This is a genomic window from Methanosarcina subterranea (assembly GCF_055385895.1).
Map to the genome: position 1 here is coordinate 1,729,953 of NZ_AP042426.1, position 230,686 is coordinate 1,960,638.

The window sequence follows — 230,686 nt, forward strand, 5'->3', positions numbered from 1 at the left end:
AGCGAAACTCGGGAGGCGAAACTCGGGAAGTTAAGATTACGTGAAAAAATTTGGGTAACCTGAGAAAAGTAAAATTTAGAGAAAGAATTTTTCCTTTAAAAGGCTTAAAAAAAGAACAATAGAAAAAAAGATGCCTGTTTTTCAGGCATTATGTTCTGTTCTTTATTACTTCTTTTGCTGCATCCTTAAAAAGTATGCGAAGATCCCAGAGCAGCTTTTTATTGGCTTTGAAGAGAGCCTGTAGCAGATCCAGGAGGCTCATCCTTTCGAATTTTACGTCTTTTAATGAATGAGCAAGCGAGTCAAGGTCATCGTCGGAAAGGTTGATAAAGCAGTTCTTAACGATAAGGCTCATGTCAATGTCATGTCCTATTGTAGCTCTCCACCTTTTTTCATAGACCTCTTCAAGCTTTCCCAGTGAGACATCTCCTGCGGATATAGCTGTGTAAGCAGCTTCTCCAGCCATCTTACCTGCATCCATGGCGTTGAGAATCCCCCCACCTGTAATAGGGTCTGACTGACGTGCAGCGTCTCCTATAAGCATCAGCCCGTTAGCTGAAGTTTTCTCGATGCTACCTGACACCGGGACTCCACCGAAAACCATCTCAACTATCCGGGCATCCGGAAACCTTTTTTGCAGGAAATCGTTCAGATGATCGACCGGCCTCTGTTTGAATTTCCCCATCTTACTTCCCAGAATTCCGATTCCCACATTGGCTTTTCCTTCTCCTTTAGGAAATATCCAGACATACCCCCCGGGTGCGATCTCATTTCCTATGTAGAACTCACAGTGCTCCTGGTCTATATCCGTACCTGCGATAAGGTACTGGGCACAGGTCTCGATATCTACGGGTTTCAGGGCTGTGTCAATCCCTGCCCACCTGCCTACCTTTGATTCGACTCCATCAGCCCCTATTACTATTTTGGCACTCACATCGTACTCTTTCCCGAGATGCATGAGCTTGGCCCCTTTTACGAAATCGTCTTCAATGATAAGACCTGTAGCTCTTGTCTTTACCCTGACCTCAGCTCCGGCCTTCGCAGCCTGCTCCGCAAGGGCACGGTCAAAGACCTTTCTCTCGAGTACATAGCCGACCTCTCCTCCGGAGAGTTCCTCAGCCATCTCTATTTTTGTACCGTCCGGAGAGTAAATACAGGAACCTTTAAGATCAGCACAGATCCACCGTTTGTCGATCTCTAGATGTTTTTTAAGAAACTCTTTGTTTACGCCTTCGGCACAGCGTACAGGATCACCTATTTCCTGGCGTTTTTCAATTAGAAGTACATCAAGCCCTTTCTCAGCTGCTGTTTTGGCAGCAATGGAGCCTGCAGGGCCGGCTCCTATCACCAGAACATCATACATGTCCTTCATTTCATTACCTCGATTGCTCCTACAGGGCAGATGCGATCGCATATCCCGCACACGATACAGACATTTTCATCTACTTCAATCCAGGTTTCCACAAGTTCGAGTGCTCCTTTAGGGCAGACTCCCACACAGGCTCCACAATATCCACATTTATATCTGTTTATGTTGATGCTCACCAGCTCACCTGTAACTTTTAAAGGTAAATCATGATCTTTAACAGCAGTCACAATCTCTTGCAGATAATTTGGCGAGAATCGAAAGACTCACCAATATGATGCCGCATTATTTAAACTAATGACTTTTATATAATTCCTGAATATCTCTTTTTTGATTACAATGCTTTCGGAAATAACATTCTGTTAATAAATCTTTTCTGGCTCTTAAGATCTATTTACTATTACTTGAATTTCTTTTTGAGAAAGGTAATCTTCGAATTCAGACCTATCTGCTTAATATAATTTATTTTTCGAATCAGTTTCCACAATTATTGTATTTATGTACTTTAAAGTTATTGGCTACTGTGCCAATGCACTCATTATAGAATTCTCCTTCAGTTACCTTTATGATGCATTTCATCATTAACCCGCAGTATATTTTTTAGTATGTTAACTCTCTTCAGAAAGCAACATTTGATGCAATCGCTTTAGTATAAAATTATTTATGATATATCTTTACAAATTATATTTTTACCTTAGAAGAAAATTTTATTAATTTATACTAAGTAGGAGGCTTCTGTTCCTTCAAACTCATGCCCTGGATCTATATACCTTTTTTCGTAATATTATCTGCCAGCAGGTCAATAAAAGTGTCCATAACTTCAGGAAAATCGTCTTTCTCGATTTCGTTCCTGAAATGGAGAAGGGAAAGGACGGCCTGTGTGGTTGCGGCAAGGATCCTGGCAGGTTTATCAATAAGAAGCCCGGCGGCTGCCCACTCTTCAAAAAAAGGAAGAATTATTGACACATTGTTTCTACGAATACTTTTAATTTCTTCCTCAGAGGACCGGGAAATTATCAGCTCAAGATGTTCTTTCTCGATTAAAACTTTTCTCCAGATTGGGTGATTATCCACAACATGCAGAACATACCAGAGATAAGCCCTGATAGCTTTATCGGGTTCAGATCTATATTTCAGGAAGGAACTTTCGAGTATGCTGTCCTTTAAAACTTCCTGCTCCTCTTTAAAAATCTGGAGAAAGATATCCTCTTTGCTATTAAAAAAAGAATAGAAAGAACTCTTTGAGATTCCCAGACCTTCGGTAAGATCCTCAATGCCTGTTTTCTTAATACCGTATCTGGCGAAGCAGTCCTTTCCGCGATCCATAATTTTTCTTCTTATGACCTCTCTTTCTTCATCTGTAAAAGATCTCACAGGCTCACCTATCCTGGGAATATCCTTCCCGAATTTTGCTGATTCCATAAAATCGAGCTTATCCATTCAAGAATTAAAGACTATTAGTATCAATGAATCATTCGTTTTTTCGTTCATAGTTTAATAAAGATGATTTATTTAAAATTTTGGATAGAAAACCTGAAAAAAATGATTTTTCACGTCTATTTATTGTTTTTCACCACTTTTTCAAGCTTCTTTTTCGTTCTACTTCACTCTCTCCTCTACTTAGTTCTTTTTTTGAAGAGCCGCCAGACAGACTGGTTGAGAGCCTTACCATGTGAATTGAACACCGGTTTGCAGATTAAGGGCAGTATTTGTCCGGACTGAAAACCGGTTTGTAGATTAAGAATAATTTATTTGAGGCAGGTAGACTACAGCCACGTGAGCGCGGACAGAAAAAAATGGAAATTCGATTTTGTAAAAGGGGAGAAAAAAGAGCCATAAGATAAAAGAGAAAATGAAAGCAAACAGAAGAAAGAATTTATAATTTCAGACTTCCGTAGCTATGCAAATAAAGAAGAATAAATAATCAAAATGCTTTTTCTTAGTTTATTTTTCTTCTTTAGTTTTTATATTTCAAATCTTTTATCCAGTTCTTTGTTGGAAAGGGCCGCCAGACTAACTGATGGGAGCACTTCCCTATAAGGGTTCAAACTGGAACCAGGCCGACCCTTCCTCTGCTGACATCGAGTTTGAATTTTCGGTTAATATAGTCTTTTGCAGCCCCTTTTCCATGTATGAGAAGCTCTACTAGATCTTCAGGTTCATCTATATCCGTGCCGGCCAGGAAGGAGTCATAGATTTCGAAGTCTTGCCCGGAAGCTGTTGCAATAGAACAGTGAGTCAGAAAGCTTGAACCGTAATATTTTACTCTATAATTAGAGGGATTCTTTATAAACAGGGCATTCGTACCTCCGCCTTTCCCGGGAACGATACATATATCCTTTTTAGTTGAAGTTATCCCTTTTATATGGTCCGGAGAAAGAAGAGGCAGATCAGCCATAACAATAAAGACAGGCTCTCCGGCCTCTTTGAGGTACCTGTTAAGGGCTTCATTCAGGTCTTTTTCATCCAGCAAGACTCTTGCTTTCTTCATTCCTTCAAGTCCGTAGGCCGAAGGGCTGAGAATGTCAATTTTTTCGATTCCGGTTTCCTTGAGAGAATCAATTACCTGGTTCAGCATGAGTTCTACGAACTCTTCCCTTTCTTCCAGGCTAAGGACAGGCGACAGCCTTGATTTTGCGCTGGCTTTCTTATAGGGGATTACGGCTCTCATCTGGACTCCTGCACATTTTCGTTTTTCGTATTTTCCTCATTTTGTCTCAGGGGAACTCTTTCAGAGGAATTTTTTAGAGGAATTCCGTTTTCAGGTTTCTTATTCCTTGCTGCCTATTTCCGCTCTTTCATAACCAGGAAGCAGTCCTTCAGGTCCCGAAAACCGCGGATCGACCTTCCGGTAAAGGGTATCCCTCTGCATGGGAATCCTTCCTGCCCCTTTTATCATCCACTCAAATTCTGCCGGAGATACGTATTCCCCATGGCTGCCCCCGGATGCTGTAGAGATCTGGTCTTCGATGAGCGTACCTCCCAGGTCGTTTGCTCCACACTGGAGGGCTACCTGGGCGAGCTTTTTTCCCAATTTTACCCATGTGGCCTGGATGTTATTGATATGGGTATGCAGGATTACGCGGGAAATGGCTATGAGCTGCAGGTCTTCAAGCCCTGTGCTTGAGAACTTTCCGGATGACAGCATCTTCTCCCCTATCGGGTTATTGTAGGGCAAAAAGGACATAGGAATAAGTTCCGAAAACCCTCCTGTCTCTTTCTGGATCTCGCGGATGGTAAAAACGTGATCCAATCTCTCTTCCAGCGTTTCGACATGTCCGTACATAATAGTGGCATTGGTGGAAATCCCGGCTTTATGTGCTGCAGTTATGGTGTCGATCCACTGCAGCGTGTTGATTTTGCCAGGGCAGATAATTTTTCTTACCCTGTCGGAAAGAATCTCGGCTGAAGTCCCGGTGAGGGAGTCAAGCCCACTTTTTTTAAGCCTGCGCAGGGCTTCTTCAACGGACATGCCTGAGATTTCTGCTGCATAATTTACTTCCATGGGGGAAAGGCCATGAATACACATGTCAGGAAATTCGGCTTTTATTGATTCGATAATCTCAAGATAGAACTCCATGTCAGTTTCGGGGGTATACCCACCCTGGACGCAGACTTCCACAGCTCCGGCTTTTCTGGCTTCCTCCGTTTTTTTCAGGATCTCTTCGACGCTCAGTATATATCCTTTCTCTGTCCTGTACGCGCAGAATCCGCAGTTTCCGACGCATTTGTTTGTAATATAGATATTCCTGTTCACTACATAGCTGACAGTGTCGCCTACCGTACTGGCGCGCAGATCATTGGCGAGCTCAAATAGCTCAAACGGGTTTCCTTCAAGCAGGAGGAGGGCATCTTCTTTAGTACATTTTCCCTGATATGCCCTCTCAATCACGTCTTCTGGAGTTGTCGGTTTTTTCGTGTACATCGGATCATCCTTCTTAAAATTCCATAATTTCCCTGACTGTCACCTGGCTGTCCGGCTTATTCGAAAACTCTGCATCCGGCAACCCTTCCAGGGTTTCTGGAAGCCAGTTCATGCGCTCCCATGTACAGGGTTGTCCTTTCTTTAGGGACCCTGCCGGCTCCGTGGATCATCCATTCCAGTTCTTCAACAGAGATACTTTCTCCGTGAGAGGCTCCTGCCAATCTGGAGATGCTTTCTTCCATAAGCGTGCCTCCTAGGTCGTTTGCGCCGCAATGGAGAGCAAATTGGGCAAGCTTCTTTCCGAGTTTTACCCAGCTTGCCTGGATATTATCTACATGCCCGTGAAGAAGAATACGAGAAATAGCATAAATTTTCAGATCATCAAGGCCCGGAGTTGCGTACCTGCCTTCACGGATCATTTTTTCTCCGACAGGGTTGTTATAAGGCATAAAAGGTAGGGGCACAAATTCGGTAATTCCACCGGTCTCCTTCTGAATTTCCCTGATAGTTAGCATGTGCTCAATTCTTTCTTCCGGAGTTTCGACATGCCCGTACATCATGGTTGCAGTGGTAGGAATTCCTGCAGCATGTGCCTGCCTGACCACTTCAATCCATTCCAATGTACTGAGTTTTGCAGGGCAGATTATTTCCCTCACACGGTCAGAAAGAATCTCGGCAGCAGTTCCGGGCATCGTATCAAGCCCGCTTCGTTTCAGCCTTGCAAGGGATTCACTTACCTTCACGCCGCTGATACGGGAAGCATGGAAGACTTCCATTGGGGAGAAGGCATGGATATGCATTTCCGGGAACTCGGCCTTTATGGCTTCTACAATTCCAAGGTAGAAGTCCAGCCCAACATTCGGAAGCAGCCCTCCCTGAATACAGACTTCGGTTGCTTTTACCTGCTCAGCCTCCCTGACCTTTCCCATAATCTCTTCCAGGTTCAACAGGTACCCGTTGTTATCTCTAAATGCACAGAAACCGCACGTACCTACGCATCGGCTTGTGAAATTAATATTTCTGTTGACTACGTAGGTGACTGTGTCTCCTGCGGCAAGGTCTCGGAGTTCGTCCGCAAACCTGAAAAGTTCAAAAGGGGGTATCTCCAGGAGCAGGAGCGCATCTTCTTTTGTGCTCCTTCCCTGATGTGCGCGTTCTATGAGGTCATCGGGAATTTTGCTGTTCATTTTTCTAAATCCTCCGGTTTCTCTGTTTCGGGCTGCTTCCTGTAGCCGTGCCTATCTGAGAGCTGCTCGATGAGGCTGCCTATTCTTTCCGAATACCACCCTTTTTTTACGTACTGAGGGTAGATTGGCAGGCGTTCTTTGAGCGGGGTTTTCCCGAGCTTTTCCTGCAGAGCCTTTACATCCGGCCATTCGGCTTCGGGGTTGATCCAATCAATTGTAAGAGGGGATATACCTCCAAGGTCCGTTACTCCCTTTGCGATAAGGGCTTTTGGGTCAATGAGATTCGGGGCAACCTGTACTGCCACATCACGCGGCAGGATCCGGGCTGCAAGAGCTACCGCATCCATCATCTCTTCCACAGTCGGCTCAGGGAGGTTTTCCATGGGAGTCCCTGGTTTAGGGGCAAAATTCTGAATAATTACTTCCTGAATATGCCCATATTTCCCGTGAAGGCCTGCAATTGCTTCAAGAGACTCTATCCTATCATCCCTGCTTTCCCCTATCCCTATAAGGAGGCCTGTAGTATAAGGAATTTCCAGTTTTCCGGCATCCCGAATTGTCTCAAGCCTGCGTTCCGGAATTTTTCCGGGGCAGTCTTTATGGGCATCCAGAACTGCCGTGCTCTCAAGCATCAGCCCCATACTGGCATTCAGGGGCTTTAAAACTTTAAGTTCGGAATAGGTCATAATACCTGCATTCGTATGGGGAAGAATTCCTATATCGATTGCAGATTCACAGAGGAAAAGGAGATATTCAAGAGTAGAAGAATAGCCGAGACCTTCAAGTATTGCACTGTATCCGGGCACTTCCTCTGCATACTCCCCGAAAGTGAAGAGAGCTTCAGTGCACCCTGCCTTTACCCCGTTTTCAAGAACAGAAATAACCTCTGCTGGCTTCATAAGCCGGGCTCCGGGCTGTCCTGGCTTCCGCCGAAAGCCGCAGTAACCGCACTGGTTTCTACAGATATTGGTTACCGGGATGAAAACGTTTTTTGAGTAAGTTATGAAAGGAACTTTTTCCGGTGGAATGATAAAACACCTGCTGAATTCTGGTTTCTTGCTCTCTGACTTCAACCTAGGATTTTTCCCATAACCGATACCACGCCAAGAGCCACTCCTTCAACTTCTATGCCTCCCTTTCCTTTGGCCCCGTCTCCAACAACATAAAGGCCGGAAAAAGGAGTTTCATTTCCGGGATCAGTACCTGATGCTGCCCTGTTTACAGGCCATTCATCATGATATGATTGGATAAGGAGAACTTCGTATCTTTTACCCGGAAAAATCTCTTTAATATCCACAAGCCCCATCTCGATCTCGGATTCGAGATTCTTTACGTTCTCAGGGGCCACATATTGGTGGCACATGGTAAGGTGCTTTCCTGGAGGAGCCAGTTCAGGGTCAGCCTGAGTTACTTCATTGATACCGTTTATACGTCTCGTATAAGGAGTCAACAGGACTCCGGAATGTCCGACCAGAGGCTCATCTGCGGCAAGACAGATCTTTATACCTGCTGATGGCTGAAGAGTCTCAAGCATTTTCAGGTAACCTGCATCTGCTTTTCCGGAAAGAGCTTCACCACAGAGTAGAACGGTTGCAGCATGCCCCAGATTGCTGATAACAAGATCAGCTTCATGTTTATTACTTTCAGTAACCACCCCTGCGACTTTTCCATTTTCAACCAGGATTTTTGAGACTTCCTGCCCGGTATGGATTTTCCCTCCGTTTGCAAGAATAACGGCTTCAAGGGCATCAATAACCCCTTTACACCCCCCTTTCGGGACCCCTGTACCTCCAAACCGGTACATGTTTTCAATTATCTCAAAAACCTCTTCTACCGGGACTTCGTCGCTTTTCAGGCTGAGAGCCCAGCCGCAGAAAGAATCGGCAAATCTTATCAGCCACTCATCATTGACCTGGGACTTTATCCAGGCCTGAAGTGTGCTTCCTGCAGGGTGGTTCTTTCTTGTACTAACTATCAAAAGGGCTATTTTCATGCGGTCTTTATAGGAAAGAAGCGAAGGAAAATCATTAAAAGAAATATCTTTAAAGCCTTTCACATAATCGGAATTCCCTTTTTTGAGAGGCACACGTATTGTTGTCATTTCTGACCGCACTATATCAACATCGGCTCCGATTTCCCTGAGTAGCCGGGCAAGGGGGCCTCCCGTACCGTTAGGGAGCATATGGAAAGCTCCGCTCGAAAGCTGAAACCCTTTGTAACTGAGATTGGTAAACCTGCCTCCTGTAATAGGAAGCCTTTCAAAAACTTCAACTTCATGCCCTGCCTTTGAGAGCCTGCCAGCGCTTAGGAGCCCTCCGAGGCCTGCCCCAATGACAATCGTTTTCATGCCGTTACCTCAATGGCTTTTACAGGGCAGTAGGGAATACATAACCCGCATTCTACGCAGGCGTCGGTAGCCCGTGCTTTTCCCTTTACCTCTATGGCTCCTTTTTTACAGAAAGAAGCACACTGGCCGCACCCTACACAGTTATCGTTTATCTTCATGCGATCCACCAGCTTTTCTATCGTGAAAAGACTTATTATAATGTGTTGGTATAGTGTGTTGCTCACGTTGTTTTCTCAGGAAAAATGGAAAGCAGGGTTCCCTGAGAATTACGCGCCGGTTGTAATATCTAATCGGTAGTATACTATGAATTTATCCCTTTTCAGAATATAATATATTTTTAAAGACAACACTCAAAGGCTTTGAAAGCCCCTGGTTCCTCTAAATATTCTAATTGCCTGAGAAGGCATTTTCAGGCAGCTACCTGTACATAATAATACTTAAGGGCTCTCACTGAAGCGTCCAGGATACCATTATTAGTCATTTAATGATTATAGCCATTCAGCCGTTCAGTCACCAGAGATATAGTCACCATAACCACTCAACCATCGTAGCTTTTTATCCATTTATAGTCATTCAACTATCATAGATTTTCAGCCATTATAGTCACTTAGTCATCATAATTATGATCGTCATAGCTGTTCAGCCTGTAGCCGTTATCCGTATGATGTCCCTGGTATATTTGAAGAAGATGATGAAGGAAATTAGATATCGCTTTTCCTTCAATTACGGAGGAAATTTTCAGCACTTTCAGTTCCTTATTATTTTCATTTTAAAGGTTGCCTCAGGAGCGCTTTATCCCCATAATTTATCATTATTATTAGTGCCGCAATTACAGGGTATTTTATGGAGATAAAAATAATTAGCTGATATATATAATTCCTTACTATGAGAGGAGAAAAACTTGTGCTTATAGAGAAATAATTTTCAGGGTTTTTAGGCTGTGAAAAGATAAAAACATATTTATGGTGTATATATAATTTCGTGATCATGTCAGGGCTTTTCCTCTGATTCATTTCAACATGCCTATATTTTAAAAAGAGATTTTTAATTATTTAGACTTAATATTTATATAATATTAATTATCTAGCAAATAGCTATAAATAACCCCTGATTCATTTGCAGAACTAGCATAGCTACTTCGAATCTTAATTATTAATTATACTACTTTCACGGCAATTGAATCCATGTCACCGGAAGAAGGGTTCTCCCCTTACATTCGGTAATTTATTACATAACCCTGGGCAATGAAATGTAAATTTTTCAGAGCCTGGTGGTAAAATGCCCGTATTCAGAGAGCCCCATCTGTCGGAAGAGAGGGTCCCCGATGTGGGTACTCCTGCAGGACCTGTGTTCGGACCACAGTGGTTTTTCAAAATAACCGGAAGTCCGAATACGGTTTTTTTGTCCGTCCATATTTAAAAACCAAAAAATCAAGATCATGCGACGCTGCAGTTTCAGATTGCTGCACTTTGATAGGTGATACAATGTCTGGAATAATTGATAGCTATATACCGGTTGCAATATTTCTTGCCGTGGGACTGATTATGCCACCCATGACAATGTTCATGGTAAAGCAACTGAGTCCGAGGAGCAAGGCAGCCAGCAAATACACGACATATGAATCTGGTTCCGTCCCTACAGGAACTGCCAGGATCCAGTTCAATGTCGAGTATTATCTTTATGCAATTGCTTTTGTTCTCTTTGATATTGAGGTGCTTTTCCTTTACCCATGGGCTACCGTCTATAAGGGGCATGGGATTACCTCAATTGCAGTAGTTGAGATGTTTGTATTTATCTTCATACTGCTCTTCGGATACGTGTATCTCTGGAAGAAGGAGGCCCTTACATGGGTGAAGTGAAGGAGACAAAAACGAACAACAAAAAAGAAACTCCGGAAGAAGAAATTCCCGGCGTTCTCACAACAACCACCAGTGCAATCAGTGACTTCCTCAAGAAAACCAAGGCTCAGGATCTGATTAACTGGGGGCGGAAAAATTCGCTCTGGTTCATGACCCAGCCAATGGGCTGCTGTGGTGTGGAAATGATCGCGACGGGCTGTGCTCATTATGATACTGACCGCTTCGGGATCATTCCCAGGAACTCCCCAAGGCATGCGGATGTCATGATTATCAGCGGCTATGTGACAAAGAAATACCTGCCAGCTTTACAGAGGCTCTGGGACCAGATGCCTGCTCCTAAATGGGTAATCGCCATGGGAGACTGTTCTATCAGCGGCGGTCCCTTTTATGAGTCCTACAGCACGGTGCAGAACATCGATGAAATCTTCCCTATCGATGTATACATTCCCGGATGTCCGCCCAGACCCGAAGCTTTGATCCAGGGATTTGTGGAACTTCAGGAAAAAATAAAAGCTAAAAAAGATCGGGGCACGGAATACTGAGTAGATTTCAGGCTTATTTGAGGGAATACAATGGATGCCAGAACAATTATAGAATCATTAACCGGGGAATTTCCGGAGGCAATTTCCGAAGCAGGAATCGAATCTCCGATACGTATCCGGGCATATGTGGATAAGGAAAAAGTAAAAGAGGTCTGCCAGTACCTTAAGGACTCCCTTCAGTTCGACCACCTCTGTTCCGTGTGCGGAGTGGACTATCCTAAGAGGAACGAGCTGGAATCTGTGTATCATATAGCTTCGTATGACCATCCTGTAGTTCTTATGCTGAAAGCAAGGCTGCCCAGGGATTCTCCGGAAGTAGAGTCTGTTGTACCGGTATACTGGAATGCAAACTGGTATGAAAGGGAGACCTACGAACTCTATGGGATTGTGTTTAAAAACCACCCGAATCTGAAGCCTCTTGTGCTCCCAGAAGAGATGCTGGGTGAGTGGCCTCTCCGGAAAGACTACGAAGGTTTCCCGAACAAGACAGCAAGAAACCTGGTGTGAGGGATGAAAAATGGACGAAATTCTTGGATCAAGTGAAATTATCGGACCAAACGAAATGATTGTACACCTGGGCCCCCAGCATCCCATGCAACCCGGACCTTTCAGGTTAAACCTGAGGTTAAAAGGGGAAACCGTGATGGATGCTGAAGTGGAACTGGGTTATATTCACAAAGGCATTGAAAAAATCCTGGAGAACAAGACATACCTTCAGGGAATTACGATAGTTGACAGGATCTGTTACCTTGTAGCCCTGACAAATGAAGAATGCTTCGTGGGCTGCGCTGAAAAGCTGTTAGATATCGAACCTCCTGAGAGAGCTCAGTATATAAGAGTCATTTTAGAAGAGCTTTCCAGGCTCCAGAGCCACTTGCTTGGCCTGGGAGAATTCGGAGAGTTCATCGGCTTCGTCTCCATGTTCATGTACACAATCAAGGAAAGGGAAGATATCCTTACTCTGATTGACATGGTCACGGGGGCAAGGGTTACCCACAGTTACCTGAGGTTCGGAGGAGTACGCGACGACCTTCCGGCCGGGTTTAAGGAAAAGGCTATCCCTGTCCTGAATAACCTCAAGAAAGTCATTAGCGATTACGAGGAAATGTTCGATTCGGACAGAATTTACAGGGAACGGACTGCAGGAGTTGGCGTCCTTACTGCAGATGTTGCAAAAAGCCTTGGAGTTTCCGGACCTGCTCTGCGGGCAACTGGTGTTCCCTTCGATATCCGGAAGAACGAGCCCTACCTTGTGTATAAAGACCTGGACTTTAAGGTCTGCACTGAAACTGCAGGAGACTGTGCTGCAAGAGTGCAGGTCAGACTTAACGAGATGAGGGAAAGTATCTACATCCTTGAACAGTGCCTTGACAGGATCCCGAGCGGGCCTATCTTCCCGGAAGGAACCCCTTACAGCAAAAGGACTCCTGTAATGAGAGTTCCTGCAGGTGAGGTATTCCACAGGGTGGAAGACCCGAGAGGTGAGATGGGCATGTACATGATTTCCGACGGTACAGACAAGCCTTACAGGGTAAAAGTCAGAGGACCTTACTTCCCGACTCTTCAGGCTTTGCCTCCTCTTATCAAAGGTACAACAGTTGCGGACGTTGCAGCGATTTCAGGCAGCATGGACGGATGCACCAGTGAAGCGGACAGGTGATTATAGTGGCTATAGAAATCCCAGAATTTATAATTCCTTTTATCCCCTGGATCCGCGGGCTTGTGGGCCTCTCTCTCGTGGGAGCCATTTTCCTTGGAGCTATGGGTGCTGTCTGGATTGAGAGAAAACTCTCGGCCGATATTCAGTTAAGGCATGGACCTTCAAGGGTGGGCAAGTTCGGGCTTCTGCAGCTTGTAGCCGATGCCATAAAACTCTTCACAAAAGAAGATATGAGACCAAGTAATGCTGACCGTCTTCTCTTTGACAACGCTCCTATTTTTATGATGAGCTCGGTTTTCCTGATGCTCGTTGCAATCCCTGTGGGTGCAGTCTTCATTAACGGGGTCGAATATCCTCTGGCTGTAACCGAGATGGATGTCAGTATACTTTACATAGAAGCAATGTCCGCAATTACCATCTTCGGGATTTTCATGATTGCTTACGGTTCTAACAACAAGTATTCCCTTCTTGGTGCTTTCAGAAACTTTGCCCGCATGGTAGGGTATGAAGTACCTCTCGGGATCACTGTTGTCAGCGTTGCCGTAATGACAGGTTCCCTGAATATCGTGGAAATTGCCAGAGCCCAGGGACTTGTCTGGAATATTTTCCTGCAGCCGATCGGGTTTATAGTCTTCTTTATTGCTCTTATGGCGGATATGGGGAGGCTTCCTTTTGACCAGAATGAGTCTGAAGAAGAACTGATCGCAGGCTGGATTACCGAATATACCGGAATGCGTTTCGGGCTCGGGTTCTTTGCCGAATATATCCACATGATTCTTGGATCCTTCCTTGTAGCACTTCTTTTCCTTGGCGGCTGGAACGTTCCGGCATTTGTTGCAAACAATGCAATACTTGGCCTTATTGCCCCTACAGGATTCCTGCTTCTTAAAACAGTGCTTGTGCTGATGACTATTATAGGAATGAGGTGGGCTGTCCCGAGATTCAGGATTGACCAGGTAGTAGATATGAGCTGGAAAAAGCTCCTGCCCCTATCCCTCTTGAACCTTGTCTGGGCAGTAGGCCTTGGACTCTATCTGGGGGCTTAAGAGTATGGTTCTCAAAAATATTAGATACGCAATTAAAAACATCCCTAAAAAACGCGTAACCAGGATGTGCCCGGAAGTGGAAAGCCCGCTCTCCGACAGGTTCAGAGGCCTGCAGACCCTTGACAAGAGCAAATGCATAGGCTGTGGAATCTGTGCCAATACATGTCCTAACAGCGCGATAAAGATCGTAAAAGCCCCTATTTCCCCCGGCAGCGAGAAGCAGAGGTGGTTCCCTCAAATTGACATAGGTCACTGCCTCTTTTGTGGGCTCTGCATTGACCAGTGTCCTAAAGGTGCACTTTCCAGCGGGAGAGAATATTGTAAAGGCATGGTGAAATGGACTCATAAAGACCTGCTCATGACTCCGGAAAAACTCGCAAGGGAAGTAGATATCGAAGAAGGTGATGAGAGATGATCGGACTTGAAACTATCGGAGCAGCTCTGGAACTGGCTGTCTTCGGGCTCCTTGCGGTTGTCACAGTCTTCTTTGCAATCTTTGTGGTTATTGCAAAAGATGTTGTAAGAGCCGGGCTTTCCCTGATTATGTGCATGTTTGGCGTTGCAGCACTTTATATCCTCTTAAATGCCCAGTTCCTTGGGATAATCCAGGTGCTGGTCTATATAGGGGCAATCGGAGTATTGATCCTCTTTGCAGTTATGCTTACGAAGCGCGAACTGGGAGGTGGGTCCCGTGCACATTAACAGACTCACGGCTCTTCTCGTATCTCTGCTCTTTGTAGCAGTTATAGTAACAGGAGTTTTTGGGACTTCCTGGAATACGGTTTCGGAACTCCCTGAAAACCCGGCTGACCCGAGCAATATCGAGGGCATAGGCATGTTAATTTTCACCCAGTACGTGGTGCCTTTCGAGGTCCTGTCAATTGTCCTGCTCGCATCCCTTATCGGTGCAATCTATATGGCAAAAGGAGAGGGCAACAGATGACTGCTATTCCGTTAACATTTTATCTGGGTCTTGCAGCCCTGCTCTTTTCAATCGGGCTTTACGGCGTCATGACGCATAAAAGCGGGATCAGGATGATCATGTGTATAGAGCTCATGCTGAACTCCGCAAACCTGAACCTTGTGGCTTTTTCAAGCTATACGGACACCCTGAACGGGCAGGTCTTTGCCATCTTCTCGATTGCCCTTGCAGCTGCTGAAGCAGCAGTCGGGTTTGCAATCTTTATGGCAATCTATAGAATGCACGACAAAATTAACCTTGATGAGCTTAACATTCTGAGGTGGTAAAAACGGCTCTGGAAGAATTTGCATTTTTGATCCCCCTGCTTCCGGCACTGGCTTTTGCGATCACCTTCTTCTTTGGCAGGAAAATGCCATCAGGAGGGGCAATCGTCCCCATCCTTGCTATTGCCGCCTCTTTTGTAATCTCTTTCATGATTACCCTCGGGCTGCTGGCAAACCCCGAAGAAGTCGTAAACCAGTCCTATTCCTGGTTTGCAGTGCTTAACATAGGAATATTAATCGACCCCCTGGCTGCAGTCATGCTGTCAATGGTTTCCTTCGTGAGCCTGCTGATCCATATCTATGCAGTTAGCTATATGTCCCATGATCCCGGAAGGGCCAGGTATTTTGCAGAAACCGCACTTTTCACCGCGGCAATGCTTTCCCTGATCCTCTCGGACAACATCCTGCAGCTCTTTGTTTCCTGGGAACTTGTCGGGCTCTGTTCCTATCTCCTGATCGGGTTCTGGTTTGAAAAACCCTCAGCAGCAGCAGCTGCCAAGAAAGCTTTCCTGACAACCAGGATCGGAGACGTAATGTTCCTTACAGGAATAATCGTACTCACTTCCGATCTTCTTAAGGTCGCAGGCGGTTTCCAGGAAGGAGTGTACCTGCTGCGTTTTGACGAAATCTTCAGTTATATTCCCCAGATTTCGGCTCTGCAGTTAAATGTCTTCGGCTTTGAAATAAGCCACCTTACTATTATCACTCTGCTTTTCTTCGGAGGAGCTGTAGGAAAGTCCGGGCAGTTCCCGCTTCATGTGTGGCTGCCCGATGCAATGGAAGGTCCAACAACCGTTTCAGCTCTCATCCATGCAGCAACAATGGTTACTGCCGGTGTTTACCTGGTCGCAAGGACTTTCCCGATGTTTATTGCAGCCCCTGATTCCCTCATGGTAGTTGCTTACTTCGGAGGCTTCACGGCTCTCTTTGCAGGCACCATGGGCATTGTGATGAACGACCTCAAGCGTGTGCTTGCTTTCTCAACCATCAGCCAGCTCGGATACATGATGCTGGGCCTGGGCCTGGGTACTGCAATAGGGCTTGAAGCAGTCGGAATCTCACTTTTCCACCTGATTAATCACGCTTTCTTCAAAGCGCTTCTTTTCCTCTGTGCAGGCAGTGTAATCCATGCAGTCGGCACTCAGGATATGAGAGAGCTCGGAGGCGTAGGAAAGGTAATGCCCATTACCGCTGCTACAATGACAATTGCAGCGCTTGCCCTTGCAGGTTTTGGTATCCCCGGAACCTCAATAGGGACAAGCGGTTTCATGTCAAAGGACCCGATCATTGAAGCTGCATACCTATTCGGAGAACACAGCAGCAACTGGATCCCCTATATATTCTCAATCGCTGCAGCTCTTCTCACATCCATTTACATCTTCAGGCTGATCTTCATGACCTTTACAGGGAAGCCGAGAAGCAATTATCACGGGCACGAATCCCCTGCCATTATGACCATCCCCCTGTCCATTCTGGCCCTTTTTGCCCTTGTTTTCGGTGCATTCACAAGAACCGGCTTTATGAATTTCCTTGAAGAAACCTTTGCCAACAGCTTTGTGAACCTGGATATAGGAAATCTTGCAGGAATTGGCAGAAATGAGCTTGTAGAGGCAGGAGGACACGAACCTCTTATTGTTCTGTGGCTTCCGTTAATAGTGGCACTTGCAGGTCTTGCAATTGCTTTCGTGATCTACTATATGAGGGCAGTAAAACTCGGGGCCCTAGCTTCCATGAAGAACCCTGTTTACAGGCTGCTTTACAACCGTTACTACCAGCACCAGATCTACACCGAATTCTTCTCAATTGGTGTGGTCTACGGAGTTATTGCTTTCCTGACGCAGGTAGTTGATGTGATCGTTGATAGCATTGTGGAAGGAATCGGAATTATTACGGTTGGTGTAGGTGAAGAACTCCGGAAGATTCAGACCGGGGTTGTGCAGACCTATGCAACTGCAGTAATCGCGGGTGTAAGCCTGCTTATAATACTCGTTAAATTAATAATGGAGGTACTTTGATGCTGCCGGTCGCATCGTTGTTGATTCTGGTGCCGCTGATTTTCGCAGTCGTGACCTTTTTCACAAAAACAAAAGACCAGGCTGCAGGTCTGGGCTTTCTAGGGTCTCTTGCGACTCTGGGCCTTACCCTTTACGCCTATCTGAATTTTGACAGCAGCACTGCTGCAATGCAGTTCTATGAATCTGTGAAGTGGATTCCCTTTCTCGGGGTCAACTATTCGGTTGGAATTGACGGCATTTCCATGCCCCTTATCCTCCTGAATGCGATCGTTATCCCGTTCATGATCCTCTTTAGCTGGAAAGAAGACAGAGAAGCCCCTAACAGATTTTACGGGCTGATCCTTACCATGCAGGCCGCAGTCATAGGCGTCTTTGTAGCCCTTGACTTCGTTGTCTTCTATATATTCTGGGAGCTTACCCTGGTGCCTCTCTTCTTCATAGTAAATATATGGGGTGGAGAAAAGAGAGCTCATGCGTCCTACAAGTTCTTTATCTACACGCATGTTGCCTCTCTGGTAATGCTGCTCGGGATCTTCGGGCTCTTCTATGCCTCCCTGAATCAGACAGGCGTTGCTACGTTTGACATAAGAGAGCTGGTTACACAGTTCCAGTTTTTCGAATCCGGCCTGATGAAAGATGGAATATTCCTTGCAATCCTCTTCGGGTTCCTGGCAAAGCTGCCGACCTTTCCCTTCCATTCATGGCTTCCGGATGCATATTCAGAGGCTCCTACTGCAGGCAGTGTACTCTTTATCCTGCTCAAAATCGGAGGGTACGGGCTTTTCAGGATTTCACTCCCGATGCTCCCTAACACCGGCAATCCTGACCTGATGATCATGATGCTGGGCCTGCTCGGGTCTTTCAGTATAGTGTACGGAGCTCTTCTTGCCCTGCGGCAGAAAGACCTCAAGCGCATGATTGCTTACTCCAGCCTGAGCCACATGGGTTATGTGGTCCTGGGTTCAGCGGGCTTTGTTGCCCTCTCGGTTTCAGGAGCCATGTTCCAGCAGTTTTCCCACGGACTTATTATGAGCATCCTGTTCATGTCCGCGGGAGCAATCCAGACCAGCACTGGCACAAGGATCATTAACAATCTCGGTGGGCTTGCAAAGAAGATGCCGATGCTCACTGTGGTTATGATGGTAGGGTTTATGGCATCTCTTGGCCTTCCTGGACTGACAGGCTTTATTGCCGAGTTCCTGGTACTGACCTTCACTTTCACGAACCTGCCTGGTTTTGTCTTACTTGCCTTGCTGGCAATAGTGATTACCGCAGGTTACCACCTCTGGGCAATGCAGAGGGCAATGTTCGGAGTGTATAATGAGAAGCTCGGGGATGTCAAAGATATCAATTCCCTGCAGGTCTTTTCAATGGCAGTTATTGCCCTTCTTGTGCTCTATTTCGGCCTGAACCCGAGCCCGGTGCTTGATATGATGATTAAGAATTCGGAAGCAATAGTCAGCCTTGCGGCTGTCCTGGGGGTGTAAGAAATGGACGAGATAATGTATCTTGCACCTGAAATTGTATTAGTTGCAACCGGCCTGGTCGTACTTATGGCCGGAGTTTTTCTTTCCCCCCGGTCCAAGAATGTACTGGGTTACCTGGCAACTCTGGGAATCCTTGCAGCCCTTGCTCTGACGGTTAGAAGCTTCGGGCTGCTGACGATGGGAGAATTCAGCGTTGGGTATTCGATTTTCTCAGAAACTCTAAGTATCGATGCCCTCTCCCAGTTTTTCAAACTGGTCTTCCTGACAGTTGCCCTGATTGTTTCAATTGCTTCGATCAAGTATACTGAAAACAGTGATCACACAGAAGAATTCTACACCCTTGTCCTCTTTGCAACCTTCGGAATGATGATTGTATCATCTGCAAATGACCTGATAGTGCTCTTCTGTGCCTTTGAGCTTGCAAGTCTTGCAACCTATGCCCTTGCAGGCTATGAGAAGCAGAACGCAAGGTCTCTCGAAGGAGCCATGAAATACTTCGTGATCGGCTCGGTCTCTGGAGCGCTCATGCTCTTCGGGATTTCCTTTGTCTACGGGGCAACAGGCACTACCAGCATCCCCACGATTGCTGCAAACTCTGCCCTTCTGACACAAAACCCGATAGGGCTTGTCGCAGTCGTGCTGCTAATTGCAGGTTTTGGCTTCAAGATGGCTCTGGTGCCCTTCCATATGTGGGCTCCGGATACCTATCAGGGATCTCCTTCAGTTGTTTCCGCACTGCTTGCAGCCGGGTCCAAAAAGATGGGATTTGTGGCAGCCTTCAGGATTTTCATTGTGGCTCTTGCAGCCCTTCAGCCTGACTGGCAGTTTGCCTTTACAATTCTTGCAGTTGTGACAATGACCTTCGGAAACGTGGTCGCAGTTGCTCAGACCAGTGTAAAGCGCATGCTCGCCTACTCCTCCCTGGCACAGGCAGGATACATTGCAATGGCTTTTGCGGTGATGACCCCTGTAGCTCTTACAGGCGGCATTATGTACGCCCTTGCCCATGCCTTTATGAAAGCAGGAGCTTTTATTGCAGCTGCAGCCGTTGTTTGGATGGTAGCTTCGGAAAGGACAGGAAACCTCGATATCCCCGACCATCTTGACAGCTTCAAGGGCCTTGGGAAAAGAATGCCTCTGGCAGCCCTTTCCATGACGATTTTCGTCTTTGCCCTTGCAGGAATTCCACCGACTGCAGGCTTTATGGCCAAGTTCGTACTCTTCTCTTCAACCATTCAGGCAGGCATGACCTGGCTTGCAGTGATCGCCATCCTGAACAGTGCCCTTTCACTGTTCTACTACGCACGGCTTGTGAAATACATGTACTTCCTGCCCCCTGAGGGTAAAAAGGTCAGCATTCCTTTCCCATATGCAGCAGCCCTGCTGGTTGCAGTTGCCGGTGTGCTGGCAATGGGTCTCTGGCCCGAACCCTTCGTGGAGCTGGCTATGAAAGCAGCAATGGTACTGGTCTAAGGAGGTATGAGAAATGACAGATTGCGACCTATGTGGGCGCGGAATCCCGACCGTTATTCCGGTCCGGGCTATCCGCCCCCTCCTCAAATTCGCTTACCCCGAGGGGGTCTGGAAAGGGCTATGTGAACCCTGCCTGGATTCCGCCCAGAAAACGTACTTAACAGTAAACAAAAACCAGACCTCATGCAGAAAAGGCAAATGCGCTCTCTGTGGAGATAAAACCGGAGTTTTCCCTGTGGAACTGCAGATCCCGAACTTCTTAAAAGGGGTCATAAAAAAAGATGCAGATCTCTGCTACAGGTGCCTGAAATCAGTCGATGAGGCTTACATCAGGTACAAAAAAGAGCAGATTGAGCAGGACCACGAACAGGGTAGAATACACGGGCACGAACACGTACACCCGCACCATTAAGTAAAGCTGCTTTTTAAAGTGGCTTTATTTCTTTTCTTTCTATTTTTTGGCTTTTTTAATATCTTATTTTACTCTGCAAGTCTCACTGCATTTCTGCAGCGTAAAAGGCAAATACCTCAAAGTCTTTAAGGTTTTCAGTAAGCAGTTTTCTTATAGCCTTATAATAAGAGTGCTCCACTAGCCCGGACGTTGTTAAAATGGATTTTGAATTGAGAGAATGGGAAAAACCCGATACTGAAAACTTTTTCAAATATTCCAGCAATACTAAAATTGCAGAAAATATGAGGAGTTCTTTTCCCTCTACTTTAGAAGATTGCAGAAAAACCGTAGAAAGCTTTAGCTGTAATGATGAAACACAACAATATTGCCGAGCAATTGTTGTTAATGGAGAAGCTGTAGGTTGCATCGCCTTATTCATTAAAAACGATGTTTATTGTAAGAATGCAGAAATTGCCTACTGGCTTGGAGAACCTTTTTGGGGCAGGGGAATTATGAGCGAAGCAATAAAACAGCTTTGCCAAACAGCTTTTGAACAATACGAGATTGTACGGATATTTGCAGAGCCTTATGCACACAATACCGGCTCAAGAAAAGCTCTTGAAAAAGCAGGATTTGTTTTAGAGGGCATAATGAAGAAAAGCGTTTATAAAAATGGTAATTTCTTTGATTATTGTATGTATGCTCTTGTTAAATAACTTATTATCAGGAGCAAATCGGCGCTCTGCTTACTGCGGTTTATAATGTACTTTTAAAATTCCAGTAAGATTCCAGAGAGCTCATCTTTGAATCTTTTCTATATATTCAGCTACATAGGACGCAAAGGTATCGAAACCTTCAAGGTTTTCTACAAGATATTTTTCAATTATATCCAGGTCAACATTTTCATATATATGAACCAGAAAGTTCCTGAAACCTGCTGCAGCTGAGAATTTTTCTGCAAAATCTTTAGGGAGCACTCCATGCTTTCCAAGAATCAAGAAAACACTTCTGTAATCTTCAGGCCTTTCAAATCCCTCTTTTGAAATGATTATTTCCCCGATATCTATGGCGCATTCGATAGCAAGCTGAAAATTCCTCTCAATTGCGGAGCGCGCTTCATAATTTTCTTCAAGGTTGATGCTTTCGGGATCAATGGATTTCAGGTAGTTTACCGGCCGTTGCATGAAGTTTAACTTTCGGACAATTCTATCAATTGCGGACATTCAAAAACCTCCTTTCTCTTGAATCCTTTCTAAAAAAACCCTGTTCAGGAGGTTTTCGTGGTATTTTCTGTCCAGATAGCGGGACATTATCTTTTGCTCTGCATCAAGCTTGAAACCCTCGTCTCTAATAAATATCGGGATATTTGGTTTTATTATTTCAAAATTAATAATAGGGAATGTATCGTTCATGATGACAAGATCAATTCTATCTGTTTTAAGAAGAACTGCAAGCTCCGCTGTTAGTTCCAGGCGCTTATTTATCCTTTCCCTTTTTGTAAGCCTGCTTGAAAGGCAAACGCCAATGTCAATATCACTTAAAGGTCCTCTACGATCTTCGGCTGTTGAGCCAAAGAGGTAGGCAAGCTCCACGTATTCCTGGGATTTGAAATAATCTGCAAGTTTAGAGATTAGAGTTTCTTTTTTCAGCTTATGGATCTCAGGGATCATTTCATTGCTCTATGTCTTATTCTTTCAAATACGTTCTGTCGTTCTTTCAAACACTTTCTGTTATGCGTCTGTCATTCTTTGAAACATATTGCATCTTTTCTGAAACAGGCAATTTAAAAGATGAAACCCTGACTGTTATCGCGGTTAGTTTATGGGATGGAAGCTTTTGACGAACTGATATGATCAACTGATAGCTTCAATACCATTATGCCGGGATAAACAAATTTTTCAAGGGGATGAGCATTTCACAAAATATCTGGGCTTGAAGGAACCAGCTACTAAAATTTGTTGATGCTGGAAATTGTATTTAAGCCCGACCGGCTATATTAGAAATTCATTTTCTTCTCAGTCAATTGTTTTCACCTCTGTTAGAAAATCTCATGATCGGTAGCCGGTTTTTTCGTGTAAAAACAGAGAAACAGTTGATATATATAGTAATGAATTTGATAGTATAATATTAATAATAAAAGTAATTATGCACGGGAAGTGTCAATTCAAAATTTATTGTATTCTGAGCCGGCAGGGTAGTATAAAGTGTATGGGGGAGTTTGTTTCTGAAAATCACACTTATCGGAGATTGTCTCAACAAACTAATGAGTGCTGCACTGGTTATTGCTTTGCTTCTGGTTTCTGCAGGCATTGCTAGTGCAGGAGTCATTTATGTTGAGCCAGGAGCTTCAATTCAGGCTGCAGTAAACAACTCTACAACCGGGGATTTTGTCATTGTGAAAGCCGGGGACTACGAGGAAAATATCGTTGTCAATGTTTCAGGGATAACGATTACTTCGGAACCTGAGAGCCCTGACGGTGTACTTATCAGATCAAGGGATGAGAATTCCAGTGTGTTTCAGGTTAAAGCGGATAATGTAACTGTCAGTGGTTTTAATATAACCGGGTCAGGAGAGTTTTTCAGTACTTTCAAAGTTGCAGGCTTCACAAATTCTTTTAGCTCCGGAAACTCAGGAGAGCAGGGTGAGACTTATGAGCCGGAAGCACGACAGGCTTACGGGCTCGGGTCAGGGGAGATTTTTGTCTCGAGATCGAATGGATTTGGCTGTCCTCCGGCAGGGATCTGCCTTGATCAGGCCGAAAACTGTACAATTGAAAGAAACAATATTTTTGAAAACCAGTATGGAGTTTACCTGCAGGGCTCCATGAACAGTACAATCTCGGAGAATACTTTTTTCCGAAACGGCATCTGGATTGATGAAGGGTGCAGTAAGAATATGCTGGTCAACAATACAATTGATGAGGGAAACATCATTATTGGCGCGCACTGCTGGGATAATATAATGTTTCAGAACCGGCTTTCAAACGGTGGGGGAATAGGCATTGCCTGCTGCGGGGGAGGAAATCTCGTTTCAAAGAATGAGATTGTAAATTGCAGTAACGGAATTGATATATATGACACTCAGGCAAGGACTGTCCTTCGTGACAACCAGATTACGGACTGCAATTACGGGATTTACCTGATTTTTGTTTTTGATTCCAGGGTATATAATAATACTATCTCGAACAGCAGTAGAGGCATATTTTTAAGGGAAAACAGCCACGACAATGAACTGTTTAATAACACAATAACTTCCAGTAACGATTCAGGAATTTATTTGATGGATGGCAGTGCTGATAACCGCATCTATAACAATTACTTTAACAACACTGTAAATGTGAAGGCTGAAAACAGTGAAGGAAACAGTTGGAACACTACAAAAGCGTCCGGAACGAATATTATGGACGGCCCATACCTGGGCGGCAATTTCTGGGCTGACCCTAACGGAACCGGGTTTTCTCAGACCGCTGAAGATTCGGATTCGGATGGGATCTGCGACCTGCCTTATAACGTAAATGGAAGTGATTTTGACTATCTCCCGCTCACCAAATACCCTTCTTTACCCAGAGTGAACCTTAAAGATATAATTGAAGAATCTATTGAAGTTAGACTTAATGTTCCGGCAAACTATCCGGAAAATGATATGAAAAAAGGTCCTCTTGTTTTCTGGGTTGAGAAAGATTGAGAGATCTACTTTCGTTTTCTTCTTTTTTATTCTTTTAAATTTTTGTTATCTATCTTATATTGTAACAATTCAGGTGGCCTTTGAAAGGCTACAATTTTTCCTCTTTTCGAGGAAAAATTGCATATAAATTAAATCCTATTTTGTTTCGTTATTATGCTTACACGTGAAGAGATCCTCGTTATCTATGAAGCTGGTCCTGAAGCTGTAATTTCTGTAATCCAGAGACTTGAAACTATCATAGAAGAACAAGCTATTCGAATTGCTGAACTAGAAGAACGTGTAAGGATTTTAGAATCTCGCTTAAATCAAAATAGCAGAAACAGCAGTAAACCTCCTTCTACTGACTTTTTAGTCAAAGAAAAACCTAATCCCAAGAGTCTCCGGAAAAAGAGTGGGAAGAAACCTGGAGGTCAAGAAGGTCATCCAGGCACAACTCTTGATATGGTTAATGGTCCTGATTAGGTAATTGAACATTCTTTGACCTGCTGCAAAGAATGTGGACATACTCTTGAGGATGTTGAAGTTGAAGCTTATGAGAGAAGACAAATTTTTGATATTCCTCCTGTAAATCTAATTGTTACGGAACATCGAAGTCAGATTAAGACCTGTACTCACTGTGGAAAATCAAATAAAGCTTCTTTTCCAGAATCTGTGAAATATCCCGTCCAGTATGGTCCTAATATTTTAGCTTCAGCAATTTACTGTAAAAACTACCAGTTTATTCCCTATAAAAGGATTTTAGAGTTTTTTGATGACGTTATGGGGATAAAAATCTGTTCTGCTACGATAATCAGAGCAGAAAAAGAATGCTTCCGGAATTTAGAGGAGTTTGAAAATATGAGTAAGGAGAAGTTAATAACTTCTCCTGTTATCCATTGTGATGAAACTGGGATGAAAATTGAAGGAAAAAGGCATTGGCTTCATGTAGCTTCTAATGACAAATACACCTGTTATTTTGCTCACTCAAAAAGAGGATCAAAAGCAATTAATGCCATGGGAATTCTTCCAGAGTTTAAAGGAATAGCAGTTCATGACGGATGGAAACCCTATAACAGTTATGAATGTGATCATGCTCTTTGCAACGCTCATCTCCAGAGAGAACTTACTGGAATTGAGGAGAACTATAAACAGCAATGGGCTAAAGAGATGAATGAACTGTTAACAGAAATGAAAAAGTATACTGATGAATGCAAAGAGCAAGTCAAAGATCTGGATTTTGAACAAATTAAAGCGTTGGAAGAGAGGTTCAATGCTATCGTCATGAAAGGGATTGAAGAAAATCCACCTTCTCTAAACCCTGAAAAACATGGAAAACGTGGTAAAAATCCAAAAACAAAAGCAAGGAACCTACTTGACAGGTTTATAGAAAACAAAGAACAGATCCTGAGATTCCTCAATGATTTGAGAGTTCCATTTGAAAATAACCAGGCAGAAAGAGACATAAGGATGATGAAATTACAGCAGAAAATATCAGGAACTTTCAGAACTATACAAGGAGCGGAAGCTTTCTGCAGAATTAGAGCTTATATTTCGACCATTAAAAAGAACGATTTACCTGTTATAGAAGGTATTCTCGCGGCGCTCAGCGGAGCACCGCTAACTATACCCTGAGTAGTTACCTTATATTTTTTATTGTACATTCATTTTACTTTTTTATTAACCTAATTTATCTATTCATTTTATTTTTATATCCGTCCCATTTTTTATATGTTATTTTCTTTTTTCGGTCAATATTTAAAAAACGTACCCCTTCAACTCCCGATCTCTCTTATTTTTCCAGTTGTCATAAGATAATTATATCTGCCTGTATGCTTAGCCTCTTCTATAGAGTACTGTAAAGGGTACTGTAAAAACCCTCATGCCTGATTATAGTTAATAGCTACTATTGAAAAGTATAGACGCGCTTCTAGTTATTTTTGTTATGCTGTCTAAAAAGAAGATTAAAATGCACAGGTTCAGAAAAGGGTTTTTTACAGTTCTTATTTGTATTGGTTTACTGGACCTGTTTAAATCCCCATTTCCTTTTAGGTCAGTACCTTACTGGAAATAGATTATAGTACCGGAGATAAATTCTAGCAAGGTAGGCAAAATTCTAGCTACTCTCAAAACAGGGTTAAATGGAGTTTTGAGACAGGTTCAGCAGGGGTGGGATTAATGGGAGAAAGCAGAATAATTATTCTAGTAGCTATTGCGCTTATCGCAAGTGCAGTTTACATGCCTGCATCCGCAAAAGAAATCATTGCGGGTAATGGCTCTGAAGCGAATTTCAGCTCCGTCCAGGAGGCGATAAATAATTCGTCTCCAGGGGATGTAATTCTTGTTTTACCAGGAATCTATAACGAAAGTGTAGATGTGAAAGTAGAAAGCTTGAGTATTCTTTCTGGATCCGGAAATCCTGACGATACTGTTGTTACGGTTTTTATTGTAAATGCAAATAATGTCACTATTTCCGGATTTGGCATACAGAAGTATGTAATTACCAGTATAAATCAAGAAGTAAAGTACTGTGTTGTAAAGAATAATAGATTTTTAGGAGTGGGCGCAGATACGGGCCCGACTGGTATTGTTGGTCAATACTGCTTTAACTGCGTATTCTCTGACAATGTACTTTTTGATTCAGTTATTGGACTGCAGGCAGGGGGAGACAGAACCAATGTTACGATAGAAAATAACACCATACAGGGCGGTTATATCGGATTGGGGAGTTCCAGTGAAAACAGAATTATCAACAATATGATATCAAACAATATCTCAGATACTGATGATAGCTATGGAATTACTCTCTTTGAGGGACATTCTAACTATATAGCGAATAATCAGATTTCCGGCAGCAAATATGGTATTTTGATATCTCGACTTTCAGGAGCCAACGAGATAATCAATAATACTCTGACTTCCAATTATGTGGGACTCTCAGTAGCAGATGCTGCATCAGGCAACAATATCACCAGCAACATAATCACAAACAATAGTATAGGGATATGGGAAGAATATGCCTGGAATAATCTGGTGACTGACAACAACGTGTCATTGAACAAAGAATATGGAGTATACCTCAACCAGGTCAGTTATGAGGCTCCATACACTGGAACAACTCTATTCTACAACAATATATTCAACAATACAGTCAATCTCCTGAATGACACAATCAACTACTATACTGCAGATGCAGTAAATAACGGCGCAGGAATGACACCTGTTGCCTGGAATACTACAAAAAAGTCGGGAACCAGCATTTTAGGCGGATCTTATTTGGGAGGTAACTTCTGGGCAAAGCCCGATGGGACTGGCTTTTCGCAGGTCTGTATAGATTCGAACGGAGATGGAATTTGCGACCTGCCTCACAATGTCACTGAGAACGATTCTGATTATATCCCGCTTACTGCACCTCCCGCTCAGCGTGTAGATGGCCAACTCATCCTTACGGAAATTCGGCTCACAAAAAATGAGTCCGATCAGTATATCCCTGCTATCAATGGGAACAGGATAGTATGGACGGATACTCGCAATGACAATGAAGATGAAAATTATGATATCTATATATATGATCTATCCGCTCTCAGGGAAAAACAGATCACAATCAATGAATTATGGCAGAGTTCTCCATCGATATACGACAACAGGATAGTGTGGGTAGATAATCGCAGTGGAAACTGGGATATCTACATGTATGACCTTTCTACTTCCAGGGAAACTCAAATTACCACTAATAAATCAAATCAGTTCAATCCTGTAATTTACGGGGACAGGATAGTCTGGACTGATGAGCGTAATGGAGTGGGTAATACCGATATTTACATGTACGATCTTCTTACTTCCAGGGAAACTCAAATCACAACCAGTGTACTACGTGATCTAGGTATTGCTATTTATGAGGACAGGATACTATGGGCAGTTAGCCGCGAATACCAGGACGCCGGAAACACTGACATCTATGTGTACAATCTCTCCGAGTCCAGAGAAACCCAGATCGCTACCAACAAATCAGTGTACGGTCTCGCAATATATGGGGACAGGATAGTGTGGGCTGATGATCGCAACGGAAATGCCGATATATATATGTATGATCTCTCTACTTCGAAGGAGACTCAGATTACCACAAACGGATCAGAACAGATATATCCTGATATCTACGGGGACAGGATAGTGTGGGAGGATTGGCGTAATATGAACGATGGGGGCAGGCGTAATGTGAATAGTGATATTTACATGTATGATATCTCAACTTCCAGGGAAATTCAGATTACAACCAATGAATCGATCCAGCAAGCGCCTGCTATCTATGGTGACAGAATAATTTGGATGGATTGGCGCAATGGACATCATGACATTTATATGTGTATTATCTCGTCGAAAGAAGAATCAGAACTTAAATCACCTGTTGCAAACTTTTCTGCATTCCCGACCTCTGGAAACTCACCATTAAAGGTGCTATTCACCGACAACAGTACAGGTTCTCCTACCTCATGGCTCTGGGACTTCGGAGATGGCATTCATTCAAAACACTCTATAAATGCAACTCATACGTTTACCAGGCCAGGAAAATATAATATCAGCCTTACAGTTGCGAATGCAAATGGCAGCAACACAACCATAAAACCCGGTTTTATCAACGTAAAGAGTTCGGAAGCTCCTGTTGCAGACTTTTCTGCGAATGTGACATCAGGGAATGCACCTTTAAAGGTACTATTTACTGATACCAGTACTGTTGGAACCCCTACTTCCTGGTTATGGGATTTCGGTGATGGTATCAATTCAAAACATGCTATGAATGCAACCCATACATACACCGGGGCAGGAACATATAATGTTACATTAACCGTAAAAAACGATGCTGGTAGCAGCACCGAAAAAAAGACCGGGTATATTACAGCGAAAAGCATGTAACCTTGACTGAAAAACAATGAAAAAGGTCAGAGTGAAAAGTGGGGATGTATTGATCAAACCTGAAAAACGGAGGATCATTTATTACGTCTGATCTGAAAAAACAGACAAAATTATACGCCTGGTCAGATCTCAGAATTATATTTCTGTTTGCCGTTTTCATTAACTGACCCTCTACCTGAATTATTTTCATAAAGAAAAATGTTAGCTGGCCTTTTTTGACCAGATCATACAGCTAGCTAATGTCATTGCTTTGAAGTGTAATTATTTTGAAATTTAGTTACTCTGAAGTTTTTCAAATTCAAAGGGGGAGTAAGGAATGGGGGTAAATAGGGCAATCATCCTTTTAGCAGTTACTATCTTTCTCATGGAAAGCGCAGTCTACAACCCTGCATCCGCAAAGGAAATTACTGTAGGTGATGATTCTGGAGCAGATTTCAGATCAATTAAGGAAGCGGTAAATAGTTCTTCTCCGGGGGATACGGTCATCGTAAAATCTGGAACTTACAGAGAAAATATTATTGTTAATGTAACCAAGCTTACTATCAGGTCTGAGTCAGGAAAGCCTGATATGCTGGTGGAATCTCCAGATGAAAATGAAAGCGTTTTTCATATAACAGCTGACAATGTGACAATTAGCGGTTTTAACATAACAGGATCTGGAAAGCCTTTCAGCTATTCCAGGGGTATTACTATCAGGAGTTTTGCGGAAACTGCTAATTCACAGGGGGAATTTTCTGATGGGTACGCTCACACTTCTGTGGCAGAGGAGATTTTTAAGACTATGGAGTATGGAGGTTACCATCCCCTATGTGGAATTTACATTGAGAACGCTAACAACTGCGTTATTACTGGAAACAATATTTTTAACAATAACGAAGGAGTCTATCTTGATAATGCCAGTTATAATACGATCTCGGAAAATTTGCTTTTCAATAATGGGATTTCTCTGAGCGAAGGAAGCGTGACAAATAATCTGACAGGAAATATCATTGAAAAGGGTTACATTTTACTGGGACCATGGGCATCGAATAATTTAATAACAGAAAATAAAATTTTAAATGGTACAGGGATAAGCTTTGCCTGTTGCGGAGGAGGCGATATTGTATCCTATAACACGATTATTAATTGCTCCAGTGGAGTCGATGCATATGATCGGAGCATAGAAATTAGGAACAATACGATTACTGACTGCTTTCACGGGGTAGACCTTTCACTTTCAGGTGGGACTGGAATCTATAATAATAAGATCTCAAACTGCAGCATCGGGGTTAATTTAGGAGATGCCTGTCCTGGTATTCAAATATCAAATAACACAATAACCTCCAGTTCAGACTGCGGAATCTTTATTCCAGACCATGAAGGTGATGAGCAGGTCTATAATAATTATTTTAACAATACTATAAACATAAAGCTGGGAATCAGTGACGGAAATACCTGGAATAATTCTCTTACCTCTGGTACTAATATTGTCGGGGGCCCGTTTATAGGGGGAAATTTCTGGGCAAACCCGGATGGCAAGGGTTTCTCTCAGACCTCAGGGGACTTTGACCTTGACGGCATCTGTGATTCAGCTTATGAGATTGGCGGTCCTGAAAATATCGATTACCTTCCCCTCTCAAGACCCCCAGAATCTGTGCCCATAACCGTAGGAGATGACGAGCCAGATGCCGATTATGACTCAATCCAGAAGGCTGTTTCGGCTGCTCCTCCAAGTTCAACCATTCTTGTTTATCCGGGGACTTATGTAGAAAATGTGGCTGTAACTGTAGAAGGCCTGAAAATTTACTCAAGATCAATCGACCCTGAAGAGGTCACGGTTCAGGCTCTTAACCCTGAGGATAATATCTTCCATGTGAGTGCAAATAATGTCACAATCTGCGGACTTACAGTGAAAGGTACAGGTGGGGAATCAGGAGAAACAGCAGGAGTATATATCGATTCTGTTTACGGATGCAGAATATGCAATAACACTGTATTAAACAATAAGAACGGTATCCTTCTCTCTTCTTCAGATGGGAATATCCTCAGGAGCAACAATGTAACAGGAAATACCTTCGATATCTTTCTTCTCTCATCAAGCAATAATACCCTCATTAAAAATACTCTCATTAAAAATACCTCCATTAAAAACAGTACAGAGATCAACAGGAGTTCCGCAAAATACCTTAACTCTTCAGATAACAACCTCTTCATTAATAATACTGCATACAATGCTAATTCTTCTTCCGGAGCTGCTATTTATCTGTCCGATTCGGGTTCAAATATCCTTCAGGATAACGAGATAAGGGCAAATTTTTATGGGATCTTAATGGAGGATTCGGAAAATAACACAATCACCCGTAACAACCTCAGGGAAAGTACAGACTGTGGGGTTCTGCTGTCTGATTCTAATGGCAATCGGCTATATGACAATTATTTCAACAATATGATAGATGTGAAACTGGAAAGGAGTGGAAACAATACCTGGAACATAAGCAGAACCAGGGAAACGAATTTTATGGGTGGCCCCTATGTGGGCGGAAATTTCTGGGCAAAGCCAGATGGTAGCGGCTTTTCGGAAACTACTGGAGATTCCAATATTGATGGAATTAGCGATTCTGCTTACGATATTAAAAATACGGGAGCCATCGATGCTCTTCCTCTTGCAAGAGCTCCAGGCCCGGTGCTGCTTATGGAGAATGGATTTCCGGTTGCAGATTTCCTCTCGATTCAGGCTGCTGTGGATTCTGCAGTCCCGGGAAGTACTATCCTTGTTTATCCAGGCACTTACGAAGAAAATATCCTTCTGAACGTGGAAAACATAAGCCTTGTTTCGGAGGCTATGAATCCCTGGAGCACAATTATCAGGGCTTCCAATATGACTGAGCCCGTGATTAAAGTGACTTCAAAAGGAGTTGCAATTTCAGGATTTTACATATCCGGGCCCCATTCTATATGGAAAGAAGCAGCCGGGATACACCTGTACAATACTTCCGAAAACACTATTGATAGCAATATGGTCTCTGAATACCTTTATGGAGTGTATCTGGTTTCTTCCGACCGTAATAACATTATAAACAACACTATAGAAAACAACCAGAGGGGATTATACCTTGAAAATTCGGAAACTAATTTATTGATTAACAATAAAGTTTTAACCAATATTGAAGGTATTGTTTTGAATAGTTCAGGCAATAATTCTCTTAAAAATAATACCATTTATCTGAATGAATATCAGGGGATCTATATTTATTCCAGCGACAATAGCTCTGCAGATTCAAACTTAATCATGGATAATCTTATTTCCGAAAACAATTATGGAATTTACACATTTTCCTTTGAGAATAACACGGTAAGGAACAACACCATAAGCCTCAATGCAATGGGAATTCTACTCTCTTCTTATTCGAGTGATAATCTATTCAGGGATAATCTGATAGAATCAAGCAGGGATTTTGGGCTTTACATGTATTCAGGCAGTAACAATACTTTCTATAATAATCTCTTTAACAACACCTTGAATCTGGATCTCGCCTATGACAACAGGAATATCAACTGGAACACAACAAAAACTTCAGGAAAAAACATCATAGGTGGGCCCAGCATCGGGGGAAATTTCTGGGCAAAACCCGATGGTACGGGTTTCAGCCAGAACTGTACGGACTTGGATGAGAACGGGATCTGCGATTACTCATATGAGGTTAATGAGAGTGAGTTTGACTACCTGCCACTGTGCGCTGCCCCTCCTATGGGTATGGAAAATAGCTATAGCAGTTGAAATCTTTGCTTGCTCTATTCGCAGAAATTAGACCTCATTAACCTCTAATCTGGAGCTATAAATTAGCTCCTGATTTTGTTTTATTTTCCGTTTTCATTATTCTTTAGTTATGGTTGTCCATCGCTAACGGTTAGTTTTAGAGTAAAATGAAACCAATAACTTTGGTAGCTCTAAATTCCGAGTACCCGATTCAACCTGTGAAACCATTAGTTATAACAGGTCACTCCTGTCACTCCCGAATTGCGCCTCGGGAGCACGCGGTCCTTTTCACCCGAATTGCGCCTCGGGAGCACGCGTCTTTTTCGCTGCGCTCAAGAGGACTAGTTTGGCATGAAAGTGCTGTGATTTGACAGGTGTTTTCATTTCTTTGTGCCTGTTATTCGGAGAATTTCATGTGCGTTTATGGATTATAGCAGTGAGCTTTGCTCAAGAGGACTGAATTATTGATATTTCGAACCCATAAAACCTATTTGCCATATAGAGCCGTTCTTGTCACGCTCGATGAAGGAGAGAGGCCTTTCCCAAGAAGAAGAAAAAAAGAGGAAAAAATAGAAACTAAAAACAATGCCGCCTGTTAAGAGTGTTATTTTACTCAATTTCCTTTTCAATAAAAGACATAAAGAAAGACATAATAATTCCAAGGACAATAATTCCGGCTCCGACCATTATAGCTGCAGGGTCATAGCCTCCGTAAGGTGCAGCAAGGTTTGACCGGGTTTCTTTGTAGACAATATAAAGCAGGACAGCCGGAATTATCATTTTTATGCAAATATCCCACCAGATTCCGGCTCTGATATCAGAATAAGCGTTAGCCCATTCTCTTATTTTATCTGCACCATAGATCCAGCCGATTGCCACGGTTTCGAGGATGCCCACTATAATCAGCCCATAGGTATTGATAAAGTGGTCTATGATATCAAGCCAGTAAATTCCCGCTCTGGTTGCATAGATAAGGCTGAAGAGCAGCCCAAAACCGATGGTAAGATCAACTGCCTTGCTTCTTTTCATCTCAAACTTGTCCATTATTGCTGAGGCAAAAGCTTCCACAAGAGAGATGAGAGAAGAAAGTGCAGCAATGACTATGCACAGGAAAAAAGCAACTGCAGTAAGGGTTTTTAATCCAGGGAGCATATTAAGGGCTTCTGGCAGCACTACAAAGACAAGGCCTATGCTCTGTGCCACTACTTCTTCAATTCCAAGCCCTTTGGCATAAGCCATATATCCGAGAGTCCCGAAAACCGCAAAACCCATAATGAAACTGAAGGCTCCGTCTGCCAGGCTGATAATGAAGGCGTTGTTTACAATATCACTCTTTTTCGGAAGATAACTTGAATAAGTAATCATTATTGCCATGCCAAGGCCCAGGCTGTAAAAGGCCTGTCCGTAAGCTGCCTGCCAGACCTTTATGTCCGTAAGTTTGCTGAAGTCCGGCTTCAGGTACCATTCTATTCCGTTAATCGAGCCTTCGAGGGTTATTGCTCTTAGTACAAGCACAATTAGAAGAATCCAGAGAAGAGGCATGAAGATCCTGCTTGACTTCTCGATTCCTGCCTGCACACCTTTTTTTTCAATCACCCACACAATCAGCCATGTCATCAGCAGCCCTATGAGGACAGGGTAGGAGAAGCTTCCCAGATTCCAGGGAGAATCAGACACGTGTAATAATTCGTTATTGAAAAAAGATCCCGTATCCGAGCCCCACCCAAGGGTGAAAGCTTTTACCAGGTATACAAAACTCCAGCCTACTATGACAGAGTAATATGTCGTGATAATAAAGCTGGCAATTACACCCCACCAGCCCATCCATTCAAAACTTTTCTTTGCCCGCTTAAGTGCTATTGGAGCTGAACCCAGAAACTTGCTTCCAAGCCCGAACTCTAGGATCAGAAGAGGAATTCCTGCAGTCAAAAGAGCAATCAGATATGGGATCAGGAAGGCCCCTCCTCCATTTTCATACGCTATGTAGCTGAACCTCCAGATATTCCCAAGACCTACTGCAGACCCTATTGCTGCAAGAATAAATCCGGTTCTGGTGTTCCAAACTTCTCTTGTCACTAAAAATCACATCCCATAATCCGTTTTTGTTTCCTGCATCCGGAATAGTTCGGGTGAAAAACAGACTAAATCCGATAAAATAACTGCAAATTAGTTAGGAAGCCCTTATTTGTCCAGCAGATTTCCAGCTATCCAATAAATATAGGTTTAATTCCTTATTTAACCCCTAACTACTTTTTTAGATACAAATCAGGTAACTCCTTTTTTCAGAATTTCGCAATTTCTTCTGCCATACAAGGCAAATATCATATAGAGCAAATACTTACTTACATAACCAGGCCAATATATGTTCAGTATTAATTTGTCAGTATTAATTTGTCAGTATTAATTTTCCGTGCTAATTTTTCAGTGTTAGTTTGTCGGCGTTAATTTGTCAGTATTTTATTTCTAAACATTTCAATATTAACAATACTGATAATATGTTTAGAATTTAATTATTATTGTTCATTCTGGCTGCAATCTTGACTGAATAAATTCCCTGAACTTTCCCCGGCAGGCACACTGTAACAAAAAATTCATGTGCAATAAAGTACTTCATTATAAATTATATGAGGCATTCATTGGAAATAAGGTTATTTTTGTCACTTGGTCTGTTTTTCTGCTTTATTTCAGGAGCGGAAGCTGCAGGCCCTCTTGTTCAGGATAGTGGGAATGCGGACCTTTCGGAACTTAAGGCTTTTGACCTGTTATACAAATATGAGACCGGGTGTATAGTAAATACCGTATCAATGTCTTCAACGAGGAACTATATTGTAGCCGGGGGGTTTGATCACAAAATTTACTATTATAATTCCAAAGGGACACAACTTTGGAATTATACTACAGGAGATATTATATATACAGTATCGCTTTCTTCAGATGGGTCTCGAGTTGCGGCAGGAAGCAATGATAAAAAAGTGTATCTTTTTAACCGGGAAGGAGATCTGCTATGGAGCCGCAAAACAGGAGGCAATCTCAATAGCGTAGCGGTTTCTTCCGACGGTCGGTACATTGCGGCAGGCAGCGAAGACGGTAAGATTTACTTCTTAGACGGGGAAGGTAAACTTTTATGGAGTTTTGATTCAGGGAACGCCGTCCGAAGTGTTGCTATCTCCAGAGATGGGTCTTACGTGGTAATCGGAAGTGCTAATAATTACGTCTACCTCCTTGACAGGGAGGGAAAAACGCACTGGGGAAAAAAGACCGGAAGCCTGATCAATAGCGTAAGCATGACTCCGAATGCTTACTATGTGGCTGCCGGAGGATCCAATTACAATGTTTACCTTTTTGACCGTAAAGGGGAATTCTCGTGGATACACAACCCGGGTTACTGGGTCAGCAGCGTTTCTTTAACAAACAACGGCTCACATCTTGTGGCAGGAAGTTTTGACGACAAGGTTTACCTGTTCAATCGCACCGGAGAAAAACTATGGGATTACAAAGTAAAAGACGACGTCTATGCTGTAGAAATATCCACAGACTCCTCATTCATTGCAGCCGGAAGCTGGGACGATAACCTCTATGTCCTCAATATGGGCGGGGAAGAACTATGGAATTACAGCTGCGGAGGGAATATTAACAGCCTGGATGTTTCTCGCGACAGCTCAACCATTGCTGTTGGTAGTGATGCAGGAGCAGTATATATTTTTGAACGAAATTCCACAGCTTTTGCACTGCTTTTCGGAGACGAAAGCTTTTTGCCAAAAGAAAAGGTCAGGGAAACAGATGCTGCTCTTGCAGTAAAAGTTATTCTGCCTATAAAAGAAGATACTGCAATTACGGGGGGAATTGAAAATCAGGTCGAAAACGCTTCAGCTACCTCAAACAGCGCAGCTGAAAATACCAGAACTGAAGAAGACTCGGGTTTAGTTGAGTTACCTTCTGAAGAGAGTTCTTTAAAGGTTCTGGAAATATTTGATTCGATAAAGTTTCCTTTTGCTCTCCTGATCGGAGCTCTGGCAGGTACAGCCTTCTTCTTGAAAAGAAGAAGCCTCAAACAACAGGAAATGGATGATAACCTGGAAGATTTTGAAGACCTTGAAGAAAACAACTCATCCGAGAATAACTGAGAAAATCTGGGATGCGAGGATGCGAGGATGCGAGGATGCGAGGATGCCCGGATTTTCATCCGGGTTCATTTAACTTTTCCCCCGATTTCTTTACTTGCAGCCTCGGATAGTGTTCTTATATGGAACTCCGAACCGAGTTCTTCTGAAACCTTTCTGCATTTTTCCACATCAATCTCGGGGATCTTGACCACTGTAACTCTTATGGAAATCCCAGCTTTTTTTGCTCTCTTTACAAAATCAAGCACTACTTTGTAAGCATTTTTGTGGACAGGTCTGCAAAGTTTATTATATTTTTCTTCGGATTCTGCATTAAGGCTGACTGAAATCGAATCCATGCCTGCGTTTTTCAGTTCAGAAACTACATCCAGTCCAGGATTAATCAATGCAGCATGCCCGTTAGTGTCAAGCCTTACTCTCATACCCCGGTTTTTAAGCCAGCGGGTAACTGTCAGCACCACATCGAACCTGAGGGTAGGCTCTCCAAGACCTGTGAACACTATTTCCCTGTAGTTTGAAAGGTCCAGCCCTTCAAGGGCTTCGATTATCTCTTCTGTTGACGGTTCTTTTGAAAGCCTCAGGTCGTACCCATAAACACCGTCTGCAAAGTTGCGGATGCAGAAGACACAGTCTGCACTGCAGCGGTTTGTAAGGTTAAGGTAAAGATTATTATGGGCTTCATAGTAGATTGTGTTCATACGAATCAAAATTCTTACATTCCTTATAACCATGACGCATTTATCGTTTTTTACTCCAATTTTTACTCTGCCTTCTACTACTTTTTATTCTACTTTATGCTCTACCCTGTACTCTACTTTCTACTATACTTTCCACTCCACCTTTTACTCCTCTACTTTGCTCTCTTCTTTAGCTTAATATCCGGCTCAGACGCAGGGTTTCTCTTATATTTTCTTATTCTTCTGCTTTTTGTTGATTTATTTCGGTTTACAGGTTGTTGCCCTCCTTATCAAGCAGAAAGTTTATAGGTGATTATGTACTTGTAAGGTTCAATCTGCAGCATTTAGCTAGCAGTATCTATGTTTCAACTCATTTACTTTCCGCATTGAAGCATTTCAGGTTCTTTTTCTAGGAATTTGAATCTCCAATGTTGACAGATATGTGTTAAAAACCTATGATTGATGAAAAATTGCGATATCCGCAATTTCGAAGGAGAAACTTAAATGGCACAATTCGCTAAATTCGATGTTCCTGAAGAACTCATAAACAAAGCACTTGAAGCTCTGGAACTTGCCAGAGACACTGGAAAGATTAAAAAGGGCACAAATGAAGCTACCAAAGCAATCGAAAGAGGCAATGCAAAGCTTGTCCTGATTGCCGAAGATATCGAGCCTGCAGAGATTGTTGCTCATATCGGCCCTCTTTCCGAAGAGAAGAAAGCTCCTTACATCTTTATCAAGAACCAGAGAGATCTTGGTGCAGCCAGCGGACTTGGTGTCTCCTGTGCGACCGTGGCAATTGTAGATGCAGGAAAAGCAGCTGAAATGATCCAGGACATTTCTCAGAAACTTGAAGCTCTTAAATAATCCTGATAACATGGGGTGCTGATTATGGCTGAAGAAAGCACAACCGGCGGCTTCGCTGCCGAAGTCATTGACGTTATTGGGAACACAGGTATGCATGGTGAAGCCAGCCAGATCCAGTGTAGGGTTCTGGAAGGCAGAGACAAGGGTCGTGTAATCACAAGGAACTGTGTGGGCCCTGTCCGTATCGGTGACATTCTGATGCTTCTGGAAACGTCAAGAGAAGCAAAGAAACTGACTACCAGGTAAAAAGGTACGCGGTGAAAATAAATGGAACAGAGGAAATGCTATTTTTGCGGACAGATGCTGGAGCCTGGTACCGGTAAGCTCTACGTCAAAAAAGACGGCTCTACCTACTTCATGTGCTCCTCCAAGTGCATGAGCAACTTCGCCCTTGGCAGGCTTCCGCGCCGCACCGAGTGGACTGAGAAAGGCAAAATCCAGTTGAAAAAAGCATAATGCCGTATTAGTTCAACACAGAAGGTGTGCAATATGGAACAGACATACGTTATGGTGAAACCTGACGGAGTCCAGCGCGGTCTGGTCGGAGAGGTTATTTCCAGAATCGAAAAGAGAGGCTTAAAGATTGTCGCTCTCAGAATGAATGTTATTGCCGAAGCCACTGCAAAAGAACACTATGGTGAACATGCAGCACGGCCCTTTTTCCCTTCCCTTATCGAGTTCATCACTTCCGGCCCCTCAGTCTCAATGGTAGTTGCCGGAAAGGATGCAGTTAAGGTTATGAGAGCAGTAAACGGGGCTACAAACCCTGTGGATGCTGCTCCGGGAACTATCCGTGGGGACTTTGCTCTGGACGTAGGCAGGAACATTGTTCACGCATCCGATTCACCCGAAGCTGCAGCAAGGGAAATTGCAATTCACTTCAAGGACTCCGAAATCAGTAAGTATTCCAGAGTCGATGAGGTCTGTCTGTACGAGTAATGCAGGTGCTTCAAAGTCTTTTCGTGTACCTGATTTTTTCGGCACGATTCCAGGACTTTGTTTATCAGGCGCCTGCAAAATGGGTCCTTCCGGGGAAACCCGGGCCCTTCTGGACCTGCAGCAAATAAGACGCGGGAATGAGAGAGGTTTTGTATATGACCGACAAGAAAAATCTACGGACTCCTATAGTCTGCGTGATGGGGCACGTTGACCACGGGAAAACTACTCTGCTTGACAAGATCAGGGGTACTGCAATTGTTAGCGGAGAAGCCGGGGCTATCACTCAGCATATCGGAGCAACCGAAGTCCCTATAGACGTGATTGTCAATAAGCTCGGAGACCCAAGGCTCAGGGACCGCTTTATGGTGCCAGGGCTGCTTTTTATTGATACTCCGGGACACCATGCCTTTACAACCCTCAGGAGCAGAGGAGGCGCACTTGCCGACCTTGCAATTGTTGTTGTTGATATAAACGAAGGCTTTAAACCCCAGACCCACGAGAGTTTGCAGATATTAAAAAGGTTCAAGACTCCTTTTGTTGTCGTCGCCAATAAGATCGACAGGATAGGCGGCTGGGTTTCACAGAAAGATATGCCTTTTGCAGCTACCTTCAAAAAGCAGTCCGGTGATGTCCAGGCACGGGTTGAGACAAAGCTCTACGAGGTAATAGGTGAACTCTATAACCAGGGCTTTGCCGCAGAACGTTATGACCGGGTTACAAACTTCCAGAAAACTCTGGGCGTAGTCCCTGTAAGTGCTGTTACAGGAGAAGGTATCCCTGATGTCCTTATGGTGCTTTTAGGCCTTGCCCAGAAATTCCTTGAGGCAAATTTGCAGTACAATGCTAAAGGCCCGGGTGTAGGGACAGTCCTTGAAGTAAAGGAAGAAAAAGGCCTCGGAGCAACCCTTGATGTTATCCTCTATGACGGCACATTAAAGAAAGGAGATACGGTTGTTATCGGAAGCCTGGGCGAGCCTATCCAGACAAAGGTAAGGGCTCTTTTAAAGCCAAGGGAACTTTCTGAAATCCGTTATGAGAGCAAGTTCCAGCAGGTGAATAAAATCACTGCTGCGGCTGGTGTGAAGATCTCTGCTCCGGGTCTGGAAGGCGCACTTGCAGGCTCTCCCATAAGGGTTGCGACGGAAGAAACCCTTGAGGACATCGTAGCCCAGGTAAAGTCCGAGATCGATGAGGTCAGGATTGATACGGGTTCAGTCGGGATCATGATTAAAGCAGATACCCTCGGCTCCCTTGAAGCCCTTGTCCATGAATTCCAGAAAGATGAGGTCCCTATCAGGAAAGCTGAAGTCGGAGACATCTCCCACAGGGACGCGGTTGAGGCTTCAACTGTTGAAGACCCCCTTTACTCGGTGCTTATAGGTTTCAATGTTAAGATTCACCCTGATGCCAGAGATTTCCTGCAGGAAAGCAACGTAAAGGTACTCACAAGTGACGTGATCTACCGCCTGATTGAAGATTACCAGAAATATGTAAAGGAACAGCAGGAACTGGCTGAAAAGAAGATTTTCGAAACGATAATTCGTCCGGGAAAGTTTAAAATCCTTCCAGGATGCGTTTTCCGGCAGAGCAAACCTGCCGTCGTCGGGGTAAGGGTGCTTGGCGGAGTCGTGCGGACAAACGCAGATGTCATGCTTGAAAACGGAACCGTCGTGGGCAAAATAAAGGGACTGCAGTCCGAAGGGGAAAATATTCCTTCTGCAAAGGTGGGCAAAGAAGTTGCGATGGCAATTGACGGTGCAACCGTAGGCAGGCAGATCAAAGAAGGAGACGTGCTCTATATTAACGTGCCTGAAAGGCATGCTAAGGTTCTTGAGCACGAAATCTACGATTCCCTTTCAACCGATGAAAAGGAAACTTTTGATATTTTCCTCGGACTCAAAAGAAAAGATAATCCTTTCTGGGCAAAGTAAAGGCTGATATGCAGGGCAGCGGTATAATTCACAGCTAGAAGGGACTCAATTAAAGAGTCAGGTAAAAAGTCAGGTACAGATCAGGTAAAACCCGGATAAAAAAAGGCAAGGCAAAGATTATTACAGATAAATCTGATTGGAGGATTTCACATGGCAAATTTTAAAGTTGTAGTTTCTGACCCAAAAGAAGCGCGTGCTTACCAGATCGACATTAAGGATGCTGAAGCAAACGCATTAATTGGAAAATCAATCGGTGACGTTGTTGACGGTGCCATTTTCGGGCTCGCCGGCTACAAAGTCAAGATCACTGGCGGCTGCGACGGCAGCGGTTTTGTTATGAAACCGGACCTTCCAGGCCCCAGAAGACAGAGAATTCTGCTGGCAGTAGGTGTCGGCTATGTTCCCAAACTTCCGGGACAGCGCAGGAGAAAGATGATGCGCGGCAAGGAAATTGCTCACGACATCGTCCAGGTAAACGCCAAAGTCGTTGAATACGGAAGCAAGTCCATAAGAGCCCTTCTCGGCCTCGAAACCGCAGCCGCAGAAGAAGCTCCGGCAACAGAGTAATTTCAAGTTCCGCCTTCGGGCGGGATTTAATATACTCTTCGTTTTTCTTTTATTTGATTCTTTTTTGCAGATTTCTTTTTGCATCACATTCCATTTTACGGGTTTATTGATTTTCTTTCAGAGACGTTAGAGTTTTTACCTTGAGCATAGCAAAACTCTGGCTTCTCACTTTTAATCACCCTGAGTACATTTAAGCTTAGAAGAAAAGGACTTTCAGTCAAACTCCCGGTTTTTCCCAAAGAACACTTTATATAACAATTTACAAATCTCAGCTATTACAACAATAAGCGGCACTATTATAATGCAGGATCCTAATATCCTGATAACCGAAGCCACCAATCTACCGATATCTGTTTGCGGAACCACATCTCCATATCCCACAGTTAGAAGTGTTGTGATAGCCCGGTAGATACTCAGGAATATACTGGCAAAACCACCAGTTTCTCCTTCTATAAAGCACATAAGAATACCTAAGATTATTGTTAAGCTTAGGATAACAAACAGAAATAAAACCAATTTAAGGCAAATCTCATCTAAGGTTCTCGTAAAACGCCTGCTGAAAATTTTAATCACCAACAACCAGTAATACACTAAATATGATCGCAACGCATAGGATTTGCTTGGAATAAAGTTTATCGAGAGTGGTATTATCGATGGTTAGGAGATAAACTCTTATAAACAAAATAGAACTTCTTTCTATAAAGCTTCTATCAGTAGACTGCTTTAGAAGCAGGCGAGTAAAAGAGTCATGAAATAGACTATTTGAATCTAAAAAACTGCACTTCAAAGATCTCAGGTTAAAATATGTTACTCAAGAGGCAGGATCAGGCAAGCCCTGAATATTCTCAAGACTAACATTATCATGCCTCCGAGTATACATTGGGTTCAAATTTGCTCAGGAGGTATATTTGAACTCCATAGTTATTTCTAACATACTCAATATAAACTATAAGGTTTTTAGACACATCATCAAACAATCAGAATGAATACTTAAATTATGATTGCGTTTTTCAGCAATAATACTGAATATGACAAGTTGTTTGATACTTTGAGAAGATCATATATCCTGCTTTCGGCAGGTAAACCTATAAATTAATATCATTAATTTTATATCTCTTTCTTGGTTATCCCATGGCAGAGAAAAACAGTAGTAGAAGAGTTGAATCCTCCTTAAAACGTACACGGTTCTTAGGTCACCTAGGTCTTATGGCTGGAGTTTTCCGAGAACTTGAAGTTGACAAACTGATCGATGAGAAACTTCCCAAAGAACGGAATCATAATGTTCCTCACTCAGTCTGCATCCTTGCCATGGTACTCAATGGTCTAGGTTTCATAGGGCAACGTCTGTACCTGTTTCCTGATTTTTTCAAAAACATTTCTACTGAAAGGCTTTTTGGAGACGGTATAACAAAAGAAGACCTGAATCAATATGCTATCGGAGAGACTCTTGACAAAATCGTAAAATATGGCCCTACAAAACTGTTTACGGAAATTACCCTTCACATTATGGCTCGTCTACCTATTCCTGTTCACTGTTTACACTCTGACACTACAAGTGTCAGCGTTTATGGTGATTATGAAGACGAAGAAACTGAGTCTATTGATATTACTTTTGGAATTCCCAAAAACGGAAGATGGGACCTCAAACAATTTGTACTGAGCTTGATTGTTAATCAGCATGGAATACCTCTTTTCATGAACACACATTCAGGAAATGCTTCCGACAAAAACACAATTCTGGATGCAATAACGTCTCTCAAATCAGTTTTAAGACCTGAAAGCAAAGTGTACTATGTCGCTGATAGTTCCTTTTACACAGACAATAATATCCAGAATATCGGAAAATCATTCTGGATCAGTCGTGTTCCTGCAACAATTTCCGAGGCAAAGGAACTGCTAACTGCAAATCTGAACCTGAAAACGCTAAAAAGTGATGAGAGGTACTCTTTTTATCAAACCTTTGTGGAATATGGCGGAGTCAAACAAAAGTGGGTTTTGCTGCTTTCTCACAAGATGAAGGAGAAGAAAGAGAAAACTCTCAGGACGAAACTTGACAAAGAGGTTGAAAAAGCAGAGAAGGCTTTTAAAAAGCTGAAAGGAGAGGACTTCTTCTGCGAAGAGGATGCATCAAAAGCTGCAGAGAAATGGATTAAAGAATTCCCTTCTATTGTTTTTGAAAAAGTTGATTTGAAATCCATTAAAAAACGTGAATCAGGTAAAAGAGGCAGACCTTCTAAAGATGAGGAATTAAAGACTTATTTCAGGATTGATGGAAGCATAAAGGTTAATGATGCTTTTGTTTTGAATGAAATGGAGAAAATGGGACTTTTCATTCTTGCGAGTAATGATATCACTCTTTCTCCGGGAGAGATGCTGAAGTATTACAAAGGACAGGACAATGTAGAAAAAGGATTCCGATTCTTGAAAAGTGATACATTTAGCATATCGAAAGTCTACCTAAAGAATAAAAGCAGAATTGAAGCACTGGCTATGACAATGGTTCTCTGCTTAATGATTTATTCAATTGCAGAATGGAAATTAAGGACAAAATTAGAGGAAGAAAATGAAACGGTTCCAGATCAAAAAGGAAAGCCAACAAAAAGACCTACGATGAGATGGATATTTGTCAATTTCCAGGGAATTACAGAACTTATTTCTCAGAAAGAAGGTGAAGTAAATTCAGAAATACTGAATATGGAGGATCTTCACTGGAAGATATTGGGTCTCATGGGAGAGAAATATGAAAATATCTATCTCTAATTACGTTAACCTGCCGAATGTAGGATATATGGGTACGAAAAATAGTGCCATATGAAGGCATTTTGATTTTTAGGTCTGAGATCTGATTATTTAGAGGAAAAATAGGTGTTAAACTATATTAATGAAAATTATGAATGAAGATTGTATCCAATTTATGGGAGAGATCGGAATATGAGCCGAGGAGAATCTGGTGCTTAATTATCTGGTGATTAATTATCTGGTGATTAATAAAAAACATGGGATTTAAAATGCCTTTATTTGTTTGAGCCTGTCAAAGAATTTCATATACGTTTTTCGAGTGCATCCCGATAAACAGGATTTATGCTGTATATTGTACTCCTTCCCATTTTATTTTCTTCAATAAGATCTAAATCTTTTAATTGTTTCATATACCAGGTAACTGTACCTTTGGAAATTCCTGTTGTCCGGGCAAGATCCCTATTGGTGTTGCATTCTTCTTCTAATATCTTAGAAATTATCTTGCGGGTCATCTCATTTTGAAGGACTGAAATAACCAGTTTTTCTTTTTCACCGTATGTGGAATTGTTCTGGAAATATCGGACTTTTCCGCGATCACTGTGAGTTTCAACCATATTTTCTGTCTCAAGAATATTGAGATGATAGCGCAGAGTCCCACGATTCAGGTCCATGTAATTTGCAATCTCACTGATACAGGTCCCGGGACTGGCTTTGATAAAGGCATATATATTCTTTCTCTTCAGAACTCCAATAGCATTTGAATGGTCTGCTACTCGAAATCCGAGTATTGCGAAAAGAAACTTTGCAGGAAGGAACAGTATGTCTACTATCGACAGGATCTGCATGATAGCCAGCCAGAGCAGGAACTGCCAGTAGACTGTAAAGTCCCTGGCTACTGTTACTTTTTCTCCCGCCCTGGATACTCCAAATTCATCACCTGGTGCTGGGCTTACGATATATTCCGTAGCTCCGGCTGCCATTATTAAAAATAAAGAGAAAAAGCAAAGAAGATAGATTCTCCTGTAATTAATGCAGCTGAGCGCTAAACGTGTAATCTTCAGTTCCACAACGAGCTCCCCATAGATTTTTAACTTAAAGGTTTTCTTCGTTAAATATTTCAGGAGCTGTCCTTTGACGCATTTCCAAACTCCGACCAAGACTAATTAAAATAGTAAAAATCTCTCTTTAAGATTTTTATGCTCCTTCAATAATTTTAAGGAATAGTTTCTGCAGATTCATTTCTTCTTCCTCGAACATGGATATCGTGCCACCTGCTTTCTTGACAGCTTTTGCAATCTCTGTACGGAGCTTCGTTTTCGCATGCACATGCAGAGTTCCGTCCTGAATTTCAAGAGCGGTCACACCCTCTACATTTTTCACGGCTTCTGCAGCTTCAGAAGGGGGAATATCCTGAACTTCAAGCAAATAATGCACGCCCTCCTTTACCCTTACAATATCCCGCATATCCTCCACAGATCCGACTGCAAGCAGTTTTCCTCTTGCAATTATTGCTATGCGGTCGCAGATCTCCTCGACCTCTTCCATGGAATGTGAACTCAGAAAAACTGTAACTCCTTTGCTTCGGTTAAGGTCTTTTATAAGATCCCTCATCATCTGAGCTCCAAGGGGATCGATGCCGCTTGTCGGCTCATCAAGGAAAAGAACTGAAGGCTCATTGATCAGAGCCTGGGCAAGCCCGAAGCGCTTGCGCATGCCTGTGGAAAAACCGCCTGTTTTCTGGTCGATGGCACGGGTAAGGCCCACGGTTTCAAGTAAATTTACAATCCGTCTTTCCCTGACTTCGGGTTCGATATCATAAAGTTTTGCATAAAAGCGAAGGTTCTGCCTTGCAGTGAGGTTGTCATAAAAACCGGCAGGCTCGGGAAGAACGCCTGTTGTTTCCCTTATGTTTATTACCTCGCGGACAATATCAAAACCTGCAACTTTCCCGTTTCCTTCACTTGGTTCAAGCAAACCGATAAGCATTTTCATAGTTGTGGTCTTACCAGCCCCGTTCGGGCCCACAAAGCCGAATACCTCTCCTTTTCTTACCTGCAGGTTCAGGTTGTCTACTGCACGTATTTGATTCTCCTTCCCGAAAATTTTACTCAAATGAATGGTTTCTATTGCGAAGTTATCTGTTTTCTGTATAATCTCATTTTGTTCCAATTCTATGCCTATTGATTCCATACTCATTGATTCCATGTTTACCGCCTTCCGAATTTACGTACTACAAAAACAAGCACAAGGACTGCAAATCCAAGCATTGCTATGCCGAGAAGTCCGCTACTTGCTGATTTTTCCACATTCACCTTGATACTTTTCTCAGAGCTCACCAGGTCGTCACTCTTTGCCCGTATAAAAATTTCCTTAACACCGGAGCCGGCATTGGCATTTGCAGTTATCTCTACAGAGACGCTTCTGGACTCTCCTGCTTCCAGCTCATCTATCGTTCCGAAACCCTGAATCTGCGCACTGATCCCATTTGCCTCATTAATTTCAAGAGTAACATCTTCCAGATCTTCGTCTCCTCTGTTTTCAATATTAACCCGGACTTCAGAAGAGCCGCCCGGATTCAGTGTCAATTCGCTGGGATTTGAATTGACTTTGAGAAGTTCCTCATTTTCGATGTCGTTGTTAATGCCTACCTCAAGCTGCCGGGTAACTTTTTTATCCCCGCTCACCGCTGCTATTATTACCGGATAAAGTCCACTTGTAGCGTTTTGAGAAGGCTTGACCTTTACTGTAAATTCCTGTTCTTCTCCCGCAGGAAGCATCAGGGAAGCAAGCCTTCCTTCCTTGTCTTCCTCGGTAAGAAATTCGGCTTTCCATCCTTCAGGTAAGCTTAAGACTTCAAGTTTCAGCTTAAGCGGTTGATCATACCGGTTTTTCAAAGAAACCGCAAATTCCGCAGTTTTTTCAGGCCGAATATCAAATCCCATTATGTTGGAGTTCAGCTCTACGTACGCACTTAAATCTTCATCACGGGAAAGTTCAGGGTTTATGCTAACGCTGAGCGGCAAAAATACACTCTGATTTCCTTTTTCCGGGCATGCTGCTATCAAAATTTCATAATCTCCTTTTGTTGCGTTGAGTGGAGGATTTACGAGAATTTTAAACTCCTGACTTCCGTCTCCAGGAACTCCTAATCTCGTAATTCTGGCTCCGTCAGTGGAAAGCAGGTCAACTCCCCACTCCTCGGGTTTCGAAACCAGAAAAATCCGAAAGTTTGCTCTACTATCATATTTATTTTCTACAAAAGCCCCGAAACTGACAGGAATCCCGGGATGGGTCTTTTTTCCAGGGATATCAGAATAAATCTCTAGGTTAGGCATTGCAGCCCTGTCAACCGTTACTGCAAATTCCCGAAAGATTGTATCAGAATTTGAAATATATTCCCCGTAGGGCTTCAGACCTATTTTGATAGGATATTCCCCGTCCTTTGCATTTTCAGGAACTCTGATTTTAAGGATCAACTCCTTTTCACCAGCCTCTTTGGGCAGAGTTATGTGACTGACCTGGCTACCGTCGGCATAGATGCCTGCAGTCCAGTTTTCAGGCACTTTACTTATGAAAAGCATGACCGATGTGCTCTTTGAGGTATTATACCCTTTTTCCACGGCAAAGCTGAACTCTACAAGGTCCCCAGGTCTTGCAACCTTGCCACTGATGTCGTTCCCAACCGTGACCTGAGCGAAGTCAGCTCCGGCCGGAAGAGACATGAGAGAGAGTAGTGTGAGTATTATCAACACGATTGGGAGGAACTTCTCTCTTATATCAAGCACTTATATCCTCCCTCAAAAATTTCAGATATGCAGCTATCAGGAGGATTAGAGGAGCTGTGAACAGGACTGCAAGATTTGTCCAGAATTCTTTTAGCCACTGAGCTAGAGTAAAACGGATGTCCAGAATTCCATCTATATTTACTCCTCCATATCCTCCTCCTCCCGCTCCCCATCCAAGACCTGTCTTTCCAGTACTCAGTTCTGCATAATGGTGCATTGGGGACAAAGCCGAAAGACTGTCAGTTATGTCCAGGCCTCCAGCACTTACTGGCAATACAGGTTCAAGAGAATAACGTAAAAAGGTAAGTATCCAGGTAAACATAATGCTAAGAGTTAACCAGATAACAATATTATAGACAATTGAGTCCGTAGCTTCTCGAACAAAGGTAGAGCAAAAAAGTCCTATGCCAAAAAACACTAAGGTGTAAAGGAAAGTAAGAATAAACCAGAATGCAACTCTGCTTAATTCTATCGAACTTACTTTTGCTCCCAAAAGGAGAATAATCGTTCCTAAAGAAATTCCACTTGAGACCAGCATTACTACCAGAAGAAGAAGTACGGCTCCAAGCATTTTTCCAAGAATTATTGTGTCCCTAAATATGGGATGTGTTAACAAAACGTTCAAAGATGCCGACTTTCGTTCCTTTATCACGCTATCAAAGCTTAAGGCGATACCTACAAGTGGGCTGAACCAGGCCATTATCAACGAAGTACTGTAAAACCCCTCAAGAACTGCTGATGGAGGGATTTTTCCTATTTGACTAAATTGTTCTATCAAAAGAATTTCTCTATAGGTGACTGCGAACACTGCCAGTACGAAAGTTCCGAGTAAAGATAAAAAAATAGGGCTCCAAAGCTTGTCCGCAAATTCTTTTTTGGCAATTATCAGAGCTTTTTCGAAATCACAATTCATCTGTTGCCCACCTCATATATCTCTTCTGAGAAATGCTACATACGAAAGTATAAACATCAGTGCAGGTATGCCTGTCAGTACCATCAGATTTGTCCAGTAATCCGCAAACCATGTTCCAAGCCCGACTCTAGTATCAAAAATTCCTCTAGTTTCCTTACCAGAGGATATTCCAAAACTTCCATAACTTACACGGACTCCAGTTACAGCTTCAGCATAATAACTTGCAGGAGAAAGTTTTTGTAAGTCTTCACTCATGGTCATGGCCTCTTCATTATGCCCGAGGTTAACTATTGATTCTCCGGTTATGAGAGATGAGGAAACGGTAACTATGGCTCCGAAGATCAAAATCAGATTTATCCACACTACAAGCCCGGAGATAAAAGAGCCCTCCGAACTCTTTGAAATAATCGAAATTAACAGGCTGAAAGCAAAAAAACCTGAAAGGTATAAAAAAGTGAGAAAAGAAAAGATAAGGATTCGATTCAGTTCAGAAAGGCCAACATCTATCCCTGTTAATATCAGGAGAGTACCTATTGAAGCGACGACCGAAATAAAAACTACAAGAGTAAGAGTTCCAAGACCTCCTATGATTTTTCCACTTATAATATTATCTCGGAAAACGGGATGTGTCAGCAATGTATTCAATGATTTCGAATTTTTTTCCCTAACTACCGAATCAAAGCCAAGGGCAAGCCCTAGTATGGGGATAAATAGCGTTATTACCTGGGCAACATCAAGAAAGCCGAATTCAAAGATATTGTGCCCGTTTTTTCCCGATACAACACTCATTGAAACAATCATCAACGTGAAGATCCCAAGTAACATTCTGAAACCAGGGCTATACAGGTGGTCTGCGAATTCTTTCTGGGCGATAACTTCGATATTTCTCATGTCTGCCTTCATAGAGAATTCCCCCTGCGGATGAAAAAAAGAAGGAACAGGACGGCAGTAATTCCCCTGAACCCCGGAACCTGAAATTCGGGCCTTGAATCTTCCTCTTTTCCAGAATCAGGAGATGTTTCCGAAACTACGGATTTTTCCGGAGATGCAGAAGAGTTTTTTTCCACGATAAGGACTTTACTTGCGGGTCTGTATCCTGCTTTGCTGGCATTTATCACATATTTTCCTTCAGCAGGACAGCTGTAGTTCAGAAAGCCTGAGCTGTTGGTAAAACCAATTTCTTGTTCATCAAGGGTTAGCAAAGCATCTGCAACAGGTTCCGACATGCAGCGAACTCTTAGCTGGCAGTCTTCTTCTACAGGTGTCAGGAAATCAATTGAGAGAGGGTCTTTGTATCCTTCGAGTTTTATTATGAATAGCCCTGTGAACCCATATTGAGATACAAGCAGTCTGCTGCCGTCAGGACTCCAGCCTTCAAGAAACCTACCATCTTCAGCAAGCTTTATTTTTGTCGATCCATCCGGGCTTGCAACAAAAACAGAACCTGATGAAACAAAACTGATAAAGTCTCCTGAAGGGTGCCATTCATAATCCGTTATCGTAGACGCGATAAGACTTTTTTCGCTTCCATCGGGGTTTATTGTATAAAGGTCATCGTCCTGTGTAAAAGCTATTTTATCTCCTTTCGGGCTCCAGCTAGGTTTGAAGATAACATACCCTGGAAACTCTTGAAGCGCTTTTACATTTTTTCCTATCGAGTCTGCCAGAAATATAGTGACTCCGTTAGCGTTTACAGTACTAAAAATTAGACTTTTTCCATCTGGGCTAAAACTAAAACCATCTTCATTTCTGGAAAAATATTCTGTTGAAAGTTGAAATCTATCCGTCCCATCGACCTTAATTGAACAGAGACTGAAATTTTCATCAAAATAGAATACTCTGCTGTCATCAGGACTCCATGCAACCAATCCTCCGTAATTTGCAAGTCTTTTATTCTCAGTTCCATTTTCGTTTATTATCCAGAGACCAGTTTCTTCGTCCTTGTTCGGGCCAGTAACACTATATGCTATTTTTTTGCCATCATTGCTCCAGAGTGTGGTCCCTACACAATTAGATATATCTGTAAGCTGCTGGAGCACATAACCATCCGGATCAAGTAAATATAATTGATAATTTAGAGGATCGTGATCCATCAATATGAGGGCCTTTGTCCCTTCTGGATTCCACATGAAGTTTTCTTGCCATTCGAGATCCTGAATATTTTCTCTCATTTCATCAACTGTTGTATAATTACATTTGCCTGCTGTCTTGATTAGTGTTTTATCTGGGTCTGCAAGCACGTAAAAGTACCTTACATCGGAAATAAAAGCATAGATTCCAATTCGATTTCCATCTGGACTCCAGGATGTCATGCCCAGAGTCAGGGATTCTTCATTCGTATTGTTTGGAGTTGATGCGAGTTCTCGAATTCCGCTTCCATCTGCATTCAATATATATGTTGCATGAAGGGTGACTCCTCTCTGAGGGTTGATTGATTCTCCTACTTCTAGTCTACTGCCGTCAGGACTCCATGAACCTCCAATTACAGGTTGTTCTTTGAGATTGGTTCCCGAGGATATCATAAGTTTGTCAAAATAAGGTTTCACTATTTGTGATATGGACGTAATTTTTTCAACGCCCACACTAAGATTTTCAGATGAAGCTGCAAGACCTGTGGATATGCTTGAAATGAGCAGGATTAAGAGTAAGCTTACTTTCAGTATTTTTGGCATATAATCCCTTTAAATATAAAATTTATTATTGTTCAGCTGTTCTCATATCTTAAAAAATAAAAAAGGAAAAGTAAATTTTATATTCTGGGTCTGAATCATTGAAAACCGAAAGTGCTAGAATCATTCAATACTCTTAAATACGTATATGTACTCGCTTTTTCGGAAATGATCAATAACTCAGGGACCGACCAATTTTTAACTTGTTCTTCTAATTGCGAAAAATTGGTAATCATTGTGAGGCACCAAATTATGGTTTCCAAATTTAACATAAACTGGAGAGGCCGTCAAAGAACCTCTTGCAGAGAAGTACGCTTTTTTGCCATATTGCACTACTAGACTTCCATCTGGATTCTCTGCTCTATAATAAACATAAGCATTGTATGCATCAGCGTCCAACAAAATGTCTATATAATTCCCTGCATTGACATTAGCTTTGACCCAATCTATATCGCTTCCTGTATTGATGTTTGCATGGTAAATGTCAGATGCTCCATAGGGAAAATCTATGAAATTTTGAGCTGGAATTCCAGACTTCAAGTTGGGTAAATCGTTCGGTTCCAAATATATGTCATCTACTGCTGCAGCCAGGCCTGTGAAGGTTCCCAGTAGCAACAACACAACAATCGTTGATTTTATGCTTTTTGCTATCATTGATTTTACCTCTTTTATTTTTGTTTAAGAGGCAAGAAACAAACTTTAAAATAACTTTAAAGTCATCTACTTCTTGCCTTCGGGTACGCAGGATTCAGAATTGGTCTCAAACTTTGCTGAATCCTGCAGGACATTCCCACTTTCTAGAAAATCATAATCCTTTAAAAGTTTTATGTGTAAACTCTCAAACAATCAGGCATAAGAGAAGAATACAAATCTGAAATAAATTAACAGAAAAATAGTTTGAGAGCTTACACAGAAGCTATAAATAATGTTACTTACAGCCTGTCGATTTGTGTCTGCGTCTTCGATGCTTGGACATTCCTTTTAGGAAAAAATAGCAATATTTTTTAAGACATTACATTTCTCTATAGTGAGAATTAAGTAAGACTGAATTCTACAAGATTTTCTAGCCTTGCAATATTGCTACTAACTACTTTTTTAGTTATAAAATAGGAAAAATTAACTTCAAAGGTAAAGTCATAAAACACTGATCAGTTAAAGGGAATGTCATTCTATTACTGAAATCATAACAAGATTCAATTTCCTATTCCAAAAAGAAGGTAGTTTTGGGGTTTAAAAGATGATGAATTGAAAAACAAAAGTATTCTGACATAAAAAAGATGGCAGTAAATTGCGGTTAACTTTTCTAGATCCTTTTTGTATGTAACATATGCAGAGCAATTAAATATTTACTTGTATCTTTCTATCAGGTTTTTGTACGAAATGTTTATTTTATAGATTATACTTCTTCCTCTTTTTGTTTCCTTTATAAGGCCTATTTCCTTAAGGTTTTTCATATACCAGCTAATCGTACCCCTTGAGACTCCAATTTCACGCGCAAGCTCCACGTTTGTATTGCATTTACCATTTAATATTTCTGAGATTATCCTTTGATTCGTTATGCTTTGAGAAGCCACAAGAACTTTCTTTTCTCTTTCACCATACATGGAGTTATTCTGGAAATACCTTATTTTTCCACTGTCTTTATAAACATCAATTTTTTTTTGAGTTTCCAGAATTTGTATGTGATACTTAACCGTTCCCCTGTTCAAGCCCATACTTTTCGCAATATCACTAAAACAGACTCCAGGATTAGCTTTAATATAGGCATAAATGCTATCCCGGGCAGGATTGTCAAGTACGTTTACTCCATCTACAATTCGGAACCCGAGTATTGCGAAAATAAGCTTTGCAGGGTTCAGCAGTATATCTATTATCGATAATACGTGCATCAGGGCCAGCCACAGGAGGAACTGCCAGTAAACTGTAAAGTCCTTAAGTTCTATTACTTCTTCTCCATTAATTGAAGCTCCAGATTGATCGCTCGGAAAAGGACTTACAGTATATTCGGTAGCCTCGGCTGTTGTTGCTAGAATAAAAAATAGTAAACAGATGATAAGCTTTTTTTCAAGCTTAGTGCTGGTAAAGATTAAATGTGTAGTCCTCGGTTCCACTAACCGATTCCCCATAAACCTTGAACTCCCAGCTTCCCTATTCTACATACCCCTGGGAAGGGTCGATACTGAAATGTATCCTGCCATTTACGCTTCCATCAGAATTATCACGGTAGGGTCCCAAGTTACTTCCCGATGGGGTAGAGATGCTAAGGAATGATTGAAAAATAACTTCAAGTTTTAACTTCTGGAATAGCTGTATAATTCCATTTTCCCAAATAATCATCAAAGACAATTTTCATTTTTTCCTTAAAGTTTTCACTTACTTTTCTTCCCGTAGCATAAACTTTATTTTTGATGGTTGAAAACACATTCAATCCTGTGCATGTATACGTCCTATCAACAAGGCTTTTAACAACATCAATAGTGCTGAAAACAGTACCTTTGCAGGCACTTGTAACATGACAGAATAACCTGTGTTCTATTGGATTGTATTTCGAAGTATATGGTGGATAGTGAGCCATTCTGATTTCAATCCCAATTTCATTTACCAGCTTTTGCAGATCTTCCTTGAAAATATAATGCCTGCTTGAGTTGCTTCCACCACCATCTGCTAAGGTTAAAATGCTATTTGCCTTAGGATAGTTTTCCTTACCGTATTTTTCCCACCAGTATTTAATGCAGTCACAACAAAACTCACTTGTATCTTTACTGGTTCCTAAAGTGATGTATCCTTCGTTACGTTTCAGGTCATAAATACCATGTGGAATTACAAAACCATCTGAAAATGTATTGAAATCGTGGTCATATACCTTTACTGTCTGGGTACAGTAGATTTTACCGTCACGGTAGAAATTACCGATGACTTCTTTTTTTACGTCTATACTGATTATCGGATTCTCGCTTTTTACGTACTCTTCTTTGAGCTTGTTAATCTTCTCAAACTGCTCATTTCTGCCTTTACAGTCTTTCATAGTGACAGATTTTTGCATTTTTCTCTTTACAAAACCATGTTTCTTTAAGAGCTGCTTTACTACATGTGGACTTATGTTCATGCCTTTTGCTTCAAAAGCCTTTGAAATGCCCTTGAGACTCAGATTCGTCCATTTTATTTCTTTATCCGTAGGGCTTCCAGCCGTATGATGTTTTAGAATGTCAAAGAAAACTTCATCAATATTTTCAAATGTATCGATGATTTTCTTTTTTCCTCCGCCAGATTTTCGAATCCTGTTACCTGGTTTTTCTATACCATTAGTGATTTCATTAATTCCAGCCATAACAGTTTGAAAATGACAGCCTAGAACACTACTTATGTAGTTTTGTCCCCCATGTCCTAATTTCATTGCTTCTATGGCTGCATATCTTCTTCGATCTTTCTCATTTAAAGTGTTATAAAACGCTTTCATCTGTTTTTCAATTTTTTCAGAATATTTTGTGTGCAGCATTAAAGTAAATTCCTTGTCATTTCTAACAGATTTTAATCAATATTATATGACAATAAAAATACTTTAAATTATATATTTGTTATTCCTAAGCGTCAGAGAATCGCTCGTATCTCCCCAGTTCAAATCTACTTCAAGATAATTTATTCCTGAGCCTACACTCACATAGTGATTTATGGTCTGCCCCTGAGTTATGTACTGGGTTGATAGTATAGAAAAAGCAGAATCCTCCATATCAGAAGAATTTTCTACCAAGGGATTAACAATGTACTCTATTCCAGCAGAAGCCGGAGCATCTCCCATGTCAGAATTTTCCGCGTGTTCCTCGGCTGAAACCGCAGGCACAGCCATCAATCCTATTATTACACATAATACAAATATCATCCAGGATTTCAAATAATCATCCAAAAAAGAGCTTAGAAGTCCGGATATATATAACTTCTGTGTAAATTATCAAACAATCATCATATCTGCCTTTACAAAAGAATATTACTAAATTAAAAAAACATTCTAAAAAAAGACATCGTAAGATCTTTTATCTGGCATATTTCGTCAAAAAAAGAAATAGAACGAGGATGAAAAGCACCCTCTACATCAGAATTAAATCGTAAATTTTATAAACTATTCAGATAAATTTCATAAAAGCTGCTTCCCTGCCCCATCTCCGGACCTGCACTCATAAACCTCCGTGATCTTCATGACGGTAAGGGCTTTTGCAAGAAATCTCTCTACATACTTCTGATCACTTTTCATTTGTATTCGGTTAAGGATTTTGAGCTGCGGATCTCGATTTCGACGGAAAAACTCAAACCCAAATGTTTAGTGTTTAAATTGAAATCGATATCAGATTCCAGTTTTGCATTTGATGAATAATTTAACAAATTTTATGAAAATCAATGCAAGTGATAACGATTTTTCCTTAACCGATGACCAATGGATCACTTTTAGCTATTTTCAAAAACCTGGAACTAAAAATGAAATGTTGATTTTAACTGATTTAAGGCATACATCCTACCAGCATACATCCTATCAGATATGATAATATTCCTTTTATTTTTGATAGAGTTAAATACTCCCTGAAGTAAACAGGAATAAATATACCATGTAAATAACGTACAGCCCTATTGGAATGCCGACAGTAAGAGTGGCATTTTTAATTGACATATTTCGCGCATGCAGAAGTGCAAATACCCAGATGTATGCAGACAGCAAGAGACATAGAATTCCAATTATTTGCGAGGTGTAATACAGGGGATTATTTGAGAACATCTGTGTTACGCTTTCGGTTATGAGTTGCGGGTCCTGCGACGAAAAATCTGCAGATGCTGTTAGCTTGTACGTTATGACAACACCTATTAAACTGCTAAATATTTGTGGTACAAATCCGTAACCTATAAACTCTAACGTCCTCTTGAAAGAGCCTTTTGAATCAAACACATGAACCCACCAGCCCCAATCCAAATACCGTTGCACGTACCATACCACCACTTTTCGCGCTATTGCTTGTCCCTGCAGTAAAGCTTAAAAGAAATCCAAGTATGGCCATCAGGCAGGGTGAAAAACCTGCAAAAAGGCCAAGAGAATAAGCAAATGGTAAATTCAGGTTTGTGTTTATATACTCGATTTCCTGTTCTTTTCTCGTTGCCTCTTCTGTGGTATATTCAGTAATATTTTCCTCTTCCACAAGGTATTCATCAATTAGAGTTTTTAGGTTTTCTTCAGTAATTTCTTCTTTGGAATTTTTGTTTCATTGTTTATCACAATAGCCGGGACTTCAAGAAAACCATACTTGTTCCATTGATTAAAACCGTCAGCAGTACTGGTTTCAATTCGTGTTATAACAATACTATTATTATATTGAACTTCTATTCTGTCGATAACCGGATCGGTTATCTCACAATCATGGCAATCTTTTTGATGGAAATATTGGACTGAGATTGAATCTGCATAAGCTACCGGCATAAAAATAAGAAATAAATAAATAAATAAATAATTGTCAGGAGAGCTATTGTACGAGAAATTCTTTTCATGAGAATCCCTAAGGTATATTGTTTCTCTCACAAACTTGCATATGTCGATGATGCAAGAAAAAGGATACAGAGTCAATCATAATTTACAGAACTTTCGCTACGTTGCCTACAGAGCCTATTCTTTGATGACATAAGTAGCAAATATTGCAAATATTATCCCTAGAATAATCCCATTGGTAACTCCCCTCATTAAATTATGAGTCAAGTATCCTAATAATATGCTGATGATCAAAGGTACTAAAAAAAATAAAATTTGTTTTTTTATAAAAACTCCTCCATTATCAACAGTATCCAGCTTCACGGCATAAATCGAGTGCAGTGGGCCCACAACCAAACTCGCCTACAACAATACACACCACTGTTGCAATTGCAGCGCATGTTAGCCCACCAACGATAGCCGGTATTCCTAATAGTGCGCAGAAAATTGCCATTTCCAGTCCACATCCAATATTACATGCACCTTCAGCTAAAAGTTTGCATGCAGTACATGCGCCCATTGCTCGTGGAGTTATGGGAGCTAGGGTAGCCGAGGAAATCAAACTCGCTTTAGTTTTACCATTCAATATGTCGCTTACCTCACCACTCTCAGAAACTATAGTGTTTCCGTTCACGGTTAATATTTCAACGGATAAGGGATATCCAGTCTCGTCTCTTTCGACAATCTGTGTCCTAACTTTAATAATTTCATCATTTTCAAATACAGCAATAAGCGCACACGTAGAATTATGTTTACTGTCAAGTGTTAATCCTACTGCTTCATAATAGGTCTCATTATTTAGAGTTGCACCCATCCCAGCTATCTCTGTTTGATTTAATTTATATCCTTTTGAGTCCAATTTTTTTATTAATCTTTTTACATCGTCGGATTCTAAAGCAGTTTGTACACCTTCTTCAACTTTATTAGAATCCAATTTTGTAATGTTTGAAAGGTTTCCAAAATTGTCACAAGTTGTACAATCAGTGGATGTTTGCGAGCAGTCTGTTCCAGCCGGACACGCCAGAGCAGGCGTAACCAGCATCATACCTACAACGAGCATTATCATGAAAGCCCGCTGATCTTTCTAGCTTTACTATTTAATTTCACTCTGTTTCACCTCTTCACTTTTGTTTAAGAGGCAAGGAACAAACCTTAAAATAGCTTTAAAGTAATCTGTTTCTTGCCTTCGGGCACGCAGGATTCAGGATCGGTCTCAAACTTTGCTGAATCCTGCAGAACATTCCCACTTACTCGAAATCTATATTCCTTTAAAAGTTTTATGCGTAAATTCTCAAACAATCAGGCATAAGAGAAGAATACAAATCTGAAATAAGTTAAGAGAAAAATAGTTTGAGAACTTGCACAGAAGTTATAAATAATGTTACTTACAGCTATCGATTTGTGTCTGCATCTTCGATGTTTGGACATTCCTTTTAGGAAAAAATAGCAATATTTTTTAAGACACTATATTTCTATATGGTGAGAATTAAGTAAAACTAAAATCTACAAGGTTTTCTAGCTCTTAGTTCGCTACTAACTATTTTTTAGTTATAAAATGAGAAAAGCCGGCTCCAATAGGGAAAGTCGTAAAACAAGCAGTGTAATCAGTACAAGGGGAATCTCACTTTATTATTGAAGCTGCAATCAATATTTAATTCCTTATTTCCAAAAATAAGACAGATTTGGGGTTTAAGAAATGATGAATTGAAAAACAAAAGTATTTTGACACAAAAAGACATTGTAGCGAGATTACAGTTAACTTTTCTAGAGACTCTTTTGTATTCAAATACTGTGAAGTAACCAGTGTCGCGTCAAAAGTAAAATGTCGTATTAAATCGGTTACAACTATTCAGAATCGTCCAATCTTTGAGGATTGACGAGACACTAGACGTTTACTTATATTTTTCTATCAGGTTTTTGTACGAAATACTTATTTTATAGATTACACTTCTTCCTCTTTTTGTTTCCTTTATGAGGCCAATTTCCTTAAGGTTTTTCATATACCAGCTAACTGTACCCTTGGAAATTCCAATTTCACGCGCAAGAGATGCATTTGTATTACACTCACCATTTAATATTTCTGAGATTATCCTTTTATTCGTTATGTTTTGAGTGGTCACGAGAATTTTCTTTTCCTTTTCACTATATGTTGAGTTTTGGAAACATCTTATTTTCCCACCATCCTTGTAAACTTCAATTTTATATTGAGTTTCCAGAACTTGTATGTGATACTGGACTGTCCTCCTGCTCAAGCCGGTATTTTTTGCAATGTCACTAAAACAAACTCCAGGGTTGGTTTTAATATAAGTATAAACGCTATCTCGGCTAGAATTATCAAGTACATTTGCTTTCCCTACAATTTGGAACCCGAGTATTGCGAAAATAAGCTTTGCAGGGAGCAGATTATTCATTACCGACAAGATTTGCGTGATAGCTAGCCAAAGCAGGAGTAGCCAGTAGGCTGAAAAAACTTTAAGTTCTACTACTTCTCCTTTAATTAAAACTCCGGATCCATCGTCTGGAAAAGGACTGACAGTATATTCCGTAGCCTCGGTTGTCGTAATTAAAAATAAAGAGAAAAAGCAAAGAAGATAGATTCTCCTGTAATTAATGCAGCTGAGCGCTAAACGTGTAATCTTCAGTTCCACAACGAGCTCCCCATAGATTTTTAACTTAAAGGTTTTCTTCGTTAAATATTTCAGGAGCTGTCCTTTGACGCATTTCCAAACTCCGACCAAGACTAATTAAAATAGTAAAAATCTTAAAGAGAGATTTTTATGCTCCTTCAATAATTTTGAGGAACAATTTCTGCAGATTCATTTCTTCTTCTTCGAACATGGATACTGTTCCACCTGCTTTTTTGACAGCTTTTGCAATCTCTGTACGGAGCTTAGTCTTCGAATGCACGTGCAGAGTTTCGTCCTGAATTTCAAGAGCGGTCACACCCTCTACATTATTTATGGTTTCTGCAGCTTCAGAAAGGGGAATATCCTGAACCTCAAGCAAATAATGCACGCCCTCCTTTACCCTTACAATATCCCGCATATCCTCCACAGACCCGACTGCCAGCAATTTTCCTCTTGCGATTATTGCTATGCGGTCGCAGATCTCCTCGACCTCTTCCATGGAATGCGAACTCAGAAAAACGGTCACTCCTTTGCTTCGGTTCAGGTCTTTTATAAGATCCCGCATCATCTGAGCTCCAAGGGGATCGATGCCGCTTGTCGGCTCGTCAAGGAAAAGGACTGAAGGCTCATTGATCAGAGCCTGGGCAAGCCCGAAACGTTTGCGCATACCTGTGGAAAAACCGCCTGTTTTCTGATCGATAGCACGGGTAAGGCCCACGGTTTCAAGTAAATTTACAATCCGTTTTTCCCGGACATCGGATTCTATATTATAGAGTTTTGCATAAAAGCGCAGGTTCTGCCTTGCAGTGAGATTATCATAAAAACCGGCAGGTTCCGGAAGAACGCCTGTCGTTTCCCTTATGTTTATTACCTCGCGGACAATATCAAAGCCTGCAACTTTCCCGCTTCCTTTGCTTGGTTCGAGTAAACCGATAAGCATTTTCATAGTTGTGGTCTTACCAGCCCCGTTCGGGCCCACAAAGCCGAATACTTCTCCTTTTTTTACCTGCAGGTTCAGATTATCAACCGCATGTATTTGATTCTCCTTCCCGAAAATTTTACTCAAATTAACGGTTTCTATTGCGAAGTTATCTGTTTTCTGTATAATCTCATTTTGTTCCAATTCCATGCCTATTGATTCTATGCTTGCTGATTCCATACTCATTGATTCCATGTTTACCGCCTTCCGAATTTACGTACTACAAAAACAAGCACAAGGACTGCAAATCCAAGCATTGCTATGCCGAGAAGTCCGCTACTTGCTGATTTTTCCACGTTAACCTTGATACTTTTCTCAGAGCTCACCAGGTCGTCACTCTTTGCCCGTATGAAAATTTCCTTGACGCCAGAGCCGGCATTGGCATTTGCAGTTATCTCAACAGAGACGCTTCTGGACTCTCCTGCTTCCAGCTCATCTATCGTTCCGAAACCCTGAATCTGCGCACTGATCCCATTTGCCTCATTAATTTCAAGAGTAACATCTTCAAGGTCTTCATCTCCTCTGTTTTCAATATTAACCCGGACTTCAGAAGACCCACCCGGATTCAGTGTCAATTCGCTGGGGTTCGAATCGACTTTGAGCAGTTCCTCGTTTTCGATGTCGTTGTTAATGCCTACCTCAAGCTGCCGGGTAACTTTTTATCCCCGCTCACCGCTGCAATTATGACCGGATAAAGTCCACTTGTAGCGTTTTGAGAAGGCTTGACCTTTACTGTAAATTCCTGTTCTTCTCCCGCAGGAAGCATCAGGGAAGCAAGCCTTCCTTCCTTGTCTTCCTCGGTAAGAAATTCGGCTTTCCATCCTTCAGGTAAGCTTAAGACTTCAAGTTTCAGCTTAAGCGGTTGATCATACCGGTTTTTCAAAGAAACTGCAAATTCCGCAGTTTTTTCAGGCCGAATATCAAATCCCATTATGTTGGAGTTCAGCTCTACGTACGCACTTAAATCCTCATCCCGGGAAAGTTCGGGGTTTATGCTTACGCTGATCGGCAAAAATACACTCTGGTTTCCTTTTTCCGGGCATGCGGCTACCAAAATTTCATAATCTCCTTTTGTTGCGTTAAGTGGAGGATTTACAAGAATTTTAAACTCCTGGCTTCCATCTCCAGGAACTCCTAATCTCGTAATTCTGGCCCCGTCAGTGGAAAGCAGGTCAACTCCCCACTCCTCGGGTTTCGAAACCAGAAAAATCCGAAAGTTTGCTCTACTATCATATTTATTTTCTACAAAAGCCCCGAAACTGACAGGAATACCGGGATGGGTCTTTTTTCCAGGGATATCAGAATAAATCTCCAGGTTAGGCATTGCAGCCCTGTCAATTGTTACTGTAAATTCTCTATATATCTTATCATAATTTCTGATGTTTTCTCCATAAGGCTTCAGGCCTATTTTTACAGTATATCCTCCGTCTTTTGCATTTTCAGGAACTCTTACTTTAAAAGTCAGTTCTTTTTCATCGGCTTTCTCGGGTAGAGTGATCTGGCTTACCTGACTGCCATCGGCATAAACTCCTGCAGCCCAGTTTTCGGGTACTTTCTCTATATAAGATGTAACTGATGTACTTTCAGAAGTATTGTATCCTTTTTCTACAGTAAAGCTGAACTCCACAAGGTCTCCAGGCCTTGCAACCTTGCCACTGATCTCGTTCAGGACTGCAAGACTGGAGAAACTCGCTCCGGCCGGGAGGGGCATGAGAGGAAGCAACACGAATATTATCAACAGGAGTGGGAAGAGTTTCTCTCTTTTGTCAGGTACTTATATCCCTCCTTAAAAAAGTCAAAAATGAAAGAATAAAAAGCGGCAGAGGAGCTATAATCAAAAAGAGCAGATTCGGCCAGAACTCACCAAACCATTGAAAAAGAGTAAAGCGTGTATCAAAAATTCCCTTGATTACAGGTTCACTATTAACTCCTCCCCAGCTAAGATCAATATCTCCGACTGATACTTCGCTGTAGTGATGAAGCGGTGAAACAGTTACCATTTTGGATGCCAATTCGAAAGGTTCGGATTGCCCGGTAACAATTGATGCAATTGCAATAATGATCGAGCCAGAAACAATGCAGATTGAAAGCCATATTATAACATTGTACACCAATGAATCCTCAGCATCATTGGACACGATAGATAATAATATTGCAATTTCAGCGAAGATTAATACGTAAAAAAAATTGAAAATTATGGATACTATAATTCTTATGAATTCTGTTTCACTCATGGAAACGCCAGAGAGCATAAGAATGGTTCCGGCCGGAACTATCGTCGAAAAGATAATGACAGTCATAAGAACGCCCATTATCCCGACCATTTTACCAGCTATTATGTTATCTCTGAAAACTGGATGGGTCAAAAGTACGTTCAGGGACCCAGACTTTCTCTCTTTTATAATAGTGTCAAATCCCAGTGCAATTCCGATCAAAGGTGAGAACCATCCGATTTGCCAAGTAACACTTCTGAAGCCGGACATTAATGTAAACTCACCTCCAGACTGCTCCACCATATATTCTCCCAAATATACACTTCGATATGAAAAAGCAAAAATTATCAGGGTATAGGTAGCAATTAAAGCTAAAAATAGTGAGCTTGATGTGATATCTGCAAATTCTTTTTGTGCAATTTGGAATATATTTTTTACATTTGGGATCATATTTTTTATTTGTCGGCTCATCGTCTTTCCCTCAGTTACTTATATCCTGCCTCAAAAAAGCCATAAAAGATATGATAAGCATGATTAATGGTGCTGACAATAAAATTACTATATTTGTCCAGCATTCTCCCAGCCACTGGTTAAGCGTGTAACTTAGATCAAATATTCCTTTAACGGAGTCAGGACCTATTTCCGAAACTCCTCCCCAGGTCATCTCTGGAACTCCGATCACAAGCTCTGAATAATAATGAACTGGAGTTAGTTTTTGAAGTTGTGCGTTGAGAGCCAACATGTTTTCATTGTTGCTGTAGTCAAAAATAGATTGACCAGTAACTGTTGTCGCAATCACAACGATAAGACCGCCGTATACAACGCATAAGATCAGCCATGCACAGATTCCATAACCCAGAGAATTGACCGCATTTTTTGAAACGATTGAGGTGAATATCCCCAGTAACAAAAAAAATGATAAATAAAGGTAGGTCAATACCGTAAATATGAATACTCTGCTCAATTCAGAAAAAGTTACTTGAATACCGGAAACGAGCAGTATAGTCCCTACTGACACTATTACAGAAATAAAAACCACAAGCACAAGGGTTATCATTGCACCCAGGATCTTACCTGTGATGATGTTGTCCCTGTACAATGGATGGGTCAAGAGAACATTTAAAGAAGAAGATTTCTTTTCTTTGATTATGCTATCAAAACCGAGTGAAATTCCTAGCAAGGGCAGGAACACAGCAATAATCTGGGCTACATCAAGAAAGCCCATTTCAAATATACTGAGACCATTTATTGAAGCGCGATAGCTAAAAGAAAACAAAATTATTGCAAAAACTGAAACCAGGGAAACAAATCTCGGGCTCCATAAGTTATCTGCAAACTCTTTCTGTGCAACCACCAGGACATTTTTAATATTCACTTCCATTCATATCCCCTGATTAACCTTACTATTTTTTGTTTATTGTATGGAAATAAAATAGTACAGATATAAGCCCAAAACACGTTAAACATGCAGTAAATCCAGGCAGTTCTGCATCATTTGCATCTGGGGGAGTCACAATTTCCAGGGCAACTTTATCACTGATTTCCTGTTCACCTGTATAACCTTTAACTGTGACTATCCGACTTGTGGTAGAGTACCCTTCTTTAACAGCTCTAATCTGAAACTCACCTTCTTTGCTAAACCTGTATACCAGAGCTCCTTTTTCGTCTGTTGTTCCAACAGATTCATTCCCTGCAAAAATGGTTACACCACCAATTTTTCCGGAACTTGACCTGACTGAAATATTAATATCAGACTCGCTCACAGGACCTCTTTCAATTTCTATGAACATTGGCAAGTCATATTCAGGTAATTCCAGAAGATAATCCTGAGAAACATAATCCTTGTAGGAATTCTCCTCATCGGAAGAGGCTTCTGGAGAAAATGTCCTGGCAATGAGATAACGTCCAGCCGGACTCCAGCTTATCTCCTCAATATAAGAAACGGGAAGTTGAATTGTCTTTAATTCTTTTGTGGACGCGTTGATTAAGGCTAACGTATTACTCTGAGTTTCATTTGCAACTCCAAGAACCAGGTCCCCTTTGTTATTCCAGGCATATCCGTTTTGAAATATGTCCCAGTGTTTTTCTCCTGAGCCGTCGCTGGACATTAAAACATACTCAGTAATACCTCGATCAGATAATCTATTGTATTTACCGGAAGAGTGAGTTATTTCGATAAATTCTCCTGAAGGGCTTAAAGATACAACAAAATCACTGGAACTGCTGAACAACCGGGTTTTGCTGTCCCCATCAGCAGACATGGAATAGAGGGTATATATGCTTCCAGTCTCATTTTTCGAGAGTTCCTGAAATATAATATTATAACTGTCAGGCAACCATCCATAAACAATACCGTAATTAAGAGATACCGGCCGATTGGATTGTTTATTTTCTACATCAATAATGTGTATATCAGAAATTAGCTTGCCAGACTCTTCATTCCCTATAAATTCGTATGCAGCAAGTTTGCTGCTATCAGGACTCCACGCAGTCCTGTCAAAGCAAATATTATCTGCTGAAAAAACTGTATTTACCTCATTGCTTGCAGGATTCAGAATGAAAAGATCTCCCTCTTCTGCAAAAACGACCTTTTTTCCATCAGGAGACCAGATAAAATCATTATTACTAAATTTAGTTTTATAATTCTTTACCGGAGTCTCTTCTGAAACATTATCTACCAGATCCAGAATAAACACAGATGATTCCTTATTTTCGTTAAAACCAGCATACAGCAGCTTATCACCTTTCGGAGACCATTCGTAGACAGGTCCCTCCAGTGAAATCTGTTCCTTTGCGAGCAAATCCAGACTTTCCGAGTCAACTACATTAATGTAGTGGGTTCCGCCAATAAAATGAACATTACCACCCGAAGATTCCTGATACATGAATGAATCTCCCGCGCGGTTCCATACTGGTATAGCTATTCCGTTGTGTCCATTTCTCTGGCGAGTATAAGGTGTGTTTTCGGCCCAGGCTATTAGTTTTTCCCCGGACCCGTCCCCATTTGCAAGGTACAGAGCCTGCACCTGTGCCAGTGTTGTCTGGCTCTCCTGATTCTTCGTACAGACATCAATTAATACAAAAACAAGAACACGAGTTCCGGAAGGGTCCCAGTAAAAAAATAATATCGGACTTCCATCTACATCAAGGCGGCTTTTGTCCACGCGGCTTAAAGCATCTTTACCAATAGTCTGATTGAGATCAGATACTAATGAGGCATCCATTGGATCAGAGCTTATGTTATCTGCAGAGGCTAAATCCATTGCAGAAATCATCAACACAAATATTAACAACATATACAATAGATTACATTTCCTATACATTGTTCCACCATTTGCGAGTGAAAAAAATTAAAAGGAGAAAAGATCAATTTCCTTCTCTTTAATCAAGCTGCGGATTTCTTCCAGCGAGGAACTTGTATAGGCTATTTCCTCCATCGATTTTAATTCGAGGCAAGGGATCAGTATACACATCGCCCCAATGGTCACTATAGGAGGAACTGACGCGTGCTGTATAAGAACTCGATGTTTTGTACAGCCTCATATCCCCATTGTCACCATCAATAAATTGTTTCTCTAAATCTATGTACACATTCTCTCCAGTATATGCAGTAAACTTAAACCAGTCTGGCACACTCGAACTTTTTACATAACTTCCATAAATCCAGAGAGTTCCTTCTGGGACACTAATTGTAGTCGCCTCACCATAGGTATGTCCAACTGCCATGGCGGTTCCCATGTTCAGAACTAGAATCGCTGCAAATAACATACCGATTTCAAGTTTTCTCTTTATTGTCATATATTTTTACCTCGCGATTTTGCTCCCGAGGCAGGATTAGTAAGACTTAAATATTCTTAAGGTTAACATGACCATGCCTCCGGGCATATGGAGGTCAAGTGGATCCTTCAAAGAAAGTTTGACCTCCATAGAATTACTACTAACACACTCTATATAAACCACAAAGTTTTTCGTCAGATCATTAAACAATCAGGATAGATATTGAATTTATGATTTCGTTTTTCAATGATAATATTTAATAGCACAAATCATTTGATGCTCCAGATAAAGTTCATATATAAACACAAAGCTGTACAATAAAAAATATTTTGGTTTATTTATGTTGAGCTTTAATTACGAGCTTATCCTAAAACTCAGAATTTGCTTCTCAAATCTTATATTCCGAATAATCGACCAAGTTTCTAATCCTGAAAAATAATCCTAAAAATTGTTAATGAGTATAAGTTAAATGGCTTTTAAGATAAGCTCTATTAGAAAATGAGGCAAATGAGCACTGAATTATACGAATAAAAACTACGTCTTTTTTTTTGAGAAGGTTCATAATATAAATCTAGGAGAATGGAGGAGTCTAAGCGAAAAATGATAGAGTTTAAAGTACTTTCGTTTATTTGAGCCTACTATTCAAACAATTTCATATCCTTTTTGATTACATCCCGATAAACAGAATTTATACTGTATGTTGTCTTCCTTCCTATTTTATTTTCTTCAATAAGATCTAACTCCTTTAATTGTTTAATATACCAAGTAATTGCACCTTTGGAAATTCCTATTGTCCGGGCAAGATCTCCGTTAGTGTTACATTCTTCCTTTAATATCTTTGAAATTATCTTTAGAATCATTTCATTTTGAAGGGCTGAAATAACCAGCTTTTCTTTTTCACTGTATGTGGAATTATTCTGGAAATATCGGAATTTTCCTAGATCATTGTGAACTTCGATCATGTTTTCCATTTCTAGAATATTGAGATGATGGCATAGAGTCATCCGATTCAGACCCATATTATTTACAATCTCACTAACACAGACCCCAGGATTGGTTTTGATAAAGGAATATATATTCTTTCTCTTCAGAACTCCAACAGCATTTGAACGATCCGCCGCTCGAAACCCAAGTATTGCGAAAATAAGCTTTGTAGGATACAGTAGGGTATCTATTATCGATAAGATTTGCATAGTTGCCAGCCAAAGGAGGAACTGCCAGTAGGGTATTGGGATGACTTCAAGTTCTACTACCTCTTCTCCGTTAATTGAAGCTCCGGCTTGATTACTTGGAGCGGGGCTCACAATATACTCGGTAGCCTCAGCTGTTGATATTAAGAGAAAAAAAAGTGAGCAGATGATAAGCTTTTTTTCAAGCTTAGTGCTGGTAAACATTGAATGTGTAATCTTCAGTACCACTAACCGATTCCCCGTAGACTTTGAACTGCCAGATGCCCTGCTCCACATATCCCTGAGAGGGGTCTATATTGAGACGTATCCTGCCATTTATACTTCCGTCAAAGTTATCGCGGTAAGTTCCGATTTTGCTTCCTGATGGGGTATAAACGCTGAGAGTCAGGAAATCACTCGTATCTCCCCAGTTCAAATCCACTTCAAGATAGTTTATTCCGGAGCCTACATTTACATTGTGAGTTATGGTCTGCCCCTGAGTTATATACTGGGTCGACCGTAGAGAAGAAACAGAATTCTCTATATCAGGAGAATGTTCTATCCAGGGGATTAACAATGTACTCTATTCCAGCAGAAGCCGGAGCATCTCCCATGTCAGAATTTTCCGCGTGTTCCTCTTCGGCTGAAACCGTAGGCACAGCCATCAATCCTATTATTACACATAATACAAATATCATCCAGGATTTCAAATAATCATCCAAAAAAGAGCTTAGAAGTCCGGATATATATAACTTCTGTGTAAATTATCAAACAATCATCATATCTGCCTTTATGAAAGAATGTTACTAAATTAAAAAAATAGTCTAAAAAAAGACGTCATAAGACCTTTTATCCTGCTTTCGGCAGGTAAACCTATAAATTAATATCATTAATTTTATATCTCTTTCTTGGTTATCCCATGGCAGAGAAAAACAGTAGTAGAAGAGTTGAATCCTCCTTAAAACGTACACGGTTCTTAGGTCACCTAGGTCTTATGGCTGGAGTTTTCCGAGAACTTGAAGTTGACAAACTGATCGATGAGAAACTTCCCAAAGAACGGAATCATAATGTTCCTCACTCAGTCTGCATCCTTGCCATGGTACTCAATGGTCTAGGTTTCATAGGGCAACGTCTGTACCTGTTTCCTGATTTTTTCAAAAACATTTCTACTGAATGGCTTTTTGGAGACGGTATAACAAAAGAAGACCTGAATCAATATGCTATCGGAGAGACTCTTGACAAAATCGTAAAATATGGCCCTACAAAACTGTTTACGGAAATTACCCTTCACATTATGGCTCGTCTACCTATTCCTGTTCACTGTTTACACTCTGACACTACAAGTGTCAGCGTTTATGGTGATTATGAAGACGAAGAAACTGAGTCTATTGATATTACTTTTGGAATTCCCAAAAACGGAAGATGGGACCTCAAACAATTTGTACTGAGCTTGATTGTTAATCAGCATGGAATACCTCTTTTCATGAACACACATTCAGGAAATGCTTCCGACAAAAACACAATTCTGGATGCAATAACGTCTCTCAAATCAGTTTTAAGACCTGAAAGCAAAGTGTACTATGTCGCTGATAGTTCCTTTTACACAGACAATAATATCCAGAATATCGGAAAATCATTCTGGATCAGTCGTGTTCCTGCAACAATTTCCGAGGCAAAGGAACTGCTAACTGCAAATCTGAACCTGAAAACGCTAAAAAGTGATGAGAGGTACTCTTTTTATCAAACCTTTGTGGAATATGGCGGAGTCAAACAAAAGTGGGTTTTGCTGCTTTCTCACAAGATGAAGGAGAAGAAAGAGAAAACTCTCAGGACGAAACTTGACAAAGAGGTTGAAAAAGCAGAGAAGGCTTTTAAAAAGCTGAAAGGAGAGGACTTCTTCTGCGAAGAGGATGCATCAAAAGCTGCAGAGAAATGGATTAAAGAATTCCCTTCTATTGTTTTTGAAAAAGTTGATTTGAAATCCATTAAAAAACGTGAATCAGGTAAAAGAGGCAGACCTTCTAAAGATGAGGAATTAAAGACTTATTTCAGGATTGATGGAAGCATAAAGGTTAATGATGCTTTTGTTTTGAATGAAATGGAGAAAATGGGACTTTTCATTCTTGCGAGTAATGATATCACTCTTTCTCCGGGAGAGATGCTGAAGTATTACAAAGGACAGGACAATGTAGAAAAAGGATTCCGATTCTTGAAAAGTGATACATTTAGCATATCGAAAGTCTACCTAAAGAATAAAAGCAGAATTGAAGCACTGGCTATGACAATGGTTCTCTGCTTAATGATTTATTCAATTGCAGAATGGAAATTAAGGACAAAATTAGAGGAAGAAAATGAAACGGTTCCAGATCAAAAAGGAAAGCCAACAAAAAGACCTACGATGAGATGGATATTTGTCAATTTCCAGGGAATTACAGAACTTATTTCTCAGAAAGAAGGTGAAGTAAATTCAGAAATACTGAATATGGAGGATCTTCACTGGAAGATATTGGGTCTCATGGGAGAGAAATATGAAAATATCTATCTCTAATTACGTTAACCTGCCGAATGTAGGTTTTATCTGGCATATTTCGTCAAAAAAGAAATAGAACGAGGATGAAAAGCACCCTCTACATCAGAATTAAATCGTAAATTTTATAAACTATTCAGATAAATTTCATAAAAGCTGCTTCCCTGCCCCATCTCCGGACCTGCACTCATAAACCTCCGTGATCTTCATGACGGTAAGGGCTTTTGCAAGAAATATCTCTACATACTTCTGATCACTTTTAGCTATTTTTCAAAAACCTGGAACTAAAAATGAAATGTTGATTTTAACTGATTTAAGGCATACATCCTACCAGCATACATCCTATCAGATATGATAATATTCCTTTTATTTTTGATAGAGTTAAATACTCCCTGAAGTAAACAGGAATAAATATACCATGTAAATAACGTACAGCCCTATTGGAATGCCGACAGTAAGAGTGGCATTTTTAATTGACATATTTCGCGCATGCAGAAGTGCAAATACCCAGATGTATGCAGACAGCAAGAGACATAAAATTCCAATTATTTGCGAGGTATAATACAGGGGATTATTTGAGAACATTTGTGTTACGCTTTCGGTTATGAGTTGCGGGTCCTGTGACGAAAAATCTGCAGATGCTGTTAGCTTGTACGTTATGACAACACCTATTAAACTGCTAAATATTTGTGGTACAAATCCGTAACCTATAAACTCTAACGTCCTCTTGAAAGAGCCTTTTGAATCAAACACATAAGATATTGAATATAAAATTCCGGTCAGAAGGAACCAATATAAAAATGTCCCAATTAAACCTCCAGCAATACCGAATACAATTGCTATAGTGGATATGGATGAACTCATGTCAGAAGATAACAATCCACTAAATTGATTCATAACCAGAAAACTTGAGACCATTGCAATTATAGCAGTTACAAATATTATCAATACAGGAAACTTAAAATCAACATTGTTTCTTGACTTTTCCCTGAAAAACGAATTAGGATCAAATAACAGATTATTTAAGTTTAGATTACCCATATTTTTCACATCATTGTAAGTCTTATGTAATAAATTCCATACAATTTACGCAAGCTCCATATGTTAATCAATTATTTAGATTTAACTTCTTATTTTGGTTTATATCTTAAAGCTTAAATCATAATCCATAATCCAAAAAATATAAGCGCAAGTCCACTGAGTTTTTTCAGATACATTTTATATGAACGAATCTGTTTAGACAGAGTATAGCCCCCTATCATACCAACTCCAATGAAAGGTGTCAATACCCCTCCGCTGAAAGCAAGCAATAGAGCCAGATCATTAAGTGTCCCGTTTGTAATAGTCTTGTTGAGCAACACAAGGAGCATTGGAGCAGTGCAGGGAACCTTTACAAAAGAAAACAATATCCCAAGACAGAAAACTCCACCCAGAGTACCCGCATATTTCCTGGCAGAGTTCTGAAAATAGTTATCCAGCGCAACAGGAGATTTTAAGATCTCCAGCAGATTTAACCCGATGAGAATCACAATGATGCCTGTAACAAAAGAAAAGTTTTCCAAATCGGGAATTGATTTTCGGAATGAGAGCAAACACAGGCCCAATATTAGGTAAGAACCCACTAGCCCCAATCCAAATACCGTTGCACGTACCATACCGCTTTTCGCGCTATTGCTCGTCCCTGCAGTAAAGCTTAAAAGAAATCCAAGTATGGCCATCAGGCAGGGTGAAAAACCTGCAAAAAAACCCAGTGAATAGGCAAATGGTAGATTCAGGTTTGTGTTTATATACTCATTGTCCTGTTCTTTTTTCGTTGCCTCTTCTGTGGTATATTCAGTATTATTTTCCTCTTCTACAAGATATTTATCAATTAAAGTTTTTAGCTTTTCTTCAGTAATTTCTTCTTTAGGAATTTTTGTTTCATTGTTTATCACAATAGCCGGGACTTCAAGAAAACCATATTTACTCCATTGATTAAAACCATCAGCAGTGCTGGTTTCAATTTTTGATATAACAATACTATTATTATATTGAGTTTCTATTCGATTGACAATAGGATCGGTTATTTCGCAGTCATGACAACCTTTTTGATGAAAATACTGGATTGTGACCGGATCTGCATGAGCTACCGGAATAAATATAAGAGATAAATAAATAATAACTAATAAGGCTGTTATACGAGAGACTCTTTTCATGAAAATCCCTAAAGCGTATCTTTTCGTTTTAGAAGGATGCAGACGTTTATTTTAGATCACTATCGTGTTAATTATTCAATGCAAATTGTTATTCAGTAGATATTTAAATGATAACGAAAACAGTGAAAAATAAAATTTGTGTATTTATTTCTTAAGTCACCATAACATCTTGCTTTCAGCAAGTCGACATTTAATTTTTGATTAATTTCAATGGTGCCGATTTTGAAATAATGCTTTCAAATTGTGTGCAGTTTCTAGGTATACACATGATCGATTATTAATCTCTCATACAAACTTTAATGAATAATTCAGTACTTATATGTGTAGTGGGAGTTGAGCCGCATGTTAACCAATTTTAAACCGAATATAGAGTTAGCGAATGTTCCAAAACGGTACCTTGAAAAATATTTTTTATCTCTAATGTCACTGCCAAAAGTAAGATGAAATGGGTAAAATTACAAATAATTGTATGAACCTTAATGTTATTCTATCATTCTTTCCTGATGTTTTCGAGTTCACTACTTATATGCGATTTCATTGGAGTTTCTAGATAGTAGTTTTCAATTCCGATACCCTTATAAACTTCGGAGAGATCTGTTATCAAAATTTTATCCACATTATATTCGGATTTAACTAAGAATCCGTCTTCTAGATCTACCCAGTCCTCTCCAGAGATTTTGCCTATTGTTGTTAAATTAATGGTTGAGTTCTCATATTCTTTCTTTGTGTTTGCAGTGAAATTTACCTCTGATCTTATACCAACACATTTAAATTTTCCAGCTTTTGTCGAGACTGTTTTTATACCTATAGAAGTATATTTTTTTGTGCCTTCTAATTCGTCTGTTAATGATGAATTGTAATTTATAGTCTTATTGAATATAACTGTCCAGGACTGACCTTCTTGCATTCCTTTTTCTGGATATTTTAATAGATTTGGCAACTCTGGTTGTATTTCTGGTATGATTCTGTTTTCGGGATCTGATCTTATTAGGTTTCCATAAACATCCATAACTGTGGTATATGAAGATTCTGTATTGTTCCCATCTATTATCTTTGTAGATGTTACATTTGAAGTGATATTGTTTCCATCAAAGTCTGAAATTAACATTTCAATGCGAATTGGCACTGTATCTTTTGTTTTTTCTGTAAGATATGTACAGTTATAAACAAATATATCACCCGTATCAAAATTATATTTTAGATTGTAATTAGTTAGAGCTTCTCCAATACAACCAAGTCCAAATACAGAAATTATGAACAGTATGAGTAGTACTTCAAATCTCTTTTTTGGATTTTTATTCATGCTGCTTTCCCCTCCTTAAGGTCGAAATGATCGAATATAATGTCAACAAAATAACAAATGTCCCACATAAAGCAACTATCTTTGCAGTTATGATATGACCAGATCTGAATGAAATCAAACTCCCACAAAGAAGTGCAATACCATAAAAAATACCACTAGATATGGCCCAAGTTCTAACTGATTTTTGGTCTTTTGTAGAAATAGAAAGTACAAGAAAAAAAAGTCCAATTCCAGCCAATATTAAGTATAATCCGCTTACAGATAAATTCATTGGAGTTTTTATGGTTGTTATAATACCTCCTATAATGGCAAAAATGGAAGAAAAAAACAAAAGAAGGAATATTTTAGAATTCCTTTTTAAAACTATTCTCATTTAATCTATCTCCTCATAACCGTGATGCTTATAGTCCGCTACGTCACTCATCTCCAAAGTAGTAATCGTAACATGCATTATAGGCAAGTCCGCAGGATCCAAAAGCAATTGGTATGCATGACAAACAAAGTTCTGCCTCAATTGGCTCAGCTGGATCTGGTACCAAAAGTGGGCCACAAACTATTGCACAACCAGAAAAACTCCCTAAACAAATTGCTAAGTTATATATACAATCGCTAAGCCCCCCTTCTACTGATACAACTGCGCTTTCTTCGGTCTGGGGATTGTAAGTGTATATTATATTTTTGAGTTCTTGAGATTCTTTATGTTGGAAGGGTATTGCAACAAATGATATTTCCTTTGTTGAACCATCTTTTTCATTTTTCACTGGCATAATTAATGCTTCAGAGTCCTTTTGTATGAATCCTTCTTTTGTCAATTGCTCTTGAAATTCTTTGATTTTAGTATCTTTTAAAGCCATATTCATTGGTCATCGGTTAAGGAAAAATCGTTATCACTTGCATTGATTTTCATAAAATTTATTAAATTATTCATCAAATGCAAAACTGGAATCTGATATCGATTTCAATTTAAACACTAAACATTTGGGTTTGAGTTTTTCCGTCGAAATCGAGATCCGCAGCTCAAAATCCTTAACCGAATACAAATGAAGCCATATTAACTAGTTTCTCTTTGTCTTCTCCTTTTAACTGTATTGAATCTCCAGAGATTGAATTATTTTCACAATTTGTTCCAGCCGGACACGCCATCGCAGGCGTAACCAGTATCATACCTACAACGAGCATTATCATGAAAAGCCCGCTGATTTTTCTAACTTTACTATTTAATTTCACTCTGTTTCACCTCTTCACTTTTGTTTAAGAGGCAAGAAACAAACTTTAAAATAGTTATAAAGTAAAATATTTCTTGCCTTCGGGTATGCAGGATTCAGGGGAGGGCTCAAACTTTACTGAATCCTGCAGAACATTCCCACATTTGAAAAACCCATAGTCCTTTAAAAGTTTTATGTGTAAACTCTCAAACAATCAGGCATAAGAGAAGAATACAAATCTGAAATAAATTAACAGAAAAATAGTTTGAGAGCTTACACAGAAGCTATAAATAATGTTACTTACAGCCTGTCGATTTGTGTCTGCGTCTTCGATGTTTGGACATTCCTTTTAGGAAAAAATAGCAATATTTTTTAAGACATTACATTTCTCTATAGTGAGAATTAAGTAAGACTGAATTCTACAAGATTTTCTAGCCTTGCAATATTGCTACTAACTACTTTTTAGTTATAAAGTAAGAAAAACCGGCTCCAATAGAGAAAGTCGTAAAACAAAAGTGTGATCGGTACAAAGGGAATCTCACTTTATTATTGAAGCTGCAATCAATATTTAATTCCTTATTCCAAAATAAGGCAGGTTAGAAGTTCAAGAAATTAGGAATTGAAAAAACAAAAGTATTCTGATACAAAAAGAAATTCTAGTAAACTTTTCTAAAAGCTTTTTAGTACACAATACCGTGAAGTGGATCAGATGCTTACTTGTATCTTTCTATCAAGTGTTTGTACGAAATGTTTATTTTATAGATTATACTTTTTCCTCTTTTTGTTTCCTTTATAAAACCAATTTCCTTAAGATTTTTCATATACCAGCTAACTGTGCCCTTGGAAATTCCAATCTCACGCGCAAGAGCTACGTTTGTATTACACTTACCATTTAATATTTCTGAAATTATCCTTTTATTCGTTATGTTTTGAGAGGTAACAAGAATTTTCTTTTCCTTTTCACTATATGTTGAGTTTTGGAAACACCTTATTCTTCCGCCCTCCTTGTAAACTTCAATTTTATATTGAGTTTCCAGAACTTGTATGTGATACTGGACTGTCCTCCTGTTCAAGCCAGTATTTTTTGCAATGTCACTAAAACAAACTCCAGGGTTGGCTTCAATATAGGTATAAACGCTATCTCGGTTAGGATTATTAAGTACATTTGTTTTCCCTACAATTGTTGTTAAAAGGAAAAATAGCAAACAGACGATAAGCTTCTTTTGAAGCTTAATGCTGGTAAAGACTAAATGTCTAGTTTTCGGTTTCACTGACCGATTCTCCTCAAACCTTTTTCTATCCAGGGACTGACATGTATTCTTTTTCGGCAGAAACAGGAGAATCTTCCTTATCAGAGCTTTCCAAGTATTCACCTCGGTTGAAACTTCAGGAATGTCTATCAGTCCTATGAATATGAATAATACAAACATCTTCCGGGTTTTTGTTATGTTAGTCAGTAATTTAAAAAGTCAAAGAATATAAGCTTTCCGACCAGAACCCCTAACAATCAGTACCTTCTATCTTAATCTGTATTATTGATTTTTATGAGAGTTATTCATTGGTCATCGGTTAAGGAATTTTCTTGCCCGAAAGCTATCGATTTTGCACCAGAAGCCTGCCTTAAGTTTTGGCCTATTTACATGAAATCGATACCTTTCCCAGCCTATAATAGGATTAAAGATTTGACAACTGTTATGAAAGTGGAGGCAATTTATCATGATTCTTCACTTAACCGAAGACGCATGAATAGATTATATATAAATTACACAAGTTTCATATGTTAATCAATTATTTAGATTTAACTTCGATGTTTTGTCTTCATTAGTTAATTCAGGCCATAATCCATAAACCCAGTAAAATAAGTGCAAATCCGCTAATTTTTTTCAGGTACACTTTATATGAACGTATCTGTTTAGACAGAGTATAGCCCCCTATCAAACCAACTCCAATAAAAGGAGTTAATACTCCGCCACTGAAAGCAAACAATAGAGCCAGATCATTAACAGTCCCGTTTGTAATAGTCTTGTTGAGAAGTACAAGGAGCATCGGAGCAGTGCAGGGAACTTTTACAAAAGAAAACAATATCCCAAGAAAGAAAACTCCACCCAGAGTGCCTGCATATTTCTTGGCAGAACTCTGAAAATAATTATCCAGAACTACAGGAGATTTCAAGAACCCCAGAAGGTTTAACCCAATGAGAATTACAACGATGCCTGTAACAAAAGAAAAGCTTTCCAAATCTGGAATTGACTTTCGGAATGAGAGCAAACACAGGCCCAATATTAAGTAAGAACCTACCAGCCCTAATCCAAATACCGTTGCACGTACCATACCGCTTTTTGCGCTATTGCTGGTTCCCGCGGTAAAGCTTAAAAGAAATCCAAGTATGGCCATCAGGCAGGGTGAAAAACCCGCAAAAAGTCCGAGAGAATAGGCAAATGGCAAATTCAGGTTTGTGTTTATATACTCGTTGTCCGGTTCTTTTTTCGTTGCTTCTTCTGTGGTATATTCAGCAATATTTTCCTCTTCAACAAGATATTCATCAATTAAAGTTTTTAGCTTTTCTTCAGTAATTTCTTCTTTGGGAATCTTTGTTTCATTGTTTATCACAATAGCCGGGACTTCAAGAAAACCATATTTATTCCATTGATTAAAACCATCAGCAGTACTGGTTTCAATTTTTGATATAACAATAGTATTATTATATTGAGCTTCTATTCGATCGACAATTGGATCGGTTATTTTGCAGTCATAGCAGCCTTTTTGATGAAAATACTGAATTGTGATCTGATCTGCGCAGGCTACCGGAATAAAAATAAGAGATAAACAAATAATAACCAGTACAGTTATTGCATGAGAACTGCTTTTCATAGAAATCCCTAACAAGTAAATTGAACTTAAATTCAGTTTATGAACTCATCCCAAAAGCAGATTTCTTTTTAAAAAATAAAGGTTTTAGAACTATTTTTCATGATGAGAAACTCAATTGATCATTCAAAATTCGAAATTTTGAGGACCAATTTTGAGTTTTGTGAGGAGCTCTGTTCCAAACTCTGATTATTAAGACATTGATTCACCTTACTGGAAATTAGTCAGTTCACTTACTGTATACGAATTTAGTGGAGTTTCTCGATAAAATTTCTCGAATCCAATTTCCTTATACGTGTCAGAATAATCGGTCTTTATAATTTTGTTTGCGTTGTGTTCCGACTTGACTAAAAACCCGCCTTTTGAATCCACCCAATCCTCACCAGATGTGTTTCCAGTTGTGATTGTATAAATAGTTTTGTTATAGCTCGTTGTTGTCATATTTAATGTGAAATTCATGTCACTTCTGATACCTACGCAATTAAAGTTCCCTGCGTCGACAGAAATTGTTTTTAGACCTATGCATTTATATTCAGTCATAGAAACCAAATCATATTCAATAACTCCTTCCGTGGAGGTAACATTACCAACTTTATCAAAAGTTGTTCTCCAAACATCATCTTTTTTTATTTCTGTTGCAGGATATTTTAGCGTGTTTGGTAACTCTGGTTGTATTTCCGGTATCGTCAAGTTTTTGGAGTTTAATTCTATAAGATTTCCATGAGCTGTCATATTCATATTATAACAATCTTCAGTCTTATTCTCATTTGTCGTAGTAATCGATGTTACTTGCATAGCGATATGGTTTTTCCCAACATCTGAAACTAGCATTTCAATATTTTCAGAAACTGTTTTTTTTGGCTTTTCGATTGAATGCACACTGCTATAATCGAGTTTATCACTCTTATCGAAATTATACGTTAAATTGTAACTGATCTGTGAATTATTTTGGGTGTTAACCGTGCAAGCAATTCCCACTAATGATAACATAATTAGTATTGAAAGTATACAGATTTTTAAATTCATATAAATCAAACCTGATTTTTCATATATTTCGAATGTTTAATGTAATCTATTGCAAAAATTATAAGGATTATAAGTCCAAGTACCGCAAAATACTGGTTTTGTGTAAGAATTGCCTGCGAAACAAGTGCTAGAACAATACACAAACCAGCCGCAAATTGCAGTATAGGTAGATCTTTTTTTGCACGCATTTTAATAGATGAAAACAATGCTGCAAAGCTCAGCAGTATAATAGTTATAGAGTAATTGTCAGGGTTTACAAAAAAATCTACTACGCCAAACAACATTATAAAAAAAGAAATGACGAGGAGAATATTACCCCATCTCTTCGTATTAATCTTTATTCTTCGCATCTTAATCATCTTTGTGTTTTGAGTATACTCTAATTATGAACAACCTAAGTAATTAGCCCACCAACAGCCATCACTATCTCCCGCTGCACAGCCACATTTAAAGCAGGGACACGCAGCCAAGGTTTGTGTAGCTCCTAAACAGCCAATACAAAGAGTTCCCAAAGTAAGTGCCCCAGCTGGACTTACACAAACTGTGGTACAACCAATGCCACCAGCTACTAGTACCGCAAGACATTCTGCACACGCCCAATATCCTCTCGCTACAACTGTCTCACCTGTCTGCTTATTGCAGGCAAAACTAATTCCTTTAGTATCTTGATCATCTGATTCAAATTGGAATGTGACAATCTGAACATCGATCACAGACTTGTCTTCTAATGTTACTGGTATGGTATATGTTTTAACGTCTTTTTGTTCAAATCCTTCATTTTCTAAATCTTTCTGGTATTTTATAACTTCATCATTTTCCAGAGCCATGTTGAGAAGTTTATCCTTTTCCTCACCTGTTAGTTCTATAGGTTCCCCAACATTCCCAGCACTTGGATTATTTCCGCAATCTGTCCCAGCCGGACATGCCATCGCAGGCGTAACCAGTATCATACCTACAACGAGCATTATCATGAAAAGCCCGCTGATTTTTCTAACTTTACTATTTAATTTCACTCTGTTTCACCTCTTCACTTTTGTTTAAGAGGCAAGAAACAAACTTTAAAATAGTTATAAATTAAAATATTTCTTGCCTTCGGGTATGCAGGATTCAGGGGAGGGCTCAAACTCTACTGAATCCTGCAGAACATTCCCACATTCAAAAAACTCATAATCCTTTAAAAGTTTTATGTGTAAACTCTCAAACAATCAGGCATAAGAGAAGAATACAAATCTGAAATAAATTAACAGAAAAATAGTTTGAGAGCTTACACAGAAGCTATAAATAATGTTACTTACAGCCTGTCGATTTGTGTCTGCGTCTTCGATGCTTGGACATTCCTTTTAGGAAAAAATAGCAATATTTTTTAAGACATTACATTTCTCTATAGTGAGAATTAAGTAAGACTGAATTCTACAAGATTTTCTAGCCTTGCAATATTGCTACTAACTACTTTTTTAGTTATAAAATAGGAAAAATTAACTTCAAAGGTAAAGTCATAAAACACTGATCAGTTAAAGGGAATTTCATTCTATTACTGAAATCATAACAAGATTCAATTTCCTATTCCAAAAAGAAGGTAGTTTTGGGGTTTAAAAGATGATGAATTGAAAAACAAAAGTATTCTGACATAAAAAAAAGATGGCAGTAAATTGCGGTTAACTTTTCTAGATCCTTTTTGTATGTAACATATGCAGAACAGTTAAATATTTACTTGTATCTTTCTATCAGGTTTTTGTACGAAATGTTTATTTTATAGATTATACTTCTTCCTCTTTTTGTTTCCTTTATAAGGCCTATTTCCTTAAGGTTTTTCATATACCAGCTAATCGTACCCCTTGAGACTCCAATTTCACGCGCAAGCTCCACGTTTGTATTGCATTTACCATTTAATATTTCTGAGATTATCTTCTGGTTCGTTACGTTTTGAGAAATCACAAAGATTTTCTTTTCTCTTTCACCATAAATGGAGTTATTCTGGAAATACCATGTTTTTCCACTATTCTTATAAATATCAATTTTATTTTGAGTTTCCAGAATTTGTATGTGATACTTAACCGTTCCCCTGTTTAAGCCAGTATTTTTCGCAATATCGCTAAAACACACTCCAGGATTAGCTTTAATATAGGCATAAATGCTATCCCGAGCAGGATTGTCAAGTACGTTTACTCTATCTACAATTCGGAACCCGAGTATTGCAAAAATAAGCTTTGCAGGATTCAGCAGTATATCTATTATCGATAAGACGTGCATCAGGGCCAGCCACAGGAGGAACTGCCAGTAAACTGTAAAGTCCTTAAGTTCTATTACTTCTTCTCCATTAATTGAAGCTCCAGATTGATCGCTCGGAAAAGGACTTACAGTATATTCGGTAGCCTCGGCTGTTGTTGCTAGAATAAAAAATAGTAAACAGATGATAAGCTTTTTTTCAAGCTTAGTGCTGGTAAAGATTAAATGTGTAGTCCTCGGTTCCACTAACCGATTCCCCATAAACCTTGAACTCCCAGCTTCCCTGTTCTACATACCCCTGGGAAGGGTCGATACTGAAATGTATCCTGCCATTTACGCTTCCATCAGAATTATCACGGTAGGGTCCCAAGTTACTTCCCGATGGGGTAGAGATCCTAAGCGTAAGAGAATCACTCGTATCTCCCCAGTTCAAGTCCACTTCAAGATAATTTATTCCTGAACCTACACTTACATAGTGAGTTTTAGTCTGTCCTTGAGTTATGTACTGGGTTGACAGCACAGAGAAAATGGGGTTTTCTGCATCAGATGAATTTTCTACCCAAGGGCTAATAATATAATCTTTTCCGGCAGAAGTAAAAGTATCTTCTGTGTCAGAATTTACCGTGTATTCCTCTTTGGCTGAAACCGCAGGAACAAAAATCAGTCCCATAATAATACATATTATTAATATTTTCCATCTTTTCATATTACTACCCAAAAAAGGTTAAAAGCCCGACTATATATAACTACTGTGCAAATTCTCAAACAATCAGCATTCCTGTTATTATTAAATATTGTTACGAAATTAGAACAATTGACTGAAAAAAAGTCGCCGGATAACTCTTATCCAGCATATTTTATGAAAAAAGAGATGCTGTGAGGATGTATTTTCGTCCTCAACGTCAGAATAAAATCGTAACTTTTATAAGCTATTCAGATAAGCATTCAGAGAAGCTGTTTTCCGGCTCCCTCACCGGATCTGCACTCATAAACTTCTGTAATTTTCATAACGGCAAGGGCTTTTGCAGGGAACCTGTCCCCCATGCTTTTCACAGCCTTATACATTTTTTCGTAGTCTTCCCCATCGGTCTTGATTTCAAAATCTCCTTTTATCTGGTAGCAGCCTTTGATCTCGGGACCCCAGACATAAATTGCTCCCCTCGGGTTTTCTTCAAGGTTGTGGCGAGTCTTATGGAAGAAATTATCCGCAATCCAGATTGTCTCTCGATCTTCCTGAAGCTTACAGAAGCCAATTGGTATGACATTCGGATCTCCATTCTTGGAGGCAGTTGCAAAGGGAAAAATCTTCATTTTTGCGAAATCTTCTACCATTTCGTTGCTCAATTTGACCATTTACTTCACTCCTTCATTAGATCTGTTTTATTAGAATAAATCCTCATACGTAACCTATCTAATATTAGTAAGTTAGAAAGCTGAGGATATTTTAGATTATAAACAACTAAAGAGCGACAAATATATAAAAATTGGTTATTGGGAGATTGGAGCAAAGAAGAACTCTATTTTAAAATTAGTAAAAATTAAAGCCAATTGAAGCACCTGTAAGCAAAAATCCATCTTAAAAGGTCTAAAGTCACTGAACTTACTGCCTCTCAGCTAGCTTCTTTAAATTTATGCTCGCACAAGCATTTAATTTTAAGAAATATCAGTGATTTCAGACCTTTTATAATGGTAGTACTAGCTTCTGTGGGTTTACTGTACTGGTCTGTTACGATTTTGGGTGTGTTTGTGGTAGAGTTAAGTGGTCTTACTTCCTAACTCGAACTATAATGTACAATCGTTATATATTAAATTATTTACATAAAATTTTCAATTAAATTGAATGTTATATTTTAGTAAAAAGTTTCAAGGTGAAGAAAAAAATGAACCAGCTAAAATAATACAAAAAACGCACATGAAATTTTCCAAATAGCAGGCACAAAAAATGAAAGTACTTGAAGGCACTTTCATGCCAAAGAAGATATTCATTGTCTATAATTTAGCACCATGTTTAACCGAGGCTTCAGTCATACCTTATTCCTCCTGTCCTCAGTCTGTATCTTCCAGTTTTTCCTCAATGTAAAATACATTTACTCCTTTTAAAAGATACCCTGTGATTAGATTATGAGGAAGATAGTTACTAATTAATAATTATCAATAGCTTTTTATACATTTACCCCTATGATAATGCCCGACAGGTCGATTGTTCCATTTCAGACACAGAAAAATTCCCTCCTTAATTAACTTGTTGTCACAAAAACCCCTACTAAAACTCCCATTTATCGACCTGTCATTTCCTCCGTTTTTAGGTAAGAAATGGATTTTAGATGTCGGTTTAACGTATTTTTTTGAGAGATACTTACTTATTAACATTTCAAGAATGGTATCCAACAAATTTACTCCATTTCATAATATATGCAACACTTGAATTAATATTACTTTCAATAGCTAGTATTGTAATTGTATTCCTTAATATAGTTTCAATCCAAGTAGTTAAAAAGTGGAGAAAATTCGTAGAAAAAGTAAAGGGATTCATAAACATAAAGAAACAGACGAATGAAAAAATTAGGGTCAGTTATTGAAAAAACCCATGACCCTGACCCCTGTAACTCTCAGCAGTTAAGTATCTTATCCAGAAAATACTGGTGAATGCGCAAATCTTCAGTTAGTTCCGGATGAAAAGCAAGAGCCAGCACATTCCCCTGCTCTGCAGCAATAATCATACCTTCAAGCTCTGAAAGCACCTTCACACCCGGCCCACAGCTCACAATTCCCGGAGCCCGGATAAATATGCCTGTAAACGGAGAATCAAGGATAGACACTTCAAGTTCCGCCTCAAAAGAATCCCTCTGTCTCCCAAAGGCGTTTCTGTTGACCCTGGTGTCCATGATTCCGAGCAGTTCCTGCCCTGTTTTTTCTACCTGCTGGTCTCCTTCCTTTGCAAGCACGATCAGCCCTGCACAGGTCCCTAAGATAGGAACTCCTCTTGCAGCCGCCTCCTTAATCTCCTCTGCAATCCCCTCACGGGCGAGTAGCCTGCAAAGCGTTGTACTTTCCCCGCCAGGAATCACAATCCCGCTGCACTTCGGGACAATTCCTTTATGCTTTATCTCAACTACCTCTGCATCTACCCCTCTCTCTGCAAGGGCTTTCCTTAAAGCATCAACATGCTCAGAAACCGCTCCCTGAATAGCGATTACACCTATTTTCATTAAAAACACCATTTTCCAGAAATTAATCATTCATTTGTTGAATCAAAAAATGTAAAAATTAAATTGATTCTACTCTTACAAACCTATAAGAATAAATCTGTTTTTAAAAAATTGAATTTTAGCTTCTTTAAAGAAGCTCATTGCTATAACCCTTAAATTAGTCCTCTTGAGCGAAGCGAAAAGGATTGCGGGCTGTTGCACTTGCAGTGCAACTCCCAGGAAATTTCTGATTTCCTGTGATCCCGAATCGCAATTCGGGTGACGCAACTCGGATTACTTAGTGGATTTTACCATCCGCGTTCCTGCAGGGCTTCCTCGATGGGGATCATGTCTGCACAGATACCTTTCATACCTGCACCCACGCCTTTTGAGATCTCGGCAAGCTTTGCAGGGTTATCATAATTGTTTACGGCTTCAACGATTGCTTTTGCCATCTTCTCAGGGTTTTCAGCTTTGAAAATGCCTGAACCCACAAAGACCCCATCTGCTCCAAGGCGCATCATAAGAGCCGCATCGGCAGGGGTTGCAACTCCGCCGGCTGCAAAGTTTACCACGGGCAGGCGCTGCATTTTAGAGGTTTCAACTACAAGTTCGATCGGGGCTTCGATATCCCTTGCAACCATTATAAGTTCTTCTTTGGTCTTGCCGGCAAGAGCACGAATTTCTCCCTGGATCTGCTTCATATGCTTTACTGCCTGGCTAACGTCGCCTGTTCCGGCTTCTCCTTTAGTCCGGATCATGGCTGCACCTTCATTGATCCTGCGGAGAGCTTCTCCGAGGTTTCTGGCTCCACAGACAAAAGGCACTGTAAACTGGGTCTTGTCTATGTGATAGAAAGGATCTGCAGGAGTAAGGACTTCGGATTCGTCAACCATGTCAACGCCAAGCGCCTCTAGGATTTCGGCTTCGACAAAGTGTCCGATCCTTGCTTTTGCCATAACAGGAATGGTGACCGTATCAATGATCTGCTGGACAATTTCAGGGTCTGCCATCCGGGCAACTCCACCCTCTTTTCTAATATCTGCAGGGACAGCCTGAAGGGCCATAACAGCAACTGCTCCGGCTTCTTCTGCGATCCTGGCCTGTTCTGGAGTTGTAACGTCCATGATCACACCCCCTTTCTGCATCCGTGCAAAGCCCCTCTTGATAAGTTCGGTCCCATGTCTCAATTTTTCAAAGTCCATGAATGTCATCCTCTTTGTTTTGATCAAATCTGTAGTATATTGCCGTGGGAAATCTTTTCCACAGGTGAAACGGCCATAAGGTCCTTTCCACCAGTTACAACCAACAGGTTGCGATTTTCAGTTTGCTGTTTCTCCAGTGAATTGTGAATACGCTCAATAGTTAAAAGCATTATTTAAGCTATTCCTTAATTATAGAGCACAGATTAAATTAACTTAAAATGATTTAAAATTTGTTATCTTTTATACTGAGCATCAACATTGGTATTAACTGTCCTGTTTATCTGGCCTTTTTAACATCAGCTGTACTTTGAAGCCTTAAGTAGCCAATTTACAGTATTTTCTTAAAATATATTTATAAATAAATTTCCCAGTTTGATCTGGCTATCTCGAAATCATATGATTTAATCTTCCTAAGTGATTATATAATTTAGTTCAATATATTACATGTATTATTATATAATACAGCACATAATTCTTGAGATAAAGTACAGGAAATGAGATTAAATCCGAATCTTCAACGCTCAGTTCTCCAATATAAAGTTTTTGTAAATTACCCGAGAGACAGGATGCAAAGATCTCTTTTAGAAGGTGTATGCTTCTCTCAATAACTCCTTTTCCTCAGATAAGTATACAAAAAGCTGTATGAAAAAAATAATTATAAGGCATGCAGAACCATTCAATATAGAGCATTTTTTCCGGGATGGTTCTGGATTTCAGAGATTTACTGTTTATTTACTTCGGGGGAGTCAGAAGATGGGGATTAGACGTATGAAGGTATTATTGATATGTGCTTTTTTGTTTACTGTACTTACCGCGTTGCCAACACATGCACAGATGGAACAGGGCGGGTCAGGTGCGGGGATAGGTTCTGGAATGATGCAGGGTTACGGTTTTGCGCAATATGACAGCAGATTTAATGGTTTTGGTTCGATGTCCTTTAAAGAAGTATCAGATAATTTCGGAGTCCCGGTTGAGGATGCCCTCTCTGACCTCGAACTTCCGGAAGATATGAACACGCAGCTCACAGTTCTGGAGATTGAAGAGCTGTATGGTGTCTCAGGACAGGAACTTGCCAGTTACATGGCAATGAACATGCAGAAGGGGAATATGTCCCTGAATTCGAGGGAAAAACTCTTGATGCGTCAGCAGGCCATTCAGGTAATGCGAGCCGGTAGAGGCAGGGGAATGTTTTTCATGCGGCAGGGGAGCTTTGCCTGCGGAAACTTTACTACCTTCAACTTCAACGAAAGCGGGAAAATAGAAAATTTCGCTGTAGGAGGAAACCTTCTCTTTGACTCTGTTGAGGTTTCGGATTTTGAGTACCTTGACGAACAGATTACGGAAACAACAGTGTTTTACCAGGATATTGACAGCCAGATCCTTATTCAGGATTCCCCGATGGGAATTCTCCAGGTCAGGGCTTTTGCAAATAAAACCGTCACTTTTAACCTAGCAGATGGGGTAAAAGCAAGCCTGGAAAAGGATATTTCCAGTGAGCTTGAGAGTCTAGCTCCCATAAAAGTTATCGCAAACAATTTTGAGGGATATCTGGTGTTTTTCAGGAATCCCTGTGCCGAGAACCCCGACGGATCTATCAACGGGACTGATGCAGAGGTTAAGGGTGACGAGATCACAGTCAATCTTATAGAAGATAGTGTGGTAATGTTCAGGGCAAGTCCCATGCAGCCTTCATTGATGCAAACCGGATACAGATACAGTCATGATTATGCTTACATGAATCAGGTGCTTAACAGGGAAATAGCAACCGGAAATTTCGGAGCTGAGATAGCTTTCTGTGCAGGTTCGGACCAGGTTTCCGTTACAAATTATGCTCCTGTTAACCTGAAGGTAAGGGACAGGGACCGAGACCGTATTGTGCTCTGTGTTGAATCAGAGATTCCGGATGGAAGAGTCATTAACATAAATGTGGATAACGAAACCATCAATCTCACCAATCCCGAACTCCTGAGGATCAGATATGACGGTTCAATAATTGAAGAAGCTGACAATATTGATGAACTCTTTGAAAGCGGAAACAAATCGCTTTGCTACAGGCTGGAGGAAGACGGGACAGTTTCACTCGCGGTGTATATCCCACAGTTCTCGGGACATGAAATCGTAATAGACCTTGTATCCGAAGGAGAGAAGAGTGCAGCAGATGTATTCGAAACTGATGAACCGGCTCTGGATAAAAATGAATTAGATGGAGCCGATGAAGAAATAAACGAAAATGAAGAAAGAGTTTTAGAAACTGGAGAGCCTAAAACTAAGAACGAAGAAAGTGATACAGAATCGTCTCCAGCTTTTGAATTATGGTTTGCAATCACGGGCATGGCAGTAGCGTATGGGCTGAAGCATAGGGAATAAAACTCAGAACCATATTGCCTTGTTAAATGGTAGAAATCTTCAAAAAATTGAAGATTTTACCCAATTTATCCAGGATTCTTGTTTATTTCGCGTATTCTTTTACCCCATCTCTTCCGTACAGGTTAAGTTTCATACAGATACTTACAGAAATCCATATAGTAAATGCAGGAATGAAGCTCTTTAAGAACTCTATAAATGTAACTCCAAGGTAACTGGCAGTGTTGGTTGTGTCAAATCCTGTATCAAGAACCAGGGCAGATACCCCAAACAACATGAGAGCAATAAATACCCTGGTAGCTCGCTGCCACGTATCTCCGGTATCTTCCGGAAGCCCTTTATGCATTATGAGAAGATATGCTGCGTTCGTGCCAAGGAAATATCCTGCTACTTCGCCACTTATAAGGTACAGGGCTGTAAGAAGGAAAGGGATCAGGAACATGATTGAGTAAAAAAATAGATTCTTCTGCCTGAAAACAGGTTCAAAATTCTCTTTTTTGAAAAAATCATCTTTTAACGGGCTTTTAAGGAAGCGCGTAAAAATAATAAGAATAATTAAACCCAGGGCAGCTCCTCCCAGCACGTCTCCCAAAAAATGCCTCCCCAGGTATATCCTTGAAAAAGCTATGAGCAAAACTACTGCAGGAGCCAGCCTGCTGATCGTTCTGCTGTTGAAGATGCTGGAGGTCCCTCCCCAGAGCGCAGTGGTAAGTGCAACATGCCCTGAAGGGAGCCCGAAGGGAGAATCGGGAAATACATTTTGAAGGCGGAAAGCGTCAAGGATCTCCCTGTCAGGAGGTTTGAAAAAGCCTGCTTCCCCATTTCCATTAAAAGGAGTGGTGTTTTTTATTCCATCTTCCAGGTTAATTACCCTGCGATCTACAAAATCCGGCCTTGGGAAGGCAATCATTACCTTAAAAACTTCGGTAATCAGGGCAGTCCAGAGCAACAGCTGGAAAAGAAGAAAACCTTTCTTAAAATCAATCCCGAAAGCAGTGATAATTATTATGCCGGCAAAAAAGGCGGGAGACCCCATTGAGGTTATCAAAACCATGAGGAAAGTAAACCATTCGGTTCCAAGGGACTGTAGGTAAAGTATAGGTTCGGTCTGGAACAAAGGACATAACTCCTGATAAATACGCGTAATATGAATTGTAGAAGCTTACAGCACCCGGAAACTGCCCACGTACTCAGAAAAAAAATCTTCACTGTACTCAAAAGCTCCTCGACCGTAAAAGCCTCTGTTGATTTTATATTGAATTATTTAAATGTTGCTTTCTAAATAGATGGAAACCGGAAGCTCAAACTTAAAGCTACAGACTGAAAACTTTCCTTCAGAGTATCTTTCTTCACATTCCCTGCAGATTATCCGAAAGCGCCTGCCTGACTGTTCATGCAGTACGTTTCCATCACATGAACAGCTGCTCTGTTTTGTCAGATTCTTAAAACTTGAAAAGCTATTTATTATTGTGACAGCAAATTATCGGTTGCTTTAATTTCGTCATCTCTGAATCTAATAGAAATCCTCTCCGATAATAGAAATTTCCTTCCTGAAGCGATCCACTTACGAAAAATGAGGCTAATTATTTTATGTTGAACCAGATAGATGACACCCGCAAGAAACGAGCAGTTATCATTTTCCTTGCCACCATTCTTTTCATCTCCATGAAAGGGTTTCTGTCTCCTGTAGTAGGTGTTGGCTTTGTTCTCCAGAAAGAAGTTATTGGGGTCAGTGGGGATCAAAAGGTTGTAATATTCCAGAGTGATATCGAAGGGATCCTGGCTGAAAACGATTCTCTCAGGCTACTCCTTCCTGAAGATTCCGAAAATCTCCAGATCAGTGAGATAACTGAAACCGAGCTTAAAAAAACGTACCCTGAGATTGAGTACATCGTTCACATGAGGCTATGTACTGAAGATTCGGTTCGAGAGTACAAAGTGAACAGAGAGGATTTCAATATCCTTAATATAGGCACTGTTGCCAGATTCGAAGTTTATCGCTCTGAAAGGACAGTAATCAGAAGAATTATTGAAGTTTAATTTGTTCAAATGGCAGAAATGGAGAAACAGGATTTCAGAGCTTCCTTTATTTGTTTTTTTCCTTTTTCAGGCAGTCCATCTTTTTATTAACTGGCGCTTTTTGGGGACTCTGGTCCAAAATCTAGTGATTTTTGCGTTTTTTTATTGAAAATACTGAGTTTGAAGGAAGAGTTCGTTTCTCAATCAAAATAGATATTCGGTATCTAAAGACTTCAATCAAGAGAATGTATTCAAAGTAATATAGTCAATATATAAAATCTAGTGGTTTTCAATTTTACGTTCATCACTAGATTTTGGTACTGAGTCCTTTTTGGGGTCAAAAAGAAATAATTGCTGGCTTGCCCGAATTGCGTCTCGCCCGAATTGCGCCTCGGGAGTACGCGGTCCTTTTCGCTGCGCTTTGCTCCGCTCAAGAGGACTAATTTATGGTTTATAGCATTGAACTTCATTCAAGAGGATTAAATATGATATTCTGATCAGTATAACCATATTCACCATACCAGACACAGAAAATAAAGCGGGGAAAACGCGCAGCTGTACAAAAAAAACAGAACCAAATGCTGTCCGGTCAGTTCTTTTTCGTTTTCTTGTATCCTTTTGACTGGTGGGGCCGACAGGCTGGCGAAGGCACTTTATAATTTTAGATTAAAAGCAGTCCCTGAAGTCAGGAAAAATGCTTTTAAGGAAAAGTGGGCATTTCTTAGCATCAAGCTTCTCTTTAATTGTGAATTCATCCCAAACCTAATTTTATTCTTAAATCAGTAACGCTTTAGAGAACTATTTATTATGATAAGAAATTCGATTGATAACTAAGAATATGGATTAAGAGAAGCAATATTGATTTCGAGATGGTTGGCTGCAACCTATCCGACAAAAAAGGAAGAGTCAAAAGATGAGTTTCCTGTTATTCTGAATGAACTCAATCAATGGATAAGGGCTACAGGCTTTCGGTTAAAAGTTTTCGGTTAAAAGTTTTCGGTTAAAAATTTTCAAATTTACCTTTTTTGAGGGAATTTACTCTTCCAAGTTTTATACTCTTTGATATATAATTGGTACATACTTCATTGGTCATCGGTTAAGGAAAAATCGTTATCACTTGCATTGATTTTCATAAAATTTGTTAAATTATTCATCAAATGCAAAACTGGAATCTGATATCGATTTCAATTTAAACACTAAACATTTGGGTTTGAGTTTTTCCGTCGAAATCGAGATCCGCAGCTCAAAATCCTTAACCGAATACAAATGGTACATACTTATATTATGATTAATAAATTGCATGTAATTATAGTACGAACGGGGAATGTAATGTTCTGGAATTTATGATAATCATGAGAGCATGACATTCTCCGGTTGTAAGGTTAATATGAGGGGGTTACATGAATCGAACTAAACTACTAATAGTGTTTTTGTTTCTTGCAAGTTTTCTTGGAGCTACAGGCTGTGTGGAGTCTTCGGACTCAGATGAAGTGCCAGAAGAACCCATTGATCCGGAACCAATCCCGGATGGGCCGGAGGCTGATGGAGGTGACGGAATTGAAATTGGGGGCAATGCTCTTGCTTCCGAGTCCAGGACTGTGAACTCTGAGACTGCAGAGGATCCAGGTCAGATTCGGACTCTCACAGTTAACATCACAAGCGAAGAGCAGGACTATCCGGCATATACTGCTGCTCCGGCTGCAGAGGGGAATTATTCGGCTGTGGTGCTGCTTCATTCCTTTAACGGCCTTGAGCCAGGCTACCGTGATATGGTGGACAGGATGGCAGGTGACGGATTTGTCGTGGTTGCTCCTCAGTGGCAGACCTATTCCCGCTCACCTCCTGATTCAGAGGTAGAAGCCCTTGTCAGAAACAGCGTAACTTACCTGGAAAACAGGGATGATGTTGATCCGGAAAAACTGGGGCTTACCGGTTTTTGTGCAGGCGGCAGGTATACTATGCTCTTCCTGCCCCAGATTGAGGAGTTCGAATCTGGGGTTGCCTGGTATGGTTTTCCTTACTCAGGCGGGACTGATACCCAGCCGGACGAGCCGGCAAATCTGATAGACCAGATGGAAGACCCGATTCTTGTCATCCACGGCACACGGGATGAGCCGAGCAGTATCTCAGATATCTACAAATACGCAGGCGAACTGGATGCAGTTGACAAATATTTTGAACTGAAAGTTTACCAGGGGGAACCTCACGGCTTCATGATCGAAGAAGGAGAGCTTTCTGAAAGCTTCGTTGCACAGGACGCATATGAGGAGATGGTGGATTTCTTTGACAGGACGCTGAATTACAGGACACTGGATAATTCATCTGAGTGACCTGAGAGACATTATTTACCCCATCAATTCATTTTATTTTTATAAAATAATAATTCATTCTATTTCTATCAAAATAGAGATTTATATTTTGCCTATCTCCAGGATTTCTCTTTTAATATGCTATTTTTATTTTTTCATTATTACCGGAAGTAAAAATAACTTTGTAACTCCCGAATACGATTTTTCAAAAAAGGAATATAGCTTTAATATAGCTTTAATATAGATTTAATTATTATAATTAATCAAAAATGCTTTTGCCAGGAATAAAGACTCATGGTAAACACACTTTCTCACCTGGGAATAGGTTTTCTCATTGCCCTGGCTTTAGGCCTGAAAGGAAGGAAAGTAAATATTGTGGCTTTTCTTTCCATACTTCCTGATCTGGACTTTATTCCATACTCGGTGTTTATATCTGTTAGCAGCAGCCTGACTCATGAGACCAGAATCCAGCTTTTCTATCTGTTCGGGCACAGGGAGTTTATGCATTCAATCCTGTTCATTTTTCTGGTTATGCTTTTAATCTGGTTAAAAAGCAAAGACTGGATTCTTACTTTTGGAGGGTTTCAGGCCATTTTATCCCATGTTTACCTGGATTATATTACAACCTGGAAAATGCGACCTTTCTATCCGTTCAGTACAGATGCATCCATAATGGGAGCAGCTTATTTCTATGATCCCCTGCTAAATTTGCTTCCACTTCTGCCCCTCTCCATTATAATTTTGAGAGGTTTGAAGAAAAGGGGAATAATAAATGGTAAATTCAATAACTTTTGCAGTTTTGTGAAAAGGAGTGATGATAAACTCTACGCTTCTCTTATCCTTGTGCTCCTTGTCTGGATTATTTTTATGCCGGTTTCAAAAGCCCTTTTGATCAACCATATATCAGGGGTAGAAGAAGCTCAGATAAGTTACCAGAATACTTATCCCGAATCAATGAGCAGGTTCCTGACTGCATACTCGCTTAACTCCACCCATTATAAAGTCCTGAAAGTCAGCTACCTTTCAGGAACCGAAAGGAGTGGGTACGTTGAAAAAATTTCAGTAAATGGAGACATCCCTGATGCTCCTGCCTATATTGAAAGAGCTGAGAAGCTCTATAGTGCTGGCGTTCCGCAGGAAATCGATTATCCGGTTTATGTGGTTTCTGAAGACAATGATTCTGTAATAGTGACCCTGACTGATGCAAGAAACCCATATGCTGAAAACTGGGCTTATTTTAAATCAGTTTACAACTTTATTTTTGATAAGGATAGTGGAGAGTATCATGTTTATGCAAGTGTCCAGGGAGGGAGAGAAGAGAAGCTTGGTGAAAACTGGTTTGGGTGATTCTTTTTCAGAGGATTTTTTCAGAAAATTTTTTCAGAGAATTTTTTCAGGTGATCTATTTGGGTGACTCCTTAATCCTGAGGAAGAGCCGTATAAACAGGTTATAAGTCTTAATAAGTTCTGAGTCTGTTTTGTCTTTTTCTCTGATATATAGGGTAATTATCCATTTGTTTATATAATAGAAAATAGATATAAGGGCAAAGTTATCATAGCATTAAAACTTCCTTATCCGGATCCATTCCCAAATTGTGGTTTTCTTACACCTCATTCAGCAAAAACACATCTCAATAACATCTGTTAATGCACACCTTAATAACATACTATTAATGCCACAGAACTTAAATTCATGGTAGATTTATGGTAAATACACTTTCCCATATTGGAATTGGTCTGCTTCTTGCCCATGTCCTGGGTCTTAAAGGAAGGAAGAGGCTTGGTCTGGTTCTCCTTTCTGTAATTCCTGACCTTGACTACCTCGGCTATTCGCTATTTACGCTCATCAGCGGCGGAGTAAGCCACGAGGCTCGAACCCAGCTTTTCTTTTTGCTGGGCCACAGGGAGTTTACACATTCGGTTTTTTTCGCTTTTATGGTCGCATTGCTCATCTGGCTTAAAACCAAAGACAGGGCTTTCACATTCGGAGGGTTTCTGGCTGTTTTCCTGCACATCTTCCTGGACTACACTACAAGTGCGAAAATGCGGCCCTTCTATCCGTTCAGCACAAACGAGTCTGCCCTCAGGGCTATATATCCTTTCGACCCGGTGCTAAATGTCCTTCCTCTGCTGCCTCTCTTCATCGTGGCTGCTGAGTATATGAAAAACAGAGGACAGTGGAATACTAAAAACAAGGGTAGCTGGAACACTAAAATCAAGAGCAGCTGGAACGTTAAGAACAAGGATAACTGGAATATTAAAAGCAAAAACAAATGGAATCTAGAATTCAAAGACAGATGGAGCATTAGAAGCAGAGATATATTGAATAGAAAATTAAGCGGACTAAACGGGTTCCATAGTTTCGTAAACAGGAACGAAGGCAAATTCTATGCCTCCTTTATTATAGTTCTCCTTATCTGGACCACAATGTTCCCTGTTGCAAAAGTCTTCCTGGTAGACCGCATCTCCAGAGCAGAAGGGACCGAGATAAGTTACAACGACACCTACCCTATATCCATCGGCAAATTCCTTGCAACATATTCCTTCAGCGATTCCCAGTATAAACTCCTCGAAGTCAGCTACTGGTCAGGAGTTGAGAAAAGCTTTTATGTCGAAAAGGTAACCGTAGCCGGGGATGTCCCGGAAGCCTCTACTTATGCCGAAAAAGCCGGGAAACTCTACAGTAACTCGGTGCCTCAAGCGATCGATTACCCTGTTTATTCGATTTCTGAAAAGGATGGGTATGTAACCGTAATTTTGAGCGATGCCAGAAATCCATATGTTAAAAACTGGCCTTATTTCGATACGGTTTACAGGTTCGTATTTGACAGGGAGAGCGGAGAATATGAGGTATATGAGAGCCACTACGGTAGAGCAGAAAAGAAGCTCGATAAGAACTATTTTGAGTGATTCGAGGAGCAGGTAGGTATTATTAAAATAAAAGGAACTTTATTGAAATAAAATTGTCCTTTAAAACAGATTTTTTGCCTTTAATAAGATGGAAGTTTAATCCAATTAAACAAAAACTATTCAAAAAAAACGCAAATGAAATTCTTCGAATAACAGGCACAAAAAGATGAAAGTACTTTTCAAGCTGCGGTACTTTCATGCCAAATAATCTATCCCCGATTACTTTTTATTAAAATAAAAAAAATGTAATAGGAATAAAAAACAGAATCGGAATAATAATTATATTTAAAAATAGCTTTCCGATTATTTCTGAGTCTTCTTGAAGTACTTGTCGATTTCTTCCCAGTTGATTATGTTCCAGAATGCGTCTATGAATTTAGCCTTTTCATTTTTGTAATCGATATAGTAAGCATGTTCCCACATGTCCAGAACCATCAGAATCGGATAATCCGGAATCAGGTTTACATTATGCTTTTCTATCTGCATGAGCCCAAGCCTCTTGGTGTCAGCGCAGTAAGTTAATGCCACCCAACCGGAACCTTCTACACTTGATGCAGTCTGCGTAAATTCCTTTTTAAACCTTTCAAAATTTCCGAAATCTTCTTTGATCACATCAGCTAATTCGCCGACAGGCTCTTTGCTGGCATTGCTCTCAGGAGTCATCTCCCACCAGAAATAATCATGAAGGACGTGCCCACCAATATTGAAGGTCAGAGCTTTTGCAGTTGCCTTATAATCAAAATCCGTACCTTCTTTCCTGGCTTTATCCATCATTTCCAGAAGCGAGTTCGCATTACTCACATAAGCCTGATGGTGCTTATCATGGTGTGTGCGCAGCTGTTCTTCGGAAATATAAGGTGCAAGGTCTGCGTATCCATATTTCAATGGTGGTAATTTGTACAATTCTTTAGCCATATTATCCTACCCTCTTGTAATCAATTGGTTTCACAAAATTCATTATGGAACGTGGGCCTGTACTTTCCAGTTCAAGAAAGTTATTTCCAGCTTAAGAAATTCCATTTACAAATCCTGCTAACCAATTTTCCCCTTAACTGCATTAACAGAAATCTATTTTTGAAATAAATCTGTCTCAAAATACTCTGCTGTTTTATTTCTTCAAATACATATTAAACCGCCATATGGCAATTTTAAATGCAGAATATAGTTATACATCACATCTATTTAAAGGTAAAAGATGCAAACTATAAGATATTTTTAGGGAAATTTATCCAGGCTATTCACCAGAACGTTCATGTTTTATCAAAAGTAAATAAAAGCTAATTCGGGAATAAAACAAATGGTAAACACGCTCTCCCACCTTGGAATCGGCCTTCTAATCGCTCTCGCCCTCGGCTTCAAAGGAAAGAAGCGAGGCAGCCTTGCATTTATGTCAATTCTCCCTGACCTGGATTTCATCCCATACATCCTCTTTGCCCTCGCCAGTGACAGCGTAAGCCATGAGACCAGAAACCAGCTCTTTTACCTCCTGGGCCACAGGGAGTTCATGCATTCCATCCTTTTCATTCTGCTTGTCACGCTTTTCATCTGGATTAGAACAAAAGACCGCATGTTCACAGCCGCCGGGTTTGCAGCCATTTTTTCCCACAGCTACCTTGATTACGCCACCAGCTGGAAAATGCGCCCCTTCTACCCGTTCAGCACCGAGACGTCCATCATGGGAGCCGTCTACTTCTTCGACCCCCTCGCAAACCTCCTCCCCCTGCTGCCTCTCTTCATCGTACTTGTAGGATATGCGAAAAGCCGGGGAAAATGGAACGGAAAATTCAATAACTTCTGTACTTTTGTCACCAATAACCGGCGCAACCTCTATAGGACCCTTGCAGTTGTGCTCGTGGTCTGGCTCACAATACTGCCGGTAGCAAAATTCTTCCTGGTCAACAATATTTCCGAAACCGAAGGGGCTCAAATCAGCTACCAGGGCACCTATCCCTCCTCCTTCGGAAAGTTCCTGGCCGCGTATCCATATAACGATACGCATTACAAACTTATGGAAGTGAGCTACTGGTCAGGGACCGAAAGAAGCGATTATATCGAAAAAATTAACGCAACCGATGGCGTTCCCGATGCATCTGCCTACGCCGAAAGAGCCGGGGAACTCTACAGCACAGCCGTTCCTCAGGAAATCGATTATCCTGTTTATTCGGTTTCAGAAGATAACGGTTCGGTAACTGTCTTGCTGAGCGATGCCAGGAATTCTTATGTTGAAAGGTGGGCGTATTTCAGGACGGTTTACAGGTTTGTTTTTGATAAGGAGAGCGGGGAATACAAGGCTTATGCGAGTGAACAGGAGGGAAGGGAGAGGAAATTGGAGGAGAATTATTTTGGGTGAAATTTATTTTCAAAGTCACTTAATTCATAATTCCAGAACCAGGGGAGATCATTTAATGAAAAACCAATAAAATCTTCGTCACGAGAAATGACTCCTAAGTCTTTTGCTTCTTCCCAATATTGTTCAACTGCTTCAAAGAATTCCTGAAATATTTCAGGGTAATATTTCAAAATTCCAATTAGCATATAATTAAAATTAGCACTTTCCTCTAATCCGTGATTTCGTTTAAAAAAAGATGAGCGCGCTTTATCATATAAATGCCACAAACAATTTTCAATGTTGGAGGCCAATATATCCATTGCTTTTGAAGCAGTTTCATCTTTTAGCTCTTTGCCTTTCAGAAGTCTTGCAAACAATGGATGATGAGCATTATAGACGACCTTTTCAGGCTCCATAATAAATAAATCAGGTGGATGAACAAATAGTGGTGTTTTTTCTATCGTTGAATCACTATGCATTTGGCATGTGAACTTACGATAAGAAATAGAAAAAGTACCTTCACTTATTTTGTTGTTATTGAAAGTTTTGATTACTACACCTGGTATGGAAGTGAGATATATATCAGATAAATTTCCCAAAGTATGCTCAAAAAAAATATTTCGTCGCCCTTTACCTTCTTCTTCATGCATCAAAAGAATTGCCTCTGTACCAACAAGACGCTTGGTCTCTTTTAATATAACTGTATCAGGTATTTTCTCTGGCCAGTCATTGATATCAGTAATTGCTAAGCTTGTTGCATTCAGGTTTTTCATCGTTTTGTATACTCTTTGTCCATTATCTGAAATCGTTAATAAAGGAGCATAATTCATAAAAAGATTTTTAATGTTGTCTTCAAACTCTTCTTCTCGATAAGTAAATCCTTGAGAATGTCCTCTATGCAAACTCAAGATTTTATTTTCCAATAATTCATTGACACATTTAATATATTCTTCAGATGGACTTGAATCTCTAAGTATTTTCAGGTATGTCTCAAATCCGTCCAAAAATTTAGATTGAATTCTATCAATTAATTTTCTATATTTTTCATCCTCTATTATATTTGACCGATTTGGAGACAATGATACTTTATAATGACCTGAAAGATTTATTGACGCTTGAATATCATAAAATAAATTACTAGGTAAGAGTTTATCGTAAGGAATTGAAAATCCTCTTTGGGCAAAAACGCTATAATTTGAGAGAGAAAATCTAGATTTACAAACTAGCAATTTTCCTTCAATGCCTTCTTTTTCGCCATCGAACGTAACTTCAAAGTATTCATTTATATTATTTGCATCATGTATTTTCTCACCTGGCAAATAAGGCTCATACGTCTCGATTTTCTCACTTGTCTCAATGACTATTGGGTACTCTATAAAAGGAGCAATTTCAGAGATTTTTTTAGTTAATGATGAAGGAGAAAAAGGATGATTAGGTTTCAAAGACAGAGTAATTTTAGTTCCAATTTGTGAACTAGTGGTCGGCCTTCGAATAAAGTAATCATAAGCAGTTGGAATTTCGACGTTTATAGGGTCAGGTGGATGTAATGGGTCAAGTGGTTTTCTCCTGCTTTCCACTCTAAAGTTGGAAGCTACCATAAAAATAGAGAGGATACCTATTCCGAACTCACTTACTGGATCAATTTCTACTCCTCTTGACCGGCATTCTGAACTGTTGTAATAACTTTTTCCAATTTGCAAAAAGTAATTCTCGAAAATATACTCATCCATTCCAATTCCATTGTCTTCAATAATAAGTTCCCCGTTTTTCAAAGTAACTTTTATAAACGGAACGAAAGAATTTCCTTCATTCTTTTCCATTGCTTCCCGATAACGAACAGCGTCTACAGAATTCTGTAAAAGTTCGCGGAGTGTTAAAGAAGGATCTCCATATAATCTCTCCCCCATCAAAAGATCAATAACTCGATGAAAATCAAGTTTAAAATGGAAATCAGAATAGATATATTCATCATTAGATCTAATGTTCTCTTTTGTAACTGGTTTTAATAGATCTAGTCTATATTTTTCTGCTAATTTATCTTTATATCGTGAAGTTAAGAGGACACTTTCTTTACGTTCGGTTTCTATCGTGTCAATAAATTCTCGGAGTGCACGTTCGTAAATTGGATGTTCACATTCTGCTTCTACACTAATTTCTTCTGGAGAGATTTTGCAGCCAAGAATCGAAAGATGTTTTTTCCACTCCTTTATGCTTGTTTCATCCTTTGGATTAATAAAATCAAGTAAACATCTGGGAGTACGTTCTGGATCAAGATCCAAAATGTCAGCTAAACGAAGTATGACAGATAAATACTGCGCATTAACATTCTGATCTCTAACCAGAGCATCACGACGCCAGCGTTTTGTATCGTAAAGATCTCTTACAGGCAAACCGTGACTATCACATACTGCTTGCACTAATTTATAATATGGAACTCCTTTACATGATATGGGTGTTTGTTCCAACCCATATTTTTCTTTGATTAATTCGCGCGAACGTTCTACCCTACATTCGGCAGGTTAACGTAATTAGAGATAGATATTTTCATATTTCTCTCCCATGAGACCCAATATCTTCCAGTGAAGATCCTCCATATTCAGTATTTCTGAATTTACTTCACCTTCTTTCTGAGAAATAAGTTCTGTAATTCCCTGGAAATTGACAAATATCCATCTCATCGTAGGTCTTTTTGTTGGCTTTCCTTTTTGATCTGGAACCGTTTCATTTTCTTCCTCTAATTTTGTCCTTAATTTCCATTCTGCAATTGAATAAATCATTAAGCAGAGAACCATTGTCATAGCCAGTGCTTCAATTCTGCTTTTATTCTTTAGGTAGACTTTCGATATGCTAAATGTATCACTTTTCAAGAATCGGAATCCTTTTTCTACATTGTCCTGTCCTTTGTAATACTTCAGCATCTCTCCCGGAGAAAGAGTGATATCATTACTCGCAAGAATGAAAAGTCCCATTTTCTCCATTTCATTCAAAACAAAAGCATCATTAACCTTTATGCTTCCATCAATCCTGAAATAAGTCTTTAATTCCTCATCTTTAGAAGGTCTGCCTCTTTTACCTGATTCACGTTTTTTAATGGATTTCAAATCAACTTTTTCAAAAACAATAGAAGGGAATTCTTTAATCCATTTCTCTGCAGCTTTTGATGCATCCTCTTCGCAGAAGAAGTCCTCTCCTTTCAGCTTTTTAAAAGCCTTCTCTGCTTTTTCAACCTCTTTGTCAAGTTTCGTCCTGAGAGTTTTCTCTTTCTTCTCCTTCATCTTGTGAGAAAGCAGCAAAACCCACTTTTGTTTGACTCCGCCATATTCCACAAAGGTTTGATAAAAAGAGTACCTCTCATCACTTTTTAGCGTTTTCAGGTTCAGATTTGCAGTTAGCAGTTCCTTTGCCTCGGAAATTGTTGCAGGAACACGACTGATCCAGAATGATTTTCCGATATTCTGGATATTATTGTCTGTGTAAAAGGAACTATCAGCGACATAGTACACTTTGCTTTCAGGTCTTAAAACTGATTTGAGAGACGTTATTGCATCCAGAATTGTGTTTTTGTCGGAAGCATTTCCTGAATGTGTGTTCATGAAAAGAGGTATTCCATGCTGATTAACAATCAAGCTCAGTACAAATTGTTTGAGGTCCCATCTTCCGTTTTTGGGAATTCCAAAAGTAATATCAATAGACTCAGTTTCTTCGTCTTCATAATCACCATAAACGCTGACACTTGTAGTGTCAGAGTGTAAACAGTGAACAGGAATAGGTAGACGAGCCATAATGTGAAGGGTAATTTCCGTAAACAGTTTTGTAGGGCCATATTTTACGATTTTGTCAAGAGTCTCTCCGATAGCATATTGATTCAGGTCTTCTTTTGTTATACCGTCTCCAAAAAGCCTTTCAGTAGAAATGTTTTTGAAAAAATCAGGAAACAGGTACAGACGTTGCCCTATGAAACCTAGACCATTGAGTACCATGGCAAGGATGCAGACTGAGTGAGGAACATTATGATTCCGTTCTTTGGGAAGTTTCTCATCGATCAGTTTGTCAACTTCAAGTTCTCGGAAAACTCCAGCCATAAGACCTAGGTGACCTAAGAACCGTGTACGTTTTAAGGAGGATTCAACTCTTCTACTACTGTTTTTCTCTGCCATGGGATAACCAAGAAAGAGATATAAAATTAATGATATTAATTTATAGGTTTACCTGCCGAAAGCAGGTTCTACGTGTTTTTTACGGAGAAATTCAGTAAAAAGTTTATCTTCAATAAATGTCGCTGAACGATGATCTTCATTCTTTTTGGCTTCATCAAGTTTAAGGCTTAATTCCTCATTAGAAACAAGAAGCTTAGAAAATTCGGGATCGTTTTTAATGATTTCTTCTCTTTCGTCCCGTGAAGCTGTCATCCCTGCATCATGAAGGTATGCAGCGTAAATGAGTATAGACAACTCTATAATGTTTAAATTCTCAAGAGTATCTGAGGGTATTATATTTCCCATCAGTTCTACTACTTTTGCGCTATGATTGGCATTATGCAGAGTGAATTCAGGCATGTTTTCAGGAATTCTTTCTAGTAAAGGAGTAATTTCACGAATGACTGAGATTATATTTTCTGAAACTTCATGTTCCCCCGATGATTTTTCTTTTTCAAGAAGTTTCTTAAACAGTACTGTTTGTTGTAATCTCAGAATCGCATCTTCGGACATTTATTTTCTCCTTTACTGTTTGCGATTCCTTTTGACGTATGACCTGATTAATTTTTTGTTTTTAATTTTGCATGTTAGCTAAATACTTACACTTTTTTTCGCGCTTCTCCGCCTGCTTCGCAGTCGTATGGTGCCCTGTTTTTAAGAGGCATCGAAACTCAAACCAGCCTTCAATTATGAAAATCCTGCAAAAATTAACGGGCGATCAAGAATCATATTTCATTTTTAAACCTTACATTGCAATTTACCATTCATTTATAAACACCTGTAAAATGCCAACGAAAGCTATATAAACAAATTTTCAAGTCAGTAGCATAAGGCGAAGGAAAAAAATCTCTAGTGCTTCGATTCCAAAGTGAATTCCTTATTTAATGAGAAAATCCATGATCATTGAACAGATCTAAACCTCAAGTTTTAAGAACCTACTTCGGAATCACAGTACTAGTAACAGTTTCAGCCTGAACCCGTCTTTAAATTAAAAAATACTGTAAAAACCGGTACTCGACCTGTTCAAAAATCGATTCAAAAAAAGTGACACTGCAAAAATAAGTCCCCCGCCCGGTTCCCCTCCGGACTGAAACCCCGCCGTCGGAAATTTTCATATAATTTTTCACTCCGACGGAAGCTGGCTGACTTTTATCAGAAATAAATCTTGATATCTCGAAAGGGAGAGGCTATCTAAGTTTGCTTGTCAAACCGGCCTTAATTATGAAAATCCTGCAAAAAATTATGTATAGGTATACGAAAAAGCCTGATTATGCAGGGTTATTCATTACTATATCCCAGTTTTGCATTACTCTCCTTGGCTTTTGCAAGGTATTGAGCAGCTTCTTCAGTTTTGCCCATTTTTTCAAGTACACTAGAATATTTTTCCAGGATCATGGAGGAACGGGCAAGGTAATTAAAGTCCTCGGGATCGGTTTCAAGCTGTTTTGCATTTAAACTCATTGCTTCTTCGAGGGCTTCCTTTGCTTTTTCCAGATCGTTTTGGGCTAAGAATGTGATTCCCATCTGGTGGAATGTGCCTTCAAGAACAGTTAAATAATTCAGATTTTCGGGGGTTTTTTCGTGTAATTTTTTGCGGAATGCAAGGGAACGTTCGAATTCTTCAATCGCCTCCTCATACATTTCGTTCTCTCTTAAGGTGATGCCCATCTTTTCAGCGAGTTCGGCAATCAATTCCTGATCTCCTATTGTTTCCGGTTTGACTGCCTGAAGTTTTTTCTCTGCTTTTTGAGCAAGCTCAAGGTACTCTTTGACAATACTGCTTTCTTTTCCTCGGGCTTCTTCCCCGAGTTTGAGAGTTGATCCCAGAAGATAAAGACCAATTATATGCCTGCTAAGATCTTCCAGATCTTCAGAAGATTTTTCCAGTAGTTTTTCATGAATATCAAGAGCCAGCCTGTGATAATGGGCTTCCTGCTCAATATCCCCTCTTTCAGAGTAAAGAAGTGCAAGGCTGGTGTAAGTTGTCGCAAGGTCTTTCCCATGTTCCCATTCTTCGGGGTCAAGGTCAAGCATACGCTGCTGGACTGCAAACAGTTTGCGGAACATCTCAACGGCCTTTTCATACTCCTCCAGGTTTTTGAACAATTTAATTAAGTTGTTGAGGACTGTCTTGAGCCCTGAATAATGTATCTCTATTTCCGGTTCCAGCTCGAAATTGTTTTCAAGCACGGGCAGAGCATCCTCAAAGTATTTCTGTGCTTTTTTGGGGTCTTCATCAAGATAGAGCTTTCCGATAGCAGCCTGTATCTCAGACTTATATGTCTTAAAGTCCAGATCATCGGGCTCTTTTTCCAGAAGGCTTTCGTAGATTTCGATTTCTTTTTCGTAGTAGCTCCTTGCTTTTTCGGTATCCCCCTGTTCTGCAAAGAGTTCTCCGAGGTCATCATATGTATCGGAGATATAAATTATGGGATTCAGGTCTTCAGGGTCTTCATCATGCAGGTTCTGGAAAATATCCAGTTTGTCTTTATAGCAGAGCCCCGCAGCCTCTAATTCCCCTATTTCTGAAAAACGACCCCCCAGGTCATCCAGGTACATTGCAATTTTTTTGTTGCGTGCAAATTCTGAAGGGTGGTTTATTATCAGGCCCCGGTAAATTTCCCTGGCTTTTGTGTAATTCTCTATTGACTTTTCGACGTCTTCGCTTTCGGAAAACGCAGTGCCGAAGTCTTCATAAATGTTGGCAAGGGAGATGGCATATGCATTATCCTCAGGAAACTCTTTACATAGATTTTCCATCAGTTCCACAGCTTCTTCGAAATAATTCTCTGCTGTTTCCAAATTATCCATGCCTGAATACAGGCTCCCAAGGTAGCTGCAGGTATAACTCAGGTAATATTCGGCCAGGCTATTTTCAGAGTCTTTCTCAATCATTTTTCTGTAAATGCCCTCTGCTCTGAGGTAATTGCCTTCGGCTTCCTCCAGGTATCCGGAATTCCGGAATAAATACCCATAAAGCTCGACGTCCCCATCAAAGTCGCCGAGAAGGTCCGTCTCTTCAGACTCAAGCTCGAAGAGTTTTTCGTAAATATCTATTTTTTTATCGAAGAGCTTCACCGTCTCATCCATTAAGTGCCCTGCATGATAACATAACCCTATAAGGCCGATAATCTCCAGAAACCTGGAAAGCTGTTCCTTATTTTCAGGGTCTGATTTCACCAGTTTCTCAAATGTCCGGACAACTCTTTCGAGCTGTATTTTCATCGGTTCCAGCAACTCTTTAGCTCTTTCCTTATCATTGAGCTTGCCAAATGAACTCCCGATTTCCTCAATCGTATTGCTTATGAATTTTTGATAGTTCTCTTTCCCCGGCTCTCCTGAAAACAGAGGTCCGATAACTTTGAGGGCCTCCTCATAAAATTCCAGAGCTCCTTCAGGATCTCTAGCTTCACTTATTGCATACCCCTTCAAAAATAAGGTGTGGAAAGAAATTTCAGGGTCTTTTTCTTTTTTCATGAGTTTATCAACATCTTTCAGGCTCTCAAGAGCCCTGTCATACTCTCCGTTTTCAATGAAAGTGGTTGCTTTGCTGAATAAACGATTCGCAGAATCCTGAAGCCGTCTTGATACCATAATTGCAGTTATTGTCCTGATACATAATTAATACCAACGAACCTCATTACTAATGAAACGGCCTGGCCGAGGTAGCAGAGTTGAGCCAGCAGAGTTGCGGCTCTGTAATGCGCTGCCGTGTCCCTCACTTCGTTCGCTCAAGCGGACTAAATAACCTCATTTTTATTTTCTCCCGGGCGGTTCTCCCCCGATCAGCTCTCTCGAACCGTTCGAAAACTCGATGGTCCACAGAGCCCCGGCAAAAGCTCTCGCAATCATTTTCTTAGAAAAATGGAAAGGTGGAGGCCGGGATTTCTAGAAAGGAAAGGCAGCAAAAAATCCAGGCATTGTAATTATTCAATTCCAAGAACCATCTTCCATAGAGAAACGTACCTGATCCCTTCTTCTTCTTTTTCCAGGTTTTTTGTGAGCAGTATAAGTTCAGAAACTTTCTCTCCGAATTGCTCTTTGAATTCCAGCAAAGCACTGGTTTCTCCGGCCCTTACGCGGTCTGTGTAGGTGCAATTTATTCCGTTGAGGGTTCCATCCCTGTTTTTGACTACGAAATCCACTTCTCTTTTTCCTTTCCAGTAAAAGAACTCTACTTTTCTCCGTTTCAATTCCAGAAAGACAAGGTTCTCTGCCAGTCTCCCTTCATCTGCAGAAAACGTGAAAGCTGCCACGTTCCGAAGCCCGTTGTCTATGCAGTAGAGTTTTTTAGGCATTTGGGATGAGATAGAATCCTTTACCGAATACGAAAAGAAGTGCAGCTGGTATATCAGGTAGGCCTGTTCCAGATAGAGCAGGTACTCTTTCAGGCTGTTGATAGAAAGTCCTGCAACCTTTGAGATTTTAGAATAACTCATCAGGGTCGAAACATTTGAAAGAGAATAGTTTGCAAGCTCGATCAGTTTTGCGCTTTCTCTGATCTTCTTCCCGGCTATAATATCCCGGAGGAGGATGCTGTTAAAATATTCAGTAAGCCGCATGTGGTTGATATCTTCATCTTCCTCCAGGACAACTTCGGGAAAACCCCCTTTGAAAATATAGTTGTTAAAGTGGTGAAGAATTTCGTTTCTTTGGGTGTCAGTGTCCTTAATTTCAAATCCTGCAAAATCGAGAAACTCCTTAAATGAAAGGGGAAAAACATGCTGGGTGATCATCCTCCCTGTAAGGAGGGTAGAAAGCCTGTCCGAAAGCATGGTGCTGTTCGAACCCGTGAGCACGAACTTGAGCTCTTCCCCGTAGAGGTCGTAAAATTTCTTTACCCATTGTTCCCAGTTTTCTATATTCTGGATTTCATCCAGGAAAAGGTACTTTCGCCCTTTCGGGGCGTGAAATTCGATATATTCGTCGAAGATTCGGTCGAGCAGCCCCACATTTTTGTCCTCGAAAGGCTCGTCGAGGTTGAAGTACAGGATATTTTCGGGTGCAACCCCTTTCCCTATCAGGTGGTCTATTGCCTGATACATAACTGTCGATTTCCCGCACCTCCTTACTCCGGTGATGCAGACTATCTCCCTGATGTCCAGAATCTTCAGGATTTTTTCAAGAGTATCCGGCCTGGAAATCCTTTTCCTGGAATCAGGAACTTCTCTCTCCGTCCACCAGGGATTCCACATCTTCATGAGCTGTTTCATGAAGAAATATTTGCTCTATGGTTATTTATACCTTTCATTATAATGAAAGGTTTCGATGTAAAAATAATCATTATAATGAAACCTATTAAAATGAATTCCATTAGCTCAAATGGACAAAAATAAAAATAGAAACTATCCTTAGAAGGTTTGATATATTTTTTTCAGCTACCCGACTTAAAAAATATTTATTATCGCTTATTAACCTCAGATAGTTCTCAAATAAATCGATTCAAAAAAAGCGACCCCGCAAAAATAAGTTTCCCACCCAGCTCCCCTCTGGACTGAAACCCCGCCGCCGAAACTTTTCATGCATATTTGCTACTCCGGAGAGAACTGGCTGATTTTCTAAGAGACAAAAGCCAGAAACAATCGGTCATAAGTTGTACTCTATTTTAAGCCTTACATTACAATTTCATATAATTATACAAAAACTTGTAAATTGCCAGAGCAAACTATATAGATTCAAAAAGTGGGTTATGGGGGTTAGTTACTGAAAAAGCATTAGCAGAAGTATTCAGTGTACTTAGTTAAAAAAGCATATCGAATGATTACTATTAAGAAATGTGTGTTCTAGATAGTATATATAAATCGAAGTGGTATACTATTTATATTCATTGAAGTTGAGATCTGGGTATTCCAATCTCAAAATGAAAATGAATATGCTCAAATAGAAAAATTGGGTGTAGGGTAGCTTGCGGAGAATCATAAACGATGACAGATGTATCGTTTTATAGGATTTCAGTAGTAACTCTCTCCGCTGTCGCAATAAGTAAAAAATAATCTACCTTCCGCCTTCCCTTCAAGACTGAGACGAGATGCCGGAAATCCCTCCCCAATAGGGTTATTCCGGCAGGAAATTCGAGTGAAGGAAAACTATCCTTCACTCATTTCTGTTATTCAGTACTCATCTTCTTCTTCGGCTTCTTCTTCGTTTTCTTCCTCAGCCTCTATCTCTTCTACTTCTTCTCCCTCGGATTCATCGATGTCTTCAAGTTCTTCGATCTCTTCGACTTCGTCCTCTTCGATCTCTATTTCAGATCCTGCTGCTTTTGCCTCTCTGGCTTTAAGGGCGGTCAGTTTCAGCTCCTCTTCGGCTTTTCCGTTTTTGATCCTTGCCATGCCAACGACTTTATCCCCGGCTTTCATGTTCATTATCCGTACTCCCTGTGTGTTTCTACCCTGAATGGAGATGTCTTTTGCAGGGATGCGGATGATGATGCCTTCGGAGCTGGTGATCATTAGCTCATCGTCTTCGGCTACGGATTTGACGTTCGAAACCGGGCCGTTCCTGATGTTGGTCACGATTGTAATCACGCCTTTTCCACCGCGGCGGTGCGCAGGATACTGGGAGTATTCCGTCCTTTTACCGAAGCCGTTTTCGGTTACTGTCAGGAGGGTTGTGGTTTCGTCGACCAGGTCCAGGCTGACTACTTCGTCGTCGGGGCCGTCAAGGGTCATGCCGCGGACGCCTCTTGCAGTCCTGCCCATGGGACGGACATCTTCTTCAGCAAAGCGGATGGCTTTGCCTTTCTTTGAGACTATAACAATTTCCTGTTTTCCGTCGGTAAGGAGAACTTTTACAAGCTCGTCACCTTCATCAAGGCTGACTGCAATAATGCCGGCTTTCCTCGGGTTCCTGAACTCAGAGAGCGGGGTCTTCTTGATCGTACCTGCCCTTGTAGTCATAAGGAGGTATTTGTCTTCGGCAAACTTTTCCACAGAAATCATAGCATTGACCATTTCGCCTTCCTGAAGCTCAAGAAGGTTTACTATGGCTTTGCCTCTCGACTGGCGGGAGCTTTCCGGAATTTCGTAGACTTTCTGCCAGTAGAGCCTGCCCTTGTTTGTGAAGAAGAGAATATAATTGTGGGTTGACGAAACGAAGAGATTTTCCACAAAGTCTTCTTCCTTCATTTCCATGCCGATAATCCCTCTGCCTCCGCGTCGCTGCATGGTATAGGTGTCAAGAGGAAGGCGCTTTATGTAGCCGCTGTTTGTAATTGTGACCACAACGTCTTCTTCCGGGATCAGGTCTTCATCAGTCACATCTCCTGTGTACTGTATGATCTTTGTCCTGCGGGCATCCCCATACTTTGCCCTGAGCTCAAGGAGTTCAGTCCTGATAATTTCGTACTTAAGCTCATCGCTTTCCAGGATCTTTCTGAGTCCTGCGATAAAGTTTACAAGGCTTTCGAGTTCCTCAAGGATTTTCTGTGTCTCAAGCCCTGTGAGGCGCTGCAGGCGCATATCCAGAATAGCTTTTGACTGAACTTCGTCAAGAGCGAAATTGTCCATCAGGCCCTGCTTCGCTTCATCGCCATTTGCAGAACCCTTGATAAGGGCAACCACTTCGTCTATGTTGTCAAGGGCAATTCTTAACCCTTCAAGGATATGGGCTCTTTCTTCGCTCTTTCTGAGGTCGTAAAGCGTCCGCTTCTGGATGATTTCCATCCTGTATTCCAGGTAGATTTCCAGAATTTGTTTCAGGTTCAGCTCTTTAGTCTTTCCGTCAACAAGGGCAAGGTTGATGACCCCGAAACTGGTCTCCATCTGAGTGTGCTTGTAGAGCTGGTTTAAGATAACATTGGCATTTATGCCTCTTGAAAGCTCGACTACAACCCTTATTCCGTCCCTGTCAGACTCGTCCCGGAGATCGGAAATTCCGACAATGACCTTATCCCTGACGAGCTGGGCAATGTTTTCAATCAGCCTTGCCTTATTCACCTGATAAGGGAGCTCAGTTACTATAATCTGCTGCCTATCTTTTTTAAGCTCCTGAATTTCGGCAACTGCCCTGATCTTTATAGGACCTCTTCCTGTTGTATATGCAGACCTTATGCCTGCTGTCCCGAGGATATGCGCACCTGTAGGAAAGTCCGGACCCTTTACTACGGTCATCAGCTCCGAAATCGGTGTTTCCGGGTTTTCGATAAGCATAAGGGTCCCATCAATAACTTCACGTATGTTATGGGGCGCCATATTCGTTGCCATTCCAACGGCAATTCCGGTTGACCCGTTGATAAGCAGGTTTGGAAGCTTTGCAGGTAGGACTTCCGGCTCTTCCATGGACCCATCATAGTTAGGCCTGAAAGGAACAGTCTCCTTCTCAATGTCAGCCAGCATCTCCTCTGCAATCCTGTCCATACGGACTTCGGTGTATCGCATAGCTGCAGCCGAGTCCCCATCAATGGACCCGAAGTTTCCCTGCCCATCAATTAAAGGATAACGAAGTGAGAAAGTCTGGACCATACGCACAATACTGTCATAAACTGCAGAATCTCCATGCGGGTGGTATTTACCAAGCACATCTCCCACAACGCGGGCTGACTTCTTATAGGGCTTTTCATGCGTAATCCCTGCCTCTTTCATGGAAAAAAGAATCCTGCGATGGACAGGCTTTAAGCCGTCGCGGGCATCGGGAAGAGCCCTTCCGACGATTACACTCATTGCATAGTTAATGTATGAGCGTTTCATCTCGTCGTCGATAAGGATGGAGGTGACTCCTGTCCTTTCGGGTTCTTCATCCAGTTCTCCGGGTTCTTCATCCGACTCTTCGGGGGCGGTATCAGTTCCGGTTTCCTGCTCTTCGAACCCGGGCTCTTCATCCGGTTCTCCGGGGATTCTGTCAGTTCCGATTTCCTGCTCCTCGGATCCGGGTTCTTCATCCGGTTCTCCGGATGTAAGGCTGGATGTTTCTTCTATTTCTGTGTCTTTATCCGGTCCTTCCGGAACAAGGGTTGCCTGGTAAGATTTTTTCATTTCTGCTTCTGATTTGTTTTCGTCTTCACGTTCTGCCATTTTTCGCCACCTCAAATATCAAGGTCCACAACTTCTTTTGCATGTGTTTCAATGAAGTTCCTGCGCGGCTCAACCTCGTCTCCCATAAGGATACGGAAGATCTCGTCAGAGCGGATTGCATCTTCCAGAGTGACCTGCAAAAGAGTCCGGCTCTCAGGGTTCATAGTGGTTTCCCAGAGCTGTTCAGGGTTCATTTCTCCAAGACCTTTGTAACGCTGGATGGCGAGTCCTTTCTCTCCGATTTCCTTTTTCTTTTCGTCCAGCTCTTTGTCCGAATACACGTAGTAATCCGCCTTTCCTTTCTTTACACGGTAAAGAGGCGGCTGGGCGATGTACACATACCCGGCATCGATAAGAGGCCGCATATAGCGGAATAACAGCGTAAGGAGAAGGGTTCTGATATGCGCTCCGTCTACATCGGCATCAGTCATGATAATGACCTTGTGGTAGCGTGCGTTTTCCAGGGAAAAGTCCTCGCTGACTCCTGTCCCGATGGCTGTAACCAGGGAAACAACCTCGTTGTTTTTCAGAATTTTTGCAAGCCTGGATTTTTCTACGTTCAGGATTTTACCCCTGAGAGGTAGAATTGCCTGGAAACCCCTGTCTCTGCCCTGTTTTGCCGAGCCGCCTGCAGAGTCTCCTTCAACAATATAGATCTCACAGGCTGCAGGATTCTTCTCAGAGCAGTCCGCAAGTTTTCCTGGGAGAGTGCTGACCTCGAGTGCATTCTTTCTCCGCGTAAGTTCCCTTGCCTTCTTTGCAGCTTCTCTGGCTCTCTGGGCAAGAAGGGCTTTTTCGAGGATAATGTTTGCAACCTTCGGGTTTTCCTCAAAGTATTCCGCAAGCCCGTCTGTTACGAGGGAATCGACTATCCCTTTGACATCGCTGTTTCCAAGCCTTGTCTTGGTCTGCCCCTCAAACTGGGGTTCCATAAGCTTGACACTGATTATTGCAGTAAGCCCTTCCCTTACATCGTCTCCGGTCAGCTTTTCTTCTTCTTTGGAGAGTTTATTGGCTTTTATATAATCGTTTGCCACCCTTGTCAGGGCAGTCTTGAAACCGATGATATGGGTTCCGCCCTCGTGAGTATTGATATTATTCGCAAAAGAGTATACGTTTTCACTATAGCTATTCGTATATTGCATTGCGATTTCTACAACCATATCATCTCTTTGCCGCTCGAAATAGATTGGCTTTTCATGGAGAGACTGCTTTTTCTTGTTCAGGTACTCCACGAATTCCACGATTCCTCCGTCGTAGGAGAAGGTTTCTGCCTGTCCTTCCGGGCTTCTTAAGTCCTTCAGGCTGATTGTGAGGCCCCGGTTCAGAAAAGCTAGCTCTCTTAGCCTGTTTGAGAGAATATCGTACTGGAAATCTGTAGTCTCAAAGATTTTTGTATCGGGTTTGAAAGTGGTCTTTGTGCCTCTAAGATCTGAAGCTCCAATTTCCTGGACGTCAGTCTCAGGCTTCCCACGGATATAGCGCTGGAAATACTTCTTTCCGTCCCTGCTAACTTCTACTTCCAGCAGTTCCGAAAGGGCATTTACAACAGAAACCCCTACTCCATGCAGTCCCCCGGAAACTTTGTAGGTATTCTTATCAAACTTTCCTCCGGCATGCAGGACAGTCATAACGACTTCCAGGGCCGATTTCTTGTGAAATGGATGGGGATCGACAGGAATACCTCTCCCATTGTCCAGGACTGTCACGCTTCCATCGGGATTGATCGTGACATCGACCCTGGTACAGAAGCCTGCAAGGGCTTCGTCAATACTATTGTCTACAACCTCATAGACTAGGTGGTGGAGCCCGCGGCCATCCGTGCTCCCTATGTACATGCTTGGGCGTTTTCGGACAGCTTCCAGGCCTTCGAGTACCTGGATGCGCGAAGCGTCATAAACCTGTTTATCACTCATCTTAGTTTATTCTCCATAAAAATCTGGTAAAATTATTTAGTTGAAATCTCGTGACATGTTACACATTTTTAAAAATTCGCAGGAAAACTTTGTTCAAAATAGAACCTTAAAAGTCGTGCCAATTCTCTAAGCCTTAGCTTTTTATTATGCTATTTTTATATTTAATTTTTATGTTTCCATCACGAAACAAATTCAATATGCGCTCATACATTTTAAGCCTTTAGATCAGCCGCATATTTAGCCTGATTTTTCGGTCATAATTATCTCTGAAGAGGCAATTTTTAGCATAATTTTACGTCCAGATATGCCCTTTTCAGGCTAATTTTTTAATATGTCTTTAGTTGAAATAAATATTTGCTGTTCCGCAGGAGAAAATTAGCTTTTCTCAGAGTAGTCAGGGCATAACTTGCGGCATTTCAGAAGTATCGATAAGTGCTTTTGGAACAGAATCCCGGTTCTTTTTTCCAGAACATTTCAGGCATATAATCGGATTACTATAATGGCAAAAGATCACGGTACTGCAAAAGCATCATTATATGGCAAGACTATCCATTTAAATTTATACATTGGTTAGCACATTATGCAAACAATGTGCTATTACGCAAGCAGTGAATTTTCCATCAACAAGCGATTGATACTTTGAGACTCGATATTACCGGCTACTCTTCAATTATATTTTAACTCTTCAAAACCTGTAGATTCCAGCCGGCGCAAAAAGCTGGACAAAACAAACTGAAAGAACTCATTGAGGTATCCAGCTAATAACATTAACTGATTAACTTCGGACAGCCATGATCACCTATCTCTTTTCGAACAGCCGGCCTGCTGTATTTCTGCCGGCTTGTTGTTCAGGCTTCCGTTTCTACTCCTGCCAGCAGTCTTTTCAGACAGCAGTCTTTCCGGTCATCCACAGTCTCAGGGATGACCCTGTCTTCTGTTATTCAGTCTCCGGTGTTATTCGATTCCCTGTACTGCTGTGTCCGCTCGATTTATCTTACACCATTCCCAGTTCTTTCAGCCGATTTGGAAGATATACCTCGGTTACGAAATCCAGACCTTTTCCTGCAAAAGCCTGCTGTTCAGCTTTCTTGCCTATATCGAGCTGGAGCTGGATCTGCTCTTTCCAGTAATCGGATTCAAATCGAGGGTCGGAAAGTTCACTCCTCAATGCACTTACATCCTGCTCGGTGAGTTTGTCGGTTGAAAGTTCGTACTCCACAATATCAGAGGGCTGGAGACCCAGGAATTTGGCTGCCGGTGTTGCCATGAATTCCGAAAGATGAGCACTTTTTATGGCTCCGTAGGCAACAGATGCATAGATCCTGTAAGACCAGGGGTCGCCATCAGTAAAAACAGCTACAGGGATTCCCAGTTCCTCGTTCATGCGCTTGATCATCCTGCGGGTTGACCTCGCAGGCTGCCCCTTCAGGTGGACAAGAATTGCATTATAAGCTTCATCAAACCCGTTTTCCATTAACCGTGCATACATACCACCGGTCTCTATAGCTATAATCATGCTTGCATCGTGGTTCTTAAACTCAATATTTTCCACATTGAAAGGAATCTGATATCCACCTTCTCCTACATCCTTCTGGCAGTGGATATTCCGCTCCCCACGCTTTGTCTGTTCCGAGATCTCAATAGGCCCGAACATCGTAGCTCCGTCTTCTTCAGGACGCATGTGGAAATACTCCCTCTGGAGGCTGGTCAGTAATTCCAGGTCTTCGATGAGGCGGTCGCTTTCAGCCTGTTCCTTGAACTTGGCAGCGTCCCAGCCCTCAGATATGTAGTAAAGTTCTCGAAGTGTTGAACCGCGGTTCTGGGCAAGGTGTTCGTTTATGAGGAAATCTGTCGCATAAGTAGTTTTCAGGAGCTGGAAGGCGCCTTTTACGGTTTTTGCACTTCTTTCGCTCTCCCTGTCCCCGTAGACCCAGACATCGCTTTCGTCAGAATATTCTATGTTTGCCTTGGTCCGGCTCGGAAGGCTGACGCTAGGGATAACCTCATCTTCAAACTGGTTGTAGATCTTCTCTGCAAGCTCAAGCAGCCTTTCCTTTGCCAGGGCATCTCCCTGTCTTGTTTTGCTATTTGTTAACCTTGCCATTCAAACACCCTTAAAGGCTTTTGCCCCGGTTACCAGTTCTTCTTCAAGCCCTTCTACAATCAGCTGGGGAAGTTTTCTGAGCTCTTCTTCGGTTGCAGATTCTATCCTGTAGCTGAGTACTTTTGAGGATCCTGCAGCTGCCGAAATCTCCCAGATGTAATCGTAATCATTGCCCATGGTCACAACCTTTGGCTCAGGTTTTACCCCGTTGATTTTGCAGGGAAGCATTTCATGTACCCTGAAACAATAAGCTGAGGTCCCGAAATTCTTGACCTTTATAGCTACATCTGCAGTCCCGTCTCCGTTGCTTTTAACTTTCCTGTGCACAAGCAGGTTTCCCATGATTTTTGCAACAACAGGATTTATGTCAGGGACGTCCTTTTCCAGGATATTTGCAACCTTTACTGCCATTTTAGGAAGCACCTTTGTAATTATAATCTCTTTTTCCCTTCGTTTCTTGAGGTTGCTCTGCTTGCTCAGATAATGCTTGAGTTTTCTTGCAACTTCTTTTATTGCGAGGTCCACTTCTTCTTTAATCACAGGGATATCTGCAATTGCATCCTTTGATTCGGAGGTAAAGGGCACGTTAATAGAAGCGACATGGATCAGGAGGAGAACAGGACCTACAGGAATCCCTCCCCCTGGCTGGTTTAAGCCATACTGCTTCCACTTGATGTCTTCTACGGCGTGCGTGGTTACACAGCCCCCTTGTTGGTAAAGCAGCGGCACTCGGTTTGCAAACCTCATGATACTGATTTTATCTTCTTTAGAGAGATTTCCCCCATATGCAAGCCCGACTTCAACCACAAAGGGATTTCCTGAGTATACAGCTGGTTTTCGCGTGCTTGTGGCAATAAAGTCTACGTTTGTTTCTTTTTCAAGCCCCCGGTAGATCAGCTCTTCTCCTATCGGGGAAAGACAGTCTGTAGGAGGGGCCATGATCTTTACTTTTTCAAAAGCCTCAATCAGCTTTCTTGCTTCATGGCGGCCAAGTGCCTGGGGATCGATTTCGGGGTCAAGCCCTGCAGCCTTGCAGATTTCCTCGGCAGTGAGCAGCCCGATCTTACAAAAAGAGTAACGGAGAAATGGGGCAAGCTTCTGGCGCTCCGTGTAGTGGAGCATTTTCATAAGGGTTCCGAGTTCGATCCCTTCGGGATGAGGCAGGATTTCCTCTGCAGGATCGGGCATTTTATCCGTAGCCCTTTCAAATACTTCCTCGTTGCCGTCAGGGTCGATAAGAGTTATCCTGGCGTGGGGGTTTACAATTGCAGTGGCTTTAAGGTATTCGTAAATGGACTGCCTTCTCCCTTTTACGTAGGCAGCTTTCATCTCCAGTTCGACCTGGGTGCCATGTGGGCGGAACCAGTCCCTGACCTCATCTATCAGGATGTCAGGCTCATTGGTACTTGTATTGATCATGAGCTCGTAATAGTGGGCAGGAGTCGTTGAGCTGGTTTTGGAGAGAATTTTAGTGTGCCTGCCTGCAGTCATCTGAGCATAGAGAACAGCTGCTGAAATTCCTATTCCCTGCTGCCCCCGGCTTTGCTTGAGGGCATGGAATCTTGAACCGTAGAGCAGCTTTGCAAATACTTTGGGGATCTGCTCTCTTACAATTCCCGGACCATTGTCTTCAATAATAACGGTTACATAGTCCTGTCCTGTCCTCTCGACCTGAACAAGGATATCCGGCAGAATTCCGGCTTCCTCACAGGCATCAAGAGAATTGTCAACCGCTTCTTTTACGGTTGTTATAAGGCTTCGAGGCGCGGAGTCAAAGCCCAGGATCTGCCTGTTCTTTTCAAAAAATTCTGCTACACTTATCGATTTTTGTTTTTTGGCGAGTTCTTCTGCAATGGGGGCTTCCATGGACTTTTACCTCAGGGCTGAAAACTTGATCTGATGCTTAAAGTGAATTTTATTTTTAAAATAAATCTGTATTTAAAACAAATACAGTGCTAAAAGGATACTACATTATTTTCTACTTTGATCTTATTTTTTACTTATATCCTCAGAAAGGCTTTACAATAATTTTCAAAGTAGAATTTTAGGTCTAAATTCAAAGTAGAATTTGCTGTCTGAAGCAGGATTTCTTTCATAATAAAAGTACAGGGTAATAAATATTAGCGCCTGCTAAAAAAGATAGCGATTCTTCCGGTTCTCTTATGCCGGAGTCTGGTGCTTTCAGGCACCGGGTCGCTCAGAGTTCCGCACCGACAATTGTCTGGGTTGCGGTTACATTCTCGCTTTCCCTTATCCTGTCTACCACGGCATTGAGGATGCTCAGGTCTTTGACGTCTATGATTACGACAAAATCGTACTCCCCGAAAACATGGTAGACGTCTTTGATTCCCTCTACATTCTTTAATTCCCTGTATGCTGCTTTTTCATATCCGGGCAGCACGTTTATCATTGTAACTCCTATAACCAAAGTGTAAAACCCACCTTTTATAGTTTTTATTACAATTATTACAATTAAATGTTTTGGCATCAAGGTTTAGATGCGGTCAAAGAGATACCACATTTGATATTCTTTTGATTATATTTTAATCATCGCAAACAACTCTGTTGCAACTTCAATTATTAGTATGGACAATACACCTCATTTTGTGGTTGCTGCTGCGTAGCATCTGTAATTCCGGTCTGTATCTCCACCTGATCAGCATAGCCCATATTCGCATGGACATGTACCGGTCGCCAACCACACACACGCACGTACACGATTTCGCGCATATTTGTGGTGTAAACAGTCTCAACTATCAACCCATCCTTGCAAAAAGTGACCTCACCGGAGCTACGCGGTACGCGAGCATCTACCTGTTTTCGAATTCTGTAGGCATTGCCGGGTTTAGATCCTATATATATTCTCGCCATAATGAGCTGGTTATCCTGAGCTATAGAAATATCCTCCCATATTTGACATCTTCCGCCACATCATATGGAATGTTGCATTCCAAATCTCATCGAAGTCTGCAATAAACTGTGGATCAAATGAGTCCATCAACTTAACGCCGCTCAGGATTTCCCATTTATTATCGTCCTAACCAACTACGTTTTCGTAGAACTCTTCTGCTGTGATTACAGGTATGGGAGGACTTGACTGCTTGCTTGCAGGCTTGTGAGATGCTTGAATCTCCTTAATAAATTTCGCTCTGTTGGGCTCATCAGAAACAAGGAACTCGTCTCCCATCTTCCGTCCTTCGGTTTCCACAATCGATTTTGGGGTGATAAGCCAATAGCTTCCGTTATTAGAGTTTTGCTGGAGTCTTGTCATATTTTGGCGGGGATCATTTCATATATAAATAGTTAATTGATGAGTTAACCGGTAATAGCAATAACCATTTAAAGATGCTCTTATATGTATTATATAGCTTGCATATATTAATAAAGAAAAAGATGATTGCCTACGATGTTTTTATAGTTTTTTATTTTTCATAGCCGCATAATACTAAATTTTTTAGTAGGTATTATAGTCAATAACTATAGTTAATAATAAAAAAATTTTGACTTGATATCTCTTATAATTTTTCTGCAGTTTCAATAAGAATAAGGATATTTTCACCGGATTCATAGTTTTTACTATATAACCTAATACTGACTCCAGTATATTTATTTGGAATCTCAATCTTAACCGTATTTGTAATTTGTTTATCCATAGTGACTTTAAACATATACTCTCCTTTTGCTTGCGGAAGCCATAAACTTAAGGGGCGATCTTCTAAAAAATCAGATCCAGGTTCCAGATTATACGTCTTGTTTATTATTGATTCATTGTCTGAATTAAATACTTCAACTGTTACTTCGTGACTTTTGATATCATCATTAAATATTTGAAAAATAGGTGTTGGAGATCCCATAAAAATAAATGGAAGAGATATATACAGAAATGATACAATTACGATGAGAGATCCTATTATCAAAAACTTATTTCCAACTTTGCTAGACAATCATGTCACCTTTATATTTGTAGATTTATTAATTAAGTGCATAGGTAATTTCAAAAAAATAAAGTTTGTAACTATTCAGCCCGGATTAAACGACATCAATAGCCATTGTTCTTAAAATTCAATAGGCAAATTTCGTGAAATTTTAAGTTCAAACCACGCAAACATTAAATATCCATATATAAGGATTTCAAAACTCTCTTTTTCAAACCAAGACTAATTTGACCTTTCTCTTCAGAGGTAAAGGTTGGTGTTTCTGAAACCTGTGGAGCAAATTCCATAAGTAAAGCGTTAGGATTAATTATGGTTACTTATCTGTAATATTGTCTGTAATAAAAACAATAGGCAATTAATCAAAAAGCCACCGTTTTAACGGGTAGCATTTCATATTATATCTCGTACGTTCATTCTCCTGTAACAAGCTGACCATTTACTGTTGTCCATCCATTCTGAGAACCGGACAGCATAGTTTCCATGGTTTCCCAATAGCTGTTATACTGCCATCCTCCGATCCACCATTCATTACGTCCGTTCAGGTAGATGGAAATGCTGACGTTTACATCCGAGGAGGTCTCATAATAGGCATAGATTCGGCTTTCATAATCAAGTTGCTCAGACGTCCGTGAGTATGTTCCGCTGGCGTTGACATTATGCGTGAGATTGTATTTGGGCATAAGAACCATTTCATTGCCAAGCGGGTTCATTGTATCTATTGTCTGGTTAGAGAATACCATAGTACTAAGATCTATACTTCTTGCCTTCTCATTTTTCATAGAAAGCATAAGTCCATGTTCCGTATCCACCAAAGCGTATTCCCATGAAGGATCTTTGTTATTGAAGTTCTGCTCTACGATATCCATACCCACAGACGATGTGTTGTTTATCACCGGAAGTGGAAGATAAAGAGTTACGTTGCTTAGGGTCGAGTCTGCAGTTAATATTACATCGTAATCATAACTACTCATGAAACTACTATCATACATCTGCTGCTTCTGGTTTTGCCACCATATAGACAACAACCCGGCAGAGATGATTAATATTACAAACCCGATTCCTATTTTGTAACGAGTCCTCATGTTCCGTCACCTGATATACTCTTGAGGAAAAATTAAATATGACTGCTTTATTAGTTCATCATGAATCTTTAAGTTATGAAGGTTAAAAATGGGATACAGGAAAATTATTTTTGGTTAATTCTTATTTTGCAGTATTAATCTCAACAATAGTGGAAACTGTCGATATATCGTACTGAGTGACAAATTAATGTATATCGAATTTTTAGAACTAATTAATTTTTTGCATACGTTAGAATTTCTTATCTTTACAATTAGTTTCTTATTGATTACCATAACTAAATGCATACGATAAGACCTAATCTGTTTTGAAAATACCTAGCATTTCAATTCGAAATCAGGAATATCAGCTAAAGTCCTCCCAAATATTTACTACAAGTGTAGCCTAATCAATAGAAAAAAGAGGTGTCGAGAACACCTCTTTAAAATCTAAATCCTATTTAAGATTACCTTAACCTCACATTATGTAGTCATACAAGCCATGAGCATACTTAGCACTCTCTTGGACACAGATGCTAGTATAGTAAATCAACGTTGGGTCTGATCGCCAGTTTGAGTTGGTCCTTATCTTATTATCAATATAGTCGTAATACTGGGCACTATTATCAGCATTATCTTCAACTGCCTGTTCTGGATCAGTTACAGTAATACTCTGAGAATTTCCACTGACATGTCGACGATAATTTTCCCCTGTAGTCCAATTACCAGATACATAACTCTCATAGGAAGTATGAACAACAGCACTGAACAGAGTATTGCTAAACGATCCAGATAATCTATAGCTCCTTTACTATGAAACGGACAACCAACATCCACCAAATAATGACTTGCGAATCCAAAATTCTGATGCGCTGCTATTTGGTCCCCATTATTTCTCGCAGAGATCGCTATGTCCGAAAACTCATCACATCTACCTGGTGCGCCTCCGATACCCCAAAAAGCATCCTCATAATGGTTATAGTACCTATAAATATAAGGATCAAAGGTACTATTGTCCGGGTCGTCAGCTGCATTTTTAGCATAATTTCTATAAGCAGACCCATCACATGCATAGTAGGCAAAATCTTGATGAGGAGTGCCTCCCAACTTAATTTCGATTTCGCTAGGATTAATACTAGCAATAAGACGTTTATCTGTAATCTTAGCCACATCACACAACACAAGATTATCAGCAGCCACAAACTTTTCCGGATACCTATCCCAGATATCCTGTAGATCAGCTTTTAACTTTTCTTTATCCTTCTTCTCAAGATCAGATTCGTCAATCGCAGTCAGACAAGCAACCTGACTCTCGTTATCAATCGCGGCAAAGGCAATCGAGCTATAAGGAGATGCCTTAACGACATCCGGTAAAGAAGTCTGTAGCTCCAAATAATTCGCAACTTTTTTCATTCCTTCTTCACCCAGCTCAGCTTCCAAAGCCTCAATTTTTAACTGAGCAGCATCTTTAGTTAGGTCTGTTTGCTGTTCTTCAGTGGAAGCCACTGCTGTATCAACGCTATGCCAACCAGCATTGTCAAAAGAATTATCCCTATTGTTATTTTGTTTTTAACCATATTTTTTCTCCTGTTTAGCACCCAGGAGACAGATTCAGGCAAGCTTAAATACACGCACAGCTAACATAATCACTGCCTCTTAGGGCGCGTATATGGAGTTCGGGGTGACCTTGGAAAGTACATTTGAACTCCATAAATTCCTCTTACCTAACTCCTTATAAGTTTTCTGTCCATTCCATCAAACAATTTCTTTTTCACACTTGTTATGAATCTAAAATTACTTCTTAATATTTGATTGTTTGATGGTGTGGAGAGAGACTATATATATGAGCATATCGGCCTAACTCATATTCGAAGGTTTATATAATAGCTCAAGTGTAACAACAAGAAGAAATCTATGTCGATTCTTATGTTTGATATTATTAAGTTTAGACCTGATTACTGTAAAAACACTTAATAAAGCACAATTAACGCTCAACAAAGCATTATTGAATGAAGAACTCAAAAAACCATTAAGAGAGAAATATTCTGCTCTTTTTGAAGAGCTTAGTCAAGATAAACCTTGATTATCCATGTAAGAAAACCTTCATACTAACAAAGAAATGTATACAGACTTCCTCTTTACAACCCATTATTTTAATAATATCAGGGTATAATAACAAGCGCATGCCCTCCGAGTCGCACAGGGACGAGGATATCTTCGAATCCCAGTTTAGAGATAAGTATCTCAGCGAGTACGCGAGTATCTCTTCAATAGTACGTGAGGCGCTACCCATTGAACTTTTGGCGACCGTAGGAGGAGTCATTGCCGGGATCATTCTTTCAGGAATCAGGCAGACTAAGCTTTCAAATAAACCGAAGTCTCGAAGTTTGGAATAGAGTTATTTTTGCTTGATTCGTTTTCATCTGAGCTACTACCATAGCCAGATTCAGAATTATTTTTTGAATTATTGAGTTTGACTGCATTTTTCTTAGAGGTCAAATTCTGCAAGTAAAATATTAGGATTAATTAGGAACAGGTAATGAATCAGGAAGCTGCCCGTTAAAAGCAGGCAACATTTCATACTAATAGTACGTCCCTTCTCCTGTAAAAAGCTGACCATTTACTGTTGTCCATCCATCCTGAGATCCGGACAGCATAATTTCCATGGTTTCCCAATAGCTGTTATACAGCCATCCCCAGATCCACCATCCATTACTTCCATTCAGGTAGATGGAAATGCTGACGTTTGCATCCGAGGAGGTGTCATAGCAGGCATACATCTTGCTTTCATAATCAAACTGCTCAGACGCCTGTGTATAAGGTCTTCTGGAGTTGACATTATGCGTGAGATTGTATTTGGGCATAAGAACCATTTCATTGCCCAGCGGGTTCATTGTATCTATAGTCTGGTTAGTGAATACCAATGTACTAAAATCTGCACTTGGACTAAGAATCTTCTTTGAATCTCTACTTTGGGTAACGTATTTTGGCGCTATTTTCTCATTTTTCATAGAAAGCATTAATCCGTGCTCCGTATTAACCAGGGCATATTTCCATGAATGATCATAGTTATTGAAGTGATGCTCTACAATATCTGTGCCTACGGATGATGTGTTGTTTATCACCGGGATTGGAAGGTAAAGAGTAACATTGCTCAGGGTCGAGTCTGTAGTTAACCTGACATCGTAACCATAACTACTCATGTGATTCCTATCATACATCCTCTGCTTCTGGTCTTGCCACCAGATAGACAGCAACACGGCAGAAATGATTATCAATAATACAATTATTTTGTAACGAGTCCTCATATTTCATCACCTAATCCACTCCTGGTAAGGATCTAAATTAAACATAAATTTGACAACTTACTGAACCATAGTAATAACTTGTTTTTTGTTCATATTTGGAAATGGTACTGTTCTACCACTTGCTTTTGGGTCACTGCATCAGTACTGAGTAGCCGCAGCAAAATAGATTATACAGACATTTTATAGAGTGTTTTACATTTTCATAGTCAGACTCATATATTTTATTCAAATAATATTACATCGTTGTAGAATCTGTTCTGTGACGGGTACTTAGTTTTATTCGTATTTTCTTTGGCGACTGCTTCATTAACAGCTCCCTTATTAGCTATAACTTCTCTTATAAATTTTAATAGTTTATCCCTTTTCTACCAATCCTTCACATTCTCGCTTATTTTATCTTAATACTTGTTCATGTATCAACAAAGCTTCAGGTTCGGTTTCAGTCGCAGATTCTTTTTATGATGAAATGACTAACAAAATCAACTTGACTAATAAATATGCTTAGATCACAACTTTTGATATGAACAATATTTACTTTATTTGTGACAATTGCAATTAAATTAAAGAATTTACCATTATCAATTGTCGATTTTTGAATTTAGCACAGATAGGGGAAAATAGTAGTAAAGAAAAAGATGCCTTCAAAGGCATCTTCTTAAGTATAAACTCATTTCAGATTATGTCATAATATAATCATACAATCCATGGTTATACTTTGCAGTTTTTTGGACACATAGGAGAGTATAGTACTGTACGAAATAATATGAACCAAATGTATTGGGATAATTATTAACCTTATCCCAAATATAGTCGTAGTACTGAGCACTATAATCAGCATTGTCTTTGACTGCCTGTTCTGGATCGGTTACAGTAATTCGTTGAGTGTTGTTAACGACATAGCTACGGAAATTAACCCCTGAATTCCAATTATTAGAGATATATTGCTCATACAAATCATGGTTATTACTAGTGAACAGATTCGCAACGAAATTCCCTACCTGGTCAACTGCTCCAGCTGAATGGAATAGATTGCCAGCATCCGACAAATAGTGACTGGAAATTCCAAAGTCGTGATGTGCGTCCGCCATACGTCCATTAGCAACCCAGATTTGCGCACCACCTGCATAAGCATCACAACACCCTGGTGCGCCTCCTACATGCCAATCAGCATCCCAGTAATGATTATAGTACCGATATCCCGGAAGCTCAAAGCCAGAAGCGTCCGGGTCGTCAGCTGCATCTCGAGCATAACTAAGATAAGCAGATCCATCACAAGCAGATCCGGCAAAATCTTTATGACTATTGCTATACCATTTTACGCCAATATCCTCACCTTTATATTTCTTTAAACCCTCTTTCTCGATCATTGGACCCAACTCACTCATGAAAGCATAGTCATCCTCCGTGATATTATCCGGATACCTATCCCATACGTCTTGCAGTCCAGCTTTATACCTCTCTTTTTCCTTTTCAGAAACATCGAAGTTATCAATATATTCCATTTTAATGGCTTGACTTTCGGGATTTGTAGCAGCAAAAGCAAGTCCTCTATATGGCATCCGTTTAACTACATCCGGCAAAGAAGCTTGTAGTTCCAAGTAATCTGCAACTTCCTTCATTCCTTCTTCACCCAGCTCAGCTTCCAAAGCCTCAATTTTTAACTGAGCAGCATCTTTAGTTAGGTCTGTTTGCTGTTCTTCAGTGGAAGCCACTGCTGTATCAACGCCATACCAACCAGCATTGTCAAAAGAATTATCCCTATTGTTATTTTGTTTTTAACCATATTTTTTCTCCTGTTTAGCACCCAGGAGACAGATTCAGGCAAGCTTAAATACACGCACAGCTAACATAATCACTGCCTCTTAGGACGCGTTTATGGAGTTCGGGGTGACCTTGGAAAGCACATTTGAACTCCATAAATTCCTCTTACCTAACTCCTTATAAGTTTTCTGTCCATTCCATCAAACAATTTCTTTTTTGCACTTGTTATGAATCTAAAATTAATTCGTGTTATTTGATTGTTTGATGGTATGGAGAGAGACTATATATGACATATTGACCCAACTCATATTCGAAGGTTTATATAATAGCTCAAGTGTAACAACAAGAAAAAAATCTAAGTCAATTCTTATGTTAGACATTATTAGTTTAGGTCTGATTATTCAAAAACCACTTAACAAAGCACAATTAACGCTTAACAAAGCACTGTTGAATGAAGAAATCAAAAAGCCATTGAGAGAGAAGTATCCTGCCTTTTTGAAGAACCTAAAAATGAGTTTTTCGTCTTTTCAGATGAAACATGACAAGATCCATTCAAAATTCAATATGCTCTCAAATAACAAAGAAATTTTTTACAGACTCACTTTTCAAGAGCTACCTATTGTTTTAATATTATCAGGGTATATACAAGCGCATGCCCTCTGAGTCGCACAGGGACGAGGATATTTTCGAATCCCAATTTATAGACAAGTACCTCAGCGAATATGCGAGTATTTCGTCAATTGTACGTGAGGCGCTGCCTTTTGAACTTCTTGCGACTGTAGGAGGAGTAATTGCCGGGATCATTCTTTCCGGGATGACCAGCGAACTTGAGATGATTCCCGGGTTAATTGTTATTTATCCTGGCGTTCTCGGGCTGCGCGGGAACATTTCCTCAACCCTCGGCTCCAGGCTCGGCAGTGCAATTCATATGGGGCTGATCACTGACATCGACAGGAATAATCCTGAACTGACAAATAATATTGCAGGCTCCCTTCTCCTCGGTTTTATTATGGCGATCCTGCTCGGGTTTTTAGGGCATTTTGTCACCCTTGCCCTGGGATTTGAGAGTGCAGGAGCTTTTAAGCTTATCCTTATCTGTGCGATTTCTGCTCTTACATCCGGGGTAATCCTCTCTTTTGTTGCTGTCCTTCTTGCCATAGGCATGTTCAGGTTCGGCTTTGATCCCGATAATGTTGTCACGCCTTCAATTGCAACTATAGGGGATATCGTTTCCATGTTTATGCTTTTCCTCTCGGCAAAACTGGTGGTGATGCTTTGAGAAAAGCCAGGGGGCAGACCAGTTATTACACTGTAAGGGGCATTGTCAAGCGCGGGATTCCAGTGCTTTCGATCACCTGTGTGATGGGGATCCTGGTAGGGCAGATCCTTAACACAAGAGAAAACAGCCTCCTTTCCATGCCTGCAATCCTGATCCTTATCCCTTCTCTGATCAAGATCGGGGGGGATACCGGCAGTATGCTGGGTGCCCGGCTCTCATCGGCTTTCCATATGGGGCTTGGAGACCGTATTTACAGAAACCCTGTGGTACACAACAGCGTTATTGCAGCCTCAATTGTGGGCTTTGTCTCTTCAATTTCTGTCAGTGTGCTGGTTTACCTCGCAAGCAAATTTATGGGTTTCGGCATGCCTTTCATTACCCTGCTGGAAATCAGCCTCATTGCGGTTGTAATAGAACTTTCTGTGGTATACTCTGCAACAGTTGGCATTGCCTTTGCTTCCCACCGCTTCGGGATGGATCCGGATGATACTGTTATCCCCTTAATAGCAAGTCTTGGTGACCTTGTAGGAGTAATGGGAATCCTCATAGCCCTGCATTTGCTGAATATTTTATAAACTGGATGTGACTTAATATTATCACTTTTATCCGAGACATTTCTATTTAAGTTATAGAAAGTTCAATTTAGGAATAATTCAAAAATTAATAATTACTATGAGGTATATACCTCATACACACCAACAATAAGGTAGAGTTGATATAGAGACCATGTTCCCCAAAGAATTCAGATACAGTCCAAGGAATCTTATAGACCTTTTGACTGAGATGAAGGATACTTCCGAACTCATGGTAGACCTGGCATATTCTGCAATGGTCTATGATGATGAGGACATCGCAGAAGAGGTGCTTAACCTTGAAGATAAGATGGATACCCTCGACTATCATATGAAGATGGCTGCAATGTTAAGCACACGCCGGGTTGATGAGGCTGAAGAACTCCTGGGAGTCCTTAAGGTCGCTGCATCCTCGGAGAATATAGCAAATGCTGCAGGCGATATTGCCAAAATCGTCCTTATGAATATGGGAATTCCGATGGAATTGAAGATAGCCCTGAGAGAAGCGGAAGAAACTATTGTCAGGGCAACCGTTGCTTCAGAATCCGTAATGGCCGGGCGCATTCTTGGAGACCTCGAGCTGGATATAGAGACCGGGATGTGGGTAATTGCAATCCGCAGAAATGAGGACTGGATTTACGACCCTGATAAAGAAACCCGAATCCGCCAGGGAGATGTGTTAATTGCCAGAGGGCATGACGAAGGGGTCCCTATATTCTTTCAAATGGCGACAACAAGAAAATTTATTCCGAGGGAAATCGAGCACGATAAAGTCTTGAAGGACCTCGAACATGCCGTGGACATAATCGTGGACATGAAAAACATGTCTGAACTCTCGGTAGGACTTGCGTACTCTGCTATCCTTTTTGATAACGAAGATATCGCATACGAGGTCAGTGCCCTTGAGTCCGAAATGGATTCCATGAAATACGAGCTTCAGCACTGGGTGCTTGAAACTGCAAAACACGTTGAAGACGTAAACCTGCTCAGGGGGATCCTGCACCTTGCCAGCGCCTCGGAAGCAATTTCGGATGCTGCCTATGGGATTGCAGATACTGTCCTCAGAGATATTGAGCTCCACCCGATCATTACTCTTGCAGTCCGGAACTCAGAAGAGGTGATCACACGGCTCCAGGTCGAAAAATGCTCTCCGATAGTTGGCAAGACTTTCTCGGAACTGAGACTCGAAACCGAAACCGGACTGCATGTGATGGCAATCAAAAGGGCTGAACGCTGGGTCTATGCTCCCAAAGGCAATACTACTGTCCAGGCAGGAGATATGCTTATTGCCCGTGGTTCCAGGATTGGAGAAGGGGCGCTCATAGAGATGTGCGAGTGCAAGTTACGCCAGTAATATCACCCGAGTTTCGCTTCGGGAGCACGAGGTCCTTTTCGCTACGCTTTGCTTCGCTCAAGAGGACTAATTTATAAAATCACAGATTTTCCCTTCCAAATTGCGCTTTGGGATCACAGGAAATCGAAGATTTTCTGGGAGTTGCACTGTAAGTGCAACAGTACGAGGTCCTTTTCGGCAGAGTTGCGGCTCTGCAGTGCGCTTTCCGTTTCACTCGCTTCACTCGCTCAAGCAGAATAATTGATGGGTTTAAGCAATGAGCTGCGCTCAAGAGGACTAAGTTGCAAACTTCTCTTACCGGTATAGCAGTAGTTTGCTATACCGGATCGTTCCTATCACGCTCGACGCAGAAGAGCGGTTTTTCCCGTGAAAAAAGAGAGAAAAGAAGCAAGTAAAAGCTTAAAATAGTTTAAATTTGCCAAAAGGAGTAGAATTAAATTTTATCTAAAAAATATTCGCTCTCGACTTTCTTTTTATTCTTTCTTTTTATTCTTTCTTTTTATTCTTTCTTTTTCCTCTTTTTCAGCACTCGTTTTTGTTCTTATTTGTTTTATTTTATTATTCAGGTCACCAGATGAGCTAGCGGGCGCGTTTATAACCTGTGAATTAAAAACCGGTTTTCAGGGTCCACCAAAAAGAATTTCCTCAGCCCATTCAGGGTATTTTCCTTGATATCAGTTTCTCTCAATAGCAACGCCATCTAACGGGTCAGTTTTGCATCTGACTGGAAGGAAGGTTACAGAATTATATGGTGCTTTTATACATCGGGTTACAATTACTCTATGGGAGTTTGATATGGTAATTGTTGGACTTTCGAGAAATAAGGACACCCTGGAATCCGTAAGAACAGCGGTGGAGCTTGCAGGTGGGCTTGGGATAACGGAGGGAGCAACTGTATTGATCCGTCCGAACGCAAATACTGCAGACCCTGCTCCGGGTTCGACAAATCCCGAGGTGTTGAGGGGCGCTATCAGGGAAGTAAAAAGATACAGCCCCGGAAAAATAATTGTGGCTGAAAAGTCGATGACGACCCTGAACACGGAGAAGGTGCTCAAAAGGTTGGGGCTCTGGCAGGTTGCGGAAATTGAGGGAGTTGATGAGATCCTGACGTTTGACCATATGAAACGGGAACATATGGAACCCAAGAAGGCTTATTCCTGGCCGCTTGGATTTGATGTGCCTGAGTTTCTGGCGGCTATAGACTATACAATTGCTCTTCCGGTAATCAAGACCCACTGGACTGCAACGTTTACTATGGGCCTTAAGTCCCAGATCAGCATAACCGCAGACAGGGACAGGAGACAGCTTCCTCACGGGCAGGGGATGGATGTACTCTTCGGAAATATGATTGCCGAATCTAACCTTGTTTATAAGCCTGATTTCTATATCTCGGATGCTACAAAATGTTTTGTGACCGAAGGCCCGAACATAGGGACTCTGCGAGAACCCGGGATTGTAATGGCGAGCAGGGATGTGATTGCAAACGACATTGCAGGACTTGCCCTTCTGAAAACCCTGGGCACGGTCCCGAAGATCCAGATGAACTCGGTCTGGGCTCAGCCCCAGATCAAAAGGGCTGTGGAATTGGGATTGGGGGTGCAGAGTAAAGAAGAAATTACAGTAAAGGGTTCAGGAGTCGAGGAGATAAATGAGATTATTGCCAGGCTTGCCTGACCTGCCCTTACATGAAGCAATCTGATAATAGTATCTTGAAGGTCTAGAAAGAAAATTTAAAGAATTTCAGAACTCCCGAAATTGCCATAGTTCCCGAGGTAGTCAGAGCTGGCAGGGGTGAAGGCCTGAGTGATTTAACAGGATGAAATCTTCTGCATCTGCAATACCCTTCGGCTTCGGATTTTTCAATGGCACGCAAATATGCTGATATATCACCATAATTTATTTATTTTCGACGATCCCATACATAATAGGGGTATTTTCTATGAAATGTGAAATATGTGGAACAGAGAGCGATGCAAGATACTGCAACGATTGTGGCAGAGTGATGAACGACGTTATAAGACGAGTAGGCGAAGCTCGCTGGGCAGCAATTGATGACTGCTCGTTTATTTATCCGCTTGTACGGCGCGTGGGGAAGGGAGAGGCAACAGTTAACGATATAATTCAGGCTCTTGAAGTTGAAGACTAATCTGTACTGCCTATAGGACTTCAAACTTATCAGAAGATGGCTTTAAAGGTTGTCTGACCTGAAAATTGTTCCTGAACTGAAGATAGTTCCCGAGCTGAAGATAGTTCCTGAGATGCAGTTTATTTTAACCTGATTTTCAGGTTACCGGAGGTACTGATAACGGTGATATGGTCCGGAAATTTAGGGAGACGGGTTTAAGCTGTATGGGAAGTAAAGTTAATAGAATTCAATTAAGTTAGAATTCAATTAAGTAAGCCAGGTCCTTTTTCAGGGCCCAGGCTCTAAAGTCAGGTTTCAGGGCCCTAAGGTCAGGTTTCAGATTAGTTTAGACTACGGTCTTTCAGTTCAAATTCTAAAGTCGGGCTCCGAGGTAAAATCCTTAAGGTTATATCTCTTCAGCCTTAATATTATAGTGTCAGGCAATTTTCTCTGATCACAGAGACGGTGCTGTACATGAACAGAAAAGCCGGAACAGTTGTTTCAGCGTTCCTGTTTGCAGAAGTGCTCATAATTTCAGGATGTATTAAAAATGAACAAGTTGAAGCACCTGCAGATGAAGAATCTTCCAATGCCGGCAAAGGGGATGAGGATATGGACATCCAGACTATAAAGGTTTTTAGCAGCGCGTTTGAATCGAACAGTACTATTCCCAGGAAATATACATGTAATGGGGAAAATATAAATCCTCCACTGGAATTCGCAAATATTCCGGAGGAAACTGAAAGTATGGTACTGATCATGGACGATCCTGATTCTCCCATGAATCCGTTTACACACTGGATCGTCTGGAATATCGAGCCGGTGGCAAAAATTGAGGAGGATAGTATCCCGGGGATTGAGGGAATGAATAACTTCAGGAAAATCGGCTACGGTGGGCCATGCCCTTCTTCAGGCACGCACAGATATTTCTTTAGGGTTTATGCGCTGGACAGGCAGCTTGAGCTCAAAGCAGGAGCAGGAAGAAAAGAGCTTGAAAGCGAAATGATAGGGCACATCATTGCCGAAGGGGAATTGATGGGGAAATACGGTAAAACCTGATCATGGGAAGCAGTCTAAAAAATGATTGAAAAAAGGTCTTATCCTGATAAGATAAGTCTTATCCTAATAAGATATACTTTATTATGCGGTATGGTTTTGATCATAAACAAACCCTGATATAAAGTAGGCCCTGATAAACCTGATTTGCGTGAAGATTAAGGGGGGAAGATAGTGGAAGGAAATAAAAAGGCTGAACAGAGTAACCCAACGTCTGAAGAAAGTACGGAAATATTTGAAAACCCCGGAGAAGGCCTGGAAAAGGCAACCTTTGCTGCAGGCTGTTTCTGGGGAATTGAAGAGGCTTTTCGGCAGGTTAAAGGTGTGGCTGCAACTGCGGTTGGATACAGCGGAGGGAATTTTAAAAAGCCTTCTTACGAGCAGGTCTGCACCCTTAACACCGGGCATGCAGAAGCTGTAAGGGTTATTTTCGATCCCGAAGTTGTTTCGTATAAGACCCTGCTGGATGTTTTCTGGAAAGTACACGACCCGACCACAAAAGATAGGCAGGGACCTGATGTCGGAAACCAGTACCGTTCCGTAATATTTTACCACAGCGAAGAGCAAAAGGCTGCTGCTCTCACCTCAAAGGAAGAACTCGAGAAGTCAGGATCTTTCAAAAACCCTATAGTAACCGAGATAGTGCCGGTTTCTGATTTCTATATGGCAGAAGATTACCACCAGCAGTACTTTGAAAAAAAAGGATTTTTACAGAATGTACTCAGGAGCTTTAAAAAATAAATGCTGGAGACAGGTTATAGGGACAAAAAAATAGGGAAAAAGGCCTGAGCCTGTATGATAAAGTCATGCACAGACTGTAAAGTAATAAACAGATTGTGTACAGTTGCGCACAGAACAGCATCAGACGTGCCTTAAACAATCAGACAATAAGGGCAGTAAGCCGGATAGTGCTGGATAATCACTATACAGAGTCACGACATAAGCCGGAACTACAGGCTGATACAGTACAGACCATATAAAAAGATTAATTTAGAAGGATTCGCAAAGTAGTTCCGGATGGAAAATGCAGTCTCCATAAGGAAGCTGTCAAAAGTTTTCGGGAAAACTCCTGTCCTGAAAGCCCTTGACCTTGACCTCAAAAAAGGCGAATTTGCGGTTATTTTTGGCCCTAACGGGGCTGGAAAAACCACTCTTTTGAAGTTGATCTCAACCCTGATCGAGCCTACCGGAGGCTCTGTTATCGTGTCCGGGTTTAACACAACCGAAGAGCCGGAAAAAGCCCGTAGAGAAATAGGGATGCTTTCGCACGATTCCTACCTCTATGGAGACCTTACAGCAAAGGAAAACCTGCGTTTTTTCGGGCAGATGTACGGAATCAAAGATAAAGAACTCGGAGAGAGAATTTCACATTTCCTGGAAGATGTAGGGCTTGTAACAAAAGCAGACGAAAGAGTCAGCACTTTTTCAAGAGGAATGAAACAGCGTCTTTCCATTGCAAGAGCTCTGCTTCACAGGCCTTCCATTCTCCTTCTGGACGAACCCTATACAGGTCTTGATCCAGGAGCCTCACTGGTTTTCGAAAATATTCTGAAGAGCCCTGAATTTCAGGAGAGCACAAAATTAATGGTTTCCCATGATCTTGAGAGGGGGTTTGCCCTCTGCAACAGAGTCCTTATCCTGAATAAAGGAAGGTTTGTATACGATGGATTTAAGGAAAATTTATCAGGGTTTGAGGGCTTCAAGGAAGAATGCGGCCCCATGATGGTGTAAAGCCCGAAAGTTAAGAACGAAAGTAAAAATAAAAAATAAATTTAAAAATGCGGATATTTAACGAATGCAAAGATTTAACAAATGAAAGTTTAAAAAATTCAATGTTAAAAAATTCAATGTTAAAAAATTCAATGTTAAAAAATTCAATGTTAAAAAATTCAATGTTAAAAAATTCAATGTTAAAAAATTCAATGTTAAAAAATGAAAAACATTAAAAATGGAATATTAAAAAAAGAAATATTAAAGAATAGATCTTGAATTCAATATAAGATGACGGATAAAATGAAAACAGGAGCTTAAAAATGATCCGGAGCTATTATATTGCTGCAAAAGACCTTAAAGCCGAGTTCCGGACAAAACAGATGCTCAACTCAATGTTTATTTTCTCGCTTCTCGCACTTGTGGTCTTCAGCGTTTCATTCGGAGATTTTCTCGGGGACGCTGAGAAGGTTGAAAAACTTGCTCCCGGAGTTCTCTGGATTGCTTTCACTTTTGCCGGGATGCTCGGGCTTTCCAGGACTTTTGTCATGGAAACTGAGAACGGATGCCTTGAAGCACTTATGCTCTGTCCTGTGGACAGGGGTGCTATTTATACAGGGAAAATTCTCTCCAATCTTGCAATTGTATTTCTTATGGAAGCTGTAACCCTGCCTTTCTTTATCATACTTTTCAATTACAACCTGGATATCCGAACCTTACTCCTGCTCCTGCTAATCCTTTTACTCGGGACTTTCGGGTTTATTGCTGTCGGAACCCTGCTCTCTGCCCTTACCCTCGGCACCCGTACCAGAGAGCTCCTCCTGCCAGTCCTTCTCCTGCCTGTTCTCCTGCCTGTCCTGATTCCTTCAGTGGAGGCAACTGCCGGAGTTCTTGCCGGAAACAATATAGTAGATTTGTTTCCTGAAATCAGGCTGCTTGCAGTTTATGATCTTGTGTTTTTTGTGATCTCGCACCTGGTCTTTGAATACGTAGTCTCAGACTGAGGTTTTTCTTGAAGGAAAAAAGAAGAAAAAGGAAAGAATGAGAAAAGTAAAGAGAAGAATGAGAAAAGAAAAGAGAAGAAAGAGAAAAATAGTAAAGCAGAAGATCCTTCAAGAAAGCGATCAAAATCGAATCAATAATAAATAAAGTGAACCGATACATTCACACGCCTGTACGCGGCTGCTTCACCATACACCTGCTGCTTCATATTGTGCGTTGTTAACTATACATCCAGTCTCTTTACCCAATATTTTCATCCGATTTCTTTATCGAGTCTCTTAATAGGTCAGCTTTGATGGCTGATCAGCCCTGGTGGGCTAAAGTTGACAGAATTTATAGTTCACTATATTACACATGAATAATAATTATTCACAAATAAGTTAGTAACCTTCAGTATCATTATCGGAGTCGTGTTAATCTTAACCTATTAAAACACGTGAAAGAAATGACCTCAAGTTCCAGAAAAATCGGAGTGATGGCAGCTGCAACTGCCGGCGTAATGCTTCTTGCAACATATATGCTTTTCTTCTACCTGCCTCCAATCAGGGATGAATCAGGGGAGGTCCTGAGCGGAAGCTTCAAAATCTTTTTCTTCCACATGCCAATAGCAATTATTTCTTACCTGGCTTTTGGAATCTTATTTGTTGCAAGTATCCTCTACCTCAGGGAGAAATCCCTTAAATGGGATATCTATGCCCGCTCGGCAGCCGAGGTAGGGACCCTTTTTGCGTTCCTTGTGCTGGTAACAGGTTCGATCTGGGCAAAAGATACCTGGGGCTGGTACTGGATCTGGGACATCAGGCTGACCACTTCCCTGATCCTTTTCCTTGTTTACCTCGCGTATGCAATGCTCAGAAAATCCCTCGACGAATCTGAAAAAAGAGCCAGGCTCTCGGCAGTCTTCGGAATCCTGGGCTTCATGTCCGTACCCCTGAGTTTCTTTTCAATCCGGCTCTGGCGATCGGCTCACCCCCTTATGTTCGGAGGAAACACCGGTGGAAGCGGGGGAGGGCTTGAAGGGACAGCGCTTCAACTGACTCTCATTGTCAATTTCATAGCTTATTTCCTGCTTTTCTTTACCCTATTTTCTGTGAAAGTACAGAATGAGCGGATGAAAGAGGAACTTGATGCACGCAGATACGCTGAATTTGAATCCTAACCCATTTCGGTTATTTTTCTTTTTTCTTTTTTCAAACCGTGTTACATAATTTTAATACTATGGTACTAGATATAGATAGTAACTTCTTAATTTTATAGGGATGGTTATGCGTTTTAAAGTTCTAGCTGCTATAGGGTTAATTTTGTTGGGGCTTGTGGTTTATTCTGCTTATTCTGAACCCACCGACGAGAGAGCACATGATGACGGAGATGTAATTCAAAAAACAGAAGTTAACAATGAAACCAGTGAAAATAGCATATTTGAAGAAATAAAAGTTGACAACAATCTTATTGAGGCTCCCGAATCATGCGAACAATTTGAAACCATAACAGTAAATCCTGTGAGGTTCAGGGAACTAGCCTCAAACGGAACTGTAAACCTGAGCCTCATGGGAGAAGATTATGAACTTAAACTCCAGGAAAGAGAGACTCGAAAGCCAAATGTGACTTCTTATTCAGGATACATTGTCAGAAAGCCGCAAAGCAGCGCTTTCTTTACAGTAAAAAATGATTCAATCGAGGGTTGTATTAATGTGGATTTTTACACACTATCATATGTGATCGCTTCCACTGAGGAAAAACGCGATGGAAAAATTGTCCATCTTCTGTGGAAATACTATAACGAAGGAGTGGAAGAAGAACTTAAGGAACATTATTCGTTAGATCCATTGGGATTTACCCTGACAAATAATGATAAAGAGATCCATGAGGTTTACATTGAGCTCTTTGATTTTTATAATCAATCTATATTCAAACGAACGTATACGGTGAACCCTGGAGATAAGATTTTCTCGCCAAAGATAAACGTTGAACCTGGAATATACAGATATGATATTTTTCAGGATAACGAATTTATTTGTGAAGAAACAGTAAGAGCGGATTATGCCGCTGGACTTGGTTCCTCTGAAAAACTGCACATTAATCTAATAGACCATCCGGAATATCCGATGGAAATAGGAATTGAGGTTGCATGATTTAATTTCCCTTTCCCTTTCCTTCCTTTTTCTATGACAGCTAAGAGGAACTTTACGCCTGAAATTAAGTTCTTTTTTCCGGAATCCGAGATAATTATTTACCTTTCCCTCCCCTATTTTTTCCCATGATTTTTGACCCTATCACAGTCTGCAACCTGAACCTTCAGAACCGTTTTGTAAGGTCTGCAACGCATGAATTCATGGCTGAAGAAGACGGGACGCCCACTTCCAGACTCGGAGACCTCTATGAAGAACTTGCAAAAAATGAAGTCGGCTTAATAATAACTGGCTATTCTTATGTCCTTCCCGGCGGGTAGAGCGATGCTTCCCAGCAGGGAATTTATGATGACCGGTTTATTGAGCCATACATGAAGATTACTGATAGAGTGCACAGGTACAGAAGCAGGATAGTGCTTCAGATAGTACATGGAGGCAGGCAGGCAGATGTTTCTGAAGAATACCCTGTCCCCATGGCTCCTTCGGCAGTCAAAAACGGGCATTCGGCAACTGTCCCCAGGGAAATGACCGAAGGAGAAATCCTGAAAGTGATTGAGGCATTCACACAGGCGGCTGTCCGGGCAAAAAAGGCAGGCTTTGATGGGGTTCAACTTCACTGCGCCCATGGTTTTCTCTTAAGCAATTTTATCTCTCCTTACACGAACAGGCGGACTGACAGATGGGGAGGTTCCGTGGAAAACAGGGCAAGGATAGTCACGGAAATGGTCAGGCGCATAAAAGAGGAGACCGGGGGCGATTTTCCTATCCTTGTCAAAATGAATGCAACGGACGGCTTCCAGCCTGGCACTGTGAAGGCAGAGCTCGGGCTTAATATCTCCCAGGCTGTGGAAACCGCAAAACTTCTGGAAAAGGCGGGTGTATGTGCAGTCGAGGTCAGCGGAGGGATAAGCGAAGCAGGCGGAGCGACTATAAAGACCGCAATCAATTCTCCTGCTAAAGAGGGTTATTTTAAGGACTACTCTAAAATGATAAAAAGTGCAGTGAATATTCCTGTAATCCTTGTAGGGGGTATCAGGTCTCTTTCGGTTATGGAAGACCTGCTTGAAAACGGGTTCGCAGACCTTATATCTATGAGCAGGACATTAATTAGCGAACCTGACCTTGTTTTAAAGCTTAAGTCCGGAGAGGCTAAAAAGGCACGGTGCGTATCCTGCAACCTCTGTTTTGACCCCACAGGATTAAGATGCAATTTCGAGTTTGATCGATCTTAAAAAGACTACAGGTTTTTCCATTTTACATATTTTTTTCCTTTTTCTGGCTTTATTTTTCTGATTTTTCTTTTTCTAGTTTTTCTTCCTATAGTTTATCGGTTATTCATCTTTATATGGTTTATATTTTCGAGTCAAAAGAAAGTGATGTTTGACTCTAAACCCTGAGCTCTTACCCTTAAAACATAATTACGGGATCAAAAAAGCATTTTTTTGTCCCGTGTTGAGTATTTCTCCACAGTATTGGACTTCCTTAATAGCAACAGCTGTTTGCTTGTTGCTATTATCCGACTGGCAGGCCGGCTGCAAGCCTGTGCGGCTCAGAAGAGAAAACTGGAAGATTCTATAGATGAACGTCCTGGAATAGACCAAAAGGGTGATTGCAAGCCACTAATTTTTTCTAATAATTCATTCTTTCTTCGAACTGATTTTTAGTTTTTGTTTACAATTGTTTTCTAATTATCATTTAGAAAAGCAGGTCTGAACGTATATTTTTTATAATAGATCGGTACAAAAGAGATAAGCTTTACAGGCTGTTTACAGGGACTCAGGTTTACATTTTTCTACCGGGTCGCTACCTAAAAATGTGTGTGAGGAAAGAGAATAATGTCAGAAGAGAACCGTGTCGGAAGTAAAATACGCCAGCTTAGAGAAGCCCAGGATATGACTGTTGAAGAACTGGCTGAAGCCAGTCAGAGCAATGTGGAGTTAATCCAGCAGCTAGAAAACGGAGCCCTCGTTCCGTCCTTGACCCCTCTTTTAAAGATTGCCCGGGCTTTAGGCGTCCGTCTTGGTACTTTTCTGGACGACGTCCCCCAGAGCGGGCCTGTAGTCGTAAGGGCAGGACTATCCGAAAACGTGGTCCGTTTTTCTGGAAAGACCGAGAAGCCAAAGAAAAGTGCTCTTGAGTTTTACTCCCTTGCCTCGGACAAATCAGACCGCCATATGGAGCCTTTTATCATTGATATCCACCCTTCCCCTGAAGAAAGCCACAAACTCTCTTCTCACGAAGGGGAAGAATTCATTTATGTCCTTTCTGGAGAAATTGAAATTTTCTATGGCAAGGACGTTCATAGGCTAAGTGTCGGAGACAGCATCTATTATGATTCCATCGTCCCGCATGATGTCCATGCAGCAGGGAAAGAGGATGCACGAATAATGGCTGTAGTCTATGCTCCTCTCTGAAAGCCTCAGCTAGGTGGGTAAGAGAGTAAAAACGTTACTTAAAAAAGAGAAATTTAGATTAAAATTGGATAATTGAGTACAGATACTAAGAGTTAGGGAATCCAAAATGTTCAGTATAAATGTTAGTCCGCGCTTTGGAGATATTGATGGGCTCGGGCATATAAACAACACAGTCCTTCCGGTCTGGTTCGAAACGGGAAGAAACTCCATTTTCAGGCTTTTCTCGCCGGACCTTGACCTTAGCCCTGAAGTATGGCACCTGATCCTTGTCAGAACTGAATTTGATTTTCTGAGGCAGATGTATTTCAGGTCCGACGTAGAGATCAGGACCTTCATTACAAGGATCGGGAACAGCTCCTTTACTGTCGGGCACGAGGCATGGCAGGAAGGAGAACTTAAGGTAAGGGGTCAGGCAGTACTGGTTTATTATGACTTCAAACTCCAGAAAGCACTCCTCCTTCCGGATTCAATCCGCGAGATTTTAAAAAGGCATATTTTCCCTTCAATGGATGCCTCCTCAGCAGATGCGGAAACAGATACGGATTCTCCCTGCTCTATTTAAACATACTTCAGAAACGCCTTTAACTGGCCGGAATATAAAAACCCCATTCATAAGCCAGAAGTTTCTGAAAGTAGTAGTCCAGAAGAAGAGGCTGAAACCATGCATCTTATAGAAGATTCTCTTGGAGAATACTTTGAAAAACAGGTAGCTATAGACCCTGATCATGAGTTTATGGTTTATCCGGACCGTAACCTGCGCTTTACTTATGGCCAATTCAACGAAAGGGTAAATAACCTTGCAAAAGGGCTGCTTGCGATAGGGATAAAAAAGGGAGACCATGTAGGAATCTGGGCAAAGAATGTCCCCGACTGGCTTACCTTCATGTTTGCCACCTCAAAGATCGGAGCAGTTCTGGTTACTGTAAATACTGCTTACAGGAGCCATGAAGTTGAGTACGTACTTAAACAGTCAGATATGAAGGCACTTGCTCTTATCGATAGTTTCAGGGAAGTTGATTATCTTGAAATTATCAATGAGCTGGTCCCGGAGCTCAAAAGCTCGGAAAGAGGGCGCCTGAAGAGTAAAAATTTCCCATGCCTGAAGAACGTGATCTATGTCGGACAGGAAAAGCACAGGGGAATGTACAACACCAGTGAGCTGATGCTTCTTGGCAGTCATTATCCTGATGACGAGCTTAAAGAGATTCTGGCAAGTGTCAGCGGGGATGATGTGGTCAATATGCAGTACACCTCAGGAACTACCGGTTTTCCGAAAGGAGTTATGTTGACCAGCAAAAATATCCTGAACAACGGGCTCTCCATTGGCGACCGCCAGAAGTTTACACACAAAGACCGGCTCTGCCTGCCTGTGCCTCTTTTCCACTGCTTTGGGATCGTGCTCGGGGTTATGGCTGTCCTGACCCACAGGGCAACGCTTGTCATGCTTGAAGTTTTCGATCCCCTGCTTGTGCTTGCTGCAGTCCAGAAAGAGAAGTGTACCGCACTGTACGGCGTGCCTACAATGTTCATTGCCGAGTACACCCATCCCATGTTTGATATGTTCGACCTCTCTACCCTGAGAACCGGGATCATGGCTGGTTCTACTTGCCCTGTGGAAGCCATGAAAAAGGTCGTAAAAGATATGAACTGCTATCAGATCACGAGTGTCTACGGGCTTACTGAAGCTTCTCCGGGAATGACACAGACAACTGTCGATGATCCGGTAGAACTCAGGGTCGAGACTGTAGGCAAGTGCTTCCCGGGCGTTGAAGTCAGAGTGGTTGACCCATCTACCAATGAGCCAGTGCCCCCTAACACAGTAGGAGAGCTCTGTTGCCGTGGATATAATATTATGAAGGGCTACTACAATATGCCGGAAGAAACGAAAAAAGTGATTGACGAAGGGGGCTGGCTGCACAGCGGAGATCTCGGGACCTGTGACGAAAAAGGCTACTACAGGATTACCGGTCGCATAAAGGATATGATTATTCGGGGAGGGGAAAATATCTACCCCCGGGAAATTGAGGAGTTCCTGCACGCCATGCCCGGAGTCAGAGATGCCCAGGTCGTTGGCATACCTGATAAGAAATACGGGGAAATCGTAGGAGCCTTTGTCATCCTTGAAAAAGGTGCGGACCTTACGGAAGCTGATATCAGAGACTACGCTGTAAGCAAGATTGCACGTTATAAGGTTCCGAAGCATGTCTTCATAGTAAATGAGTATCCTTTGACCGCAAGCGGCAAGATCCAGAAGTACAAGCTCAGAGAACTGGCTGTAGAACTCTTAAAAAATAGGGAGGCAAACGACAACTAATTCAGTACTAATTCAGTACTAATTCAGTACTAATTCAGTACTAATTCAGTACTATCGACCTTCGGGTCGGTTTCCTTTTTATATTTAATTTTATTTTTTATTATTCTTTTACCGGAACGTCTCTTTCACTGAACTTACTGAAACCTTACTTTTCCTATAATTTCATAATCTCCAAAACTCCTTTGGTTCCCGGAAATTACTTCTCAAGCCGCTCACTGCTCAAGTCACACCGCTAAAGCCATTCGCTGAACTTTGAATTCCAAGAGAAAGCAAAAGAATTCCAATCAGGTACCATGAGTACTAAATTCAATTTGGAAATTTAGCTTAGCCTATATTTTGCTTTGCTTGAAGTTTTCAATTGGGCTAAAAAATTAGAAACCATCTATAATTTAGGGGTTAACTGGATTTTTCAATGCGTTATAAAATAATGCACCAATCAAATGTTAATAAGCAGACAAAATTAATTAATCATTGAATATTTAACGGAATTTATTATATATAGAATTTCAGCATTAGAAGAATTGTAATTGTAAGAGAAGCATATCAGGCATGTTTGTACATAGAATATTGGGGAGTATTCATCAATAGGGGTTTCATCAGATTGAGAGCTCAGGGGATTACGGGCTCTCAGTCATTCACCGCAACAGCAGCAAATCTTTATTGCCTTCTCTTACAATTGTGTAAAGAATATGTGGGAGTATTCTTTAACGGGGGTTTCATCAGATTGAGAGCTCAGGGGATTTTCGGGCTCTCAATCAATCACTAACAGTTCATTTCAATTAACTTTTTTAAGCGATAATAATTCGTATAGCTCGATATATGGAGAAAATTCACTATTGATAGAGTCTTCCAATTATAGAATATCCCCAAAACGCAATATGACACTCAATAAATCTTTTAAGTAATTATCTTACTATTCTATTGTATATAAGTTCTTTGATACCTGATCAAAATATAAATTATTCATTCTATAATCACGATCTAAATTTCTCATGTTTGGATTTTTTGATTACTTGTATAGCAGAGTCAGCAATTCGAAATTGACTTGAACTCCTTTATAAGGGATCTTATAGCCTCAATAATAAACCAGGGAAATAATTCTGTTTTCGGGAAACTGCTGAAGATAGGGTAATAAACATGATATACAGCATAAGCCCGGTTCCTGGATAAGCTCGGTCCACTGGATAAGCCTGATTCTCTGGACTATTGTTAATCAATGAGATCGGAGAAAAGTCCAGCAGTCACGAATTCTGCAGGTGCAGATAGGCAGGTGCAGATAGGCAGGTGCAGATAGGCAGGTGCAGATAGATATCAGACGACACTCCTGAAAACCCCCTCATTTGTACGGAACACTGTGGAACATTCCCAAGTCTGCCATTTCATCCTAGCCTTTACTTTGGCATGAAAGTACATGAGGATATCTTCCTCACGTACTCTCTCTGTCTTCTTTTCCCATAATTGCGAATATTCCACTAATTATTTTGATCCGTTCATCAGCCGAAAATATTTCAGTTTCAACAATCTTTCTCTTTTGAACTTCTCCCTTTTCATACCCTGTCTCATCTTCATACATCTCATCACTTGTGATAAGATGCCATATTATCGTTGCAATTTTCCTTGCCAGGGCAATAATCGCCTTTGCATATCCAATTGACTTCTTTTTTCTGTTAAAAAACTCTTTTAACCTGCTATTCTTCTTTCTTGCTGCTGCTTGAGCAATCTGTGTCAGAATCCACCTTGCTACTTTTGATCCTCTCTTTGTGATTCTTCCATTATGGTATTTATCTGCAGATTGATACACATTCGGAACTATCCCAAGCCATGAAGCAAGTTTATCCCCTGAAGAAAAGTCTTTGAAGTTTCCTATCTCAGCAATTAAAGTTGCCGCACTCAGTTCTCCAATCCCAGGAACTGACATTAAAATTTCCATTTCATGTTTATGATTTCTATAAGCGTAATTGAAAATTTCTCTTTCCAGAATTTCGATTTCTTCATCCAGATGTTTTATAATGTTCAGGCACATCTGAAGCCTTATTGCAGCACTCTGAGATATTTCTCTGTTCAGAATCTCTCTTATCTGACCAGCTTTCTTCCGAACATTTGGAGAAAGTGATTCTATAATCTGATCAATATTTTTTCCTGAAGAAATTCCTGATAGAATTGCTCTTCCATTTTTTCCGAAAATGTCTGTTAGCACATCACCTAGATGTAACATTTCAGAAGAAAGAATAGCATGAGCTTCATTTTTTATATCTGTCCTTTTTCTTACAAGAGTTAACCTGAGCCTGACATACGACCTGAATTCCCTGTGCTTTTTAGGAAAAACTCTTGACGGTTGAATCATTTTATTCAATGCAAGTTGTGCAATGACTTCCGAATCTATCTTATCGGTCTTTTTATGTGTAAATGCTTTCATATCTCGCGCATTTCCAACTATAACCGGAGTTTATAAGATCTCATAAAAATCGTGGTACAGCTATGGATATTATGTAGGTCTAACAAGAAATTAATTAAGTTCCAAACTCGTTTCGTTCAATTTTGGCGTCACCACATATTGAACTAGCTCACCGATTGATACTTATATGATTTTCACCATATTATACTAAAGAAACCATAATAGGGCGTCTTGTTACAGAGATCCTGTGTTAGACCCCATATAGTGGGAAATTAACTATTTTTGTGCCACACCGATTTATTTAATTGGTTCTATATTTGTCGGTTTTATATTAAAATGCTTGGAATTGTTACCCAACATAATTAATTTTTTGTTAGACCCTAAGTAGATCATGTCGCTTGATGTGGCTTTATACTATAAAGTATAAACTCCGGTATAACAGGCAAATGATCTATCAATGACTCATAAATCGGAACCCAGAAGTCACTTGTTGATTCACAGGCAACAACATCACATTCTTCTGATGTCACCCAATTTTTAAGGTTTAAAATTCCATCATCATCTCTATCAAAACGTTGTAGCTGTTTTTCACCGGATCTGCTGAGAATAGTAGCAATGACAAAATGTTTGTGAATGTCTAAACCACAAGCTTTGTTTATTTCTCCTTCCAATTTACATTACTCCATCATTTCTAGGACAGTGGAATTGCCTCAAAGGCAATTTGGCATCCGTGATCAAAGTCACATCTGGGCCTTCGATGGCAATTCGCTGATTAGTTTTTTGACGGTTTCGCACAACCAAAGAAAAGACAACCTTACTGTCCTAAGGTAATGATGGAGTTAATAAACAAAAAAGGTAGGTATAAAGGACTTTCATCTTTTTGGGCATGTTATTCGAAGAATATCATGTGCGTTTTTTAAGAAAAGATTGCGTTCCCACCTAGATCTTGGAAGTTCCGAATACTTATAAGAGATGCTTTTGTTTTGGGAAGAGGTTTGAGGTACTTGACTCATAGGCTGTGAGTTTTTGTATTATCTCTTTACTTGTGGGGTAGTTTTTCGGAGTGGATGTTGAAGTAGGTCTTTTGGAATAGGTGTTTGCTAGTTGGTGTTGTAGTGAGAACGCAAATTATACTATGCACTTACTGTATATAATATTTTCAACAACTAATATTGTTCTATCTTTATATCGGTTAGTGCATTCATATAACATTTCATTACTGGTATAACGCCTTACTTTATATATGTCATATGCAGTTTCTCCTCCCGTCTGAAGCGTCATTAGAATTATATTTATTTGGATTTTTAAAAAACAATATATAGTACTTGACCCAATTCTTCTTTAAGATTTGATGTCAAACGATTTTTTTAATTTTGATGTCGTTCCAAAAGCTGAGGAGGAAGAGGTATAAAAAAACTTAATTTAACTTTGGTGCTGATTATTGGGATATTGATCACAGCTAACTCTGCTCATGCCATACCACATGGGACTATAATAAAGGAAGGTGCACTGCTATATCCAGCAGGTCCCTATTTCATAGAGGATCCTCTTCTATTAAGTTCTGAAAATTACGGAGATAATAATACGTCGCAAATATCAAACGAATCTTTTGAAATAACCTCTCCTGAAAAGGAACGCCTGTTTTCCTATAACAATAGTTACAACGTTACTTCAGGGAATCTGAGTACTGGAGATCTCTGGATCTGCCCATTAAATCTTTTTTCTATCTATTATGGCCGTAATACGGAAATGCTACATCCGGATTTTTCTCTTCTTTGCTTCTCTACTTCTTCTTTCAGCCTGATGGCTTTATCCACTCCACTCAATGCTACTTCTCGCTAGCCGTCATAATTTCTGTCTATAAAATTGTGTAAATTCAAATTACACCAAAATACTCAAATGAAGAAAAAGAAGCTTGAAAAAGCAGAAAAAACGATAAAAATAGGCATAGAAAAGGGTATTTTTCAGGTAGAATCCAATTCTATTTTGTTTATACTCTGTCAGTTTTTCTAACGTCTCTAATTTTTATCCGTTTTCTATCGTTCTTATTTCTGGGAACTCTTTTCTCTTCTTCTCTCTTACTTCTTTTTTGGAAAGACTATCTACTTTGTCGAGAGTGACAAAAACGGCATAGAATGGATAATAATGTTCCACGGGTCAGAGATATTGTAGTTTAGTCCTCCGGAGTGAATTCCACTACTAATATCCATAAATTAGTCCTCTTGAGCGAAGCGAAAAGGACGCGTACTCCCGAGGCGCAATTCGGGCGAGACAAATTGAGGCAGCGATTTCGAGCCACTATCCATGAAAAAATCTTACAGATCGGTTTTGTTTTTAAAAGAGGTTGCGTTCCCATCAAAGCATCTGGAAGTTCCTAACTGTAATAAGAGATTTTTGTTTGGGAAGAGGTTTGAGATATTTGTGGGTTGAGAGGTTTATTTCATCTCTTTACTGTGGAGTAGGTTTTGGAGTAGGTGTTTGTTTGCTAGTGGAGTGTTCAGAGATGAGAACGCAAATTATACTATGCAGTTATCATATATAATATTTTTAACACCTAATGTTAGTTTATTATGATATTCTTTATCTTATCCTTGTAATTTTAGTTTATTAGTTTAATATTATATCATTAAACTAATGCAATTGCATATATCTCAGAATCTATCTAAATACATGAGGTCTCTAGCTACGGGTTACCCTTATTTTTGAGTTTACCGTATTCTATGGACGGGGTATAGATTTGCTGGTGTATAGATTTATCATACTTACATAAATTTTTGTACTTTATGACTTTGCAGATCCCTTACGTTGCAGGTCCCCATTTCACAGTTTCCTTCTTCGCAGTTTCCTCACTTCGCAGACTTCAGACTATACAGGCTGCTGGATTTTTAGATCGATTTATTCCGGATACATCTTCATTTAATACGTGTGTTATACGTGTGGTGGAGAGTATATAGCAGGTATATCAGGAAAGCAAAGACAAGGAAGTATTTCGTATAGAAGACTTTTGTCATGATTTTTTTCTTTGTGCTGGTCGAGGCGTCATCTATTATCCTTGAGTAGATATCTCCTTTAGTGTAGATTTTCCCGCCGTTTTCAAGTATTGCTGTCCTGAAAAGAGGATTCTCACCAATGTAAGTATATTCGTCCGGGCGGTTTACGGCAGCAGGTCTCCAGGACAAATTCTTGACTCCGGAAGTTTCAGGTATTAACTCCTCGGTCAGGTTTGCTTCAAGAGGGGTTTCGGAGATCTTGTGGAGTCCGAAGGCATTGGCTGTAACATATGATTCGTACATGTTGTTTCCGATGGATGTGATTTCCATTGGTTTTTTGTCAAAATAGAGCTCAGGTGCGCCTTCTTTTCCGGTTGTTATCAGTATTCTGCCCGGCTGGTTCATTTTTAGGTCAGGTATCTTTAGCTGGATACTTTCGGACATTTCAGTATCTGCAACTGCCCAGTTCAGAGTTCTTGTAATTATCAGGCTGTCGTTTCCAGAGTACAGGGGAGCTGCCCAGGGGATCCCGTTACCATTCCCATTGTCGGTCGTAACTGCAACAACCCTGCCTAACCCCAACCTCCAGACCGTGATTACCGGTTTGCCCAGCCTTGTTATAACAAGACGATTTGCTTCGGGTTTCGGGGTAACCTCATTATACCCCAGGATATTGTGGTTTATGTCGGAAATGTTACGGGTAATGAAATGCTTCGGGTCGTAAACTACAATTGATCCGCTAGAATATTCGTCTTCCCTGTCTACAGATTCCTCAGGGTCTTCGGAGAAGCTTAATTTTATTCTCTCTCCAGGCTCTATTCTATTGTAGTTTTCGGATAGGCCTATTTTGTTCATGAAGAGCTCGGCATAGTACTGCCCTTTAGGAGTGACTTGGCGGGTGGTCTTCGGAGCATGTATGTGAACAAAATGGATACCAATGCCACTGTTTTCGTGAAGGTTTTCTGCACACTGGACTGCCCGCTCGAACCTTAGATCCCCTTCAGCTATGTTACCTATTCCACCATCAGACACAATTATTATTTCAGCTTCTGCACTGTTATTCTGCTCTTTAAGCAGTGTTCGTGAAGTCATGAGTCCCCTTTCAAGAGATGTGGAATCCCCTGTAGGCGATATTTTACGGATTTCGGCATCAAGCCAGAGTCTGTTTGACTCTTTTGACATATCCACAAACCCGTTTGTGATATCCTGCCCCTTACTTCCGAAGGTGATCACATCTACTCTTGCATCTTTGAGGAGATCACTTTCAAGAAGGACAATGGCGTTTGACAGAATATCGTCAAGAACTCTCCCTCCCTCGCCATTGCTCTGCAAGGTACTGGGTGAAACATCAAGCATCAGGACAATGTTTCTACCCCCTCTCCAGTTCGAGGGCTTTGAGGTAACAGGAAGGAGTTCCTCAAACTTTGTATCCTGGTAAGTGTTTTCGGCAGGGCAATCAAAAGAAGAGCCACCTCCAATCACTACCATGCCACCTCCGTTAATAATATAATTTTTGAGGGCTCTGGCTTCCATATCCGAGATTGTTGATGCCGCCTGATTGTCAATTATTACGGCATCTGTATTGTTAAGAGAACTGAATGATCCGGCTACTCTTACATCATAGATTTCTTTCATGGTATTTGCAAGAGGAGAGTCAGGCTCATTTGTAACGAGCAGGACTTTTGGCTTGGGAGTTACGTATACACTTTTCATGTACTGGTTATTGTTCTCAAAATAATCTAGGTTTTTAACACTAATGCCTGCCGGATGCAGGGTTGCCTTTACGGTGTGAGGTCCCAGAGTCTCAAACGTGTGGTTGAAATCTATACTTTCTATTCTCCCGGTCTGGGTAATTTCCCTCTCAATTACCTTCTTGTGGTCGATTGTAATCCTTACCTGGTAGCTCATTTTTTTTTCAGTTGATTTCCGGATATTCACTCTAAAAAATGCCTCATTATCGACTATAGCCTCGTTTTCTCCTTCGAGCTCCACACTCAGGTCCTCTTTAATAGTTTCAGGAATAAGGGCTGCAACAGGAAAATTATTTTTATAGCAATAAGAGAGGGCTTCCTCGACTGGCGTCCCTGAATTGCTCTGCCCGTCCGATACTACAAGCACGTAGTTTTCAGGCGAAGCCTGCTGAATGATAGCATCCCCAAGGGAGGTATGTATCCCTGAAACCGTTGTAACTGTAACAGGGACTCTTGTATTGAGCTTCTCTGCGACCTCTTCGGAGACCCCTTTTTTCAGCAGTTCCATGCTCGCGCTTTCATCGGAGATTATGGTTATACTAGACTGGTTGGTTCCTGGAGAACTCATCTCTACAGAGTAGGGTGCAGCCAGAGCCAGAATAAGGAGAAAGACCACAAGGGCATGGAAGAACAGATGTCTTTTATCGATCTTCTTCCAGAGCCCGAGAAGCACAAGAAGTGCCAGAGGGACCAGTAACATCAGTTCGCTCATATGTAAAAAATTAAAGCCATAAGGCAAGTTAAAGGTCATATGATTCTCCTTCTTAACATAACTGCGTTTTCGACCAAGAGGAGTAGCAGTAAAGCGTAAATGAGGTACTTTCGGGTTTTGTCCGGTGACTTTGTACGGAGTTCGTGCTTCTGGATTTCTCCATTCTCACCTGCCAGGGTTAACCTTTTTTCCGTAAAAGTATTTGATTCACTTGAGTCATACAGATTGGCAGCAACAATCTTCTGGTCCAGGTTGTACAGTCCGCATTCATCATAATAGACAAACTCACTGTTGATGGTTTCTGTCGGAGTTTTCACTATAAGATTCTGGTCAAATGCCTGGTACCTTCCTGTGTTCACATTTGTCTCACTTATGTCCCCAACTCCCCACATGTACCTGAGAAGCTTTGACCAGAATACCGGATAAGTCGGGGTAGTGGCGAAATTGTTCCACGCGTCGGTTCCGGCAATATCACTGAACCCTACATAGATTACTGTCCCGTTGTTTATGTTCCGCATGCAGACTAAAGGCCCGGCTCCTCTGACCTCTACAAGGACTGAAGCATCTTCTTTTGGGACAGCGCCCAGAAATCTGCGCAGATAGACCTCGCTGAACGAAACATCTTCAAAGATATTTTTGCCGCTTCCTGCAGTCTCTATCGTGTAACTGCCTTTTTCTTCTACTGAAATTAGATCTACCGGAAGGATGGGATAGAGTCCTTGCATCTGTAAAGAATCATACAGGCGCTCATTTCCTATGACCAGCAGGTCTTTTCCATTTTTTGCGTAAGCTGCAATTTTCAGGGCATTGTGGGTCGAAAGAGGCTTATGTTTTGAATTTACGATTATGGTATCATATTCTGTAACCTCATCCGGAAGCTCCTTTCGTACATCAACATCAACATTAGGCAACAGGGATATTGCTGTTATCAGGGGAGACTTGCTGACAGCCTGATCGATATCCGTTAACACCAGGATTTTTTTGGGTTTGATCTCAGGGATCGAAACATAGGCAACATTATCGCAGGGTATTGCATCCTCATTCAGGATTTCTACGGTTGATATTCCCTGAGGGATGTTTGAAAACTTTATCTGCTGTGATCCGTACTCTGCAAGCTGTATATAGCTGCTCACCTTTGTGCCGGGTGAAGAGTCGGGGTTGCTCTCCAGCTGGACCTCAAGATCTGCGCTTCTGTCATTAAAGTTTCTAATAGTACATGTGTATTCATATGTCCCGTCATTGCTGTCTTTCAAATATCCGTCCACAATTGCATAATTGACAGTTTTATTGCCTACCTGCCTGAACTCAAGCTCCATGTCTTTGGTGTTTGCAATTCTGATGTATGTTTCAGGTGCCCTTCCTGCCCAGTTTTCGAAGTCCGATATGACCACAATTTTCCCGTTCTCATTCTCCTTTTCGTTTATGGCGGTCAAAATGGCTTTGGGCATATCTGAGGGAGTATTTCTCGCCTCAAGGTGATCAATTACCTCTTTCGCATCCTTTGCATCCAGTGATTTTGCAAGTACCACAGGAATGCTTTCTGCAGCAATAATGGTATTTTCCTGACCCAGACTGTCTATTGCTATTGACCTTGCTTCATCGGTACGGTCAGGTGCTGTCATGCTTGCAGACGAGTCCATTATGATTATTATCTTTTCAGCACCTGCTTTTACATCATCTATAAGGGGGCCTGCAATTGCTGTTGATATGATAATGAGAGCCAGCAGCTGTAAGTAGAATAGAGGGTCTGTTATTCTTTTATTGATAGTGCGCCGGGAATCAAGCACATTCTGGCTTATCCTTCTAACGAACATAAGGGAAGGCAGAATAATGTTTTTCGGGCGGGGTTTAAGCAGGTATATTATTATAAGGGGAATTATCCCTGCAAGTGCAGCCAGACCCTGGGAAAATTCAAAGTCCATAGGCAAGATCACCCTTCACCTATGATTCTAAGAACAGTATCAAATGGCTGGTTTTTTATGCTGACACGGAAATAAGGGATTTTAGAATCGTATGCAATTGTCTCCAGTTCAGCCGTATGCTTTGCATATTCTGCAGCATACTCTTTTTTAAAGTTAGGGCCCACTGTAAAACTGATTTCTTCATTTGTTTCGCTGTCAATGAATTTTACTGTTCCATCCACACTTTCAGGCAGGTTCATTTCGGTCTCATCATAAATGTGTACGAGAACAAGCTCGTGCCTGGACAACCTGTTAACGGCATTGCGGATCGAATCGATACTGTCCAGATAATCTGAAATTATAAGCACCATTGATTTCGATTTTATTCTCGGGTATATGGATTCGGCACAATCTGCAAGTTTTGTGTTTCCGCTGACCGAAATCCGGGTTAGGGAATCTATTGTCCGCAGGAAATCGTCCCTTCCTTTTTGGGTTTTTGTGTAATCCACATCATCTGCAAATGTTGCAATCGTATACACATCATTGTGTTTCATTACGATGTAAGAAACTCCTGCAGCTATTGTTGACGCATATTCGAACTTGTCTGGCGTACTGTCAGGAAAAAGCATGCTGCTGCTGGCGTCAAGAAGTATCACCATGTTAAGGTTTTTGTCTTCCTCGAACCTGCGTATGTAGAGTTTTTCCGTGCGAGCGTAAAGGTTCCAGTCGATTTTTTTAAATGAGTCGCCCTGATTGTATTTTCTGTGGTCTATAAGGTCAAGCCCTGCCCCTGTCCTGGTTGACTGGTGACTGCCGGTGTGAATCGCCGTAACTCTCCTGCTGAGCGGGAGTGCATACCTGTCTAGTTGAGTCAGGAATGACGTATCGATTGTGTGTTTTGCGCCAGCCATGTCTGATCGTTGCCTCCAGCCTTTTTCCCGCCGGCTGAATCAGATAATTGTCTTTCTGTCCTCCAGGATTTTTTGTATGATTTTATCGCTCGTAATGTTGTTTCTAGCAGCATCAAAAGATAGAATTATCCTGTGGCGAAGGACAGGAAGAGCCATGGAGTCAATGTCCTCTTTATCGACATATCCCCTACCGTCGAGGAATGCATTTGCTTTTGCACAGAGAATTATTGCAATTGAAGCGCGTGGCGATGCGCCCGCTTCTATCATCTCAGGCATGTTTCGTGTCTGATTTACGATATCAATTGCGTACTTTTTGAGTTTATTTGAGATCGGAATCCTGCGGGTTATCTGCTGCAGCTCGATAAAGGTCTGTTTGTCTATGCATTTTCGTACGGACGGTCTGAAGGCTTCTGCGTAACGATTTACAATCTCAAACTCTTCTTCGGGGTCAGGGTAATCCAGGCGAATTTTCAGTAAAAACCTGTCAAGCTGGGCTTCGGGCAGGGTATAGGTCCCTTCCATTTCGATAGGGTTCTGCGTTGCAAGGATAAAGAAAGGCCTGTCAAGCAAATATGTCGTACTTGCCACAGTGACCTGTTTTTCCTGCATTGCTTCGAGAAGGGCAGACTGGGTCTTAGGAGAAGCACGGTTAATTTCATCCGCAAGCACTATGTTTGCAAAAACGGGCCCCTGCTTGAATTTAAAGTGTTTTGAGCCCCTTTCGTCTTCTTCGATAATGTCGGTTCCTGTGATATCTGCAGGCATAAGGTCAGGCGTACATTGTATCCTGCTGAATCTCATACTCATAATCTGGGAAATAGTGGATATGGTCAGGGTTTTACCGAGTCCGGGATTGCTTTCAACCAGGACATGCCCTTCACACAGCATGGCTACGAGGATCTGCCGGATCATTTCTTTCTGGCCGACAATAGAATTGCCAATTTCTCTAAAAATAACTTCAAAAATTTTGGGGGCTTTTTCATAAGTGGGTTTTAAGTTAAGTTCTGAATCTTCAAGCTGGATTTCCTGTAATTCTCTCATATTGCAACTCCACTATTTTTTAAGTAAATGGTGCATTGACTGCAAATTCGGGCACTTATATTCCTTTGCGGACGTTTCACTTGGATGAAATCGTTTCAAAGTATTGTTTAATCAGAGGCTCGTACTCTTCCGGCAGGCTCTCAGAGTAAGTCTGGCTATACTTGAATTCTTCATTAAAGTTGCCTGAGTTTTCGTTGAATTTTTTTTCCGTATCCGCATCTATCTGGCTTGTGAACCCGAGCCCTAGGGTCGGGTTAATTTTCATTTCAACCTGATCTCCATTTTTTATAATGACAGCTTCTACCTTATACCTGGAATCCAGAGGAACTTCTTTATTTTCTTCATAAGCTGCTCTGGCATTCAGGTTTGGAACATTATCCCGGATATTATCGATTAGCTGGCTGGGAGATATGTCAAAGCTGAAACCCTCATATATGCAGAAAGTGACACCTCCTGAGACCAGCAGAAATATCAAAAATGACCTGAAAATCTGGTTTTTTGGGACTATTTTTCCTATTTTGATGCCTGTAAGCTGACTGTGCACATCTTCAAGCAGTTTCTTTGTAACTATGTTGATATTCTGCCTGTTATCGTATGCAGTACTCAGTCTTGTCCTGAGTTCCGGAAAGCTGGTTTCAAGGAGATTTATCAGGTTAAACTTACTTCCTCTGCTAGACAGCCTGCAAATTAGACTGACAAAAAAAGTTAACATAAGCGCCTCTGCAGCCATTAACCCGAGATTAAACCAGTAAGTATTAAGGTATATCTGGGATCTGAGCAGTTTATCCATGCCGGGAATATAGTAAGCAAGTTCATACAGGTTAAATAAAATCATTAATAAAAATAAAAAGGCAAATTTTCCGGCTGTTTGTAAGAATCCCAGGGTACGATAGGACCACATCAGGTATTTTTTATATTTATCCAGTAGAGGCACTACAAACATATAATCTCAGACCACAGTTGCAATTTTTATTAATTATATTGTGGATGTTACTTAAAAAACTTTTCTAATATTTTAATTTTCAATCCGACAAATATTTCAGTAATAAAGTGACCACTACCTGGCTAATACAATAACAAATAATCCAGTAATGTCCCCGCAAATCCCCTTTTAATCTCCTGCTATATCCTGTATAATCGAAAAACTATATAATTCTATAAGAAGCATATTTTTCATTCTGTCTTTTACATTACATATCTAAGAAATAATACCTGAACTCTGCACTGTAAAGTCTGAGATACTTTCCCTGATTCTGCAAACCATTCTTTAACTCTGGGAGCGCGAATTACATCGGGAAAATCACCTTCCTCGAAGAGTGTCAGCCAGGCAGGTGGGGCAGTTCGCGCTCAGATCTTACGCATTCCTCCGCCAGCCTGTCCGGAAGCCCGTCGAAAAAGTCCAGAAGAGAAGAAAGAAAAACGACCTGAATAGGTAAAGTACGATAAAGGCCGTTTTAATTATTTGATGCCGCTTTTATTCTAAAATTCCATCTTTTAATCTTATCACCCTGTCAGCATATGCAGCATGCCAATCTTCATGCGTGACCATTACGATTGTCTGCCCCATTTCTTTGTTGAACTTTTTAAAGAGGTCCAGGACTTCCTTTGAAGTTTGAGAATCCAGGTTGGCACATGGTTCGTCTGCGAAAAGGACTCTTGGATTATGGGCAAGAGCGCGAGCGATCGAAACTCTTTGCTGCTGGCCCCCGCTCATTTTGGAAGGAAGCTGGTGAAGACGGTCCCCTAGTCCAACTGCTGTAAGGATTTCGGCTGCTGCTGATTCGTACTCTTCTTTTGTCTTGCCCTGCATCATGAGGGAGATATAGACATTTTCGGAGGCGTCCAGTTCCGGAAGGAGGGCATAATCCTGAAAAACATACCCCAGGTTATGAAGGCGGAATTTGCCTTTCTCTCTGTCAGGCATGCGAGAAGTGTCTGTTTCATCTATAATGACTCTTCCGGAATTTGGGGTATCGAGAAGTCCCAGCTGGTTTAAGAGAGTGGTTTTTCCGGAGCCGCTTGGACCCATGATCGCAACAAACTCCCCGCGCCGGATTTTCACATTTACACCTCTAAGAGCTCTAACCTGCACTTCCCCCATTTTAAAGGTGCGGACTATGTCTATTCCTTCTATAATTATATCGCTGTTTTCCCCTGGAGTTGTTTTCGTCTCAATTTCTGTCTTGTTTCTATTTTCCTTCTTTTCGGGCTCACCCTTCATCTCATTTTTCATCTCACCTTTCATCTCATTTTTCATCTCACCTTTCATCTCATCTTTCGCTTCTTTTTTTACTTTATCTTCATGTTTCGTTTTTACTTCCTCTTTCACTTTATTTCTTACTTCATTTCCCATTTTTTTCACCCCTTTCACTTACCCCAGATAAGGTCGAGGAGGTCTTTTTGAGCTAGTTTGTAGGCAGGAATTACAGAGCCTATTATGGAAGCAAGAAAAAGAAGGAATGCCCTGTTTATAGCTTCTGCATCATCAAGTCTAAGACTCATAGCGCCCAGGGGAATTTCTACGGGGTTGGATTCGGTATAAGGGACAAGCCCAAAGCGCATAAAGGCATAACCGAGTATGATCCCTGTGCCGGCATAGAGCATTGCCTGAAGCACGAAAGAAGCAACGATCACATTCTGCTCTATCCCGATTGCTTTCTGGACCCCAATTTGCCGCTTTTTATTTACGATATTAACGTAAATTACCACGAAGATTATCACAAACGCTATCAAAAGCCCGATTGCATTCATAATGTTCCTGACAAGGCCAAGGGTGTTTTCAATCAGGCGGAGGATCCCTGCAAACTCATGCCATGTGCGGATATTTTCCCTTACGCCCAGGGAAAGGAGGGCATTTCTGGTTTCGTACTCGTCCGTGCCAGCTGTTGTTTTTACAGCTATTTCCTGGGCAAAGTCCCTATTTTCTATACCAAGCATTTCTTCCATATCGGCTTTGCTGAGGTAAGCTGAAGCGTCAGCCATGAAGTAACGGGTTGTATAGATGCCTTTTACCCTGAACTCCCGGGTTTTGCCGCTAACTGTGAGCTCAACAGTATCGCCTACCTCAACGCCTCCCAGAGACCTTGACTCCATCAGGGCTCCGAAACCTCCTGAGACCTCCCTTCCCAGAATGATCTCACCCCTATCAGGCCTGCTCAGGAATTCTCCGCTTATTATGGCATCCTCAAGGCCGGTTACAAAGATCTCGTCCGCAGGGTCAATCCCGTAAACGGTACCACCCATTTCTTTTTCCTTATAGCGGAAGTTTCCTGTGGTCTTCAGGCGGGCAGAAGTCCCTACCACCTGGGGAAGGCTTTCTATCTTCTTCTGCAGGGCTGACGCGCTCTCTATATAGCGTTCTTCTTCCGTCGGTTCGACCACGACGTTTCCGGTCTGGAAGTCTACCATAAGCTCGTTGAACTTGAGCGTAACACCTGCCAGCATACTTGAGAAAAGCACCAGCTGAACAAATATCAGGGTCAGCACGAAGACCGTAAAGATTGTAATCCCTTTATTGCCCCGTACAATTGAGCGGCTGGCAAGAAAAAAGGAGACTTTGGCCTTTTCAAGCATAATAAAGCTCCTGTATATCTTATCTCTTTTCGTTTCTCCGGCTTAGAGTTTGCCTTTCTTTTTCAGATAAAAGATTACAACTGCAAGGACCAGGACTGCACCCAGTACAAACGGAACAATGCTTTCGCGCGTTCTGATTACATTGAATGTCAGGACTTCACTGAACCTGTGCTCCCCGAAATCGTCCTCGTACTCTACAAGCAGTGTTACCTCCTGTTCTCCTGTCTTATCAGGAATAAAGGTAAAGACTACAGGGGCATCGTCGTCTTTTTCTAGCCTTCCGAGAAAAGCGTCTGTACTGCCGCCTCCTTCAAGCCCTTCGAGCCTGGCTTTTACAAAGCGGGCTTCTCCTTCCCCTACATTTTCAAGTCTCAGGATCATGGAAGCCTTCTGGCCTCTCTCAGGCATTTCAGGGTCAAATTTGAGGCTTGCAATGTTAATTTTCGCCCGGTTCAGCACATTCACCCCGATCTCCTGGGACCTGTTGATCTGAAGGGTTTCAGCTTCGTTTGATGCGGTTATCCGGAGAGGAATCCTGTAAGGCTGCACACCTGTGTTGCTGCCTAAAAGGAGTTTGAACGATACGTTTTCCGAACTTCCGGCACTCAGATTTTCAAGGAAAAATACATTGTCCTGCATAGGAATCATGGGTGAAGAGCCGTTCAGGTCAAGCACGACGCGGACATTTTTTGCATTCCCGTTCCCTGCATTTTTTACTGTAGTTTTAAGATAGAATTCTTCCCCTGGCACAAGAGCCCCGGAAGAAAAATTTCCCCCATTTGCCGGAAGGATTTCCGTGCCTATAAGTACAAGATCAGGGTTTCCCTCCACCCGGATAGGAATCCTTCTTGAAAAGCTTGTTATATCATCATCTTTGATGGTAAACTCAAGCTGGTGGACTCCTGACCTTGCTCCTGAGCTGACACTGAAGTGGAAATTCAATTCGACCTTTGAGCGCTGCCTTATCTGTTCAATTTGAAAATCGCGTTCTGTATTCGTCCCTGAGCCGTACACCCCTGAAGTGCTGTATTTTAAAATAAAAGGGTCAAGTTGTTCGATCCCTATTTTCACGTTCTCCGCCGGTTCGTCTCCTGTGTTTTCAATATTGATTTTTATGAGCAGGTCTTCTCCTGGCCTTGCCGGATTCGGGGTAATTTCTGCAACCTCAACTCGAAGATGAGTATCTCCGGAGATTACAACCGCAGATGCCGGGGTTGTCAGGAATGCTATTATTATCAGCGCCATAACTACAAAACTGAACTTTGTATTTCCCTTATTTACAGTACCCTGGTCTTTTCCTTGAAAGGTGAACTTCATGGGCAACAATCCCCTGTCTGGTCTGGTGAACATTATAATTAACAATTCTCAGGCCTGTAACTAACAATCTTAGGGCCTGCCTTATAACCGTTGTACTTTGTTTACAACCTGCATCAGGTTGTATTGTTTATTTTTCAGGCTTTAATCGGAACTCAGTTTTTGATTCCAAGTTCTTCAACTCTCATTCTTCGGCTTTCAGTTCTTCAAAATACTGTATAGTCTCAGTTTTAATGACCTTTCTCAGCGCCAGGAGAGCTATCAGGTTTGGAATTGCCATGAGCCCATTTACAATGTCTGCCAGGACCCAGATCACATCAAGAGTCAGAAAGGCGCCCGAGGCAACGATAAGGATATAGATTATTTTGTAGGGAAGAATTCCCTTTACCCCGAAGAGAAATTCCGTACAGCGTTCACCATAATAATTCCACCCAATAATGGTTGTAAAGGCGAAGAATATGAGTCCGACTGTTACAATATAGCTCCCGATTTCTGCGAGTTCGGTCGAAAAAGCGTAGCTCGTCATGTACGCCCCTGAAAGATTTTCTGTCCAGGAACCTGTCATAATGAGCACGGTTCCGGTCATCAGGCAGACGACAATTGTGTCGAAGAAAGTCCCTGTCATGGAAATAAGCCCCTGCCTGGCTGGTTCCCTGACCTTTGCAGCTGCAGCTGCTATGGGCGCGCTTCCGAGGCCGGACTCATTTGAAAAGATCCCTCTTGCAATTCCCATCCTCACTGCAAGCATTACTCCTGCTCCAAGAAAACCACCTCTTGCTGCAGTCCCTGTAAAGGCCGAACTTACTATAAGAGCAAAGGTTTCAGGGATCTTTTCAAGGTTCAGTCCGATAATTAAAAGGCAGCCCAGAACATAAGCCACTGCCATAAAAGGCACCATCAACTGAGCAACAGCTGCAATTCTCCTGATCCCGCCAAGGGTCACAAAAGCTACAAGCAGGCTTATGACAGCTGCACTGAGGATCTCAGGAACGTTAAAGGCAATCCTTGCTGAGTCAACAATAGCATTGACCTGCGGGAAGATCCCTATCCCGAAAAGCGCTACGTTTATCCCGAAGAAGGCAAAAAGCGAGGCAAGTATCTTGCTGTACCTTTTATGCCCAAGTCCGTTTTTGATATAATACATGGGACCCCCTGACATCTGCCCATTCGCATCCATCGTCCTGTATTTGACTGCCAGGAGAGACTCGGAATACATGGTGGCCATCCCGAAAAAAGCCGCAAGAAACATCCAGAATAGCGCCCCTGGACCTCCCGTTTTTATTGCAGTTGCAACCCCTACTATATTTCCTGTCCCGATGGTTGCCGAAAGTGCGGTGCTGAGTGCTGCAAAGCTTGAAATATCTCCCTGTACTCCAATCTCGCTTCTTCTTGATTTCAGGACATACCTGAGGGCAAGGGGCAGACTTAAAACTTGAATCAATCCCAGGCGCCATGTCAGAAAAACTCCTGTCCCAACAAGCAAAACCAGAAGAGGAGGTCCCCAGATGAACTCATCTATTCTCGTAAGGGTTTCAAGTAAATCCATGCTCAGCAGTTCCATTCAAGCCAGCTCCGGTTAAAGATAAAAATTAAAAGGTAATACCGAAAGATAAAGAAACGGTTTTAACTAAGTATTTGTTCAAGGCTGGTCTTAAAAGTTGATGTTTGCGCCCCTTGAGTTTAGAAAAGTTGTTCTTGGAGCTTCGGGAGCCAGATGGAGCAGCAATCCAGACCAGGGCCGGTGTCTGAGATAAAAAATCTGATAATAAAAATTAGCCCGGTATAAATCTAATACAAAAAAAGGAGTCCTCTATAAGCAAAACAAACTTACTCTATCCATCCTTGGAGGCAGGTTCAGTATTTTCAGGGTCGAAAAGGAGTCTGAAGTTCCTTCATGGGTGTATGGAAGCAATTTCTTTTCAATTACGAGTGCTTCTGAAGAACTTTCAGTTGTCTGCCAGGAAAGCAGTATCCCTGCAGATATTCCTGCAGATATTCCTACAGACATCCGGGCTGAAAAAAGATGGAGCTGCCTGAAATTTGAGGGACCTCTGGATTTCGGGCTGACAGGGATTCTTGCAGGAATCAGCAGAACTCTGGCTGAGAACGATGTCAGCTTATTTGCCATTTCAACTTGTAACACTGACTATATTCTGGTAAGGGAAACAGGTCTGGAACGTGTAACAGGAGCCCTTAAAAAGGAGCACGGCATTCGAAAACCCTGAATTGAGAGGAAAAATCTGTTTTTTGAATCTTTTTCCTGATGGCTCTTATTAGTATGTTGATAATATGTTGATTTTATCCGATATTTTTTCGGAGCGGTTTCTTATCCGAGACTAAAGATAAAAACCATGAAGCCGGAGTAGAGGAGGATGAGGATAAGCCCTTCGAACCTTTTGATTCTCCAGCCTGTCCGGATAAAGAGGAGAAGCAGGAGACTGATAAATAGCATGAAGGGAGTTATGTAATAGACGCTGATTCCGGTTACCGTGAGGGGGTTGACAAGCCCCGAAAAGCCCAGAATCAAAAGGGTATTTGAAATATTTGACCCTATTACGTTTCCAAGAGCTATGCTGGCATAGCCGCTGCGAGCTGCAGAAATAGTAACCATCAGTTCAGGAATGGATGTCCCGATTGCAACAAGGCTTATGCCGATAAGAGTCTCCGGAACCTCCAGAAGCAGGGCAAAAAATATTGACTGTTCTACAAAGTATTTGGCTCCAACAATTATAGCAATCACGCCTGCAATCAGTTTGATAAACTCTATTAAAAGGTTGCTTTCAGAAAGATTTTCCGCTTCATTTTTTATTTCGGGTTCGCTTTCGGCTTCAGTCTCTATACTGGTTTTGTCGAGTTCTACTGATCCTACTTTATCCTCTGCCCGAATCTCTTTTATCTCTTTTATCTCTTTTAGATCTCCCATCTCTTTTATCTCTTTTAGATCTCCCATCTCTTCTTCCGTTTTTATTTCTCTTTCCGTTTTTTCACGGCTCTTTTTTACGGCCTCCTTTATTCTTTTTTCTTCTATTCGTCCTCCGACCCCTGTTTCAATCCTTGCTTTTAAATCAAAAATATACTCAAACTTGAAAAAATAATTCATAAAATCTTTGAAATAAATATCTTCTTCATGTTTTTTCACCTTGTCGAGCAGGAACAGAAGATAAACCAGGTATAGCAAGAGAAAAGTGAAGGCTTCGATCCTTGAAATTCTAAAATCCAGAACAAAAAGTAAAAAAAGAAAGGCAGAAAACAACATTATATATCCGTCTCTTCTAAGCATTAACTCTTCAGTCCTAACATTTGACAGAAGGGCAGCGGTGCTCACGATAAGTCCTATGTTTGCGATATTTGACCCGAGTACATTGCCTATGACTATTCCGCTTGCCTGTTCGAAGGATGCCGTAAGGGAGGAGGCAAGCTCAGGTACAGATGTCCCGATAGACACGAGGGTTAGTCCGATTATAAACTCAGAAACCCCAAACCTCTTTGCAATTAATGATGATGACATTACAAAAAGGTCTGCCCCTTTTACAAGCAGCAGAAGTCCGCCAACAAAAATAAGAACATTAATTAAGTACACATTGAAATGTGAACTCGATTTTTATTTAAACATATCCTTTGAGCTGCAGTACTGGACAAAGCTGCAATACTGCATAAAGCTGTAACCGACAGGAAAGAATGAAATTTCATCAGGTAACGCTTTATTTAAATATCTTGTCAGATAAATCTTTACTGAAATAGAACGCCTAAAGAAAAATGTCAATTTTAAAAACAATTGGGGAGCTAATCAGGCAAGTTTTAACTCCATCTTGTAACATTTTTCTTTCTCGCCACATATGTCTTCTATTTTTTTTACTATCTGAAAACCTATTTTTTCGTACAACTTTATCGCAGGGATATTGTTTACATTTACATACAGGAGAATAGAAGATATTCCGTTCAGCTTCATTTCTTTTATGCTTTCTTCCAGAATCTTCCTGCCATATCCCATTCCTCTGAATTTTTTGTCGATTGCAATTGAGTAAACGACGGATTTTTTTTTCAGTCCTTTGAACGAAAGTTCTGGTTTCAGGTAGTATATGCAGTAACCTGCAACTTTATCCTGATTTTTAATTACGTAAAAGATCTTTCTTAGTTTCTTTGAGTACTTTAGAAGCTTTTCCTGATTCTTACTATCAAACCCTTCTGCCTGAATTCTAAGAATCTCCTGTAGCATAGTTTCATTTACAGGTACAATATCTTCCTTCTCAGTATATCTCCATTTCTTTAAAATATGGGCCCCCATAGTATCTCGCAGCAGCTTCTTGAAACTTGTGAAGTATGAAACGAATCTTACATAAATTTGTTTGGGACCCATGGAATTACCTTTAAGCGGAGGGTCATTACTATAATTCTCCGTGAGTTTTGTCGCTTCTGCCATTAAAAAAAACTCTCTCCTTTGCTGCTGATATAAAGTTATGGGTTAAAGGCATACTGAACTGTAAACTGCATTTTTATTTAAATGTACCCTTTGAATCCTGAACTGACATAGAAGGCGTTTGTAAGGAAGTATGCCGTACAATAGTCTGAAAGTTACTATCGTATAAAAAATCTGTTGTATAAAACATTTTCACCGGGAACGGCAGCAATAAGTGCTGGCTGTAAAAAAGTACTGTACTGGAAAACGTACGAAAATTAAAAAAGTTTCAGCTCCATTTTATAGCATCTTTCATTCTGGCCACATAGGTTTTCTACTTCTTTGACTACGAGGAAGCCTGTTTTTTCATATAATTTTATCGCAGGAGTGTTATTTACGTTCACGTACAGGAAAACAGTCAATACACTATTTAGCTTCATTTCTCTTATACTCTCTTCCAGTAGCCGCTTGCCAAATCCCTTACTTCTGAATTTCCTATCAATCGCAATTGAATAAATGACGGCTTTTTTTTCAAACCCCCTTAGAGAAAAAGTCGGTTTCAGGTGGTATACGCAGTAGCCTACAACCTTATTTTGGCTCTTAATTACATAAAAGATATTCCTAAATTTATTTGAATCTTTTATAATTTCTCCACGTCTTTCTTTTTCAAACCCTTCTGCCTGAATTCTAAGAATTTCCGGAAGCACGGTATTGTCAACGATCTCAACGTTTTCTTTCTCTATTTGCTTCCATCCCTTTAAAAGAAAAGTTCCTGCCGTATCCAGAACTGCCTTTTCAAGACTTTTTAAATATAAATTTGGTTTTGAGTGAATTCTTGCGAGATTCATAAATCTCCCTTAAATGCAGTATCGACATAAATAAAACAATTACTTTTATAGAAAGTTCATGTTAAGTAGTATATCGATAACTTGATTTTTTCCAATCCGGGTTTTACAAAAAAAATCCTGAAAATTTGTCGTGAAAGCTGTGGATAGATGAATTTTAAGCTGGGCGTTCAAGCAGATAAATCCTTTTTCTACCCTTTCAATTATTCTGTCCTCTCTTCAGGCACGGTTGTCAGTCTTGAATGTTTGACTCCTTTTATACTCAGGAGTCTCTGGGCGAGCTCTACTATTTTTTCTCCTTCTCCTTCCAGAATTATCACTTCAAAACAGAGATTCCCCTCCATATGAAAATGTACGGAAGAGTTTATCATATCCATATATTCATGCTGAATTTCTGCCAGGGTACTGGTTACACCCTTTTTCGAGCAATCATATACAATAGAGATTGTCGCAGCCCTTGTACCTTTTATCTGTTGCATCCATTCATAGTGCTGGTTATATGTCCTTATGGCATCCCTTATCCCTTCCGAACGAGAGGAGTATCCCCTCTTCATAAGGGCCTGGTCAAATTTATTCAGAAGTTCCCCTGGAAGGGAAATTCCGATTCTCATAAGTTTTTTTTCCATATACCCCTCCTGAATATGAAAAACCCTTTCTGCAAGGCTTTTTATGTCTTCAGTTATTCAACTGAGTGAAAAACCAAATCAAGCTGCCTAAACATATAAAACCCACTATATTTCCGAATCCCCATTAAATATAATATTCAATCTTATATTTAATATTTTATCACATTCGGAGACCTAAATGATATGAAAAATGAAAGTAAGAGGGCGAAAATAAGAAGATGAGAATAACAAGATGAGAATCGGAAGATAAGAATAAAGAGGATTAGAATCGGAAGATAATAAGAAGATGAGAATTAAGAAGATGAGAATAAAAAGATGAGAATAAGAAGATGAAAATAAGAAGATGAAAATAAAAAGATGAGTAAAAAGATGAGAATAAGAAGATTAGATGACCTGGTTCTAAAAAAGATGTTTCTTTCAAAATCATACTGAAATAGATAACTCAATTGATGAGATGACGGCTTGAATAGCAATGTCCGGACAAAAATTCTCCTGCCGGAACTTCTTTTCCTGTCTGGCAGGGCTGCGAGAAAGGGCATTTTTGCCCTGAAGATTGGTTTCTAAGGCAGAAGTGAGAGTGACTTTTCCTCCTGTTTTCAGGTCTGATCTTTTCCATTAGTTCTTTTTAATGGCGACGGGTACGGGTTCAGAGGTAATTTCCAGTAAGTTATAATTTTTACAATGACCAGTGAGGTTTCAGATAACCCTGTTTATTCCCAAAAAGCTTATTAAAGCCAGAGTTCTATAGCGTGAAACGCGTTTACTCTGAAAGTTCAGGAATTAACTGATTAAGGATGAATTTCCTTACCTATCAAGTTTAATTAATTTAATATAAGAGTTGAGAATTATGGCAATCCAGAAAGGCGATTTTATAAAGTTAAGCTATACAGGTAAGTTTGAGGACGGCAGGACTTTCGACACAACAGACGAAGAGCTTGCCAAAAAAGAAGAGATCTTTAACCCCCGCGGTCTTTACGGCGGAGACGTCGTTATTGTCGGGGCAGGGCACACCATTGAGGGCCTTGATGAGGATCTTGAAGGAAAGGAAGCTGGCTATTCCGGCACAGTCTCAATCCCTCCGGAAAAGGCATTCGGTCCGAGTAACCCCAAGCTCATAGAAACCGTTTCCATAACAAAGTTCCAGGACAGAAATGTTCACCCTGGCCTGCCTGTTGAACTGGACGGCAGGAGAGGAATTGTCAGCAGGGTTATCGGCCGCAGGGTCACTGTAGACTTTAACAGCCCACTTGCAGGCAAGACCGTTACCTACGAGTACACCATTGAAAAGGTCCTTGAAGACGACGTTGAAAAAATCCAGGGTCTCCTTGCCCTATACACTGGCATGCGCGACACGGAAGTCGAAATCGCTGATGGTATCGCAAAGATCAATGTGTCTACAGGTCTGACCTTTAACCAGCGCTGGCTCATGGCTAAGAACAGGGTTGCATCCGAACTCTTCAAGTATGCCGGTCTCAAAGAAGTTCAGTTTATTGAAAAACTAACAGCTGAGTCTGAAGCCGAAGTACCTGCACCTGCAGAACTTGAAGTCGAGACTGAAGCTGAAACCGAAGTTAAAGAAGAGCCTTCAGAATCCCAGGAATAAATCTATCTGTACTTTACAAAATAGCGAAGAGTCCTTTCTCTTCGCAAATTTTATATATAATAATCAGGTTCTCTGTATACGCTCCCCGGAATATCAGGGCGACTTGTCAGGGTCTACCCGGAAAGCCAAAAAAAATCTATTCTTTCAACATGCTGAGGTAGCCCAGCGGACTACGGCGCCGGTCTTGAAAACCGGTAGTGCTCACGCGCTACGGGAGTTCGAATCTCCCCCTCAGCGTCTCATCCTTTTCAGGTCTCAAAAAATAGTCTTTTCCGTTCGTTTCTTTCTAAATATTTTCTCGACGAGTTGCAACATTTTCTTAATACTTATAACCATATCAGATTACATTGCTTATAGCTAAATGATTTAAATACCCAATATTAGCATTATTAGTTTCGTTGCAATAGCCAATCCAACTAATGTCACTATTACCATACCGACTGAAAATAGCATTCCGAGAATTATTGCCCCGAATACCCCCAAATGGGCTAGAGCAAATGCCTTGGTAAAAAAATTACATTCCTCAATAAAATTAAGTTCTTGTTCGCCATCTTCAGCTTTTTGCGTACCTTCTTTAGCAGTTGCCGCCATATGTCCGCCCACTACACGCTTAATGTTTAGCCTAGTGCTTCGATTCTGAATTATATGCATAAATCATTATATTAGTAAGACTATAAATGTACTTATGCCTCGCATAAGTCTTCGTCCCAAATTATCATTTACTCAACAAGAGTTAGACTATCTGACCAAGTTAAGTCGTTCCAGAAATCAAACTGCAAGCATTGTTGAAAGATCCAGGATTGTACTTTTAAGCTATCAGGGAAAAAACGATACTGAGATCTCCAGAGAGTTAAAAGTAGATTACAAAACTGTAAGACTATGGATAAAAAGAGTTTTGGATCTTGGAGTTAAAGAAGGCTTGGTAGACAAATCAAGAAGTGGAAGACCTCAAGATATTAATGCTGAATCACGAGCTTGGGTGGTCTCACTTGCTTGTATGAAACCAAAAGATCTTGGTTATCCTCATGAAATATGGACTCAGAGGCTCCTTGTTGAATATATCAGGGAGAATTGTATCAAAGAGAAACATCCTGATTTATCTTCGATAAATCAGGGAACAATTTCAAAGATTCTCAATGCAAGCAAAATAAAACCACATAAGATTAGCTATTACATTGCTAAAGTTGATCCCGATTTTGATCAAAAAGCAGCCAATGTCCTGGATACATATAGAGAGTCTAAAAGACTAAGTGAAAAAAAAGAAAAACGAAGAAATTAAAACAGTGATTATTTCTTACGATGAAAAACCAGGTATTCAGGCAATTGGAAATGTTTATCCAGATCTTATGCCAGTAGAAGGGCATTATTCTACAATAGCAAGAGATTATGAGTATAAAAGACATGGGACTCTTTCAATATTAGCTGGAATTGACTTGATATCTGGGATAATTTATTATAAAGTATTTGAGCAGCATAGAAGCTGCGAATTCGTTGAATATCTCAAAGGACTTGAGTCAACATACTTAGAAGAAAAAATCATAATTATACTGGATAATCTAAAAGTTCATACATCAGAAGAAACTCGGGAATACCTGGCAACGGTTCCTGATAAATTTGAATTTGTTTTCACACCCAAACATGCCTCGTGGCTGAATATCATCGAAAGTTTTTTCAGTAAAATGGTAAGGAGCGTGTTGAGAGGAATAAGAGTAGACTCAATGAATGAATTAAAAGAAAGAATTAGTCAATATATAAACCAGATTAACGAAAAACAAGTTATATTTACGTGGAGATATAAAATGGAAGAAATGGATGAAATGCCTGGTGGAATCACAGTCTAAAATGGCGTTAATTAGGAATCGATGCACTAGTTAAATATAATCAATAATAATTAGAGTTTGTAATGTATATAAGTCATTGAACTTGAATGTAATTCATTGGTCATCGGTTAAGATATTTTATCACCTTTATGCTATCGATTTTATAACAGAAATTGGCCTCAAATTTTAACATATTTACCTGAAATCGATATCCTGTTCCAGTTCAAACACCTTTTAAATTTTGGACATTTATCCCGTGAATGGATACAATCTATCATGATTCCTCACTTAACCCGAAGACGCATGGAAAAGTTTCTGAACTATTATCGTGACCGGAATTATCGTGACCGGAAGCTCGATTGATATTCCACATTCGAGATTTAGAGAAGTAATTTCGATTATTGGGATCAGTTCTGTACTAACATTTTATCCCCCACAGTTGCCACATGCCATAATCTGAGATAATATATTTACATCGGGAGACTGAAAATTTACACCCCGGCAAGCTCTAGTCTCACTTTTCCAGCGTTCGGAAACGGATACTGAATTTTGTCCCTCTGTCTCTTTTAAGTTCAATAGAACCTTCTATCTGCTCAACAAAAATATTTACAAGCTGCAGGCCCAGAGAATCTGTGTTTCGAAAATCCACCCATTCCGGGATTCCCTGGCCGTTGTCTTCTACGGTCAGCATAAATGGCAAGTTCTTTTCGTTTAGGTGGCCTGTTGCTGTACCTGAATCTTCAGGTTTTTTGTGTTCTTTTTCGTAATTTTTCATCCGGGAAAGACTTATGAGGATTTCTCCTTCTTTTCCAGCCGGAAAAGCGTACTTCAGGGCGTTTGAAATCAGTTCGTTGACAATAATACCAAGAGGTACTGCAGTATTTGTTTTCACATAAACCTGGTTGAGGTCCAGTTTCAGATTGATTTTTTCATTCCCAACTCTGTATGAACTGAAAAGACCTGCAGTAAGTTTTCGAAGATAGTCTGCAAAATCGATTGTGTCTGTTTCTCCTATGTAGAGTTCCTGATGGATCAGGGACATCGAGGCTATACGGTTCTGGCTTTCCCTGAGGGCTTCAAGGGTTCCTGAATCAGTAGACCTTTCGGCTTCGAGACTGAGCAGGGATGAGATCACCTGAAGATTATTCTTTATCCTGTGGTTAATTTCGTTTATACGTGCGTGTTCAATTTTTTCCAGGGAAATTTCTGCCAGTTTATGTCTGGTGATGTCGCGAACAAATCCCTGTATCTCTCCCGGTTTTCCGGAAACTGCGGGAGTTTTCTGGATAAGCTGCCTGACCCACTTTATTTCCCCATCCCGGTTTCGTATTCGATACTCAAATTCAGTAGAAACAGCCGGGTTATACATAGCTTTTTCCAGATTTTCAAAAACAAGAGATTGGTCTTCAGATACGACTATTTCTATCCATCTCATCTTACACGATAGAAAATCCTCTTTGCTGTACCCGGTTACATATTCTACAGCTCCATCAATGAATACCGGCATAAAGTTCTCATCTACCCTGAGTCCTATAAGGCCCTCGATGTTCTGTACGAGTAAACGGTAGTCATTATCCTCGGTCTGCAGGTTCTTTGCCGAATATCTGCTTTCGGGCTCATCTCTCCAGAAAAAAGCTGCCTCTTTCCAGGGTTCAGCATTCATTTCTGCTTTTTCTGCCTCGTGGTTCATTAAAAAAAGAGGAGCTAACAGGAGAACTATGCTTTTCATACGTCTTGCAGCCATTCGGGAAATTGTGGCGCAGCGCCCTGCTATTGTATTTGTCTTCTTATTCAGTATTTTCCCTCCTTTTTACAGTCTTTCTTTTTCTGTATTTTTACTCTATTTTTCCTGTACATTTCTATATCACTGGTGAATTAATCATATCATGGTATTAACTATTCTCATAAATAGTTTATTATCGGTTCTAATTTCATACAATTGTTTATATTATAATCAACGGTATGATTTAGTGATGAAAGAACGGTTCACTATCTCAATGGATGATGATCTTGCATCATGGCTTGACGGATTATGTGATGAAAAAATATTCAGCAGCCGAAGCCACGGAATAGAGTTTTGCGTCAAGCAGATCAAAAGAATGGATATCGAAAAAGTCGTGCTTTTACACTGGGGTAAAGAAGAAGTAGAACCTGTTTTCTTATCAAAAAAGAATGTTCAAATTCTTACCAGAATATCTGAAAAATTAAATCTCAGTCCTGAAGATACCCTGGGCGTTCTTTTATATAAGGGATTGGAGAATATAAGTAGAAATTCCCACGAATCGGAAAAAGAGAAAGGAATTAAAGAGGAGAATCTCAGAAGAGTTTTCTTTGAATAAAGCATAAAATACTTTCAATTAAATTAATGAACTACATGTGAGCTCTATTAAAGCATTATAATTTTATTCTATGCCTGTAAATACAGGTTTAAGATACTACTTTTTAGAATCTGATTATGTATGTATAATTCTGGAAATTCCGTTTTTCCGTTTTTCCGTTTTTCCGTTTTTCCGTTTTTTTGTTTTTCCAAGTTTTATATAACTTGTTAATTCTTAATTAATTTTATAATATTTAAAATTTTCTCACAAAGTTGGGGGGGGGCGCAAGTTTATTTACATAGATGCATTTTTCAGTTAACTGACAGATCTATAATCACCACCATTACTCTCAATATCGAAATTGATTCTTTATTGAGGTTTTATTTACTTTCAGCACGCTTGCTCATTTCTTATATAATCAAAGATGGTTTTATTTTCCGGATTTGGGGTTAGTAATGTTCATAAAAACACATTGTCCGGTTTGTGGCAACAAAGTGTACCATGATATCAGGCTGTCCGCTCTGGAACACCTTCTTTTTGAAGGGGAGAAGCAGGCTTGCAAATATGTGATTGAAAATATCAAGGTGCAGGATTCTTTAACTGAAGAAGAGCTGGTCAGGAATATTTTACACAGCCTGCAAAAAATTATCTATGACGGGATTGAGGTGGAAATCCTGATAGGGGTCCTGGAGGAAAATTACGGAGTTACGGAGGCCTGCTGCAAGGATCTTATAGAGAGGATTCAACTTGAGCTTCAAATGTACTGTCCTGACAGAAAGAGGCTTTATTTTGCTGACCCTGAAGAGCTTGGGAGTTACACGAAAAAAACGACTTCTAATTTAGTGTTTGATTCTTTTTCAGTCTACTTTATTTCTTTTTAATTTCCATCAATAATTTGTTCAGAGAGCGCAGTAAAAGGTCAAATAGCTAAAAAGTTAAAAAGATTATGTTAGTAAAATATTTGAAAGCTGGATTTTCCAGAAGAATTCTGGAAAGCCCAAAATCAGATAAATTTATTTGGATAACTCTTCTTCTACTTCTTCAGCTCCGGCTTCCAGTTCCTCTTTTTGCTGGGGGTCAAACCTGAGGAGGAGTGCCTGAAACTCTCCGACATGTGTTTTTTCTTCTTTTGCAATATCCAGAAGAATCTTTCTTATATCCTCATTCCTGGCCAGGCTTGCCATCTGCTCATAGAGATTTATAGCATCAAGCTCTGCAATAATTCCTGCTCTGAGGATTTCCTTGTCTATATCGTTTTCTGATACGTTTTTAAGGTCTACTGGTATTGTGGATAACAAATTTATCACCTTTACTATTATATCACACTTTTACAATTATAAGTGTTTTTATCATATCAAAAAAATTCTTGCATTTTATAACTTTAGCTTCTTATTATTTTTATTTATTGAAACCTGTGATAAATCTCGTATAAAGCAAGTTTTTTCCAGGGAATTGTCTATTTGAGAAATTATCTTTTAAATTTAGTTCCAGTTTTTGAACGTGATATGATACAAAAAACAATAGGGGGATAGCTACAAACACCATAGTGATATCGCGCAAAATTGAAGAACCTATAAAGTTTGTTCCCGAGTTCCACAGGTTAAAAAACGGTCTGTGGAATAAGTAAACACAGTATGAAGATGTAGCAATGTAAGTAAAGAATGAGCTTAAAGAGCTTGAGAATTTATCGTTAATAAACTTCATCGCAAATAAATACTCAAAAACACAGAACAGAACTATGAAAATATTTAAAAGTAGTGTGTCAATGAGGAACTGTAGTAAAGGTGGGTTAATACTCAGTAAGCCTGCTATACTGTCCAGCATAGATCTTACCATGGAAGAAGCTATTGTGCCGGTACCTGTATCAATTGTTACCGAAACTCTTGGGTCCAGAAGCAGAGATTCCCACAATCCCGTAACGATTGTCAGTACGAAGATAACCGGAAGAACTGCCAGCAGGACCTGAACAAGAGGCGTTTTCACGTGTATCTTTACGGCTTTTCCAAACTGGCTCTCCTTGCAGGTAAGGATTCCAAAAACGAATATAAGGAAAAACATGAAAAATCGGTGGTCAATAATATTGAAAGCTTTTGAGATCAAAAAGAATCCGAAATATATAATCAAGGAATAAAGCAAAAGGTGTTTTGTAGTCTTTGAAAACATAATCAGAAGCGGGTATATTGCATAGAAACTGATAATTAAACCCACAAAATACAGTGTTAGCATAGGGGAAGCATAAGCTGGAGAAAGCAGGATTTGCAGCCCAAGTCCATGTACAAGTACATTATAAAAACCAAACACATTCTCCGAATTAGGAAATACAAAGCCTGAGTTTAATCGCGGAGCAGATACAGAAAATACCAGTATAAATGTGGCGAGTGCAGCCCAGTAAAGAGGATAGATCCTCAGAAGTCTTTTTCTATAGAATCCAAATACATCTTGAAACGAGTTTATTGAGTGATTATTGTAATATATAAGGTATCCGCTCATGAATATAAAGAGGCCCAAACCCATGTTTGCAAAGTAAGGGTCAAACGCATAGAGTGCTAGCTTACCATAAGAAGAAAATAAATAACTACTCAAATGAGCTGGAATAATCATAATTATTGCTAACGCTCTTAAGAAGTCAAACACAATTATTTTATTGTTCATTCTACCGATTCCTACACGTTTTTTAAATAGTCCCAGAAATTTATTTCATAATGTTATCTAAGCTAATTCGAATTTTAGCTAACGGTTTCAAGCTTTTGCTTTAAGTGTAGAAATAAAGCTCAAATATATAATTATTGCTAAATGTAAGTCATTTACTGCTGCCTAAAAATGATATTATTCCGGGACTTATTATCTCATTAATTCCAATCAGCCAATATTAACCAATATCAGCCAATATCAGCTAATTCAACCAATACCAGCCAATATCAGCCAATTCAACCAATACCAGCCAATATCAGCCAATATTAACCAATATCAATTATTCAAAAAATATTAATAGGGAATATCGCCTGGTTTTAAGGTAATAGGGACATTACAGTACCAGCATGCTGATAAGGGACAAAAAGCAAAGCTCTTGAGTTCAGGTTTTACAGGATAAAATATAGTTAAATATGCTGTGTACTTTTTATTAAACGTGAACTACCCCCACCTGCAAATCTGATGATTTGCGAGGAAGGGGCTTCTTGCTTCATTCCTCGAACTACTGTTCACAAGTCCACAAGCCCATCCCCTACGTTCCGTAGGTGTCAGATAACTATTAGATTTTGATCTTGAAGAGAGAATTTTTTGATATTGATAGCGGCGTTTATATCTCTGTCATGTTTTGTTTTACAATCAGGACATTCCCATTCTCTCACTTCTAAAATTAATTCTTTATTATAATAACCGCAAACATTACATATCTTACTAGATGGTTCAAACGTCCCTATCCTCAAAACTATTTTTCCGTACCACTCAGCTTTATACATTAGTTTTGTAATAAAGCTTGACCATCCAGCATCAGATATTGATTGAGCTAGACAGTGGTTCTTTTGCATTCCTTTTACATTCAGAGTTTCCAACGCTATAGCTTGGTTCTCGCTTATTAATCTAAAAGAGAGTTGATGTTGGAAATTAGTTCTCTGGCTAGTAATAATCTCATGAATTTTGGCAAGATGATGTCTTGCTTTATTTCTATTTTTAGAGCCTTTCTGTTTTCTTGACACTCTTTTTTGAAGAACTTTAAGCCTTTGAAATGAGTTTTTCAGGTATTTCGGATTCTCTATTTTTTCTCCATTGGAAAGAACTGCAAAATCCTTAATACCTACATCAATTCCTATGGTACTTGATTCTGATATTTCTTGTTTTTCAGGGGGTTCTTCTCCGTCATCTACAAGAATAGATATGAAGAACTTTCCAGTATTTGATCTTGAAATAGTTGCAGTTTTCATTTCCCCTTCAAATCTTCTATGAAGAACTGCTTCAACTTCACCCAATTTAGGGAGCTTAATTACATTTCTATCAAAATCTACTGTATAATGTTGTGGTATTTGATAAGACTGTACTGGATTTTTCTTAGATTTGAAATTGGGAAATCCAGATTTTTCTCTAAAGAATTTTGTAAATGCTGATTCTACATTTACCAAAGAGACAAGTAGAGCCTGAGAATTAGCTTTTTTCAACCATTCATTAGAAGGTTTGACTTCATGAACTAAAATCCTTTGTAAGTCAAACCTTGATATTGATTTATTATTTTGTTGATAAGTTTTAATTTTCTGTTCTAAAGCCCAATTATAGACAAATCTACATGCACCAAAATGAAGAGTTATTAGTTCTTCTTGATTTTTATTTGGGTAGATTCGGTATTTATAGGCTTTTAACATACTATATTATATGGTTTAAAGAGATATATAAATTCCGTTAAACCTATTATAATGAAGTTGACGGCTTTCATCCCCCACCTGTCGGGCTACGCCCTCCGAGGAAAGGGACTTCCCGCCTTAGAGTTAAAAGCCGCTTTAATTTCTTACTAATTTACCAATTAAGAATAATTTTTTCTGTAAAATTAAAAAAGAGGAAAAAAATATTGATTGAATTTTAATGTGTGATCTTTGCGCACCTTTTAATGCACTTATTTGATTTCAGTTTAATCTTCTCCCATTTCCTTTCGGAATTCCACATAGTCTCTTTCGACTTCTTCGAGTTCGTATTCCATTTTATGTACCCCCATGTTCAAGACATTCACAGTCTTTACTTGTTTTCTTAGTCTATACGTGAAATCATTCTCTTTTGAATCTGACTTCATCCCCATTTTGAAAAATGCAGTACACTTATATATAGTTTTCCGTAAACCCGGTTATCCTTTTACTAATTGTCAAAAGTTTACATTTCTTACTATTATTTATGAGACTGATAAAAGCAAGAGAGTAATAAATGTAATAAGATATTTTTAAATTAAAGTTCGGGTATTTCCCTCTTTCATGTGTAAAAGTCCAGGACCGGAACTCATCATTGGCATCAGGAATCTTGCAGGGCTTGAAGCCTGTTACAGGTATGCCGATGCTGTCTATTTTTCAACTGATAAACTCAGCCTGCGGGCAAAGGCAAAAGAGATAACTCTTGGAAATCTGGAGGATTTTGTCTCCGAAGTCAGGGGAAGGGGTCTAAAGGCTTATCTGGCTGTAAACTCGACTGTAGATGAAGCCAGGCTTGACGAAGTAGAGGATGTGGTATCTGCAGCTATAAGAGCCGGAGTGGACGCAATTATTGCCTGGGATCCGGCTGTTATCCTTAAGGCTCGTAAAGCCGGGCTCAGGGTCCACATCTCCACTCAGGCAAACATCACAAACCACGAAACTGCAGAATTCTATAGAACTCTTGGGGCGGAGCGTATCGTTTTTTCAAGGGAACTTTCGTTAAGAGATATCCGGCAAATCAGGCAGCAGACCGAAGTAGAAGTCGAAACTTTTATTCACGGAGCGATGTGTATGGCAGTTTCAGGAAGGTGCCACCTATCGGCATATGCACTCGGGAAATCCGGAAACTGCGGAGAATGTACTCAGCCCTGCCGCTGGGAGTGGGAGCTTCACGGGGAAAACGGGCTTGTTATGGAAAGCGGGGGAAAATACCTTCTCAGCGCAAAAGATTTATGCATGATAGGACATGTCCCGGAACTTATTGAAGCCGGAATAGACGCATTTAAGGTAGAGGGCAGGCTGCGTGACCCCGGGTATCTTGAGACGGTCTCCCGCTGCTACAGGGAAGCAATTGATGCCTGCAAAGAAGGCAGTTATACCTGTGAAAAAGCAGATGCTTGGAGAGCCGAACTGGCTTCTGTGTATAACAGGGGCTTTTCAACTGGTTTTTACTTTGGAGTTCCTGGTCTGGAAGGCTTCTCTCCCGAAAAAGGCATGAACGCCTCGGAAAAGAAGCGCAGGGCTGCAGGGGTTGTAGAAAATTATTACCCCAAACAACAGGCTGCAGCGGTAAGGCTGCTTGAAGAAGGGCTTGTGGTAGGAGACGAGATCCTGGTCGAAGGAAACACTACCTATCTGAAACAGCAGGTCCGCTCTCTTATGAAAAAAGGCATCAGCCTGCAAAAAGCTGAAAAAGGGGATGAAATCGGGCTTGCCGTTGATGGGGAGGTCAGAAAAAACGACCGAATATTTATAATCTAATTAATGATATTATCTAAGCAAACTAGTATTATTTCATTAAAATATTATAACAGTATCTATATATTGGATTCTTCCTTATACGGATAACAGATTACAGAAACAACCAGAAGACTACGGAAATAACCAGAATATTAAGGAAAAACCTGAACTAGTTGACCTGGTTATTCAGTACTTATTTATTCAGTAACACTCATCTGGCAGGACAAACTTCCAGCCGGGGAAATCGACTCGATTGGTAGCCAGCCATCTGATCAATAATAGGTTTACAGCTAAATCCTGGCCTGTAGACGATTTCAATAACTCCGATAAACAATTTTGATAAATAATTTCGATAAACAACTTCGATAGACAACTTCGATAGACAATCCTCTTACCGATAAGTAAAGGTGATATTTTGATAAGCGTCAACGAAATGGGATCATACGTCATAGAAGAGATGCTCGACTGGAGCGAAGACCTGAAAACGGAAGTAATCAAGCTTGAAAATGGCGCCACAATTATTGACTGTGGAGTTAAAGCCGAAGGCGGATATGAAGCCGGAATGTATCTGGCAAGACTTTGCCTTGCTGACCTTGCTGACCTTAAATACAGCACCTTTGACCTCAATGGCATCAAATGGCCTGCCATCCAGGTAGCAACTGACAACCCGGTAATTGCCTGCATGGCTTCCCAGTACGCAGGCTGGAAAATCTCCGTAGGAGGTTACTTCGGGATGGGTTCGGGCCCTGCACGTGCACTCGGCTTAAAACCCAAAGAGCTCTACGAGGAAATCGGTTACGAAGATGATTTCGAAGCTGCGGTTCTTGTCATGGAATCTGACAAGATTCCTGATGAGAAAGTTGTCGAGTATATTGCAAAACATTGCAGTGTAGACCCCGAAAACGTCATGATCGCGGTTGCGCCTACAGCTTCAATTGCAGGCTCTGTCCAGATCTCGGCCCGCGTTGTAGAAACAGGCATTCACAAGTTCGAATCCATAGGCTTTGATATCAACTGTATCAAGAGCGGGTACGGAATTGCCCCTATTGCCCCTATTGTCGGGAACGACGTCCAGTGCATGGGTTCAACCAATGACTGTGTAATCTACTGCGGTGAGACCAATTATACTGTCCGTTTTGAAGGCGAGCTGGCTGAACTCGAAGACTTCGTAAAGAAAGTTCCCTCAACAACCTCAGGTGATTTCGGAAAGCCCTTCTACCAGACATTCAAGGCAGCAAACTTTGATTTCTTCAAAGTTGACGCAGGTATGTTCGCTCCTGCCAGGGTAACCGTAAACGATCTCAAGAGCACAAAAACCATCTCAAGCGGAGGCCTCTATCCCGACATCCTGCTTGAGTCCTTCGGAATCAGGAACGTTTGAGAGGGCATTTGCCTTTTCTTATTTTTCCTTTTACATTTTCTTATTTTTTCCTTTTGTTTTTTCTGCCCTTCTCTTTTGCTTTTTTGCTTTTTTGCTTTTTTTCTTATTTTTGGTCTTTCCTGAATCTTGGAGGACTGAAGCCAGCTCGCCAGCCATGCAAGAAAAAAGATAACAGGAGAGTTCATACTGTTATTATGAGAAACTGAACCCAAAATGCCTGCTCGGTTTGAGATACACTTCCCTTAATCCCGAAAACCGTTTTTAATCTAACTTTCATAGGGCGCCTCCGCCAGCTTGCCTAGCGGCTCTTCAAAAAAATCAGTAAAAATCAGTAAAAAGCATTAAAAATCAGTAAAAATCAGTAAGAAGCAGTAAAAAGTGATAAAAATAGGCTTAGTAAAAGTATTTTTTAGTAGTATTCATTTTTGTTTTTCTGCGTTTCCATGAACTTTTAACTTCACTTTTATTTTCTGGCTATTGTTTTCCCTCTTTTCTTTTGGCATGAAAGTACTGTGATTTGAAAAGGACTTTCATTCTTTGGGCATGTTATTCGAAGAATGTCATGTGCGTTTTTTGTCTTTTTGGAAGGCCGCTCTCCTTCGTCGAGCGTGACAAAAACGGCTTGATACAACGAATAAGTCTGTACTGGTCAGAGATATTATAACTCAGTTCTCTTGAGTGCAACTCACTGCTATAACCTATAAATTAGTCCTCTTGAGCGGAGCGTAGCGAAAAGGACCTCGTGCTCCCGACGCGAAACTCGGGCAGCGAAACTCGGGCAGCGAAACTCGGGCAGCGAAACTCGGGCGAGGCACAATTTGGGCGTGAAAAACACTCAACCTTGAAGAGTTAACAAAACAAATGTAATTGTTACTTCCGATAACTAATTGCGGCTGGATACAATAAAGCCTGAAATACTTCTGGATCTAAACTCAACTTATTTATGGGAATGTCTCCAATCTTATTGTAAAAGTAGATGATGCTACAAATAAAGTGGTCAAAAAGCAGGATTTTTATTAGAGATTAATGGAGAAGAGTATCATGCCGATAATAAATACCTCACAGGGAGTAGGAGGCATCCTGAATAGCTTTAAGAGTCTCATGGACGGAGTAGATAAAATTACATTTGTAGGAACTCCGGGCTTCTGTACTCCTTTTGCCGAACTTTTGGGTTTTGTGGTCAGGGACAAAAAACTTGTTTTTATCCCAAATCTGGATTTTGATAAAGCCAGGTCAATCTCCATGACTCCTGAAGGGATGCAGCTTGGAGAACCTGCAGATGCCCATGCTGATGCTGTTGTCTTGCTCGGTGGGCTTGCTATGCCGAAGATAGGTGCAGGCTCCGAAAAAGCCAGAGAAATCGCGGGAAAAGTCCTCGAAGGATCGGAGAAAAGAAAAATTATAGGAGTCTGTTTCCAATCGATGTTTATGCAGCAGAAATGGGACGAGGTTATCAACTTTGATTATATCATTAATGCCGACCTGGCTGTTGATGTGCTTGAAACCTGAAACTGGAAACTGCAAAATGCAGGAAATGCGGTAATTATACTGTTTATTATACTGTTTAGCGCAATTTAGTTTACTGCTTTAAGCAGCTTACTTACTGCTTAAAGCGGTTTTTTAACAAATTTCTCCCATTCTTTTTTATTGAAGCCAGATATTTCTGATTTTCAGTCCATCTTTCATTCTTCAGGTAGTCTATCATTTCTTAAAATATTTTGATATAAGTATAGAATAGTCCTTTATGCCTCCAAGAGCAAAGAGAGCTATTCTTTTCAGTTAAAATTATCTGATGTATGTAATGAGGTTAGGCTTCCTGTCCGGTACATTGACAAATGCAGCTTTCTTATACCCGAGCACAGCCGAAGAGTAGGGCCTGTAGCCCTCGGGTATTTTCAGTTCTTTTCGCAATTCGGAGCCCTGTGGTGAATAAAAGGCTAACAGGACAAAGAAAATCCAGCATGTCCCCAGCCCGATTGACTCTGCGGCAAGCAGCAAATTCTGAGTAGCGGCGGCGCAATCTGCTTCGAGAGGTACGGGCGCATGCTCATTGCCAGAGACTATAATCAGTGTCGGTGCACCGTACAAACAGTCGAACTTCTCATTATTTGCCAGTTCCCTTAAATGTTCCATATCCAGTTGCTTGGCGGCTTCTTTAGCTGCAAAATTCAGTCTATCCAGCAATTTCTTGTTTTGAATTACTGTAAAATGCCATGCCTGATCCCCGGCGTTAGGAGCATACAGCCCCGCTTCCAGTACTGCCTGTAATTCTTCCTCCTGGATCTGTTCATCTTCAAAACTTCTGATACTCCTGCGCTGTTTAATGATTTTTAAAGTTTCATTGATAATCATCAAATCATCCCTTCTATAGTTTTGATCCCTAAGAAAAATGCATGCATCCTACTATATAACCTACATTCGGCAGGTTAACGTAATTAGAGATAGATATTTTCATATTTCTCTCCCATGAGACCCAATATCTTCCAGTGAAGATCCTCCATATTCAGTATTTCTGAATTTACTTCACCTTCTTTCTGAGAAATAAGTTCTGTAATTCCCTGGAAATTGACAAATATCCATCTCATCGTAGGTCTTTTTGTTGGCTTTCCTTTTTGATCTGGAACCGTTTCATTTTCTTCCTCTAATTTTGTCCTTAATTTCCATTCTGCAATTGAATAAATCATTAAGCAGAGAACCATTGTCATAGCCAGTGCTTCAATTCTGCTTTTATTCTTTAGGTAGACTTTCGATATGCTAAATGTATCACTTTTCAAGAATCGGAATCCTTTTTCTACATTGTCCTGTCCTTTGTAATACTTCAGCATCTCTCCCGGAGAAAGAGTGATATCATTACTCGCAAGAATGAAAAGTCCCATTTTCTCCATTTCATTCAAAACAAAAGCATCATTAACCTTTATGCTTCCATCAATCCTGAAATAAGTCTTTAATTCCTCATCTTTAGAAGGTCTGCCTCTTTTACCTGATTCACGTTTTTTAATGGATTTCAAATCAACTTTTTCAAAAACAATAGAAGGGAATTCTTTAATCCATTTCTCTGCAGCTTTTGATGCATCCTCTTCGCAGAAGAAGTCCTCTCCTTTCAGCTTTTTAAAAGCCTTCTCTGCTTTTTCAACCTCTTTGTCAAGTTTCGTCCTGAGAGTTTTCTCTTTCTTCTCCTTCATCTTGTGAGAAAGCAGCAAAACCCACTTTTGTTTGACTCCGCCATATTCCACAAAGGTTTGATAAAAAGAGTACCTCTCATCACTTTTTAGCGTTTTCAGGTTCAGATTTGCAGTTAGCAGTTCCTTTGCCTCGGAAATTGTTGCAGGAACACGACTGATCCAGAATGATTTTCCGATATTCTGGATATTATTGTCTGTGTAAAAGGAACTATCAGCGACATAGTACACTTTGCTTTCAGGTCTTAAAACTGATTTGAGAGACGTTATTGCATCCAGAATTGTGTTTTTGTCGGAAGCATTTCCTGAATGTGTGTTCATGAAAAGAGGTATTCCATGCTGATTAACAATCAAGCTCAGTACAAATTGTTTGAGGTCCCATCTTCCGTTTTTGGGAATTCCAAAAGTAATATCAATAGACTCAGTTTCTTCGTCTTCATAATCACCATAAACGCTGACACTTGTAGTGTCAGAGTGTAAACAGTGACCAGGAATAGGTAGACGAGCCATAATGTGAAGGGTAATTTCCGTAAACAGTTTTGTAGGGCCATATTTTACGATTTTGTCAAGAGTCTCTCCGATAGCATATTGATTCAGGTCTTCTTTTGTTATACCGTCTCCAAAAAGCCTTTCAGTAGAAATGTTTTTGAAAAAATCAGGAAACAGGTACAGACGTTGCCCTATGAAACCTAGACCATTGAGTACCATGGCAAGGATGCAGACTGAGTGAGGAACATTATGATTCCGTTCTTTGGGAAGTTTCTCATCGATCAGTTTGTCAACTTCAAGTTCTCGGAAAACTCCAGCCATAAGACCTAGGTGACCTAAGAACCGTGTACGTTTTAAGGAGGATTCAACTCTTCTACTACTGTTTTTCTCTGCCATGGGATAACCAAGAAAGAGATATAAAATTAATGATATTAATTTATAGGTTTACCTGCCGAAAGCAGGATATATGACTCAGATCCGGATCGAATTTCGTCATCAGGTGCTAAAAAATAAACCACAACTGCAATCAAAAGAGCAGGAGATGATATTAACCATAAAAATATACTAAGAAAGTTTGCTATGGATATTAAATCTCCAGTAGACTCAGCCCACGCACCATCAACTGGCAAGAATGGGAACATAGCATTAGTCGTGTTTATAAGAGTAGAATCCATGTAATAATAAACGTTAAGCGGAACTCCAAATGTTAGTTCTATAATTAGAATAAATAATTCGGAAATAATAAAACTTAAAATAACAATTTTAGGCTTAGACATATTAAGAAACTTTGCATTCATTCTTAATAAAGTTTCCAATGTTTGGGTTATGTGTTAGAAAAGCAATACTATCTGGTTCTTTTGAATATTTATTTTCCCTTTCGTTATCCCATACCTTTAATCTTTTTGTTATCCCATACCTTTTAATATTCCCAACACCGTAACTATGCAGACTTACACACCCATAATCATATTCAGGTGACTTTTCCAATGTATTCTGACCGCATAAACGCACTACCCCCATATCTTTTTGCAGCGATTGATGAAGCTAAGGACGAAATGATTGCAAAAGGAGTGGACGTTATCGACCTTGGAGTGGGAGATCCTGACCTTCCGACCCACCCGCACATTGTTGAGGCCATGCGCGAGGCTGTCTGCGACCCCAGGACTCACCAGTACCCTTCTTATGCCGGGATGCCGGAGTTTCGGAAGGCTGCTGCTGAATGGTGTAAGAAATATAAGGGAATTGAGCTTGACCCTGCAACTGAGGTAATCTCACTTATAGGTTCAAAAGAAGCTGTGGCACATATCCCGCTTGCTTTTGTCAATCCCGGGGATGTCGTGCTTTATACTGAGCCGGGATATCCTGTTTATAAAATAGGGACTCTTTTTGCGGGTGGAGAGCCGTATCCACTGCCGCTGAAGGCTGAGAACGACTTCCTGCCTGACCTGGACTCAATCCCGGCAGATGTCCTGAAAAAGGCAAAGATCTTCTTCTTCAACTATCCCAACAATCCGACGGCTGCAACCGCGGACATGAAGTTCTTTGAAAAGGTCGTTGAGTTCTGCAAGAAACACAATATTATTGCCGTGCACGACAATGCTTACTGCCAGATGGCATATGACGGGTACGAGGCTCCTTCTTTCCTTACAGCGAAAGGGGCAATGGATATCGGTATGGAACTTTATTCCCATTCCAAAACCTATAACATGACCGGCTGGAGACTCGGGTTTGCAGTTGGAAACAAAGCCCTCATAAAGGGACTTGGGAAGGTCAAATCAAATGTGGATTCAGGCGTTTTTGATGCGATCCAGATTGCAGGCATTGCAGCCCTCTCGTCCCCCCAGGACTGCGTTGACGAAACAAACAAAGTCTATGAAGAGAGGAGGAATGCTCTTATCGAAGGGCTCACTGCTATGGGACTTGAGGTAAAGCCCCCGAAAGCTACTTTCTATATCTGGGCTCCTGTCCCGAAAGGTTTCACTTCAATCAGTTTTGCAAAACTCCTGCTCGAAGAAGCAGGAATAGTTGCAACCCCCGGTGTCGGCTTCGGAGACGCTGGCGAAGGCTACATCAGGTTTGCCCTCACCAAGCCGGTTGAAAGGATCAAAGAAGCTGTAGAAAGAATGAAGAAACTGCAGTTCTAACTGGATATTTGATCCGAAAACAACTTGGACCGGGCTCAAACTGAATTAAAACAATCCAAAATAGGCGGCATACTCGAAAAAGCCGCCAAAAATCTCTTTTTTGACCAGAATTTTTGTACCTTCACTTCTCTTTTTCTTTTTTGAGTTTCTATCAAATGAGCCTGGTTTTTAAGAAACGTTTTTTAAATTTACATAATTTTTTTATGAGTATCGAGCAGAAATAGGTTTGTAGTTGGAATTGTGCAATTAGTTAGTAAAATAATTAATACAGTTTTAGAAGATAATTATTAACACAGTTATTAACACGCAACCAAATGCAACCTTTCAAAGTCATAATTGTAGTTGGTGATAGAATGAACGACAGGTTAAGGAATTCTGATACTCATATTACTGGAGATAAGAGGGCAGCGAAAAACTCACTCGATGTAGAGTACAGGCGGAACCTTCAGACCGACAGACTCGATTTCATGAGCCCGGTGATAGAGAAGATTACTGGTTTCTCTGCCCAGGAGATAATCGAGATGGGCATTATCAGTGATTCTTCCAGGCTCATCCATCCAGAAGACCACCCTCTCCTTATTGCGGGATTTCCCCATGCAATAGATGTTGGTTTCGGAACCCTGGATTACCGGTCAAACATAAGGACGGCAAATATAGCTGGTTTGCCGATCACTTTACAATCATCAATGATCAAAATGGCAAGCCCCTCTTCAGTGAAGGTGCCATGCGTGATATCAACGGGATCAAAAAAGCAGAAGAAGAGAAAAAGGCAACAAATAAAAATGGCTGGTGACGCCTGTAAGAAATTAACATGTAAAAGTGACAAAAGAAGAACCATAACTCCTGCTTCTTTTGCTTTTCTGTTTTTGAGGGCTGCCAGACAAGCTGGGGGAAGCGAGAATGTTTACGATTGATTTGAAAACCGGTTTTCGATATGAAAGAAAGTATTCTCTCAGCTTTAAAGATATTTCTTCAATATATTGTTTCTCTTAATTGCGTTACTGGCTTGCAAGTTGTTTTTTATCTTGCTGGCAGACCTGCCAAATCCTCACGCTGCACAGGAAGAGTAAAACTCAAAAATTCCTCCCGGATCTGGAATAGTTCAATCAATTAATCAAGAACCGCCGATTTTCATATTCCGGTTTAATGCCCGGAGGTCCGCTCAGAAAAGCATTTCTTTTTTAAGCAATAAATCCTAAGTGGACAGCATGCCAGAACCCACGCGAGAACCCACTAAAAAACCTGCCAGAACCCCGATAAAAGAACATTTCCAGCTTAAAGAAACGATAGTTACTCTCGCAGCTTACGACTTGTCTCATATAGAAGCCGCAAAAGAGACGATCCGTACCCAAAGGGCAATTCTCGAGACCTATATTCTTTCCGACCCTTATTTTCAGTTCACCCTGGAACCCTACGAATGCCCGAAAAATGCCCCTGAGGTCGTCAGGAGGATGATAAAAGCAGGAAATACAATGGGAATCGGGCCAATGAGTGCGGTTGCAGGCACAATCTCTGCCCTTGCAGTGGAAGCTATGGTAAAAGCCGGAGCAAAATATGCTATAGTTGATAACGGCGGGGATATTGCACTTATAAACGATCGGCCTGTTGTTGTCGGAATTTATGCAGGGCAGTCACCTATCAAAAACCTGGGGTTAATTTTCGAACCAAGAGACTCGATTACAGGGATCTGCACCTCAGCAGGGACAGTAGGTCCTTCGATCAGCTTCGGGATGGCAGATGCAGCTGCAGTATTTTCGGATGATGTTTCTCTTGCAGATGCGGCTGCAACAGCACTTGGAAATGAGGTGGGAATTGGGACGGAATCAGTAGAAGCTTCTTTCAAGGCTGTAAAAGGAGTGCCGGGAATAAAAGGTGCACTCGTAATCCAGGGAGAATATATCGGGATGTGGGGAAAAGTGCCAAAAATTACGCGGGCGGATGTAAGGCATGAGTATATTACCAAAGCGTGAACGTTCTTACAAGATCGTGAACATTCATCTGAAATCTGAAGCTTTTTAGAGGCTTTTTTATGCTTTCAGGACTTCTTTTCATAATTTTTGTAAAGAAATCTTTCTGGCTTGAGTTTGCAATGGTTTGAGGGCACAAATATTAATATGTCTTTGATTTTTATTTATGGCAAACCATTAAATTAACAAAAAGGTCGATTCTAATTTTTAAAATATCAAAGGATGTATTTTGCTTAATTTGCCAAGGGTTCCAGAAGAGTTACGCGACTCAAACCAATAGTCTCAAAAACTAAAGTTATTAGAAAACTACAGTTATTAGTGAAGTTAATAACAGGCAATCAAAATGCAATCTTTCAAACTCACATTCAATAGTTGGGGGATACTGAATGAATGGAAAGTTAAGGAAGTCTGGTATTGATATTATTGGAGATTTGCCCTGGGGAACTCACTTCTGTCTATTTTTCCGGACAAAAGAAGATTTGTTAGATATACTTGTCCCCTACTTCAAAGCAGGGCTGGAAAATAACGAATTCTGTATCTGGATAACATCACTACCTTCAGAAGTAGAAAACGCAAAAGAAGCTCTAAAAAAGGTTGTTTCTGATTTTGATGTTTACCTTGAGAAGGGGCAAATTGAATTTATCCCTTACATAGATTGGTACTTAAAAAATGGTATTTTCGATTCGGAGAAAATCATAAACACCTGGATCAAAAAACTCAATAATGCTCTGGCAAGTGGCTATGACGGGCTAAGAATAGCAGAGAATACTTCCTGGCTGGATAAAGAAGACTGGAACAATTTTGTTGATTATGAGAAAAAGGTGGACTCCCTTACTGGAAAATGCCGTATGATAGCTCAGTGCCCATACTGTCTTGATGCTTATAGTGCAGCTGAGACCGTTGACGTGATTGTTAATCATCAATTCACTTTAACCAGAAGGGAAGGAAAATGGGAACAGGTAGAAAGTTCCAGACGCAGGCAGGCTGAAGAGACTCTCTATGAGAGCGAAGTAGAATACCACAGGCTTTTTGAATCCATGCGGGAAGCCTTCTTTGTGGCCGATATCATAACCAATGAGGCAGGAGAACCAGTTGACTACCTTATTGTTGAAGCAAATCAGGCTCTTGAATCTCAGACAGGGGTTCCACTGGAACAGTTTATTGGAAATACGGCTCTTAGAATGTACCCGGGTCTGGATAAATTCTGGATTAAGACATATGGTCGCGTAGCCCTTACTGGCAAACCTGAGCAATTCGATTATTACGCTGACGTACAGAAGCGTCATTATGAGGTCTCAGCATACCAGATACGACCAGGCCGATTTGCTGCTATCTTCTTGGACATCACAGATCGAAAGCGGGCTGAAGAAGCACTTATTAGAAATGAAAATGAATTTCGTACGCTGGCTGAGAATTCCCCTGATATAATCAGCCGATTTGACAGGCAAAAGCGCCACATATATGCTAATCCTGCAGCTGTGGAACCTTATGGCAGGTCTCCAGAAGAAATCATAGGGAAAACGAATAGCGATCTGGGAATGGACCCTCAACAGGTGAAATTCTGGGAGGAACACTATGAAAATGTTTTTGCTACAGGAAAACCCGAAACAATGGAATTTCATTATAAATCGCCTGAAAGAAAAGAATACTATTTTAATACGCGAATAGTACCTGAGTTTGTTGATTGTGAAGTGACTTCTGTTCTTGCTATCTCGCGGGACATTACGGATATAAAGGAAGCAGAAGCTAAGTCGAAAGAAACGCTTGACAATTTAGAAAACGCACATGATATTCTTTGAATAACATGCACAACTAAATGAAAGTACTTTACCCCACTTTTTTGGCTATTGAATTCCTTATTACTTTGGGCAGTAAGGTTGTCCTAATTTTGGTTTTTCAAAACCGTCAGAAAACTAATCAGTGAATTGCCATCGAAGGCTCAAGTGTGACTTTGATCACGGATGCTAAATTGGCCTTTGAGGCAATTCCACTGCCCAAATAAATTGGGTGATATTATTTGATGATTGAAGTCATAAACAAAGCTTGTGGTTTAGACATTCACAAACTCTTTTTCATTGCTACAATTCTCAGTAGATCTGGTGAAAAACAACAGCAGCGTTTCGACAGAGATGATGAGGGAATTTTAGCCCTTAAAAATTGGGTAATATCAGAAAAATGTAATGTTGTTGCATGTGAATCAACAAGTGACTTTTGGGTTCCTGTCCATGATTCTTTGATAAAGCATCTACCGGTGATAGTTGGAAATGCGCGAGATATGAAGGTATTTACACATAAAAAAACAGATAAGATTGATTCAGAAGTCATTGCACAACTTGCACTTAATAATATGATTCAGCCATCAAGAGTTTTTCCAAAGGATCATAGAGATTTTAGATCATATGTTCGACTTCGGTTAACACTTGTACAAAAAAGAACAGATCTAAAAAATAAAGCTCACTCAATTCTTGCATCTGAAATGTTAAACCTGAAGAATGTGCTGACAGACATTTTCGGCAAGAATGGCAGAATGATCTTATCAGGAATCTCTTCAGGTAAGACTGTTGACCAGATTATCGCAAGTCTTTCTCCAAATGTTCGTAAAAAAAGTGATCAAATCAGAGAAATTCTTGAGCGAGAAATCTCTCAAAGTGCTGCATTCAGACTTCAGATCTGTCTAAAACTCATAAAAAGTCTTGATGATGAGATCGAAGCTTTAGAAAAAGAAATTTTCAATTATGCTTATAGAAATCATAAGCGAGAAATGGAGATTTTAATGTCAGTTCCAGGTATAGGAGAACTTGGTGCGGCAATTCTACTTGCTGAAATAGGCAATTTCAAGGATTTTTCTTCTGGAGATAAGCTTGCTTCTTGGCTTGGTCTGGTTCCTAATGTGTATCAATCTGCAGATAAATACCACAACGGAAGAATCACAAAGAGAGGATCAAAGAGAGCAAGATGGATTCTGACGCAGATTGCTCAAGCAGCGGCAAGAAAGAATAACAGTAAGTTAAAAGAGTTTTTTAACAGGAAAAAGAAGTCAATTGGACATGCAAAGGCAATTATTGCCTTGGCAAGGAAAATTGCAACGATAATATGGCATCTTATTACGAATGATGAGATGTACGAAGATGAAATTGGATATAAAAAAAGGGAAATTCAAAAGAGAAAGATTGTTGAGACCGAGATATTCTCAGTTGATGAACGAATAAAAATAATTAGTGAAATATTTGCAATAACGCGAAAAGAGGATGAAGAGAGCATGTGAGGAAGATATCCTCATGTACTTTCATGCTAAATTAGTAGAAGAACGAACAGCAGAGCTTAAGACAGCATATAAATTGTTGAAAGAAAACGAAAAAGGTCTTGCTGAAGCCCAGAAAATGGCTCATATCGGGAACTGGGAGTGGGACATTGCAGCTGATAAAGCATACTGGTCTGAGGAAATGTATCGTATTTTCGGACGCGATCCCAAAAAAGGAGCACCACCTTACAATGAATATTTAAGTTATATACATCCCGATGATCGAGATTATTTTGATAATTCCACCAAGAAAGCCGTAAATGGAAAACCTTACAGTATTGAGTACAGGATTGCCCTGGCTAACGGGGAAGAACGCATAGTCCATATGCAGGCCAAAGTTATTTTTGGTGAGAAAAATATCCCCGTTCGAGTAAAAGGAATAGTCCAGGATATTACTGAACGTAAAAAGGCTGAGAAAGCTCTAATAAATCTCGAGATAGCCCGTAAAAAAGAAATTCACCACAGGATTAAGAATAATCTGCAAGTTATCTCTTCTCTCCTGGATCTTCAGGCTGAAAATTTCAGCAACAGAAAATGTGTTAAAGACTCCGATGTTCTCAATGCTTTCAGGGAAAGCCAGGATAGAGTAACGTCTATTGCCCTTATCCATGAAGAGCTGCATGAAGGCGGGGGAGACAATACCGTGAATTTCTCGCCTTACCTTGAAAGGCTTGTTGATAACCTTTTTCGGACTTACAGACTTGGAAACGTTGACATTACCTTAAACATGGATCTTGAAGAAAATATCTTCTTTGACATGGATACTGCAGTTCCATTAGGGATAATTGTCAATGAACTTGTTTCCAATTCGTTAAAACACGCATTTCCAGGTAGGAACAAAGGGGAAATTCAAATTAAACTATTTAAAGAAGAAAGAGTTAAAAAAGAAAAAGTTGAAGAAGAGAATATTGAAAATGAATTGGGTAATAGTGGAGATGAAACTACCAGAAAAGGTACAGGCGGTACAGTTTATACACTGATTGTCTCAGATGACGGAACTGGCATTCCTGATAAAATTGATTTAAAAAATTCAGACACGCTTGGTCTGCAGCTTGTAAACATTCTGGTAGATCAGTTAGATGGTGAAATCGAGCTAAAAAGGAATAAAGGCACAGAGTTCGTTATAAATATAAATGTATAACCGGTTCTACAGGCTTCTTGGCTGATGAAACAAAATCAGACGAAATAAGATCAAAATATATCAGGTATCTCTCCTTAAAACCAAAATTGTACAAAATCATGCTCATTAGCAATGGTTATCCTGCTTTCCTGGACCAGTGTATTATCAACCGAAAAGTCAAAAGAATTCGGTTTACTATTTCATTTATAAACTCTCTAGTTCCGAGTATAATAAACTCAGGGAGGCAATAAATAGAGGGTGTCTTTTTACTAATTAATTTTATGTGATACTTTTATTAAGGAACTTTTGTATAATTAAATATAATTCAAATTCATATTTCATTAAAATTGTATGTCTAACACTTATCCGGCAGGCTCTCGTCTGAGCTTTGTTCTGAAACTGGCGAGTAAGGGGTTGCTGCCGGAAACTGGAAGATGGAACTGCTAGAAGACTGAAATCATTATTCTTGGAGGAGACTATTTATGTTAGGGGGCTATGCAGGAAAAATTCTTGATGTTAATCTTGAGACCAGAGAGCTTAAAGATAAACCGCTGGATGAAGAGACGCTGAGGATGTATCTCGGAGGAAAAGGGCTTGGCCTGAAACTCATATATGACGAGTTCAGGGATGATATGCAGCCCTTTGACCCGGATAACCTCCTTGTTTTTGCTACAGGTCCTGCTACCGGGGCAAGGGTGCCAACGAGCGGGCGTTTCCATGTCCTTACAAGCAAATCTCCGCTGACAGGGGCAGTAGGGAGCGGAAACTCAGGAGGAAAATGGGGACCTTATCTGAAGTTCGCAGGTTATGATGCGGTAATCGTCAGGGGCATTTCTGAGAAGCCTGTTTACCTGAGCATTATAAACGGAAAGGCTGAACTTGTCGAAGCTCCCGATATCTGGGGCATGACCGTAACCGCAGTCACAGAAGAGCTGCTCAAAAGGGTGGGAACGGAGCCAAAGAAAACCTCTATTGCCTGTATCGGACCAGCCGGAGAGAACCTGATCTCTATGGCCTGCATAATGAATGATGAGTACAGGACAGCAGGCAGAACCGGTTCCGGGGCTGTTATGGGCAGCAAAAAATTGAAGGCGATTCTGGTTTCCGGAAACCAGAGGCAGGAATCCGCAAACCCGGAAATGCTTGTCGATAAGGTTGCGGAGTCAATGAGCCTTATCAAAGAAAATCCGGTTACGGGTCCCAAAGGAGGACTGCACCTTTATGGGACTGCAGTCCTTGTAAATATAGTAAACGCACACGGGGCGTACTCTTCGAGAAATTTCCAGCAAGGTAATTTCCCGGAAGCTGACGAACAGAGCGGGGAACGGCTTACTGCAACTTACCTGACAGGCACTACAGGCTGCTGGGGCTGTCCGATTGTCTGCGGAAGGAAGTCCGTAATTCCAGAGGGGCCTTTTAGTGTTAAGTATACCGAAGGTCCGGAATATGAGACTATTTTTGCCCTGGGCTCCAACTGCGGAGTAAAAGAGCTTGATGCCGTTGTGAAAGCCAACCATTTCTGCAATGAGTTCGGGATAGATACGATTTCCATGGGAGGAACAATTGCATGTGCCATGGAGCTTGTCGAGAAAGGAAAAATTCCTGAAGGGAGTCTGCTGGGCCTGAACCTGAAGTTCGGGGACGCCGGAGCAATGGTCGAGTGTGTCTGGAGGACAGCATATAAAGCAGGATTCGGAGCAGACCTTGCACTCGGCTCGAGAAAGCTTGCGGAAAAGTACCAGGCTCCGGAATACTCCATAAACGTTAAAGGCATGGAACTGCCGGCTTATGACCCGCGCGCAATCCAGGGAATAGGGCTTGAATATGCAACTTCAAATCGTGGAGGAGACCACGTTTATGGCTATACGATTCCATCCGAAATTCTCGGAATTCCTAAAAAGCTTGATCCCTATTCAACGGAAGGGAAGCCGGAATGGACTATTTTCATGCAGGATATGGTCTCTGCAATTAACTCGACCGTTATCTGCCTCTTTACCAGTTTTGCCCTTTGGCTCCCTCAGTATGCAGGAATGCTTCAAGCTATTACGGGCATGGAACTTGATCCTGAGAAACTGCTCAGGATAGGGGAGAGGATCACGAACCTTGAACGCCTGATGAACAACAGGTACGGCTTTAACAGGTTACAGGATGTCCTGCCCAGGCGCCTTACAGCAGAACCTACTCCTGCAGGACCTTCCAAAGGGCAGATCTCTCATGTGCCTGACATGATCGATAAATATTACGAACTCCGAGGATGGGTTGATGGAGTCCCCACGGAAGAAAAGTTAAGGGAACTCGGGATTGCCTATGGAGAACACCGGAAAAATGAAAGTAAATGTTAAATTTCTTGCCTCGATCCGCGAGATAGCCGGCGCTCACGAGATCCAGTTCGAACTGAGTTCAGGGAATACGGTAAAAGACCTCCTTGAATTCCTGGAATCTCATTTTGGAGTGGAGTTTAAAGAAGCAACGGGAAAACCCTTCGAAGATGAAAATCCTAGAATAAGGTTTCTTGTTAACGGCAGGGATATTGATTTTCTCCAGGGACCCGGAACCGAACTGAAAGAAGGGGATGTCGTGGTCCTTATCCCTCCCGTTGGCGGGGGATAAAACTGGAATACGGAGCTTTTTTCTCCCCCACTTAGAGGACTGAAGCTGTTTTGCCATCCACTCAAGAAAATAACAGGTAATTCATCTGGTATGATAGTCAATGCAAGAAATATTTGCACAGTAAGCAAGAACAACAACCTTAAATAACATCTTTAAAAGTGAAGTTAATTTTTGAGATTACTATAACTTGACTTTGTCACATTTTCTTTTCATGTCTACCGTGAAGTATAATTTTTCTCCTATAAATTTGGTTTAGTGAAACAAATAACAGATGACTTCATCAAGTCAAATAATATTTCTGTAGAAAAATACCTTTCTGAAAAGCATCTTGACTTCTATTTTCAAACTAAAACTCGTTGTATGGTTTTAACCTGTATTGATTACCTTAATGGTTTGCTTCTCCTCCCCTATAGGAAAAATATGAGAAAAATGGCAATTTACTGTTGTAAATGCTCTAACAACCAATCACTAAGCCATTTCCTCTCAACTTCTCCTTGGCGTTCTGCAGATCTCCTCAAATCTGTTCGAACAAAAGCCATTCAAACTATAGGTAAAAATGGTGTTCTTATACTTGACGAATCAAGCATAAAAAAATCTGGAAATAGTTCTGTCGGAGTTTCTCATCAGTATTGCGGCAACCTTGGAAAAAAAGATAATTGCCAGGTTGGCGTATTCCTTGCTTATTTTAAGAATAAGAGGAGAATGTTGATTGATGAGAGATTATATCTCCCACAAAAATGGATTGATGACAATGCTCGTTGTTTAAAGGCTAAAATTCCTCGTGAGGAAATAAAGTTCCGAACCAAGTATGAACTTGGTCTTGAAATGATTGATAATGCAATAGAAGAAGGTATTCCTTTCTCCTATGTCACAATGGATGGATTCTATGGTGAAAATCCTGAGCTATTGACAGAACTTGAAAGTAGAGGTTTAACTTTTGTTGCAGACATAGCCATCGATACTCTTGTTTATGTAGAGAAACCAGTAGCTGAGGTACCTGGGAAAAAGGGAATAAGAGGAAGAAAACCCACTATCCTTAAGGTTTTGAATACATTATCAGCAAGAGTTGATTCTCTTTCCAGTTCAATTAAAGGATGGAAACTTATCAAAGTTAGAAAAACGGAAAGAGGATATAAAAAAGTCAATTTTAAGGCTATAAAGGTCTGGAGACGCCAGAATAACTTGCCTTGTGAGAAGCCATTATGGCTTCTCATAAGTAAGGATGTAGAATCAAATGAAATTAAATATTCCCTATGCAACGCTTCTGAGGATACTCCATTAGATGAACTTGCAAGAATGCAGAGTTCAAGGTATTGGATTGAAAGAGCATTTCAGGATGCAAAGGGAAACTGCGGAATGGCAGAATATATGGTGAGAAATTGGAATGCATGGCACCATCATATGGCATTAGTAATGCTTGCAATGCTTATTTTACTCTCTTATCAGAAAAAATTCAACAAAATGTATAAGATTTCAATTTCTGGGGTCATATGGATACTGAAATACCATAATCCATTGAAAAGAATCGATGCCTGGGAAATTGCAAGAATATTAAATCAAGATAATGAACTGAGAAGGAAGGCAAGGGTTAGCAGGTTAAAAAGTTCATAATTTTTAGGATGAAAGAATTTGAATTCTTGTTCTGGTTACTGGTAAGTATGCAATTTTGGTAGGGAAAATTTAGGACAGTGGAAACAATGGAACTATTGATCAAGAAGAAAATAGAAAAAACAAAAATAGGAAGGTAAAAGATTCTAGACGGAATAAATTTGAGTAGAAATAGGTTTCGATACCTGCAATAATGAGTTAATTTGACAATGTCAAGATAAAATAAATTGAAAAAAGCAATGCCTCCTGGCCCGAGAAATAATCCTCTTGACCTCTGTAACCGCTTTAAATCCACAGGTTAATATAGGACGCCTTCTCCGGCTTGTCTGGCGGTCCTGAAAAATAGAGAAGGAAGACAGAAGAAATAGAAAGTCGAAAAAGAGTATTTTTCATATAGAATTTATTCTGCTCCGTCTGGTATACTTACAGATTTTTTGGTTTCTTTCCATTGTTGATTTTTTTGCTAATCTCCTGTAATCTCTTATAGACTTCCCCTGTCATTTCTGTCGGTTAGTTTTTTGCAGTGTTCTCAGTAGTTTTCACTTTCTGGCTTTCTCTTCATTCCTTTCTCTCCATTCTTTTCTCTCCTTTCCTTTCTCTCCATTCCTTTCCCTCCTTTTCTCTTTTTTGTCTGAAAGACCGCTCTCCTGCGTCGAGCGTTACAGGAACTACTCAGTATAGCGAATATTGTCGTATGGGTCAGAAATATCAGCCATGTAACGGTGGACGACTTTTATTGAAAAAGGAATCAAAAAAGTGAAAGGGAAAATGATTTCCCCTCACTGAATCAACGATGCGGGTTTTTATCCTCCTTTATCCTCTTTTATCCTCCTTTATCCTCCTTTATCCTCCTTTATCCTCCTTACTTCTTTTTCAACAGGAACAGTACGGAAAGAATTCCCGCAACTGCAAAGACAATCCCAAACCCCGGGATTTTCTTTGTTTCTTCTGAGGTCGTATCCGGAACTTCGTTCCTCATTATTTGCTGTGCAGCTGCCTCAGACCCGGAAGTTTCTGTCGGCATTATCGTAACACCACCTTTCTTTTCTCCTGTAATCGAATAGAAGGAAAAACCCGGAGTTTCGGCCCTGAAGTAGAGGAATTCGTCATCTTCCCCTGTTTTTTCAGTTGCGAGCTGGGTCCAGGCTTTGTCATGATAACGGTTCAGGACGAGCCTTGCTTCATTGATATTGTTTTCATCTACCCAGCTGCGGGGAACCTTAAAGTCGATCATGGCACCCTCAAAATTACCGGATTCTCCGAAAAACTGGCTCCCAATTACTATGTTCATATACTGGAAGACCATGCCTTCAGGACCTTCCAGAACCGTTTTTGGCAGACCACTGAGGATCTCAACTTTCCCGGTCACGGTCCCTGCACTGGTCCCTGAAACAAATTTGATACCCATAACACTGCATCCGGGTTCGCTGAATGTAAACTCTGCCTGCTGGCCTTTGATTATCTGCTGCCTGGAAACGCTAGCTGCCAGGACATTGACGGAAGACATTCCCGAAACACCTCCGAAAAGGGCTGACCGGCTCCCACTGCTTTCGCTGCTTCCGCGGTACTCTTCTTCCTCCTCTCCTCCACCATTGGCAACTTCAGGGGGGTTGTGGAGGGGGAGGCTGTCAAACTCGTTTTCGGAGCCCGGGATTTCGTAAGGGGCATCACAGAAACCGTCTCCATCAGCATCAGGGGTGGTTTCTGAAAAACCTGTCCCCTCAGGATTTGCCCAGCAGTTGCCCCCGATATATGGGTCTCCGAGGATGTTTTGTCCTTCAGTCTTGCTAGTATTCCAGGTGTTTCCCGCACATTCTCCCGAGAGGCGAATATTATCAGAGTTCCTGAAAAGATTGTTGTAAATACTATTGTTCCTGGAACCCTCAAGGTAAATCCCAAATCTTCTTCCGATCACGGTATTTCCGGATAGGGTACAGTTTTCGGACTCGCTTAACCATGCCCCGAAATAACTGTCAAGAAGGACGTTCTCGCTTAAAATGCAGCCGGATACCCCTTCCATATAGATCCCTGAAATATATCCTTCTGAAGCCCCGGACACAGTAAACCCACTGATCGTCACGGAATCGGCAGTTACATTGAAGATATGTTCTTCAGGAGCAGCCGCATGGACAATTGTATCATCAGGGTTCCCTGATAATGAAATGATGCTAACCGATTTGTTCACCTTTACGTTTTCCGTATAAGTACCCGGGCTTACGAGAAGTGTGTCTCCTTCCCACGCAGCGTCTATAGCTGCCTGGATAGAGGAAAACGCCCCGGATCCGGGACCCACAGTGAGGGTAAGCGGAACTCCCGGCTCTCTGCAAACTGGCAGGTAATCCTTACTTCCGGTGAGGGAGTTGATAATGTAAGGAGTGTCTCCTATCCCGTTTCCGTCAGCATCAGAGCCCGCATAATCGCTCCAGTAATTTCCAGCGGTTGTATTCCATATGTTGTTACCTGTATCCTTAACATTCTTTGTGTTATTGAAAGAATTACCGTAGATGGTGTTATTTGTAGCTGCGGTAAGCCAGATCCCGAATTCCGGGTTATTTGAAATGGTATTGGCAAACAGTATATTGTCTGAAGTTGAAATTTCCCCTGTCCAGCCCTCAAGCGATATGCCGCGGGTATTTCTCACAACTATGTTTTCTGAGAGAGTGTTGTGCTGGCTTATGGTCAGGAGAATTCCACTTTCATTGTTAGAATTTGCATTGTTTGCTGTCAGGACGTTGTAATCCGAATCAAACAGATCTATCCCAAGATCACTACCTGAAGCAGTATTTTCCACAAAAGTATTGTTATTCGAGCAGTCAGCCCGAATTCCGGTGTATCCTCCAGAAACATTATTGCCGTTTATGGTGTTATTCCTGGCTTCGTAAAGATATACGCCGTATCCCGGATTTCCGGACAGGTTGTTATTTGCCAGGGAGTTTCCTGAAGAGGCTTCCAGATAAATCCCCAGTGAATTCCCCGAAAATTTGTTTCCATGTACAGTATTGTTACCGGAATCTGTAAGGCATGCCCCGTAATAGTTGCCGGATAATGTATTGTTTTCGAGTACTGCTCCTTCCGTTCCGTAGAGGTAGATCCCAAACCTTTCATCATGGAATACAAGGTTCCGGACTGTTATGTTCTGGCAGTTAAGCAAACAAACAGAACCCGCATATGATCCTGAATCCAGAACATAGCCGGAGACTCCGGAAAGGATATACAGGGGCTTTCCATCAAGAAGGTTGCTAGACTCCACATCAGGCGCGCTTTGCGAAGTACAGTTCCCTTGAATTCCAAAGTTGTAAGTATTATTTTCCAGTATGTTTCCGGAGAGTGAGTTCCACTCTGAATCTACAATATAAAGCCCATAGGAGTTTGAACTTGCATTGTTCCCTGTGAAGTTCAGGCCGGAAGAACCACTGATGTAGAATGCGTATCTGTTATCTGACGAACTAATGTTCTCAACATGGGAATCCGCTGAACTGTATAAGTAAAGCCCGTAGAGATTTCCTGAGAGGTTCAGGTCCCGGATTGTCATATTCTGGCAGTTGATACAGTATACTGTCCCGGCATTTGAACCTGAATCAAGGATAAGGTTGCTTTCGTTTACAAAGAAGCAGATAGGCTTTCCGTCCACAGTATTGCTTTCGTCAATATCGTTTGCAGTTGAAGCTCTTGGAAATGCAAAATTATAAGAGTTGTTTTCCATTCTGTTATTTTGCAGGGTATTTCCTTCTGATGAGGATAGATAGATTCCATAATTATTGGATTCAGCCGTGTTTCCTTCCAGGGTGCAGTTTTCTGAAAGAATTACATAAAGCCCACAGTAGTTATCTGAGAGCACATTCTGGCTTATATTACAGTCCTTGACTTCATAGAGCCAGATCCCGGCTGTGGAGTAAGCGGAAGAAGACAAAGGTTTAGATCCTCCGCTTACGGAAAAACCTGAAATGTTTACCGAATCTGCCGTTACGTAAAATACAGAATCCTTAGAATTTGCAGCTCTTACTTCCGTATATTCTGGTCCGGACTCGGAAAGGATTGTAACAGCCCTATCCACATCCACGTTTTCGGTATATGTGCCGTTGCGGACAATGATTGTGGCTCCGGGCGAAGAAGCGTCAACAGCGTCCTGGATAGAAGTGAAATCAGCAGGCTCATCATCATCCACATAGAGCAGGGAAGAGTTAGTTACATGAACCCATTCGGTTTTTTCAAGGGTATTGTTTCCATATTCATTTTCCACATGGAGTGTAACATTATACTTCCCGGCTTCCGTATATTTATGAGTAGGGAAACGGTCGGTGGAAGTGTTTCCATCCCCAAAATCCCAATTCCATGCCATTGGGGAAAGAAGGCTTGCATCAATAAATCCCACTATGAGGGGAGCCGGACCCGAGGTGACATTAGCCGTGAAGGCAGCTTCTGTCGTTTCACTCCTGTTTGTGAAAGCTTTGATGCAGACGTTTGTGTTTTCCATAGCCAGAGTAGTATCTACCCAGTTCTCCCCATTCGGGCTGAAAAAGCTCTCTCCAGGATTTGCACTGGCTTTGCTGCTGTACCCTTCAAGCGGGAACTCAACCGCCACAGGATAGGAGTATTCAGGGGTAGTAAATTTTACGACTACTGAAAAATTCTGCCCAGGCTCAAGCTGGACTGCTGATCCCAGGGATATGGTATGGTAACCTGCAAGAGCGATCGTCCCTTTAGTAGAAGTTTCGGCTCCTGCAGAATTTACAGGTCCGGAAAGCAGATCGGTGTAGATGTAGATTTCATACTCCGTACCTGTGGCAGGAGTATAGAAACTCACAGCTTCAAGGGTTTCGGTTTTTTCGGCTGTGAAAACGTTGGCTGCCCAGGCTGTGCTGCTTCCTGAGACCCCGATACTTTCAGTCCAGCCCAGAGGGTCATACTGGTATACATGGGAATAGGAACTCAGGTCTTCGGTTGTATGAACATTATTTGCACTCCCGATGGCAGTATCGTAATAAGAGATATAGAAGAAGCCTTCCTCTCCCCAGTTTGTACCCCAGGAATTTTTAACAATAAATGCTCCGTCTCCGGGGGCTGCAGGGTTGAACTTATTTCGATCAAATGAATTATCCCAGCCTACAATGCCTATCAGATGGTTTTCACTATTCGAGCCTGCGTAATAATAGGTGCAGTTGGCAGCGTCATAAGCATCCGGAGAGTAATAAATTACAGAGCTAACTACCCCATAATTCATCAGGGCCCATTTGATCAGGTCGTTATCTTCTTGTCCGTTTCTTGCCGGAAGGAAGAGAACTTCCTGTATTCGTTTTAAGGAAGGAAGGTCTGTCGGAGAGATCCCGATGTGAGAGTCATAAGGGTCATCGGTTTCACTTACCGGGCCGCTCCAACGGGCTAAGTAAGCTGTGGTCATAAAAGCATTTCCGCCGTCATCATGAGTGCGGTCAAAACCTTGAGGATAGTCCTCGGAAAGTAGGTTTTTTACGTTATTCTCAGAAAAGTCCATGTTTTTTCCTTCTGCTCCGAGAATGTAAGATTCCAGGGATGCATAGGCTCCAAATGCCCAGCAGCTTCCTGCATCCATCTGGTCCCGAATAGGGCTCACGCGCCCTAAAGTCCTGAGGTTATAAGAAACAGGATAATTACCCTCACCTTCCAGATTTTCAACCGTTTTTAGGTGTGAAAGATCTACAGGAGCTGGGAGGAAGCCCGTAGCTAAATTTTCAGTCTCTTCTTCAGAAACTTCACCTGAGGTCAGGAGTATTCGATCCTCATTCAGCTCTTCATTTTCCCAGCCCTCATTTAGCTCTTCACTTTCCCGCCCCTCATTCAGCTCTTCACTTTCCAGATACTCCTCAAATTCAGGATTCAAAGGAGCAAAGGAAAAAAGTTCCGAAGAATAGTTTCCTGATGGAATAGATCTATTGTTTCCATAGGAATTGGATTCATTATTTTCAATTGCCATTAAGATATTATTTTCAACCGCAGTTAATCTACTATTTTCTGATGTTGAAGATATATTTTCTATAAAAGTTAGGTTTTCTGAAATTGCTGCCGCCTGCCCGAGCAGGAGACATATCAAAGCAAGAGAGAAAAGATACAATTGTTTTTTTAACATTTTATAGGCACCTGTTTTTTGATTTTTGATCATTTTAAAGTTAGAGAGCCGTTAAATTTCACGATAATAATAAAAGCTAAATGATCAATAAATCTCCAAAATTAACAATAATTTTTGCATAATTAAGGAGAAGACAGTGAAATATTTTTAATATGTTATATGTGTTAAGTGTTTTGGTATTTTTCATATGTCTTGACAAATCGCTTAAACTAAAAGGCTTCAGGAGTAAGCTTATCGCAGATCACGTAAAATAGAGGATAAAAGGTAAAGTCATTAAAGGATAAGGATTGGGTGAAAAATTGGAAGCACTGGTTATAATAGACATGACAAACGACTTAGTGTTTGAGATATACGAATACGAAGGTAGGGAATACGAAGGAAACCTAGTAGCCCCCTCTGGAAAAGAGATAATTAATCCAATAGTTGAGCTTGTGAAAAAAATTCTCAAGAGGGGTAATCCGGCTGTACTCAGGCTTCCGAAAGACCACTACAATGCTTTCACAAATCCGAAACTGGAACTGGAACTTGCGGAACTGGGCATTGATGAGGTGTTCATAACAGGCCTGGTTGATGAGGTATGTATTTACCAAAACGCGCTTGGATTTCTCGAGAGGGGTTTTCGGACAAACGTCGTAAAAGGCTGTACTGCCCCCTTTGATCCGGAAAAAGGAAAAGAAGCCCTGGAAAAACTTGATGCCTGTGGAGCAAAGATAGTTGACGATATTTCTGCGGATATAGGCATAATCTTGCTTCTCGAAGACGAACACAATGATAATTCGGAAGAGATCAAATCAGGCAGCTGGCCACCTCATAGTATGGAAGGAACACCCGGAGCTCTTACAATTAAACCTATCAGGGAGGTACTTGAGGGCAGGAAATAAAAATGAAAGAAAAAATTCAAGTAAATAAAAATGAAAGAAAAGACAAGGAATAAAAGGCAATCCGGAAATCTATCTCGATAATGCGAGAGAACTCCTTCCTCGACGATCGGATTTATCCGATCTGGCAGGTGGGAGGGAGAGCCGTCAACTTTTAAACGAAATACATTCTAAAGAAAATTATATAACCTTTTAGAATATATCAACATTATATGCTAAAAGCCTACAAAAGCCCTGCTTTTTTCCTCTACTATTCAGCTTTGCCCCTCACCTTTATAACTAAGCTTTTACCACCGGCTTATTCTGGCTCAATTTAATACCCTTTCTTCAAAGTTCAACACATATTCGTTTTCCTCAAACTGTTTTTCTTTCGGTTCTTCAATTGCCTGCGGGTTTTTTTCCGAATCCTTTTTAATATGAAGTACCCGCTGTGGGAAGGGAATTTCTATGCCATTTTCTTCAAGGGTTTTTTTAATATTCCACAGGAGCTTCGTTTTCAACCCGAACCATTCGCTTACAGGCGCCCAGATCCTTACAATAATATTTACCGAGCTTTCTCCAAGTTCAGTAACAAAAACCGAGGGAGACGGGTTCAGAAGAGCGAAGGGCTCCTTATCTATAAGTTCTTTGATCAACCATATTGCAGCACTGGCATCATCACTATAGCGGATTCTGACAGTGTATTCAAACCTTCTTACAGGGTGTCCTACAATGTTTGTTATGTTTGTGGTAAAGACCTGCTGATTGGGCAGGCGGACAAGGAGCCCGTCATAGGTACGGATAAGGGTGGAGATTATGCGGATATCGGTAACATAGCCAGCTGTCCCGTTGATTTCTACCTGGTCCCCTATTTTTATAGGCCTCTCAAACATAAGGAAACAGCCCGCAACCAGATTTCCAACGATGTTCTGGCTCGCAAAACCGAGGACTATACCTGCAACTCCTCCTGCAAGCAGGAGCCCAGAGGGGTCAAGCCCGATTAAAGGAAGTATGGAAATGAAAACGACAATAAGAGAACTATAGTAAAGGAGCTTGAGGATAGGCTCGCCTACATCCTTGCTGACCCTGTCTTTAAGAGACCTTCGCAGGTAAATTGTGAGAACTCTGGAAAGGAGGACAGAAAACGAAAGAATGACTATAAACTTTATCAGGTCCCCCAGGGTAACTGGACCTTTTGAGGTAGGATACAGGACAAACTCAAAAAAATTAATATCAGGCATAATCTCAGGCAGGATCAAAAGCCCCACCCCATATAAAATTTAAGGGGTACAAAACCAAGCTTCCGGAGGCCATAAACGCCAAAAGCCTCTTTCCTGATTTTTCGGTCTTTCACAAGAGAACCTTTCATCTCTCCATTAATGGGCTGCATCTCGAAACCCGTTTCAGCTGTATTCCTATTGAGGATGTCCATACGGGCTTTCATAAAAACGTCCCCGTCATAGTACAGTTTCATCCCATAGGCACTGAAAACGGCTTTTGAGATTGAAGCCCAATCAGAGGAGGCGTTTCTGAGAGTTAGTTCCATAATTCCCTCTTGCAGGGGGTTAAGTGAGGGAGAAACCGAATATAACCTGCTTTTCCAGTGCTTACAGACAACTCCATTCGAAACTTCTCCATAAAGAGTAAACTTCTGCCTCACCAGGGTGAAAACATCTATAAGTTGAAGGCTCTTATTTTCGCTTTCCGAGATAAAGACGCCTATTTCTACCGGAAAAGTCAAAAAAATCTGTTTTTTCTCCCCCCCTGCAAGGAGCAGGGTTTTTTCAAATTCTATCAACAGATTTGGGGTAATTTCTTTCGGAGTATTCAGAGGTTCCACAGGATTAATGATAATTCGCTTTCTATCTCCAAGAATAAGCTTTTCCACTTCATCTCTTCCCAGGGTCCTTCTGTATGTCCATCTGTCTCCAGTCCTCTCTACGGATACGGAGATTCCTTCCTGTTCTACTGAAAATGGGGGGTCATAATAGCCGTACATAATATTCCAGCAATTAACATATTTCAATAATTTCTAATTAATATTACATCCTAACCATTATAAAAAAATTACTTTAAACAAATTTTGCAGGACTGTAGAAAAAAGATAGGTCCTGATTAATTGATAGGTAGATTAATTGATTGACCTGTTCGGAATCCCTGATAGCCTTTCAGTTTTCTTTCCCTGCGCTACGAGGGGTTCAGGCCAGCCATCATCCATATAAAACAATAAATTGAAAGCCAGTGCCGCAATTAAAAAATTCAATATACAGAAAAAAACATCCTCAGGAACTAAAAAGAATACTCTCCTAATCCCACAGATAGCTTTTCAATTCTCAGGAAACAATCCTTCATCGAGCGGGACAAAAATAGTCCGGTAAAGCTAATAAGGTTGTATAGGATCAGAGTTTTAATTAGTCCTCTTGAGCTCAACTCATTGCTAAACCCATCAGGTAGTCCTCTTGAGCGAAGCGAAAAGGACCTCGTGCTGTTGCACTTGCAGTGCAACTCCCAGAAAATCTTCGATTTCCTGTGATCCCGACGCGAAACTCGGGCGAGACGCAATTCGGGGTTTAGACCCATCTTCTCTTCCTAAAGTAAAGGAACATGCTTATTCCTATTAATGCCATACCCAGCATGACCACAGGATAACCCCAGCGCCATCTAAGTTCCGGCATGTATTCAAAATTCATGCCGTATACTCCTGCGACAAAGGTTAAAGGAATGAAAATCGTGGCGATGATTGTCAGAACTTTCATGATGTCATTCATTCTGTTGCTCAAGCTCGAGAGATAGACATCTACCATTGAAGACAGGATATCCCTGAAGGCTTCTATGGAATCAATAACCTGAATGGTATGGTCATAGACGTCTCTCAGGTAGATCTGCGTAGTCTCCTTTATGAGTCCTGATTCTGCTCTTTGAAGACTGTTTATCAGTTCCCTGAGAGGCCACACTGATCTACGAAGAACGATCATTTCTCTCTTGTGTTTCTGAATCATCCTCATAGTTTCAGGTACGGGATTTACTATCAGCTTTTCTTCAAGATCCTCAATCTCTTCCCCAAAGTGTTCAAGGATCAAAAAATAGTTATCAATTACAGCATCAATTAGGCTGTATGCAAGATGATCCACTCCGTTCTTTCGAAGGCGTGAGGCAGGATTTTTTAATCTCTCCCTTAGAGGATCAAAGACATCTCCTTCCCTTTCCTGAAAAGAGAGGATATAATTGGGCCCAAGGATAATGCTTACCTGGTCTATAATTATCTCTTCTCTTTCTTCATCGAGAAGTATCATTTTCAGTACAGTATAAATATAGGAATCGTAATCTTCCATTTTTGGGCGCTGCCCTGTGTTCAGTATATCTTCCAGGGTAAGAGGATGAATGCCAAAGTAGCTCCCCAGTTTTTCTATAATCTCCACACGATCGAGTCCATCTATGTTTATCCATAAGTTCAGGTTGGGCTGATCCCTCAAGGCCTGACATTCTTCCACGGTTTTCAGTTCCTTTTCTATCAGTTCCTCACTGTTATAGATCCAGGCCCGAATCACGATTTTCTCTGCCTTTTTTTCCCCCACGTGGACAAGAGTTCCGGGGGCAAGACCTACCTTTGATTTTTTTCTTCCGAAAGTTCTCGTTTTCACGGCTCTGCCTCACCTTCTAATAAAAAATAAACATTTTAGTTAATTAAAACTTCACTGATTTAAGCCTGTGCACAGCTTTTTGTCCGAATATGACTACTAAGTTTGTAAAACAGTTTTGGATAATTTTCAGCGTCATCTGACTCTCAGTTTAAAAATGAGTTTTTAAGTGTTTGCAGATAAATATATGTATTATCCATTTTATAGAATATTATGTTTAATATAATTATAAGTTTTCCAAAAAAATAGGGGAATTTGGAAAGATCTTCAGTTTTAAAATCGAATATAGGGGTGATTAATATGGTTCAAACGGAAATTACGAATAGTCTATACAATATGCTTGATCAGTTTATAGCATTTATTCCGACACTAGTAGCCATAATTCTTCTTATTATTGTAGGAACAATATTGGGGAAATTCCTTGGAAAGATAGGTGCAAGGATACTGGATAAAATCGGACTTGACGACCTGATTGACAGAACTGTGATAGGGGGAATGATAAGAAGAGCACAGATGAGTACGGTCGGCTTTTTTGATGCAGTCATCCGATGGTTTGTTTATATCATTTTCGCCGTAATCATCCTGGATCTTCTGAATATTGAAGTCCTGAACAATTTCGTCGATACGGTTATCTACTATATCCCGCTCGTTATCTCCGCACTGATAGTGCTCCTTATAGGTATACTGATCGTAGATTTCATCAGCGATCTAATAAGAAAGCTGCTCTTTTCAACCGGAGTGGATGAGAAGTTCGAACAGACAGCCTTCGGAGCTTCGGTAAGAGCAGGGGGATTATCGGCTTCAAGTATAATATCCGGGCTGGTCAGACTCTTTGGTTACCTGATCATCCTTACAGCTGTATCTGATATCCTGAACCTGGACATGGTTACGCAACTCTTGATAGATATTACTCAGTATCTGCCACGTCTTTTCATAGGCATCCTGATCCTTATGATAGGGATCCTCTCTATCGATATAGTGATGGATTACCTGGGCAACACGATGAGGGGCATGAACGTGGAGGGAACAGAAGTCCTTCTTCCTCTCCTGAGGGGCTTCCTGCTGGTTATCGTTATCCTGCTCGCTCTGGATACGATGCTGGTTGACACAGGCATTCTCTATCTCTTCTTCGGACCGCTGGCATGGGGAATTGCTATCGTGGTGGCATTCAAGTACGGAGTCAAAGACGCAATTGTTGCTTACGCCAGAGAAAGGAAGTAATTTCTTCCTTTCATTTTTGTTTTTTAATTGAAAAATATCTTTCCGGTTTTTATCCGTTAAACTGATTATTTATATCTAATTTATTTCGTCTAACTTAGTTCATCTAACTTAGTTCATCTAACTTAGTTCATCTAACTTAGTTTATCTAACTTAGTTCATCTAACTTAGTTTATCTAATCTTAATCTGTCTAACCCGAAATTAAGTAAAATCCAGAGTATTATATGCTGCACTCTTTTTAGTGAATATATATATAAAATATGTGTTGAATCCATATTAAACATACTTTTCTTCAACTCTAGAAGACTATTTTTTAGAGACAAATAAAAAATAATAATTATTATATCCCTGTTTAGATTTTTTCCTGAAATTTAGATTTTTATTAAGAGAAAGGCTGTATTTGGCCTCTGAAAAGAACCAGTAAGGAGACATAGAGCTTCTAATCTCTGGTATGGAAGAGAATGAGGTTTTTCTCCAGAGATAATCAGGTAAAAAACTGAATGCTCAGATCGTGAATTACTGAACTTTCATTATTATAAGATTTAGAAGAATTTTTATAAAAACGCTGTCATTCATTGTAATATAATATTAATAAGAAGATACTAATACTCTTTGTATGATATATAACATTGGAAGTCATACATATTCACACGAAATAAAACTTCAGCCAGACAAAAAAGGGGTTCAGATCTAATAGAATAAAATAGAATTGATTTAGGGTCTGCTGAAGGGAAAAATAGGGGGGAATTTGGATTAGATCAGGATTAACCAGTTTAGCCTATGCTTTAATCATTTTGTTATTATTAAGCGCAGCCACCTGTACCGGTTCGGCACAGGAAGAAGGGACAACGACTATAATAGATCTGATAGGAGACAACGAAAATTTCGCTATTATCTCAGGTGCCTTCAATAATAGTAGCCTCAATACTGTTCTGACAGGGGACGAGCTGCATACGGTGTTTCTTCCGACAGATGACGCTTTCAATAATATGTCGGAAGGCGCTTTAGAGGAGTTAACGGCAGACCCTGCTGCACTTGAGCAGGTGCTCCTTTACCATGTTGCAAACGGCACCCTCATGACAGAAGACCTGGCTAATGTGAGTAACGTCACAACCCTCCAGGGAAGTGAGCTGCCTGTTAATGTAACCGAAGAAGGGGTATCTGTAGGGAATGCAGAAGTCATCCAGGCAAACGTTACAGCAGATAACGGGGTTGTACATGTTATTGACACAGTACTGATCCCGCCGGAAGGCCCATCCGAGGAAAACGACATTGTTGAAACTGCAATCGAGGATGGAAACTTCACGACTCTTCTGCTGGCACTTGGAGCCGCAAACCTTACTGAAGACCTGAAAGGTGAGGGACCATACACGATTTTTGCCCCGACGGACGAAGCCTTTAATGCTCTGCCCAATGGCACTATTGAGGCTCTTCTTAATGATACCGGTGCATTGACCGAAGTTCTTCACTACCACATGGCAGACGGTAGACTGATGGCAGAAGATATTGTCAATATGACAAATATTACTACCCACACGGGCAGCGAGCTTCCGGTCAATGTTACTGAAGAAGGAGTATTCGTAGGTAACGCACGGATCATAGTGCAGGATGTAAATGCCAGCAACGGAGTAATCCACGCAATAGACGCGGTCCTCATTCCGGAAGAAGCGGTAGAAGGTCCAATAGAACTGTATAACGATACAGTAAACCTGACTGAAGGGAACTTTACCTTCACGCCGGAAAATGACACCCAGACCTATACAATAGACAACCTCACAGACTTCGGAGCTCTCAATGCAACCGGACTTCAGTTCAACGTATCTGCAATGCAGGACACGACTGAAGGAAATATGACCGGGAATGAAACCGGAAATATGACCAACAATGTGACCGATGTGTCATTTGTACTTGAGGGTATAGAGAATGTAAATAATAACAATGCAACAGGAGAAATGTGGTTTGTCTACATCAACGGGGAACCGGCTGAAGAAAACTTCGGGATGAATAATGTCAGTATGGGAGATAACCTGAGCTTCTGGTATACGGTCGAGGGTAACGGAGAAGCTGCAATAGAGAATGCAACCTACGTAGCTAACATTACTATTGCCGGAGAAGAGATGGGTCCAGGTCCCGGAGGAAACCTAACAGTACTGTATAACGATACAGTGAACCTGACTGCAGGGAACTTCACTTTCACTCCGGAAAATAGCACGCAGACCTATACGGTAGACAATTTCACCGACATTGGAGCTCTCAATGCAACCGGGCTTCAGTATAATGTGTCCTTACAGGGTGTGAACCTGACCAATATGACCAATATGTCTGTGCTTGAGGACATAGAGAACATCAGGAACAATAACGCAACCGGAGAAAGATGGTTTGTTTATATAAACGGAACACAGGCTGAAGAAGACTTCGGAATGAATCCGGTAAGTAATGGAAGCAACCTGAGCTTCTGGTACACGGTCGAAGAAAATGGGGAAGCTGCAATAGAGAACGCAACCTATGTGGCAAACATTATAGTTGCTATAGAAGAAGGAATGGAACCTGGACCAGGACCTGAGCCTGGGCAGAATCTAACAGAACTATATAATGATACAGTGAATCTGACTGCAGGGAACTTCACCTTCACTCCGGAAAACGATACTCAGTCCTATGAAATAGATAACCTTACAGACTTCGGAGCTCTCAATGCAAGCGGACTTCAGTATAATGTGTCTGTATTGCAGGACGTGACTGACGGAAATATGACTGATAATATGACCGAAAACCAAACTGGAAACGTTACCGGGAATATGACTGGCAGTGACGTGGCGTTTGTGCTTGAGGACATAGAAGGAATTGAGAGCGATACTGAAACCGGAGAGATGTGGTTTGTCTACATCAATGGTGAACCGGCTGAAGAAAATTTCGGGATGAACAATGTAAGCGATGGGGACAACCTGAGCTTCTGGTATACAACTGAAGAAGGTGGAGAGGCTGCAATAGAGAATGCAACCTATGTAGCTAACATTTCGGTTGCCATAGAAGAAGGAATAGAACCTCAGCCTGGACAAAACCTGACTGTATTATATAATGATACATTGAACCTGACCGAAGGAAATTTCACCTTCACACCGGAAAATAGCACGCAGACCTATACGGCAGATAATTTCACAGATATCGGAGCTCTCAATACAACCGGACTTCAGTATAATGTGTCCATAGTGCAGAATGGAAATATGACCGATAATACGACCAATATGACCAATACGTCTGTACTTGAAGGCATAGAGGGCATCAGGAACAATAACGTAACCGGAGAAGGATGGTTTGTTTATATAAACGGAACAGAGGCTGAAGAAGACTTCGGAATGAATCCGGTAAGTAATGGAAGCAACCTCAGCTTCTGGTACGCTATTGAAGAAGGCGGAGAGGCTGCAATAGAGAACGCAACCTATGTGGCAAACATTACGGTTGCTATAGAGGAAGGAGAGGTTCCATCTGAGGAGAACGACATTATTGAAACTGCAACCGAGGATGGAAACTTTACAACTCTTCTGGCAGCAATTGAGGCTGCAAACCTGACTGATACTCTGAAAGGGGAAGGTCCGTTCACGGTCTTTGCCCCGACGGACGAAGCCTTTAATGCTCTACCCAACGGCACAATCGAAGCTCTCCTTAACGACACTGATACATTAACCGATGTTCTCCTCTACCATGTTGCAGGGGAGAGGCTGATGGCAGAAGATGTTGTTAATATGACCAACATTACGACTCTTCAGGGCAGTGAACTGCCGGTCAATGTGACTGAGGAAGGAGTATTCGTAGGGGATGCACAGATTATATTGCAGGATGTAAATGCCAGCAACGGAGTAATCCACGCAATAGACGCGGTCCTCATTCCGGAAGAAGGAACAGAACCTGAATCCGAGCCAGGACAAAATGTGACAGTGCTGTACAACGACTCAGTTAATCTCACTCAGGGAAATACTACATTTATGCCGGAAAACTCTACCCAGAGTTACAGAATAGACAACTTCACCGACTTCGGAACCCTGAATGCAACCGGGCTCGACTTTAACGCGTCAGTACTGCAAAATATGACCGGGAACATGACCGGGAATGAAACCGGAAATATGACCAGTATGACCAATGTGTCACTTGTACTTGAGGGCATTGAGGGCATAAGGAACAATAATACAACCGGAGAGATGTGGTTCGTCTACATCAATGGAGAACCTGCTGAAGAAAACTTCGGAATGAATAACGTAAGTGCAGGAGACAACCTGAGCTTCTGGTATACAACTGAAGAAAACGGGAATGCAGCAATAGAAAATGCTACCTATGTAGCTAATGTAACGGTTGCCGAACTGAGAGCGAGAGCAAACATCATTCCGGCAGCACAAAACCAGACGAATTTGACCGTATTTGTAAACGCAGTGCAGACCGCAAACCTGACACAGACCCTGAACGAAACAGGACCTTATACTGTCTGTATTCCGAGTAACGAAGCCTTTAATAAGCTGCCAGCGGGAACCCGCAATGAGCTCATGAACAACACTACTCTGCTAAGGGAAGTTCTCTCCTACCACGTAATAAGTGGGAGATACACTCGTGAGCAGCTTGTCAGCAGGAATAATGTCACCAACATTCAGGGCAATGTACTTCAGATCAATACGATAGGGAACAATATTACAATACAAAACGTAAATGTCACACAGATAATCATTGTAAACAACGGGGTTATCTGTATAATTGACGAAGTGCTCATCCCTCCAGGCAGCGGGATTCCTTCTGATGGAAACCAGACCGATGGAAATCAGACCGATGGAAATCAGACTAATGGAAATCAGACTGATGGGAACCAAACAGACGGTAATCAGACCGGTAACCAGACTGTTGGCAACGAGACCGGAGACTGGTATTTCTTCTCAATTCCTTTCGAAGCCAACAATACAAGCGTTGATCACCTGCTTTCGGATGTGAACTATACCACCCTGATTTACTACAACGCTTCAACCAAACTCTTCGAAGATGTCTCAAACATTGAGCCTCTGAAGGGATACTGGATCAATGTTCCTAACGGAACAGAATTCAATGCTTCGGAACAGTTCTCTTCGGTTGAGAAGAAACAGCAGATTACTGCTCCACCGAGCCTGCAGGTATATCCGGGTTGGAACGCTCTGGGTTCACCCGTAAACGAGACTGTCTCTGCAGAAGCTGCATTTATAACCCTTAACAACTCGTATAACAACTCGTATGCAAAAATTGTGGGTCCATGGGTGCCGGGTAATAACACTACAGGTTATTACCAGTATGTCGGCTACAATGGCCTTAACGGGACAATAGGCGAGAACCAGCTAGGGGCGGATGAATTCGAAGTCAGACCCTATGAAGGTTACTGGGTCTTTATGAGACAGGAATATCTGTATGCCTGAGGAGGTTTGCCCTGAACAGTAATGTAAAAACTATAGAATATAGAAAAAACAGTCCTCAAAGAGAAAAGAAGGAGATTCCCATAAATGGAAACTTCTTCTTTATTTAAATTTATCTTTTTAATTAATCTTTTTCTTCATTGCTCTCTGCTTAACTGGTTGATATGTTCCGAATTCTAAGAAGAGATATTTTAGTTTTCTTTCCTTGATCGTGATTAGACCTGCCTGTCAGCCAGATAAATCTTTCTTTTATTCCGGAAACCTCTTTTAAGAAATCGCTTTTCAACTCTGGGAAACGTAAGTGTCCCTGACATCCTGTCTGACGGTTTATCGATAGAAACAAAATAAGGATAAGCAAAATAAGAATAAAGCAAAATAAGGATAAACAAAATAAGAATAAAACAAAATAAGGATAAAACAAAATAAGGATAAAACAAAATAAGGATAAAACATAAATGGATAGAAACAGTTTTTCGGTTGCTTTTAGTCATTTGTTTCTTTTTGATCTTATCAATAACGACTTAAGACAGTGAATGATATATTCGGGATCTCAATATAACGGTGAATAATTCCTTTATTTAACCTTATTTTTACTATTTCAGCTGCTTCAATCTTTTGCAGAAATTTATTACTTAGGGCCTGCGGAGGCTACGAATATCATATCCTTCAGGATGGGATGAAGTGAATCCTCGTCTCTTTTTGTTTTCGTTTAAATCTCTAAATCATCTCTTCTTTGTAAAATAAGTTTGTTTTTTGGCATCAGATCCATTGGAAACGTAGGTATTGACACAATCAAGTATTACATCAAGGAGTTACAGAGAAAACGGAAAACAGAAAACAGAGTTTTAATTACACAGATTAAAGAACTCCATACAACGGGGAATTAACGATTTCTAAGTACGAGAATTACCGAGCGGGCGGCCTGAAGCATACCTCCATTCTTTAAGAAGGAGGCAGCACGCAATTTGATTTACACTCTTAAAGTTCATGTATTTTTTAGTCAATATTTATATAAGGCTTCTTGCACAAGGTTGAATGCATGGAAACCCCCGACACTCTTAATACTACCCTGGATTCTATAGAAACTCCCGCTTCTTTTGCAGAAAATATTTCCTATCTTGACAGAATATTAGAGCATGCCTTCGCCTGGTTCTCGAATAACTTCAGCATGCTAGTATTCATTCTTTTAGTAGGCATGGGAACTATCCTTGTAGCAAGGACTATAAACAACGTTACGGAAAGTTACTTTAAAAGAGTAAACAGCAGGCTGCATATGGATATCACGACTTTCCGGATGGTCAGGCACATTGCGGTTGCAGCAGTCTATTTTATAGGTCTGGTTGTTATAATATTCAATATCCCTAGCCTGGCTAGTCTCTCCGTAGCCCTATTATCCGGGGCAGGGCTCGCCGGTATAGTAATTGGTTTTGCAGCCCAGAACACGCTGAGCAACATTATTGCAGGCATTTCCCTTGCTCTGTTTCAGCCTTTCAGGGTCGGAGATAGGCTGACTATTATGAACGAATTCGGAAAGGTTACGGACCTTAACCTCAGGCATACGGTTATTCTAACCTGGGATAACAGGCGCCTTATTATCCCCAATTCGGTAATCAGTAGTGAAGCAATAGTTAACTGGACCATAGAAGACCCTGCAGTTATCTGGCCATTGGATGTTGGAATCAGCTATGATTCCGATATAAGCCTGGCAAAGAAAATCATGATCGAAGAAGCCAGAAAACACCCGAAGGTCATGTCTCCTCAGACCCTGGAATATAGTGTTGTAAGGCCTGGTATATTGAAATCCGATACCTTTGCAAATGGGTTCATGAACCCGTCCGTACTCCATACTGTAGACCCGGATTTCAGGGAAAGAGGACAGGTTAAAGTATATGTGACAGAGCTTGGCGATTTTGCCGTAAATCTCCGCATGCAGGTCTGGTTTAAGGACAGGAGTGATGCATACGGCTCAGGGTGCGAAATTAGAGAAGCAATTAAAAAGCGCTTTGATAGTGAAGGTATCGAAATCCCATATCCTTACAGGACTGTCGTATATAAAACCGATATTCAGAAGGAAAAAGCTCCTGAAAAACCCACCTCATCCGAAGACATTAAAGTCGAATACGCTCCAATAAACAGACTAACTTATATTGACGATAAAACAGGCATTGACGATGAAACAGGTCAATAAAACAGGTCAATAAAACAGGGCAATAAACAGGGCAATAAAAAAGTTAGTGAAACAGGGTACTAAAACGGGTCGATTAAAGGTCAATGAAGGGGAACTTAAATAATGAAAGGATTTTAAAGTTCCCTTTCATCGATTACTCTTTTTGTCTTTTTCATGCTTCTTGGAAGTTCTCCAAGCTTCACGCCCACGATATCAACGCTTACCCCTATAAAGTCCTTGAACGCTTTTCCCAGGGCCTTTTCAGTTTTTTCTTTCTTTAAAGGGTCTTCTGCTCCTTCAAGTTCAACCCTGAAGGTCATGCTTTCTCTGCCGTCTTTACGCGTAAGGAGGATCTGGTACTCACTGCTTACTCCTGGGACCCTGTGAATAATGTCCTCGATCTGACCCGGGTAGATGTTTACTGCTTTGAACTTTATGCGGTCGTCAGACCTGCCGAGGATTCTGTCAATTCTCGGAAAGGGGCAGCCACATTTGCAGAGTCCCGGAATTATGCGCGTCAGGTCTCTTGTCCTGTAGCGGATCAGGGGAGCGCCTTCTTTTGTGAGGGTGGTAATAACAAGCTCTCCAAGAGTGCCTTCTGGAAGTTGCTCGCCAGTTATAGGGTCGATGATCTCAAAAAGCAGGTGGTCGGACCAGTAATGCATCCCTTCGTGGAAGGAACAGTCAAGAGCAATTCCGGGACCATAGACTTCGGTAAGCCCATAGATGTCAAAGGTCTCGATTCCTAGTTCGGTTTCGATCCGGTTTCGCATCTTTTCGCTCCAGCGTTCCGAGCCGATAATTCCTACCCGGAGGTTGATCTGGTCCTTTAGATTGCGCTTTTCGATCTCTTCAGCAAGCAAAAGTGCATATGAAGAGGTGCTTGCAAGAGCCGTAGTCTTGAGGTCGGTAAGCATTTCAAGCTGTTTTTCGGTGTTTCCCGGACCTGTAGGTATTGCCATTGCTCCAAGGCGCTCGGCTCCAAGCTGGAACCCTATTCCTGCAGTCCAGAGCCCGTACCCGGGTGTTATCTGGATTCTGTCCTGGTTGGTAAGGCCTGCCAGCATGTAGCAGCGCATCATGAGCTCTGCCCAGACATCAACATCCTTCCGGGTATAGGGGATAATGACAGGCTTGCCGGTTGTCCCTGAGGAAGAGTGGATCCTGACAACTGCGGAATCAGGCACTGCCTGCAGCCCGAGGGGATAGGCATCCCTCAGTTCCTCTTTGTGTGTGAAAGGAAGGAGTTTCAGGTCTTCCAGGGACCTGATTTTTTCGATATCCACGTTTGCTTCCCTGAACTTCTTCTGGTAAAACGGGCTGCCCTCAACTACACGTTTAAGCAGGCTTTTCAGTTTTGCAAGGGTATCTTCTTCTGAGAGTTTGGGATTGTAGAGCTGGACATCCGGATCTAGCTCAGACTCCAAGAATGCTTCATACATTCAATTTCACCTTCTGTTCTCCGTCTGTTCCCTGTGCGGGTACCCGGAGATTATCTCAATTTTTTCGATCGCACCTTCAAACGCAGCCCTGTTTACAGCTCTGTGTTTTTCAGGAATTTCTGTTTCAAGTACTGCCAGAATAATTTCTCGTGAAAAAGGTAGCATACCTGTACCTGCAGCAGCTCCTAGCATTGCAACATTTGCAGCCCTATGTGTGCCTGCCTCTTCTGCAAGCTGTGTGAAATCAAGGCAAAGCATGCCCGGGATGTGTGCTTCCAGAAAGGATAGCAAAGTTTCAGGGTCATATTCAGGGCTTCCAGGAGGCTTTGATGCGGGGGGTACGGCATGAGAGTTCACTATGATTTTTCCGTCCCTTTTCAGGAAAGGTAGGTTTCTTACGGTTTCTGCAGGTTCAAGCCCTATAAGCAGGTCTGCCTGACCTGCAGGGATAAGGGAGCCCTGGATCTCATCTCCGATCCTTATATGGCTGCTTACCGAACCTTCCCTTTGAGACATGCCTATTGTTTCGGCAGTACTCACCCGATATCCGGTTTTCATTGCAGCAAGCGCAAGCATGCGGGAAGCAAGCACTACACCCTGCCCTCCGACACCTGCAATCAGGATATCATACTTTATTCTCTGAAGTTTTGTTCCTTCAGGTTTTATTCCTTCGCCCTTCATTTCTTCACCCCGCTTTCCCTTATGGCTCCGGAAGGACAGACCTGTGCACAGAGCCCGCAGCCGCTGCAGCTGTCCTGGATAAGAGGCTTATCTTCTCCCGCAGGGAGGAAAATTGCCGGGCACCCAAGCTGTTTTACGCAGAACCCGCAGCCTGTGCAGCTTTCAGTATCAATTTTAAACCGTGTACTGGGCTTTGTAATCCCTACACATTTTCCTTTAAACACGACTGCGGAAGGGCCTTTAAATTCCATAGCTTCTTTTGCGGCCCGAATACAGCTTTCCAGACTATTTCCCAGGCTGTCTATATCTACGGATCTTACAAATTCAACTCCACAGCTCCGGATCACACCGGCAATATCAATGGCTTTTGAAGCACTCCCTAGGGCAGTCACTCCTATCCCCGGATGGGGTTGGTGCCCTGTCATGGCGGTTGTGCGGTTGTCAAGGACTGCAAGGGTAACATCAGCTCCGTTGTAGACAGCATTTACCACAGCAGGGATGCCGGAATGGAAAAAGGTTGAATCCCCGATAAAAGCCACCTGCTTTGTCTCAGGGTTCGTGCGGGAAAGCCCACCTGCAATGCTCATCCCTGCCCCCATGCAGAGGCAGGTATCAACCATATTGAGAGGGTGTGCGTTTCCAAGGGTGTAACAGCCAATATCTCCGGAAAAAATAGTTTCAACCTGAGTGTCCTTTTTAAGCTGTTTTGCAACCTGCTTAAATGCGTAAAAAACGGTCCTGTGCATGCAGCCAGCACAGAGAGTAGGAGCTCGGATCGGCAGGGGTGGAAGTTCACCTCTCAAAACTGCAGGGGAAGCGTGGGAAAGGCTGGCAGTCTCCCTGAGGTCTGCAAGCACTTTGTTGACGCCGTCAATAATAAGATCAACATTGTATTCCCCGCTCACCGGGAAAAAGCCGTTCTTTTTTCCGTAAACATCAACGGGCAGGTGAGCCCTTCCTATAAGCTGGAGAGCCTGTTCTTCGAGGTAGGGGTCAAGTTCTTCGACAACTATCAGTTTTTCAATCCCCTTTAAGAAAGAAAGGGCTACCTTTTCCGGGAAAGGATATACTGTCCCGACCCGGAAGATAGTGAAAAGTTCTTCAAAGACCTTTACAGCCTCTTTTACATAAAGAGCCGAAACCCCTGAAGCTATAATTCCTATTTTTCCAGAGCCTGAAACTGAATTGTACGAAAGCTCTGAAAAGCGCTCGGATAGCTGCACCTGCACATTTTCAAGCCAGGGGTGCCGCTCTGCAGTAAGCCTTGGAAAAATCGTCCAGCGCCTGTCCTTTGTAAAGCCCTCACATGAAGCTTTAACCGGAACTCCAGCTGGAGCAGGTTGTGAGGGTTCTGAGAGGTCTGGTTCTGCAGCTGCAAGTTCGACATCCCCGCAGCTGTGTGAAACCCGTGTGGTAGTCCTGAGGATGACAGGAATTTCGAATTCGTGGGAAAGCTCAAAAGCCAGCTTTGTAAGCTCGTAAGCTTCCTGCGGGTTTGCAGTGTCAAGGACAGGAATATTTGCAAAATGCCCGAAAGCTCTCGTGTCCTGTTCGGTCTGGGAAGAATGAGGCCCCGGGTCATCAGCAACAAGCAGGACAAGAGCCCCTTTTACGCCGATGTAGGTCAGGCTCATCAGGGGGTCGGATGCAACGTTTAACCCTACCTGCTTCATGGTCACAAGAACCTTTGCCCCGGAGTAAGCCGCCCCTACAGCCGTTTCAAGTGCAACCTTTTCGTTGCTCGACCACTCGGTGTAAATCCCGCACCTGTCCGCATACCGGATAATTGTCTCCAGAGCTTCGGTCGAGGGGGTTCCCGGATACCCGGTAACTACCTGGACTCCGGCTTCTATAGCTCCAAGTGCAATGGCTTCATTACCCATTAACAGTTTTTTTTCAGTCAAATAAGCTCATCTCGGATCTTGGGTAATATTTAATGAAATGGATAATTTTGACAAGCCTCAAAGGAATAAAATGAGGTTGAAAACGAACCTGAATTCTCAAATCATCCAGTAAAATTGTTTCGAGAATTCGAAAAGATATTTTTAGGAACTTTTATCGCTGCTTTCGCTGCGGAAGTATAATGTTCATCTATGTACAGTGCTGTGGGAAGAAGTACGTAAAATTCGAATATAAAGTTTTTGTTTTGTGGGGTTGTGTGGTTAGTGATTTAATTTAATGGCTCTTCATTGTTTTGTGTTGATCTCCTTATAAAAATCATTGCGGTCTTGAATTAAAAATCACCCTATTCATAGGAATAACAAAGAACCCAAAAAGAATTCTCTTTCACCCAATCCACAATCTGTTAAATCATACATTCTTCTCCAGAGTTTCCACAGTCTCTATAAAATCTATTTTATCGTCAATTGTCAGCTTATATCCTTCATTTTGGTTACACTCAAAGACTGATTCTTAATATTATTCACTAATTTCAAAAAAGTAAACTAAATCGCAGCTAGATGATTTCTCTCTAAAGATATTCTATTTTCTTATAGCTGTGTTTTAAAAATAAATGAAACAGTTATATCCTAGTTTGCTATAATGAATATATTGGATCTAATTTCTATAGATTTATATGTTAAGGGGGAATGAAGTAGTATGGATGCAGGTTTAGTTATAGAATTGTTGAACTTTTTCAGAGAAATTCTTCAAAACCGAAAGAGTGAGATATATAAACGTGAAATTATTGAAGTTATCTTTGAAGACTTCGAGCCAGAAGTTGAAGCTCTACAGGGAGCTTATGATAAGTTGCTGTTAAGTTCTTATACTTTATTAGGGGCGTATCTTCTTGGATCAAAATTACCACCTACAAATTCTGAATATACAGTTGACAAAATCATAGACCAAATAAACAAATCTGTTTCTGATGTTGAAACCTGCTTGTTACAGGTTACAAAAACTATGAGGAATCATAAAGAAGAGTTCAAACTACTTTTTGAATCAGACCCTAAACTACTTGTACAGTTTGAAGATCTGTTAAATATTATTGACAATAACAAAAAAATTGATATATGTTATTTGGGTAACAAGAGAAGCTTTATGGATAATTTCATTGAAACGAATAAGAGTACAGAATTCATTAATGAACTTAATAACAATATAAGTAATATTTCATACGTAGATCAAATTAACGAAATACAGTGGGTTAAAAATTTTAAAGATCGTAATGTTCTCCAAATTATTAATGACAACGAGTTTTTTGCAGAATTAATCGAACTACTTAATAAGTATTATAATAAGACTAAGAGGGAAGCTAAAAAGCCTATTATCAAGTCTCCTGCAACAAAGTCTATTTAATACACTCAACTGCACTAATTTTTAGACAATTGTGTTCGATAAACATTTTTTACAGTTAATCTTACGAATTGCCCAACTTCTAAATTATTTTATCTTCAGTTCTACGTTCCAACTGAAATCAACTTTTCCCATTTGATATATATTAGTTTTTAATATATTAAAACAAATTCAAACTTTCTGTTCGGATTTGTTGATCTTTAAAAACATATTGATTTAATGATAATATTGTAGCTTGGCTTTTAGGATATCCGTAATGAGGTTTTGTTAATATCTTAAACTTAAATAAGTAAGGATATAAGTAATAATCAACTCATAAATCATTGTGCCAAGAAAAGGAAAAGATCTTGAAGAGACTGTAGAGTTATTACATAAGTTGATTTCAGATCCAAAGTGTAAAATTACGTCTCCTGACTATTTTATCCTACATTCGGCAGGTTAACGTAATTAGAGATAGATATTTTCATATTTCTCTCCCATGAGACCCAATATCTTCCAGTGAAGATCCTCCATATTCAGTATTTCTGAATTTACTTCACCTTCTTTCTGAGAAATAAGTTCTGTAATTCCCTGGAAATTGACAAATATCCATCTCATCGTAGGTCTTTTTGTTGGCTTTCCTTTTTGATCTGGAACCGTTTCATTTTCTTCCTCTAATTTTGTCCTTAATTTCCATTCTGCAATTGAATAAATCATTAAGCAGAGAACCATTGTCATAGCCAGTGCTTCAATTCTGCTTTTATTCTTTAGGTAGACTTTCGATATGCTAAATGTATCACTTTTCAAGAATCGGAATCCTTTTTCTACATTGTCCTGTCCTTTGTAATACTTCAGCATCTCTCCCGGAGAAAGAGTGATATCATTACTCGCAAGAATGAAAAGTCCCATTTTCTCCATTTCATTCAAAACAAAAGCATCATTAACCTTTATGCTTCCATCAATCCTGAAATAAGTCTTTAATTCCTCATCTTTAGAAGGTCTGCCTCTTTTACCTGATTCACGTTTTTTAATGGATTTCAAATCAACTTTTTCAAAAACAATAGAAGGGAATTCTTTAATCCATTTCTCTGCAGCTTTTGATGCATCCTCTTCGCAGAAGAAGTCCTCTCCTTTCAGCTTTTTAAAAGCCTTCTCTGCTTTTTCAACCTCTTTGTCAAGTTTCGTCCTGAGAGTTTTCTCTTTCTTCTCCTTCATCTTGTGAGAAAGCAGCAAAACCCACTTTTGTTTGACTCCGCCATATTCCACAAAGGTTTGATAAAAAGAGTACCTCTCATCACTTTTTAGCGTTTTCAGGTTCAGATTTGCAGTTAGCAGTTCCTTTGCCTCGGAAATTGTTGCAGGAACACGACTGATCCAGAATGATTTTCCGATATTCTGGATATTATTGTCTGTGTAAAAGGAACTATCAGCGACATAGTACACTTTGCTTTCAGGTCTTAAAACTGATTTGAGAGACGTTATTGCATCCAGAATTGTGTTTTTGTCGGAAGCATTTCCTGAATGTGTGTTCATGAAAAGAGGTATTCCATGCTGATTAACAATCAAGCTCAGTACAAATTGTTTGAGGTCCCATCTTCCGTTTTTGGGAATTCCAAAAGTAATATCAATAGACTCAGTTTCTTCGTCTTCATAATCACCATAAACGCTGACACTTGTAGTGTCAGAGTGTAAACAGTGAACAGGAATAGGTAGACGAGCCATAATGTGAAGGGTAATTTCCGTAAACAGTTTTGTAGGGCCATATTTTACGATTTTGTCAAGAGTCTCTCCGATAGCATATTGATTCAGGTCTTCTTTTGTTATACCGTCTCCAAAAAGCCTTTCAGTAGAAATGTTTTTGAAAAAATCAGGAAACAGGTACAGACGTTGCCCTATGAAACCTAGACCATTGAGTACCATGGCAAGGATGCAGACTGAGTGAGGAACATTATGATTCCGTTCTTTGGGAAGTTTCTCATCGATCAGTTTGTCAACTTCAAGTTCTCGGAAAACTCCAGCCATAAGACCTAGGTGACCTAAGAACCGTGTACGTTTTAAGGAGGATTCAACTCTTCTACTACTGTTTTTCTCTGCCATGGGATAACCAAGAAAGAGATATAAAATTAATGATATTAATTTATAGGTTTACCTGCCGAAAGCAGGGTTGAGTACTGGTTACAAGGACAAAATGGACAGCCTCTTTTATCTCCTCATCGCAGATACATTCGATCTTTGCATATGCATCAGCGTCACGCCTGCGCAAGAATATGCAGGTTCTTAGACCGAACAGTAAAATCCTTCTCTTGCCAGGATTTTCCCGAACTTTCGCCGATGCTATGGAATCATCTATTCTCTGTTTGATTTTACCGAGCATGCGGGAGATTCCTGTATGGGACTTTATCCGCTGGAGTATTTCCTCTGAATGAATGGGACCTTCGCATTCCACAATCCTTACAACTGTTCCCTCAAGCTGCTTACCAGAAAGTTCAAAAAGATCTCCCTGGCTTGAGAAATACTTCTCCTGATTCCGAAACCGCATTTCAATCCACAGTTAAATATAAGCGCCCATGTCAGTTTGTTTGGAAACCATTCAAAAGAAAAGAAAAAAGTAAAAAAGGAAGAAATAAAAAGAAATCCGAAAGAATAAAAAGACGTGAAAAAGAGATAGAAAAAGAATATTTTTCATGCAGTATTCATAATCTAATACTGAAATTCCCTGGTTAATCTTAACTAAAAGATGACCCACTGAAGACACGGAAAGAAGCGAAAAAGATGTCCCAGCATTTATTAATTAGTCCTCTTGAGCGAAGCAGAGCTAGCGAAGAGGACTGCGTACTGTTGCGATTACATCGCAACTCCCAGAAAATCTCTGATTTCCTGTGATCCCGAGGCGCAATTCGGGCGAGGTGCAATTCGGGCGAAGTGCAATTCGGACGAGGCGCAATTTGGAAGGGAAAAGCTATAGTTTTATAATTTAGTCTGCTTGAGCGAGAGAAGCGAGTGAAACAGACCTCGTGCTGTTGCACTTGCAGTGCAACTCCCAGGAAATCTCTGATTTCCTGTGATCCCGAAGCGAAACTCGGGTGGCGAAACTCGGGAAGCGAAACTAGGGAAGTGAAACGCGGGTGAGGAACCAGCTATGAGAAAAAACGATAATATCAGGGCTTGCGGCAGGACAATAGAATACGAAATTGTCTACAGCAAAAAGAGGAGAAAAGCAGTGATCTTAGTCCGCCCGGACCTTAAAGTGGAGTTCCGAGCCCCTCATGGTCTTAGCCGTGAAGCTATCAGGGACATGGTACAGAAGAAAGCTGGCTGGGTACGGGAAAAGCTTGACTGGTTTGAGGCAAACAGGCTGCCCAATCAGGAGAAGCGGTATAATGACGGTGAAATGTACCTCTATCTGGGCAGAGAATATCCCATGAAAATAACTCATGTGGACGGAATTAAAAAACTCTCTGCCTCCTTCAGCGGCTCGGAACTTACTGTTCTTATTCCTGGAACGAGATCTGAAGAACTGGAGCCAGCACTCGTAAAGGAGGCGGTCTGGAATTTTTACAGAGACTGTGCCGAGCCAGAGGTTGGCAAGCTCCTAAAAGCTTATTCGGAGAAACTGGGGGTAGCGCCTCCGGATTTTAAGGTAAAGCATCAAAAAAGACGCTGGGGAAGCTGCTCTGCAGATAATATTCTCAGGATAAATTTTCAGCTTGTAATGGCTCCGCCCGAACAGCTTGAATATGTAGTTGTGCATGAACTCTGTCATGTAAAGGAAAAAAACCATTCTGCCAGTTTCTGGAAACTGGTAGGGGAACTTATGCCCGGCTATGAGGTACACAGGAAGCGCCTGAAAAAAGATGGCTGGAGGTATGTACTTTAAAACTGTATTTGAAACTCAGGCAAACTAAATTTATAAAAAATCAGTTTACTCTTTTTTTAAATGATAGTCCGCCAATTGCACTATAGAACTGTTGAACCGGAATTAGAGATAACTTATACAGGAATTATTTTTTCGATCATACAGGCAATTTTGAGTTCTGCAGAAGATCATCCTAACATTAGCTTTTAATTCTAGTAAGGTATATTATTTTTAAAGAAGTGAAAAACCTGAATTAACAATAAAATATTTTGGAATGGGGGATGTTCCTGGAAAATAAATCAAGTTACTCATACAGTAGTAATTCTGGAAATAATTCTGGAAATAATTCTGGAAATAATTCTGGAAATGCTACTTCAAATGGTTACAATCCATATACAGGAAAATATATCAATGATATTTTCTCTAAATTTCTGAATCAGGGGATTGAAGAGCTATCGCTCTATCTTCTGAATATATTATTTATGATGTCGGGACTTTTACTGTTTATTTATGGGCTTTTTATAGGGCAACTTTACCAGTTTGTTATGGGTTTTGTTTTTCTGATTCTCGGTTTTATATTAGACAATGTAAAAGATCATATACGTTTGGAAAAAGAAAAGTTATAGAGAAAGATCACCAGTGATATTGAATAGAAAAGTGCTCAAGCAAATTGGAATAAAGAGTAAGTCCTTGCCATCACTCTGGCTTTTTTCGTTTTTGATTCAAAGGTTCGTACAGAGGTATGAGCTGGCAGGCTCTAATGAATGAGCTGGTACGGTCCGGTAAAATTGAGCTGGCAGGTTCTGATAAAAGCGATTATCTTTCTGCTGTGAACCAACTCTTAGTAATCAGCCGGCATGAGTGCTACGGCTAATTGTTTCTTCACTTTCATTAATGTCCTCATAACCGCACAGTGTACATTTATAATATCTTCTGGTTGTCCTCTTATTTCCAATCTCTTTTATATCGGGCTTCTTAAACTCTACAACTGTGCTTAGACCGCTGCATTTACTACACTCAATACCTTTCAGATAAACTGCGGGCAGCATTTCTCCTTTATCTGCAAAAATATTCTCAGATCCTTCCCTTGTATCCACATTCCCGCAGTATCTGCACTTCCAGTGCCTTGTTACTGTTAAGGTATAGCCACTGAAGTTACTTGTTTCCTTCATAACTGGCTCGCCTACTTCTTCACAGGCAAGCTTATTCCCACACTTTTCGCAAAAAGTATCCTTATGATATTCGAGTACATTTTGTATGCATAGAGAAATAATGAGTGGAACCAGGGATGCTACCATACCCACGATATATAACCAGTCTGCGGTTTCACTATTCTGGAAATTAATTGTTGTGACGAAAGCTCCTGTTATACAGAGAAGTAAGAAAATTTTGCTTATTATTCCGAGAATTTTTTCATTAAAAGTATTTATTAAAATGACAGAAACGTTCTCAAAACTGTGTTTTTTAAATCCAACTGTGCCAGTAAATATATAAATATCAGGGGGTTGTCCGCAACTAGTTTTTTTACTGTATTTCTTTTCTAACAGATAGGTTTCGAGATTGCCGAACTCAGATTGATTGTACAATTCAAAAGCGCCTTCTTTTCTTCATTAGTCTTTCTATCCTCTTTTAATTATTACTGTATGTTAACCAGTTCGACAATACTTCTTCAATTGTTAAAAGAATTGCGATTTTAATCGGTGACGAACTTCTGTTTAAGATGTTTGATTTAGCGCCCTTGATAGCGTATTTAAAAATAAAACAAATCCTTCGCCCATGAGGATATTATGCTGGATTATGCGGGGTTTACTATTCCGGAAAGATCCGAACTCCACCCGGTAAAAAGCTTCACTGACACTTTTAAAAAACGTGATTAAATCTACTTATTTTATATATCATGAGGTAGACTAGAATTCTGGGCATCTGGAAAGGTCATTAAAGACTTGTTTTTAACTCTTTTTAATAACCCCCCATACCCCCCCAACTCCCCAATATCCGGATGCCCAATTCCCATATTACCTATATTTTGACAACTCTTTTTCCTTGTTGACAATTCGTTTTCCCCGAGTTTCGCTGCCCGAGTTTCGCCGCCCGAGTTTCGCTTCGGGATCACAGGAAATCAGAGATTTCCTGGGAGTTGCACTGCAAGTGCAACAGCACGAGGTCTGTTTCACTCGCTTCGCTCGCTCAAGCAGACTCGTATAAAGGATAATTGCAGCTTTTTTTATAGCTGCATTTTCATAAAAACGATACGTAGGCTGGGAGGGTAGTTTTGCAGACTTACGGCTTTGTCCGGCTATCTTAGACTACCACCCTCACTCCTACGGCTCTCCGGCAATTTAACATGTTACAGCTCTGTGTTCACAGAGTCTGGCGATTTTCCACGAGCTTACGGTCTGTAGAGAGCAGAGGGATATTTGGTTCCCAGCCTATAAAATAGAAAAAGGATTGAAAAAAGGTAGCTGTGGCTATGGATTTTTATCGGTCTATGCGAAAAGGGAAGGAAGAGTTTTGGGCTTTAGGGGGGACAAAACAACCTTATTAGGCATATTCACGGAAATTTACCGCGCTATCAGCGCGGCTTTTTCATAATAATTAATCTTAATGAAAAAATGAAATATAAAAAATCATTTATAACATGTCTAATTTATAAAATCACAGCTTTTACTTCCCGAATTGCGCTTCGGGAGCACAGGAAATCGGAGATTTTCTGGGAGTTGCATTGCAAGTGCAACAGCACGAGGTCCTTTTCTCTTCGCTCAAGAGGACTAAATTAAAGATATTACTGCGCAAAACACTCTTTTTCATCTTTATTTTTACTTCCCGAATTGCGTCTCAGGAGTACGCATCCTTTTCGCTCCGCTTTGCTTCGCTCAAGAGGACCAATTTTTACAAAATTATAGCTTTTATTTTCGGCTCTTCGCTGTTTTGTGTGGGTTGAAGATTATTGCTTAGTTAGAAAGTAGCCAGGCTAAAAAGAGAAACATCAAGCTTGAATGTGATTTTCAACAACAAATATTTCTAAATTTTAGATCTGCTACTTCAACATTTAGGAAACGAATGTAACTTGACTTTGTCACATTTTCTTTTCATGTCTACCGTGAAGTATAATTTTTCTCCTATAAATTTGGTTTAGTGAAACAAATAACAGATGACTTCATCAAGTCAAATAATATTTCTGTAGAAAAATACCTTTCTGAAAAGCATCTTGACTTCTATTTTCAAACTAAAACTCGTTGTATGGTTTTAACCTGTATTGATTACCTTAATGGTTTGCTTCTCCTCCCCTATAGGAAAAATATGAGAAAAATGGCAATTTACTGTTGTAAATGCTCTAACAACCAATCACTAAGCCATTTCCTCTCAACTTCTCCTTGGCGTTCTGCAGATCTCCTCAAATCTGTTCGAACAAAAGCCATTCAAACTATAGGTAAAAATGGTGTTCTTATACTTGACGAATCAAGCATAAAAAAATCTGGAAATAGTTCTGTCGGAGTTTCTCATCAGTATTGCGGCAACCTTGGAAAAAAAGATAATTGCCAGGTTGGCGTATTCCTTGCTTATTTTAAGAATAAGAGGAGAATGTTGATTGATGAGAGATTATATCTCCCACAAAAATGGATTGATGACAATGCTCGTTGTTTAAAGGCTAAAATTCCTCGTGAGGAAATAAAGTTCCGAACCAAGTATGAACTTGGTCTTGAAATGATTGATAATGCAATAGAAGAAGGTATTCCTTTCTCCTATGTCACAATGGATGGATTCTATGGTGAAAATCCTGAGCTATTGACAGAACTTGAAAGTAGAGGTTTAACTTTTGTTGCAGACATAGCCATCGATACTCTTGTTTATGTAGAGAAACCAGTAGCTGAGGTACCTGGGAAAAAGGGAATAAGAGGAAGAAAACCCACTATCCTTAAGGTTTTGAATACATTATCAGCAAGAGTTGATTCTCTTTCCAGTTCAATTAAAGGATGGAAACTTATCAAAGTTAGAAAAACGGAAAGAGGATATAAAAAAGTCAATTTTAAGGCTATAAAGGTCTGGAGACGCCAGAATAACTTGCCTTGTGAGAAGCCATTATGGCTTCTCATAAGTAAGGATGTAGAATCAAATGAAATTAAATATTCCCTATGCAACGCTTCTGAGGATACTCCATTAGATGAACTTGCAAGAATGCAGAGTTCAAGGTATTGGATTGAAAGAGCATTTCAGGATGCAAAGGGAAACTGCGGAATGGCAGAATATATGGTGAGAAATTGGAATGCATGGCACCATCATATGGCATTAGTAATGCTTGCAATGCTTATTTTACTCTCTTATCAGAAAAAATTCAACAAAATGTATAAGATTTCAATTTCTGGGGTCATATGGATACTGAAATACCATAATCCATTGAAAAGAATCGATGCCTGGGAAATTGCAAGAATATTAAATCAAGATAATGAACTGAGAAGGAAGGCAAGGGTTAGCAGGTTAAAAAGTTCATAATTTTTAGGATGAAAGAATTTGAATTCTTGTTCTGGTTACTGGTAAGTATGCAATTTTGGTAGGGAAAATTTAGGACAGTGGAAACAATGGAACTATTGATCAAGAAGAAAATAGAAAAAACAAAAATAGGAAGGTAAAAGATTCTAGACGGAATAAATTTGAGTAGAAATAGGTTTCGATACCTGCAATAATGAGTTAATTTGACAATGTCAAGGTAAGTTACCCACTCGAAACAGCGAAGAGCCTTATTTTCTTAATTGCGCCTAGGAATTACAGTAAATCGGAGATTGTTTGGGAGCGAAATGTACTCGCAACTTAAGGATTTGTAGTACCGGACTGTTGTTTCTGCATTATTTTATTAAAAGAGTTAAAAATTCATTCCAAATTGGGGTTTCTATCCCAGTGTTGTAAATTCCTTCCTGAATATTCTACAGGTGTCTTCTTTCATGTGATTTTTGGAAGATTTTGATGTGCTTGAGGAAGTTAGCTGGTTTTTAAGGTTGTTGTAAAAGAATCATCCATTTTACAGGTCAGTACTTTTTTCTGCTTTTCCCTTTCCTTTATGATTAAGATGTGCAAACCATTTCTCTATTGGTAAAGTATATCACTTAATATCCGTTTTATTTAATTTCCGTGCATGATTGCTTTTTTTGAGCTAAGAGTTTATAGAAGTCGTCTATGCTTTTAATATGTAGTTCAAGCTGGTCCTTAGGCGGTAAATAAGCCGTTTCCCATGAGTTTTTTTCATGGAGTACACTCATTTCTACTATTGCTTGCATTGAACGAACTCCGTGCATATATTCTGGCACATTAATTAGAGCATTTAATATCCCGCAGCTAACACGTGCATTATTTTCCCTGATAACTTTTGGAGCGTTTTCTTCAATTAAGGAGCGTAACTGGATTGCCCTGCGGATTATATAGGTTTCATCCTTTTCATTTACCCGGTTGAGTCCGAGAATATTTACATATCCTCGAAGTCTGCTCAGGAAATCAGGACATTTATTTGAGATTTTTCTGCGTGGGTCTATTCCCGGATAGGACTTGCTCTGTATATTTGAGTAGCTACAAAATTCATAGAAATCTTTGAGCCTGTTGTAAGTACTTCCAGCAAAAACAAATATCGATTTCCCAATGGGATGCATGGTCTCAAAGTCCAGAAATTCTCCATCCTGCATTGGTACTAAAAAGTATTTTATCCAGCCCAGCTCTTCGTTCTCAAGCTTGGAATCAAACTCATCAAAAAATACTAATGGAATTTTTCCTTTTAAGGAAATATCTCTCACTCTGTGAAAAGCATTTGTTAAATCCTTTGTAGATGTAAACTGTGAAATATTAAATGCCACTTTCACAATTCTTCCACTGTCAATACTTTCTGCTATCTGGGTTATTCCAAATGACTTTCCGGAACCTGGAGATCCGAATACTGCAATGGACAGTGGCTTCAGATTTTCTTCAGAATGTATATATTCTTCCATTACATTTTTAATACTTCTGAAGCTTTCTATTTCTGCTCTATCTACAGTAATTAGTTTTCCAAATTTACCTACAGGGAAGTCTTTAATGCTGGATAACCCTTTTTTAACTATTATGAAAGCAAGCTGTTCCACGTAAGTAGAATCCTTTTCAGTGGAGGCTTTACCGGATTCTTCTTTTGTATTTTCTTTAAGAATAGTCCAGAAGTGTGAATTTGATTGATTTGGGTCTGAGTGCTCAGCTATCTCTTCAATTGATGGCAGCAGTACATCTGCCATGTAACCGGCAGGTGATTTTGAAGATATTTTTTGGGATAATTTGTTTTTAGATGAGTTATCCTGATCTAAAGCATACCCCCCACTTTCTTTCTTTTCACCTGCTTTCTTATTTGTGCTTAGACAGGCATACTCTAAGAAATCTGGCTTCCCATTACTATCGCCGTAACCGTATATTAAAGACTCTCGAGACTTAACTAAGCCTTCTTTTAAACCTTCTTCCAGGCCTTCTTTAATAGCGTTTTCTACGCAGGTTTGTTGATTATTCCCTTTTTGAGAATCATTTTTATTTTGATTTTTATTTTGATTTTTATTTTGATTTTTATTTTGATTTTCTTGATATTCAGTTTTCTTTTCCTTAAATTTAGAAATTAAACATGAAGATAGATTAGCAACAAAAACCAGGTTCGTAGCTCTCATATCTCCAAATCTTTTAGAATTCCAGAATTCCCCTTCTCCTGATACAGGATCAAAGTATAATTTTGATCTATCTGTTTTTCCTCTGTAATGAATGGCACCTTCATACTTAAAACGAATAATTACATTGTTCAGTTCTTTTATTTCTGCAAGGTCCTCTTTATGGCAAATTTCCCATAAAAATTCTATAGCGCTTTTTTCCCATGAAACTGAACGGCTTATATTCGTACCGATTTTCCTCAGGTCATCTGCATTCATTATTAAGATTAATTTTTCTTTGTGATATCTGAGGATATGCTTCCAGAGATCTCCTTTGAACAGGGGAGGATACATATTATATATCACAACTGGTTTTCGGTCACCTTTCAACGCTTCTGGCCATACCTCTTTTTCAAAACGAAAACCGTTCCCCGAATCATAAATTATAACGATGTCCGCATTCTGCTGGTCTTCGAGTATTTCCAGGGAAGCTGGATGCTGCTTGTTATCGACCGAAGCTATATGCCCCAAATAATTTTTAACTCTATATACTTTGACCTCTTCTTTTGTATCACTGGAAGAGAACGGAGGAAATAAATCCAGGTATACGTTTGTGTGCAGAACTTCACTGAGGCTCTTTCTAATTAGATCCTCACAGCTCTGAGACGCCAATGAGTAAGGTGATTCCTCAGTTCTAATCCGGAGAATATCCCTTAACCACTCTGCTAAGAGAGTAGCTCCACCCAGCTGCGGATTTGTATCAATACCCTCGTACAGCTTCCAGTTTGTATCTTCCTTGCTTGAGTATGAAGGTCTCGGCCAGTAATACCAGTCTACACTCACATCCCCCGCAACAACAATTTTAACAGTCATACAGCTCCCCCCTGATGCAATACCCCTAATGCAATTATACATTTATGCTGCACTGAATATAATATTTATTCTCAAAAAATTATATATCAGAGGTCGAGGGAATAATATTCCTGAATTGTACCAGTAGAGTTTGCTTCCCGAGTTCCGCCTCCCGAGTTCCGCTTCGGGAGCACGAGGTCCTTTTCGCTCCACTTCGTTTCGCTCAAGAGGACTAATTTATGAGCTGATCCCAAAACTCAGGATTAAGTCCCTAAATCTCGGATCTGGAATAATCAATCGATCTTTTGATTGGGAAAATAGTTCTGAAATTCTTGTTGATGTGAAAATAAGATCGGTTTTGGGATGAGCTCTATAAGTTATAGCAGTGAGCTTAGCTCAAGAGGACTATTTTTTAGATTAAACAGTCTGCCCGCAAATCACATCGGATTGCCTTGATAGCACTTTGTGAATAAACGATTAAACTTTAATTATATATACCATGGAGTCCACTAAGATACTGGGCATCTGGAAAGGTCATTAAAGACTTGTTTTTTAACTCTTTTTAATAACCCCCCATACCCCCCAACTCCCCAAAATCCAGATGCCCATTCCCCATATTACAGATGTCTTATCATTCTCTTTTTCCATTCTCTTTTTCCCTAGTTTTACTTCCCGAAAAGAATGAAAATACGGTCAAGAAACTGAATAGTGACCGTTCAATGAAGGAATATGGGCAGATAGGACTGGGCAGCCGTCAGATAAAAGCTATCGGATATCTTAAAGAATGGACAGATCACAAATCAAGAGTAGCGGAAACTCTGTAAAGTAAGCGCTTCTACGGCAAAAAGTGACCTTCAGAATTTAGGAGATAAAAAGTCCTCAAACAAATAGGTGAAAAAGGACAGAATATCCATTATGTACTTAATTTTTGATCTTAAACATGTGAAGACTGGGAACCCATTCATGACCCGTTCATGACCCGTTCATGACCCGTTCATGACCCGTTCATGACCCGTTCATGGCCCGTTCATGGCTCGTTCATGGCTCGTCATGACCCATGCCTGAAGGAGGAAATTTCATTCTACTCATTCAATTTTAATGAACTTAATTAATACAGCCATTTCTTCTGGTTACTTTTTAAAAAGTCAGTGCAGACAGGGAGTTTGAAAAAGATGAGT

The 230,686-nt window shown here is 40.7% G+C and carries 184 protein-coding genes, 1 tRNA gene and 8 pseudogenes; 82 read left to right on the forward strand and 111 right to left on the reverse strand.

Features of this window, described 5'->3' with window-relative positions; translation table 11 throughout:
* Nucleotides 1-148: 148 nt before the first annotated feature.
* From ACZ5A8_RS07655 to ACZ5A8_RS07705, 11 genes are all read right to left on the reverse strand, one after another.
* Nucleotides 149-1,372, reverse strand: coding sequence for a digeranylgeranylglycerophospholipid reductase (locus ACZ5A8_RS07655; RefSeq protein ID WP_464533147.1), 1,224 nt, complete (start codon nucleotides 1,370-1,372; stop codon nucleotides 149-151).
* On the reverse strand, nucleotides 1,369-1,545 hold the full coding sequence (locus ACZ5A8_RS07660) for a 4Fe-4S binding protein (RefSeq protein WP_229391908.1): 177 nt from the start codon (nucleotides 1,543-1,545) through the stop codon (nucleotides 1,369-1,371). Before ACZ5A8_RS07660 ends, ACZ5A8_RS07655 begins: the two co-directional genes overlap by 4 nt.
* 583 nt (nucleotides 1,546-2,128) lie before the next feature.
* Entirely contained in the window at nucleotides 2,129-2,788 is a 660-nt protein-coding gene (locus ACZ5A8_RS07665; RefSeq protein WP_464533149.1) for a TetR/AcrR family transcriptional regulator, read from the reverse strand.
* Nucleotides 2,789-3,410: 622 nt separating this feature from the next.
* Nucleotides 3,411-4,037 (reverse strand): 2-phospho-L-lactate guanylyltransferase, encoded by a 627-nt coding sequence (cofC, locus tag ACZ5A8_RS07670; RefSeq protein ID WP_464533151.1) that lies wholly within the window; start codon nucleotides 4,035-4,037, stop codon nucleotides 3,411-3,413.
* 99 nt (nucleotides 4,038-4,136) lie between these two features.
* On the reverse strand, nucleotides 4,137-5,291 hold the full coding sequence (gene cofH, locus ACZ5A8_RS07675) for a 5-amino-6-(D-ribitylamino)uracil--L-tyrosine 4-hydroxyphenyl transferase CofH (RefSeq protein WP_464533153.1): 1,155 nt from the start codon (nucleotides 5,289-5,291) through the stop codon (nucleotides 4,137-4,139).
* A 56-nt stretch (nucleotides 5,292-5,347) separates the two neighbouring features.
* On the reverse strand, nucleotides 5,348-6,478 hold the full coding sequence (gene cofH, locus ACZ5A8_RS07680) for a 5-amino-6-(D-ribitylamino)uracil--L-tyrosine 4-hydroxyphenyl transferase CofH (protein ID WP_322225205.1): 1,131 nt from the start codon (nucleotides 6,476-6,478) through the stop codon (nucleotides 5,348-5,350).
* The gene (gene cofG / locus ACZ5A8_RS07685) at nucleotides 6,475-7,482 is read right to left on the reverse strand and encodes a 7,8-didemethyl-8-hydroxy-5-deazariboflavin synthase subunit CofG (RefSeq protein WP_464534055.1); all 1,008 of its coding nucleotides are present in this window, start codon (nucleotides 7,480-7,482) and stop codon (nucleotides 6,475-6,477) included. The genes cofH (ACZ5A8_RS07680) and cofG overlap by 4 nt, the downstream gene beginning before the upstream one ends.
* A 65-nt stretch (nucleotides 7,483-7,547) precedes the next feature.
* On the reverse strand, nucleotides 7,548-8,825 hold the full coding sequence (locus ACZ5A8_RS07690) for a phytoene desaturase family protein (RefSeq protein WP_464533155.1): 1,278 nt from the start codon (nucleotides 8,823-8,825) through the stop codon (nucleotides 7,548-7,550).
* Nucleotides 8,822-8,983, reverse strand: coding sequence for a 4Fe-4S binding protein (locus tag ACZ5A8_RS07695; RefSeq protein WP_229391902.1), 162 nt, complete (start codon nucleotides 8,981-8,983; stop codon nucleotides 8,822-8,824). The genes ACZ5A8_RS07690 and ACZ5A8_RS07695 overlap by 4 nt, the downstream gene beginning before the upstream one ends.
* Nucleotides 8,984-9,432: 449 nt before the next feature.
* Nucleotides 9,433-9,570, reverse strand: a complete 138-nt coding sequence (locus ACZ5A8_RS07700) for a hypothetical protein (protein ID WP_229391901.1) — start codon at nucleotides 9,568-9,570, stop codon at nucleotides 9,433-9,435.
* Nucleotides 9,571-10,085: 515 nt separating this feature from the next.
* On the reverse strand, nucleotides 10,086-10,238 hold the full coding sequence (locus ACZ5A8_RS07705; RefSeq protein ID WP_464534272.1) for a hypothetical protein: 153 nt from the start codon (nucleotides 10,236-10,238) through the stop codon (nucleotides 10,086-10,088).
* Nucleotides 10,239-10,294: 56 nt separating this feature from the next.
* Here ACZ5A8_RS07705 and fpoA point away from each other — a divergent pair, with 56 nt between their 5' ends.
* From fpoA to ACZ5A8_RS07775, 14 genes are all read left to right on the forward strand, one after another.
* Nucleotides 10,295-10,684 carry a F420H2 dehydrogenase subunit FpoA gene (fpoA, locus tag ACZ5A8_RS07710; protein WP_011034409.1) on the forward strand — a complete coding sequence of 130 codons (390 nt, stop codon included), beginning with the start codon at nucleotides 10,295-10,297 and terminating at the stop codon, nucleotides 10,682-10,684.
* Nucleotides 10,672-11,226 (forward strand): F(420)H(2) dehydrogenase subunit B, encoded by a 555-nt coding sequence (fpoB, locus tag ACZ5A8_RS07715; RefSeq protein WP_464533157.1) that lies wholly within the window; start codon nucleotides 10,672-10,674, stop codon nucleotides 11,224-11,226. Before fpoA ends, fpoB begins: the two co-directional genes overlap by 13 nt.
* 30 nt (nucleotides 11,227-11,256) lie before the next feature.
* A complete protein-coding gene (gene fpoC, locus ACZ5A8_RS07720) occupies nucleotides 11,257-11,733 on the forward strand; it encodes a F420H2 dehydrogenase subunit FpoC (RefSeq protein WP_464533159.1) in 477 nt (158 codons plus the stop codon).
* Nucleotides 11,734-11,743: 10 nt separating this feature from the next.
* Nucleotides 11,744-12,886 carry a F420H2 dehydrogenase subunit FpoD gene (gene fpoD / locus ACZ5A8_RS07725; protein ID WP_464533160.1) on the forward strand — a complete coding sequence of 381 codons (1,143 nt, stop codon included), beginning with the start codon at nucleotides 11,744-11,746 and terminating at the stop codon, nucleotides 12,884-12,886.
* Nucleotides 12,886-13,932 carry a F420H2 dehydrogenase subunit FpoH gene (gene fpoH, locus ACZ5A8_RS07730; protein WP_464534057.1) on the forward strand — a complete coding sequence of 349 codons (1,047 nt, stop codon included), beginning with the start codon at nucleotides 12,886-12,888 and terminating at the stop codon, nucleotides 13,930-13,932. The genes fpoD and fpoH overlap by 1 nt, the downstream gene beginning before the upstream one ends.
* A 4-nt stretch (nucleotides 13,933-13,936) precedes the next feature.
* Nucleotides 13,937-14,347: a F420H2 dehydrogenase subunit FpoI gene (fpoI, locus tag ACZ5A8_RS07735; protein WP_229391894.1), complete on the forward strand. Its 411-nt coding sequence runs from the start codon at nucleotides 13,937-13,939 to the stop codon at nucleotides 14,345-14,347.
* Nucleotides 14,344-14,634, forward strand: coding sequence for an NADH-quinone oxidoreductase subunit J (locus ACZ5A8_RS07740; protein WP_255680684.1), 291 nt, complete (start codon nucleotides 14,344-14,346; stop codon nucleotides 14,632-14,634). Before fpoI ends, ACZ5A8_RS07740 begins: the two co-directional genes overlap by 4 nt.
* On the forward strand, nucleotides 14,624-14,875 hold the full coding sequence (gene fpoJ, locus ACZ5A8_RS07745; RefSeq protein ID WP_322225212.1) for a F420H2 dehydrogenase subunit FpoJ: 252 nt from the start codon (nucleotides 14,624-14,626) through the stop codon (nucleotides 14,873-14,875). Before ACZ5A8_RS07740 ends, fpoJ begins: the two co-directional genes overlap by 11 nt.
* Nucleotides 14,872-15,180: a F420H2 dehydrogenase subunit FpoK gene (fpoK, locus tag ACZ5A8_RS07750; RefSeq protein WP_011021517.1), complete on the forward strand. Its 309-nt coding sequence runs from the start codon at nucleotides 14,872-14,874 to the stop codon at nucleotides 15,178-15,180. Before fpoJ ends, fpoK begins: the two co-directional genes overlap by 4 nt.
* Nucleotides 15,174-17,192 carry a F420H2 dehydrogenase subunit FpoL gene (gene fpoL, locus ACZ5A8_RS07755; protein WP_464533162.1) on the forward strand — a complete coding sequence of 673 codons (2,019 nt, stop codon included), beginning with the start codon at nucleotides 15,174-15,176 and terminating at the stop codon, nucleotides 17,190-17,192. The genes fpoK and fpoL overlap by 7 nt, the downstream gene beginning before the upstream one ends.
* Nucleotides 17,192-18,679 carry a F(420)H(2) dehydrogenase subunit M gene (fpoM, locus tag ACZ5A8_RS07760; protein WP_322225214.1) on the forward strand — a complete coding sequence of 496 codons (1,488 nt, stop codon included), beginning with the start codon at nucleotides 17,192-17,194 and terminating at the stop codon, nucleotides 18,677-18,679. The genes fpoL and fpoM overlap by 1 nt, the downstream gene beginning before the upstream one ends.
* Nucleotides 18,680-18,682: 3 nt before the next feature.
* The gene (fpoN, locus tag ACZ5A8_RS07765; protein WP_464533164.1) at nucleotides 18,683-20,152 is read left to right on the forward strand and encodes a F(420)H(2) dehydrogenase subunit N; all 1,470 of its coding nucleotides are present in this window, start codon (nucleotides 18,683-18,685) and stop codon (nucleotides 20,150-20,152) included.
* Between the two features lie 13 nt (nucleotides 20,153-20,165).
* On the forward strand, nucleotides 20,166-20,564 hold the full coding sequence (locus ACZ5A8_RS07770; RefSeq protein ID WP_464533166.1) for a F420H2 dehydrogenase subunit FpoO: 399 nt from the start codon (nucleotides 20,166-20,168) through the stop codon (nucleotides 20,562-20,564).
* 197 nt (nucleotides 20,565-20,761) lie between these two features.
* On the forward strand, nucleotides 20,762-21,259 hold the full coding sequence (locus ACZ5A8_RS07775; RefSeq protein ID WP_464533167.1) for a GNAT family N-acetyltransferase: 498 nt from the start codon (nucleotides 20,762-20,764) through the stop codon (nucleotides 21,257-21,259).
* Between the two features lie 81 nt (nucleotides 21,260-21,340).
* Here the strand turns inward: ACZ5A8_RS07775 and hepT are convergent, their stop codons facing one another.
* The gene (gene hepT, locus ACZ5A8_RS07780; protein ID WP_464533168.1) at nucleotides 21,341-21,766 is read right to left on the reverse strand and encodes a type VII toxin-antitoxin system HepT family RNase toxin; all 426 of its coding nucleotides are present in this window, start codon (nucleotides 21,764-21,766) and stop codon (nucleotides 21,341-21,343) included.
* Complete coding sequence (gene mntA / locus ACZ5A8_RS07785) at nucleotides 21,767-22,213, reverse strand: type VII toxin-antitoxin system MntA family adenylyltransferase antitoxin (RefSeq protein ID WP_322225221.1); 447 nt, start codon at nucleotides 22,211-22,213, stop codon at nucleotides 21,767-21,769.
* Nucleotides 22,214-22,761: 548 nt separating this feature from the next.
* On the opposite strand from mntA, the gene ACZ5A8_RS07790 reads away from it, so the two are divergent.
* The 4 genes and pseudogenes from ACZ5A8_RS07790 to ACZ5A8_RS07805 all read left to right on the forward strand — a co-directional run bounded on the left by ACZ5A8_RS07790 (nucleotide 22,762) and on the right by ACZ5A8_RS07805 (nucleotide 32,872).
* On the forward strand, nucleotides 22,762-24,228 hold the full coding sequence (locus ACZ5A8_RS07790) for a right-handed parallel beta-helix repeat-containing protein (RefSeq protein ID WP_464533170.1): 1,467 nt from the start codon (nucleotides 22,762-22,764) through the stop codon (nucleotides 24,226-24,228).
* Between the two features lie 153 nt (nucleotides 24,229-24,381).
* A pseudogene (gene tnpC / locus ACZ5A8_RS07795) lies at nucleotides 24,382-25,839 on the forward strand (IS66 family transposase).
* A gap of 543 nt (nucleotides 25,840-26,382) precedes the next feature.
* Nucleotides 26,383-29,115 carry a PKD domain-containing protein gene (locus tag ACZ5A8_RS07800; RefSeq protein WP_464533171.1) on the forward strand — a complete coding sequence of 911 codons (2,733 nt, stop codon included), beginning with the start codon at nucleotides 26,383-26,385 and terminating at the stop codon, nucleotides 29,113-29,115.
* Between the two features lie 316 nt (nucleotides 29,116-29,431).
* On the forward strand, nucleotides 29,432-32,872 hold the full coding sequence (locus ACZ5A8_RS07805; protein WP_464533172.1) for a right-handed parallel beta-helix repeat-containing protein: 3,441 nt from the start codon (nucleotides 29,432-29,434) through the stop codon (nucleotides 32,870-32,872).
* A 588-nt stretch (nucleotides 32,873-33,460) separates the two neighbouring features.
* Here the strand turns inward: ACZ5A8_RS07805 and ACZ5A8_RS07810 are convergent.
* Entirely contained in the window at nucleotides 33,461-34,927 is a 1,467-nt protein-coding gene (locus tag ACZ5A8_RS07810; protein ID WP_464533174.1) for a sodium-dependent transporter, read from the reverse strand.
* Between the two features lie 560 nt (nucleotides 34,928-35,487).
* On the opposite strand from ACZ5A8_RS07810, the gene ACZ5A8_RS07815 reads away from it, so the two are divergent.
* On the forward strand, nucleotides 35,488-36,975 hold the full coding sequence (locus ACZ5A8_RS07815; RefSeq protein WP_464533175.1) for a WD40 repeat domain-containing protein: 1,488 nt from the start codon (nucleotides 35,488-35,490) through the stop codon (nucleotides 36,973-36,975).
* Nucleotides 36,976-37,040: 65 nt separating this feature from the next.
* On the opposite strand, the gene ACZ5A8_RS07820 is transcribed toward ACZ5A8_RS07815, so the two are convergent.
* The gene (locus ACZ5A8_RS07820; protein ID WP_464533177.1) at nucleotides 37,041-37,703 is read right to left on the reverse strand and encodes a TatD family nuclease-associated radical SAM protein; all 663 of its coding nucleotides are present in this window, start codon (nucleotides 37,701-37,703) and stop codon (nucleotides 37,041-37,043) included.
* A 450-nt stretch (nucleotides 37,704-38,153) separates the two neighbouring features.
* Here ACZ5A8_RS07820 and rpl7ae point away from each other — a divergent pair, with 450 nt between their 5' ends.
* From rpl7ae to ACZ5A8_RS07850, 6 genes are all read left to right on the forward strand, one after another.
* Nucleotides 38,154-38,516: a 50S ribosomal protein L7Ae gene (gene rpl7ae / locus ACZ5A8_RS07825; RefSeq protein WP_322225228.1), complete on the forward strand. Its 363-nt coding sequence runs from the start codon at nucleotides 38,154-38,156 to the stop codon at nucleotides 38,514-38,516.
* A 24-nt stretch (nucleotides 38,517-38,540) separates the two neighbouring features.
* On the forward strand, nucleotides 38,541-38,762 hold the full coding sequence (locus tag ACZ5A8_RS07830; protein ID WP_011034384.1) for a 30S ribosomal protein S28e: 222 nt from the start codon (nucleotides 38,541-38,543) through the stop codon (nucleotides 38,760-38,762).
* Between the two features lie 21 nt (nucleotides 38,763-38,783).
* Nucleotides 38,784-38,972, forward strand: coding sequence for a 50S ribosomal protein L24e (locus ACZ5A8_RS07835; protein WP_229391451.1), 189 nt, complete (start codon nucleotides 38,784-38,786; stop codon nucleotides 38,970-38,972).
* A gap of 33 nt (nucleotides 38,973-39,005) precedes the next feature.
* Complete coding sequence (gene ndk / locus ACZ5A8_RS07840) at nucleotides 39,006-39,455, forward strand: nucleoside-diphosphate kinase (protein ID WP_322225229.1); 450 nt, start codon at nucleotides 39,006-39,008, stop codon at nucleotides 39,453-39,455.
* A 155-nt stretch (nucleotides 39,456-39,610) separates the two neighbouring features.
* Nucleotides 39,611-41,386, forward strand: coding sequence for a translation initiation factor IF-2 (gene infB, locus ACZ5A8_RS07845; RefSeq protein ID WP_229391453.1), 1,776 nt, complete (start codon nucleotides 39,611-39,613; stop codon nucleotides 41,384-41,386).
* Nucleotides 41,387-41,536: 150 nt separating this feature from the next.
* Nucleotides 41,537-41,953, forward strand: coding sequence for a 30S ribosomal protein S6e (locus ACZ5A8_RS07850; RefSeq protein WP_229391454.1), 417 nt, complete (start codon nucleotides 41,537-41,539; stop codon nucleotides 41,951-41,953).
* Nucleotides 41,954-42,166: 213 nt separating this feature from the next.
* On the opposite strand, the gene ACZ5A8_RS07855 is transcribed toward ACZ5A8_RS07850, so the two are convergent.
* Nucleotides 42,167-42,415, reverse strand: a complete 249-nt coding sequence (locus ACZ5A8_RS07855) for a potassium channel family protein (protein WP_464533181.1) — start codon at nucleotides 42,413-42,415, stop codon at nucleotides 42,167-42,169.
* Between the two features lie 669 nt (nucleotides 42,416-43,084).
* Here ACZ5A8_RS07855 and ACZ5A8_RS07860 point away from each other — a divergent pair.
* Nucleotides 43,085-44,713 carry an IS1634 family transposase gene (locus tag ACZ5A8_RS07860; protein WP_464529695.1) on the forward strand — a complete coding sequence of 543 codons (1,629 nt, stop codon included), beginning with the start codon at nucleotides 43,085-43,087 and terminating at the stop codon, nucleotides 44,711-44,713.
* A 281-nt stretch (nucleotides 44,714-44,994) separates the two neighbouring features.
* Here ACZ5A8_RS07860 and ACZ5A8_RS07865 read toward each other — a convergent pair whose 3' ends face one another.
* The 24 genes from ACZ5A8_RS07865 to ACZ5A8_RS07980 form a co-directional block, all read right to left on the reverse strand.
* Entirely contained in the window at nucleotides 44,995-45,759 is a 765-nt protein-coding gene (locus ACZ5A8_RS07865; RefSeq protein WP_464533182.1) for a winged helix-turn-helix transcriptional regulator, read from the reverse strand.
* Nucleotides 45,760-45,886: 127 nt separating this feature from the next.
* Nucleotides 45,887-46,897 (reverse strand): ABC transporter ATP-binding protein, encoded by a 1,011-nt coding sequence (locus ACZ5A8_RS07870; protein WP_464533183.1) that lies wholly within the window; start codon nucleotides 46,895-46,897, stop codon nucleotides 45,887-45,889.
* A gap of 2 nt (nucleotides 46,898-46,899) precedes the next feature.
* A complete protein-coding gene (locus ACZ5A8_RS07875; protein WP_464533185.1) occupies nucleotides 46,900-48,477 on the reverse strand; it encodes a COG1470 family protein in 1,578 nt (525 codons plus the stop codon).
* On the reverse strand, nucleotides 48,470-49,390 hold the full coding sequence (locus ACZ5A8_RS07880) for an ABC transporter permease (protein ID WP_464533186.1): 921 nt from the start codon (nucleotides 49,388-49,390) through the stop codon (nucleotides 48,470-48,472). Before ACZ5A8_RS07880 ends, ACZ5A8_RS07875 begins: the two co-directional genes overlap by 8 nt.
* A gap of 12 nt (nucleotides 49,391-49,402) precedes the next feature.
* Nucleotides 49,403-50,293, reverse strand: a complete 891-nt coding sequence (locus ACZ5A8_RS07885) for an ABC transporter permease (protein WP_464533187.1) — start codon at nucleotides 50,291-50,293, stop codon at nucleotides 49,403-49,405.
* The gene (locus ACZ5A8_RS07890) at nucleotides 50,290-52,062 is read right to left on the reverse strand and encodes a TolB family protein (protein ID WP_464533189.1); all 1,773 of its coding nucleotides are present in this window, start codon (nucleotides 52,060-52,062) and stop codon (nucleotides 50,290-50,292) included. The genes ACZ5A8_RS07885 and ACZ5A8_RS07890 overlap by 4 nt, the downstream gene beginning before the upstream one ends.
* Before the next feature lie 195 nt (nucleotides 52,063-52,257).
* Complete coding sequence (locus ACZ5A8_RS07895; RefSeq protein WP_464533191.1) at nucleotides 52,258-52,713, reverse strand: hypothetical protein; 456 nt, start codon at nucleotides 52,711-52,713, stop codon at nucleotides 52,258-52,260.
* A gap of 692 nt (nucleotides 52,714-53,405) precedes the next feature.
* Nucleotides 53,406-54,170 (reverse strand): winged helix-turn-helix transcriptional regulator, encoded by a 765-nt coding sequence (locus ACZ5A8_RS07900; protein ID WP_011034360.1) that lies wholly within the window; start codon nucleotides 54,168-54,170, stop codon nucleotides 53,406-53,408.
* Nucleotides 54,171-54,343: 173 nt separating this feature from the next.
* Entirely contained in the window at nucleotides 54,344-55,555 is a 1,212-nt protein-coding gene (locus ACZ5A8_RS07905; protein ID WP_464529477.1) for an ISAzo13 family transposase, read from the reverse strand.
* 63 nt (nucleotides 55,556-55,618) lie between these two features.
* On the reverse strand, nucleotides 55,619-55,960 hold the full coding sequence (locus ACZ5A8_RS07910; protein WP_464533192.1) for a hypothetical protein: 342 nt from the start codon (nucleotides 55,958-55,960) through the stop codon (nucleotides 55,619-55,621).
* Nucleotides 55,961-56,617: 657 nt separating this feature from the next.
* Nucleotides 56,618-57,025 (reverse strand): YIP1 family protein, encoded by a 408-nt coding sequence (locus ACZ5A8_RS07915; RefSeq protein WP_464533194.1) that lies wholly within the window; start codon nucleotides 57,023-57,025, stop codon nucleotides 56,618-56,620.
* On the reverse strand, nucleotides 56,982-57,236 hold the full coding sequence (locus tag ACZ5A8_RS07920) for a hypothetical protein (protein WP_464533195.1): 255 nt from the start codon (nucleotides 57,234-57,236) through the stop codon (nucleotides 56,982-56,984). The genes ACZ5A8_RS07915 and ACZ5A8_RS07920 overlap by 44 nt, the downstream gene beginning before the upstream one ends.
* 23 nt (nucleotides 57,237-57,259) lie before the next feature.
* Nucleotides 57,260-57,514 (reverse strand): hypothetical protein, encoded by a 255-nt coding sequence (locus tag ACZ5A8_RS07925; RefSeq protein ID WP_464533196.1) that lies wholly within the window; start codon nucleotides 57,512-57,514, stop codon nucleotides 57,260-57,262.
* A gap of 349 nt (nucleotides 57,515-57,863) precedes the next feature.
* Nucleotides 57,864-58,493: a halocin C8-like domain-containing protein gene (locus tag ACZ5A8_RS07930; RefSeq protein ID WP_464533197.1), complete on the reverse strand. Its 630-nt coding sequence runs from the start codon at nucleotides 58,491-58,493 to the stop codon at nucleotides 57,864-57,866.
* 958 nt (nucleotides 58,494-59,451) lie between these two features.
* Nucleotides 59,452-60,207, reverse strand: coding sequence for a winged helix-turn-helix transcriptional regulator (locus ACZ5A8_RS07935; protein WP_464533199.1), 756 nt, complete (start codon nucleotides 60,205-60,207; stop codon nucleotides 59,452-59,454).
* Nucleotides 60,208-60,334: 127 nt separating this feature from the next.
* Nucleotides 60,335-61,360, reverse strand: coding sequence for an ABC transporter ATP-binding protein (locus tag ACZ5A8_RS07940; protein ID WP_464533200.1), 1,026 nt, complete (start codon nucleotides 61,358-61,360; stop codon nucleotides 60,335-60,337).
* 2 nt (nucleotides 61,361-61,362) lie between these two features.
* On the reverse strand, nucleotides 61,363-61,740 hold the full coding sequence (locus ACZ5A8_RS07945; RefSeq protein ID WP_464533202.1) for a COG1470 family protein: 378 nt from the start codon (nucleotides 61,738-61,740) through the stop codon (nucleotides 61,363-61,365).
* 59 nt (nucleotides 61,741-61,799) lie between these two features.
* The gene (locus tag ACZ5A8_RS07950; protein WP_464533203.1) at nucleotides 61,800-62,891 is read right to left on the reverse strand and encodes a COG1470 family protein; all 1,092 of its coding nucleotides are present in this window, start codon (nucleotides 62,889-62,891) and stop codon (nucleotides 61,800-61,802) included.
* A gap of 40 nt (nucleotides 62,892-62,931) precedes the next feature.
* Entirely contained in the window at nucleotides 62,932-63,849 is a 918-nt protein-coding gene (locus tag ACZ5A8_RS07955) for an ABC transporter permease (protein ID WP_464533205.1), read from the reverse strand.
* A gap of 10 nt (nucleotides 63,850-63,859) precedes the next feature.
* A complete protein-coding gene (locus tag ACZ5A8_RS07960; RefSeq protein WP_464533207.1) occupies nucleotides 63,860-64,759 on the reverse strand; it encodes an ABC transporter permease in 900 nt (299 codons plus the stop codon).
* A gap of 22 nt (nucleotides 64,760-64,781) precedes the next feature.
* On the reverse strand, nucleotides 64,782-66,641 hold the full coding sequence (locus ACZ5A8_RS07965) for a carboxypeptidase-like regulatory domain-containing protein (RefSeq protein WP_464533208.1): 1,860 nt from the start codon (nucleotides 66,639-66,641) through the stop codon (nucleotides 64,782-64,784).
* A gap of 118 nt (nucleotides 66,642-66,759) precedes the next feature.
* Nucleotides 66,760-67,176 carry a hypothetical protein gene (locus tag ACZ5A8_RS07970; protein ID WP_464533209.1) on the reverse strand — a complete coding sequence of 139 codons (417 nt, stop codon included), beginning with the start codon at nucleotides 67,174-67,176 and terminating at the stop codon, nucleotides 66,760-66,762.
* A gap of 617 nt (nucleotides 67,177-67,793) precedes the next feature.
* Nucleotides 67,794-68,573: a winged helix-turn-helix transcriptional regulator gene (locus ACZ5A8_RS07975; protein WP_464533211.1), complete on the reverse strand. Its 780-nt coding sequence runs from the start codon at nucleotides 68,571-68,573 to the stop codon at nucleotides 67,794-67,796.
* Nucleotides 68,533-68,901 carry a hypothetical protein gene (locus ACZ5A8_RS07980; protein ID WP_464533212.1) on the reverse strand — a complete coding sequence of 123 codons (369 nt, stop codon included), beginning with the start codon at nucleotides 68,899-68,901 and terminating at the stop codon, nucleotides 68,533-68,535. The genes ACZ5A8_RS07975 and ACZ5A8_RS07980 overlap by 41 nt, the downstream gene beginning before the upstream one ends.
* Here ACZ5A8_RS07980 and ACZ5A8_RS07985 point away from each other — a divergent pair.
* Nucleotides 68,901-69,038: a hypothetical protein gene (locus ACZ5A8_RS07985; RefSeq protein ID WP_464533213.1), complete on the forward strand. Its 138-nt coding sequence runs from the start codon at nucleotides 68,901-68,903 to the stop codon at nucleotides 69,036-69,038. The genes ACZ5A8_RS07980 and ACZ5A8_RS07985 overlap by 1 nt on opposite strands.
* Nucleotides 69,039-69,243: 205 nt before the next feature.
* Nucleotides 69,244-70,872, forward strand: a complete 1,629-nt coding sequence (locus tag ACZ5A8_RS07990; protein WP_464533215.1) for an IS1634 family transposase — start codon at nucleotides 69,244-69,246, stop codon at nucleotides 70,870-70,872.
* Nucleotides 70,873-71,232: 360 nt separating this feature from the next.
* Here the strand turns inward: ACZ5A8_RS07990 and ACZ5A8_RS07995 are convergent, their stop codons facing one another.
* The 13 genes from ACZ5A8_RS07995 to ACZ5A8_RS08055 form a co-directional block, all read right to left on the reverse strand.
* Nucleotides 71,233-71,892: a YIP1 family protein gene (locus ACZ5A8_RS07995; RefSeq protein ID WP_322225234.1), complete on the reverse strand. Its 660-nt coding sequence runs from the start codon at nucleotides 71,890-71,892 to the stop codon at nucleotides 71,233-71,235.
* Nucleotides 71,893-72,005: 113 nt separating this feature from the next.
* Nucleotides 72,006-73,046: a cytochrome c biogenesis protein gene (locus tag ACZ5A8_RS08000; protein WP_464533216.1), complete on the reverse strand. Its 1,041-nt coding sequence runs from the start codon at nucleotides 73,044-73,046 to the stop codon at nucleotides 72,006-72,008.
* Between the two features lie 490 nt (nucleotides 73,047-73,536).
* A complete protein-coding gene (locus ACZ5A8_RS08005; RefSeq protein WP_464533217.1) occupies nucleotides 73,537-74,349 on the reverse strand; it encodes a hypothetical protein in 813 nt (270 codons plus the stop codon).
* On the reverse strand, nucleotides 74,342-74,722 hold the full coding sequence (locus ACZ5A8_RS08010) for a hypothetical protein (protein WP_464533219.1): 381 nt from the start codon (nucleotides 74,720-74,722) through the stop codon (nucleotides 74,342-74,344). The genes ACZ5A8_RS08005 and ACZ5A8_RS08010 overlap by 8 nt, the downstream gene beginning before the upstream one ends.
* Nucleotides 74,723-74,765: 43 nt before the next feature.
* Nucleotides 74,766-75,203 (reverse strand): hypothetical protein, encoded by a 438-nt coding sequence (locus ACZ5A8_RS08015; protein WP_464533220.1) that lies wholly within the window; start codon nucleotides 75,201-75,203, stop codon nucleotides 74,766-74,768.
* 172 nt (nucleotides 75,204-75,375) lie between these two features.
* Nucleotides 75,376-75,576: a hypothetical protein gene (locus ACZ5A8_RS08020; protein WP_464533221.1), complete on the reverse strand. Its 201-nt coding sequence runs from the start codon at nucleotides 75,574-75,576 to the stop codon at nucleotides 75,376-75,378.
* Nucleotides 75,577-76,267: 691 nt separating this feature from the next.
* Entirely contained in the window at nucleotides 76,268-76,984 is a 717-nt protein-coding gene (locus ACZ5A8_RS08025) for a winged helix-turn-helix transcriptional regulator (RefSeq protein ID WP_464533223.1), read from the reverse strand.
* A 400-nt stretch (nucleotides 76,985-77,384) separates the two neighbouring features.
* A complete protein-coding gene (locus ACZ5A8_RS08030) occupies nucleotides 77,385-78,425 on the reverse strand; it encodes a cytochrome c biogenesis protein CcdA (RefSeq protein WP_464533225.1) in 1,041 nt (346 codons plus the stop codon).
* A gap of 207 nt (nucleotides 78,426-78,632) precedes the next feature.
* Nucleotides 78,633-79,448: a hypothetical protein gene (locus tag ACZ5A8_RS08035; protein ID WP_464533227.1), complete on the reverse strand. Its 816-nt coding sequence runs from the start codon at nucleotides 79,446-79,448 to the stop codon at nucleotides 78,633-78,635.
* A 383-nt stretch (nucleotides 79,449-79,831) separates the two neighbouring features.
* Nucleotides 79,832-80,461: a hypothetical protein gene (locus tag ACZ5A8_RS08040; RefSeq protein WP_464533228.1), complete on the reverse strand. Its 630-nt coding sequence runs from the start codon at nucleotides 80,459-80,461 to the stop codon at nucleotides 79,832-79,834.
* 694 nt (nucleotides 80,462-81,155) lie between these two features.
* On the reverse strand, nucleotides 81,156-81,920 hold the full coding sequence (locus tag ACZ5A8_RS08045) for a winged helix-turn-helix transcriptional regulator (protein WP_464533230.1): 765 nt from the start codon (nucleotides 81,918-81,920) through the stop codon (nucleotides 81,156-81,158).
* The gene (locus tag ACZ5A8_RS08050; RefSeq protein ID WP_464533231.1) at nucleotides 81,880-82,380 is read right to left on the reverse strand and encodes a hypothetical protein; all 501 of its coding nucleotides are present in this window, start codon (nucleotides 82,378-82,380) and stop codon (nucleotides 81,880-81,882) included. Before ACZ5A8_RS08050 ends, ACZ5A8_RS08045 begins: the two co-directional genes overlap by 41 nt.
* A gap of 239 nt (nucleotides 82,381-82,619) precedes the next feature.
* On the reverse strand, nucleotides 82,620-83,027 hold the full coding sequence (locus ACZ5A8_RS08055; RefSeq protein ID WP_464533233.1) for a pyridoxamine 5'-phosphate oxidase family protein: 408 nt from the start codon (nucleotides 83,025-83,027) through the stop codon (nucleotides 82,620-82,622).
* 992 nt (nucleotides 83,028-84,019) lie between these two features.
* On the opposite strand from ACZ5A8_RS08055, the gene ACZ5A8_RS08060 reads away from it, so the two are divergent.
* Complete coding sequence (locus ACZ5A8_RS08060) at nucleotides 84,020-84,253, forward strand: hypothetical protein (RefSeq protein ID WP_464533235.1); 234 nt, start codon at nucleotides 84,020-84,022, stop codon at nucleotides 84,251-84,253.
* Between the two features lie 30 nt (nucleotides 84,254-84,283).
* On the opposite strand, the gene pdxT is transcribed toward ACZ5A8_RS08060, so the two are convergent.
* Both pdxT and pdxS read right to left on the reverse strand, forming a co-directional pair.
* A complete protein-coding gene (gene pdxT / locus ACZ5A8_RS08065; RefSeq protein WP_464533237.1) occupies nucleotides 84,284-84,883 on the reverse strand; it encodes a pyridoxal 5'-phosphate synthase glutaminase subunit PdxT in 600 nt (199 codons plus the stop codon).
* Between the two features lie 287 nt (nucleotides 84,884-85,170).
* A complete protein-coding gene (gene pdxS, locus ACZ5A8_RS08070) occupies nucleotides 85,171-86,067 on the reverse strand; it encodes a pyridoxal 5'-phosphate synthase lyase subunit PdxS (RefSeq protein WP_322224080.1) in 897 nt (298 codons plus the stop codon).
* A 753-nt stretch (nucleotides 86,068-86,820) separates the two neighbouring features.
* Here pdxS and ACZ5A8_RS08075 point away from each other — a divergent pair.
* Nucleotides 86,821-88,434: an MAST domain-containing protein gene (locus tag ACZ5A8_RS08075; protein WP_464533239.1), complete on the forward strand. Its 1,614-nt coding sequence runs from the start codon at nucleotides 86,821-86,823 to the stop codon at nucleotides 88,432-88,434.
* Between the two features lie 82 nt (nucleotides 88,435-88,516).
* Here ACZ5A8_RS08075 and ACZ5A8_RS08080 read toward each other — a convergent pair whose 3' ends face one another.
* The gene (locus ACZ5A8_RS08080) at nucleotides 88,517-89,548 is read right to left on the reverse strand and encodes a phosphatase PAP2 family protein (RefSeq protein WP_464533240.1); all 1,032 of its coding nucleotides are present in this window, start codon (nucleotides 89,546-89,548) and stop codon (nucleotides 88,517-88,519) included.
* 473 nt (nucleotides 89,549-90,021) lie between these two features.
* On the opposite strand from ACZ5A8_RS08080, the gene ACZ5A8_RS08085 reads away from it, so the two are divergent.
* The 5 genes from ACZ5A8_RS08085 (at nucleotide 90,022) to ACZ5A8_RS08105 (ending at nucleotide 95,669) form a co-directional block, all read left to right on the forward strand.
* On the forward strand, nucleotides 90,022-90,471 hold the full coding sequence (locus tag ACZ5A8_RS08085) for a hypothetical protein (RefSeq protein ID WP_464533242.1): 450 nt from the start codon (nucleotides 90,022-90,024) through the stop codon (nucleotides 90,469-90,471).
* 837 nt (nucleotides 90,472-91,308) lie between these two features.
* Entirely contained in the window at nucleotides 91,309-91,440 is a 132-nt protein-coding gene (locus ACZ5A8_RS08090; protein ID WP_464533243.1) for a hypothetical protein, read from the forward strand.
* A 410-nt stretch (nucleotides 91,441-91,850) separates the two neighbouring features.
* Entirely contained in the window at nucleotides 91,851-92,780 is a 930-nt protein-coding gene (locus tag ACZ5A8_RS08095; RefSeq protein ID WP_464533245.1) for a dienelactone hydrolase family protein, read from the forward strand.
* 273 nt (nucleotides 92,781-93,053) lie between these two features.
* Nucleotides 93,054-94,106 (forward strand): metal-dependent hydrolase, encoded by a 1,053-nt coding sequence (locus tag ACZ5A8_RS08100; protein WP_464533247.1) that lies wholly within the window; start codon nucleotides 93,054-93,056, stop codon nucleotides 94,104-94,106.
* A 357-nt stretch (nucleotides 94,107-94,463) separates the two neighbouring features.
* Nucleotides 94,464-95,669, forward strand: a complete 1,206-nt coding sequence (locus ACZ5A8_RS08105) for a metal-dependent hydrolase (protein ID WP_464533248.1) — start codon at nucleotides 94,464-94,466, stop codon at nucleotides 95,667-95,669.
* A 303-nt stretch (nucleotides 95,670-95,972) separates the two neighbouring features.
* On the opposite strand, the gene ACZ5A8_RS08110 is transcribed toward ACZ5A8_RS08105, so the two are convergent.
* Nucleotides 95,973-96,584 (reverse strand): superoxide dismutase, encoded by a 612-nt coding sequence (locus tag ACZ5A8_RS08110; protein WP_464533250.1) that lies wholly within the window; start codon nucleotides 96,582-96,584, stop codon nucleotides 95,973-95,975.
* 382 nt (nucleotides 96,585-96,966) lie between these two features.
* On the opposite strand from ACZ5A8_RS08110, the gene ACZ5A8_RS08115 reads away from it, so the two are divergent.
* Nucleotides 96,967-98,019: a metal-dependent hydrolase gene (locus ACZ5A8_RS08115; RefSeq protein WP_464533252.1), complete on the forward strand. Its 1,053-nt coding sequence runs from the start codon at nucleotides 96,967-96,969 to the stop codon at nucleotides 98,017-98,019.
* Here the strand turns inward: ACZ5A8_RS08115 and ACZ5A8_RS08120 are convergent.
* The 11 genes and pseudogenes from ACZ5A8_RS08120 to ACZ5A8_RS08170 form a co-directional block, all read right to left on the reverse strand.
* Nucleotides 98,007-99,905, reverse strand: a complete 1,899-nt coding sequence (locus ACZ5A8_RS08120) for an ATP-binding protein (protein ID WP_464534058.1) — start codon at nucleotides 99,903-99,905, stop codon at nucleotides 98,007-98,009. The two genes, ACZ5A8_RS08115 and ACZ5A8_RS08120, sit on opposite strands and share 13 nt — an antisense overlap.
* 180 nt (nucleotides 99,906-100,085) lie before the next feature.
* A pseudogene (locus ACZ5A8_RS08125) lies at nucleotides 100,086-100,487 on the reverse strand (HD domain-containing protein); the annotation flags it as partial.
* A gap of 39 nt (nucleotides 100,488-100,526) precedes the next feature.
* Nucleotides 100,527-102,155: an IS1634 family transposase gene (locus ACZ5A8_RS08130; protein ID WP_464529695.1), complete on the reverse strand. Its 1,629-nt coding sequence runs from the start codon at nucleotides 102,153-102,155 to the stop codon at nucleotides 100,527-100,529.
* A gap of 48 nt (nucleotides 102,156-102,203) precedes the next feature.
* Entirely contained in the window at nucleotides 102,204-102,707 is a 504-nt protein-coding gene (locus ACZ5A8_RS08135) for an HD domain-containing protein (protein WP_464533254.1), read from the reverse strand.
* Between the two features lie 765 nt (nucleotides 102,708-103,472).
* Nucleotides 103,473-105,788: a tetratricopeptide repeat protein gene (locus ACZ5A8_RS08140; protein ID WP_464533256.1), complete on the reverse strand. Its 2,316-nt coding sequence runs from the start codon at nucleotides 105,786-105,788 to the stop codon at nucleotides 103,473-103,475.
* A 332-nt stretch (nucleotides 105,789-106,120) separates the two neighbouring features.
* A complete protein-coding gene (locus tag ACZ5A8_RS08145) occupies nucleotides 106,121-107,407 on the reverse strand; it encodes an ATP-binding protein (protein WP_464533258.1) in 1,287 nt (428 codons plus the stop codon).
* A gap of 897 nt (nucleotides 107,408-108,304) precedes the next feature.
* Nucleotides 108,305-111,205 carry a DNA gyrase subunit A gene (gene gyrA, locus ACZ5A8_RS08150; protein ID WP_464533260.1) on the reverse strand — a complete coding sequence of 967 codons (2,901 nt, stop codon included), beginning with the start codon at nucleotides 111,203-111,205 and terminating at the stop codon, nucleotides 108,305-108,307.
* An 11-nt stretch (nucleotides 111,206-111,216) separates the two neighbouring features.
* Complete coding sequence (gyrB, locus tag ACZ5A8_RS08155; RefSeq protein ID WP_464533262.1) at nucleotides 111,217-113,121, reverse strand: DNA topoisomerase (ATP-hydrolyzing) subunit B; 1,905 nt, start codon at nucleotides 113,119-113,121, stop codon at nucleotides 111,217-111,219.
* A 994-nt stretch (nucleotides 113,122-114,115) separates the two neighbouring features.
* A complete protein-coding gene (locus tag ACZ5A8_RS08160) occupies nucleotides 114,116-115,225 on the reverse strand; it encodes a DNA topoisomerase IV subunit A (RefSeq protein WP_464533264.1) in 1,110 nt (369 codons plus the stop codon).
* Nucleotides 115,226-117,091, reverse strand: coding sequence for a DNA topoisomerase VI subunit B (locus tag ACZ5A8_RS08165; protein ID WP_464533266.1), 1,866 nt, complete (start codon nucleotides 117,089-117,091; stop codon nucleotides 115,226-115,228).
* Between the two features lie 331 nt (nucleotides 117,092-117,422).
* On the reverse strand, nucleotides 117,423-117,635 hold the full coding sequence (locus ACZ5A8_RS08170; RefSeq protein ID WP_464534060.1) for an Lrp/AsnC ligand binding domain-containing protein: 213 nt from the start codon (nucleotides 117,633-117,635) through the stop codon (nucleotides 117,423-117,425).
* A gap of 200 nt (nucleotides 117,636-117,835) precedes the next feature.
* On the opposite strand from ACZ5A8_RS08170, the gene ACZ5A8_RS08175 reads away from it, so the two are divergent.
* A complete protein-coding gene (locus tag ACZ5A8_RS08175) occupies nucleotides 117,836-118,201 on the forward strand; it encodes a hypothetical protein (protein WP_464533267.1) in 366 nt (121 codons plus the stop codon).
* A gap of 61 nt (nucleotides 118,202-118,262) precedes the next feature.
* Here the strand turns inward: ACZ5A8_RS08175 and ACZ5A8_RS08180 are convergent, their stop codons facing one another.
* The 4 genes from ACZ5A8_RS08180 to ACZ5A8_RS08195 form a co-directional block, all read right to left on the reverse strand.
* Complete coding sequence (locus ACZ5A8_RS08180; RefSeq protein WP_464533269.1) at nucleotides 118,263-118,496, reverse strand: hypothetical protein; 234 nt, start codon at nucleotides 118,494-118,496, stop codon at nucleotides 118,263-118,265.
* Between the two features lie 244 nt (nucleotides 118,497-118,740).
* Complete coding sequence (locus ACZ5A8_RS08185; protein ID WP_464533271.1) at nucleotides 118,741-119,079, reverse strand: hypothetical protein; 339 nt, start codon at nucleotides 119,077-119,079, stop codon at nucleotides 118,741-118,743.
* Nucleotides 119,080-119,570: 491 nt separating this feature from the next.
* Nucleotides 119,571-120,242 carry a hypothetical protein gene (locus ACZ5A8_RS08190; RefSeq protein WP_464533272.1) on the reverse strand — a complete coding sequence of 224 codons (672 nt, stop codon included), beginning with the start codon at nucleotides 120,240-120,242 and terminating at the stop codon, nucleotides 119,571-119,573.
* A gap of 636 nt (nucleotides 120,243-120,878) precedes the next feature.
* Nucleotides 120,879-121,724 carry a phospholipase C/P1 nuclease family protein gene (locus ACZ5A8_RS08195; RefSeq protein ID WP_464533274.1) on the reverse strand — a complete coding sequence of 282 codons (846 nt, stop codon included), beginning with the start codon at nucleotides 121,722-121,724 and terminating at the stop codon, nucleotides 120,879-120,881.
* A gap of 677 nt (nucleotides 121,725-122,401) precedes the next feature.
* Here ACZ5A8_RS08195 and ACZ5A8_RS08200 point away from each other — a divergent pair.
* Nucleotides 122,402-122,566: pseudogene (locus tag ACZ5A8_RS08200) on the forward strand (magnesium transporter); the annotation flags it as partial.
* A 234-nt stretch (nucleotides 122,567-122,800) separates the two neighbouring features.
* Here the strand turns inward: ACZ5A8_RS08200 and ACZ5A8_RS08205 are convergent.
* Together ACZ5A8_RS08205 and ACZ5A8_RS08210 are read right to left on the reverse strand one after the other, a co-directional pair.
* A complete protein-coding gene (locus tag ACZ5A8_RS08205; protein WP_464533275.1) occupies nucleotides 122,801-123,526 on the reverse strand; it encodes a hypothetical protein in 726 nt (241 codons plus the stop codon).
* Nucleotides 123,527-124,203: 677 nt separating this feature from the next.
* Nucleotides 124,204-125,238, reverse strand: coding sequence for a phospholipase C/P1 nuclease family protein (locus tag ACZ5A8_RS08210; protein WP_464533277.1), 1,035 nt, complete (start codon nucleotides 125,236-125,238; stop codon nucleotides 124,204-124,206).
* Nucleotides 125,239-125,656: 418 nt separating this feature from the next.
* Here ACZ5A8_RS08210 and ACZ5A8_RS08215 point away from each other — a divergent pair, with 418 nt between their 5' ends.
* The 16 genes and pseudogenes from ACZ5A8_RS08215 to ACZ5A8_RS08290 all read left to right on the forward strand — a co-directional run bounded on the left by ACZ5A8_RS08215 (nucleotide 125,657) and on the right by ACZ5A8_RS08290 (nucleotide 141,242).
* Nucleotides 125,657-125,950 (forward strand): hypothetical protein, encoded by a 294-nt coding sequence (locus ACZ5A8_RS08215; RefSeq protein WP_464533279.1) that lies wholly within the window; start codon nucleotides 125,657-125,659, stop codon nucleotides 125,948-125,950.
* Nucleotides 125,940-126,566 (forward strand): magnesium transporter, encoded by a 627-nt coding sequence (locus ACZ5A8_RS08220; RefSeq protein ID WP_229391497.1) that lies wholly within the window; start codon nucleotides 125,940-125,942, stop codon nucleotides 126,564-126,566. Before ACZ5A8_RS08215 ends, ACZ5A8_RS08220 begins: the two co-directional genes overlap by 11 nt.
* Entirely contained in the window at nucleotides 126,563-127,141 is a 579-nt protein-coding gene (locus ACZ5A8_RS08225; protein WP_464533280.1) for a magnesium transporter, read from the forward strand. Before ACZ5A8_RS08220 ends, ACZ5A8_RS08225 begins: the two co-directional genes overlap by 4 nt.
* A gap of 151 nt (nucleotides 127,142-127,292) precedes the next feature.
* The gene (locus ACZ5A8_RS08230; RefSeq protein WP_464533282.1) at nucleotides 127,293-128,492 is read left to right on the forward strand and encodes a potassium channel family protein; all 1,200 of its coding nucleotides are present in this window, start codon (nucleotides 127,293-127,295) and stop codon (nucleotides 128,490-128,492) included.
* A 795-nt stretch (nucleotides 128,493-129,287) separates the two neighbouring features.
* Nucleotides 129,288-130,166: a DUF362 domain-containing protein gene (locus ACZ5A8_RS08235; protein ID WP_464533283.1), complete on the forward strand. Its 879-nt coding sequence runs from the start codon at nucleotides 129,288-129,290 to the stop codon at nucleotides 130,164-130,166.
* A gap of 265 nt (nucleotides 130,167-130,431) precedes the next feature.
* Entirely contained in the window at nucleotides 130,432-130,638 is a 207-nt protein-coding gene (locus tag ACZ5A8_RS08240) for a hypothetical protein (RefSeq protein WP_229391501.1), read from the forward strand.
* A 453-nt stretch (nucleotides 130,639-131,091) separates the two neighbouring features.
* Nucleotides 131,092-131,676 (forward strand): YbhB/YbcL family Raf kinase inhibitor-like protein, encoded by a 585-nt coding sequence (locus tag ACZ5A8_RS08245; protein WP_464533285.1) that lies wholly within the window; start codon nucleotides 131,092-131,094, stop codon nucleotides 131,674-131,676.
* A gap of 171 nt (nucleotides 131,677-131,847) precedes the next feature.
* The gene (gene msrA / locus ACZ5A8_RS08250; RefSeq protein WP_464533286.1) at nucleotides 131,848-132,414 is read left to right on the forward strand and encodes a peptide-methionine (S)-S-oxide reductase MsrA; all 567 of its coding nucleotides are present in this window, start codon (nucleotides 131,848-131,850) and stop codon (nucleotides 132,412-132,414) included.
* A 276-nt stretch (nucleotides 132,415-132,690) separates the two neighbouring features.
* Nucleotides 132,691-133,404, forward strand: coding sequence for an ABC transporter ATP-binding protein (locus ACZ5A8_RS08255; RefSeq protein ID WP_464533288.1), 714 nt, complete (start codon nucleotides 132,691-132,693; stop codon nucleotides 133,402-133,404).
* A 302-nt stretch (nucleotides 133,405-133,706) separates the two neighbouring features.
* Entirely contained in the window at nucleotides 133,707-134,387 is a 681-nt protein-coding gene (locus ACZ5A8_RS08260; protein WP_464533289.1) for a heme exporter protein CcmB, read from the forward strand.
* Between the two features lie 443 nt (nucleotides 134,388-134,830).
* Nucleotides 134,831-135,544, forward strand: coding sequence for a cytochrome c biogenesis protein (locus tag ACZ5A8_RS08265; RefSeq protein WP_464534061.1), 714 nt, complete (start codon nucleotides 134,831-134,833; stop codon nucleotides 135,542-135,544).
* Nucleotides 135,545-135,650: 106 nt separating this feature from the next.
* Nucleotides 135,651-136,517 carry a hypothetical protein gene (locus ACZ5A8_RS08270; protein ID WP_464533291.1) on the forward strand — a complete coding sequence of 289 codons (867 nt, stop codon included), beginning with the start codon at nucleotides 135,651-135,653 and terminating at the stop codon, nucleotides 136,515-136,517.
* Between the two features lie 125 nt (nucleotides 136,518-136,642).
* Nucleotides 136,643-137,746, forward strand: a pseudogene (locus tag ACZ5A8_RS08275) (NADH:flavin oxidoreductase).
* Nucleotides 137,747-138,349: 603 nt separating this feature from the next.
* A complete protein-coding gene (locus ACZ5A8_RS08280; RefSeq protein ID WP_229391509.1) occupies nucleotides 138,350-138,928 on the forward strand; it encodes a helix-turn-helix domain-containing protein in 579 nt (192 codons plus the stop codon).
* A gap of 106 nt (nucleotides 138,929-139,034) precedes the next feature.
* Nucleotides 139,035-139,490 (forward strand): acyl-CoA thioesterase, encoded by a 456-nt coding sequence (locus ACZ5A8_RS08285; protein WP_464533293.1) that lies wholly within the window; start codon nucleotides 139,035-139,037, stop codon nucleotides 139,488-139,490.
* Nucleotides 139,491-139,589: 99 nt separating this feature from the next.
* Nucleotides 139,590-141,242, forward strand: a complete 1,653-nt coding sequence (locus ACZ5A8_RS08290) for an AMP-binding protein (protein ID WP_464533294.1) — start codon at nucleotides 139,590-139,592, stop codon at nucleotides 141,240-141,242.
* A 1,426-nt stretch (nucleotides 141,243-142,668) separates the two neighbouring features.
* Here the strand turns inward: ACZ5A8_RS08290 and ACZ5A8_RS08295 are convergent.
* A pseudogene (locus ACZ5A8_RS08295) lies at nucleotides 142,669-143,685 on the reverse strand (IS110 family RNA-guided transposase); the annotation flags it as partial.
* Nucleotides 143,686-144,071: 386 nt separating this feature from the next.
* Nucleotides 144,072-144,308 (reverse strand): annotated as a pseudogene (locus ACZ5A8_RS08300) (IS110 family transposase); the annotation flags it as partial.
* A gap of 757 nt (nucleotides 144,309-145,065) precedes the next feature.
* On the opposite strand from ACZ5A8_RS08300, the gene ACZ5A8_RS08305 reads away from it, so the two are divergent.
* Complete coding sequence (locus ACZ5A8_RS08305; RefSeq protein WP_464533296.1) at nucleotides 145,066-145,479, forward strand: hypothetical protein; 414 nt, start codon at nucleotides 145,066-145,068, stop codon at nucleotides 145,477-145,479.
* A 1,070-nt stretch (nucleotides 145,480-146,549) separates the two neighbouring features.
* Here ACZ5A8_RS08305 and ACZ5A8_RS08310 read toward each other — a convergent pair.
* From ACZ5A8_RS08310 to ACZ5A8_RS08350, 9 genes are all read right to left on the reverse strand, one after another.
* Entirely contained in the window at nucleotides 146,550-149,090 is a 2,541-nt protein-coding gene (locus tag ACZ5A8_RS08310) for a vWA domain-containing protein (protein WP_464533298.1), read from the reverse strand.
* 35 nt (nucleotides 149,091-149,125) lie between these two features.
* On the reverse strand, nucleotides 149,126-151,012 hold the full coding sequence (locus ACZ5A8_RS08315) for a DUF7408 domain-containing protein (RefSeq protein ID WP_464533299.1): 1,887 nt from the start codon (nucleotides 151,010-151,012) through the stop codon (nucleotides 149,126-149,128).
* Between the two features lie 8 nt (nucleotides 151,013-151,020).
* Nucleotides 151,021-151,902 (reverse strand): DUF58 domain-containing protein, encoded by an 882-nt coding sequence (locus ACZ5A8_RS08320; protein WP_464533301.1) that lies wholly within the window; start codon nucleotides 151,900-151,902, stop codon nucleotides 151,021-151,023.
* A gap of 39 nt (nucleotides 151,903-151,941) precedes the next feature.
* Nucleotides 151,942-152,943 (reverse strand): AAA family ATPase, encoded by a 1,002-nt coding sequence (locus ACZ5A8_RS08325; RefSeq protein ID WP_322224395.1) that lies wholly within the window; start codon nucleotides 152,941-152,943, stop codon nucleotides 151,942-151,944.
* A 76-nt stretch (nucleotides 152,944-153,019) separates the two neighbouring features.
* Nucleotides 153,020-153,778 carry a DUF7502 family protein gene (locus ACZ5A8_RS08330; protein WP_464533303.1) on the reverse strand — a complete coding sequence of 253 codons (759 nt, stop codon included), beginning with the start codon at nucleotides 153,776-153,778 and terminating at the stop codon, nucleotides 153,020-153,022.
* A 639-nt stretch (nucleotides 153,779-154,417) separates the two neighbouring features.
* Nucleotides 154,418-155,212, reverse strand: coding sequence for an ABC transporter ATP-binding protein (locus tag ACZ5A8_RS08335; protein ID WP_464534063.1), 795 nt, complete (start codon nucleotides 155,210-155,212; stop codon nucleotides 154,418-154,420).
* Nucleotides 155,213-155,310: 98 nt separating this feature from the next.
* Nucleotides 155,311-156,516 (reverse strand): ABC transporter permease, encoded by a 1,206-nt coding sequence (locus ACZ5A8_RS08340; RefSeq protein WP_464533304.1) that lies wholly within the window; start codon nucleotides 156,514-156,516, stop codon nucleotides 155,311-155,313.
* 42 nt (nucleotides 156,517-156,558) lie between these two features.
* Nucleotides 156,559-157,833, reverse strand: coding sequence for a COG1361 S-layer family protein (locus ACZ5A8_RS08345; RefSeq protein WP_464533306.1), 1,275 nt, complete (start codon nucleotides 157,831-157,833; stop codon nucleotides 156,559-156,561).
* 181 nt (nucleotides 157,834-158,014) lie between these two features.
* On the reverse strand, nucleotides 158,015-159,391 hold the full coding sequence (locus ACZ5A8_RS08350; RefSeq protein ID WP_464533307.1) for an alanine/glycine:cation symporter family protein: 1,377 nt from the start codon (nucleotides 159,389-159,391) through the stop codon (nucleotides 158,015-158,017).
* Between the two features lie 298 nt (nucleotides 159,392-159,689).
* Between ACZ5A8_RS08350 and ACZ5A8_RS08355 the strand changes: the two genes are divergently transcribed.
* Nucleotides 159,690-160,055: an ACT domain-containing protein gene (locus ACZ5A8_RS08355; protein ID WP_464534065.1), complete on the forward strand. Its 366-nt coding sequence runs from the start codon at nucleotides 159,690-159,692 to the stop codon at nucleotides 160,053-160,055.
* Between the two features lie 101 nt (nucleotides 160,056-160,156).
* Here the strand turns inward: ACZ5A8_RS08355 and ACZ5A8_RS08360 are convergent, their stop codons facing one another.
* From ACZ5A8_RS08360 to nikR, 4 genes are all read right to left on the reverse strand, one after another.
* A complete protein-coding gene (locus ACZ5A8_RS08360) occupies nucleotides 160,157-161,410 on the reverse strand; it encodes a calcium/sodium antiporter (RefSeq protein WP_464533309.1) in 1,254 nt (417 codons plus the stop codon).
* Between the two features lie 207 nt (nucleotides 161,411-161,617).
* The gene (locus ACZ5A8_RS08365) at nucleotides 161,618-162,187 is read right to left on the reverse strand and encodes a GNAT family N-acetyltransferase (RefSeq protein ID WP_464534067.1); all 570 of its coding nucleotides are present in this window, start codon (nucleotides 162,185-162,187) and stop codon (nucleotides 161,618-161,620) included.
* 317 nt (nucleotides 162,188-162,504) lie between these two features.
* Nucleotides 162,505-163,074: a GNAT family N-acetyltransferase gene (locus ACZ5A8_RS08370; RefSeq protein ID WP_464533310.1), complete on the reverse strand. Its 570-nt coding sequence runs from the start codon at nucleotides 163,072-163,074 to the stop codon at nucleotides 162,505-162,507.
* A 200-nt stretch (nucleotides 163,075-163,274) separates the two neighbouring features.
* Nucleotides 163,275-163,697 carry a nickel-responsive transcriptional regulator NikR gene (gene nikR / locus ACZ5A8_RS08375; RefSeq protein ID WP_464533312.1) on the reverse strand — a complete coding sequence of 141 codons (423 nt, stop codon included), beginning with the start codon at nucleotides 163,695-163,697 and terminating at the stop codon, nucleotides 163,275-163,277.
* An 847-nt stretch (nucleotides 163,698-164,544) separates the two neighbouring features.
* Between nikR and ACZ5A8_RS08380 the strand changes: the two genes are divergently transcribed.
* On the forward strand, nucleotides 164,545-165,300 hold the full coding sequence (locus tag ACZ5A8_RS08380) for an FKBP-type peptidyl-prolyl cis-trans isomerase (RefSeq protein ID WP_464533314.1): 756 nt from the start codon (nucleotides 164,545-164,547) through the stop codon (nucleotides 165,298-165,300).
* A gap of 151 nt (nucleotides 165,301-165,451) precedes the next feature.
* A tRNA-Ser gene (locus ACZ5A8_RS08385) sits at nucleotides 165,452-165,537 on the forward strand.
* Nucleotides 165,538-165,666: 129 nt separating this feature from the next.
* Here ACZ5A8_RS08385 and ACZ5A8_RS08390 read toward each other — a convergent pair.
* Nucleotides 165,667-165,891, reverse strand: coding sequence for a hypothetical protein (locus ACZ5A8_RS08390; RefSeq protein ID WP_464533315.1), 225 nt, complete (start codon nucleotides 165,889-165,891; stop codon nucleotides 165,667-165,669).
* 94 nt (nucleotides 165,892-165,985) lie between these two features.
* Between ACZ5A8_RS08390 and ACZ5A8_RS08395 the strand changes: the two are divergent.
* A pseudogene (locus tag ACZ5A8_RS08395) lies at nucleotides 165,986-167,141 on the forward strand (IS630 family transposase).
* Between the two features lie 493 nt (nucleotides 167,142-167,634).
* Here the strand turns inward: ACZ5A8_RS08395 and ACZ5A8_RS08400 are convergent.
* Nucleotides 167,635-168,810 carry a sensor histidine kinase gene (locus ACZ5A8_RS08400; protein ID WP_464533317.1) on the reverse strand — a complete coding sequence of 392 codons (1,176 nt, stop codon included), beginning with the start codon at nucleotides 168,808-168,810 and terminating at the stop codon, nucleotides 167,635-167,637.
* A 307-nt stretch (nucleotides 168,811-169,117) separates the two neighbouring features.
* Between ACZ5A8_RS08400 and ACZ5A8_RS08405 the strand changes: the two genes are divergently transcribed.
* On the forward strand, nucleotides 169,118-169,459 hold the full coding sequence (locus tag ACZ5A8_RS08405; RefSeq protein WP_464533318.1) for a ribbon-helix-helix domain-containing protein: 342 nt from the start codon (nucleotides 169,118-169,120) through the stop codon (nucleotides 169,457-169,459).
* A 434-nt stretch (nucleotides 169,460-169,893) separates the two neighbouring features.
* Nucleotides 169,894-170,319 (forward strand): hypothetical protein, encoded by a 426-nt coding sequence (locus tag ACZ5A8_RS08410; protein WP_464533320.1) that lies wholly within the window; start codon nucleotides 169,894-169,896, stop codon nucleotides 170,317-170,319.
* A gap of 132 nt (nucleotides 170,320-170,451) precedes the next feature.
* Here ACZ5A8_RS08410 and ACZ5A8_RS08415 read toward each other — a convergent pair whose 3' ends face one another.
* The 4 genes from ACZ5A8_RS08415 to ACZ5A8_RS08430 all read right to left on the reverse strand — a co-directional run bounded on the left by ACZ5A8_RS08415 (nucleotide 170,452) and on the right by ACZ5A8_RS08430 (nucleotide 174,221).
* Nucleotides 170,452-170,736 (reverse strand): ferritin family protein, encoded by a 285-nt coding sequence (locus tag ACZ5A8_RS08415; RefSeq protein ID WP_229390735.1) that lies wholly within the window; start codon nucleotides 170,734-170,736, stop codon nucleotides 170,452-170,454.
* 100 nt (nucleotides 170,737-170,836) lie between these two features.
* On the reverse strand, nucleotides 170,837-172,090 hold the full coding sequence (locus tag ACZ5A8_RS08420; RefSeq protein WP_464533321.1) for an acyltransferase family protein: 1,254 nt from the start codon (nucleotides 172,088-172,090) through the stop codon (nucleotides 170,837-170,839).
* A gap of 587 nt (nucleotides 172,091-172,677) precedes the next feature.
* Nucleotides 172,678-173,793, reverse strand: a complete 1,116-nt coding sequence (gene tnpB / locus ACZ5A8_RS08425) for an IS200/IS605 family element RNA-guided endonuclease TnpB (protein ID WP_464533323.1) — start codon at nucleotides 173,791-173,793, stop codon at nucleotides 172,678-172,680.
* Between the two features lie 263 nt (nucleotides 173,794-174,056).
* Nucleotides 174,057-174,221 (reverse strand): hypothetical protein, encoded by a 165-nt coding sequence (locus ACZ5A8_RS08430; protein ID WP_464533324.1) that lies wholly within the window; start codon nucleotides 174,219-174,221, stop codon nucleotides 174,057-174,059.
* Between the two features lie 169 nt (nucleotides 174,222-174,390).
* Here ACZ5A8_RS08430 and ACZ5A8_RS08435 point away from each other — a divergent pair, with 169 nt between their 5' ends.
* From ACZ5A8_RS08435 to ACZ5A8_RS08445, 3 genes are all read left to right on the forward strand, one after another.
* Nucleotides 174,391-175,587, forward strand: a complete 1,197-nt coding sequence (locus ACZ5A8_RS08435; RefSeq protein WP_464533325.1) for a peptidase U32 family protein — start codon at nucleotides 174,391-174,393, stop codon at nucleotides 175,585-175,587.
* 394 nt (nucleotides 175,588-175,981) lie between these two features.
* On the forward strand, nucleotides 175,982-176,947 hold the full coding sequence (mch, locus tag ACZ5A8_RS08440) for a methenyltetrahydromethanopterin cyclohydrolase (protein WP_464533326.1): 966 nt from the start codon (nucleotides 175,982-175,984) through the stop codon (nucleotides 176,945-176,947).
* Nucleotides 176,948-177,988: 1,041 nt separating this feature from the next.
* Nucleotides 177,989-178,456 (forward strand): DUF2124 family protein, encoded by a 468-nt coding sequence (locus tag ACZ5A8_RS08445; RefSeq protein ID WP_464533328.1) that lies wholly within the window; start codon nucleotides 177,989-177,991, stop codon nucleotides 178,454-178,456.
* 276 nt (nucleotides 178,457-178,732) lie between these two features.
* Here ACZ5A8_RS08445 and ACZ5A8_RS08450 read toward each other — a convergent pair whose 3' ends face one another.
* The 4 genes from ACZ5A8_RS08450 to ACZ5A8_RS08465 all read right to left on the reverse strand — a co-directional run bounded on the left by ACZ5A8_RS08450 (nucleotide 178,733) and on the right by ACZ5A8_RS08465 (nucleotide 181,602).
* Nucleotides 178,733-179,299 (reverse strand): nitroreductase family protein, encoded by a 567-nt coding sequence (locus ACZ5A8_RS08450; protein WP_464533329.1) that lies wholly within the window; start codon nucleotides 179,297-179,299, stop codon nucleotides 178,733-178,735.
* Between the two features lie 83 nt (nucleotides 179,300-179,382).
* Nucleotides 179,383-181,011 (reverse strand): IS1634 family transposase, encoded by a 1,629-nt coding sequence (locus tag ACZ5A8_RS08455; protein WP_464531247.1) that lies wholly within the window; start codon nucleotides 181,009-181,011, stop codon nucleotides 179,383-179,385.
* Nucleotides 181,012-181,046: 35 nt separating this feature from the next.
* A complete protein-coding gene (locus ACZ5A8_RS08460) occupies nucleotides 181,047-181,391 on the reverse strand; it encodes a hypothetical protein (protein ID WP_464533330.1) in 345 nt (114 codons plus the stop codon).
* Nucleotide 181,392: 1 nt separating this feature from the next.
* Nucleotides 181,393-181,602 carry a hypothetical protein gene (locus ACZ5A8_RS08465; protein WP_464533331.1) on the reverse strand — a complete coding sequence of 70 codons (210 nt, stop codon included), beginning with the start codon at nucleotides 181,600-181,602 and terminating at the stop codon, nucleotides 181,393-181,395.
* Here ACZ5A8_RS08465 and ACZ5A8_RS08470 point away from each other — a divergent pair.
* From ACZ5A8_RS08470 to ACZ5A8_RS08510, 9 genes and pseudogenes are all read left to right on the forward strand, one after another.
* Entirely contained in the window at nucleotides 181,602-182,759 is a 1,158-nt protein-coding gene (locus ACZ5A8_RS08470; protein WP_464533333.1) for an LL-diaminopimelate aminotransferase, read from the forward strand. The two genes, ACZ5A8_RS08465 and ACZ5A8_RS08470, sit on opposite strands and share 1 nt — an antisense overlap.
* 314 nt (nucleotides 182,760-183,073) lie before the next feature.
* On the forward strand, nucleotides 183,074-183,673 hold the full coding sequence (locus ACZ5A8_RS08475) for a PAS domain-containing protein (protein ID WP_464533334.1): 600 nt from the start codon (nucleotides 183,074-183,076) through the stop codon (nucleotides 183,671-183,673).
* Nucleotides 183,674-183,967: 294 nt separating this feature from the next.
* The gene (locus tag ACZ5A8_RS08480) at nucleotides 183,968-184,729 is read left to right on the forward strand and encodes a UPF0280 family protein (protein WP_464534069.1); all 762 of its coding nucleotides are present in this window, start codon (nucleotides 183,968-183,970) and stop codon (nucleotides 184,727-184,729) included.
* 383 nt (nucleotides 184,730-185,112) lie between these two features.
* Nucleotides 185,113-186,525 carry an MEDS domain-containing protein gene (locus tag ACZ5A8_RS08485; protein WP_464533335.1) on the forward strand — a complete coding sequence of 471 codons (1,413 nt, stop codon included), beginning with the start codon at nucleotides 185,113-185,115 and terminating at the stop codon, nucleotides 186,523-186,525.
* Between the two features lie 221 nt (nucleotides 186,526-186,746).
* On the forward strand, nucleotides 186,747-187,991 hold the full coding sequence (locus ACZ5A8_RS08490; protein WP_464530417.1) for an IS110 family RNA-guided transposase: 1,245 nt from the start codon (nucleotides 186,747-186,749) through the stop codon (nucleotides 187,989-187,991).
* A 28-nt stretch (nucleotides 187,992-188,019) separates the two neighbouring features.
* Nucleotides 188,020-189,168 (forward strand): annotated as a pseudogene (locus ACZ5A8_RS08495) (sensor histidine kinase); the annotation flags it as partial.
* A gap of 461 nt (nucleotides 189,169-189,629) precedes the next feature.
* Nucleotides 189,630-191,489, forward strand: a complete 1,860-nt coding sequence (locus tag ACZ5A8_RS08500; protein WP_464533336.1) for an aldehyde ferredoxin oxidoreductase family protein — start codon at nucleotides 189,630-189,632, stop codon at nucleotides 191,487-191,489.
* A complete protein-coding gene (locus tag ACZ5A8_RS08505; RefSeq protein WP_464533338.1) occupies nucleotides 191,473-191,757 on the forward strand; it encodes a MoaD/ThiS family protein in 285 nt (94 codons plus the stop codon). The genes ACZ5A8_RS08500 and ACZ5A8_RS08505 overlap by 17 nt, the downstream gene beginning before the upstream one ends.
* A 255-nt stretch (nucleotides 191,758-192,012) precedes the next feature.
* Nucleotides 192,013-193,368, forward strand: a complete 1,356-nt coding sequence (locus ACZ5A8_RS08510) for an IS701 family transposase (protein WP_464533339.1) — start codon at nucleotides 192,013-192,015, stop codon at nucleotides 193,366-193,368.
* An 859-nt stretch (nucleotides 193,369-194,227) separates the two neighbouring features.
* Here ACZ5A8_RS08510 and ACZ5A8_RS08515 read toward each other — a convergent pair.
* The gene (locus ACZ5A8_RS08515; RefSeq protein WP_464533340.1) at nucleotides 194,228-199,315 is read right to left on the reverse strand and encodes a NosD domain-containing protein; all 5,088 of its coding nucleotides are present in this window, start codon (nucleotides 199,313-199,315) and stop codon (nucleotides 194,228-194,230) included.
* A gap of 440 nt (nucleotides 199,316-199,755) precedes the next feature.
* Here ACZ5A8_RS08515 and ACZ5A8_RS08520 point away from each other — a divergent pair, with 440 nt between their 5' ends.
* Complete coding sequence (locus ACZ5A8_RS08520) at nucleotides 199,756-200,349, forward strand: cysteine hydrolase family protein (protein WP_464533341.1); 594 nt, start codon at nucleotides 199,756-199,758, stop codon at nucleotides 200,347-200,349.
* A gap of 305 nt (nucleotides 200,350-200,654) precedes the next feature.
* Here ACZ5A8_RS08520 and ACZ5A8_RS08525 read toward each other — a convergent pair whose 3' ends face one another.
* The 3 genes from ACZ5A8_RS08525 to corA all read right to left on the reverse strand — a co-directional run bounded on the left by ACZ5A8_RS08525 (nucleotide 200,655) and on the right by corA (nucleotide 203,966).
* Nucleotides 200,655-201,584, reverse strand: coding sequence for a mechanosensitive ion channel family protein (locus ACZ5A8_RS08525; protein WP_464533343.1), 930 nt, complete (start codon nucleotides 201,582-201,584; stop codon nucleotides 200,655-200,657).
* Nucleotides 201,581-202,324, reverse strand: a complete 744-nt coding sequence (locus tag ACZ5A8_RS08530; RefSeq protein WP_464533344.1) for a DUF432 domain-containing protein — start codon at nucleotides 202,322-202,324, stop codon at nucleotides 201,581-201,583. Before ACZ5A8_RS08530 ends, ACZ5A8_RS08525 begins: the two co-directional genes overlap by 4 nt.
* Nucleotides 202,325-202,895: 571 nt before the next feature.
* Entirely contained in the window at nucleotides 202,896-203,966 is a 1,071-nt protein-coding gene (gene corA / locus ACZ5A8_RS08535) for a magnesium/cobalt transporter CorA (protein WP_464533345.1), read from the reverse strand.
* 297 nt (nucleotides 203,967-204,263) lie between these two features.
* Between corA and ACZ5A8_RS08540 the strand changes: the two genes are divergently transcribed.
* The 3 genes from ACZ5A8_RS08540 to ACZ5A8_RS08550 all read left to right on the forward strand — a co-directional run bounded on the left by ACZ5A8_RS08540 (nucleotide 204,264) and on the right by ACZ5A8_RS08550 (nucleotide 212,787).
* Entirely contained in the window at nucleotides 204,264-205,184 is a 921-nt protein-coding gene (locus tag ACZ5A8_RS08540; RefSeq protein WP_464533347.1) for a mechanosensitive ion channel family protein, read from the forward strand.
* Between the two features lie 792 nt (nucleotides 205,185-205,976).
* Complete coding sequence (locus ACZ5A8_RS08545; protein WP_464533348.1) at nucleotides 205,977-210,602, forward strand: fasciclin domain-containing protein; 4,626 nt, start codon at nucleotides 205,977-205,979, stop codon at nucleotides 210,600-210,602.
* A gap of 1,036 nt (nucleotides 210,603-211,638) precedes the next feature.
* Nucleotides 211,639-212,787, forward strand: coding sequence for a mechanosensitive ion channel family protein (locus ACZ5A8_RS08550; RefSeq protein WP_464533349.1), 1,149 nt, complete (start codon nucleotides 211,639-211,641; stop codon nucleotides 212,785-212,787).
* 113 nt (nucleotides 212,788-212,900) lie between these two features.
* On the opposite strand, the gene ACZ5A8_RS08555 is transcribed toward ACZ5A8_RS08550, so the two are convergent.
* Genes ACZ5A8_RS08555 through iorA form a run of 3 tightly spaced genes read right to left on the reverse strand, consistent with a single transcriptional unit; the run spans nucleotide 212,901 to nucleotide 216,793 of the window.
* The gene (locus tag ACZ5A8_RS08555) at nucleotides 212,901-214,208 is read right to left on the reverse strand and encodes a phenylacetate--CoA ligase family protein (RefSeq protein ID WP_464533351.1); all 1,308 of its coding nucleotides are present in this window, start codon (nucleotides 214,206-214,208) and stop codon (nucleotides 212,901-212,903) included.
* Nucleotides 214,209-214,214: 6 nt separating this feature from the next.
* A complete protein-coding gene (locus ACZ5A8_RS08560) occupies nucleotides 214,215-214,889 on the reverse strand; it encodes an indolepyruvate oxidoreductase subunit beta (protein WP_464533352.1) in 675 nt (224 codons plus the stop codon).
* Nucleotides 214,886-216,793, reverse strand: coding sequence for an indolepyruvate ferredoxin oxidoreductase subunit alpha (gene iorA, locus ACZ5A8_RS08565; protein ID WP_464533353.1), 1,908 nt, complete (start codon nucleotides 216,791-216,793; stop codon nucleotides 214,886-214,888). The genes ACZ5A8_RS08560 and iorA overlap by 4 nt, the downstream gene beginning before the upstream one ends.
* 694 nt (nucleotides 216,794-217,487) lie before the next feature.
* On the opposite strand from iorA, the gene ACZ5A8_RS08570 reads away from it, so the two are divergent.
* Entirely contained in the window at nucleotides 217,488-218,186 is a 699-nt protein-coding gene (locus ACZ5A8_RS08570) for a hypothetical protein (protein WP_464533354.1), read from the forward strand.
* 444 nt (nucleotides 218,187-218,630) lie between these two features.
* Here ACZ5A8_RS08570 and ACZ5A8_RS08575 read toward each other — a convergent pair whose 3' ends face one another.
* Complete coding sequence (locus ACZ5A8_RS08575) at nucleotides 218,631-220,259, reverse strand: IS1634 family transposase (RefSeq protein WP_464529695.1); 1,629 nt, start codon at nucleotides 220,257-220,259, stop codon at nucleotides 218,631-218,633.
* Nucleotides 220,260-220,299: 40 nt separating this feature from the next.
* A complete protein-coding gene (locus tag ACZ5A8_RS08580) occupies nucleotides 220,300-220,701 on the reverse strand; it encodes a DUF3320 domain-containing protein (protein WP_464533356.1) in 402 nt (133 codons plus the stop codon).
* 600 nt (nucleotides 220,702-221,301) lie between these two features.
* Between ACZ5A8_RS08580 and ACZ5A8_RS08585 the strand changes: the two genes are divergently transcribed.
* Together ACZ5A8_RS08585 and ACZ5A8_RS08590 are read left to right on the forward strand one after the other, a co-directional pair.
* Nucleotides 221,302-222,039: a M48 family metallopeptidase gene (locus ACZ5A8_RS08585; protein ID WP_464533357.1), complete on the forward strand. Its 738-nt coding sequence runs from the start codon at nucleotides 221,302-221,304 to the stop codon at nucleotides 222,037-222,039.
* Between the two features lie 260 nt (nucleotides 222,040-222,299).
* On the forward strand, nucleotides 222,300-222,644 hold the full coding sequence (locus ACZ5A8_RS08590; protein WP_464533358.1) for a hypothetical protein: 345 nt from the start codon (nucleotides 222,300-222,302) through the stop codon (nucleotides 222,642-222,644).
* 222 nt (nucleotides 222,645-222,866) lie between these two features.
* Here the strand turns inward: ACZ5A8_RS08590 and ACZ5A8_RS08595 are convergent, their stop codons facing one another.
* On the reverse strand, nucleotides 222,867-223,316 hold the full coding sequence (locus ACZ5A8_RS08595) for a hypothetical protein (RefSeq protein WP_464533360.1): 450 nt from the start codon (nucleotides 223,314-223,316) through the stop codon (nucleotides 222,867-222,869).
* Nucleotides 223,317-223,906: 590 nt separating this feature from the next.
* Nucleotides 223,907-224,071, reverse strand: a complete 165-nt coding sequence (locus ACZ5A8_RS08600; RefSeq protein WP_464533361.1) for a hypothetical protein — start codon at nucleotides 224,069-224,071, stop codon at nucleotides 223,907-223,909.
* A gap of 1,082 nt (nucleotides 224,072-225,153) precedes the next feature.
* On the opposite strand from ACZ5A8_RS08600, the gene ACZ5A8_RS08605 reads away from it, so the two are divergent.
* Complete coding sequence (locus tag ACZ5A8_RS08605; protein ID WP_464533339.1) at nucleotides 225,154-226,509, forward strand: IS701 family transposase; 1,356 nt, start codon at nucleotides 225,154-225,156, stop codon at nucleotides 226,507-226,509.
* Between the two features lie 620 nt (nucleotides 226,510-227,129).
* Here ACZ5A8_RS08605 and ACZ5A8_RS08610 read toward each other — a convergent pair.
* Nucleotides 227,130-229,529: a hypothetical protein gene (locus ACZ5A8_RS08610; RefSeq protein ID WP_464533362.1), complete on the reverse strand. Its 2,400-nt coding sequence runs from the start codon at nucleotides 229,527-229,529 to the stop codon at nucleotides 227,130-227,132.
* Between the two features lie 602 nt (nucleotides 229,530-230,131).
* On the opposite strand from ACZ5A8_RS08610, the gene ACZ5A8_RS08615 reads away from it, so the two are divergent.
* Nucleotides 230,132-230,332: a hypothetical protein gene (locus ACZ5A8_RS08615; protein ID WP_464533363.1), complete on the forward strand. Its 201-nt coding sequence runs from the start codon at nucleotides 230,132-230,134 to the stop codon at nucleotides 230,330-230,332.
* Nucleotides 230,333-230,686: the final 354 nt, after the last annotated feature.

Bases quoted from the DNA above. Each gene is read 5' to 3' on its own strand.
- ACZ5A8_RS08160 (WP_464533264.1), bottom strand. From the start codon at position 115,225: ATGGCAAGGTTAACAAATAGCAAAACAAGACAGGGAGATGCCCTGGCA.
- ACZ5A8_RS08290 (WP_464533294.1), top strand. From the start codon at position 139,590: ATGCATCTTATAGAAGATTCTCTTGGAGAATACTTTGAAAAACAGGTA.
- ACZ5A8_RS07880 (WP_464533186.1), bottom strand. From the start codon at position 49,390: ATGAATTGTGATTTCGAAAAAGCTCTGATAATTGCCAAAAAAGAATTT.
- ACZ5A8_RS08580 (WP_464533356.1), bottom strand. From the start codon at position 220,701: ATGCGGTTTCGGAATCAGGAGAAGTATTTCTCAAGCCAGGGAGATCTT.
- ACZ5A8_RS08310 (WP_464533298.1), bottom strand. From the start codon at position 149,090: ATGAGCGAACTGATGTTACTGGTCCCTCTGGCACTTCTTGTGCTTCTC.
- ACZ5A8_RS08480 (WP_464534069.1), top strand. From the start codon at position 183,968: ATGCCAGAACCCACGCGAGAACCCACTAAAAAACCTGCCAGAACCCCG.
- ACZ5A8_RS08475 (WP_464533334.1), top strand. From the start codon at position 183,074: ATGCAACCTTTCAAAGTCATAATTGTAGTTGGTGATAGAATGAACGAC.
- ACZ5A8_RS08025 (WP_464533223.1), bottom strand. From the start codon at position 76,984: ATGTTTGTATTATTCATATTCATAGGACTGATAGACATTCCTGAAGTT.
- ACZ5A8_RS07985 (WP_464533213.1), top strand. From the start codon at position 68,901: ATGTACTCTATTCCAGCAGAAGCCGGAGCATCTCCCATGTCAGAATTT.
- ACZ5A8_RS07870 (WP_464533183.1), bottom strand. From the start codon at position 46,897: ATGGAATCAATGAGTATGGAATCAATAGGCATAGAATTGGAACAAAAT.
- ACZ5A8_RS08270 (WP_464533291.1), top strand. From the start codon at position 135,651: ATGCGTTTTAAAGTTCTAGCTGCTATAGGGTTAATTTTGTTGGGGCTT.
- ACZ5A8_RS07655 (WP_464533147.1), bottom strand. From the start codon at position 1,372: ATGAAGGACATGTATGATGTTCTGGTGATAGGAGCCGGCCCTGCAGGC.
- ACZ5A8_RS08030 (WP_464533225.1), bottom strand. From the start codon at position 78,425: ATGAAAAGCAGTTCTCATGCAATAACTGTACTGGTTATTATTTGTTTA.
- ACZ5A8_RS08590 (WP_464533358.1), top strand. From the start codon at position 222,300: ATGTTCCTGGAAAATAAATCAAGTTACTCATACAGTAGTAATTCTGGA.
- ACZ5A8_RS07820 (WP_464533177.1), bottom strand. From the start codon at position 37,703: ATGGTTATAAGGAATGTAAGAATTTTGATTCGTATGAACACAATCTAC.
- ACZ5A8_RS07890 (WP_464533189.1), bottom strand. From the start codon at position 52,062: ATGCCAAAAATACTGAAAGTAAGCTTACTCTTAATCCTGCTCATTTCA.
- ACZ5A8_RS08050 (WP_464533231.1), bottom strand. From the start codon at position 82,380: ATGAAAAGATGGAAAATATTAATAATATGTATTATTATGGGACTGATT.
- ACZ5A8_RS07955 (WP_464533205.1), bottom strand. From the start codon at position 63,849: ATGAGCCGACAAATAAAAAATATGATCCCAAATGTAAAAAATATATTC.
- ACZ5A8_RS08135 (WP_464533254.1), bottom strand. From the start codon at position 102,707: ATGTCCGAAGATGCGATTCTGAGATTACAACAAACAGTACTGTTTAAG.
- ACZ5A8_RS08235 (WP_464533283.1), top strand. From the start codon at position 129,288: ATGGTAATTGTTGGACTTTCGAGAAATAAGGACACCCTGGAATCCGTA.
- ACZ5A8_RS08110 (WP_464533250.1), bottom strand. From the start codon at position 96,584: ATGGCTAAAGAATTGTACAAATTACCACCATTGAAATATGGATACGCA.
- ACZ5A8_RS08405 (WP_464533318.1), top strand. From the start codon at position 169,118: ATGGATGATGATCTTGCATCATGGCTTGACGGATTATGTGATGAAAAA.
- ACZ5A8_RS08185 (WP_464533271.1), bottom strand. From the start codon at position 119,079: ATGGGATCTCCAACACCTATTTTTCAAATATTTAATGATGATATCAAA.
- ACZ5A8_RS07940 (WP_464533200.1), bottom strand. From the start codon at position 61,360: ATGGAATCAATGAGTATGGAATCAGCAAGCATAGAATCAATAGGCATG.
- ACZ5A8_RS08450 (WP_464533329.1), bottom strand. From the start codon at position 179,299: ATGATTATCAATGAAACTTTAAAAATCATTAAACAGCGCAGGAGTATC.
- ACZ5A8_RS08610 (WP_464533362.1), bottom strand. From the start codon at position 229,529: ATGACTGTTAAAATTGTTGTTGCGGGGGATGTGAGTGTAGACTGGTAT.
- ACZ5A8_RS07695 (WP_229391902.1), bottom strand. From the start codon at position 8,983: ATGAAGATAAACGATAACTGTGTAGGGTGCGGCCAGTGTGCTTCTTTC.
- nikR (WP_464533312.1), bottom strand. From the start codon at position 163,697: ATGGAAAAAAAACTTATGAGAATCGGAATTTCCCTTCCAGGGGAACTT.
- ACZ5A8_RS07805 (WP_464533172.1), top strand. From the start codon at position 29,432: ATGGGGGTAAATAGGGCAATCATCCTTTTAGCAGTTACTATCTTTCTC.
- ACZ5A8_RS08460 (WP_464533330.1), bottom strand. From the start codon at position 181,391: ATGTCTAAGCCTAAAATTGTTATTTTAAGTTTTATTATTTCCGAATTA.
- ACZ5A8_RS08615 (WP_464533363.1), top strand. From the start codon at position 230,132: ATGTCTTATCATTCTCTTTTTCCATTCTCTTTTTCCCTAGTTTTACTT.
- ACZ5A8_RS07740 (WP_255680684.1), top strand. From the start codon at position 14,344: ATGATCGGACTTGAAACTATCGGAGCAGCTCTGGAACTGGCTGTCTTC.
- fpoD (WP_464533160.1), top strand. From the start codon at position 11,744: ATGGACGAAATTCTTGGATCAAGTGAAATTATCGGACCAAACGAAATG.
- ACZ5A8_RS08140 (WP_464533256.1), bottom strand. From the start codon at position 105,788: ATGGTATCAAGACGGCTTCAGGATTCTGCGAATCGTTTATTCAGCAAA.
- ACZ5A8_RS08120 (WP_464534058.1), bottom strand. From the start codon at position 99,905: ATGGGGGAGAGATTATATGGAGATCCTTCTTTAACACTCCGCGAACTT.
- fpoC (WP_464533159.1), top strand. From the start codon at position 11,257: ATGGATGCCAGAACAATTATAGAATCATTAACCGGGGAATTTCCGGAG.
- fpoI (WP_229391894.1), top strand. From the start codon at position 13,937: ATGGTTCTCAAAAATATTAGATACGCAATTAAAAACATCCCTAAAAAA.
- ACZ5A8_RS08015 (WP_464533220.1), bottom strand. From the start codon at position 75,203: ATGGCTTTAAAAGATACTAAAATCAAAGAATTTCAAGAGCAATTGACA.
- rpl7ae (WP_322225228.1), top strand. From the start codon at position 38,154: ATGGCACAATTCGCTAAATTCGATGTTCCTGAAGAACTCATAAACAAA.
- gyrB (WP_464533262.1), bottom strand. From the start codon at position 113,121: ATGAGTGATAAACAGGTTTATGACGCTTCGCGCATCCAGGTACTCGAA.
- infB (WP_229391453.1), top strand. From the start codon at position 39,611: ATGACCGACAAGAAAAATCTACGGACTCCTATAGTCTGCGTGATGGGG.
- ACZ5A8_RS08245 (WP_464533285.1), top strand. From the start codon at position 131,092: ATGAACAGAAAAGCCGGAACAGTTGTTTCAGCGTTCCTGTTTGCAGAA.
- ACZ5A8_RS08555 (WP_464533351.1), bottom strand. From the start codon at position 214,208: ATGTATGAAGCATTCTTGGAGTCTGAGCTAGATCCGGATGTCCAGCTC.
- ACZ5A8_RS08420 (WP_464533321.1), bottom strand. From the start codon at position 172,090: ATGAACAATAAAATAATTGTGTTTGACTTCTTAAGAGCGTTAGCAATA.
- ACZ5A8_RS08530 (WP_464533344.1), bottom strand. From the start codon at position 202,324: ATGTACGGCTATTATGACCCCCCATTTTCAGTAGAACAGGAAGGAATC.
- ACZ5A8_RS08255 (WP_464533288.1), top strand. From the start codon at position 132,691: ATGGAAAATGCAGTCTCCATAAGGAAGCTGTCAAAAGTTTTCGGGAAA.
- ndk (WP_322225229.1), top strand. From the start codon at position 39,006: ATGGAACAGACATACGTTATGGTGAAACCTGACGGAGTCCAGCGCGGT.
- cofC (WP_464533151.1), bottom strand. From the start codon at position 4,037: ATGAGAGCCGTAATCCCCTATAAGAAAGCCAGCGCAAAATCAAGGCTG.
- fpoK (WP_011021517.1), top strand. From the start codon at position 14,872: ATGACTGCTATTCCGTTAACATTTTATCTGGGTCTTGCAGCCCTGCTC.
- ACZ5A8_RS08085 (WP_464533242.1), top strand. From the start codon at position 90,022: ATGTTGAACCAGATAGATGACACCCGCAAGAAACGAGCAGTTATCATT.
- ACZ5A8_RS08165 (WP_464533266.1), bottom strand. From the start codon at position 117,091: ATGGAAGCCCCCATTGCAGAAGAACTCGCCAAAAAACAAAAATCGATA.
- ACZ5A8_RS08575 (WP_464529695.1), bottom strand. From the start codon at position 220,259: ATGGCAGAGAAAAACAGTAGTAGAAGAGTTGAATCCTCCTTAAAACGT.
- ACZ5A8_RS07705 (WP_464534272.1), bottom strand. From the start codon at position 10,238: ATGGACGGACAAAAAAACCGTATTCGGACTTCCGGTTATTTTGAAAAA.
- tnpB (WP_464533323.1), bottom strand. From the start codon at position 173,793: ATGTTAAAAGCCTATAAATACCGAATCTACCCAAATAAAAATCAAGAA.
- ACZ5A8_RS07960 (WP_464533207.1), bottom strand. From the start codon at position 64,759: ATGGAAGTGAATATTAAAAATGTCCTGGTGGTTGCACAGAAAGAGTTT.
- ACZ5A8_RS08130 (WP_464529695.1), bottom strand. From the start codon at position 102,155: ATGGCAGAGAAAAACAGTAGTAGAAGAGTTGAATCCTCCTTAAAACGT.
- pdxS (WP_322224080.1), bottom strand. From the start codon at position 86,067: ATGGACTTTGAAAAATTGAGACATGGGACCGAACTTATCAAGAGGGGC.
- ACZ5A8_RS08345 (WP_464533306.1), bottom strand. From the start codon at position 157,833: ATGAAGTTCACCTTTCAAGGAAAAGACCAGGGTACTGTAAATAAGGGA.
- ACZ5A8_RS07925 (WP_464533196.1), bottom strand. From the start codon at position 57,514: ATGCCGGTAGCTTATGCAGATTCAATCTCAGTCCAATATTTCCATCAA.
- ACZ5A8_RS08280 (WP_229391509.1), top strand. From the start codon at position 138,350: ATGTCAGAAGAGAACCGTGTCGGAAGTAAAATACGCCAGCTTAGAGAA.
- ACZ5A8_RS08435 (WP_464533325.1), top strand. From the start codon at position 174,391: ATGTGTAAAAGTCCAGGACCGGAACTCATCATTGGCATCAGGAATCTT.
- ACZ5A8_RS08215 (WP_464533279.1), top strand. From the start codon at position 125,657: ATGTTAGACATTATTAGTTTAGGTCTGATTATTCAAAAACCACTTAAC.
- ACZ5A8_RS08595 (WP_464533360.1), bottom strand. From the start codon at position 223,316: ATGGTAGCATCCCTGGTTCCACTCATTATTTCTCTATGCATACAAAAT.
- ACZ5A8_RS07770 (WP_464533166.1), top strand. From the start codon at position 20,166: ATGACAGATTGCGACCTATGTGGGCGCGGAATCCCGACCGTTATTCCG.
- ACZ5A8_RS08000 (WP_464533216.1), bottom strand. From the start codon at position 73,046: ATGAAAAGAGTCTCTCGTATAACAGCCTTATTAGTTATTATTTATTTA.
- gyrA (WP_464533260.1), bottom strand. From the start codon at position 111,205: ATGGCAGAACGTGAAGACGAAAACAAATCAGAAGCAGAAATGAAAAAA.
- ACZ5A8_RS07775 (WP_464533167.1), top strand. From the start codon at position 20,762: ATGGATTTTGAATTGAGAGAATGGGAAAAACCCGATACTGAAAACTTT.
- ACZ5A8_RS07990 (WP_464533215.1), top strand. From the start codon at position 69,244: ATGGCAGAGAAAAACAGTAGTAGAAGAGTTGAATCCTCCTTAAAACGT.
- hepT (WP_464533168.1), bottom strand. From the start codon at position 21,766: ATGTCCGCAATTGATAGAATTGTCCGAAAGTTAAACTTCATGCAACGG.
- ACZ5A8_RS08515 (WP_464533340.1), bottom strand. From the start codon at position 199,315: ATGGCAATTGAAAATAATGAATCCAATTCCTATGGAAACAATAGATCT.
- fpoM (WP_322225214.1), top strand. From the start codon at position 17,192: ATGCTGCCGGTCGCATCGTTGTTGATTCTGGTGCCGCTGATTTTCGCA.
- ACZ5A8_RS08075 (WP_464533239.1), top strand. From the start codon at position 86,821: ATGGGGATTAGACGTATGAAGGTATTATTGATATGTGCTTTTTTGTTT.
- ACZ5A8_RS07690 (WP_464533155.1), bottom strand. From the start codon at position 8,825: ATGAAAACGATTGTCATTGGGGCAGGCCTCGGAGGGCTCCTAAGCGCT.
- ACZ5A8_RS08455 (WP_464531247.1), bottom strand. From the start codon at position 181,011: ATGGCAGAGAAAAACAGTAGTAGAAGAGTTGAATCCTCCTTAAAACGT.
- ACZ5A8_RS08105 (WP_464533248.1), top strand. From the start codon at position 94,464: ATGGTAAATACACTTTCCCATATTGGAATTGGTCTGCTTCTTGCCCAT.
- ACZ5A8_RS07860 (WP_464529695.1), top strand. From the start codon at position 43,085: ATGGCAGAGAAAAACAGTAGTAGAAGAGTTGAATCCTCCTTAAAACGT.
- cofH (WP_322225205.1), bottom strand. From the start codon at position 6,478: ATGAACAGCAAAATTCCCGATGACCTCATAGAACGCGCACATCAGGGA.
- fpoN (WP_464533164.1), top strand. From the start codon at position 18,683: ATGGACGAGATAATGTATCTTGCACCTGAAATTGTATTAGTTGCAACC.
- ACZ5A8_RS08335 (WP_464534063.1), bottom strand. From the start codon at position 155,212: ATGAAAGGTGAGATGAAAAATGAGATGAAAGGTGAGATGAAAAATGAG.
- ACZ5A8_RS07995 (WP_322225234.1), bottom strand. From the start codon at position 71,892: ATGGGTAATCTAAACTTAAATAATCTGTTATTTGATCCTAATTCGTTT.
- ACZ5A8_RS08445 (WP_464533328.1), top strand. From the start codon at position 177,989: ATGCCGATAATAAATACCTCACAGGGAGTAGGAGGCATCCTGAATAGC.
- ACZ5A8_RS08550 (WP_464533349.1), top strand. From the start codon at position 211,639: ATGGAAACCCCCGACACTCTTAATACTACCCTGGATTCTATAGAAACT.
- ACZ5A8_RS08325 (WP_322224395.1), bottom strand. From the start codon at position 152,943: ATGAGAGAATTACAGGAAATCCAGCTTGAAGATTCAGAACTTAACTTA.
- ACZ5A8_RS08490 (WP_464530417.1), top strand. From the start codon at position 186,747: ATGATTGAAGTCATAAACAAAGCTTGTGGTTTAGACATTCACAAACTC.
- ACZ5A8_RS08035 (WP_464533227.1), bottom strand. From the start codon at position 79,448: ATGAATTTAAAAATCTGTATACTTTCAATACTAATTATGTTATCATTA.
- ACZ5A8_RS07885 (WP_464533187.1), bottom strand. From the start codon at position 50,293: ATGAAGGCAGACATGAGAAATATCGAAGTTATCGCCCAGAAAGAATTC.
- ACZ5A8_RS08365 (WP_464534067.1), bottom strand. From the start codon at position 162,187: ATGGGTCCCAAACAAATTTATGTAAGATTCGTTTCATACTTCACAAGT.
- mntA (WP_322225221.1), bottom strand. From the start codon at position 22,213: ATGATCCCTGAGATCCATAAGCTGAAAAAAGAAACTCTAATCTCTAAA.
- ACZ5A8_RS08505 (WP_464533338.1), top strand. From the start codon at position 191,473: ATGAAAGTAAATGTTAAATTTCTTGCCTCGATCCGCGAGATAGCCGGC.
- ACZ5A8_RS08380 (WP_464533314.1), top strand. From the start codon at position 164,545: ATGGCAATCCAGAAAGGCGATTTTATAAAGTTAAGCTATACAGGTAAG.
- ACZ5A8_RS08390 (WP_464533315.1), bottom strand. From the start codon at position 165,891: ATGGCGGCAACTGCTAAAGAAGGTACGCAAAAAGCTGAAGATGGCGAA.
- ACZ5A8_RS07895 (WP_464533191.1), bottom strand. From the start codon at position 52,713: ATGATAGCAAAAAGCATAAAATCAACGATTGTTGTGTTGTTGCTACTG.
- ACZ5A8_RS07970 (WP_464533209.1), bottom strand. From the start codon at position 67,176: ATGACAATAAAGAGAAAACTTGAAATCGGTATGTTATTTGCAGCGATT.
- ACZ5A8_RS07850 (WP_229391454.1), top strand. From the start codon at position 41,537: ATGGCAAATTTTAAAGTTGTAGTTTCTGACCCAAAAGAAGCGCGTGCT.
- ACZ5A8_RS08400 (WP_464533317.1), bottom strand. From the start codon at position 168,810: ATGAACCACGAGGCAGAAAAAGCAGAAATGAATGCTGAACCCTGGAAA.
- ACZ5A8_RS08430 (WP_464533324.1), bottom strand. From the start codon at position 174,221: ATGGGGATGAAGTCAGATTCAAAAGAGAATGATTTCACGTATAGACTA.
- ACZ5A8_RS08190 (WP_464533272.1), bottom strand. From the start codon at position 120,242: ATGAGGACTCGTTACAAAATAGGAATCGGGTTTGTAATATTAATCATC.
- ACZ5A8_RS08055 (WP_464533233.1), bottom strand. From the start codon at position 83,027: ATGGTCAAATTGAGCAACGAAATGGTAGAAGATTTCGCAAAAATGAAG.
- ACZ5A8_RS07800 (WP_464533171.1), top strand. From the start codon at position 26,383: ATGGGAGAAAGCAGAATAATTATTCTAGTAGCTATTGCGCTTATCGCA.
- ACZ5A8_RS08230 (WP_464533282.1), top strand. From the start codon at position 127,293: ATGTTCCCCAAAGAATTCAGATACAGTCCAAGGAATCTTATAGACCTT.
- ACZ5A8_RS07905 (WP_464529477.1), bottom strand. From the start codon at position 55,555: ATGCTGCACACAAAATATTCTGAAAAAATTGAAAAACAGATGAAAGCG.
- pdxT (WP_464533237.1), bottom strand. From the start codon at position 84,883: ATGAAAATAGGTGTAATCGCTATTCAGGGAGCGGTTTCTGAGCATGTT.
- ACZ5A8_RS08115 (WP_464533252.1), top strand. From the start codon at position 96,967: ATGGTAAACACGCTCTCCCACCTTGGAATCGGCCTTCTAATCGCTCTC.
- ACZ5A8_RS08005 (WP_464533217.1), bottom strand. From the start codon at position 74,349: ATGAATAAAAATCCAAAAAAGAGATTTGAAGTACTACTCATACTGTTC.
- ACZ5A8_RS08485 (WP_464533335.1), top strand. From the start codon at position 185,113: ATGAATGGAAAGTTAAGGAAGTCTGGTATTGATATTATTGGAGATTTG.
- ACZ5A8_RS07665 (WP_464533149.1), bottom strand. From the start codon at position 2,788: ATGGAATCAGCAAAATTCGGGAAGGATATTCCCAGGATAGGTGAGCCT.
- ACZ5A8_RS08585 (WP_464533357.1), top strand. From the start codon at position 221,302: ATGAGAAAAAACGATAATATCAGGGCTTGCGGCAGGACAATAGAATAC.
- ACZ5A8_RS07965 (WP_464533208.1), bottom strand. From the start codon at position 66,641: ATGGATTTAGCCTCTGCAGATAACATAAGCTCTGATCCAATGGATGCC.
- ACZ5A8_RS08470 (WP_464533333.1), top strand. From the start codon at position 181,602: ATGTATTCTGACCGCATAAACGCACTACCCCCATATCTTTTTGCAGCG.
- ACZ5A8_RS08260 (WP_464533289.1), top strand. From the start codon at position 133,707: ATGATCCGGAGCTATTATATTGCTGCAAAAGACCTTAAAGCCGAGTTC.
- ACZ5A8_RS08410 (WP_464533320.1), top strand. From the start codon at position 169,894: ATGTTCATAAAAACACATTGTCCGGTTTGTGGCAACAAAGTGTACCAT.
- ACZ5A8_RS07835 (WP_229391451.1), top strand. From the start codon at position 38,784: ATGGAACAGAGGAAATGCTATTTTTGCGGACAGATGCTGGAGCCTGGT.
- ACZ5A8_RS07855 (WP_464533181.1), bottom strand. From the start codon at position 42,415: ATGTGCTTTATAGAAGGAGAAACTGGTGGTTTTGCCAGTATATTCCTG.
- ACZ5A8_RS08540 (WP_464533347.1), top strand. From the start codon at position 204,264: ATGGTTCAAACGGAAATTACGAATAGTCTATACAATATGCTTGATCAG.
- ACZ5A8_RS08265 (WP_464534061.1), top strand. From the start codon at position 134,831: ATGACCTCAAGTTCCAGAAAAATCGGAGTGATGGCAGCTGCAACTGCC.
- ACZ5A8_RS08100 (WP_464533247.1), top strand. From the start codon at position 93,054: ATGGTAAACACACTTTCTCACCTGGGAATAGGTTTTCTCATTGCCCTG.
- cofH (WP_464533153.1), bottom strand. From the start codon at position 5,291: ATGTACACGAAAAAACCGACAACTCCAGAAGACGTGATTGAGAGGGCA.
- ACZ5A8_RS08560 (WP_464533352.1), bottom strand. From the start codon at position 214,889: ATGAAGGGCGAAGGAATAAAACCTGAAGGAACAAAACTTCAGAGAATA.
- ACZ5A8_RS08170 (WP_464534060.1), bottom strand. From the start codon at position 117,635: ATGATAAACGTGCTGCCCGGATATGAAAAAGCAGCATACAGGGAATTA.
- ACZ5A8_RS08240 (WP_229391501.1), top strand. From the start codon at position 130,432: ATGAAATGTGAAATATGTGGAACAGAGAGCGATGCAAGATACTGCAAC.
- ACZ5A8_RS08205 (WP_464533275.1), bottom strand. From the start codon at position 123,526: ATGAGGACTCGTTACAAAATAATTGTATTATTGATAATCATTTCTGCC.
- ACZ5A8_RS08500 (WP_464533336.1), top strand. From the start codon at position 189,630: ATGTTAGGGGGCTATGCAGGAAAAATTCTTGATGTTAATCTTGAGACC.
- ACZ5A8_RS08010 (WP_464533219.1), bottom strand. From the start codon at position 74,722: ATGAGAATAGTTTTAAAAAGGAATTCTAAAATATTCCTTCTTTTGTTT.
- ACZ5A8_RS08350 (WP_464533307.1), bottom strand. From the start codon at position 159,391: ATGGAACTGCTGAGCATGGATTTACTTGAAACCCTTACGAGAATAGAT.
- ACZ5A8_RS08220 (WP_229391497.1), top strand. From the start codon at position 125,940: ATGCCCTCTGAGTCGCACAGGGACGAGGATATTTTCGAATCCCAATTT.
- ACZ5A8_RS08315 (WP_464533299.1), bottom strand. From the start codon at position 151,012: ATGGACTTTGAATTTTCCCAGGGTCTGGCTGCACTTGCAGGGATAATT.
- ACZ5A8_RS08340 (WP_464533304.1), bottom strand. From the start codon at position 156,516: ATGCTTGAAAAGGCCAAAGTCTCCTTTTTTCTTGCCAGCCGCTCAATT.
- fpoB (WP_464533157.1), top strand. From the start codon at position 10,672: ATGGGTGAAGTGAAGGAGACAAAAACGAACAACAAAAAAGAAACTCCG.
- ACZ5A8_RS08145 (WP_464533258.1), bottom strand. From the start codon at position 107,407: ATGAAACAGCTCATGAAGATGTGGAATCCCTGGTGGACGGAGAGAGAA.
- ACZ5A8_RS08095 (WP_464533245.1), top strand. From the start codon at position 91,851: ATGAATCGAACTAAACTACTAATAGTGTTTTTGTTTCTTGCAAGTTTT.
- ACZ5A8_RS08570 (WP_464533354.1), top strand. From the start codon at position 217,488: ATGGATGCAGGTTTAGTTATAGAATTGTTGAACTTTTTCAGAGAAATT.
- ACZ5A8_RS08370 (WP_464533310.1), bottom strand. From the start codon at position 163,074: ATGAATCTCGCAAGAATTCACTCAAAACCAAATTTATATTTAAAAAGT.
- ACZ5A8_RS08320 (WP_464533301.1), bottom strand. From the start codon at position 151,902: ATGGCTGGCGCAAAACACACAATCGATACGTCATTCCTGACTCAACTA.
- ACZ5A8_RS07830 (WP_011034384.1), top strand. From the start codon at position 38,541: ATGGCTGAAGAAAGCACAACCGGCGGCTTCGCTGCCGAAGTCATTGAC.
- ACZ5A8_RS08180 (WP_464533269.1), bottom strand. From the start codon at position 118,496: ATGACAAGACTCCAGCAAAACTCTAATAACGGAAGCTATTGGCTTATC.
- ACZ5A8_RS08285 (WP_464533293.1), top strand. From the start codon at position 139,035: ATGTTCAGTATAAATGTTAGTCCGCGCTTTGGAGATATTGATGGGCTC.
- ACZ5A8_RS08330 (WP_464533303.1), bottom strand. From the start codon at position 153,778: ATGATTTTATTTAACCTGTATGAACTTGCTTACTATATTCCCGGCATG.